The 230,136-nt window shown below is 66.7% G+C and carries 198 protein-coding genes and 1 tRNA gene (2 of these 199 running past the window's edge); 98 read left to right on the top strand and 101 right to left on the bottom strand.

All coding sequences use genetic code 11. From position 1 onward, the window contains the following. Positions 1–83: the start of an RsmE family RNA methyltransferase gene (locus BSF38_RS22970; RefSeq protein WP_076349452.1), read on the bottom strand. 646 nt of this gene lie to the left of the window's left edge; 83 of the gene's 729 nt are visible here — the first part of the coding sequence; it begins with the start codon at positions 81–83; its stop codon lies off the left edge, out of view. A 107-nt stretch (positions 84–190) separates the two neighbouring features. Between BSF38_RS22970 and BSF38_RS22965 the strand changes: the two genes are divergently transcribed. The 3 genes from BSF38_RS22965 to BSF38_RS22955 all read left to right on the top strand — a co-directional run bounded on the left by BSF38_RS22965 (position 191) and on the right by BSF38_RS22955 (position 1,811). After that, positions 191–970, top strand: a complete 780-nt coding sequence (locus tag BSF38_RS22965) for an AAA family ATPase (protein WP_076349451.1) — start codon at positions 191–193, stop codon at positions 968–970. 113 nt (positions 971–1,083) lie between these two features. Then, entirely contained in the window at positions 1,084–1,623 is a 540-nt protein-coding gene (locus BSF38_RS22960) for a DUF6677 family protein (protein ID WP_076349450.1), read from the top strand. Further along, entirely contained in the window at positions 1,623–1,811 is a 189-nt protein-coding gene (locus BSF38_RS22955) for a hypothetical protein (RefSeq protein ID WP_076349449.1), read from the top strand. The genes BSF38_RS22960 and BSF38_RS22955 overlap by 1 nt, the downstream gene beginning before the upstream one ends. On the opposite strand, the gene BSF38_RS22950 is transcribed toward BSF38_RS22955, so the two are convergent. Both BSF38_RS22950 and BSF38_RS22945 read right to left on the bottom strand, forming a co-directional pair. Next, positions 1,795–3,297, bottom strand: a complete 1,503-nt coding sequence (locus BSF38_RS22950) for a hypothetical protein (RefSeq protein WP_099092018.1) — start codon at positions 3,295–3,297, stop codon at positions 1,795–1,797. The two genes, BSF38_RS22955 and BSF38_RS22950, sit on opposite strands and share 17 nt — an antisense overlap. Next, positions 3,297–4,661, bottom strand: coding sequence for an ArnT family glycosyltransferase (locus BSF38_RS22945; RefSeq protein WP_076349448.1), 1,365 nt, complete (start codon positions 4,659–4,661; stop codon positions 3,297–3,299). Before BSF38_RS22945 ends, BSF38_RS22950 begins: the two co-directional genes overlap by 1 nt. Positions 4,662–5,211: 550 nt before the next feature. Between BSF38_RS22945 and BSF38_RS32225 the strand changes: the two genes are divergently transcribed. Beyond that, a complete protein-coding gene (locus BSF38_RS32225) occupies positions 5,212–6,867 on the top strand; it encodes a fused DSP-PTPase phosphatase/NAD kinase-like protein (RefSeq protein WP_145952283.1) in 1,656 nt (551 codons plus the stop codon). Here BSF38_RS32225 and BSF38_RS22935 read toward each other — a convergent pair. The 3 genes from BSF38_RS22935 to BSF38_RS22925 form a co-directional block, all read right to left on the bottom strand. Further along, a complete protein-coding gene (locus BSF38_RS22935; protein WP_076349447.1) occupies positions 6,767–7,468 on the bottom strand; it encodes an RluA family pseudouridine synthase in 702 nt (233 codons plus the stop codon). The two genes, BSF38_RS32225 and BSF38_RS22935, sit on opposite strands and share 101 nt — an antisense overlap. Then, positions 7,465–8,643: a tRNA pseudouridine(13) synthase TruD gene (truD, locus tag BSF38_RS22930; protein ID WP_076349446.1), complete on the bottom strand. Its 1,179-nt coding sequence runs from the start codon at positions 8,641–8,643 to the stop codon at positions 7,465–7,467. Before truD ends, BSF38_RS22935 begins: the two co-directional genes overlap by 4 nt. 121 nt (positions 8,644–8,764) lie before the next feature. Further along, positions 8,765–8,947, bottom strand: a complete 183-nt coding sequence (locus BSF38_RS22925; protein WP_076349445.1) for a Flp family type IVb pilin — start codon at positions 8,945–8,947, stop codon at positions 8,765–8,767. 180 nt (positions 8,948–9,127) lie between these two features. Here BSF38_RS22925 and BSF38_RS22920 point away from each other — a divergent pair, with 180 nt between their 5' ends. Further along, positions 9,128–9,925 (top strand): hypothetical protein, encoded by a 798-nt coding sequence (locus BSF38_RS22920; RefSeq protein ID WP_076349444.1) that lies wholly within the window; start codon positions 9,128–9,130, stop codon positions 9,923–9,925. On the opposite strand, the gene BSF38_RS22915 is transcribed toward BSF38_RS22920, so the two are convergent. After that, on the bottom strand, positions 9,917–11,203 hold the full coding sequence (locus BSF38_RS22915; RefSeq protein ID WP_076351336.1) for a competence/damage-inducible protein A: 1,287 nt from the start codon (positions 11,201–11,203) through the stop codon (positions 9,917–9,919). The genes BSF38_RS22920 and BSF38_RS22915 overlap by 9 nt on opposite strands. A 254-nt stretch (positions 11,204–11,457) precedes the next feature. Between BSF38_RS22915 and BSF38_RS22910 the strand changes: the two genes are divergently transcribed. The 3 genes from BSF38_RS22910 (at position 11,458) to BSF38_RS22900 (ending at position 16,681) form a co-directional block, all read left to right on the top strand. Continuing rightward, on the top strand, positions 11,458–12,060 hold the full coding sequence (locus BSF38_RS22910) for an HNH endonuclease (protein ID WP_076349443.1): 603 nt from the start codon (positions 11,458–11,460) through the stop codon (positions 12,058–12,060). A 291-nt stretch (positions 12,061–12,351) separates the two neighbouring features. Beyond that, positions 12,352–16,110: a hypothetical protein gene (locus BSF38_RS22905; RefSeq protein ID WP_099092017.1), complete on the top strand. Its 3,759-nt coding sequence runs from the start codon at positions 12,352–12,354 to the stop codon at positions 16,108–16,110. A 55-nt stretch (positions 16,111–16,165) separates the two neighbouring features. After that, the gene (locus BSF38_RS22900) at positions 16,166–16,681 is read left to right on the top strand and encodes a diacylglycerol kinase (protein WP_076349442.1); all 516 of its coding nucleotides are present in this window, start codon (positions 16,166–16,168) and stop codon (positions 16,679–16,681) included. 265 nt (positions 16,682–16,946) lie between these two features. Here BSF38_RS22900 and BSF38_RS22895 read toward each other — a convergent pair whose 3' ends face one another. After that, positions 16,947–17,966 carry a beta-ketoacyl-ACP synthase III gene (locus BSF38_RS22895; protein ID WP_076351334.1) on the bottom strand — a complete coding sequence of 340 codons (1,020 nt, stop codon included), beginning with the start codon at positions 17,964–17,966 and terminating at the stop codon, positions 16,947–16,949. A 361-nt stretch (positions 17,967–18,327) separates the two neighbouring features. Here BSF38_RS22895 and BSF38_RS22890 point away from each other — a divergent pair, with 361 nt between their 5' ends. Both BSF38_RS22890 and BSF38_RS22885 read left to right on the top strand, forming a co-directional pair. Further along, positions 18,328–18,705 (top strand): hypothetical protein, encoded by a 378-nt coding sequence (locus tag BSF38_RS22890; RefSeq protein ID WP_076349441.1) that lies wholly within the window; start codon positions 18,328–18,330, stop codon positions 18,703–18,705. A gap of 120 nt (positions 18,706–18,825) precedes the next feature. Continuing rightward, positions 18,826–19,620 carry a hypothetical protein gene (locus tag BSF38_RS22885; RefSeq protein WP_076349440.1) on the top strand — a complete coding sequence of 265 codons (795 nt, stop codon included), beginning with the start codon at positions 18,826–18,828 and terminating at the stop codon, positions 19,618–19,620. Between the two features lie 11 nt (positions 19,621–19,631). Here BSF38_RS22885 and BSF38_RS22880 read toward each other — a convergent pair whose 3' ends face one another. Beyond that, positions 19,632–19,874 carry a hypothetical protein gene (locus tag BSF38_RS22880; RefSeq protein WP_076349439.1) on the bottom strand — a complete coding sequence of 81 codons (243 nt, stop codon included), beginning with the start codon at positions 19,872–19,874 and terminating at the stop codon, positions 19,632–19,634. A 181-nt stretch (positions 19,875–20,055) separates the two neighbouring features. Further along, positions 20,056–20,886, bottom strand: a complete 831-nt coding sequence (locus tag BSF38_RS22875; protein WP_076349438.1) for a PEP-CTERM sorting domain-containing protein — start codon at positions 20,884–20,886, stop codon at positions 20,056–20,058. 373 nt (positions 20,887–21,259) lie between these two features. Here BSF38_RS22875 and BSF38_RS22870 point away from each other — a divergent pair, with 373 nt between their 5' ends. Further along, the gene (locus BSF38_RS22870; protein WP_145952282.1) at positions 21,260–21,502 is read left to right on the top strand and encodes a hypothetical protein; all 243 of its coding nucleotides are present in this window, start codon (positions 21,260–21,262) and stop codon (positions 21,500–21,502) included. Positions 21,503–21,509: 7 nt separating this feature from the next. Here the strand turns inward: BSF38_RS22870 and BSF38_RS22865 are convergent, their stop codons facing one another. Continuing rightward, complete coding sequence (locus tag BSF38_RS22865) at positions 21,510–22,679, bottom strand: FIST signal transduction protein (protein ID WP_076349436.1); 1,170 nt, start codon at positions 22,677–22,679, stop codon at positions 21,510–21,512. 412 nt (positions 22,680–23,091) lie between these two features. On the opposite strand from BSF38_RS22865, the gene lepA reads away from it, so the two are divergent. The 4 genes from lepA (at position 23,092) to lptB (ending at position 29,371) form a co-directional block, all read left to right on the top strand. Continuing rightward, entirely contained in the window at positions 23,092–24,897 is a 1,806-nt protein-coding gene (gene lepA / locus BSF38_RS22860) for a translation elongation factor 4 (protein WP_076349435.1), read from the top strand. Between the two features lie 62 nt (positions 24,898–24,959). Next, positions 24,960–26,429, top strand: coding sequence for a S26 family signal peptidase (locus BSF38_RS22855; protein WP_076349434.1), 1,470 nt, complete (start codon positions 24,960–24,962; stop codon positions 26,427–26,429). Positions 26,430–26,498: 69 nt separating this feature from the next. Beyond that, the gene (gene lepB / locus BSF38_RS22850; RefSeq protein WP_076351332.1) at positions 26,499–28,244 is read left to right on the top strand and encodes a signal peptidase I; all 1,746 of its coding nucleotides are present in this window, start codon (positions 26,499–26,501) and stop codon (positions 28,242–28,244) included. A gap of 128 nt (positions 28,245–28,372) precedes the next feature. Then, positions 28,373–29,371: an LPS export ABC transporter ATP-binding protein gene (gene lptB / locus BSF38_RS22845; RefSeq protein WP_083714014.1), complete on the top strand. Its 999-nt coding sequence runs from the start codon at positions 28,373–28,375 to the stop codon at positions 29,369–29,371. A gap of 210 nt (positions 29,372–29,581) precedes the next feature. On the opposite strand, the gene leuS is transcribed toward lptB, so the two are convergent. Then, a complete protein-coding gene (gene leuS, locus BSF38_RS22840; RefSeq protein ID WP_076349433.1) occupies positions 29,582–32,461 on the bottom strand; it encodes a leucine--tRNA ligase in 2,880 nt (959 codons plus the stop codon). Positions 32,462–32,836: 375 nt separating this feature from the next. Here leuS and BSF38_RS30880 point away from each other — a divergent pair, with 375 nt between their 5' ends. Both BSF38_RS30880 and BSF38_RS22835 read left to right on the top strand, forming a co-directional pair. Continuing rightward, entirely contained in the window at positions 32,837–33,040 is a 204-nt protein-coding gene (locus BSF38_RS30880; RefSeq protein WP_145952281.1) for a hypothetical protein, read from the top strand. Between the two features lie 285 nt (positions 33,041–33,325). After that, positions 33,326–34,540 carry a peptidoglycan recognition protein family protein gene (locus BSF38_RS22835; RefSeq protein WP_168189435.1) on the top strand — a complete coding sequence of 405 codons (1,215 nt, stop codon included), beginning with the start codon at positions 33,326–33,328 and terminating at the stop codon, positions 34,538–34,540. A 48-nt stretch (positions 34,541–34,588) separates the two neighbouring features. Here BSF38_RS22835 and BSF38_RS22830 read toward each other — a convergent pair whose 3' ends face one another. The 8 genes from BSF38_RS22830 to pyrR form a co-directional block, all read right to left on the bottom strand. Beyond that, the gene (locus BSF38_RS22830; RefSeq protein WP_076349431.1) at positions 34,589–35,182 is read right to left on the bottom strand and encodes an NUDIX domain-containing protein; all 594 of its coding nucleotides are present in this window, start codon (positions 35,180–35,182) and stop codon (positions 34,589–34,591) included. Next, a complete protein-coding gene (gene sucD / locus BSF38_RS22825) occupies positions 35,179–36,060 on the bottom strand; it encodes a succinate--CoA ligase subunit alpha (protein WP_076349430.1) in 882 nt (293 codons plus the stop codon). Before sucD ends, BSF38_RS22830 begins: the two co-directional genes overlap by 4 nt. 251 nt (positions 36,061–36,311) lie before the next feature. Next, a complete protein-coding gene (sucC, locus tag BSF38_RS22820; RefSeq protein ID WP_076349429.1) occupies positions 36,312–37,565 on the bottom strand; it encodes an ADP-forming succinate--CoA ligase subunit beta in 1,254 nt (417 codons plus the stop codon). Between the two features lie 1,186 nt (positions 37,566–38,751). After that, a complete protein-coding gene (locus BSF38_RS22810; RefSeq protein ID WP_076349428.1) occupies positions 38,752–39,462 on the bottom strand; it encodes a YdjY domain-containing protein in 711 nt (236 codons plus the stop codon). A 77-nt stretch (positions 39,463–39,539) separates the two neighbouring features. After that, the gene (locus tag BSF38_RS22805) at positions 39,540–40,319 is read right to left on the bottom strand and encodes an NYN domain-containing protein (RefSeq protein WP_076349427.1); all 780 of its coding nucleotides are present in this window, start codon (positions 40,317–40,319) and stop codon (positions 39,540–39,542) included. 97 nt (positions 40,320–40,416) lie between these two features. Then, positions 40,417–41,745 carry a dihydroorotase gene (locus BSF38_RS22800; protein WP_076349426.1) on the bottom strand — a complete coding sequence of 443 codons (1,329 nt, stop codon included), beginning with the start codon at positions 41,743–41,745 and terminating at the stop codon, positions 40,417–40,419. A 16-nt stretch (positions 41,746–41,761) separates the two neighbouring features. Further along, on the bottom strand, positions 41,762–42,685 hold the full coding sequence (locus BSF38_RS22795) for an aspartate carbamoyltransferase catalytic subunit (RefSeq protein ID WP_076351328.1): 924 nt from the start codon (positions 42,683–42,685) through the stop codon (positions 41,762–41,764). A 116-nt stretch (positions 42,686–42,801) separates the two neighbouring features. After that, the gene (gene pyrR, locus BSF38_RS22790) at positions 42,802–43,359 is read right to left on the bottom strand and encodes a bifunctional pyr operon transcriptional regulator/uracil phosphoribosyltransferase PyrR (protein ID WP_076351326.1); all 558 of its coding nucleotides are present in this window, start codon (positions 43,357–43,359) and stop codon (positions 42,802–42,804) included. A gap of 451 nt (positions 43,360–43,810) precedes the next feature. Here pyrR and BSF38_RS22785 point away from each other — a divergent pair, with 451 nt between their 5' ends. Further along, positions 43,811–44,605: an ice-binding family protein gene (locus BSF38_RS22785; RefSeq protein WP_076349425.1), complete on the top strand. Its 795-nt coding sequence runs from the start codon at positions 43,811–43,813 to the stop codon at positions 44,603–44,605. Between the two features lie 165 nt (positions 44,606–44,770). Then, complete coding sequence (gene ispH, locus BSF38_RS22780; protein ID WP_076349424.1) at positions 44,771–45,733, top strand: 4-hydroxy-3-methylbut-2-enyl diphosphate reductase; 963 nt, start codon at positions 44,771–44,773, stop codon at positions 45,731–45,733. A gap of 277 nt (positions 45,734–46,010) precedes the next feature. Here ispH and BSF38_RS22775 read toward each other — a convergent pair whose 3' ends face one another. After that, a complete protein-coding gene (locus BSF38_RS22775; protein ID WP_145952280.1) occupies positions 46,011–48,578 on the bottom strand; it encodes a hypothetical protein in 2,568 nt (855 codons plus the stop codon). A gap of 287 nt (positions 48,579–48,865) precedes the next feature. Here BSF38_RS22775 and BSF38_RS22770 point away from each other — a divergent pair, with 287 nt between their 5' ends. Further along, positions 48,866–50,110: an ammonium transporter gene (locus tag BSF38_RS22770; RefSeq protein WP_076351324.1), complete on the top strand. Its 1,245-nt coding sequence runs from the start codon at positions 48,866–48,868 to the stop codon at positions 50,108–50,110. A gap of 133 nt (positions 50,111–50,243) precedes the next feature. Here BSF38_RS22770 and BSF38_RS22765 read toward each other — a convergent pair whose 3' ends face one another. Beyond that, the gene (locus tag BSF38_RS22765) at positions 50,244–51,116 is read right to left on the bottom strand and encodes an enoyl-CoA hydratase-related protein (protein ID WP_076349422.1); all 873 of its coding nucleotides are present in this window, start codon (positions 51,114–51,116) and stop codon (positions 50,244–50,246) included. Positions 51,117–51,196: 80 nt separating this feature from the next. Between BSF38_RS22765 and BSF38_RS22760 the strand changes: the two genes are divergently transcribed. The 5 genes from BSF38_RS22760 to BSF38_RS22740 all read left to right on the top strand — a co-directional run bounded on the left by BSF38_RS22760 (position 51,197) and on the right by BSF38_RS22740 (position 60,721). Beyond that, positions 51,197–51,634, top strand: coding sequence for a hypothetical protein (locus tag BSF38_RS22760; RefSeq protein ID WP_076349421.1), 438 nt, complete (start codon positions 51,197–51,199; stop codon positions 51,632–51,634). A gap of 88 nt (positions 51,635–51,722) precedes the next feature. Continuing rightward, complete coding sequence (locus BSF38_RS22755; protein WP_076349420.1) at positions 51,723–53,513, top strand: acyl-CoA dehydrogenase family protein; 1,791 nt, start codon at positions 51,723–51,725, stop codon at positions 53,511–53,513. A 258-nt stretch (positions 53,514–53,771) separates the two neighbouring features. Next, positions 53,772–55,856, top strand: a complete 2,085-nt coding sequence (locus tag BSF38_RS22750) for a prolyl oligopeptidase family serine peptidase (RefSeq protein ID WP_076351322.1) — start codon at positions 53,772–53,774, stop codon at positions 55,854–55,856. A 216-nt stretch (positions 55,857–56,072) separates the two neighbouring features. Further along, the gene (locus tag BSF38_RS22745) at positions 56,073–56,825 is read left to right on the top strand and encodes a PEP-CTERM sorting domain-containing protein (protein WP_168189434.1); all 753 of its coding nucleotides are present in this window, start codon (positions 56,073–56,075) and stop codon (positions 56,823–56,825) included. 155 nt (positions 56,826–56,980) lie between these two features. Beyond that, entirely contained in the window at positions 56,981–60,721 is a 3,741-nt protein-coding gene (locus BSF38_RS22740; RefSeq protein ID WP_076349418.1) for a DPP IV N-terminal domain-containing protein, read from the top strand. A 318-nt stretch (positions 60,722–61,039) separates the two neighbouring features. Here the strand turns inward: BSF38_RS22740 and BSF38_RS22735 are convergent, their stop codons facing one another. From BSF38_RS22735 to BSF38_RS22725, 3 genes are all read right to left on the bottom strand, one after another. Beyond that, complete coding sequence (locus BSF38_RS22735; protein WP_076351321.1) at positions 61,040–61,795, bottom strand: BON domain-containing protein; 756 nt, start codon at positions 61,793–61,795, stop codon at positions 61,040–61,042. 388 nt (positions 61,796–62,183) lie between these two features. Then, positions 62,184–62,501 (bottom strand): hypothetical protein, encoded by a 318-nt coding sequence (locus tag BSF38_RS22730; protein WP_076349417.1) that lies wholly within the window; start codon positions 62,499–62,501, stop codon positions 62,184–62,186. A gap of 299 nt (positions 62,502–62,800) precedes the next feature. Next, on the bottom strand, positions 62,801–63,910 hold the full coding sequence (locus BSF38_RS22725) for a hypothetical protein (RefSeq protein WP_145952278.1): 1,110 nt from the start codon (positions 63,908–63,910) through the stop codon (positions 62,801–62,803). Positions 63,911–64,240: 330 nt separating this feature from the next. Here BSF38_RS22725 and BSF38_RS22720 point away from each other — a divergent pair, with 330 nt between their 5' ends. After that, positions 64,241–64,651: a response regulator gene (locus BSF38_RS22720; protein WP_076349415.1), complete on the top strand. Its 411-nt coding sequence runs from the start codon at positions 64,241–64,243 to the stop codon at positions 64,649–64,651. A gap of 27 nt (positions 64,652–64,678) precedes the next feature. Here the strand turns inward: BSF38_RS22720 and BSF38_RS22715 are convergent, their stop codons facing one another. Continuing rightward, on the bottom strand, positions 64,679–65,272 hold the full coding sequence (locus tag BSF38_RS22715; protein ID WP_076349414.1) for a Maf family protein: 594 nt from the start codon (positions 65,270–65,272) through the stop codon (positions 64,679–64,681). A 205-nt stretch (positions 65,273–65,477) separates the two neighbouring features. Between BSF38_RS22715 and BSF38_RS22710 the strand changes: the two genes are divergently transcribed. Continuing rightward, entirely contained in the window at positions 65,478–66,995 is a 1,518-nt protein-coding gene (locus tag BSF38_RS22710; protein ID WP_076349413.1) for a PAS domain-containing hybrid sensor histidine kinase/response regulator, read from the top strand. Between the two features lie 10 nt (positions 66,996–67,005). Here the strand turns inward: BSF38_RS22710 and BSF38_RS22705 are convergent, their stop codons facing one another. After that, on the bottom strand, positions 67,006–67,341 hold the full coding sequence (locus BSF38_RS22705; protein ID WP_076349412.1) for a transporter: 336 nt from the start codon (positions 67,339–67,341) through the stop codon (positions 67,006–67,008). A 271-nt stretch (positions 67,342–67,612) separates the two neighbouring features. Here BSF38_RS22705 and BSF38_RS22700 point away from each other — a divergent pair, with 271 nt between their 5' ends. Next, complete coding sequence (locus tag BSF38_RS22700) at positions 67,613–68,281, top strand: hypothetical protein (RefSeq protein ID WP_145952277.1); 669 nt, start codon at positions 67,613–67,615, stop codon at positions 68,279–68,281. Positions 68,282–68,467: 186 nt separating this feature from the next. Here BSF38_RS22700 and hemQ read toward each other — a convergent pair whose 3' ends face one another. Both hemQ and BSF38_RS22690 read right to left on the bottom strand, forming a co-directional pair. After that, a complete protein-coding gene (gene hemQ, locus BSF38_RS22695; protein ID WP_076349410.1) occupies positions 68,468–69,382 on the bottom strand; it encodes a hydrogen peroxide-dependent heme synthase in 915 nt (304 codons plus the stop codon). Positions 69,383–69,516: 134 nt separating this feature from the next. Continuing rightward, positions 69,517–71,037 carry a serine/threonine-protein kinase gene (locus BSF38_RS22690; RefSeq protein WP_083713277.1) on the bottom strand — a complete coding sequence of 507 codons (1,521 nt, stop codon included), beginning with the start codon at positions 71,035–71,037 and terminating at the stop codon, positions 69,517–69,519. 345 nt (positions 71,038–71,382) lie between these two features. On the opposite strand from BSF38_RS22690, the gene BSF38_RS22685 reads away from it, so the two are divergent. Beyond that, positions 71,383–72,843: a hypothetical protein gene (locus tag BSF38_RS22685; RefSeq protein WP_076351319.1), complete on the top strand. Its 1,461-nt coding sequence runs from the start codon at positions 71,383–71,385 to the stop codon at positions 72,841–72,843. A 226-nt stretch (positions 72,844–73,069) separates the two neighbouring features. On the opposite strand, the gene mutM is transcribed toward BSF38_RS22685, so the two are convergent. Then, the gene (mutM, locus tag BSF38_RS22680; RefSeq protein WP_076349408.1) at positions 73,070–73,921 is read right to left on the bottom strand and encodes a bifunctional DNA-formamidopyrimidine glycosylase/DNA-(apurinic or apyrimidinic site) lyase; all 852 of its coding nucleotides are present in this window, start codon (positions 73,919–73,921) and stop codon (positions 73,070–73,072) included. A gap of 196 nt (positions 73,922–74,117) precedes the next feature. On the opposite strand from mutM, the gene BSF38_RS22675 reads away from it, so the two are divergent. From BSF38_RS22675 to BSF38_RS22595, 17 genes are all read left to right on the top strand, one after another. Continuing rightward, the gene (locus BSF38_RS22675) at positions 74,118–74,951 is read left to right on the top strand and encodes a DeoR/GlpR family DNA-binding transcription regulator (protein ID WP_076351317.1); all 834 of its coding nucleotides are present in this window, start codon (positions 74,118–74,120) and stop codon (positions 74,949–74,951) included. Continuing rightward, positions 74,948–75,631 (top strand): PduL/EutD family phosphate acyltransferase, encoded by a 684-nt coding sequence (locus BSF38_RS22670; RefSeq protein ID WP_076349407.1) that lies wholly within the window; start codon positions 74,948–74,950, stop codon positions 75,629–75,631. Before BSF38_RS22675 ends, BSF38_RS22670 begins: the two co-directional genes overlap by 4 nt. An 84-nt stretch (positions 75,632–75,715) precedes the next feature. Further along, complete coding sequence (locus BSF38_RS22665) at positions 75,716–76,045, top strand: BMC domain-containing protein (RefSeq protein WP_076349406.1); 330 nt, start codon at positions 75,716–75,718, stop codon at positions 76,043–76,045. Positions 76,046–76,049: 4 nt separating this feature from the next. Next, a complete protein-coding gene (locus BSF38_RS22660; protein WP_076349405.1) occupies positions 76,050–76,373 on the top strand; it encodes a BMC domain-containing protein in 324 nt (107 codons plus the stop codon). A gap of 51 nt (positions 76,374–76,424) precedes the next feature. Then, entirely contained in the window at positions 76,425–76,709 is a 285-nt protein-coding gene (locus tag BSF38_RS22655; RefSeq protein ID WP_076349404.1) for a BMC domain-containing protein, read from the top strand. Continuing rightward, a complete protein-coding gene (locus BSF38_RS22650; protein WP_076349403.1) occupies positions 76,706–77,911 on the top strand; it encodes an acetate/propionate family kinase in 1,206 nt (401 codons plus the stop codon). The genes BSF38_RS22655 and BSF38_RS22650 overlap by 4 nt, the downstream gene beginning before the upstream one ends. A gap of 46 nt (positions 77,912–77,957) precedes the next feature. Beyond that, complete coding sequence (locus BSF38_RS22645; protein ID WP_076349402.1) at positions 77,958–78,275, top strand: EutN/CcmL family microcompartment protein; 318 nt, start codon at positions 77,958–77,960, stop codon at positions 78,273–78,275. A gap of 73 nt (positions 78,276–78,348) precedes the next feature. Beyond that, positions 78,349–79,779, top strand: a complete 1,431-nt coding sequence (locus BSF38_RS22640; RefSeq protein ID WP_076349401.1) for an aldehyde dehydrogenase family protein — start codon at positions 78,349–78,351, stop codon at positions 79,777–79,779. A gap of 26 nt (positions 79,780–79,805) precedes the next feature. Further along, the gene (locus BSF38_RS22635) at positions 79,806–80,063 is read left to right on the top strand and encodes a EutN/CcmL family microcompartment protein (protein ID WP_076349400.1); all 258 of its coding nucleotides are present in this window, start codon (positions 79,806–79,808) and stop codon (positions 80,061–80,063) included. A gap of 28 nt (positions 80,064–80,091) precedes the next feature. After that, positions 80,092–80,853: a hypothetical protein gene (locus BSF38_RS22630; RefSeq protein ID WP_099092016.1), complete on the top strand. Its 762-nt coding sequence runs from the start codon at positions 80,092–80,094 to the stop codon at positions 80,851–80,853. Beyond that, positions 80,850–81,128 carry a EutN/CcmL family microcompartment protein gene (locus BSF38_RS22625; protein WP_076349399.1) on the top strand — a complete coding sequence of 93 codons (279 nt, stop codon included), beginning with the start codon at positions 80,850–80,852 and terminating at the stop codon, positions 81,126–81,128. Before BSF38_RS22630 ends, BSF38_RS22625 begins: the two co-directional genes overlap by 4 nt. A 62-nt stretch (positions 81,129–81,190) precedes the next feature. After that, positions 81,191–82,165, top strand: a complete 975-nt coding sequence (locus tag BSF38_RS22620; protein WP_076349398.1) for a class II aldolase/adducin family protein — start codon at positions 81,191–81,193, stop codon at positions 82,163–82,165. Positions 82,166–82,209: 44 nt separating this feature from the next. Continuing rightward, positions 82,210–83,307: a malate dehydrogenase gene (locus tag BSF38_RS22615; protein WP_076349397.1), complete on the top strand. Its 1,098-nt coding sequence runs from the start codon at positions 82,210–82,212 to the stop codon at positions 83,305–83,307. Position 83,308: 1 nt separating this feature from the next. Then, positions 83,309–84,643, top strand: a complete 1,335-nt coding sequence (locus tag BSF38_RS22610) for a beta/alpha barrel domain-containing protein (protein WP_076349396.1) — start codon at positions 83,309–83,311, stop codon at positions 84,641–84,643. A 110-nt stretch (positions 84,644–84,753) separates the two neighbouring features. Next, positions 84,754–86,649 carry a CocE/NonD family hydrolase gene (locus BSF38_RS22605; RefSeq protein ID WP_076349395.1) on the top strand — a complete coding sequence of 632 codons (1,896 nt, stop codon included), beginning with the start codon at positions 84,754–84,756 and terminating at the stop codon, positions 86,647–86,649. A 12-nt stretch (positions 86,650–86,661) separates the two neighbouring features. Continuing rightward, the gene (gene crcB, locus BSF38_RS22600; RefSeq protein ID WP_076349394.1) at positions 86,662–87,114 is read left to right on the top strand and encodes a fluoride efflux transporter CrcB; all 453 of its coding nucleotides are present in this window, start codon (positions 86,662–86,664) and stop codon (positions 87,112–87,114) included. Continuing rightward, entirely contained in the window at positions 87,111–87,848 is a 738-nt protein-coding gene (locus BSF38_RS22595) for a DUF190 domain-containing protein (RefSeq protein WP_076349393.1), read from the top strand. Before crcB ends, BSF38_RS22595 begins: the two co-directional genes overlap by 4 nt. On the opposite strand, the gene BSF38_RS22590 is transcribed toward BSF38_RS22595, so the two are convergent. The 4 genes from BSF38_RS22590 to BSF38_RS22575 are packed head-to-tail and all read right to left on the bottom strand — an operon-like array spanning position 87,824 to position 94,442. After that, complete coding sequence (locus BSF38_RS22590; RefSeq protein WP_076349392.1) at positions 87,824–89,260, bottom strand: heavy metal sensor histidine kinase; 1,437 nt, start codon at positions 89,258–89,260, stop codon at positions 87,824–87,826. The genes BSF38_RS22595 and BSF38_RS22590 overlap by 25 nt on opposite strands. Further along, positions 89,257–89,934, bottom strand: a complete 678-nt coding sequence (locus BSF38_RS22585; protein ID WP_076349391.1) for a response regulator transcription factor — start codon at positions 89,932–89,934, stop codon at positions 89,257–89,259. Before BSF38_RS22585 ends, BSF38_RS22590 begins: the two co-directional genes overlap by 4 nt. A gap of 30 nt (positions 89,935–89,964) precedes the next feature. Further along, positions 89,965–93,099, bottom strand: a complete 3,135-nt coding sequence (locus BSF38_RS22580) for an efflux RND transporter permease subunit (protein ID WP_083713271.1) — start codon at positions 93,097–93,099, stop codon at positions 89,965–89,967. Beyond that, complete coding sequence (locus BSF38_RS22575; protein WP_076349390.1) at positions 93,096–94,442, bottom strand: efflux RND transporter periplasmic adaptor subunit; 1,347 nt, start codon at positions 94,440–94,442, stop codon at positions 93,096–93,098. Before BSF38_RS22575 ends, BSF38_RS22580 begins: the two co-directional genes overlap by 4 nt. Positions 94,443–94,994: 552 nt before the next feature. Between BSF38_RS22575 and BSF38_RS22570 the strand changes: the two genes are divergently transcribed. After that, on the top strand, positions 94,995–96,374 hold the full coding sequence (locus BSF38_RS22570) for a TolC family protein (protein ID WP_099092115.1): 1,380 nt from the start codon (positions 94,995–94,997) through the stop codon (positions 96,372–96,374). A 24-nt stretch (positions 96,375–96,398) separates the two neighbouring features. On the opposite strand, the gene BSF38_RS22565 is transcribed toward BSF38_RS22570, so the two are convergent. The 18 genes from BSF38_RS22565 to hypF form a co-directional block, all read right to left on the bottom strand. After that, on the bottom strand, positions 96,399–97,742 hold the full coding sequence (locus tag BSF38_RS22565) for an erythromycin esterase family protein (protein WP_076349389.1): 1,344 nt from the start codon (positions 97,740–97,742) through the stop codon (positions 96,399–96,401). A 30-nt stretch (positions 97,743–97,772) separates the two neighbouring features. After that, complete coding sequence (hypB, locus tag BSF38_RS22560; RefSeq protein ID WP_076349388.1) at positions 97,773–98,474, bottom strand: hydrogenase nickel incorporation protein HypB; 702 nt, start codon at positions 98,472–98,474, stop codon at positions 97,773–97,775. Further along, entirely contained in the window at positions 98,471–98,812 is a 342-nt protein-coding gene (locus BSF38_RS22555) for a hydrogenase maturation nickel metallochaperone HypA/HybF (protein WP_076349387.1), read from the bottom strand. Before BSF38_RS22555 ends, hypB begins: the two co-directional genes overlap by 4 nt. A gap of 22 nt (positions 98,813–98,834) precedes the next feature. After that, complete coding sequence (locus BSF38_RS31475) at positions 98,835–99,011, bottom strand: hypothetical protein (protein WP_168189433.1); 177 nt, start codon at positions 99,009–99,011, stop codon at positions 98,835–98,837. Beyond that, a complete protein-coding gene (locus BSF38_RS22550) occupies positions 99,008–99,559 on the bottom strand; it encodes a hydrogenase maturation protease (protein ID WP_076349386.1) in 552 nt (183 codons plus the stop codon). Before BSF38_RS22550 ends, BSF38_RS31475 begins: the two co-directional genes overlap by 4 nt. Beyond that, a complete protein-coding gene (locus BSF38_RS22545) occupies positions 99,556–100,113 on the bottom strand; it encodes a YceI family protein (RefSeq protein WP_076349385.1) in 558 nt (185 codons plus the stop codon). The genes BSF38_RS22550 and BSF38_RS22545 overlap by 4 nt, the downstream gene beginning before the upstream one ends. A 9-nt stretch (positions 100,114–100,122) precedes the next feature. Continuing rightward, positions 100,123–100,416 (bottom strand): hypothetical protein, encoded by a 294-nt coding sequence (locus BSF38_RS30115; RefSeq protein ID WP_083713268.1) that lies wholly within the window; start codon positions 100,414–100,416, stop codon positions 100,123–100,125. Further along, a complete protein-coding gene (locus BSF38_RS22540; protein ID WP_083713265.1) occupies positions 100,409–101,479 on the bottom strand; it encodes a hypothetical protein in 1,071 nt (356 codons plus the stop codon). Before BSF38_RS22540 ends, BSF38_RS30115 begins: the two co-directional genes overlap by 8 nt. Further along, positions 101,476–102,138 carry a DUF6084 family protein gene (locus BSF38_RS22535; protein WP_076349384.1) on the bottom strand — a complete coding sequence of 221 codons (663 nt, stop codon included), beginning with the start codon at positions 102,136–102,138 and terminating at the stop codon, positions 101,476–101,478. The genes BSF38_RS22540 and BSF38_RS22535 overlap by 4 nt, the downstream gene beginning before the upstream one ends. Then, on the bottom strand, positions 102,131–102,763 hold the full coding sequence (locus BSF38_RS22530; protein ID WP_076349383.1) for a DUF5947 family protein: 633 nt from the start codon (positions 102,761–102,763) through the stop codon (positions 102,131–102,133). The genes BSF38_RS22535 and BSF38_RS22530 overlap by 8 nt, the downstream gene beginning before the upstream one ends. Positions 102,764–102,792: 29 nt before the next feature. Then, complete coding sequence (locus BSF38_RS30875) at positions 102,793–102,993, bottom strand: hypothetical protein (RefSeq protein WP_145952276.1); 201 nt, start codon at positions 102,991–102,993, stop codon at positions 102,793–102,795. Between the two features lie 23 nt (positions 102,994–103,016). Continuing rightward, positions 103,017–103,571 carry a NifU family protein gene (locus tag BSF38_RS22525; RefSeq protein WP_076349382.1) on the bottom strand — a complete coding sequence of 185 codons (555 nt, stop codon included), beginning with the start codon at positions 103,569–103,571 and terminating at the stop codon, positions 103,017–103,019. Positions 103,572–103,720: 149 nt separating this feature from the next. Then, complete coding sequence (locus BSF38_RS22520; protein ID WP_076349381.1) at positions 103,721–105,517, bottom strand: nickel-dependent hydrogenase large subunit; 1,797 nt, start codon at positions 105,515–105,517, stop codon at positions 103,721–103,723. Continuing rightward, complete coding sequence (locus BSF38_RS22515) at positions 105,505–106,548, bottom strand: NADH-quinone oxidoreductase subunit B family protein (RefSeq protein ID WP_083714013.1); 1,044 nt, start codon at positions 106,546–106,548, stop codon at positions 105,505–105,507. The genes BSF38_RS22520 and BSF38_RS22515 overlap by 13 nt, the downstream gene beginning before the upstream one ends. A gap of 167 nt (positions 106,549–106,715) precedes the next feature. Next, entirely contained in the window at positions 106,716–107,801 is a 1,086-nt protein-coding gene (hypE, locus tag BSF38_RS32220) for a hydrogenase expression/formation protein HypE (protein WP_076349379.1), read from the bottom strand. Between the two features lie 21 nt (positions 107,802–107,822). Next, complete coding sequence (gene hypD, locus BSF38_RS32215) at positions 107,823–108,965, bottom strand: hydrogenase formation protein HypD (RefSeq protein ID WP_076349378.1); 1,143 nt, start codon at positions 108,963–108,965, stop codon at positions 107,823–107,825. Further along, entirely contained in the window at positions 108,962–109,213 is a 252-nt protein-coding gene (locus BSF38_RS22500) for a HypC/HybG/HupF family hydrogenase formation chaperone (protein WP_076349377.1), read from the bottom strand. Before BSF38_RS22500 ends, hypD begins: the two co-directional genes overlap by 4 nt. 33 nt (positions 109,214–109,246) lie before the next feature. After that, entirely contained in the window at positions 109,247–111,532 is a 2,286-nt protein-coding gene (gene hypF, locus BSF38_RS22495; RefSeq protein ID WP_076349376.1) for a carbamoyltransferase HypF, read from the bottom strand. A 210-nt stretch (positions 111,533–111,742) separates the two neighbouring features. Here hypF and BSF38_RS22490 point away from each other — a divergent pair, with 210 nt between their 5' ends. After that, positions 111,743–113,158 (top strand): 3-keto-disaccharide hydrolase, encoded by a 1,416-nt coding sequence (locus BSF38_RS22490; RefSeq protein WP_237170571.1) that lies wholly within the window; start codon positions 111,743–111,745, stop codon positions 113,156–113,158. 8 nt (positions 113,159–113,166) lie between these two features. On the opposite strand, the gene BSF38_RS22485 is transcribed toward BSF38_RS22490, so the two are convergent. Continuing rightward, positions 113,167–114,405, bottom strand: coding sequence for a glycosyltransferase family 39 protein (locus BSF38_RS22485; RefSeq protein WP_168189432.1), 1,239 nt, complete (start codon positions 114,403–114,405; stop codon positions 113,167–113,169). A 153-nt stretch (positions 114,406–114,558) separates the two neighbouring features. On the opposite strand from BSF38_RS22485, the gene BSF38_RS22480 reads away from it, so the two are divergent. After that, positions 114,559–115,221, top strand: coding sequence for an MBL fold metallo-hydrolase (locus tag BSF38_RS22480; protein WP_076349373.1), 663 nt, complete (start codon positions 114,559–114,561; stop codon positions 115,219–115,221). Between the two features lie 15 nt (positions 115,222–115,236). Here BSF38_RS22480 and BSF38_RS22475 read toward each other — a convergent pair whose 3' ends face one another. From BSF38_RS22475 to BSF38_RS22455, 5 genes are all read right to left on the bottom strand, one after another. After that, on the bottom strand, positions 115,237–116,397 hold the full coding sequence (locus BSF38_RS22475) for an ABC transporter permease (protein WP_076349372.1): 1,161 nt from the start codon (positions 116,395–116,397) through the stop codon (positions 115,237–115,239). A 7-nt stretch (positions 116,398–116,404) separates the two neighbouring features. Continuing rightward, positions 116,405–117,604 (bottom strand): ABC transporter permease, encoded by a 1,200-nt coding sequence (locus BSF38_RS22470; protein WP_076349371.1) that lies wholly within the window; start codon positions 117,602–117,604, stop codon positions 116,405–116,407. Next, positions 117,601–118,317 carry an ABC transporter ATP-binding protein gene (locus BSF38_RS22465; RefSeq protein WP_076349370.1) on the bottom strand — a complete coding sequence of 239 codons (717 nt, stop codon included), beginning with the start codon at positions 118,315–118,317 and terminating at the stop codon, positions 117,601–117,603. Before BSF38_RS22465 ends, BSF38_RS22470 begins: the two co-directional genes overlap by 4 nt. 56 nt (positions 118,318–118,373) lie before the next feature. After that, on the bottom strand, positions 118,374–119,666 hold the full coding sequence (locus tag BSF38_RS22460; RefSeq protein ID WP_076349369.1) for an efflux RND transporter periplasmic adaptor subunit: 1,293 nt from the start codon (positions 119,664–119,666) through the stop codon (positions 118,374–118,376). A 247-nt stretch (positions 119,667–119,913) separates the two neighbouring features. Then, positions 119,914–120,927 carry a YfaP family protein gene (locus BSF38_RS22455; RefSeq protein ID WP_076349368.1) on the bottom strand — a complete coding sequence of 338 codons (1,014 nt, stop codon included), beginning with the start codon at positions 120,925–120,927 and terminating at the stop codon, positions 119,914–119,916. A gap of 258 nt (positions 120,928–121,185) precedes the next feature. Here BSF38_RS22455 and larB point away from each other — a divergent pair, with 258 nt between their 5' ends. The 3 genes from larB (at position 121,186) to BSF38_RS22440 (ending at position 123,624) form a co-directional block, all read left to right on the top strand. Then, positions 121,186–122,019, top strand: coding sequence for a nickel pincer cofactor biosynthesis protein LarB (gene larB / locus BSF38_RS22450; RefSeq protein ID WP_076349367.1), 834 nt, complete (start codon positions 121,186–121,188; stop codon positions 122,017–122,019). Further along, positions 122,009–122,914: an NAD(P)H-hydrate dehydratase gene (locus BSF38_RS22445; protein ID WP_076349366.1), complete on the top strand. Its 906-nt coding sequence runs from the start codon at positions 122,009–122,011 to the stop codon at positions 122,912–122,914. The genes larB and BSF38_RS22445 overlap by 11 nt, the downstream gene beginning before the upstream one ends. Positions 122,915–123,117: 203 nt before the next feature. Further along, complete coding sequence (locus BSF38_RS22440) at positions 123,118–123,624, top strand: hypothetical protein (protein WP_076349365.1); 507 nt, start codon at positions 123,118–123,120, stop codon at positions 123,622–123,624. Between the two features lie 154 nt (positions 123,625–123,778). On the opposite strand, the gene BSF38_RS32470 is transcribed toward BSF38_RS22440, so the two are convergent. Both BSF38_RS32470 and BSF38_RS22430 read right to left on the bottom strand, forming a co-directional pair. Then, a complete protein-coding gene (locus BSF38_RS32470) occupies positions 123,779–124,207 on the bottom strand; it encodes an RNA recognition motif domain-containing protein (protein WP_076349364.1) in 429 nt (142 codons plus the stop codon). A gap of 272 nt (positions 124,208–124,479) precedes the next feature. Beyond that, positions 124,480–125,040 carry a GNAT family N-acetyltransferase gene (locus BSF38_RS22430; protein ID WP_076349363.1) on the bottom strand — a complete coding sequence of 187 codons (561 nt, stop codon included), beginning with the start codon at positions 125,038–125,040 and terminating at the stop codon, positions 124,480–124,482. A 165-nt stretch (positions 125,041–125,205) separates the two neighbouring features. On the opposite strand from BSF38_RS22430, the gene BSF38_RS22425 reads away from it, so the two are divergent. From BSF38_RS22425 to BSF38_RS22385, 9 genes are all read left to right on the top strand, one after another. Next, positions 125,206–125,811, top strand: a complete 606-nt coding sequence (locus tag BSF38_RS22425) for an ECF-type sigma factor (protein WP_076351311.1) — start codon at positions 125,206–125,208, stop codon at positions 125,809–125,811. A 64-nt stretch (positions 125,812–125,875) separates the two neighbouring features. Continuing rightward, a complete protein-coding gene (locus BSF38_RS22420) occupies positions 125,876–127,102 on the top strand; it encodes a serine/threonine-protein kinase (protein WP_076349362.1) in 1,227 nt (408 codons plus the stop codon). Further along, positions 127,099–128,832 (top strand): hypothetical protein, encoded by a 1,734-nt coding sequence (locus BSF38_RS22415; RefSeq protein ID WP_076349361.1) that lies wholly within the window; start codon positions 127,099–127,101, stop codon positions 128,830–128,832. Before BSF38_RS22420 ends, BSF38_RS22415 begins: the two co-directional genes overlap by 4 nt. Before the next feature lie 238 nt (positions 128,833–129,070). Beyond that, positions 129,071–130,084: a PEP-CTERM sorting domain-containing protein gene (locus BSF38_RS22410; protein ID WP_076349360.1), complete on the top strand. Its 1,014-nt coding sequence runs from the start codon at positions 129,071–129,073 to the stop codon at positions 130,082–130,084. Between the two features lie 313 nt (positions 130,085–130,397). Continuing rightward, on the top strand, positions 130,398–131,912 hold the full coding sequence (locus BSF38_RS22405) for a transglutaminase-like domain-containing protein (protein ID WP_076349359.1): 1,515 nt from the start codon (positions 130,398–130,400) through the stop codon (positions 131,910–131,912). A gap of 159 nt (positions 131,913–132,071) precedes the next feature. Then, a complete protein-coding gene (locus tag BSF38_RS22400) occupies positions 132,072–133,367 on the top strand; it encodes a BON domain-containing protein (protein ID WP_076349358.1) in 1,296 nt (431 codons plus the stop codon). Between the two features lie 252 nt (positions 133,368–133,619). Continuing rightward, positions 133,620–135,650: a squalene--hopene cyclase gene (shc, locus tag BSF38_RS22395; protein WP_076349357.1), complete on the top strand. Its 2,031-nt coding sequence runs from the start codon at positions 133,620–133,622 to the stop codon at positions 135,648–135,650. 127 nt (positions 135,651–135,777) lie between these two features. Then, positions 135,778–136,779: an adenosyl-hopene transferase HpnH gene (gene hpnH / locus BSF38_RS22390; protein ID WP_076349356.1), complete on the top strand. Its 1,002-nt coding sequence runs from the start codon at positions 135,778–135,780 to the stop codon at positions 136,777–136,779. Continuing rightward, on the top strand, positions 136,776–137,537 hold the full coding sequence (locus tag BSF38_RS22385) for a phosphorylase family protein (protein ID WP_237170570.1): 762 nt from the start codon (positions 136,776–136,778) through the stop codon (positions 137,535–137,537). Before hpnH ends, BSF38_RS22385 begins: the two co-directional genes overlap by 4 nt. Positions 137,538–137,556: 19 nt before the next feature. Here the strand turns inward: BSF38_RS22385 and BSF38_RS22380 are convergent, their stop codons facing one another. Next, positions 137,557–137,997, bottom strand: coding sequence for a hypothetical protein (locus tag BSF38_RS22380; RefSeq protein ID WP_145952273.1), 441 nt, complete (start codon positions 137,995–137,997; stop codon positions 137,557–137,559). A gap of 170 nt (positions 137,998–138,167) precedes the next feature. Here BSF38_RS22380 and BSF38_RS22375 point away from each other — a divergent pair, with 170 nt between their 5' ends. The 10 genes from BSF38_RS22375 to BSF38_RS31470 all read left to right on the top strand — a co-directional run bounded on the left by BSF38_RS22375 (position 138,168) and on the right by BSF38_RS31470 (position 148,017). After that, positions 138,168–138,992 (top strand): sugar phosphate isomerase/epimerase family protein, encoded by an 825-nt coding sequence (locus BSF38_RS22375; protein ID WP_076349353.1) that lies wholly within the window; start codon positions 138,168–138,170, stop codon positions 138,990–138,992. 43 nt (positions 138,993–139,035) lie between these two features. Further along, positions 139,036–140,016 (top strand): sugar phosphate isomerase/epimerase family protein, encoded by a 981-nt coding sequence (locus tag BSF38_RS22370; RefSeq protein ID WP_076349352.1) that lies wholly within the window; start codon positions 139,036–139,038, stop codon positions 140,014–140,016. Between the two features lie 232 nt (positions 140,017–140,248). Next, complete coding sequence (locus BSF38_RS22365) at positions 140,249–141,205, top strand: glycosyltransferase (protein ID WP_076349351.1); 957 nt, start codon at positions 140,249–140,251, stop codon at positions 141,203–141,205. An 82-nt stretch (positions 141,206–141,287) separates the two neighbouring features. Then, positions 141,288–142,328 carry a CDP-alcohol phosphatidyltransferase family protein gene (locus BSF38_RS22360; RefSeq protein ID WP_076349350.1) on the top strand — a complete coding sequence of 347 codons (1,041 nt, stop codon included), beginning with the start codon at positions 141,288–141,290 and terminating at the stop codon, positions 142,326–142,328. Next, positions 142,321–143,088 (top strand): glycosyltransferase family 2 protein, encoded by a 768-nt coding sequence (locus tag BSF38_RS22355; RefSeq protein WP_076349349.1) that lies wholly within the window; start codon positions 142,321–142,323, stop codon positions 143,086–143,088. Before BSF38_RS22360 ends, BSF38_RS22355 begins: the two co-directional genes overlap by 8 nt. Then, entirely contained in the window at positions 143,085–143,786 is a 702-nt protein-coding gene (locus BSF38_RS22350; RefSeq protein WP_076349348.1) for a class I SAM-dependent methyltransferase, read from the top strand. Before BSF38_RS22355 ends, BSF38_RS22350 begins: the two co-directional genes overlap by 4 nt. Next, positions 143,779–145,275, top strand: a complete 1,497-nt coding sequence (locus tag BSF38_RS22345; RefSeq protein WP_076351309.1) for a polysaccharide deacetylase family protein — start codon at positions 143,779–143,781, stop codon at positions 145,273–145,275. Before BSF38_RS22350 ends, BSF38_RS22345 begins: the two co-directional genes overlap by 8 nt. A 14-nt stretch (positions 145,276–145,289) precedes the next feature. Further along, the gene (locus BSF38_RS22340; RefSeq protein WP_076351307.1) at positions 145,290–146,399 is read left to right on the top strand and encodes a glycosyltransferase; all 1,110 of its coding nucleotides are present in this window, start codon (positions 145,290–145,292) and stop codon (positions 146,397–146,399) included. Continuing rightward, positions 146,380–147,732, top strand: coding sequence for a glycosyltransferase family 9 protein (locus tag BSF38_RS22335; protein ID WP_076349347.1), 1,353 nt, complete (start codon positions 146,380–146,382; stop codon positions 147,730–147,732). Before BSF38_RS22340 ends, BSF38_RS22335 begins: the two co-directional genes overlap by 20 nt. A 126-nt stretch (positions 147,733–147,858) precedes the next feature. Further along, the gene (locus BSF38_RS31470; protein ID WP_168189431.1) at positions 147,859–148,017 is read left to right on the top strand and encodes a hypothetical protein; all 159 of its coding nucleotides are present in this window, start codon (positions 147,859–147,861) and stop codon (positions 148,015–148,017) included. 19 nt (positions 148,018–148,036) lie between these two features. Here the strand turns inward: BSF38_RS31470 and BSF38_RS22325 are convergent, their stop codons facing one another. Continuing rightward, positions 148,037–149,965 carry a purple acid phosphatase family protein gene (locus tag BSF38_RS22325; protein WP_076349345.1) on the bottom strand — a complete coding sequence of 643 codons (1,929 nt, stop codon included), beginning with the start codon at positions 149,963–149,965 and terminating at the stop codon, positions 148,037–148,039. Between the two features lie 123 nt (positions 149,966–150,088). Here BSF38_RS22325 and BSF38_RS22320 point away from each other — a divergent pair, with 123 nt between their 5' ends. The 7 genes from BSF38_RS22320 to BSF38_RS22290 all read left to right on the top strand — a co-directional run bounded on the left by BSF38_RS22320 (position 150,089) and on the right by BSF38_RS22290 (position 158,016). After that, entirely contained in the window at positions 150,089–151,198 is a 1,110-nt protein-coding gene (locus BSF38_RS22320) for a hypothetical protein (protein ID WP_076349344.1), read from the top strand. A 98-nt stretch (positions 151,199–151,296) separates the two neighbouring features. Next, positions 151,297–152,070 carry a ubiquinone/menaquinone biosynthesis methyltransferase gene (locus BSF38_RS22315; protein ID WP_076351305.1) on the top strand — a complete coding sequence of 258 codons (774 nt, stop codon included), beginning with the start codon at positions 151,297–151,299 and terminating at the stop codon, positions 152,068–152,070. A gap of 5 nt (positions 152,071–152,075) precedes the next feature. Beyond that, positions 152,076–152,957, top strand: coding sequence for an SDR family NAD(P)-dependent oxidoreductase (locus BSF38_RS22310; protein ID WP_076349343.1), 882 nt, complete (start codon positions 152,076–152,078; stop codon positions 152,955–152,957). Positions 152,958–152,986: 29 nt separating this feature from the next. Next, positions 152,987–153,865: a UbiA-like polyprenyltransferase gene (locus tag BSF38_RS22305; protein WP_076351303.1), complete on the top strand. Its 879-nt coding sequence runs from the start codon at positions 152,987–152,989 to the stop codon at positions 153,863–153,865. Positions 153,866–154,038: 173 nt separating this feature from the next. Further along, complete coding sequence (gene mqnE / locus BSF38_RS22300; protein WP_076349342.1) at positions 154,039–155,190, top strand: aminofutalosine synthase MqnE; 1,152 nt, start codon at positions 154,039–154,041, stop codon at positions 155,188–155,190. A gap of 361 nt (positions 155,191–155,551) precedes the next feature. After that, positions 155,552–156,379 carry a class I SAM-dependent methyltransferase gene (locus BSF38_RS22295; RefSeq protein ID WP_076349341.1) on the top strand — a complete coding sequence of 276 codons (828 nt, stop codon included), beginning with the start codon at positions 155,552–155,554 and terminating at the stop codon, positions 156,377–156,379. Continuing rightward, on the top strand, positions 156,346–158,016 hold the full coding sequence (locus BSF38_RS22290; RefSeq protein WP_076349340.1) for an alkaline phosphatase family protein: 1,671 nt from the start codon (positions 156,346–156,348) through the stop codon (positions 158,014–158,016). Before BSF38_RS22295 ends, BSF38_RS22290 begins: the two co-directional genes overlap by 34 nt. A 28-nt stretch (positions 158,017–158,044) precedes the next feature. On the opposite strand, the gene BSF38_RS22285 is transcribed toward BSF38_RS22290, so the two are convergent. From BSF38_RS22285 to BSF38_RS22240, 9 genes are all read right to left on the bottom strand, one after another. Further along, on the bottom strand, positions 158,045–158,545 hold the full coding sequence (locus BSF38_RS22285; RefSeq protein WP_076349339.1) for a Fur family transcriptional regulator: 501 nt from the start codon (positions 158,543–158,545) through the stop codon (positions 158,045–158,047). Between the two features lie 173 nt (positions 158,546–158,718). Continuing rightward, positions 158,719–159,651 (bottom strand): hypothetical protein, encoded by a 933-nt coding sequence (locus BSF38_RS30865; RefSeq protein WP_145952272.1) that lies wholly within the window; start codon positions 159,649–159,651, stop codon positions 158,719–158,721. 99 nt (positions 159,652–159,750) lie between these two features. Next, entirely contained in the window at positions 159,751–161,292 is a 1,542-nt protein-coding gene (locus BSF38_RS22270; RefSeq protein WP_145952271.1) for a GspE/PulE family protein, read from the bottom strand. A gap of 319 nt (positions 161,293–161,611) precedes the next feature. Beyond that, positions 161,612–161,893 carry a flagellar biosynthesis anti-sigma factor FlgM gene (locus BSF38_RS22265; RefSeq protein WP_076349335.1) on the bottom strand — a complete coding sequence of 94 codons (282 nt, stop codon included), beginning with the start codon at positions 161,891–161,893 and terminating at the stop codon, positions 161,612–161,614. Positions 161,894–162,137: 244 nt separating this feature from the next. After that, positions 162,138–163,424 carry an MlaD family protein gene (locus BSF38_RS22260; protein WP_076349334.1) on the bottom strand — a complete coding sequence of 429 codons (1,287 nt, stop codon included), beginning with the start codon at positions 163,422–163,424 and terminating at the stop codon, positions 162,138–162,140. A gap of 47 nt (positions 163,425–163,471) precedes the next feature. Then, a complete protein-coding gene (locus tag BSF38_RS22255; RefSeq protein ID WP_083713256.1) occupies positions 163,472–164,431 on the bottom strand; it encodes an ABC transporter permease in 960 nt (319 codons plus the stop codon). Between the two features lie 7 nt (positions 164,432–164,438). Beyond that, positions 164,439–164,852 (bottom strand): HEAT repeat domain-containing protein, encoded by a 414-nt coding sequence (locus BSF38_RS22250; protein ID WP_076349333.1) that lies wholly within the window; start codon positions 164,850–164,852, stop codon positions 164,439–164,441. 180 nt (positions 164,853–165,032) lie between these two features. Beyond that, a complete protein-coding gene (locus BSF38_RS22245) occupies positions 165,033–166,190 on the bottom strand; it encodes an SGNH/GDSL hydrolase family protein (RefSeq protein ID WP_076349332.1) in 1,158 nt (385 codons plus the stop codon). 151 nt (positions 166,191–166,341) lie between these two features. Next, the gene (locus BSF38_RS22240; RefSeq protein ID WP_076349330.1) at positions 166,342–166,956 is read right to left on the bottom strand and encodes a rhomboid family intramembrane serine protease; all 615 of its coding nucleotides are present in this window, start codon (positions 166,954–166,956) and stop codon (positions 166,342–166,344) included. A gap of 172 nt (positions 166,957–167,128) precedes the next feature. Between BSF38_RS22240 and BSF38_RS22235 the strand changes: the two genes are divergently transcribed. Both BSF38_RS22235 and BSF38_RS22230 read left to right on the top strand, forming a co-directional pair. Further along, positions 167,129–168,517 carry a protein kinase domain-containing protein gene (locus tag BSF38_RS22235; RefSeq protein ID WP_076349328.1) on the top strand — a complete coding sequence of 463 codons (1,389 nt, stop codon included), beginning with the start codon at positions 167,129–167,131 and terminating at the stop codon, positions 168,515–168,517. A gap of 72 nt (positions 168,518–168,589) precedes the next feature. Beyond that, a complete protein-coding gene (locus BSF38_RS22230) occupies positions 168,590–169,273 on the top strand; it encodes an HAD family hydrolase (RefSeq protein ID WP_076349326.1) in 684 nt (227 codons plus the stop codon). Here BSF38_RS22230 and BSF38_RS22225 read toward each other — a convergent pair. Genes BSF38_RS22225 through upp form a run of 4 tightly spaced genes read right to left on the bottom strand, consistent with a single transcriptional unit; the run spans position 169,254 to position 173,619 of the window. Further along, a complete protein-coding gene (locus BSF38_RS22225; protein WP_076349324.1) occupies positions 169,254–170,153 on the bottom strand; it encodes a purine-nucleoside phosphorylase in 900 nt (299 codons plus the stop codon). The genes BSF38_RS22230 and BSF38_RS22225 overlap by 20 nt on opposite strands. After that, positions 170,150–171,580, bottom strand: a complete 1,431-nt coding sequence (locus BSF38_RS22220; protein ID WP_210405633.1) for a NupC/NupG family nucleoside CNT transporter — start codon at positions 171,578–171,580, stop codon at positions 170,150–170,152. The genes BSF38_RS22225 and BSF38_RS22220 overlap by 4 nt, the downstream gene beginning before the upstream one ends. A 41-nt stretch (positions 171,581–171,621) precedes the next feature. Continuing rightward, the gene (locus tag BSF38_RS22215) at positions 171,622–172,944 is read right to left on the bottom strand and encodes a thymidine phosphorylase (RefSeq protein WP_076349322.1); all 1,323 of its coding nucleotides are present in this window, start codon (positions 172,942–172,944) and stop codon (positions 171,622–171,624) included. 18 nt (positions 172,945–172,962) lie between these two features. Continuing rightward, complete coding sequence (upp, locus tag BSF38_RS22210; protein ID WP_076349320.1) at positions 172,963–173,619, bottom strand: uracil phosphoribosyltransferase; 657 nt, start codon at positions 173,617–173,619, stop codon at positions 172,963–172,965. A 257-nt stretch (positions 173,620–173,876) separates the two neighbouring features. Here upp and BSF38_RS22205 point away from each other — a divergent pair, with 257 nt between their 5' ends. Beyond that, positions 173,877–175,367, top strand: coding sequence for a hypothetical protein (locus tag BSF38_RS22205; protein ID WP_210405632.1), 1,491 nt, complete (start codon positions 173,877–173,879; stop codon positions 175,365–175,367). Positions 175,368–175,378: 11 nt separating this feature from the next. Here BSF38_RS22205 and BSF38_RS22200 read toward each other — a convergent pair whose 3' ends face one another. Continuing rightward, entirely contained in the window at positions 175,379–176,800 is a 1,422-nt protein-coding gene (locus BSF38_RS22200; protein WP_076349318.1) for an arylsulfatase B, read from the bottom strand. A gap of 203 nt (positions 176,801–177,003) precedes the next feature. Here BSF38_RS22200 and BSF38_RS31465 point away from each other — a divergent pair, with 203 nt between their 5' ends. Beyond that, complete coding sequence (locus BSF38_RS31465) at positions 177,004–178,896, top strand: glycoside hydrolase family protein (RefSeq protein ID WP_076349316.1); 1,893 nt, start codon at positions 177,004–177,006, stop codon at positions 178,894–178,896. A gap of 36 nt (positions 178,897–178,932) precedes the next feature. Here the strand turns inward: BSF38_RS31465 and BSF38_RS22190 are convergent, their stop codons facing one another. Beyond that, on the bottom strand, positions 178,933–179,337 hold the full coding sequence (locus BSF38_RS22190) for a cyclic-phosphate processing receiver domain-containing protein (RefSeq protein ID WP_076349314.1): 405 nt from the start codon (positions 179,335–179,337) through the stop codon (positions 178,933–178,935). Positions 179,338–179,603: 266 nt separating this feature from the next. Here BSF38_RS22190 and BSF38_RS22185 point away from each other — a divergent pair, with 266 nt between their 5' ends. Then, a complete protein-coding gene (locus tag BSF38_RS22185; protein ID WP_076349312.1) occupies positions 179,604–179,804 on the top strand; it encodes a hypothetical protein in 201 nt (66 codons plus the stop codon). Between the two features lie 125 nt (positions 179,805–179,929). Here BSF38_RS22185 and BSF38_RS22180 read toward each other — a convergent pair whose 3' ends face one another. Continuing rightward, positions 179,930–180,634, bottom strand: coding sequence for a hypothetical protein (locus BSF38_RS22180; RefSeq protein WP_237170569.1), 705 nt, complete (start codon positions 180,632–180,634; stop codon positions 179,930–179,932). A gap of 62 nt (positions 180,635–180,696) precedes the next feature. Continuing rightward, positions 180,697–181,311: a Uma2 family endonuclease gene (locus BSF38_RS22175; protein ID WP_168189430.1), complete on the bottom strand. Its 615-nt coding sequence runs from the start codon at positions 181,309–181,311 to the stop codon at positions 180,697–180,699. 958 nt (positions 181,312–182,269) lie between these two features. On the opposite strand from BSF38_RS22175, the gene BSF38_RS22170 reads away from it, so the two are divergent. The 4 genes from BSF38_RS22170 to BSF38_RS22155 all read left to right on the top strand — a co-directional run bounded on the left by BSF38_RS22170 (position 182,270) and on the right by BSF38_RS22155 (position 185,945). After that, positions 182,270–183,418 (top strand): IS110 family RNA-guided transposase, encoded by a 1,149-nt coding sequence (locus BSF38_RS22170; protein ID WP_076349310.1) that lies wholly within the window; start codon positions 182,270–182,272, stop codon positions 183,416–183,418. Between the two features lie 160 nt (positions 183,419–183,578). Continuing rightward, complete coding sequence (locus BSF38_RS22165; protein ID WP_076349308.1) at positions 183,579–184,526, top strand: MBL fold metallo-hydrolase; 948 nt, start codon at positions 183,579–183,581, stop codon at positions 184,524–184,526. Between the two features lie 16 nt (positions 184,527–184,542). Next, a complete protein-coding gene (locus tag BSF38_RS22160) occupies positions 184,543–185,310 on the top strand; it encodes a UDP-2,3-diacylglucosamine diphosphatase (RefSeq protein ID WP_076349306.1) in 768 nt (255 codons plus the stop codon). Then, positions 185,307–185,945: a PHP-associated domain-containing protein gene (locus BSF38_RS22155; RefSeq protein ID WP_076349304.1), complete on the top strand. Its 639-nt coding sequence runs from the start codon at positions 185,307–185,309 to the stop codon at positions 185,943–185,945. Before BSF38_RS22160 ends, BSF38_RS22155 begins: the two co-directional genes overlap by 4 nt. On the opposite strand, the gene BSF38_RS22150 is transcribed toward BSF38_RS22155, so the two are convergent. The 7 genes from BSF38_RS22150 to BSF38_RS22120 all read right to left on the bottom strand — a co-directional run bounded on the left by BSF38_RS22150 (position 185,923) and on the right by BSF38_RS22120 (position 193,975). Continuing rightward, a complete protein-coding gene (locus tag BSF38_RS22150; protein WP_076349302.1) occupies positions 185,923–187,038 on the bottom strand; it encodes a rhomboid family intramembrane serine protease in 1,116 nt (371 codons plus the stop codon). The two genes, BSF38_RS22155 and BSF38_RS22150, sit on opposite strands and share 23 nt — an antisense overlap. A 56-nt stretch (positions 187,039–187,094) precedes the next feature. Beyond that, positions 187,095–187,661 carry a DUF1802 family protein gene (locus BSF38_RS22145; RefSeq protein WP_076349300.1) on the bottom strand — a complete coding sequence of 189 codons (567 nt, stop codon included), beginning with the start codon at positions 187,659–187,661 and terminating at the stop codon, positions 187,095–187,097. After that, a complete protein-coding gene (locus BSF38_RS22140; RefSeq protein WP_257787854.1) occupies positions 187,658–188,656 on the bottom strand; it encodes an NAD(P)H-dependent glycerol-3-phosphate dehydrogenase in 999 nt (332 codons plus the stop codon). The genes BSF38_RS22145 and BSF38_RS22140 overlap by 4 nt, the downstream gene beginning before the upstream one ends. Before the next feature lie 135 nt (positions 188,657–188,791). Then, complete coding sequence (locus BSF38_RS22135; RefSeq protein ID WP_099092014.1) at positions 188,792–190,117, bottom strand: (Fe-S)-binding protein; 1,326 nt, start codon at positions 190,115–190,117, stop codon at positions 188,792–188,794. A 30-nt stretch (positions 190,118–190,147) separates the two neighbouring features. Then, on the bottom strand, positions 190,148–191,419 hold the full coding sequence (locus BSF38_RS22130) for an FAD-binding oxidoreductase (protein WP_076349296.1): 1,272 nt from the start codon (positions 191,417–191,419) through the stop codon (positions 190,148–190,150). Further along, positions 191,416–192,351: a hypothetical protein gene (locus BSF38_RS32205; RefSeq protein ID WP_076351291.1), complete on the bottom strand. Its 936-nt coding sequence runs from the start codon at positions 192,349–192,351 to the stop codon at positions 191,416–191,418. The genes BSF38_RS22130 and BSF38_RS32205 overlap by 4 nt, the downstream gene beginning before the upstream one ends. A gap of 151 nt (positions 192,352–192,502) precedes the next feature. Beyond that, positions 192,503–193,975: an FAD-linked oxidase C-terminal domain-containing protein gene (locus BSF38_RS22120; protein ID WP_076349294.1), complete on the bottom strand. Its 1,473-nt coding sequence runs from the start codon at positions 193,973–193,975 to the stop codon at positions 192,503–192,505. Between the two features lie 333 nt (positions 193,976–194,308). On the opposite strand from BSF38_RS22120, the gene BSF38_RS22115 reads away from it, so the two are divergent. After that, positions 194,309–195,598, top strand: coding sequence for a glycosyltransferase (locus BSF38_RS22115; protein ID WP_083713245.1), 1,290 nt, complete (start codon positions 194,309–194,311; stop codon positions 195,596–195,598). Between the two features lie 6 nt (positions 195,599–195,604). On the opposite strand, the gene BSF38_RS22110 is transcribed toward BSF38_RS22115, so the two are convergent. Next, on the bottom strand, positions 195,605–199,459 hold the full coding sequence (locus BSF38_RS22110; RefSeq protein WP_145952270.1) for a HEAT repeat domain-containing protein: 3,855 nt from the start codon (positions 199,457–199,459) through the stop codon (positions 195,605–195,607). Between the two features lie 68 nt (positions 199,460–199,527). After that, positions 199,528–199,740 carry a phosphoribosyl-ATP pyrophosphatase gene (locus tag BSF38_RS32200; protein ID WP_237170937.1) on the bottom strand — a complete coding sequence of 71 codons (213 nt, stop codon included), beginning with the start codon at positions 199,738–199,740 and terminating at the stop codon, positions 199,528–199,530. Positions 199,741–200,060: 320 nt separating this feature from the next. Here BSF38_RS32200 and trmB point away from each other — a divergent pair, with 320 nt between their 5' ends. Beyond that, positions 200,061–200,831 (top strand): tRNA (guanine(46)-N(7))-methyltransferase TrmB, encoded by a 771-nt coding sequence (gene trmB, locus BSF38_RS22100; RefSeq protein WP_076349290.1) that lies wholly within the window; start codon positions 200,061–200,063, stop codon positions 200,829–200,831. Positions 200,832–200,900: 69 nt separating this feature from the next. On the opposite strand, the gene BSF38_RS22095 is transcribed toward trmB, so the two are convergent. The 4 genes from BSF38_RS22095 to BSF38_RS22080 all read right to left on the bottom strand — a co-directional run bounded on the left by BSF38_RS22095 (position 200,901) and on the right by BSF38_RS22080 (position 205,583). Continuing rightward, positions 200,901–201,077, bottom strand: coding sequence for a DUF1328 domain-containing protein (locus BSF38_RS22095; RefSeq protein ID WP_076349288.1), 177 nt, complete (start codon positions 201,075–201,077; stop codon positions 200,901–200,903). 105 nt (positions 201,078–201,182) lie between these two features. Then, on the bottom strand, positions 201,183–201,632 hold the full coding sequence (locus BSF38_RS22090) for a CsbD family protein (RefSeq protein WP_076351289.1): 450 nt from the start codon (positions 201,630–201,632) through the stop codon (positions 201,183–201,185). 322 nt (positions 201,633–201,954) lie between these two features. After that, positions 201,955–204,681, bottom strand: a complete 2,727-nt coding sequence (locus tag BSF38_RS22085; protein WP_076349286.1) for a WD40 repeat domain-containing protein — start codon at positions 204,679–204,681, stop codon at positions 201,955–201,957. A gap of 143 nt (positions 204,682–204,824) precedes the next feature. Beyond that, on the bottom strand, positions 204,825–205,583 hold the full coding sequence (locus tag BSF38_RS22080; RefSeq protein WP_168189429.1) for an RNA polymerase sigma factor: 759 nt from the start codon (positions 205,581–205,583) through the stop codon (positions 204,825–204,827). A 741-nt stretch (positions 205,584–206,324) separates the two neighbouring features. Between BSF38_RS22080 and BSF38_RS22070 the strand changes: the two genes are divergently transcribed. The 5 genes from BSF38_RS22070 (at position 206,325) to BSF38_RS22050 (ending at position 210,421) form a co-directional block, all read left to right on the top strand. Further along, on the top strand, positions 206,325–207,299 hold the full coding sequence (locus BSF38_RS22070; RefSeq protein ID WP_076349280.1) for a sigma-70 family RNA polymerase sigma factor: 975 nt from the start codon (positions 206,325–206,327) through the stop codon (positions 207,297–207,299). A gap of 147 nt (positions 207,300–207,446) precedes the next feature. Further along, positions 207,447–208,073 carry a Uma2 family endonuclease gene (locus BSF38_RS22065; protein ID WP_076349278.1) on the top strand — a complete coding sequence of 209 codons (627 nt, stop codon included), beginning with the start codon at positions 207,447–207,449 and terminating at the stop codon, positions 208,071–208,073. Positions 208,074–208,244: 171 nt separating this feature from the next. Then, positions 208,245–209,159, top strand: coding sequence for a MotA/TolQ/ExbB proton channel family protein (locus BSF38_RS22060; protein ID WP_076349276.1), 915 nt, complete (start codon positions 208,245–208,247; stop codon positions 209,157–209,159). A gap of 24 nt (positions 209,160–209,183) precedes the next feature. Continuing rightward, positions 209,184–209,636: an ExbD/TolR family protein gene (locus BSF38_RS22055; RefSeq protein WP_076349274.1), complete on the top strand. Its 453-nt coding sequence runs from the start codon at positions 209,184–209,186 to the stop codon at positions 209,634–209,636. A gap of 86 nt (positions 209,637–209,722) precedes the next feature. Further along, positions 209,723–210,421, top strand: a complete 699-nt coding sequence (locus BSF38_RS22050) for a DedA family protein (protein ID WP_076349272.1) — start codon at positions 209,723–209,725, stop codon at positions 210,419–210,421. Positions 210,422–210,456: 35 nt separating this feature from the next. On the opposite strand, the gene BSF38_RS22045 is transcribed toward BSF38_RS22050, so the two are convergent. Then, positions 210,457–210,753, bottom strand: coding sequence for a type II toxin-antitoxin system Phd/YefM family antitoxin (locus BSF38_RS22045; RefSeq protein WP_076351287.1), 297 nt, complete (start codon positions 210,751–210,753; stop codon positions 210,457–210,459). A gap of 349 nt (positions 210,754–211,102) precedes the next feature. Here BSF38_RS22045 and BSF38_RS22040 point away from each other — a divergent pair, with 349 nt between their 5' ends. Continuing rightward, entirely contained in the window at positions 211,103–212,434 is a 1,332-nt protein-coding gene (locus BSF38_RS22040; RefSeq protein WP_076349271.1) for a neutral/alkaline non-lysosomal ceramidase N-terminal domain-containing protein, read from the top strand. 10 nt (positions 212,435–212,444) lie between these two features. On the opposite strand, the gene BSF38_RS22035 is transcribed toward BSF38_RS22040, so the two are convergent. From BSF38_RS22035 to BSF38_RS22005, 7 genes are all read right to left on the bottom strand, one after another. After that, positions 212,445–212,732, bottom strand: coding sequence for a hypothetical protein (locus BSF38_RS22035; RefSeq protein ID WP_076349269.1), 288 nt, complete (start codon positions 212,730–212,732; stop codon positions 212,445–212,447). 419 nt (positions 212,733–213,151) lie between these two features. Then, a tRNA-Ala gene (locus BSF38_RS22030) sits at positions 213,152–213,224 on the bottom strand. A gap of 149 nt (positions 213,225–213,373) precedes the next feature. Further along, complete coding sequence (lpdA, locus tag BSF38_RS22025) at positions 213,374–214,780, bottom strand: dihydrolipoyl dehydrogenase (protein WP_076349267.1); 1,407 nt, start codon at positions 214,778–214,780, stop codon at positions 213,374–213,376. 66 nt (positions 214,781–214,846) lie between these two features. After that, positions 214,847–216,085: a 2-oxoglutarate dehydrogenase complex dihydrolipoyllysine-residue succinyltransferase gene (gene odhB, locus BSF38_RS22020; protein WP_076349265.1), complete on the bottom strand. Its 1,239-nt coding sequence runs from the start codon at positions 216,083–216,085 to the stop codon at positions 214,847–214,849. A 2-nt stretch (positions 216,086–216,087) separates the two neighbouring features. After that, entirely contained in the window at positions 216,088–218,904 is a 2,817-nt protein-coding gene (locus BSF38_RS22015; protein ID WP_076349263.1) for a 2-oxoglutarate dehydrogenase E1 component, read from the bottom strand. A gap of 272 nt (positions 218,905–219,176) precedes the next feature. Continuing rightward, the gene (locus BSF38_RS22010; RefSeq protein WP_237170566.1) at positions 219,177–219,932 is read right to left on the bottom strand and encodes a lipoate--protein ligase family protein; all 756 of its coding nucleotides are present in this window, start codon (positions 219,930–219,932) and stop codon (positions 219,177–219,179) included. 414 nt (positions 219,933–220,346) lie between these two features. Then, a complete protein-coding gene (locus BSF38_RS22005) occupies positions 220,347–220,808 on the bottom strand; it encodes a cytochrome c (RefSeq protein WP_076349259.1) in 462 nt (153 codons plus the stop codon). A gap of 264 nt (positions 220,809–221,072) precedes the next feature. On the opposite strand from BSF38_RS22005, the gene purM reads away from it, so the two are divergent. The 3 genes from purM (at position 221,073) to nadB (ending at position 229,918) form a co-directional block, all read left to right on the top strand. After that, entirely contained in the window at positions 221,073–222,140 is a 1,068-nt protein-coding gene (purM, locus tag BSF38_RS22000) for a phosphoribosylformylglycinamidine cyclo-ligase (protein ID WP_076349257.1), read from the top strand. A gap of 367 nt (positions 222,141–222,507) precedes the next feature. After that, complete coding sequence (locus BSF38_RS31760; protein WP_210405631.1) at positions 222,508–228,117, top strand: hypothetical protein; 5,610 nt, start codon at positions 222,508–222,510, stop codon at positions 228,115–228,117. Between the two features lie 166 nt (positions 228,118–228,283). After that, entirely contained in the window at positions 228,284–229,918 is a 1,635-nt protein-coding gene (gene nadB, locus BSF38_RS21990; protein WP_076349255.1) for an L-aspartate oxidase, read from the top strand. Positions 229,919–230,016: 98 nt separating this feature from the next. Here the strand turns inward: nadB and BSF38_RS21985 are convergent, their stop codons facing one another. Continuing rightward, positions 230,017–230,136: the 3' portion of a choice-of-anchor L family PEP-CTERM protein gene (locus BSF38_RS21985; RefSeq protein ID WP_168189428.1), read on the bottom strand. Its footprint extends 816 nt past the window's final position; 120 of the gene's 936 nt are visible here — the last part of the coding sequence; the start codon falls outside the window, past its right edge; its stop codon occupies positions 230,017–230,019.

The raw sequence follows: 230,136 nt of genomic DNA, 5'->3' as shown, positions 1-230,136 counted from the left end.
CGCAGCAGGTGCCGCGATTCCTCGGCGTCGAGCCGGAATTTCCCCTCGCGCGACGGCGTCGGACAGTAAAAACGGTTGGACACGAACAGGCTCCGAAGGCGGTTTCGCGTACGATCTCGGTGAGTTCCGATCCTAGAGCAAGTCGCCCGAACCGGCAATCGGCCGGCCGGCGATCGAGGGTTCCAAGCGGATGTGGAAACGACACTGGGGCCTGAATCGAGAACCCTTCCACGACGGCGGATCGCCGTTCGTCGCCCTGCCCTCGCACCTGGAGGCCGTCTCGCGGCTGGCCTACACGATCGAGTCGGGCCAGCGGCTCGGCGTGCTGCGAGCCGAGGCCGGGCTGGGAAAGTCGACGGTCCTGGTGCAGGCGGTCGCCGAAAGCCGCCGGGCCGGCCGCCGGATCGCCCTGGCCTTCCATCCTTTCGACGCCGTCGGGCTCTGGAACGAGCTGGCCGGCCGCCTCGGCGCGCCGGCCGTCGCGTCTCAAGGCGACCGTGCGGCGAGCTGGAGGAGGCTGGAGCGCGCCGTCCAGGTCTGCTCGCTCGAAGGCCGGCGCGTGGTGCTGGCCGTCGACGGCGCCGAGGCTTTGTGGGACGAGTCGAACCGGCCCGACTTGCTGCGGCTGGCGCAGCTTGACGGCGGGTCGGCGACCGTGATTCTGGCCGTCCGCGAGCGTGACGAGCCCGAGCCGGCGCTCCCCTGGGCGTTGACGATCGGCCTCGACCGCCTCACGCGATCCGAGGTCGAGCGTTACCTGGCCGCGAAGCTCGCCGCCGCGGGCTGCGGCGACCCGCTTTTCACCCCCCCGGCGATCGTCCGGCTGCACGCGCTCTCGTCGGGCGTCCCTCGGGGCCTCGATCGCCTGGCGTCGCTCGCCCTGATGGCCGCCGCGTCGCGCGGTCTCGAAGCCGTCTCGTCCGAGGTCGTCGACGGCGCGGCCCGCGAGTGCCAGGTTCCCTGGAGCTAGTCCCACGCCGTCGTCGGAGCGCCAGGGCTGGATGACGGCTTGGGATTCGTGTTAGGATCGACGTCGGTCGCGTATCGTGGACACAATTTCCCTATCGGACGACCTCCCCGCCCATGAGCCAGCAGCCGATTCCCCTCCGAGATCCGTTAAGAGCCGCGTTCCTCGCCTGGCTGATCCCGGGCCTCGGCCATTTTTATCAAGGCCGCAAGGGCAAGGCCTGGCTGTACGCGATCTGCATCCTGAGCATCTACTTCGTCGGCTTCGCCCTCGGGGAAGGCAAAATCGTCTACTGGCGATGGGTCAACCCGCTGAGCAATCCCGAGAAGTTCTCGCTGTATTACATCGGCCAGTTCTTCGCCGGCCTCCCCGCGCTCCCCGCGCTGATCCAGGGGACGATCCGCCACTTCAGGCCGGACTCGAACTTCCTGTGGGGATTCATGGCCGAGCCGCCGCAGAACGTGATCAACGGCCTGCACGCCCGGCTCGGCAAGCTGGTCGACATCGGCACGATCTACACGACCGCCGCCGGCCTGCTCAACGTGCTCGCCATCTACGACGCCTACGAAGGCCCCGCGTACGTCGATGAGGCCGAAGTCGCCGAAACCGGCTCGACGGCCGCGACGGCGGGCGTCAAGGTGGAGGGAACCGTCTGATGAACGCCTCGTCCAACTTCTACTGGCTGATCTTGCCCCTGGTCGTCGCCTTCAGCCTGGTCTACAGCGCCTCGCGCCACGAGTCGTGGCCGCTGATCTGGATGCGATCCCTCCGCCTCTGCTTCTGGATTCTCGGCGTCCTGATCGGCACCACGGCCGTCCTCCTGCTCATCAACACGCAGGTTTGACGCAGGTTGATTTCAAAGCGGACGCCCCGGGAGACGGTTCGTCGTCGATCCTGAACAGGTACGCGACGCCCACCGTCTGGAACGCGACGAGCGGCAGGAACTGGACCCACTGCCAGGCGGTTGGAAGTCGCCCGAGCCAGGCTCCCACGGCCAGATTCGACAGATTCCGCGTGAACCGGTCGCCGGTCCACCACATGGGGAGCGGCGTCCGGCCGGTCCAGAGCGGCCAGACGACCTCGACGAGCGGGTCGGCCACGTCCTGAGGAATCCGCGCGCCGACGCCCTGGAACAGCAGCATCAGCACGCCCCCGGCGATCGCCAGTCCCACCGCCAGCGCCAGGAACGCCTTCCCCCACGCCCCCGGCGCAGTCAACGCCGAGGCGACGGCGATCATGGCGAACGGCAGCAGCGGGACGAGCAGCCTGGGCCCGGTCGACCATCCCCCGGTCCACTCGGGGTAGCTCAGATTGACGACGAACACGGCAACACAGGCGAGCAGCGAAACCGCCGCCACGTCGAACCGTCGCCGACCGATCAAAACAGCCCACCCCGGCAACGCGAGCACGACGATCGGCGCGTAGAACAACAGGCCGCGATAGCGTCCCCAGAGGAGCGGAACCACGAGATTCCAGTCGGGCGTTCGCAGGCCGAGGGGGTTCTCCTTACTATGCACGCGGGCGAACTGAGCCGTCGCGTGATGAAAGTAGCCCATGTCCAGCGGATTGCCGAACGCCAGCAGGTTGTAGAGCAAAAGCACGAGCGTCGGCACGAGCGCCCCGAGCCCGAAATAAACGATCGCGGCCGGCTTCCAGGTCCGGGCCAGGCACTGGCCGATCAGGTAGAACCCGATAATCGCCGACACCGGCCCCACTTGAAGCTCGACCACCGCCGCGTACGACGCCAGCAGTCCGGCCAGGAAGATCCGCAGGATGTTCCGGCCCTCGCCGTGTCGAGAGAGCAAGAGGAAGGCCGCCAGCAGCGCGAAGGCCGACGTCTGATGGCCGTACGCGAGCGTGGCGTAAACATAAGCGGGCGTCGCCAGACCGTACGCCAGGGCGACGACCGCCGCCTGGCGTCGCGAGCAATCGAGATCGCGGGCGAAGCTCGCCAGCAAGACCGCCGTGAAGGCCGACAGCACGCCCGAGGTCGCCAGCGTCACCCAGTAGTCGGTCCCCCAGAACGCCATCGCGGGGCCGCCCAGGGGATGGGACGGTAGGCCCAGCACCGTCTCGGCGAAGGCGCAGGGGACCGTCGCCAGGAGCGGATAGCCGGGCAGCTTGTCGCTGTAGTAATGCCCCTGGAACTTCGCGCGGTCGCCGGTCTGGTCCTCCAGCCCGTCGATCGAGAGCCGGCCGTGATCGACGAGCGCGTACGTCAGCATCAGCCGGCTCGACGTGTTCCAGTCGCGCGAGTGCCAGAAGAAGGCGTAGCTCCCGATCAGGATCATGAACACGCCGACGTAAGTGCGAAACCAGGCTCGATCCATCAAACCCTCGACTCCGTCCGGGCAGGCCGAACCAGTTTCACGATCGCCTCGCCGCTCGCCGTCAAGAAGATCGCCGCGAGCAAGCAGAACGGCGCCTGGATCGGAAGCTGGTATCGATCCCAGGCCATCGGAATGTAGAGCGTCACCACGGCGAGGGCCAGCAGCGCCCATGTCGCCAGCGCCCAGGCGAGCGGCGCTTCGCCGGCGCGATACTGGCGAAGGCCCAGGACGATCGAACCGACCAGGCCCGCCAGGCAGACCGGCAGCCAGACGAACGCGCCGCCGTCTTGCCCGAGATCGAACCGGAGCGTCGAGTCGGTCGTCGCCGGGCCGAGCGGGCCGAAGCGGCCGAACCCCTGCGCGGCGACGACCTTCGCCCGCTCGGGCAACGTCGTCAGCGCATTATGCGGGAACGCCTTCTGCTGCCCCTGCGACATCGTGCGGCGGTGGTCGATCAGCAGCCGGAACCGCTGCCAGGCGCTCAACTCGGCGAGCTGTCGCGCTTCGGCCTGCAAGGGGCCGGGCGGACGGGCCGTCATGAACGGATTGAGCCCGAGGAAGACGACCCAGGCCACGGCGACGGCCAGACACGAGCCGACCGCGAAGCTCAATTTCGCCGTCCACGACCGGCCTGGCAACGACCATCCCAGCACGACCCACGCGGCGAGCGTCATGAGCGCCAGCAGCCCGTTGAACTTCGCCAGCACGGACAGCCCGGCGGCGCCTCCGACCGCGACCAACCCGATCGACAGCCACGGCTTGGCCTCGTCACGAGGTCCGAACGCCCGGCCCCAGCACCACGCCGCGATCACGAGCGCGAGGTACAAGAACGTCTCGCACGGGGCTTCCGACATCGCTCGGTGGGCGTGCAACCGGTAGAGCGGGTTGACGGCCAGCAGAAATGCGGCGGCGAGGCCGACTTGCACGTCGCGAACCATCACGCCCAGGGCGAAGATCGCGACGCAGCCGATCGCCCCGAGGACGATCGACGGAACCCGGGCCGACGTCAAGACGCTCTGGGTTCCGAACACGCTCGACGTGTCGTTGTACCAGAGGCGGGCCGCCGCTGGCCCCGGCCTGCCAAAGCCCTCGGCGCGAAGGGCGAGGCCGATCAGATACTTGGGAAGCGGAACCAGGTCGTACGCCGGCAGGTCGAGCCACGCGCGGTCGTTGGTCTTGCCGTCGAGGAACAGGTCGGCGTAATAGCTCTGCGAGATATACGCATATTCATCCACGAACGGGGCGTCGCGGAGGTCCCACGCGAAAAAGGCCAGCGACGCCGCGAAGACGACGGCGGCGAGACCCGCCAGCGACCTTGCCGACGGCGAAATACGTGCGGGTCGTAAGGGTTCTGAAGGAGACATTCGGCCCGCATTCGGCGTCAAGCCTGGGAAACTTTAACGACTTAATGAGCTGGACTTACGGGCTCATTGTAGAAGCGTTCGGGATTCTTTGGCAACGCCGAGATCGTCGGCTAAGTTTCGGTGACGGCCCAGAGAGACCGGGGTCGTCGAGACGGTTGCACGCCCTGGAGCCCCGGGGTTTCGGACCGTGTCGCAGGTGCTCGAGACTTCGCCTTGTCTTCTGGACGAAGGTGATCGGCGAGTGGCCCAGACGCCGGTCCGGCCGCAACTTGAATTTGCGTCCGGGAACTTTCGATCCAATTGATTCGGCCCCACGAGCATCCCGATGCGCGCACCATTCCCCAAGCCATGGGTCTGCCTCCGTCCCCCTCCGGACCGATCGGCCGATGCGCCCCGCGCGGCCGAAAATCCGGGCGCGGTTTCTCCGTGGACGAGAGTGCTTGCGTCATGGCGACCTCCCACCGAAATCGCCTGCCGTTCGCAATCCTCCCCATCGGGCGTTGTGCGGTGCTTCCTGCTGCGGGGCCCTTCAACACGGGAGATTCATGAGATGTTCAGCTTGAGATGGTTGCGCGAGCGCGGCATTATCCGCGCCCGGCCGTCGATAAGTCGCCGCCAGGCGGTGCGGGCGGTCGTCCTGTCGTGCATGGTGGTCGCCGCTCTGCTTCAGACCGGCTGCCGCTCGAGCGGCGTGGGCCTCTGTAGCCCCTGCGGCTTCGTCGGACGAACGAAGACCCGGATCATGGAGACGTTCCGACGAGGAGCGCCCGCCGCGGCGGGCTGCTGCGGGTCCGAGATCGGTTCCGAAGTCCCCATGGAGTACGGCGCGCCGATCGGCGTCGCCCCCGCCGTGCCGCTCGGCGCCGGCACCCAGGTTATCCAGGGCGGCCCGGTGCCGTCGAGCGACGCGCCGGCGACCGACCTCCGGCCGCTGGACGATCGTCCCAGCGCCCAACCCGGGCCCGCCCCGGGACGAGGCAGCCGAAGCTCGACCGATTCGAGCGTCCGCAAACCGCCCATCGGCTACGACGCCCAGCGTCCGGCCGGCGGCCTCGGTCGCGGCGACAATCTGGCCCACACGCTCGTCTCGTCTCCCGCGTCGACCGCCCGGTCGTCGCAGGACGCGGTCCGGACGAGCAACAAGAACGCGGCGATCGGCGACAGCGACAACGTCCTCGACCATCTGCCGCCCCTCGATCTTCCGGCGGACGTGACCGGACGGGGCGACAGCCCGCCGGTCGCCCCCGCCGCCGTCAAACCCCAGGCCGCGGCTTCGGCCCCGGCCTCGGCCCCGGCCGTCTCCTCGGCGAACGACCATCCCGGTGGTCGTTCGGCCCGGGAGGCCGAGGCGGCCCTCGCCGCCGCCGCGCCGGCGGCGCCGGCCCCGGACGTCGCGACGACCTCGGGCGACGCCATCGGCATCGCCCGGTTCGTCGCCGTCGACCTCAAGCTGGCGGGAGGCAGCGGCCCGTCGGCCGTCGGCCTCGGCTGGCTTGTTGAGAAAGGCTACAAGACCGTCCTCGACCTCCGCGACTCGTCGCAGACCAGCCCCGCGTTCATCGGCGAAGCCGCGAGCCGCGGGCTTCGCTACGTCGCGTTTCCGGTCAAGCTCGACAACCTGAACCGCGAACAGCTCGATCGCTTCTCGTTCGAACTCTCGCTCAACGACGCCCGGCCGCTTTACTTCTTCGACGACGACGGACGCCGCGCCGGCGCGATGTGGTACATCCGGCGCATCCTGACCGACAAGGTCAGCCCCGACATCGCGCGCCGCGAGGCCGAGGAACTGGGCCTGAACGACGCCGCCTCGTGGAAGCTCGTTCAGGACGCCGTCGACCGCCAGCTCGCGCCCCGGACCTCCGCTCCGGCGGCCCCGGCCCCGGCGGCCCCGGCCGCGCCGGCGACTCCGCCCGCCGCTCCGGCGCCCGCGCCCAAGCCGGCGACGCCGCCGCAAGCGGCCTCTCCGTCCGCCCCCCCCACGCCAGTCGCCGATGCGATGCGGAAGACCGAAAGCCTCGTCCGGGCCTCGTTCGCCGGCGATCCCGACGCCTGGCAGCCGTTCGCCGCGATGGTCCTGACGGGCCTCACGTTCCCGCTGGCGTATTTCAGTCGGACGGTGATTCCGACCATGCTCGCGAAGACTCGGGCCAGTCTCCCGGGACCGGCGCGACGATCGAAATCACTTCCCCCCGCGTCGGGTGCGTGAACGAGATCTCATGCGCATGAAGCGCGATGCGATACTCGCCGTCCTCGGCCCGTAGCATCCGCGACGCCCCGTATTTCCGATCGCCCAGGATCGGCTTCCCCCGTCCCGCGAGTTGCACCCGCAACTGGTGGCTCCTCCCCGTCGACGGCCGCAGTTCCAGCTTCGTCACGGCCGGCCCGACGCGAAGCACCTTCCACGACGCCCTCGCCACTTTCCCCTCGCCTTCGTCGGTCACGACCCGGACCCGATTCGCATCACGGTCTTTCTCCAGGTAGTCGACCCACTCCCCCTCGGGCTCGTCCATGCTTCCCTCGACGATCGCCCAGTAGACCTTGACGATCTCCCCCTTGCGAAACTGCTCGGCCAGCCTGCCGGCCGCCTTGCTGGTGCGCGCGAGCAACACCGCGCCCGACGTTGGCTGGTCAAGACGGTGAATCAGCCCCACGTACACGTTTCCGGGCTTGTTGTAGCGCTCTCTCCAGTAGTCGGCCGTCCATGTGACGAGGCTCGGCTCGCCCGTCTCGTCGCCCTGCGAGAGCATGCCGGCCGGCTTGTTCACGACCAGGCAGTGGTTGTCTTCGTAGAGGATCTCGGGAGTCATGACCCGCTCCCCGCCGCTTCGGTGATCCGCTTGACCAGGATCGTGGCGTACGACCCCTTCGGCAGCTCGAACGCCAGCCGGATCGCCTGCTTGTTGCGGTGCAGATCGTCCTTGAAGACCTCGGTCTTCACGTTCTCGGGAACGAGCAGCGGATCGCGCGAGCCCTTCGAGAAGAAGACGTCCTTGAGATGCTTCACCCGCATGTCCGTCCACGTCAGGCCGAACGCGGCGAGGACGTCGGTCGTGATCTCGTCCACTGGCCCGTCGCCTGGTTTGTTCCGCGACGACGGCAGCGGGAGCGGAACGGCGGCGATCGCTTTCCGTTGGTCCTCGTCGAGCCCGACCGGGAACGGAAACACGCCGACCTTGAGATCGACGGGCGACCGCTGTTCGACGCGCGTGTTCCGCTCGATCCAGCCGGCCAGGACCAGGTTCCACAGATGGCTCTGAAAGGCCGCGAAATACAGGCTTCGCAGCTCGCGACGGAGCCGGGCGAAAGCCCCTCGGAAGTCGGTCGGATGATCGACGAGGTAGGTCACGATGCTCCGCTCGGACGAGCGGTCGAGCCCCGCCTTGGCCGCCGCCCAGTCGCCCCAGCACTCGCGGAGGGTGGCCTTGCGCGCCTTCGTGTCCGGGCGGTCGAACGGGTTCGGCTCGGCGAACGCCAGCCGCAGGGCGCGCTCGTGGTCGCCTTTCAACCAGGCCTCGGCGATGAACTCGCCCGAGAACCCCACGGAGCCGAACCGCTGATCGTCGAAGTAGTTGGGCAGGCCGTCGCGCGACAGCGCCTCAAGCTGCGTCCCGGCTCGGGCCGCAGCCTCGGCGGTCATGTCGCGGAGCACGATCTCGAACCGGTTGCCGGTGAAGTCTTGAGGCGTGTACGGCCGTTCGAGCTTCCCCAGCGGCTCCAGCTCCAGGGACGCCTGGTGCAGCGAGACGTCGGGGCCGTCGAAGATCGACAGGTACTGGACCGTGACGGCGTGGCGGTCCTTGAGACCGCCGTAGCTGACGCTCCGTCCGGGGAGGTTCCAGTGCCGGCGGATCGCCTCGATCGCCTCAAGCGTTCCCAGGCCGCGCTTGGTTAGTTTGTAGTACGTGAACCGCCCTTGGGGCGCGAGCGTGACGCGCGGCAGTTCTTCGACCTGGAAATCTTCGGGCTGACGTTTCAGTTTCATCGGATCGGCGCAACCTGGCCAACAGTCATCTCCCGATCGCTTCGACTCGGGCGTCGGGCACTTCCGCAAGGCCGATCCCATCTTAGCATCGCGGCTGTTTCCTGGCTCGGTCGACTTCGGGTCAACGACTCTGAATCGCGTTCTGGATCTTGCCGACGTCGTTCGCCCAGACGCCCGAGGAGGTGTTGCCCACGGCCTGAATCGCGGTGATGACCACCGCGATGATCAGCGCCAGCATGATCGCGTATTCCGCGGCGGTCGCTCCGTCGTCCCGCCTCGACAAGCCGAGCGTCAGTGCTCGCATTTTTGGAGGCCCCCGGGTGAAATCCAGAAAGGCCCCTTGTCGTCTCGGGGACGACCGGGGTACGAAAGAAGGCTCAGCCCGCGCAAGGACCATCGATGCGCTGAGGGTTTCGTTGAACTCTAGGTCCCATCGGCGCTCGGGTCAAACACGGCCGATGCGAGAGAGAGACATAGCCGGATCATGAATTCCAACGGCGCTCCGTTCTCGTTCCCCTCGCTGCCGATCGTCACGCCCGACCCGCCGCGCAAGTCCCAGGCCGAGAAGTACGGTTCGCTGCTGTACGTCGGCCTCGGCGGCCTGGTCGTGCTGCTTGCCCTGGTCGGCTGGTTCGGCTACCGGGTCTGGACGATGGGTCCGGTCTGGCGGAACGTCTACATCCTGAACGACCGCGAGGCCCCGGAGGAACGCCGGATTCAGGCTGCGCTCGATCTCAGGCGAGACGCTCGCGTCGAGCCCTGGCAGTTGTGGGATCTCAGCCTCCACCGCGAGCTTCCCGACCTGGCCCGCTACATCCTGGCCGAAGGGGTCGGCGCCGACCTCGTGGCCGCCGACCCGCTCGGCTACGTCTCGGCCGTGGCCCGCAGCGAAGACTGGCCCGACTGGCTGCGGATCGTCCTCGCCCGCCCGCTGGCCTACGCGGCGACCGAGGGCCACACTCTGTCGCGCGAGCGGCTCGCGGAGCTTTGCCGCCTCGGCGACCCGCAACTCCGGCTCTGGACGCTCTACGCCCTCGCCTTGCAGACCCGCCCCGACCCCGACACGAAAGCCGAGATCGAACGCGTCGCCGCCGAGCCCGGCCCCGCTCGCGAGCTGGCCCAGCTTTTCGAGAAGGCCCTGGCGGCCGACGCCCCCGGACGACTCGCGGCGCTCGACGAGGCGACCGCCTGGACCCGCACCCATCACCCGGCCGTCAGCCGGCTCTGGAACGGCTGGGCCCTCCAGGGCGACCGGATCGAACGCGCGGTGCCGTCACCGTGAGCCGGCGTCGCTCCCGGCCTTGTCTGGCCAGGCTTGCAGGGTCAGCCGGACCCAATTGAGGGCTTGCTTGGACGACCGGCTCTGGATGACGTCGCGGGGCTGTTCGGGGCCGATTTCGAGGCGGCGCGCTTCGGCGTGATCGCGCGTCGCCAGGCCGAGATAGACGAGGCCGACGGGCTTCTCGGGGCTTCCCCCCCCTGGCCCGGCGACGCCCGTCGTGCTCACGGCGACGTCCGCGCCGAACCGTCGGAGCGCGCCCTGGGCCATCGCCACGGCGACTTCGGGGCTCACCGCGCCGTGGGCCTGGATCAGTTCGGCCGGCACGTCCAGGAAGTTCGTCTTGGCCTGGTTGGAGTAGCTGACGACGCCTCCGGGATAAAACGGGCTGACGTTGGGGATCGCGGTGATCAAGTGGGCGACGAGTCCGCCGGTGCACGACTCGGCCGTGGCCAGCGAAGCGCCCGTGCGCGTCAACTCGGCGACGAGGGCGTCGGCGACGTCGGTCGTCCCCTCGCCGAGCACCAGCGGGCCGAACCGACTGCGGATCAGGTCGGCGGTCTCTTCAGTCTGGCTCCAGGCCGCCTCGGGCGTGAGGCCCTCGCCGCGAATCCGGAAGCTGATCGTGGCGTCGTGGACCGTGATGCCGACTTCCGGCACGTGGCCGCGCGCGGTCAGGTCGAGCGCCTCGGCCTCAATGTCCGACTCGCCGCGTCCGAACAGCGAGATCTTGCGATGAACGATGATCCGCTCGATCCAGTGGCGGAGCCGAAGCCGGGGGATCACCTGCTCCTGGAACATCAGCCGCATCTCGGAAGGGACCCCCGGCATGCAGGCGAACGTCGCCCGACCGAGGCCCATCCAGATCCCCGGCGCGGTGCCGATCGCGTTCGGCAGCGGGTCGGCGCCCTCGGGGAAGAGCGCTTGCACCTTGTTCCGCTCGCTCATCGTCCGATGACGGCGGGCGAACATCGCGGCGATCGCGGCGAGTGATTCGGGGTCTTCGCGGAGCCCGACGTTCGCCGCGAGGGCCAACGCGTCGCGCGTCAGGTCGTCCTGCGTCGGGCCCAGGCCGCCGGTCGTCAGCACCAGGTCGGCCCGCTCGGCGGCGGTCCGGAACACGCCGACGTTGTCGTCGAGATCGTCGCCGATGGTGGTGTGGAACGCCGTGGGAATCCCCAGCGAGCCCAGCTCGCGGCTCAGCCACTGGCTGTTGGTGTCGAGGCTCTGCCCGCTGACCAGTTCGCTGCCGATCGAGATGATCTCGGCCTTGAGCGCCATGAACGACCTCCAGATGAATCGGGCGCGCCCGGCGTGAACCACCGGCGGCGCGCCGTGTCGATCAATCTAGTTTCTCGGCCGAGGTTGGGGAAGGGAACTCGGCCTCAGAAGCATCGAACGCATCGCGGCGGACAAGATAAGTTGCGGAGTGGGCCGGGCATTCGGGTATGATGAGAGACGGCCAAGGCTTCGCTTGATGAATGACGCGGTGTTCGTCCTCCTCGCAACCACGGCGTGAGTGGAGAGCCTCGATCATGGGGGTAAGCGTACTACAACGGCCCACGCTGGTGCTCAATCGCCACTGGCAACCCGTGCACGTCGCCACGGTCGCTCGGTCGTTGGTCCTACTTTGGAACCAGGCCGCCCACGTCGTCGATCCCGACGACTTTCAGCTCTATTCCTGGGCCGACTGGGCGAAGCTGACGCCACGCGACGACGAGCTGTTCATCCGCACTGTGCGGTTCCGCATGCGGGTGCCCGAAGTGCTGACCCTGACGCGCCACGACCGTCCCCGGTTCAACACCGTGACGTTCAGCCGGCGCAACCTGTTCAAGCGCGATCATGCGACCTGTCAGTATTGCGGAACGAAGCCCGGAACCGAGGAGTTGACGATCGACCACGTCGTCCCGCGCGCCCAGAGCGGGCAGACGACCTGGGAGAACTGCGTTCTGGCGTGCGTCGCCTGCAACTCGAAGAAGGCGAACCGCACGCCCGACCAAGCCGCGATGAAGCTCCGCCGCGCCCCGTTCCGCCCGGCCTGGAAGCCGCTGTACGACGCCTCGACGGTCCGGATCGCAAGCTGGTCGCGGTTCCTGAGCGACGCCTACTGGAACGTCCCGCTGCTCGACGCCGATTGAGCCACTCACTCGCTGGCGGTTCGGGCTCGTACTTCCGCCTTGACCGGCGGGTCGGTACCGGCTACCTTCCCCGACGATCGTCCCATCGCTCTCATCTCTGAACTTGATCCCTGCTCCCGTCCGTCGCCTGATTCCAGGCGAACCAGCAGGGAAACGCGTGGTTTCCGACCTCGGCTTCGACAGCCGGAGTCCGTTCGTAGACGCGGTTCGGTGCGTGAGCGAGGGCCGATCGCGGTCCGGCCAGGGAAGGCCGTCCGTACCCGTCACGTCGGTCGAATCTCGGGAGGCAGCGTGCGAAAGCACGACCAACCCAAAAATCCCGCGCGGTTCCGCGTGTGGTTGAGCTTCATCCTTACGATCTGGGCTCGCGGCCTGGCCGCGGCGGCCGAAGATCCGTCCTCCGGTCTGGAAGGTCTCAGCGACCCGATCGACCTGGCGGCGCGGCGGATCGTCGTATGGGATGGGCCCGACGGCAGGTGGATCGTCCTCTCGGGCGAAGCGGCGGCCATGCAAGGGCTTCAGGGCCTGCGGGCGAGCAGCATCGTCGTGCGGATCTCCCAGCAGCCGCACGAGACGGCGAAAGTCTACCAAGCCGAGGTCTACGCCGAAGGCGAGGTCCGCCTGACGAGCGATCACGACACGCCGCGAAAGCAAGGCCGCCTCACGCTGCGCACCGTCCACGATGTGAAGATGACGCCCTACGACGCGGCTGGCCTGAAGCAACTGCCGGGCCCGCCCCAGGGATTGGCGATCGTCGCGCGGTGCGGATTTCCGGACAAGGTCGAGGCCCCCGCGAAGCCGGCGCGGGTCGACGACGCCCCCGGCGAACTCCCGGCCGATCTCGTCGCCGCCATGTCGGCCGTCGACACCCGAAAGCCGACCCGCGACGGCGACCGCCGCCAGGACCTCGTCGAGGCGCAGGCTACCATCGCCGATACGGTCGCCGAGCCGTCGCCGACGGCCGACCAACCCAAACCGCGTCGCGACCCGGCCGTAAACCGCGCGCAGGCCCCGGGCCAATCCGGGCCGCCCGACATCGACCTGCCCCCCATCGAAGGTGAAAACGAGCCCGCGCCCGAGCCTTTGCCCGCGGACGAGCCCCAGGCGCCGAAAGCACGAAACAACGAGGACATCGCCCCCCAGCTGGAAGCGTTGCCGGGCGAGGTCGACACCGAGCCCGCCCCGCCGATTCGTCCCGACGAGCCGCGCGCGGCCCGGCCGGGCGACGACGACGAGGACGACGAGGCCCCTCCGGCCGCCGCCGCGCCGGCTCCGGGGTTCCGCGCGCCGATCACACCCGGCACCCAGCGAATCACCTCGATCTGGCCGCGAAGCGGCCGACCGACCGACGCCAAGCTGCTCCCCCCCACTCCCGAAGGCGTGCGGACGGGCATCTATCGCGGCGGCGTCAACATCGTCAGCACGATTCCCAAGTTCGGCACCGTCGACATCGAGGCCGAGAGCGCCGTGGTCTGGCGCAAGCCCGACCCCGAGAAGGGACAGCCGAGGACCGGCCCCCAGGGCGAGCTGATCGAAGACGCCGACCAGCCGATGGAGGTCTACCTCGAAGGCAACGTCATCTTCCGCCAGGACGAGAATAAGTTCGCCGGCAAGGCCGACCAGCGGACCTACCGCGCCAAGCGAGCCTATTACGACTTCGTCACCGACCGCTTCGTCGCGCTCGACGCCGAGGTCAACCTGTTCGCCCCCAACCTGATCAGTCCGATGAAGGTCAAGTCGCCCCGGATCGACCAGTTCCGATCGCTGGTCCAGGGGCCGGACGGTTCGCTCATGCTCGGCACGAATCCCGAGATCCGCGCCGACAAGTCGGTCTCGACCGGCAGCCGGTTCCCCGACCCGGCGTACAAGTTCTACAACCGTTCGATCACCCTGTCGCAGCGGACCGCGCCGGCGACCGATCCCAACACCGGCAAGGTGATCAAGGGACCGAACGACGTCGAGGCCCCCCCGGAGCAGATCTGGCGGTACGACGCGCGGACGAACTTCTTCTACATGGGTCGCGTGCCGATCTTCTACTGGCCGCGGTTCAGCGGCGAGATCGACGACCTCGACATGCCCTTGCGCATGATCGGGTTCCGGTCCAACAACTACTTCGGCCAGCAGGTCCTCAGCGACTGGAACGGTTTCAAGGTCTTCGGCCTCCGCCGGCCGAACTGGATCGACTCCTGGAACATCGACGTCGACTACCTGAGCGCCCGGACCAAGACGTTCCCCGCGCTCGGCAGCGAGCTGGGATGGTTCGGCTCGGACCTGATCCGCGATCTGAGCGACCCGTACCGTAAGGCCAACAGCGGCGAGCAGACCGCCACGCACGACTACTTCGGCTACTTCGACATCTGGGGACTTCAAGACAAAGGCATCGACGTCCTCGGCGTGGGGCCGGCGATCGTCACCAACGGTCCGGCCGGGGCGGGCAAGGCCGGCTACCAGCGGTCGGGCGTCCCCGCGTTCCAGGACATCCGCGGCCGGTTCAACATGCGCCACAAGCAGCGGTTTCTGCCCGACGACGAGGAGCACCAGTACGAGGACCTGTTCGTCCAGCTCGAGGCCGCGTACAGCTCGGACCGCTACTTCATCGAGGAATACTACAAGCGGCTGTTCGACATCGGCATGGACCAGGAGACGCTCGTCCAGGGCCAGTGGCAGAAGAACAACTGGGCCGCGAGCATCTGGGCCGAGGCGAACCTCCAGAACTTCAACACCGAAACCCAGTGGCTGCCCCGGCTCGACTACTACCGGCTGGGCGACTCGTTCTTCGACGGCCGGCTGATCCACTATCAGCACTCGGGCGTCGACTACGCCAACACGCACACCGACATCATGGTGAACAACAAAAACCTGTTCGCCTATATGCCGTACGATCCGATCTCGAACACCAGCGGCGTCTTCTCGGCGGGCCGAGGCTACACCAATCACGAGCTCGACGTACCGATCAACATCTACGACGTGATCCGGATCAACCCCTACGTCCAGGGTCAGGTCGTCGGCTGGACCAACCAGATCGGCGGCGGAGTGAACGGGCAGCAGAGCACCGGGGCGATGGGACGATACTGGGGGGCCGCCGGCATTCACGCCGAGTCGACCGCGTGGAAGCTCTACCCCAACGCGGAAAACGAGATCCTCAACATCCACGGCCTCAACAACAAGATCAGCTTCTTCGGCGACTACCGCACCGCCTACGCGAACCAGCCGCTCAACAACATCGCCGTCCAGGACGACCTGGACGACAACTCCTATGAGATGGTGCGCCGCTACTTCGCGATCACGAACTGGACCGGCGGCATCCTGCCGACGCCCTACGACCCCCGCCACCTGATGCTCCGTCGGCAGCTCTCGCCGATCACGGGGTCGACGGACATTCAGGGGACGATCGAGACCGCCCAGTTCGGCATCCACCAGCGGCTCCAGACCAAGCGCGGGCCGGAAGGGAAGCGGCGAATCGTCGACTGGATGACGCTCGACGCCTCGACGACCTACTTCCCCAACTCCCAGCGCGACAACTTCGGCAAGCCCTGGGGCCAGACCCAGTACAACTACCAATGGTTCCTGGGCGACCGGACCAGCATCCTCTCGTCCGGCCTGTTCGACTTCTGGAACGTCCAGGGGAGCGCGCCTTTGGACAACGCCACCGTCCCGGGATTCAATCCCAAGGGCATGAACATCATCACCACGGGCGTCTCGCTCTCGCGGCCGCCTCGGGGCAACGTCTTCCTCGGCTACAGCGTCATCAACACCGGAACCATCCAGACGTCGGCCCTCAACGCGTCGATGAGCTACTGGCTCAGCCCCAAGTGGTACGGCACGTTCTCGAACTCGTACGACTTCGGCAACAAGGTCCCGCTCGGTACAATGTTCTCGTTCACGAGGATCGGAGCCGACTACCTGTTCTCGCTGGGCCTGTCGGTCGATCCGCAACGCCAGAGCTATATGTTCGCGTTCCAGATCTCGCCGCGACTCTCCCCGATGCTCAGGCTCGGTTCGGGGGTGGGTCTGAACCAGTTCGATTCACGGCTCGCGCCGACGCAATAACGGCGGCCGGCGCGATCCTCCTCGACCCGCGAAGAGGCGATCCGTAATCAAAACCATGATCGACCCGACTCCTCCCCAACACCCGATCGACCCCGATCCCTCGGCCGGCGAGCCGAAGGGGAGGCTCCCGGTCCCCGAGTTCGACGAGCGACGGCTTCAGCTCCAGCTCGACGACGCACCGGGGATCACCGCCCAGGCCGGCCGCCGCGGCACGAAAGACAAGTTCGTCGCCGGCGTCCGCGGGCTCAAACACGCGATCCGGGGCGATTCCAGCTTCTTCGCCCACTTCTACCGCGGCGTCATGATCGCGATCGTCGCCGGCCTGCTGGGCGTGAACCAGTGGAGCTGGTGCCTGCTGATCCTCGCCGGCAGCCTCGTGCTCCTGGCCGAGATCTGCCACAGCGCCGTCGACACCCTGGCGCGCGCCATCGGCGATCCTGACGAGCCCCGGCTGACCATCGCCCGCGAGATCGCCGCCGCCGGCGTCCTGGTCGTCGCCTTCAGCTCCGGCGCCGTCACCGTGATCGTCCTCGTCTGGAAGCTCGCCCAGCAACTCGGCTGGATTCCCTAGCCATTACCTCGCAAGCCCGTTCCGCATGGTCTCGATCGCCGGAACGCGATTCACTCGCTGGCGCTTCGGCCTGCCGTGAAAATCCCAGTCTGTGTTTGTCGTGGGGGCGCCCCTTGTGGGTGCCCGATCGCCGACCGCTCACGCTCGGCATGAAACGAGCCGGGCACCCACAAGGGGCGCCCCTACCGGACCCGGTCGACCGCGATCCCCGTTTCCATGAGGCCGGATGTCGTCACGGCGTCATGGCGGTTCGTCTTTGTACGGCTCACCAGCGGAACAGGACGGTGCCCCAGTTCAGGCCCGAGCCGAAGCCGGAGGTGACGAGCAGGTCGCCCGGATCGATCCGGCCGCTGCGGTGAAGCTCGTCGAGGGCGATGGGGATCGAGCCGGCGGACGTGTTGCCGTAGCGTTCGAGGTTCTTGAACACGGCGTCGCGCTGGAAGCCGAGCACGTCGCTGGCGGCGTGGATGATCCGGACGTTCGCCTGGTGGGGCACGAACCACTTGACGTCGGCGACGCTCCGTTGGCCGTGGTTGAGCACCGCGAGGGTCGAGTCGGCCAGGATGCGGACGGCCCACTTGAAGATCGCCCGGCCGTCCATCGTCAGGTAATGCAGCCCCTGCTCGACCGTCTCGGCGCTGGGAGGCAGGCGGCTGCCGCCGGCCGGCCGGTTCAAGAGGTCTCCGCCCGATCCGTCCGAACCGAGCTGATAGGCGACCAGCCCTTGCTCCTCGGAACCGGGGCCCAGCAGCACCGCGCCGGCGCCGTCGCCGAAGAGCGGGTAGCTTTTCTGGTCGCCGGGGTTGATGACCCGGCTGTTGCAGTCGCCGCCGATCACCAGCGCGCGGCGGGCGTTACCCGTCGCCACGAACTGCGAGCCGATCACCAGGGCGAAGATGAACCCCGCGCAGGCCGCCTGGACGTCGAACGCCGGGCAGTTGAGCTGGAGGCGGTCCTGCACCAGATTCCCCGTCGAGGGGAACGCCATGTCGGGCGTGAAGGTCGCGAGGACGATCAGATCGACGTCCGCCGGATCGCATTCCGCCGATTCCAGGCAGCGGCGGGCCGCCTGCGTGCAGAGGTCGCTGGTCGCCTGGTGGGGAAGGGCGAACCGACGCTCGTGGATGCCCGTCCGGTTGACGATCCATTCGGGATCGAAGCCGAGCGTGTCCTGGAGGTCCAGGTTGCTGACGATGTTGTCCGGAACGTAGCTGCCCGTGCCGAGGATCTGGACGCCTTGCAGCGTGCGAGTCCTGGCCGCTATGTGGGCCTGTCCGTTGCTCATCGTCGCGACGCGCCCTTCAGAACCCGTCAATTGAGAGCCGCCGATCTCTCCGTTCGTCCCGGCCATACTGCTTTATATCTCTCGATTAATCGGGGAATCACGGCGTGTCGGACATCGCTCCGCCAATGTCGTGAGATGTTACGGAGACAGGATTTCGGGCGATCAAGGGTCGCGGGCCGCGGCTCGACGCCGTCGAGGGCGAGAACCTGTCGAGAAGAACCAGACTATAATGCCTTACGATGCCCAAGACCATAGCAAAGCGGATTTTGTTCCTTCCCACCTATGGATCACTCCGATCCAAAAACGATGATCCGGGACCGCCGGAACGAACCGGCCTTCGCTTCATCAGGAGCCCGCGAACGTGCCCGAACACCTGATCCGTCTGCGAGGAGGCTGGAAGCTTCACGACCTCGACGCGGAGGCCTCGAACGCGACCCCCCTGACCCTTCCCGTCGCCTGGGAATCGCGCCCCGTCCCCCGCCGGCTCCGCCTCGTCCGCAAGTTCGGCCGGCCGAAAATCGGCCGCGCGCGGCTCGTGCTCGAAGCCGTCGAAGGCCTCCGCGCGATGACCCTGAACGACGATTCGCTCGCGGTCGACGCCGCGCCTCCGGGCCGGCTCGACGTCGACCTTCCTCCCCTCGGCGAGCGGAACGTCCTCGTGCTCGACGTCGTGATCGAGAGCGCGTCGGACGAGCCAGCTTCCCCCTGGGGGAACATCGCCCTGGCGATCTCCGAATAGGCCCCGGGGACGTCCCGCTGGGCCGGTTGCGCTCCAAATTGCTTGGCGGGGGGTTGGCTCGCCTTGTAGGATGGGATGAGTCTCCACGAATCCACGACTGGGCTCGGAGCGCCGCGGCCGATGATTGAGCAACGATACGACGACTTCTTGAAAACCTACATGCTCTGTCGGACGGGCTTCCTCTTCCTGGCGATCGGTCTGGTTCCGGCCGCGTTCCTCCAGCTCTTGCTCGTCGTCGGCCAGCTCGGCGACCCGCGAATCTCGTTCTGGATCGACCAGACCCGATGCCTGGAGTGGATCTCGACCCTGACGACCTGGTCGACCTTGATCGGCACGACCTTGCTCTGGGGACGCTGGGACAACACGAGCTGGCAGCGCCGGACGTCGCTGCTGATGACGATGTGCCTGATCGACGTGGCGATCTGGTTCCTCGACCTCGGCGACAAGCAGGCGCTCGGTGAATCGGCCTGGTTCCGCAGCCAGTTCGGTCACGCGCTGGGCTGGGCCGAGTTCGCGCTCCTGGCCAGCTTGAGCGGCGACTTTTTGACCCATCTCGGGCTCGAACAGGCCGAGGAGTCGGCGAAGTCGACGCGCTCCCTGGCCGCCAGCGGCGCGATGATCTGGCTGCTGCTGTTCTGCGAGCTGGCGAACCTCCGCGCCGGCTGGCCGATCAGGCCGAACCCGCAAGTCCAGCTCCAGACCAAGCTGCTGTTCCTCGGGGCTGAGCTGATCTCGACGATCTGCCTGATCCAGGTCACCGCCCTGGTCGTCGCCGCGCTCCGCCAGTCCGACCGCCAGATCCGCGAGATGGCGATCGAAGAACGCGACGACGAACTCTACACCCTCCCCAACGAGCCCGACCGCCGCATCGAATTCGCGACCGCCGCCGCATCAGACCAATCGCGGACCATGTGAAGCCCGCCGCGTCACCACCGCGGCGACCGCCCCGCCAGCGCGTCGTCGAGGGCCGAGTCGACGACTCCGGGATCGGCCGAGCGCCCCATCCGACGCCGGACCTCGGCGACGATCGCCCCGACGTTGCCCCCCAGCCCCGCCGCGAAATCGCGGCCGAAACAGTGATCGAACCGCGCGATCTCGATCAGCCGCGCAGCCTCCCCGTAGGCGCGCCGGTAAACCATCCACCCGCCGTCGTCCATCGGCTCGGACATGGTTGCGACCCTCCCCCGTCCAGACCGCCTCCCAGCGCACATCCTAACACTGCGCACAAAAGTACATAGGCGCAAAGCGGATGGCAAGGCGGAAGTTTTCGAAAAGACGACAAGGCGGCCCGGACCGTCGGTGGGACGATCCGGCCGCCTTTGCGGGGATTTTCATGCGTCGGTCGTCGGCTCAGCGAGCCCGACGGCGACGGTAGGCCGCGCCGGCCAGGCCGAAGCCGCCGGCGATCAGGAAGCTGACCACGCTCGCCGGCTCGGGAACGGCGCCGACCTCGAAGTTGTAGGTCGTGCCCGGGCCTTCCCCGAATCCGAAGTGGATATTATCGACGGCGGCGATAGAGGTGCCGTACCAGCCCGATCCGATACCCGACGACACTCCGAGAATGTCGTAGTTGCCGATCTCACTTTTCCAGAATGCAATATCGTGATTGAACTGCTCCTGGAACGGAAGGTCTTTGTTTGACCACAGGTACATGTTGGGATCGAAGATATTCGAGTGGACCCATGTGTCGGTGGCGACGTCGCCGGGGGTCGTCAGGCTGTAATAGGGCTCGAAGACGAGGGCGCCCTTGTACACGCCGTCGACGCCGAGCAGTAAGCGAAGCGACGGGGCCTGGATACCGTTGTTGGTGCTCGCGGCGGACCGATACCAGTCATAGCTGAAGGACGACAGGTCGGAGAGCTTCCCGAGCGACTCGCCGGTGGAATAGCTGACGTCCGCCTTGTAAGAGCCGGCGGAGGCGTCTCCCTGGAACAAGACGGAACCGTTGCCGCTCCGGGCGAATGTCGAATCGATGCCGGCCGTTCCGCCGACCCGCACGTCGCTGTAGTACCATCCCGACGAACCGATCGCCACCGTCGGGGAGGCGCCCACTACCGCGTCGCCCCCGACGTTGTTGGAGTACACGTCCACGGTTCCGGCCTGAACGGCCGCGCCAAGTCCAAGAACCAAGCAGGCGACCCAGGCCGCCGTCCGTCCCATCATCATCGACAACCGAATCATTCTCGTTCCCCCAAGGATTTCCCGCATCTGGAGAGGTCGCAAGCGCCCTATGCGACTTGGCCCCTTCAGTGTCGAGTGGAGGCGGTGCGTCAACCGCCGTCGGGGACGAACCTATCACCAGATTGAATGATTCAGGCAGCACATTAACATAAACCAATCATGCGTTGATATTACGCGACGTGAATTGATGCCGCCCGGCCACAATGTCGACGGCGCGCGCCCCGCGGCGTGACGCGATGCCTTATTGCAACAGCGGATGATGTCGCCAAGTACGCGGCCTTCACGACGGCGCGCCGACCGTTGACGAATGTCGGAGGAAGGCGTATTCTGACGGGTGGTGATCCAGCGGGACCCGAAGACGGGGGACGGCGCGATGACGACGAGCGCGGCGGTTGCGAGGCCCGGGCGGGCGACGAAGGTTCTGGCGGTGTTGAGCGTGGCCGGGTTCTGGGCCCTGCCGTTCTCGCCGATGGTCGCGATCGCGGCGGTCGGGATGACGGAAGGGACGGAGGGCTGGGCGCGCAAGACGGCCGTCGCGGGGGCCGTGTGGTGCACCATGTACACGACGGCCCTGGCGGCCCTGATCGCCTGGGTTTATCTCCAGATCCCGTCGTGAGTCCGGGTCAGCCGGACGCGGGCTTCTCGAAGACGACGACGCTGGCGGTGTAGCCGTGGATGAAGTTCTGGCCGCCGACGGGGCCGAGCTCGCCCATGGCGAAGAAGCCGGCGGCGGGGATCGGGCCGAGGACTTCGTGGACGACGCCGACGTCGTGGTTGGGGGTTTCGAACAGGCGGGTGCCGCGGCCGTTGCACGAGAAGATCAGGGCCCCGACCGGTTCGCCGGGGGTTTCTTTCGGGCCGCGCTTCTGGAGCAGGCTTTCGCGGAGGTCTTCGTCGGCGGTCTCGGCGTCGCGGACGTGGAACTGGACGGTCTGGCCGACGCGGATCAGGTCGCTGATCTGGATCGCGCCCGACTCGTCGGCGCCCATGACGTTGCTGACGAGGAAGTCGCCGCGCTGGAACGAGTCCTGGTACTCGTTGATGACCCGGCCGATGTGGAGCCCTTCCTGCACCTTGTCGACGTCTTGCTGGGGGAGCGAGCGGAAGACGTCGCGGAGGGCTTCGAGGGCGGGCCGGCGGCCGAGTTCGCGGATGACGTTCTGTTCGGCCTTGGTGACCAGCATCGTGTGGCCGATCGGCCGGCACCCCTGGCTGACGACCGTCCGGATCGAGACCGGGCCGGAGAGCCGGATCGCGACGGCGCCGTCGCGGTGTGTCTCGCCGTCGAGCAGCAGTCGGTTGACCCCCGGCTCAGCGCCGCCGCTGGCGATGCCGCCGACGATCCGGAGGCCGGGCGAGTGCTCGTTGGCCAGCTTGAGGAAGTCGTTGACGCCGAAGCTGAACGGGTCGGCCAGAAGGATCAGCGTCGAACCGGCGACGTCGTGGAGGGTCGCCAGCGACTGCCGCAGCGAGCCGCCGCCGGGATCGAACCGGACCGGCTGGATCTCGACCCCCGGCAGCTCGATCGACCAGACCGCAAGCGCGGGCTTGCCCTCGATCTCCTGGTCCTCGCCGATGATCGCCTCGCCCGTCGAGCCCAGGATGTGGCGGGTCCGCCCTTGCTCGATGAACGCCTGCGACATCTTGCCGAGGTTGTCGGCGTGGTGCTTCGAGCTGAACACGAGCGTCAGGTCGGCGGTTGTCCCTTCCAGCCCCGCGTCCAGACGCTCGAGGATCTGGTGGAACGCCGTGCTCGTGCTCCGGGCGGTGGACAGGGCTGAGACGCACTTCATGGCCTTACCTGCTCTCGTGGAGTCATGGCGTCGTGTTTCGAGGGGGCCGAGGACGGGCCGACGGTCGAAACCGGGGAGACGATCCATGGGAGTCTGCATAACCCGACTTCTCGCGACGCCTTGAACCCAATATAATCTCTAACAGGTGGACCCTCCACCGGAACAATCTCCACCAAGTTGGACCGAGACATCGAAACCGCCCTGAACGCCCGATTCGGGAAACGTCGCCCCGGCTTGCCGATCGGCGGGACGCGACGCGGCGCAACGACCACTCGACGCCCCTCAGCCGCTTCTTTGCGGACGCCCGACATCATCCTCATCGTGAAACCCATTTCCGAACGGTTTGCTCGAACGACGAAGGACGCCGGCCGTCCCCTTCCGGACGCCCGATCCACGTCATCGGACCTGACATATGGCCTTTGATCCCAAATACATCCGCAACTTCTCCATCGTCGCCCACATCGACCACGGCAAGAGCACGCTGGCCGACCAGTTGCTGTTGCAGTCAGGGGCGATCACCCAGCGCGAGTTCCGCGAGCAATTGCTCGACGACATGGACCTGGAACGCGAACGCGGGATCACGATCAAGGCCCGAGCCGTCGCGATCAACTACACACTCGACGGCCAGGTCTACGAGCTGAACCTGATCGACACGCCGGGCCACGTCGATTTCCACTACGAGGTCTCGCGCAGCCTCGCCGCCTGCGAAGGGGCGATCCTGCTGGTCGACTCCACCCAGGGGGTCCAGGCTCAGACGGTCGCCAACGCCTACTTGGCCATCGGCAACGACCTGGCCATCGTGCCGGTGTTGAACAAGATCGACATGCAGGCCTCCCGCCCCGAGGAGATCAAGGAAGAGATCATGACCACGCTGGGGATCGACCCTAGCGAGGTTCTGGCCGTCAGCGCCAAGTCGGGTCTCGGCGTCCCCGATCTGTTTCGGGCGATCATCGAGCGCGTCCCGCCGCCGGCCGGCGATCCGGACAAGCCGCTGCGGGCCATGATCTTCGACTCCAAGTTCGACGACTACCAGGGGGTGGTCGTTTACGTCCGGGTCGTCGACGGCACGCTCAAGGTCGGCCAGAAGATCCGCCTGATGGCCGGCGGGACCGACTTCGAGGTCGTCAGCCTGGGCCGGTTCCGCCCTCGCGAGGTCGCCTGCGATGAGCTGGGGGTCGGCCAGGTCGGCTACGTCTCGGCCAACATCAAGAAGCTGTCGGACGTCCGGATCGGCGACACCATCACCCAGGTCCCCGGCGGCGCGACCGAGGCGCTTGAAGGCTACGAGGAGCCCGTCCAGGTCGTCTTCTGCGGCCTCTTCCCGGCCTCGCACAACCAGTTCGACGACCTCCGCACGGCGCTCCAGAAGCTGGCCCTCAACGATTCGAGCTTCACGTTCGAGCCCGAGACGTCCGACGCCCTCGGGTTCGGCTTCCGCTGCGGGTTCCTGGGGATGCTCCACATGGAGATCATCCAGCAGCGGCTCGAACGCGAGAGCAACCTGATGCTCGTGCAGACGGCCCCCAACGTCACCTACGAGATCCTCAACCGCAAGGGCGAAATCCTCCACATCTCGAACCCGACCCGGATTCCCGACCCCGGCGACATCGAGGAGTTCCGCGAGCCGATCGCCAAGGTCAACTTCATCCTGCCGACCGAGAACATCGGCGCCATCATGCAGTTGTGCGAGGATCGGCGCGGCACCTACATCAAGACCGAATACCTCTCGACCACCCGGGCGATCCTGACCTACCAGCTTCCCCTGGCCGAGATGATCTACGACCTCTACGACAAGCTCAAGAGTGCCACAAGAGGTTACGGCACCATGGATTATGAGCTGCAAGGCTTCCGGGCCGACGACCTCTGCCGGCTCGACATCCTGGTCGCCGGCCAGAAGGTCGACGCCCTCTCGATCGTCGTCCATCGCGACCACGCCGACCGTCGCGGGCGGAAGCTGGTCAAGAAGCTGAAGGGCGAGATCGACCGCCACCAGTTCGAGGTGCCGATCCAGGCGGCGATCGGCAGCCGGGTGATCGCCCGCGAGACGATCCAGGCCCTCCGCAAGAACGTCACCGCCAAGTGCTACGGCGGCGACGTTTCGCGAAAACGGAAGCTGCTGGAAAAGCAAAAAGAAGGCAAGAAGCGTATGAAGCAGGTGGGCAACGTCGAAATCTCCCAGGAGGCGTTCCTGTCGGTCCTCGACGACAGCGACGACTGAGCCCGAAACGCCAGCGAGACGCGTCGAGAAATCACGAGCCCGGTAGGAGCGGACGACGTCCCATGACGACCACCCCTTCGCCGACGACCGAAGCGGAAGCTCCCGCGCCGGAGAGCGGCACGGCCGGCGTGGTCCGCCAGACAGTGGACCTGATGGTGGTCCTGTGCCTGGGGGTGCTGATGTTCCGCACCTTCTCGGCCGAGGCGTACGTGGTGCCGACGGGTTCGATGGCCCCGACCTTGCTGGGGCATCACCGCGAGCTGAACTGCCCGAACTGCAAGTTCCCGTTCGACGTCGGGCTGGACGACGAAGGGCCGCTGGCCCGGCCGGTCTGCCCGAACTGCGGGTTCCAGGATTTCGAGAGTCAGCCGTCGATGCCGTGCAACGGCGACCGCGTGCTCGTACAGAAGTTCCTCTTCGATTTTCGGGCCCCCGAGCGGTGGGAGGCGGCCGTCTTCCATTTCCCCGCCGATCCGTCCCAGGCGTACGTCAAGCGGGTCGTCGGGCTGCCGGGCGAGTCGGTCAAAATCGCCGGAGGAGACGTCTGGATCGATGGCGCGATCGCCCGCAAGCGGCTCGAAGACGTGCGGGCGATGCGGATTCTGGTCCACGACGGCCGCTACGTCCCGGCCGACTCAAGTCGCTTTCCCCGCTGGGTCTTCCGTCGCGGCGCCAGTCGCCGGCTCGGCCCCAGCGGCTGGATTCAGGGCGACGACGGCTTCCGCCACGAGGCCGTCTCAACGCACGACGGCGACCTCGACGACTGGCTGGTCTACCGCCACTGGGACCCGGTCCAGAACCGCTACGCCAGCGTACACGACTATTACGGTTACAACGGCGGCGACGTCCACGCCGACAATCCGGTGAAGGACCTGGCGATCGAGGCCCGGGTGAACGTGACCTCCGAGGTCGAGAGCCTGGCCCTGATGGTGCGGTCCGGGGGCGACCGGTTCGTGGTCCGAATTCCGGTCGGGACGCCCGACCCGATCGAACTTACGCGCAACGGCCACGGCGAACGGGTCCTGGCCCTGGCGAATCCACTTTCGGAGCCGGTGGAAGCGGCGAAGGAACGCGCGCACGCGATCGAGGCGTCGGTCTTCGACCACCGGCTGCTGGTCGCGATCGACGGCCAGCCGCTGTTCGAGCCGTTCGATTACGACGACCCCGCGGAAGGCGCGTCGAACGACGAATCGCCGGTCGCGATCGGCGTCCGAGGAGGCAAACTGGCGGTCCCCGACCTGAAAATCTACCGCGACGTTTATTACACCAGCAGCCTCGGGGGCCTGCGCCGGCGTCCGCATGGGGTCGCCGAGCCGTACCAGCTCGGGAACGGCGAATATTTCGTCCTCGGCGACAACAGCCCGGTCTCCAACGACTCCCGGTTCTGGGCCCAGGGGCCGGTCGTCCCGCGGTCGATGTTCCTCGGCAAGCCGTTCCTGGTCCACCTCCCCGGCCGGGTGGTGGCGCTTGAGGTGTTCGGCCGTTCGGTTTACTGGATTCCCGATCCCCGGCGGATTCGGTACATTCATTAGGAAGGTGAGTCGTAAGTCCGCGACGTGCCACCCCTCGCGCCACCCGTCGTCAAAGAGAAGTCAACCATCATGGGACGGACCGCCACCGCAACCGCCACGACCAAGACCTCGACCGCTTCCAGCGCCGCGACCAGCCGGGTCGAATTTCGGGCCCAGGAAGGCCATCGCGAGACGGTCGAGGCGATCATCGTCGCCTTGATCCTGGCGCTGGTCGTTCGCGGCTTCGAGGCGCAGGCGTTCGTGATCCCCACGGGCTCGATGGCGCCCACCCTGATGGGCCGGCACAAGGAAGTCACCTGCCCCCAGTGCGGGTTCGTCTACGCGGTCAACGCGTCCGAGGAAGTCGAAGGAAGCCCTTACCCCCGGCAGGTTTACGCCGGAACCTGCGTCAACTGCCGGTTCCAGGCCACCCGGCTCGACGACGCGCCCAGCTTCAAGGGGGACCGGATTCTGGTCTCGATGTTCCCCTACGACCTGCCGTTCTTGCCCGGCGCGTCCACGCCCGAGCGGTGGGACGTCGTCGTCTTCCGATACCCCGAAGAGCCCGAGGTCAGTTACATCAAGCGGCTCGTCGGCCTGCCGGGCGAGACGATCCGGATCTACCACGGCGACGTCTACGTCAAGCCCAAGGGGGCCGACGACTTCAAGCTCCAGCGCAAGACGCTCGCGCACCAGGCGGCGATGCAGATCCCCGTTTACGACGACCGCCATCGGCCCCGGGCGACGGCCGGCCGCGACGAATGGACCCGGTGGAAGCCGGAGACGCCGGGGGGTTGGAAGATCGTCGAGCCCTCGGTGAGCACCTACCGTTGCGACCAGCCGACCGGCGATTGGGTCGACCTCCGCTATCAGCACCTGGTCCCCGACCTGGAGCAATGGGACGCCTTGATCAGCGACCGGACCCCCTCGCGACGCGCCCGGCCGACCTTGATCACCGACTTTTACTCGTACAACACGAACCTGACCGCCGAGGCCGCCGACCTGCCCCGGCAGCTTCGCGGCGACTCCGAGAACGCCTGGCTCCAGCCCCACTGGGTCGGCGACCTCACCCTTTCGGCCAGCGTCGAAGTCGCCTCGGCGGCCGGCGAGCTGAAGCTGGAGCTGATCAAGGGAGGCGTCGCGCATCGATCCGTGATCGATCTGGCGACCGGCAAGGCCCAGCTCACGCGCGGGGATGAGCAACTCGGCCATTTTGAGACCCCGGTCTCGAAGCCCGGCCGCTACCGACTCGAATTCGCCAACGTCGACGACCGCCTGACGCTCTCGGTCGACGGCCGGTCGGTGGTCGGCGAGGGGATCGAGTTCGACCGCGGCGACGCCCCCCCGGTGCCGACCGAGGCCGACCTTGCGCCGGCGGCCGTCGGCGCCCGCAACGCGACGGTCGCCGTGAGCGACCTTGTCTTGAAACGCGATATCTACTATACCCAGACGCCGGGAACGCACGACTACGGGCCGGTCTGGGAAGATCGGCGGCCGCGCACCCCCGTGGGCCTGTTCGACTTCCTCTCCGATCCGACCGCCTTCGCCAACCTGGCCCACGTCGGCCGTGAAGAGTACGAGCTGGGCGAAGATCGGTACATGATGATGGGTGACAACAGTCCTCGAAGCAAGGACAGCCGGGGGTGGGATTCGGCCGACCGTGCGTGGGACCCGGCCGATCGCAAGTCGTGGGAAGTGCCGCGCCCCCTGGTGACCGGGAAAGCATTCTTCGTCTACTGGCCGCACGGGGTTCCGTTCGGTCCCGACATCCGCATCAGCCGCGATTCGCGCATCCCGTTCCGGCCCTACTTCGAGCGGATGCGGTGGATTCGTTAGTTGGAACGGCGGGCGGCAACCACGCTACGTAAACCCCTTGGCTGCAAAACCTTAGGATGGGCACCGCCCACCGTTCGATAGCCGTCGGTAGACACTAGGCCCGCGCCGCGATCATGGAGGATCGACCGATGCCCCTGCTGGAAGTTCGAGGCTTGGAGAAGTGGTACGGCCGCCGGCAGGTCGTCAACGGCGTCGAGTTCGACGTCGACCAGGGCGAGGTCGTGGGCCTGCTCGGACCCAACGGAGCGGGCAAGACCACGAGCTTTCGCATGACGATCGGCCTGATCGACTGCGACGGCGGGTCGGTGAAGTTCGACGGCCGCGACATCACCCGCCTGCCGATGTACCTTCGCGCCCGGGCGGGGATGGGCTATCTCGCCCAGGATTCGAGCGTCTTCCGCCAGCTCTCCGTCGAGGACAACCTCAAGGCGATCCTCCAAACCCGCAAGGATCTCACCCGCAAGCAGCGCAAGGATCGGCTCGAAGATCTGCTCGACAGGTTCGGCCTGACGAAGATCCGCAAGACCCAGGCCCACCGGGTCTCCGGCGGCGAGCGCCGGCGAACCGAGATCGCCCGGTCGCTGATCACCAACCCCAAGCTGATCATGCTCGACGAGCCGTTCGCGGGCATCGACCCGAAGACGGTCGCCGAGATCCAGGAGCAGATCCGCGACCTGGTCGACACCTACAACATCGGCATCCTGCTGACCGACCACCAGTTCCGCGAGACCCTGGAAGTCACCGACCGCTGCTACGTGGTCCGCGAGGGCCGGGTCTTCGCCTACGGCAACCGCGAAGAGATCCTCAACAACGCCGAGGTCCGCCGCCACTACATCGGCGAGCGGTTCGACGGCGGCCACCTGCTCGAAAAGCAACGCCCCGTCATGTCGCTCGGCAAGACCCAGGGCGCCCTGCCCCGTTCCGAGCCGACCCACGACGACCACGACCCCTCGCCGCCGCACGCCCCCAGCCTGGACGAAGTCGAGCACGATCACGACCCCGATCCCGAACCGCCCCCGCGCGAGGCCGACGAGAAGCCCAAGGGCTACGTCCAGGGGGGCACGCACTCGATCCAGGTCACCCAGCTTCCCCCCGACTTCAACCTCGACGACCTGTACGACAATTGAGCGGAAGCAGCCGGTCTGAACTCCCTTCTCCCCTTGCGGGAGAAGGTGCCCCGCAGGGGCGGATGAGGGGTGTTCGATCGCCGAGGAGTTTCGAACACCCCCCTATGACGAGCCCCCCCTCATACGGCCTTCGGCCGCCTTCTCCCGCAAGGGGAGAAGGCATGTTTGCAACAGCCTATCTTGATGGATATCCGCAACCACTGAGCCGGCTCAGCTCACCACGAAGTTGATCAGCTTGCCGGGGACGACGACGACCTTGCGGACGGTCTTGCCGAAGAGCTGGGCGGCGATCCGATCGTCGGCGCGGGCGGCGGCTTCGATCGCCTGGGCGTCGGCGTCGGCCGGGACGACGACCTTGCCGCGGAGCTTGCCCAGGATCTGCACCGGGATCTCGACCTCGGCGTCCTTGAGCAACGCCGGGTCGAACGTCGGCCAGGGCTCGTAGGCGAGCGTCTTGTCGTGGCCGAGGATCTGCCAGAGTTCCTCGGCCGCGTGCGGGGCCATCGGCGCGAGCAGCAGCGTGAAGGTCTCCATCGCCGCCCTGGGCCGGACCCCGGCCCCGGTGAAGGCGTTGACGAACTCCATCAGCCGGCTGATCGCCGTGTTGAACCGCAACGCCTCGAAGTCGTCGCCGACCGCCGCCACCGTCCGCGCCACGAGCTTGGCCTGCTCGGGGGTCAGCGCGACGTCCTTGACCCTCGGGTCGAGCCGGACCTCGTCGGCTTCGTTCTCGACGATCATCCGCCAGGCCCTGCCGAGGAACCGGTAGACCCCCTCGACCCCCTTCATGCTCCAGGGCTTGACGGCTTCGAGCGGACCCATGAACATCTCATAAAGCCTGAGACTGTCGGCCCCGTATTCGGCGACGACGACGTCGGGGTTGATGACGTTGCCCCGGCTCTTGGACATCTTGTGGGCGCGGGCGTCGACCTTGATTTCGGGGGCGTCGGTGATCACGAAGCCCTCGCCTTGCTTCGTCAACAGAGCGTCGCTCAGCTTGACCACGGTCAGGGGGATCGGCGGGTCGGTCCGCTTGAGCGTCGGGCCGTCGTGATGGTGATCGACCTGGCTGGCGGTGACCATGTTTCCATCCGGGTGGCGATACGCGGAGAACTCCATCTCGCCGAGGATCATCCCCTGGTTCACGAGCCGCTGGAACGGCTCGGGCGTGCTCACGAGGCCCCGGTCGAAGAGGACCTTGTGCCAGAACCGGCTGTAGAGCAGGTGCAGCACGGCGTGCTCGGCGCCCCCCACGTAGAGGTCGACCGGCATCCAGTATTTTTCCTTCTCCGGGTCCCACGCCTGACCGCCGTTTTTGGGGTCGATATAGCGGAGGTAGTACCAGCACGAGCCGGCCCACTGGGGCATCGTGTTGGTCTCGCGGCGGAACTTCTCGGAGTACCGCACCCACTCCTTGGCCTTGCTCAGCGGCGGCTCGGGAGTGCCCGACGGCTTGAAGTCGCTCAGCTCGGGAAGCAGCACCGGCAGCTCCGACTCGGGCACGGCGGTCACGCGGTCGTTCTCGTCGAGCACGACCGGGAACGGCTCGCCCCAGTACCGCTGCCGCGAGAACAGCCAATCGCGGAGCTTGTAATTCACCGCCTTGCGGCCCACGCCCCGATCGGTCAGCCAGGCCGTGATCGCCGCCTTGGCCTCGGCCGTCGGCCGGCCGTCGAGGCTGAGGCCGTCGCGGCTCGACTGGATCGCCACGCCCTCGTCGTGGAACACGTCCGCGAACGCGCCGGGGTCGGTTTTGTAAGCGGCGCGCAGGTCGCTTGCGTCGACGTCGGGCCCTCGGTTGGCTTCGAGCCAGGCGTCGGGGGGCTGAACGACGGCGACGATCGGTATGCCGAAGGTCTTGGCGAACTCGAAGTCGCGGTCGTCATGGCCGGGGACGGCCATGATCGCGCCGGTGCCGTAACCCATCAACACATAATCGGCGATCCAGATCGGGATCTGCTGGCCGGTCACCGGGTTGACGGCGTGTCCGCCGGTGAAAACGCCGGTCTTCGACTTCGCCAGGTCGGTGCGGTCGAGGTCGCTCTTGCGGGTCGCGAGCGTGCGGTACTCGGCGACCGCCGCCTGCTGCTCGGGGGTCGAGACGCGATCGACCAGCGGATGCTCGGGGGCCAGCACCATGTACGTGGCGCCGAAGAGAGTGTCGGGCCGCGTCGTGTAAACGCGGATCACGTCGGCGGCCGGAGTCTCGGGGAAGGTCGCCGACGACGCGGACGGGGCGGGAAGGCGATCGACGACGATCGGGAAGTCGACCTCGGCGCCCTCGCTGCGACCGACCCAGTTGCGCTGCATGTCTTTGATGGGTTTCGGCCAGTCGACGTGCTCGATGTCGTCGATCAGGCGGTCGCCGTAGGCGGTGATCCGGAGCATCCACTGAGTCAGCGGCATGCGGACGACCGGAAACCCGCCGCGCTCGCTCTTGCCGTCAATGACCTCTTCATTCGCCAGCACCGTCCCCAGGCCGGGGCACCAGTTGACGGGGACCTCGGCGCGATAAGCCAGCCGCTTGCCGTCGCGGTAGGCGTCGGCGTCGGCGACCCCCTCGGGGATCGGCAGCTCGGCGATCGGCCGCCCCTTCCCCTTCCGCGCGTTCCCTTGCTGGTCGGTCCAGACGAACTCGGGGTCGTACCAGGTGTCGTGGATCTTGAGGAAGATCCACTGGGTCCACTTGTAGTAATCAGGCGAAGTCGTGTCGACTTCCCGATCCCAATCATAAGAGAATCCGAGCGATTTGATCTGACGCCGGAAGGTGTCGATGTTGACCTGGGTCGTGATCCTCGGATGGGTGTTGGTCTGGACGGCGTATTGCTCGGCCGGCAGTCCGAAGGCGTCCCAGCCCATCGGGTGCAGGACGTTGAACCCGCGCATCCGCTTGAAGCGGCAGAGGATGTCGGTGGCGGTGTAGCCCTCGGGGTGGCCGACGTGGAGGCCGGCGCCGCTGGGGTAGGGGAACATGTCGAGGATGTAAAGCTTGGGCCGATCGCGGTCGACGTCGGGCGTGGCGAACGTCTTGTTAGTTTCCCAGTAGGCTTGCCACTTGGGCTCGATGCGCTGAGGGTGATAAGCAGGCATATCTCGATCTCTCCGGCCCCGGCGATTCATCCGTCGAAGCAGGAAGCGGGCTCGCCGATCGCCGTCCCGTCATGAAAAAAAGCCCGCCGCGCGTCCGGGGGCCGTTGCTTCGCTCGATCCGTCGAGCATACCGTTTCGCCCCCCGATCCGCCAGTTGAGCGCCCGCGTGCACGCGCCTCCGTCCGGTCGCGACGATTGTGACGACTTGAACGGCGTCCATAGATCCGGCCCCGGCCCCGGGAGCCACTATGGACAGCGCAAGCCATTATCAAAACAGGCTTTAAGGCGCTATTTCTCTCTCTGTCCATAGACCACTTCAAAAATAGAATAAGAAGTTGGAGAGGGAAAATCAGCTCGAAAAGGGGAGCCGAGCGTTTGCCGGAAGAAACAAAGTTGCTGGGTGCCATGGACATCGTGGCCAGTGTGGACGACCCGTCGAGTCGTCCACCGTCGGCGGTCTCGACCCGCGCGACCTGCGTCCTGGGCGGAACCCGCCCGGCTCCGGCGTCCGGCATGATCGTCAAGGCCCGCGCATCGCCGCCGATCGGCGCGACCCCGAGAGTCGGTCCAGGTTCATGAGCGGGGCGGATTTCGCGTGTACGGATGCTTAGAATTACAATCGTTTGTATTTTTTACAAGGCCTGCGGAGGCTGCGGACGGGTCGAACTTGAGGAAATCTCGAAAAATTTCGAGCGGAATCCGCACGTCGTCCAATCGGCGTGTAGACTTGAGACGAATCCAGGAATTTGGCCCCTCGCCATGAACGCTTCCGCCGATCGTTCGGCATCGCTCTTGCGATTCATGGAAGTCGAGGGCTCGACCCGGGACGTCGGGCGACTGTTCAACCTGGCAAGGAGTATGGAAATGGCCCTGAAACAATCGGCCCCGATCGCCGTGCGCGCCGGCAAGGCGTGGGTCGTCGCGGCGGTCGCCGGCGCATTGCTGACCACGGCCGGCGGCTGCAACCACCGCCGTTCGGCGCTTCGTCCCGTCTTCTCGGGGGTTCGGGCCGCGGCGGCGCCCTGCACCAATTGCGGCGGCGACGGCGGCTCGACGACTGTCGTCACCGATCCCGGCACCACGATCATTCGAGGCGGCTCGGCCCCCGGGGGCCTGTCGCGCGAGCCGATCAGCAGCGAGCCGGGCGCGTCGATCCCGTCGGACGTCCCGGCCCTCGACGAGCCGATCATCAACACGACGCCGACCTCGCGGAAGAGCGCCTCGCCCGAGACGCCGCCCAAGGCCACGATCGGCGACCCGGACCTCGACTCGATCCCGTCCGCGACGTCGACGAGCCGGTCGCGAAGCCTCCGCCCCTCGTACGACTCGAACTCGAAATCCAACGCCAAGTCGTCGCCGGCGCTTCAAGGGCCCGGCAGCTCGGCCCCGACGTCGTACAAGACCAAGGTCGACGGCGGCCTGCGGTCGACCTCGACGACCGGCGTCGTGCGGCGGACGAGCGCCCAGGACGGCCTCAAGACGTTCTTCGGCAAGGACGGCGGCGACGAGCTGTTCTTCCCCAACAAGGCCGACCGCCCCTGGAAGTACGTCGTTCTGCACCACAGCGCGACCGAGACCGGCAACTACGATTCGATCGACGCCGAGCATCGCAAGGTGCTGGGGTTCGACGGCTGCGGCTATCACTTCGTGATCGGCAACGGCACCGGCAGCGGCGACGGTCAGATCGAGGTCTCCCAGCGCTGGGTCAACCAGAAGCACGGCGTCCACTGCCGCAACGCCCGCAAGGCCGAGATCGACGAGTACGGCATCGGCATTTGCTTCATCGGCGATTTCGACAAGGCCCCGCCGACCGCCCGCCAGGTGGCCGCCGCCCGCGCGCTCGTCAGCTACCTGAGCCGGAAGTACGAGATCGTCGACGAGAACGTCGAGACCCACGCCCACCTCGCGGCCACGCCGACCGTCTGCCCCGGCAAGCACTTCCCGTTCGAATCCATCCTGGCCGCGCCGTCCGTCAACGTCCAGGAAGACCGCCCCGCCCGCGAGCGTCGCCCCGTCCCCACCGCCTGGAAGGTCAAGGCCCCCAGCAGCCAGGGCCAAGGCGGCACGCCGGTTTATTGATGGATGCATCCTCGACCCGCATGGAAGCGGGTTGGTTTTTCCATCTGTTCATCCAAGCCCGCCGCACCGCCGCACGGCTTCGTGCAAGATCGCGATGACCGACATCGAGTCGGTGATTTCGCCCCTCTGAAGCATTCCCCATGCTTCGTCCCAAGGCACTCGCCTGACTTCGATCTGCTCGGTCCCTTCCGGCTCGCTCTCTCCCGGGGTCAGTTCCGAGGCGCGATAGATGAAGGCGATCTCGTCGCAGACCGAGTTCGACAGATGGCTCGTGGCGATCAATTCGAGCTTGCCGCAGGTGAGGCCCGTTTCTTCCTTCAGCTCGCGTCGGGCCGATTCTTCGAGCGTTTCGTGGGGAGGGCCGCCCCCCTCGGGGATCTCCCACGAGTATTGATTGAGCGGGTAGCGGTGCTGGCCGACGAGCCAGACGGCACCGTCGTCCTCGACGGGCAGGACGCCGACGGCTCGGTTCTTGAACTCGACCACGCCGTAGACGCCCGGCTGACCGTCGGGGCGGAGGACCTGGTCTTCGCGGACCCGAATCCAGGGGTTCTCGTAGACCGGACGAGCGCTCAGGGTCCGCCAGGGGTTAGGCGGCGGCCCGTCCGGTCGGTTCGAGGTTGGGTCGGCGTCCCGACTCATTTGCCGAGGGCGTCCTTGAGGGCCTGGCCCATGTCGGCGGGGCTCTTGGCGACGCGGATGCCCGCGCCTTCGAGCGCGGCGATCTTGTCGGACGCCTTGCCCGAGCCGCCCGAGATGATCGCGCCGGCGTGTCCCATGCGCTTGCCCGGCGGGGCGGTCTGGCCGGCGATGAAGGCGGCCAGCGGCTTGGTGAAGCCTCCCGACGCCTTGAACTCGGCGGCCTGCTCCTCGGCGTTGCCGCCGATCTCGCCCATCATCAGGACGGCGTCGGTGTCGGGGTCAGCCTCGAAGAGGCGGAGGACGTCGACGAAGCTGGTGCCGTTGACGGGGTCGCCGCCGATCCCCACGCAGGTGCTCTGGCCGATGCCGAGGTTCGTGAGCTGCCAGACGCCTTCGTACGTGAGGGTCCCCGACCGGCTGACGAGGCCGACGCGGCCCGGCTTGTGGATATAAGCCGGCATGATGCCGATCTTGCAGGCGCCGGGGGTGATCACGCCCGGGCAGTTGGGGCCGATCAGCCGGACCTCGGGATGATGGGCGTGCAGATAAGCCACGGCGCGGGCCATGTCGAGGACGGGGATGCCCTCGGTGATCGCGATGATCAAGGGGATGCCGGCGTCGGCGGCCTCCATGACCGCGTCGGCCGCGCCCGGGGCGGGGACGAAAATCATCGTCGCGTTCGCGCCGGTCTTCTCGACGGCCTCATAGCAGGAGTCGAAGACCGGCACGCCCAGGGCCGTCTCGCCCCCCCGGCCCGGCGTCACGCCGCCGACCAGGTTCGTGCCGTACGCCTTGCATTGCTCGGAGTGGAACGCGCCCGACTTGCCGGTGATCCCCTGGCAAATCAGGCGAGTGTTCTTATCGACCAAGATACTCATGAATTCGTTTCCATGTTTGCGGTGTATTTACTGGCGAATTCGGAGCCGCATCCCCTTCTCCCCTTGCGGGAGAAGGTGCCCCGCAGGGGCGGATGAGGGGGATTCGATCGCCGTTCGCGTTCGCGAGTCCCCATGATCCACCCCTCATCCGGCCTTCGGCCACCTTCTCCCGCAAGGGGAGAAGGCATGACGGCGCCGGCCTGTTCCAGAAGCTGTTTTGCAACTCGTCGGCGAGCCGATGTTCGCGCCGGTCAGGCGGCGTGGCCCTTGGCGGCGGCGACGACTTTCTTCGCGGCGTCGGTCAGTCCGTCGGCGGTGATGATCTTGCGGCCGCTCTTTTCGAGGAGTTCCTTGCCGAGGTCGGCGTTGGTTCCTTCGAGGCGGACGACCAGGGGGACGCGGAAGTCGATCTCGTCGTAGGCCGCGAGCAGGGCCGAGGCGATGATGTCGCACTTCATGATGCCGCCGAAGATGTTGACCAGCACGGCGTTGACCCGGGACGAGTCGAGGAGGATGCGGAAGGCTTCGAGCACCTGGTCCTTGCCGGCGCCGCCGCCGACGTCGAGGAAGTTGGCGGGCTCGCCGCCGTGGTACTTGATCAGGTCCATCGTGCTCATGGCAAGCCCCGCGCCGTTGACCAGGCAGGCGATGTCGCCGTCGAGGCTGACGTACGACAGGCCCGAGCGGCCCGCGCGCAGCTCGGCCGGATCTTCTTCGTCCTCGTCGATCAGGCCCGCCAGGTCCTTGTGGCGGAACATGGCGTTGTCGTCGAAGTTGAGCTTGCAGTCGAGGGCCAGCACGTCCCCCTTGTCGGTGACGATCAGCGGGTTGATCTCGGCGAGCGAGGCGTCGGACTCGATGAAGAACTTGACGAAGTTCTTGAGGAAGACGACCCCCTTCTTGGCGGTCGCGCCGGTGAGCCCGAGCGCCTTGCAGACCTTGCGCGCCTGGAAGTCGGCGAGGCCGAGCCCCACGTCGATCGGCTCGCGGAGGATCTTCTCCGGGGTCTTCTCGGCGACGGTCTCGATCTCGACGCCCCCCTCGGTCGAGGCCATCAGGACCGGGCACTTGAGGTTACGGTCGATGGCGAGGCCGAGGTACAGCTCGCGGGCGATGTCGTGGCCGACGGTGATCAGCAGCTTCTTGATCGCCTGGCCTTCCGCGCCGGTCTGGTAGGTGACCAGCGTCTTGCCCAGCAGACTGGCGGCGGCCTTCTCGGCCTCGGCGGCCGAGCGGACGAGTTGGACCCCCTTGGCCATGCCGTCGGGCCTCGGCTTCTTGCCGCTGGCGATCGCCAGAGCTTCCTCGCGATCGACCTCCGAACCGACGGCCACCCCTTTGCCCCGACCTCCCGCGTGGACCTGGGCCTTGACCACGACCAGACCCCCGCCCAGCGCGTCGTAAGCCTTGGCCGCCTCGGCGGGCGTCGTGATCACGATCCCGGCCGGCACGGCGACGTCCGCCTTGCCGAGCAGTTCTTTGGCCTGATACTCATGGACCTTCATGCAATGCGGCCTTGTTTCCAAGAAGAAAAAAACCGACGGCTGCGGGCTGCAGCCCCAAGTATCTGAAGAAATCACAACCGTTGGTTGTACCGCGCGTTCGAAGGCGATTCCAAGGGGAACAGCCTCGGCGGCCCCCCGATTCGGAGGCTCGCAGCGCCGAAATACAAGCTCGAAGCGCCAGCGAGTGAGTTTTCTCGGTTTTATCGGGAATTCACTCGCTGGCGCTTCGAGCTTGTATCCGGTGGAGAGGATGGCTGCGGATCGCCATGGCCGACCGGGGAATTCACTCGCTGGCGCTTCGAGCTTGTATCCGGAGGGGGGATGGAGCCGAAATACAAGCTCGAAGCGCCAGCGAGTGAGTTTTCTCGGTTTTATCGGGAATTCACTCGCTGGCGCTTCGAGCTTGTATCCGGAGGGGGGATGGAGCCGAAATACAAGCTCGAAGCGCCAGCGAGTGAGTTTTCTCGGTTTTATCGGGAATTCACTCGCTGGCGCTTCGAGCTTGTAATCAATTCTCACCTCGCCGTTTACTCCGTTCCCCTTTGGTCCTGAGCCTCGATAACGTAAAGGACGGCTGCCTGTAGGTCTTCTTCGTTGTTGATCCAGCGGCAACTGGCTCCCTCGGTCCAGAACCGGACTCGTGTCGGGAGGTCCACTTTCAAGCGGCGGGTACACCAGGACTTGAGTTGATCTCGGACGGCCTCAGGCCGGTATCCGCTCGCGGTCACAACGACATGAACATGGTTGGTTCGCACGTTGACGGCATGCAGGGGCCAGCTCCGGATGCGACAGTGGCTGCGTACGGTGTCCTCAACGATTCGCCGAAGCTCGCCTGAGAGCTGGAACTCGGGTTCTCTCATCTGCGATCGAGCCATTTCGGCGAACAAGGGATTCGGTCGTTCGACCTCGTGGTCTCGCCGACGGTTCCAACCTCGTTCGTCTCCAGGCAACCAGGTTCCGTACGTAGTCCAGGTCAGAAAGTAGGCCAACGGCTCGCTGGTGTTGAAGGAGTGGTTCCCGGCCATCGGGTTGAAGAACTCCCGTTGAGGGGCGGTTTGGTTTGGGGCTCCGGCCGACTGGGAATTCACTCGCTGGCGCTTCGAGCTTGTATTCGGGTCCGAGCACGCTCCGCCGTACAAGCTCGAAGCGCCAGCGAGTGAATTCCCCAGAAGGTCTCTTGAGGGTGTTACGGCTTCTTCGGCTGGTAATCGGGCCGGATCTTGACGATGACCTTGGTCCCCTTGGGAGGCGCGGATTTGAGGTCGAAGAAGACGGTCGGCATGGGGTCGAAGATTGGGTTGCGGACGTCGGCGATCAGGCCGCCGGGGCAGTCGCAGGGGCAGGCGATGCAGCCGGTGGCTTCCTTGTGGATCACGCCGCTGCCGTGGAAGACCCATTTGGGCGTCCACGGCTTGACGACCTCCTTGCCGTCGACGACGACTTTCTGCTTGACGAACGATTCATACGGCTTCTCGACCCACTTGCCGTTCTCCTTCCAGGTCACGACGATCGCGACGGGGTCGCCCTTCAGGTATTCGCGGCCGGCGACCTTCTTCCCCTCCGCGCGCGAGACGTGCTTGTCGATCTGGAGGCCGACCTCGGCGAGCCCTCGATAGACGTCCTCGACGTCGGCGTCGGTGAGGAAGACGAAGTGGTCGGCGAACTCGGAGGGCTTGCCCCCCGCGACCCTCGTCCCGACGAACGCCTGCGGGCGCTGCCCCCAGGCGTCGATGCAAGGCTTGCCGGTCGGATGCTGGACGGTCGCTCCGAACGCGACCTCGCCGTTCTTGGTGTCGATCACGACCCCCCGGATCGCCGCAGCGTCGGCCGCGATCGGTGGAGCGTCCTGCTGCTGGGGAAACACCGCCAGAAGGCCGATCGCGAGAAGGGTCGACATCCGAAGTCTCCTTGTTGCCATGTCGTGGTTGGCGACGTTGAAGACATCGTATCGCGGCAAACCCGGTCGGGGCCAGGTCACGGTTCGAGGTCGATTTCGCGCTGGATCTTTGCGATCTCGGCGTCGGTCAGGAGGGTGGGCTCGGAGTTGAGGGCTTTGCGGACGGCGGGGTCATCGTCGATCGAGCCGAAGACCTTGAGCCAGTGGGCCTTCTCGGCGTCGTACATCGCGGCCTTGTTGGGCTTGGCGACGGCCTTCCGCCTGGGGGGTTGATCGGTCTTGGGCCGGGGTCGTTCCTGTTCCTGGACGCCGGCCGGCTTCGGGTCGAGGGGTTCGGCGGCGGCCTCGTCGTCGATCGAGCCGAAGACTTGCATCCAATGGGCTTTTTCGGCGTCGTCCATGAGTGCGGCGGGGGGCTTGGCGTCGGGTTTGTCGGCGGCCGTCGGCTTGGGGCGTTCGTGGGCGAGGGTCGTGATCCGGTCGAGGAAGTCGTCGGCCCGCAGCGCGTGTGCCTTGCGGCGGGTGGCGGCGAGGCGGACGCGGCGGTCGGTCGAGACGACCGTCAGCGCCTTGGGATTCGAATGGTGGGCGATGATCCGCTCGATCCGGGCGTCGGCGTCTTCGTCAGCGACGGCGAAGATGACCGTGATGCCCTTATAGACCGACTCGACCGGAAAATCACCGGGGGGCCTGGAGGCGTCGAAGACCACCGTCGTCTCGTGGACGAGGGCGCCGAGGCCGTCGGCCAGCTCGTTGAGGAACCGCCGCCGGGCGATCCGGAACCGGGCTCGGCCCGACTTGCCGTCGACCGCCCCCGCCGCGTGCATCACATTATAGCCGTCAATGAGCCAGTGCATGGCTGCGCGGGCCAGCTTTCGTGTGATCGATCCATCGAACCCCCATCAAGAAAGTGTATGCGGGCGAGTACCCGTTATTCAAGCAAGGGCGGATCAATCAGCCGGCGGCGGGCGCGACCCCTTCCCGGACGATCCCGCCGAGCGTGTAGCGGACCTCGCCGCCGACGATGACGGTGTGGGCGCGGCCGCGGACTTCCCAGCCGGCGTAAGGCGTGTTGCGGCTCTTGCTGCGGAACTGGGTCGGGTCGATGGTCCAGGTGGTCGAGGCGTCGATGACGGTGACGTCGGCGTCGGCGCCGGGGCGAAGCGTCCCCTTCGGAATGCGCAGCAGCTCGGCCGGGTTGATCGTCAGCTTGCGGATGACCTCGGGCCAGGTCAGGTGGCCGGGCTCGATCAGCGTCTTGACGGTGATCGGGATCAGCGTCTCCAGGCCGACGATGCCGAACGGCGCCTGGTCCAGCTCGCGCATCTTCTTCTCGCGGGCGTGGGGGGCGTGGTCGGTCGCGAGGATCTCGATCGTGCCGTCCTTGAGCCCCTCGATCACGGCCTCGACGTCGGCCGCCGTGCGGAGCGGCGGGTTCATCTTGAAGTTGGAGTCGAATGTCCGGAGGCACTCGTCGGTCAGGCTGAAGTGGTGCGGGCAGGCCTCGGCCGTGACCTTGATCCCGCGCGCCTTGCCCTCGCGGACGAGTTCGACGGATCGGGCGGTCGAGATGTGCTGGATGTGGAGCCGGCCGCCGGTGATCTCGGCGAGTCGGATGTCGCGGGCGACCATGATGTCCTCGGCGGCGGCGGGCATGCCGCCGAGGCCCAGCCGCATCGACTCGAACCCCTCGTTCATGACGCCGCCGACGGTCAGCTCGGGGACCTGGCAGTGCTGCATGATCACGAGGTCGAACATCTTCGAGTACTCGAGCGCCCGGCGCATCAGGCCGGCGTTCGCCACCGGGGCGCCGTCGTCGGTGAAGGCGACCGCGCCGCCGGCCACGAGCTGGCCGAGAGCCGCCAGCTCCTCCCCTTTCCGCCCCTTGCTCACCGCGCCGACCGGGTAGACGTTGGCCTGGCGGGCGCGCTGGCCCTGGAGCACCACGAACTCGGCGGCGGCCTGGGTGTCGATCGGCGGGATCGTGTTAGGCATGCAGGCGACCGAGGTGACGCCCCCCGCGAGGGCCGACGCGGCCCCGGTGGCGATGGTCTCGTCTTCCTCGTTGCCGGGCTCGCGGAGATGGACGTGGAGGTCGATCAGGCCGGGGCAGACGATCTTGCCGCGCGCGTCGATGACGACCTCGGCCTCTTCGTTGACCCCGCCCGTCGGCAAGATCCGGCCGCGACTGATCCAGAGGTCGCCGACGTGGTCGAGTCCCTGCGCCGGATCGATGATGCGTCCGCCGGTGATCTGGATGGTCGGCAAGGCGAGTTTGCCCATGTCTTTCGAGCCTTTTCTATTCGGCGGCTGGGGAGCGAGCGTCCAACTTGCCGCTGAGGAGGTAGAGCACGGCCATACGGACCGCCAGCCCGTTCTTGACCTGGTCGAGGATGGCCGAGTGCGGGCCGTCGGCGACCTCCGGGGTCAGCTCGACCCCTCGGTTGATCGGGCCGGGGGCCAGCAGCAGCAGGTCGGGCTTGGCCATCCGCACGCGTTCCTGATTCATCATGTAAAACTGCGAGTATTCGCCGACCGAGGGGAACATGCCCCCTTGCTGGCGCTCGAACTGGATCCGCAGCACGTTGACGACGTCGCAGCGGGGCAACACGTCCTCGAGGCGGTAGGCGACCTCGCAGCCGAGCCGCTCCATCGCCTTGGGGACGAGGGTCGGCGGGCCGCAGAGGATCACCTTGGCGCCGAGCTTGAGCAGGCCCCAGATGTTCGACCGAGCGACGCGGGAGTGGGCGATGTCGCCGACCAGGCCGACGGTCAGCCCCTCGATCCTCCCCTTGGCCTTGCGGATCGTCATCAGGTCGAGCAGCCCTTGCGTCGGGTGCTCGTGGGCGCCGTCGCCGGCGTTGATGATCGACGAGCTGACGTGCTGCGACAGCAAATGAGGCGCGCCGGGGGTCGGGTGGCGGACGACCATGACGTCGGCGCCCATGGCCTCGATGTTCTTGGCGGTGTCGATGAACGTCTCGCCCTTGGACAGGCTCGAAACGCTGGCGGTGAAGTCCTGGGTGTCGGCCGACAGCCGCTTGGCCGCGAGGCTGAAGCTGGTTCGGGTCCGCGTCGAGTTCTCGAAGAACAGGTTGAAGACGATCCGGCCCTGAAGCGCGGGGACCTTCTTGCGGCTGCGGTTGGAGATCTCGGCGAACGACTCGGCGGTGTCGAGGATCGCCAGAATCTCCTCGCGCGAAAGCTCCTCAAGACCGAGCAAATGCTTGCGGGTCCACGCCGTACTGGAAGGATCGGCGTCGGAATCGGCCGAGGCCGGGGCTTTTGAACCGGGGACGGGGGCGACGGGCGATGCGGTCGTCACGGGGAACGCTCCTCTCAAGATTGGGAGAGGCGGGGAGCCGCCGGTATCTGGACGATCTCGTCGACCGGGTCGATGGGACGGAGCCGAACCTGGACGCGATCGCGGCGATCGATCCGCAGGTGCAGCCCCACGATGTCGGGTTGGATGGGCAGTTCGCGACAGCCGCGATCGACGAGCACGGCCAGCCTGATCCGCGACGGCCGCCCGAGGTCGCAGATCGCGTTGATCGCCGCGCGGATGGTCCGGCCGGTGAACAGCACGTCGTCTACCAGCACGATATCGGCGCCGTCGACGTCGAACGGGATCTCGGTCCCTCGCAGCACCGGCCAGCGGTTCGCCTGGTCGAGATCGTCGCGATAAAGCGTGATGTCGACGGCGCCGACCACGGCCGCTTGCTCCGAACCGGAAACGTCGCGCGCCAGCCGCTCGGCCAGCGGCACCCCCCGGGCGCGGACCCCGATCAGCCGAAGCGGAACCCCCGGCCGACGGCCCTTCCAGACCTGCTCGGACATCGCCGCGATCAGCCCGCCGGTCTCAACGCCGTCGCAAACTCCCTCGTCGTCGAAGCTCATGAAGCCCTCGCTCGCCGCGCGCAAGTCGTCCGCACCCGTTGGTGAACTCTATCAGATTTTCGCCGAGAGATTCAAGGAACCGCACCTTCCTCAACCTTCTCGACGCAAGTCGCTCGACGAACCCCATCAACCTGCGCGGCCTCTCTTGGCGCCCGCCCGGGGGCATGACGTCTCCATTGCAATCGATCGAGTGAGTGCGACGGCAAGTCCACCCTCGTACGCCTCGGCGAAGTCCTCCCGCCGCAACGTTCATGTGGAGGAAAAGGAACGTTCCGACAAAAAGGAAGTCACTTTTATTTAAATCTTGCCCGCATGGAGCTGTTCATAATAGTCTCCTTGCGTGCGACATGTCTCCCAAGCCTCGGTTGGCGAATTTCGCCATCTACTTGCTAAGACGACGGCCAAGCAACATCTTTCTTGATGCCCCTTCGACAGGATGAGGAGTCCTTGAATGCGAACAAAAACGCTTGTTTTACTGGCGATCACGGCGTTCGTCGGCTTGCCTTCGCAAGCAACGGCCGCCATCTTACTGGGCACGGCGGGGGACTTCGCGGTCCTGGCCGGCTCGACGGTGACCAATACCGGCCCGACCGTGATCAATGGAGGAGATGTGGGAGTCAGTCCCGGGTCTGCAATCACCGGTTTCCCCCCGGGAAGCATCACGCCGCCATATACGACCCATGCGGGCGATGCGGTAGCGGCTCAGGCCCAGACCGACCTCACCACCGCGTACAATCAAGCGGCGGGCTTGGCGCACACCCAGGTCTTGACCGGCCAGGATCTTGGCGGACTCACGCTCACGGCGGGCGTCTACTTCTTCGCGTCGTCGGCTCAACTGACGGGGACGCTCACCCTCGACGCGCAGGGCGACCCGAATGCGCAATTCGTGTTCCAGATCGGGAGCACGCTGACGACCGCGAGCAACTCGTCGGTCGTGACGATCAACAACGGCAGCGGGATGTCCGGATGCACCGTGTTCTGGCAGGTCGGAAGTTCTGCGACGCTCGGCACGGGCACCGCGTTCGAGGGACACATCCTCGCGTTGACGAGCATCACAATGACCACCGGCGCGACCATCTTGGATGGGAGCGCCTTGGCTCGCAATGGCGAAGTGACGCTTGACTCCAACGTCATCACCAACTGCTCGGCCGGCGCGGTCCCGGAACCCGCCACGCTGACCCTCGCTCTCGTCGGCGGCGTGGTGCTGGGGCTGCCCTCGCTGCGCCAGTGGTTGCGCCGGCGTTAACATCGGCGCGAACTGACGCGGTAAGCCCGAGCTCGGCGCCTCGCTCGGTTGCCTCGGCGCCGGCCCGGAGCCTCCCGTCGCTCCGAGTCGCCTTCCCCTCGAACAGCCGGGTACGTACGATGGGAGGCAACTTATCCCGCCCGCGATGATGGAGCCGCCCCCGCGATGAAAATCCTCCTGGCCAACCCCCGAGGCTTCTGTGCGGGGGTCAACATGGCGATCGAGTGCCTCGAACGGGCGCTTGATTACTTCGGGTCGCCGGTCTACGTCTATCACGAGATCGTCCACAACAAGTACGTGGTCGACCGGTTCTCCAAGCGCGGGACGGTCTTCGTCGAGACGCTCGCCGAGGTTCCCGAGGGTTCGCCGCTGCTCTACAGCGCGCACGGCGTCTCGCCCGAGATCCGCCAGGAGGCCAAGGGCCGGCGGTTGCTGGCGATCGACGCCACCTGCCCGCTGGTGACCAAAGTCCATCTCGAAGCGATCAAGTACGCCCGCGAAGGCTACACGATCATCCTGATCGGCCACGAGGGGCACGACGAGGTGATCGGCACGATGGGCGAGGCCCCCGACCAGATGGTGCTCGTCGAGACCGCTGAGGACGTCGAGAAGCTGGAGCTGCCCGACCCCGACAAGGTCGCCTATCTGACCCAGACGACCCTCAGCGTCGACGACGCCAACATCGTGATCGCCGCGCTGCGGGCGAAGTTCCCCAAGATCGCCAACCCGCCCAAGGACGACATCTGCTACGCCACGCAGAACCGCCAGGAGGCCGTTCGCGAACTCGCCGCGCGGGCCGACGTCGTCCTCGTGCTCGGCAGCCAGAACAGCTCCAACAGCCGCCGGCTGGCCGAGATCGCGCACTCGATGGGCATCCCGTCGCACCTGATCGACGGCGTCTCCGAGATCCAGTCGTCGTGGTTCGAAGGCGCCGAGACTGTGCTCATCACCGCCGGCGCGAGCGCCCCGGAAGACGTAGTGCAGGAGTGCGTCGACTACCTCCAGAACCACTGCGGCGCGACCATCGAAGAGTCGTTCGTCCGCGAGGAGAACGTCCACTTCCCCCTCCCCAGGTCGCTCCGCGAACTGCTCGACCAGGGTGCCGCGCCCGTCGCCGACCGTGCCTGAACAGACGCCGGCCGAGCGAATCGTCATGCCCCCTGTTTGGGTCGCCCGGCCTCATGAAAATGAGGGGCTTCTCGCACGGCGTCACGATCAGGTCCGGTAGGGGCGCCCCTTGTGGGTGCCCGGTTCGTTTCACGCCGGCCGCTCACGCTCGCCGATCGGGCACCCACAAGGGGTGCCCCTACGGCAAACCACGGACCGGAATTTACAGAGCAGCGCCGGTCGGCCAGCGGGGAATTCACTCGCTGGCGCTTCGGGCTCGTATTTCAGGCTCCACTCGCTATTTCTGGACCTTCGTCGCGTCCGCCGGCGGCTTGGCGTCCGAGGCGCGGACGACGGCGGGATCGGGGGAAGGCGGCGGCGGTGGGGTCTGGCTGGGCGGCCAGGGAGGTCCGACCAGCTCCGGCTTGGGGGCTTCGGGCGTGCGCGCCGCGGTGTTCAGTTGGGCGTTCTGCGATTGCGTGGGCCGCATCCGGATCAACAGGTGGTTGGAAGCGCCGTTGGGGGTGGCGACGCTGACGTCCATCAGCGGCGCGCCGTCGGCGTTGAGCGTCGAGAGCGCCTCCTTGGCGATCGTGACCTGCATCAGATTGCGGCTGACGAGGACCGACTCGGCGGGCTTGCCGCCGGCGATGACGTGGGTGTCGTGAACGCTGAAGTTCTTGCCTTCGAGGAAGATCGTCGCCTCGCCCCCCGGCTCGGGAGGTTTGCCGTGCCAGGCCAGGAGCGCGGGGCGAAGCTGACCGCCGCGCGAGCAGAAGATCCGCGAGTCGTTGACGTCGCCGGTGAACGGGACGCGGACGACCATCCGCTGGGTGGGCATTAGGCTCTTGAGCTGGTTCAGGCGTTCGAGGGCGATCTGGAGTTCCTCGGGCCGGAACTCGCCGGCCGACTGGACCCGATTGAGGACGTCCTCGGCCTCGACAAGCCGGCTGGCGAGGTCGGACGAGCGCTCGATGTTCGAGGCCTGACGCTCGTTGAGGTCGCCGGTGCGGAACCAGTTGGCGACCGTGACGAACTCGATCTTGGGGATGAAGTTGGGCATCACGATAAGCGCCGTGCACTCGCGCTGGCCGGGCTCGATGCTCTGTTCCTTGTCGCCCTGGGGGAGCTGTGCATGGATGAGGCGGGAGGCGGCGGTGGAAAGGCTGCGGTAGGGCGTGCGCGTCGTCTGGAGCCTCGGGTAGAAGATCCAGCCGAACGTGCTCTCGCCGGCGCCGAAGCCGACCATGGTCGGATTGAGCCGGATGGCCGCCTCGTCTTCGCTGATCCGGCGATCGGTTGAAAACGCGCCCGCCGCCCTGAACGGGCCGAGCGGCACCCCGCCGAGCAGGTCGAGGGCCGACAGCGAGCGACGGCCCACGGCGTCGGCCACGTTCTGCTGGGCGATGACGGGCTCGATCGCGTAGACCCGGAGCGGCCACTTGGCATTGACGTACCTGCCGAAAAGCTGGATGGCGTCGTCGGTGGCGTTGGGATCGAAGAAGTTCACGTTCCGGAGCTGTTCCAGCTTCAGCTCGGGAAGCTGATCGACGATGTCTTGCTTGAGCCGCGCGTTGAGGGCCGCCGCCTGGATGCGAAGCGCGAAGCCGAACAGGCCCACGGCCTTACGCCGCTGGACGGCGAGCGGATCGCCCGGGGTCGAGGCCTGGGCCCCGCCGGCGAGCAAAACGGACGAGTCGCCCAGCCCCCCCTGCCGCAGCTTGGCGACCCCGTCGAAGTCGCGCTGGACCACCAAGGCGGCGATCCGTTCGAGCGGATCGCCGCGTTCGGCCGACTGACCGGAGGCGACGGCCGGCGGAGCCACGGACTGTTCGAGCAGCGAGTACGACGCCTCAAGCTCACCGCGAAGCCATTCCGACACCCGGGCGCTGCGATGGTACGGCTCGTCGTTGAACTCGCGGGCCAGTTGCCGCTCGGCCTCCTTGCGCAGGAAGACGATGTTCTCGGGCCCGTAATAGACCTCGGAGTCGGCGAACGCGACCAGCGAGATCGGCCCCATCCCTGGCCCGGAGTTGGGATCGCCCTCCTTGTCGGCGTCGTTGCAGATGGCCTGCGTGAGGCTGCCGACCGTCTCATTGATCACGGCGTTGCGTAGGGTGTAGCGGAGGGTGTCCTTGACCATCAACGACTTGGCGGAAACCGTGATGATCGCCCCGCGCCCCCGGCGACTCTTCGGGCCGGGGGTGAGCGTCACGGGGATGCGGACGAGGTACAGGCCGTAGCCCGGCCGATCGGTGAGGTCGTCGCCGGCGTTGATCCGGCGAAGCTGGTTCAGATGGTTCAGATAGTTCGAGTGCTCGTCGAGCACGACCGTCGGCTCCAGGACGGTCGCCGTCCGCTCCATCGGCGCAGGGCTCGCCGTCGCGGTCGCCGCGGCCGTTGCGGCCGAGTTGCTCGACCCCATGCTCGACAGAGCCGCCAGCATCGACTTGGCGGCGTCGTCGGTCGCGGCAGTGGTCTTGGCCGTGGGGTCGCTCAGGCCGGCCGCAAGCTGAACGCGCTTGGCGTCGGCCTCGTTCCGGCTGATCGAGGCGTTGATGACCCCCTTGAAACCGACCTTCAGCCACTGGGCCATCTGCGTCTCATACTCGGAGCGGAACTTGGCCAGCCGGTCTTGACCCCAGACGTCGGGCGACTTGACCCCGATCGTCCCGTTGGCCGTCATGATCCGGTCGAGATCGTCGATCCGCTGCTCGGCCTGGAGCAGCGACGGCGCGACGGGCTCGCGACGCGACGTCGGATCGGGCCATCCGTTGAACGTCGAGCACCCGCCGCCGACCGTCAAGATCGCCGTAAATGCAAGCCGCGCAGGAATCAACCTTCGTCGCGTCCGTGTCTGAAACATGGTCCCCTCAACTCGGAGCAACCCGAGATCGACGGTCATCACCTGATTCCTCGACAGGACTTTGCCGATTCCTCCAAGAAAACCAAGAGGAAGATTCCGGATTGTAAATTTTGCCTCCATAAGCGACGCGTTCAGACGACGTCGTCAACCCTCTCCGATGGGGACGAATCATCAAGACCCAACGTGCCTATCTTCCCACGCTCACGCCGATCGCTAAGATGAGTGTCGCCCGCGTCCTCTCACCGGGTCGGATTCGGCCGTCCAGCATCCTGGTGGAGTTTCGCTCGATGATCAGTCCGGTCGATACGTTGCTCGTGGTCTTCTGTACCGCGCTGGTCATGCTGATGACTCCCGCGCTGGGTCTGTTCTTCGGCGGGATGGTCCGGCGCAAGAACGTGCTGGCGACGTTTCAGGGCTGTTTCATCCTGCTGGGCGCCGTCGCGTTGCAGTGGCTGGTGGTGGGGCACGGGCTGGCGTTCGGGCGCGGCGCGGCGGGGGGTTGGATCGGCGTGCCGGGCGGGGCGATGCTCGGCTTCTCGTTCGCGCCGGACGCGGATTTCGCCGCGACGATCCCGCAGCCGGTCTTCTTGCTGTTCGAGCTGACGGTCGCGGTGTTCGCGGCGGCGTTGATCTCCGGCGCGGTGGTCGAGCGGGTGCGGTTCGGCCCGATGACGGTCTTCATTCTCGGCTGGACGACGCTCGTTTACGATCCGGTCGCGCACTGGGTCTGGGCGCCGGACGGCTGGCTCAAGAAGCTGGGCGTCCATGATTTCGCCGGAGGGCTGGTCGTCCACGCGACGGCGGGGGTCGCCGCGCTCTGCTGCGCGCTGATCCTGGGCAAGCGGCGCGGGCTCGACTCCGAGAACCTCCATCCGCACAACCTCACGCTGACGGCGATCGGGTCGGGCTTGCTCTGGTTCGGCTGGATCGGCCTGAACACGGCCCACGCCTGGAAAGTCTCTCCCTCGATGATCGCGGCCCTGGCGGCGACGATCCTCGGCGGCGGCGCGGGGATGATCGCCTGGTCGCTGATCGAACAGTTGCAGAAGGGGAAAGTGACGCTCTTGGGAACATGCACCGGCGCGGTGGCCGGGCTGGTGGGCGTGTCGCCCGCGGCGGGCTACGTGACGCCCCTGGGCGCGTCGGCGATCGGCCTGGTGGTCTCGGCGCTCTGCTACGCCGCCGTCGCGGCCAAGCGGAGGCTCAGCTACGACGATTCACTCGATGTGTTCGGGGTCCACGGCGTCGGCGGCGTCGCGGGGCTGCTGGCCGTCGGCCTGCTCGCCGACCCCGCGATCGACGCCGAGGTCGTCGGGCTGTTCCAGGGGAACGCCGACCTGATCGCCGTCCAGTTCGTCGGCGCCGGGGTCGTCGTCGCGTACACGTTCGTCGTCACCGCCGGCCTCTTGATCGCCGTCGATCGCCTGCTCGGCCTCCGCGCCAGCCCCGAAGACGAAGAACTCGGCCTCGACCTCGCCGAGCACGGCCAGCGCGGCTACATCCTCGGCGAAGGCGAGCGGCTGGGGGCATAAAGTGACTCCCGAGCCCTCGAAATACAAGCCCGATGCGCAAGCGAGTGCATGGTTTTGCGTTTGCTGATTCAGCCCTTTGGCTGGGAATGCACTCGCTTGCGCATCGGGCTTGTATTTCGGGGGCTCGGAGCAATCAGCCTCGGGCGCGATGGAAGAACTCGTCGATCGCGTGCCGCGAGGGCTCGCTGAGCATCAGCTCGACGAGCCGCTCGATCGTGGCTTCGCGGGCGGCTTCGGGGCCTTCGGCGAGGTCGATCTCGATGACTTCGAGGATCGCCGCCTGGGCTTCGGGGAAGCCGACCGGCTGCTGGGCCAGCTTGGCTCGGGCGAAATCGAGCTCGTCGTTCCAGATCTCGGCGAGGAACGGGCGCTCCGGCGCGGGGGCGAGAGTCAGGGTCTCGGTGAGCCGTTCCGGTTCGTCGTGCGAGACCAGGCGGTCGACTGCGCCTTGCGACTTGGCGTGAAGAAAGCCGATCGGGTTGCCATACAGCAGCAGATCGAGCGCGTCCTTGGGGGCGAGCAGCCGCGTGAGGTGCTCGATGGCGCCCCAGCCGGGGATCAGGCCGAGGTGAACTTCGGGCGTGCCAAGCTGGAGGGCCGTGTGCGAGGCCAACGCCGCGCGGTGCTGGCAGGCCAGCGCCAGTTCGAAGCCGCCGCCGAGGCAGACGCCGTGCAAGACGGCCGTGGTGGGCGGGTCGAGCCGGGCGAGCCGATCGAAAACCTCGATCCCCCGCCGCAGGTAGGCCTCGACGTCGGCGGCGGAACGCGATTGCTGGATGGTCCGAAGGTCGGCCCCGGCGCAGAAGCCGGCCTCCTTGGCGCTGCGGATCAAGACCCCGCGCACCGAGTCGTCTTCCTCGATCTCGGCAAGGCGGTCGTCCAGCTCGTTGAAGGCGTCGGCGGTGAGGATGTTGTGGGACTTGCCCGGTTGATCGAACCAGAGCGTCCAGATTCCGTCCTCGCCGCGATCGCACCGCCAGGCCGTTCGAGTCGTATCTACGGTCATGGTCTTTGCCTCTCCTGAGCGTTATGATTTCCGAAGGGGGGTAAAGAATCCACGCCATCACCACCGGGAGTCGGACCGAAATGACTTCATCCAGCCGGATCGCCAGCAACCTCCTGGGCCTAGTCGGCGCGACGCTGGGCGCGATCCTGGGATATTACACGTTCCTGTGGATTTATCACCGTGGATTTTACGGGATGATGATCCCCGGGGCGATGCTCGGGCTCGGCTGCGGGTTTCTGGCCCGCCACCCGTCGACGCCGCGAGGCGTGGCCTGCGCGATCGCCGCGCTGGGCCTGGGCGTGTTCATCGAGTGGTGGCTCTTCCCGTTCGAGAACCACCCGAGCCTCGGTTATTTTTTATCCAAACTCTCTCACCTGAACACAGTCACGCTCTTGATGATCCCCGGCGGCGCCTTTTTCGCTTACCTGTTCGGCAAGGACTGCGCGACCGGCTATTTCGGATCGATCGGCGCCGGCAAGCCGGGCAAACCGAACATGACTGCATCACATTCCGATTGAAACACATGTCGGGGAATCATCGGCCTCCCCTCTTCTTCGGTTTCGGCTCTTGAGGAGGTCGGCCTCGACAAAAAAAGGGGTCATCGTCATGTCGATCGACGCGCCCGAGCCCACCACGCAGGTTTCCGCCGCGGACGCGCTCCGCGCCAAGCAGATCCGCCAGGCCGAGGAATTGACCGAGTCGGCACCCGGGCACGGCGGGTTCGCCCGCGCCCTGTTCCGGGGCGAATTCCACGGCGCGTCGCTGTTCCCGTATCCGGCGCTCTCGGCGACCGACCGGGCCGAGGTCGACAAGGCCGTGGCGGCCGTCCGGGCGTTCGCCGACGCGCGGATCGACGCCGCCGCCATCGATCGAGAGGCCGACATCCCTCGATCGGTCGTCCACGGCCTGGCCGAGCTGGGCGTGCTCGGGATGACCGCGCCGGTCGAGTTCGGCGGCCGGGGGTTCTCACAACAAGGCTATTGCCGGATCATGGAGGTGATCGGCGGCCACTGCGCGTCGACGGCCGTGTTCATCAACGCCCACCACTCGATCGGCATCCGGGCGCTGATCCTCTTCGGCACCACCGAGCAGAAGGCAAAATGGCTGCCGGCGCTCACCAGCGGCGACAAGCTCGCGGCGTTCGCGCTGACTGAGGAGCAGGCCGGCTCTGACGCCTCCAATGTCCAGACGACGGCCGTGCCGAGTGCCGACGGCAAGACGTATATTTTGAACGGAACGAAGCGTTATATCACCAACGGCGCCATCGCCGACGTGCTCACGGTCATGGCCCGCACGCCCGATCCGAAGGGGGGCGATTCGAAGATCACGGCGTTCTTGGTCACGCCCGACATGCCGGGCTTCGAGGTCGTCGAGGCGCGGATGGGGAAGTGCGGCATTCGAGGCACGGCGACGGCCAAGCTGGCGTTCCACGACATGCCGGTGCCGGCCGCGAACATCCTCGGACCCGTCGGCAAGGGGCTGAAGGTCGGGCTGACGGTCCTCGACTTCGGCCGCACCACGTTCGGCGCGAGCTGTACCGGTCTGGCGAAATTCTGCCTCGACGCGGCCGTCCGCCACGCCAAGGAGCGCCGCCAGTTCGGCCGGCCGCTGGCCGACCTGGAACTCGTCCGCAAGAAGCTCGCATACCTCGCCGCCGTGGCCTACGCGATGGAGGCGACGACTTATGAGACCGCCGCCTTGATCGACCGAGGCGGCGAGGATTACATGCTCGAAACGGCGATCCTCAAGGTCTTCTCGACCGACGCCCTCTGGCAAGGGGTTTACGAGACGCTCCAGGTTTACGGCGGCCAAGGCTATTTCACCGACGAGCCGTACGAACGGCTGATGCGCGACGCCCGGATCAACACGATCGGCGAGGGCGCCAACGAGGTGTTGCTGTCGTTCATCGCGCTCGTCGGCATGCGCGACGTCGCCGAGGGTTTGAAGGTCACGCTGGAGGGGCTCAAGAAGCCCAGCCGGTTCCTGCCGACGTTCTGGTCGTTCGCCAGCCAGCACGTGAAGCACATGGTGAAAACGCCCGACGTGCCGGTCGTCACGCCGATGCTTCGCCCCGCCGCCCAGGGGCTCGCCCGCCGCGTGAGCGTCTTCGGCAGGGTCGTCGAGCGCGTGCTGATCACGCACCGGGAGTCGGTCCTCGACCGCCAGTTGATCCTCGAACGGATCGCCGACGCGGCCATCGCGCTGACGACCTCGGCATGCACCCTCGCGCGGATCGACTCGGCGCTTTCCCTGCATGCCGCCCGCGACGACGAACGAGCCGCCGCCGAGTTGTACCTCCGCATGGCCGGCAAACGGTTCGACGACGCCCTCCGCGGAATCCACAAAAACCACGACCGCGAGACCCTCGAAGCCGCCCGCACGGTGCTGCGACGGTAGCCGGGATGAGCCCTTTGCCCTCGGAATACAAGCCCGAAGCGCCAGCGAGTGCATTTCCAGTCGAGCACTCGAATACCATGCACTCGCTGGCGCTTCGGGCTTGTATTCCGAGAGGAAAACGTTTGCCAATGCGATAACACGTTCTCGCCTGACGAACGACGTAAAGAATTTCACAAACAAGGGCCCAAAACCATCATGAGCCGCGCATCCCGAGCGACGCTGGCCTTCGGTTTCCTCGTACTTGTTCCCATCCAATTCATGGAGGCCGGCGACATCGGCACGTCATCGAAGAAGTACCCCGAGGCCCCGCGCTCCGAGACGGTCGACGTCTACCACGGCGTAAAGGTGGCCGATCCGTACCGCCCGCTGGAAGACCCCGATTCGGCGCCCACGCGCGCCTGGGTCGAGGCTGAGAACGCGATCACCAACGGCTTCCTCCAGGCGATCCCCCAGCGCGACGCGATCCGCGCCCGCCTGACCCAGCTCTGGGACTACGAGAAATACAGCCCGCCCCGCCAGGACGGAGGCCGGTTCTTCTTCACGTACAACACCGGCCTGCAAAACCAGGGGGTCCTCTACACGCTCGACGCCATCGACGGCCAGCCCCGGCCGCTGCTCGATCCCAATACGCTCTCGTCCGACGGCACCGTAGCGCTCGCGGGAACCGTCCCCAGCGACGACGGCAAGCTCCTGGCCTACGGCGTCGCCGCCGCCGGGTCGGACTGGAACGAGTGGAAGGTCCGCGACGTCGCGACCGGCAAGGACCTGAACGACCGCCTCCAGTGGATCAAGTTCTCGTCCGCCTCGTGGACGCCCGACGGCAAGGGCTTCTTCTACGGCCGGTTCCCCGCGCCTCTGCCCGGGCAAGACCTGAAGGCCGCGAACTACTTCCAGAAGGTTTACTATCACCGCATCGGCTCGCCGCAGTCGGACGACGTCCTGACCTGGGAAGACCCCGAGCACAAGGAATGGGAGGCCGCGCCCAAGGTCACCGACGACGGCGCGTACCTGATCCTGTCGATCGCCAAGGGGACCGACGCCAAGCACCGCGTGCTGTTCCGCCCGCTCGCCGACGCCAAGGCCGCGCCCGCGCACCTCGTCGGCGAGTTCGACGCCGAGTACGAGTTCCTCGACAACGACGGCCCCGTCTTCTGGTTCAAGACCAACAAGAACGCCCCCCGAGGCCGGGTGGTGGCGATCGACGTCCGCAACCCCCAACCCGAGCGCTGGGTTGAACTGGTCCCGCAGGCCGACGAGACGCTCGACGGGGTCGACGTCGTCGGCGGCAGGTTCCTGGCCAACTACTTGAAGGACGCCCACACGGTCGTCCGGGTATTCGACCTGACCGGCAAGCACGTCCGCGACGTCGACCTGCCGGGCCTGGGGACGGCGGTCGGCTTCGGCGGCAAGCGGCGCGACGGCCAGACGTTCTACGGGTTCACCTCGTACTCGACCCCCGCCACGATCTACCGATACGACGTCGCGACCGGCCGCAGCACCGTCTGGCGCACGCCCACGCTCAAGTTCAACCCCGACGACTACGAGACCGTGCAGGTCTTCTATCCCAGCAAGGACGGGACCAAGATCCCGATGTTCCTGAGCAGCAAGAAGGGCCTGAAGAAGACCGGCGCGAACCCGACCTTGCTGTACGGATACGGCGGCTTCAACATCCCGCTGACCCCCGCGTTCAGCGCCGGGCCGCTGGCCTGGATGGAGCTGGGGGGGGTGTTCGCCGTGGCCAACCTTCGCGGCGGCGGCGAGTACGGCGAGAGCTGGCACCAGGCCGGCGCCCGGCTCAAGAAGCAGAACGTGTTCGACGACTTCGTCTCGGCCGCCGAATGGCTGATCGCCGAGAAGTACACCAATTCGTCGAAGCTGGCGATCTCGGGACGATCGAACGGCGGCCTGCTGGTCGGCGCCTGCATGACCCAGCGTCCCGACCTCTTCGGCGCGTGCCTGCCGGGGGTCGGCGTGCACGACATGCTCCGGTTCCACAAGTTCACGATCGGCTGGGCCTGGGTCGACGACTACGGCTCGTCCGACGAGGCCGAACAATTCAAGGTCCTGCTCGCCTACAGCCCGCTCCACAACGTCAAGCCGGGGACCTGCTACCCGCCGACCTTGATCACCACCGCCGACCACGACGACCGCGTGGTCCCCGCCCACAGCTTCAAGTTCGCCGCCACGCTCCAGGCCGCGCAGTCCTGCCACAACCCGATCCTGATCCGGATCGAAACCAAGGCCGGCCACGGCGCGGGCAAGCCGACCGCCAAAATCATCGAAGAGGCGGCCGACCAGTATGCGTTCCTCGTGAAGATCCTGGGGGTCGAAGCCAAGCCCTGAGCCACCGGCGGGCCGCCGAACCGCGGCGGTCCGCGTTTCTTGAATACAACACGACACGGCGCCCCTGGTTTTTTTTCAATCAATTCCGTTGCGGCCTCGAATCGCTCTGGCTACGATTCGAGGATCGCCTGATTCTCCATCAATGCAGAGTAGCGTGTCGGGACGCGGTCGCGATCGCACGGAAGCGCTTCACTTTTTCCCATGGCTGGCCCAATAATGGTACGACTTGTTCACCTCCGAACGATTACTCTGTGCTCCCTGGCGATTCTCAGCTTCTCCCCCCGCGTCGACGCCGCGCTGGTGATTTTTTCGGGCCTCGATGTGGGCGCGAAGTCGACCGATCCTCGCCCGAATTCCGACGCCGCGGCGGCCAGCTTCGATTCCGCGGCGGCCCTCCTGGGCTCAACGACGCTGGTCGATTTCGAGTCCGCCCCGCTCGGCTCGTTCACGAACCTGACCATCGCGCCCGGCGTTTCCATGAATGGTCAGGACATCAATGGGTTTCCGCAGACCATCGCCAACGCGCCGTACAGCACCCCTGACAGCCTCTACGGCTACAACACGACCCCCGGCGGCAGTAAGTTCGTCCAGCTCGTGGGTGGAACGCTGACATTCACATTCGCCCAGGGGATTCAGGCGTTCGGCGCTTATCTGACCGGCGTCGAGCTTGACGGCGAGACCGTGACGTTCAACGACGGCACGTCGCAGACGATCGCGATACCCAACGAGGGTTTCAACGTCGGGGGCTCCCAGTTTCTTGGGTTCACCGACGCGGGACGGTTGATCCTCAGCATCACCCTGACCGTGCAGGCGGACGACACCGGCGACGTCCTGGGCCTCGACGACGCACGTTGGGTCACGGCGGGCGCCGCCCCCGTCGTGCCCGAGCCTTCGGCCCTCAGCCTGATCGCCATCGGCCTCGCTACGGCCGCCGCCGCCTCGCGCCGACTCCCGAAGCCGGCCGCCTGAGCGACGACGATCGCCGCCGCGTAAGATGATCCCAAGCCGGTGTTCGCGCTCGCATCGGGAGAATGGGTCGGATACCTTGGAAATCTCTCCATGGGGTCCGACTCGTCATCCTCCGCGTTCCGCGCGAGGATCGGTCTATTGAGGATTACGCGGCGATGCTATCTCTGTCGAGCCTGGTGACGGTGCTGCTGCCCCTCGTGTCCCAGGTCCCTTCGCCGCCGGCCGATGCGCTCCGGACGGTCGCCGAGCGGACCGAATACAAGGCCACGGCCCGGCACGCCGACGTCGTCGCGCTGTGCCGGGAACTCGCCAAGTCGTCGCCGAACGCTCATTACACCGAGCTGGGCAAATCGGTCGAGGGGCGTCCCCTGCCCCTCCTGATTCTCGCCGATCCGCCCGTCAAGTCGCCCGCCGACGCGGCGCGCGACGGCAGGCTCGTCGTCTTCGTGATCGGCGACATCCACGGCGGCGAGGTCTGCGGCAAGGAGGCGCTGCCGATGCTCGCCCGCGAGCTGCTGAGCGCGCCTCACCACCCGATCTTGAAGAACGTGATCGTGGCGTTTGCCCCGATCATCAACGCCGACGGCAATGAGCGGGTGTCGAAGACCAACCGGCCCGGCCAGGTCGGCCCCGAGGAAGGGATGGGCGAGCGCGGCAATGCGCGCGGCCTCGACCTGAACCGCGACTTCATCAAGCTCGAAGCCCCCGAAACCCGGGCGATCGTCGGCTTCTTCAACACCTGGAAGCCGCATCTGTTCATCGACACGCACACCACGAACGGGTCGCATCATCGTTATACGATCACCTACGAGGGCCCTCGCAACCCGAACGGCGACGCGGGCGTCATCGAGTACTCGCGCTATCGTTTCATCCCCGCGCTCGACGCGGCCTTCGAGAAGGCGACGGGGCTGCGAGCCTACTATTACGGCAATTTCGACGGCGACCACACCCACTGGACCAGCTTCCCGGCCGAGGGCCGCTACAGCACGAACTACTTCGGGCTGCGGAACCGGATCGGAATTCTGTCGGAAGCCTACGCCCACGCCCCGTACAAGACGCGCGTGCTGGCGACGCGCGACTTCGTCCGCGAGGCCCTGAACATCGCGTCGTCCCACAAGGACGAGATCCGCAAGGTGCTCGACGACGCCGAGACGAAGGTGGTCGCGGCGGGCAAATCCCCGCGCGACGACGATCGGGTCTCCATCCGCACCGAGCCGAGGCCGCTGCACAGCTCCGAGCCGATCCTCGGCTACGTCGAAACCTACGAGAACGGCAAGCGCGTCCGCACCGACGAGCCCAAGGATTATCCCGCCGCCGTCATGAACGAATTCTCGATCGCCGAGACCGTCGCCCGGCCGTTCGCCTACCTGATCCCGGCGGACCGCGGCCAGGCGATCGAAACCCTCCAGCGCCACGGCCTCGACGTCGAGGAGCTGCGCGAGGATCTCGATCTCGACGTCGAAGCGTACCGGATCGACGAGGTCGGCAAGCCGGCCGGGACGAGTTGGGATCGACAGGACGTCGTCGACCTACGCGTCACGCCGCGCAAGGAGACGCGGCGGATTCCGGCGGGAACCCGGGTGGTCAAGACCTCCCAGCCGCTCGGCGACCTGGCGGTCTACCTGCTCGAACCGCGCTCCGAGGACGGGCTGGCGACGTGGAAGCAGTTCGACGGCCTCAAGGCCGCGGCCGATTTCCCCGTGGTCCGTCTGCCGAAGCCGGCCCCGCTGCTGACGACCGCCGCCGAGCCGCTCGCCGAGACGCGCAAGCGCGACCTCCCCATCACGTTCGAGTTGGCCGGCGGACATCGCGGCGGCGGCTGGTTCTCGGGGGCGCCGGTCGCCGTCAATTGGCTTGACGAAGAACACTGGCTGCGTCGTCACGACGGCGCGGTCTTGAAGGTCGAGGCGCGCACCGGCCGCTCCGAGCCGTTCATCACCTCCGATCAACTTCTCCAGTCGCTCCGGCGGATCAAGGGACTCGACGACGCGACCGCGTCCGGCCTGGCGCGCCGGCTGCTGGGCGAGATCGACCCGGCCCGCAAAGGGCTGGTGTTCCAGCACGACCACGACCTTTATTACATCGCGCTGGACGGCTCGGCGGGCGCGCGGCTGACCGATCATCCGGGCGAAGAGACGCTAGCCCGGTTCAGCCCCGACGGCCGCCAGGTGGCGTTCGTCCGCGATCACGACCTGTACGCCGTCGACGTCGCCGACCCGAAGGAGCGGGCGCTCACGACCGGCGGTCGCGACACGCTCCGCCACGGCGAGGCCGACTGGGTTTATTTCGAGGAGATCTTCAACCGCTCGTGGTCGGCGTTCTGGTGGAGCCCCGATTCCAAGAAGATCGCCTTCATGGAGTTCGAGGACGCCGAGGTCGGCACGCTGACGATGCTCGACGACACCGAGTCGCCGCGCAAGGTCGAGGTCAACAAGTACCCCCGCGCCGGCGAGCCGAATCCGCGCGTCAAACTCGGCGTCGTCGGCTCTCAGGGGGGGCCGATCGCGTGGGCCGACCTCTCGGAATACTCGGCCGAGGCGTTCCTGATCAGCGACGTCGGCTGGTGGCCCGACTCGTCCGCGGTCTACAGCTACGTCCAGAATCGCGTCCAGACCTGGCTCGACCTGCTCAAGATCCCCGTCGCCGACGCCCTGTCCAAGCCCCAGCGTCTGTTTCGCGACGCGACCAAGGCGTGGATCGCCGACCAGCCGCCGATCACGTTCCTCAAGGACGGCTCGTTCCTCTGGCTGAGCGAGCGCGACGGCTGGAAGCACATCTACCATTACGCGGCCGACGGCGGCCTCAAGCAGCGGATCACCGAAGGCCCCTGGGAAGTCCGCGCTATCCAGCACGTCGACGCGGATTCCGGCTGGATCACGTTTACAGGCACGAAGGACGCCCCGATGGCGACCCAGCTTTACCGGGTCAAGCCAGGCGGTCCGGTCGAACGGCTCACGTCGGGGACCGGAAGCTATCAGACGGAGTTCAGCCCCAAAGGGCGGTATTACCTGGCCACGTGGTCCGACCTTACGACCCCGTCGCAGTCGAAGCTCTTCACCGCCGACGGCCGGTTCGTGCGGACGATCGACACGAACCCCGTGTACAAGCTCAAGGAGTACCGCTTCGGCGCGCGCGAGCGGCTTCAGATCCCGGCCCGCGACGGGTTCGTGCTGGAAGCCGAGTTGATCCTGCCGCCGAACTTCGACGCGAACAAGAAATACCCCGTCTGGTTCACGACCTACGGCGGACCGCACACGCCGACCGTCACCGACACGTGGACGGGCGGCCGGCTCTGGGAGCAGGCGCTGGCCGGCGAGGGGTTCATCGTCTTCCGCGCCGATCCTCGGCCCGCCAGCGGCAAGGGCGCCGTCTCGGCCTGGACCGCCTACAAGAAGCTGGGCGTTCAGGAGCTTGAGGATATCAAGGACGCGATCGGCTGGCTGAAGCGGAAGCCGTACGTCGACGGCGGTCGGATCGGCATGACCGGCCACAGTTACGGCGGCTACATGACCGCCTTCGCCATGACCCACAGCGACCTCTTCGCCGCCGGGATCGCCGGCGCCCCGGTGACCGACTGGCACGACTACGACACGATCTACACCGAGCGGCTCATGGGCCTGCCGCAAGACAACCCCGACGGCTACAAGGGCTCGTCGGTCGTCGGCGCGGCCAAGAACCTCAAGGGCAAGCTTCTGCTGATCCACGGCGCAATCGACGACAACGTCTCGGTGCGAAACACCATGCGGCTCGTCCAGGCGCTCCAGGACGCCGGCAAGGATTTCGAGCTGATGATCTACCCCGGCTCGCGCCACGGGATCGGAAGCGGCCACTACAACAAGCTGATCGTCGACTTCATCCGCCGCAACCTGGCGAGCCCGAAAGCCATGGATCACTGAGGCGGCCCACACGGGCAAAACAACATGCCGATGTGATGATCCCTTCTCCCCTCGGGAGAAGGTGGCACGCAGGGCCGGATGAGGGTCCCGGCGTTTCGAGGTGCAGGGCGGCGAACGCTGTTAGCGAGCCGAGATCCAAGGTGAATCCGACGACCCACACCCGGCCGTTCCGGCCACCCTCTCCCAGCGGGAGAGGGAAAAACGTTCGCCGATGCGATGATTGGTAAACTGCGATCGCCGCCAACGAAAAAAGGCCGGCTGGGGATGAACCCAGCCGGCCAGGAGTGTCGCACGCTCGTCGGTCAGACTGATTTCAGCTCAGTACGCGAAGAGTCCGAAGGGGTACGGCGTGAAGAACGGGCGGGTGTAGTGCTTCTTGAAGTCGAGCCACCAGATTCCGTCGTCCCAACGGAGCGTGACGGCACGCCAGTCGAGGGGCACTTCCGGGTACGGGTAGAAGGGGCCGATGTTCGGGAACGCCTGCCAGGGGTAGGCCGTCGGGTAGCCGACCGCCGAGAAGTTGCCCGGAGGGGCGTAGCTCGGCCAGGCGTAGTTGGGGTTGCGCTGGTTGGCGCCGGCGCCACCGCCCGCACCGCCGGCCGGGCCTTCCGGAAGCGGGCTGCCGTCATTGACGAAGCCCCCCTGAACCTGTCCGCCCATCGCGTTGGGATCGCCGACCATGCCGCCGGCGTTGCCGTCGGAGAGGCCGATCGTGTTGCCGCCGTGACGGCCGTGGCCGAGGGCGACCTGCTGGGGGACGTACTGGGCGGGGCGGACCGTGCGATCGCTCACCTGAAGATGATCGACGACTCCGAGCACTCCCGCAACGTTCTGGGCGCGGGCGATGGCCTCGGCCTTGAGCTCGTGGCTGGCGGCGACGCCCGAAAGCGTGACCATGCCGCTCTGGGCTTCGATCTCGATCCGAGTGGCGGCGAGCGCCCGGCTGCCGCTGATGGCGCCGGCGACCGAGTCGGCGACGACCTGGTTGGGATTGGCGCCGCCTTGGGCCATGGCCGCCGAGGCCGTCACGGCCAGAACGCCGACCACGGTTGAAATCCGTTTCAGTCCGACCATTTTGGGCATGTCCTTACCCCGCAAGAATCCGACTCGACCAGATGGCGAACGGCGAGCGGGCGCGCCGTCCGGGTCGGTGAGTGATCTTTCGTGACGGTCAGCCTCCGGCTCGAACCTGGACCCGGCGACGATCACGAGCGAGAGGCTCGGGGTCGTCGCAGAATCGCGGTCTCGAGACGAGACGCGTGGAGGACTGGCCGAAAGAGATGTGGAATCGAGGTGGGAGTCGGAACGCACCAGTCCGGCGTTTGAAGCCAATTCGCCGAAACTATGGCGCGCGTTTCGAGGGGGGTCAAATCAGAGCCAAAAAAAAATCGGGGCGCGATGGCCCCGAAAGCTCTAAATCGAAATTGGACATGCTTTTACAAGTCGAAGGAATTCTCTCCGATCAGGCCGCGTCGGGCGAGGCGAGCGACGGGGTCGCATCGATGGGATCGGTCGCGCCGCTTCCCATGGTCATGCCGATCAGCAAGAGCGTCATGGTCCCGCCGGCGAAGAGGGCGAACTCCGAGTCGTGTCCTCCGCAGAGGGCCCCCGAAATCCCCAGGCCGAAGAGTGACACGATGAACCCGGCGCGCCCCCAGTGGCACAAGGCCGACGACCGGGGCATGAGCCGGCAAAGACAGAGGCACATGACGCCGCACGTCTGGAAGAACATGACGAGCATCTCGAACACGCCGCAGAAATTAGGATGGGAAATGAACATGAGTTGACAGGCTCCTTCCTTGGTTCCTGTGTCGGGATCGCCGGAACGACGATTCTATCGATTAGGGCGATTTGGCGGGCTGAACGGCGAGTCCATAGAGCACGCGGCGTACCAAAGTCGTTTCCGAGCGCCGAATTCCGCTTCGTCCGGCGCCTCAAGAGGAAAACTTGAGAAAAAAACGGCCCGACGCCGAAAATTTCGACGCGGGCCATGGCGGTTTTTACACGATCGGGTTCGTCAGAATTACAGAAGACGAACGCCGGGGCGGTCGGATGCGTCGTTCCGCCCGGCCGAGTGGATCATTTCTTGCCTTGGGCGCCCTTGTTCACGTTCCTCATGCCGCCGCTCTTGAATTCGGTCTGGCCGGAGATGTCGAGCACGCCCCAGCCTTTCTTCTCCTTGCGCACGGTGACGGTCCGCTGCAACATCCCGCCGGAGTCCGTCGGCTTCCGCACCGTGACTCCGAGCCGGCCCGTACTCTTGACCTGGTTCTCGCCGGAGACCTTGAAGCCTTCGAGCTTGGAGGCCAGGTCGCTCAGTTCGGAGTCGGAGATGCTGCTGTCGATGATCCGGGAGAACAGGTCGCGATACTTCCCGCCTTCCTCGGCCGACGTCGCGCGAAGGGCGGTCGCCTCGGTCAGCCGGTCGCGGTCCTTATCCTCAAGGGCGCTCAGGAAGGCCTTGACCGCGCCGTCCGGCGAGTTCGTGTCGCCGGCCTCGGCCTTTCCGCCGGCTCCTGGTCCTCCCAATCCGAAGGCCCCGCCCGGCCCCTGCATCCCACGCCCCTGCTGCGCCATCATGGAGGCAGCCATACTGTTCATGCCGTTCGCTTCGGCGCCGCCGCCGGGCTGTCCGGCCTTACCCTGCGGCCCCATGCGGGCCATCATTTCCATCTGCGAGGCGCTGGGCGCGCCGCCAGCGGCGCCCTGCTGGCCCGGCGGCCGCATCATCATGCCGCTCATGCCCTGCTGAGGGCCCCCCGGACCTCCAGGCGGCCTCATTCCCGCCATCATCCCACCGGGACCGGGCGCGGCGGCGGCGTCGGCGCCGGCCTCCGCGTTCGGCTGATTGCCGCCGGTCGCGATGGCCAGCATCTCGGCGGTCGCCGAATTGCCTTCCGCCTTCGCCGGCGCGGCCTCGCCTGCCGTCTCGGCGGGCGCGGCGACCGCGGCGGCCTCGGGCTCGGCGACCCCAGCCGCCGGCGGCGGTGCCCCGCCGGGTTGCGCGGCGACCGCGGGACGGGCGGCGGGTTCGGGGGGCGGCAGCGTCGGCTCGGTCGGAGCGTCTCCGGCGGCCGCCGAGCCCGTGTCGCTCGCGTCCGGGACGTCGCCGCCTCCGCAGCCGGCGGCGCCCACCAGACAGATTCCCGCGAAACCGAGGCTGTACAACCACGCAATCCATGGTTTCATCGCGCCGCGTTCCTTTCCCCTGCATTCCTGGACGTCGTCGCCAGGCCCCTCGCGGACCCGAGGCGTCGGCCCCGCGATCCCCACGCAAGTACTATCATGAATTATGACTTTCGGATCGACCGCGTGGAAGAGGGTGATCGTATTTTGAACGCGCCGGAGCGGCCGGAAGGCCGCGATTCGATCAGCAGTTCGTCACATCTGAAATCGAGCGCGTTCCAACCACTTGCCTGTCGGCCGAAAGCGGGGTAAGCTCTCTTCAGAAAACACGCCCGAGCCGCAGCGTGCCGCGAAGTCGACGTATCGCGCATCGCCTTGATCCGAGAGCCCACCATGAATCCTCAACAACGCACCATTCTCCTGGTTGACGATGATCACGAGATCGTCGAGTCGATGCGCACGATCCTCGAGAACAAGGGTTATCGCATCCTCGTCGCCCGCGACGGCAACTCGGGCCTGATGGTCGCCGAGCGCGAGAATCCCGACCTGCTCATCCTCGACATGATGATGCCCAAGAAGAGCGGCTTCCTCGTCCTGGAGAAGCTCCGCAGCCGGCCCGGCGGCATGATCCCCACGATCATGATCACTGGCAACGAAGGGAGCCGTCACCGCGCCTACGCCGAGATGCTCGGCGTCCGCGATTACATCCGCAAGCCGTTCGCCATGGAAAAGCTCGTCCGGGCGATCGACAAGGTGCTCGGCGTCAAGGCCGGCGGCGGCGCGGGCTTCGACGACGAGGCCTGACCTTCGTCCACCGCCGCCTCACGATCCTCAAGGCGTCTCGAAGCCCAGTTCCGCCAGGATGCGCGTCAGCGCGAGCAGCGGCAGACCGGTGATCGCGGTGAAGTCCTCGCTCTCGATCCGCTCGAAGAGGACGACGCCGCGTTCCTCGATCTTGTAACTCCCGGCGCAATCGAGTGGTTGGTCGCTCTCGACGTACCGCTCGATCCGACGCCGATCGAGCCGGCGCATACGCAGGCGGGCGACGTCGGTGTGCGCGAACCGTTGTTCCCCGCTGATCACGACCATCGCCGTGATCAGCTCGTGCATCCGGCCCGACATCGCTTCGAGCTGGGCGACGGCCTGGGGAATCCCCCCCGGCTTGCCGAGAATCCGGCCCTCCAGGTGGACGATCTGATCGCAGCCGACGACGACGGCCGTCGGATCGAGCCTGGACAGGCTCTCGGCCTTGCCGATCGCGAGCGTTTCGGCCAGGAGCCGGGGGGAGAGTTCGTCGGCGGCGACGGACGATTCGTCGAAGTTCGGCGGCTCGCACCGGAACGGAATCCCCAGCCGCTCCATCAGGGCTCTCCGATAGGGCGACGTGCTCGCGAGGACGACTTCGGGGCGACGGATCGGGTTCATGATACGAAACTCCTTTGATGGATGCGTCACTCGACACATGGCCGGGATGGTCGGGTCGTGGAACCGTGTGACCGAAGATTGACATCCTTCCACGTCATCGTCTACGGTGAACGTCTCGTTGAGACGCGCCTCGCATTCGCTATCGCTCGAAGCCCTCAATGCAGCAAGCTTGTTCATCTCCCGAGCATCGCCGAGCCAGAACTCCATGAGCCATTCCGAAGACTTGCTGAGCGCGTGGGTCGAGACCGTGGAGGACTACGCGATCATCCTCCTCGACACGGCAGGAAACATCGCGAGCTGGAACTACGGCGCGGAACGGCTGCTGAGGCACACGGAAGCGGAGGTGCTGGGAAAGCCGTCGAAGATCATCTATACGGAGGAAGACGTTGCGAACGGGGTGCCCGAGCAAGAATTGAACACGGCGCTGGCGACGGGGAGGGCGAGGGACGAGCGATGGCACGTCCGCAAGGACCGCACCCGGTTCTGGGGCTTCGGCTTCCTGAGCGTGCTCAGGGCCGAGGACGGCACGCCGCGCGGGTTCGTCAAGGCGTTTCGCGACCTCACCGAACGGAAGCGCATGGAGGACGAGCTGCGCCGGCAGGCGGAAGATCTCCGCGACGTCGATCGACGCCGCAACGAGTTCCTGGCCATGCTCTCGCACGAGCTACGCAATCCCCTGTCGCCAATCCTCAATTCGGTCTACATCCTCAACAACCGGTTCGGCTCGCACGACCCGATGATCATGACGACGTGCAAGACCATCGAACGGCAGGTGATGAGCCTCAAGCGGATGATTGACGACCTCCTCGACGTGTCGCGGATCGCCAAGCAGAAGCTCGTGCTCGACAAGCGGCCGGTCGCGCTCGGCGAGATTCTTCGCCACGCGGTCGACGACGTGCGGCCGCTCGCCACGGAGCGTCACCAGGAGTTGACGCTCAGAATGGACGCCACCGCCGACGTCCTGCTGGAAGCCGACCCCGTTCGACTCGTCCAGGTCTTCGTCAACTTGCTGACCAACGCCGCCAAGTTCACGGAATCGGGCGGAAAAATCTGGCTGACGAGCCGTCTGGAAGCCGCCGAGGTCGTCGTCGAAGTGCGCGACAGCGGCGTGGGGATCGCTCCCGATATGCTCGCCCGGGTCTTCGAACTCTTCACCCAGGCCGATCATTCGCTCTCCCGGAGGCAGGGGGGGCTGGGCATCGGCCTGGCCCTGGTGCGCAACCTCGTCGAGCTGCACGGCGGGCTCGTCGAGGTCCACAGCGACGGACCGGGCAAGGGGAGCGTGTTCGTGGTCCGGCTCCCCGTCCTTCCGAAGAAAGTCGAGGCCGAAGCCGTCGCCGACGGCGATACCGGCGCTCCGGACGCGCCGTCCCGGCGGATTCTGATCGTCGAGGACAACGTCGATTCCGCGCGCAGCCTGGGGCTCTTGCTGGAACTCTCCGGCCACGAGACCTTCGTCGCGCACGACGGCCCGACGGCCCTGGAGATGGCTCGCGAACTCCGTCCCGACGTGGTCATGCTCGACATCGGACTGCCCGGAATGAGCGGCTACGAGGTCGCCGAGGTTCTCAACCGCGAGAGCGACGCCCTGCTGATCGCCATGACCGGCTACGCCGAGGACGAGAAAGCGCGCCAGGCCGGGTTCCAGCATTACCTCGTCAAACCCATCGATCGCGACGACCTCCTGGCCCTGCTCGGCGACGGTCCGACCGCCCCCCGCTGACCGGCCCAGCTTACGCGAACCGCATGAGCAGGATCAGCGAGCCGACCGCCATCAGCAGGCCGGCGATTTCGTAGGCGTTGAGCGTCTCCTTGAATCCCGCCGCGCCGATCGCCGTCAGCAACAGGATCATCGAGACCGAATAAACGACGCCGATGGTCGCCAGCTTCAGGTGGCGCATGACGTACACCCAGCCGAACGCCGTCGAGGCGTAGACGGCGAAGCCGACGTAAAACCAGCCCGAACGCAGCGGGTCCTTCTGTGAGCTGGCGAGCTTCAGGAGATAATCGCCGACGACCCCGACGATGCTGAATCCGACCGTGACAAGGATGGGGACGTAGTTCTTCAAGCGCTTCTCAACATGGGGTCAGCGCGGTTCGACGTCGAATCGCGGCCGAGAAAGGGCCGACGCGTTCGTTCCCGATGCGACGATTCTGCCCGTCCGTGCGGCCTGTGGTCAAGCCCGCACGCTCCAAGGCATGAAGCGCCCGAGAACGCATGGACGATAACAAACACGAGGCACCGGGATGTTCTATATTCCTGGCGAGGCGTTGTCGTACTGATTGCAAAAGGGAGGTCGTATGAAGCTGCACCGGGCGCGAAAGGAACGACTCTTCGTCATGGACGGATCGTACGCCGTCGAGGATCGGGTGCTCATGAGCACGATCGGTCGTTCGATCCCGAGTCCGTCCGCGCACGTCCTCGTCGCAGCGTCCGACGACCGCGCCGTGGTCCACGCCAGGCCCATTCAGGCTCGCTCGACGATTCACGCGGCAGGCCATCATTCACCTACCCCGGCCGGCCCCGCCGCCTTTCCCACGTCGAAGCGGTGGTCCTGGCTCGCCGATACGTACTGGTATGTGCCGACCGCGAATCTGCCCGCGATTCTCTACAATGCGTCCTCGGGCGAATCGACGCTAGTCAGCGACCAGACCGTCTTCCATATCGAGGGATACAGCAAGGGCTATTTCTGGGGAAAAGCGGTCACTCAGCTCGGTTCGACGTCAGCGTCGACCTCATCCATGCTCGGATCGGTCACGCCCGAGGGCCAGGTATTGCTGACGTTCACGCTGACGAGTACGAATTCGAGCCCTTCGGTCACCCAGGGCTTCGGCAAGATGACGAAGAGATTCGGCCAGTGGACGATGGAGAACCAGATGTTCACATCGCCCACGGAGAAACTTCAGATCGGCCACTGGGCGTACATGGTGCAAACGCGCCCGGGAATGCCGAGCTGGGTCTCGCTCCCTGCCGTCGGCGAGTCGGTCCCCGCGTTCCTGAGCCAGTAAGGGACTCTCGGGAAGCGAAATACAAGCCCGAAGCGCCAGCGAGTGAATTCCCACCTGGTGTGCGGAATAGGCGAATGCAAGACCATGCACTCGCTCGCGTTTCGGGCTCGTATTGGGGGCCGGCCGCGTAACGACCGCGCGCCCCCATTTTCATGAGGGCAGGTGTCTCGGCGGCCTCACAGATGGTTAAATGCGGAGGGTGTCGACCAGCTCGCGGGGCGAGAGGAAGTAGCCGAAGTAGAAATCGCCGAAGAGGGCGTATTTCGCGGAACTCTCGTCAAATCGCATCGTGTAGACGATGTCCTTGAGGTAGAGCGGGTTGCGAGCCCAGAGAGTCACGCCCCATTCCCAGTCGTCCAGGCCGGTGGAGGCGGTGATGAGCTGGCTGACCCGGCCGGCGAACCTCATGCCGCTTCGACCGTGCTGCGACATCAGCTCGGAGCGCTCCTCGAACGGCAGCAGATACCAGTTCTGTTCGCCGCTGCGCATCTTGCTCATGGGGTAGAAGCAGAAGCAGGGCCAGTCCGGAAAATCGGGATACAGCCGCTGCTGGTTCATCGGACCGAGTCGCTCGGTGTAGGCGGCGACCTTGGTCTTGAACATGCTGCTCTCGGGGTCGAGATGCTCGCGATCGCGGAGCATGGCCGCGTACTGGTCGGCGTCGGGGACGTACTCCGAGACCTCGGTGACCGAGTAGAACGAGTACGATTGAACCAGGGCGGCACCCAGCGGCGACGCCGCGATCGCCGTCTCGACCGCGTGCAGCGCCTTGAGGTCCGGCCCCGCCACCATGACGCCGAAATCCGCCTTATGGCCGGGAACCGCGAAGCATTGAATCTGCTCGACCGCCCCCGGCTGCTTCGTCCCCAGCACCTTCGCCAGCTCGTCGCGGCCGGCGTTGCGCTCGGCCTCGCTGAACCCTCGCAGGCGATCGCGATCGACTTTGTAGAACAGGTGGAAGAAGTGCCAGCCGGTCTCGGGAATCAACGTCGCGGGGATCTTCGCCGCGGCGGCGGGCCGGTGCCCGTGTTGCGCCGGGTGCGCCTTGGCACCCTGTTCGGAGGCCCCGCCGTGCGTCGTGGTCGTCGCTTCGCTAGACATCGCCGATCCTCTGTTGAATGCGTCTCTCGTCGCGTTTCTCTGAATGCGATTGTATGACGAGACGCCACTTCGGAGCAAGGCGACGGACCGACCGGTCGCCCCTGCTCGCTCACTCCTTGCTTTCCCCTGCTCGCTCACTCCTTGCTTTGAGGAACCGGCTGAGAGTCGGGCTGACAGTGATCGCACGGCTTGAGGCCCAGCTCGACCGCCTCGGCGAGATCCTTGAGGCGATAAATGTTGGCGCCCGCCATCGCCTTCACGTCGTCGCACGTGGCGAGATGGTAGCGCTTCTTCCTCAGGTTTCCCACGAACCTGGAGTCGCCGAGGGCCACGGTGGAAGCGTGCGGCTCGCGCGAAGTCGGCGACGGAGCTTGAGTTGGAGTCGAAGTCGGGATCTCCCGACCGTCGTCGTCCGTGGAAGGACTGAGCAACCGGCTGATCTCCGGCGACGCGCCGCGCGTGGCGGCTCCCCACGGTCTTAAGTTCGCGAGCATCCAGCCCGAGGCGACGCTGGCCAGCGAGAGCAGGACGAGCCCGGTTGCGATCACGGCTTTCTTGGCCGCGCCCCCTCGTTTCCGGCCTACTTGCTTGTGCAGCCAGGCGTCGAGGTCGTCGGCGAGCGCCCGCGCGGTGGGGTAGCGTTCATCAGGCTTGTCGGCCATCGCCCGCATGCAGATCCGGTTGAGCGCCGGGGGGACGGCCGGATTGATCGCGAGAGGTGACGTTCGATCGGCTCGATTGGGCTTCTGACCGTCGAGGCTCGTCGCGTTCGGGGTCGCGAGGGTCGCGGAAAGCCCCGGCCGCCGTCCGGCGAGGATCTCGAAGAAGATCACGCCCAGGCTGAAGACGTCGCTCCGCTCGTCGACCTGCCGGCTCAGGCCGAGCGCCTGCTCGGGGCTCATGTAGGCGGGCGTCCCCACGATGGCGCCGTCGTGGGTGAGGCTGGAGTCGAGATCGGACCTGCGGGCGAGGCCGAAGTCGATCAGCCGGGGACGGCCGTGGTCGTCGATCAGGATGTTGGCCGGCTTGATGTCGCGGTGCAAGACGCCGAGCTGATGCGCGTGATCGACGGCGTCGGCCAGCTCGCGGAGGATCCGCGCCGCGGCCGCCGGATCGAACGGATGGTGGTCGCGGCACCACCAGAGCGGCCGGCCGCTGACGTGATGGTAGGCCACCCAGCATCGCCCCTTGTCGAACCCGGCGTCATGCACCGCGACGATGTTGGGATGATCGAGCCGGGCCGCGGCGCGCGCCTCGCGAAAGAAGCGCTCCATCACCCGCTCGCTGGGATTGGCCAGGCGCAGCACCTTGAGGGCGACGTCACGGTCGAGCCTCGGGTCGTAGGCCAGGAAGACCTCGCCGAAACCGCCGTCGCCCAGCCGCTCGCGAAGCTGAAACCGGCCCAGGCTGCCGAGCGAGCCTCGGCTCCAGGTCGTCACCCAATCCGAGGTCGAGTGAGAACTTACGCCGTTCCGCTCGTTCGAATCGTCGGCGCCGTCGCCGTCCGCCGTCGAGCCGGTCGCCGGCGACCGGCTGTCGAGCGGCTGCCCGCAAAAAGGACACTCTCCACTCGGCTCGACGTCGAGGTCGTCGCCGGCTCCGATCTCCACGCTTCGCAAACATCCCCGGCAGACGACTCGGACCGGAGAACTCATTTCCAGAACTCCCTTCGAACCTTGACCTGGAACGCGCGGTCGACGAGTCGATCCCTCGTTGCTTCAACCATGGCTGCATGACCAGCCACTGGCATTCCATAATAGAACCTACAATGCCGCGTCCAGCGAACAACTTTTCAGCCAGAGAAAGCCGATTCGGTCCATGACGGGTAACCCGCAAGATCGACCATTCGTGCAGGAGTGCATCTCGATCGGGGCCCACTCCGAAACGTTCCTCGGTGTTCTGTGTGACTACGAACCGGCCAACGCGCTTCAGCACGGTTGTTTGATGCCGTAAGATGAGCGACCGATTTCCGACGATTGATCTTCACGGGGTTCCAACGCATGTTGACATCGAAACCAGGCCGGCCGTCGTCTTCGATCCTGATCCTCGTCACTCTGGTGGTCGCTGGGGTTCGGGTCGAATCCCGGGCGGCCGAATTCCATGTCGGGGGCGCGACCGTCAGTATCACGCCCGATCGCCCCGTGGCATTGGCGGGCCAGATGCATACCCGGGTGGCGAAGGAAGTCGAAAGCCCCGTGACGGCGACCGCCCTGGCGTTTGAGTCCCGCGATGGCGACAAGAGCCTCGACCTGGCGATCCTGGTCTCGTGCGACCTGGTCGCGATCGACGCCGCGGTCCTCAATGAGACCCGACGGCGCGTGAAGGAGCGGATGCCGGACTTCGACGTCAACAAGCTGGTCCTCAACGCGACCCACACGCACACCGCGCCCGTCATGAAGGAAGGGGACTACGAGATCCCCAAGGACGGCGTCATGCAGCCGAAAGAGTACCTCGACTTCCTCTCTTCGCGGGTCGCCGATGCGGCGGTCAAAGCCTGGGAATCGCGCAAGCCGGGTCGCGCCGGTTGGGGGCTCGGCCATGCCGTGGTGGCTCAGAACCGCCGCTCGGTCTACGCTGACGGTCGGGCCGTGATGTACGGACCGACCGACAAGCCCGACTTCCGGAACATCGAAGGGCCCGAGGACCATGGCGTCGAGGTCTTGTTCTTCTGGGACGGCGCGGGGAACTTGATCGCGACGGCCGTCAACGTCGCCTGCCCGTCGCAGGAGGTCGAGGGGCTCTCGGCCGTGAACGCCGACTTCTGGCACCAGGTGCGCGAATCCCTCCGGGCGCGACACGGCAAGAGCCTGCTGGTTCTGAGCTGGACCGGCGCGGCGGGCGACCAGTCGCCCCACCTCATGTACCGGAAACGGGCCGAGGAACGGATGCGGACGCTTCGCGGCCTGTCGCGGCTGGATGAGCTGGCCAAACGCGTCGTCGGAGCCTGGGAAGAAGCGTACGAAGGCGCCCAGAAGGAACAGCACGCCGACGCGGCGCTAGTCCACAAAACCGCGACGATCAAGCTCCCCGTCCGGGAGGTCACGGACGCCGAGGCCGCCGAGGCGAGAACGAAAGTCGAGACCCTCTCCAAAGATCCCAATAACCGCACGCTCGTCGGCTGGCATCAAACGGTCGTCGACCGCTTCGAGCGTCAGAAGGCCGGGACCGTCGACCCCTTCACCATGGAACTCCACGTGATCCGCCTTGGCGACGTCGCGATCACCACCAACGTCTTCGAGCTGTTCACCGATTTCGGCATCCAGATCAAGGCCCGCAGCCGGGCGCTCCAGACGTTCGTCATCCAGCTCGCCGGGCCGGGCTCGTACCTGCCGACCGAGCGCGCCAAGCGCGGCGGCGGCTACAGCGCGATCGCCGAGAGCAACCTCGTCGGCCCCGAAGGCGGCCAGGCCCTCGTCGATCAGACGTTGGAGCTGATCAACGCACTCTGGCCCGAAGGCTGATCGAGCCCGGCTTGGTTGCACGAGTCCAACGGCTGGAGCGATTCAGCTATCGAGTTGCGCACACCCGGCGTGGCCGGAAGACCGCATCACGTAGGGGTGCCCCTTGTGGGTGCCCGAATCGCCAAGGTCGCCGATCCGGATCGGGCACCCACAAGGGGCGCCCCTACGTGATCAATGCGAACGAGTCGCCCAACGTTCCCACGATTCCCGGCTCCGCGGTTGCACGTCACTTGCCGCGAGAAGGTCGCACGGGCTGACAGCGCGGGCAAAGATAGGTGGGGCGGCCGATCAGGCCGGGGATCTTCGTCTTCTCGACGGGAGAACCGCAGCCTTTGCACGGTTCGCCGGCGCGGCCGTACATCGAATTGACGGCCAAGAAGCCCCCTTCGAGGCCCAGGACCGTCCGGTAGCCGGCGTCGAAGCTGGACCCCTCGGCGGCGATCGCCGTTGCCAGCACCGGGGCGATCGCGGCGTGCAAGCGGTCCAGCTCGGCCGCCGTCAGCCGGCTGGATTCGCGGGTCGGATGAATCCCCGACGCGAACAGGATCTCGTCGGCGTAGATGTTGCCGATCCCCGCCACCACCTTCTGATCCATCAGCGTGGGCTTGATGCTTCGGGCCGTCCGCTTAAGCCGCTCGGCCAGCTCGGCGCGGGTGATCGCCAGCGCGTCGGGGCCGTGCGATCGGGCGAAGGCCGCCTCGGCCTGCGCGCGGTCGTCGAACCAGATGATCTTCCCCAGCCTCCGCGCGTCGCAGAACCAGACCGACGCGTCGGGTTCCGCCAGTCGGAACGTCAGGCGGATGTGTTCGGGTCGGGGCGGCTCGACGAGCCAAAACCCTCCAGTCATCCGGGGCTGAATGACGATCAACCCCTCATGACCGACGAGTCCGATCACGACCCATTTTCCCCGGCGCGACACCTCCGCAACCTTGATGTCCCTACCCCGCCGCGAAAACTCCTCCGCCGTGCATCCTTGAAGCAGGAAAGGGTCGTGAAGCTCGATCCGCGGGACGGTTCGACCGACCAGCGCGGGGCGGAGCCCGCGCACCATCGTTTCCACCTCGGGGAGTTCCGGCATCAAAAGCCTCCAGTCCAGCAGTCGAAACAGCGTCTCCCCATTGTAGCAGTCGCCAACCCCCGTGAAGAAGCGAGCAAGAAACCGAGAAGATTCACTCAGAACCTTTCACGATTTCTGAAAGTTCTTGACATTCTATTGACCACGATAGACACTATTGACGGATGTCGTGCGAGAATTCTTCCAGAACAGGGCGTTCATGCTGCCTGAGACCCGCCGGCGACAACTGCTCGAACTGATCTCCCGCCAGGGCTTTGCGACGCTCGAAGAGCTCGTGAAGTCGCTCGGGGTGTCGGAGAGCACGGTCCGCCGCGATCTGGAATCGCTGGACCTGGCGGGTTCGGTGAAGCGGACGCACGGCGGCGCGGTTTACTCGGGCGAGGTCCGCGCCATGCCGGCCTTCGACGAGCGGACGCAGACGGCGGCGGCCGAGAAGCGTGCGATCGGCCAGGCGACGGCGGCCCTGCTCGAAGACGGCGACACGGTCTTGCTCGACGGCGGCACCACGACCCTTGAGGTCGCCCGGGCGTTGATCGGGCGGCGGATCCAGGTCGTCACCAACAGCCTGCCGATCGCCCAGCTCGTGGCGTCGAGCCAGCAGACCGACCTGATCCTGATCGGCGGCTACGTCTATCCCCGGACGGGCGTGGCGCTCGGGCCGCTGGCGATCGCCATGATGCAGGGCATCCGGGTCCGCAAGGCGATCCTGGGGGCCGGCGGGATCATGGCCGACGGGATCTACAACTCGAATCTCCTTCTGGTCGAGACCGAGCGGCAGATGATGGCCTGCGGGCAAGAGGTCGTCATCGTGGCCGACTCGACCAAGTTCGGCCGGCTGGCCCTCTCGCGGCTGTGCGGCCTCGAAGAGGTCGCCCGGCTGGTCAGCGATTCCCGGATGCCCGATGCGTACCGGACGACGCTCGAAGCGGCCGGAGTCGTCGTCCACACCGCGCCGGCGGATGAACAACACGGCTCGAACGGGGTCGTCCCCCACGAATCGACTCGCAATCAGAGTGTGAGGACCGAGGTATGAGTGCAACGGCGACCCGCGACCAGGTCGAAAACCTGGTCCGCTCGATCATCCTGAAGCATCTGAACGGCGCGTTGCCGACCAACGGCCACGCGACGGCGACGGTTCCGCCCAAGGTGGTCGTCAACATCTCGGCGCGTCACTGCCATCTGACGCAGGCCGACGTCGACGTCCTGTTCGGCCAGGGCTACCAGCTCACGGCGATGAAGCGGCTCTATCAGGACACCGACTTCGCGGCCAACGAGACGGTCGCGGTGGTCGGCCCTCGGCAGCGGATGATCCCCGGCGTGCGCATCCTCGGCCCTTGCCGCAAGTTCAGCCAGGTCGAGCTGGCGTTCACCGACGCCATCAGCCTGGGCATCGACGTGCCGGTCCGGCTCTCGGGCGACATCGAGGGAACTCCCGGCTGCCTCCTGATCGGCCCCAAGGGGTCGCTGGCGATGCCCAACGGCGTGATCCGGGCCGAGCGGCACGTCCACATGGGACCCGAGGACGCCGAGTACTACGGCGTGAAGCACCTGGACCGGATGAACATGAGGGTGGAAAGCACCTGCCCCAGCACCCTGGAGGGCCTGCTCGTCCGGACCCATCCGGACTGGAAGCTGGAGGTGCACATCGACACCGACGAAGCCAACGCGTGCGACCTGTCGCACGCCAGCAACGTGATCTTGACCAAGGCGTGAGCTTCTCGACGACGGATCGACTCCTGACGAATCGTTGACGGAACGCGGTAGCAGATCGACTCAACCCGTGGAAGGAGGGCCCAAGTGGCCTCAGCATCTATCGAAGCGCTCGGAATGATCGAGACCAAGGGATTCGTGGCGCTGGTCGAGGCGAGCGACGCCATGCTCAAGGCGGCCAACGTCGAGCTGGTCGGCTGGGACAAGGTCGGCAGCGGCCTGGTCACGGCCTTCGTGGCCGGCGACGTGGCGGCGGTGAAGGCGGCGGTCGACGCCGGCGCGGCGGCAGCCAGCCGGATCGGCGAGGTCGTCAGCGTCCAGGTGATCCCCCGCCCGCATGAAGACCTCGGCGGCATCCTGTCGTTCAACAAGGCCCAGGCCGCCGCTGGCAAGGCCGGCTCGAACGGGGGGGCTTGACGCCATGGCGACCGCACAAAAACCCGCGACGCGAACGAACATCGGGAGCAGCAACGTGAACGGCGAAGCACTGGGCTTGATCGAGACCAAGGGGCTGGTCGGCGTCATCGAGGCGACCGACGCGATGCTCAAGGCGGCGAACGTCACCCTGGCCGGCAAGATCTCCGTCGGCGGGGCGTTCATCACGACCCTGGTCCGCGGCGACGTCGGCAGCGTTCGCGCGGCCGTCGAAGCCGGCGCCGAGGCTGCCAGCCGGGTCGGCGAGTTGGTCAGCGCCCACGTGATCCCTCGTCCCGATCCCGCCGTCCTCCGGACGTTCATCGGCTGAGGCTCTTTCCCCTCCACCCCACGAGTTTCCTCTGACAGGGAGCCTGAGTATATGAACGGCAACGCGCTGGGCCTGATCGAGACGATGGGCCTGGTCTGTTTGATCACCTCGGTCGACGCCATGCTCAAGGCGGCGAGCGTCGAGCTGGCCAGCCCGATCATCAAGCTCGACGGCGGCGTCGTCAGCGTGATGGTGCGGGGCGACGTCAGCAGCGTCCGCGCAGCGGTCGAGGCCGGCGCCGAGGCCGCTTCCAAGAGCGGCGAACTTCGCGCCGCGCATGTCATCCCCCGTCCCGGTCAGGCCATCGTCCAGGCGTACGCGGGAGGGTCGCGTTGAAGATCCTCGTCGCGAATCTGGGCAGCACCAGCTTCAAGTACCGCCTGTTCGACCTGGGCGACCCGGCCGAGCCAGTCCTGGCCCGAGGGGCGATCGAGCGCATCGGCGCCCCCTCGGCCAAGATCGTGATCAAGTCGATCAAGGGCGAGCGCGAGATGGACCGGCCGATCGCCGACCACGGCGATGCGGTCCAGCTCTGCCTCGACCAGTTGACCGACCCCGAGATCGGGGTGCTCGACGACGCGTCCGACGTCTCGGCGATCGGCTTCAAGGCGGTCCACGCCCGCAACCTCACCGGGGTCCACCTGGTCGACGAGCCGGTGCTGGAAGCGATGGAGGCGTTCGCCGACGTCTGCCCGGCCCACAATCCCCCCTACACAAAGGCCATGCGGATGCTCCGGGAACGCTTCCCGAACCTCCCGCTGGTCGCGGCGTACGAGACCGGGTTCCACCGGACGATCCCCGAAGCGGCCCAGCGTTACGCGATCCCCGACGACTGGTCGACCCGCCTGGGCGTCCGCCGCTGGGGCTTCCACGGCGCGAGCCATCGCTACATCTCGTGGCGAATGCCCGAGCTGCTCGGCCGCAAAGACATCAAGGTGATCTCCTGCCACCTCGGCGGCAGCTCGTCGCTGACGGCGATTCGCAACGGCGAGTCGGTGGCGTGCAGCCTCGGCATGAGCCCGCAATCGGGCCTGCCCCACAACAATCGGGTCGGCGATTTCGACGTCTTCGCCCTCCCCGTCCTGCTCCGCGAGACGGGCAAGAGCCTGGAAGAGATCCTCGACATCCTGGCCAATCAGTCGGGTCTCGAAGGGATCTCCGGACACCGCGACCTCCGCGACATCGAAGCGGCGGCGGCGGCCGGCGAAGCCCGCTCCAAGCTGGCCATCGACCTGTTCGTCGCCTCGATCCGCCACTACCTCGGGGCCTACCTCCTCGAACTGGGCGGAGCCGACGCGATCGTCTTCACCGGCGGCATCGGCGAGAACTCGCAGTGGATTCGCTCCGAGACCTGCCGCGAACTCGAATGGTTCGGAATCACCCTCGATCCCGAGCGGAACGCCAAGGGGCCGGCCGAGCGCCGGGTCTCGGCCGACGGCTCGCGCGTCGAAGTCTGGACCGTGCCGACGAACGAGGAACTCGTCGTCGCCCGCCAGTCGGAAGCCTTGCTGAAATCGGGCGCCCGCTCGTCCGCGTGACCGTGGAATCGAAGACAGCCGTCAAGACTCACAGGACCTTTCGACGATGTTCCTGGCCCGGGTGACTGGAAGCGTGGTGGCGACCCAGAAGGTCGCCTCGATGACCGGACAAAAGCTGCTCATCGTCGAGCCCTACCGGATCGACGACAAGAGCCGCGACCGCCTGGTCCCCACGGGCCGGACGTTCGTCGTCGTCGACACCTTGGGCGCCGGGATCGACGAGATGGTCCTGATCTGCCAGGGCTCGAGCGCCCGGCTGACGCCGGAGACCGACAAGCTCCCCATCGACGCCGTGGTGATCGGACTGGTCGACACCGTCGATCTCCGCGGCCAGGTCGTCTACTCGACGCGAAGCGACGGCTGAACGGCCCGCCCCCGGCTCGTACCGCGAAACACATTTGGATTTTCGACCAGGCCCAAAACCCCCGGTGTCCGCCATGCAAATGAGTGAAGATCTGATCCGCAGCGTGGTCCAGCAGGTCCTCAACCAGATGGGGACCGGGGCCGCTCCCACCAACGGCAGCAGCAACGGCAAGGCGTCCGGGGGCGACTACGGCGTGTTCCCGACCGTCGAAGCGGCGGTCGACGCGGCCGAATCGGCCTTCCAGACGTTCCGCAACAGCAGCCTGGCCGACCGCAAGAAGGCCGTCTCCTGCATCCGCGACATCTGCGTCGAGCAGGCCGAAGAGCTGGGCCGGCTGGAGCTTGAAGAGACCAAGATCGGCCGGCTCGACCACAAGATCGCCAAGCTGCGGGGGACGATTCCGCTGATCCCGGGCGTCGAGTACCTCCGCACCGATCTCAACAGCGGCGACGACGGCCTGACGCTCACCGACTACACGCCGTTCGGCGTCATCGGGGCCATCACGCCGGTCACCCACAGCCTGCCGACGCTGGCCGCCAACGCCATCAACATGCTGGCGTCCGGCAACACGATGGTCGTCAACGCCCACCCGTCGGGCTCGAACATCGCGGCCCACGGCGTCCGGCTGTTCAACAAGGCGATCGCCGAGGCGACGGGCCTTGAGAACCTGATCACGATCATCGACCCGCCGACTCTCAAGACGGCCGCCGGCCTGTTCGAGAACCCGAAGATCCGGCTCCTGGTCGTGACCGGCGGTCCGGCCGTCGCCCGGGCGGCGCTGGCGAGCAAGCGCCGCGCGATCGTCGCCGGCCCCGGCAACCCGCCGGTCGTCGTCGACGCCACCGCCTGCCTCGACAACGCGGCCAAGTCGATCGTGATCGGCGGCGCCTTCGACAACAACCTGCTCTGCATCGGCGAGAAGCAGGTCTTCGCCGTCGCCGAGATCTTCGACAAGCTGCTCGACACGATGGCCAAGCACGGCGGCTTCCGGCTCTCGGCCCCGCAGATCGAGTCCCTCACCCGCGCGGCCTTCGAGACCGGCTCCGACGGCAAGCCGCACGTCAACAAGGACCTCGTCGGCAAGGACCCGGCCTTCCTCGCCGAGTTCGCGGGCATCAGGGTTCCCGAAGGCACGCAGCTCCTTTACGGCGAAACCGGCTTCGACCATCCGTTCGTGCAGGAAGAGCAGATGATGCCCTTCGTGCCGTTCGTGAAGGTCCCGAACGTCGACCGCGCCATCGCCCTGGCGAAGGAGAGCGAACACGACTTCGGCCACACCGCCGTGCTCCACTCGCGCGACGTCTCGGTGATGTCGAAGATGGGCAAGGTGATGGACTGCACGATCTTCGTCATCAACGGCCCGAGCATCGCGGGGCTGGGCGCCGGCGGCGAAGGCGTCCCTTCGTTCTCGATCGCCGGCCCGACCGGCGAGGGCGTCACCACCCCCCTGACCTTCTGCCGCCAGCGCCGGACCGCCGTCACCGGCGGCTTGCGGTTCGCCTGACCTTCCGTCATCAGGAGCCTGGTTCGATGCAGCTCGGCCAAGTCGTCGGAACGGCGACCTCCACGGTGAAAGACCCGACGTTTCAGGGTGAACGGCTGCTCGTCGTTCAGCTTGAAACCGCCGACGGCGGCCCGGACGGCGAACCCGTCCTGGTCTTCGATCGGTTGGGCGCCGGCCGAGGCGACCTGGTGATGTGCACGACCGACGCGAAAATTCTCCGGGAAATGGTCGGAATCAACTCGCCGGGGCGCTGGAGCGTCCTGGCGGTTCCGGATCGCAGATAAGCACAGGTTGATCGAGGACGTTTTTCTGATGTTGCAGTCGACGTTGAACAGTCGGATCGCGGTCGGGACGCGGGGCGCCAGCCTGCCGCCGTCGCCGCGCGCCTTCGGTTCGCCGTCGTTCGGCCCCGACCCGATCTCGATCGTCGACGCGGCCGTCCGGACGGTCCTCGCCGAGCTGCACGCGGCGACGCGGCCGGCGCAACGCGCGTCGGCCCCGGTGTTCGCCGATCGGCTGTTCTCGCTCCGTCACGCCGAGACGCTTTCGCCCGGAACGCGGGTGGTCCGGATCGCCCCCGGAACGGTCGTCACCCCCCTGGCCCGCGACCTGATGAAGCGGCAAGGCGTCGTCATCCAGCTCGCGGGTCTCACGGAGTTCGGGGCGTCGGCGCGCGGCGAATGGGCGTTCGCGATCGACTCCGACCTCGGATACCTTCACGCTCTGCGACGGTCGTTGCTGGAAGACGCCGGCCGCTGGACCGAGCTAGGGCCGGCGCTCGACGATCTTTCGGGCTGGATTCAGGCTGGCGAGGGACGAGGCGCGCTCCTGGTGACGACCGACGGGGCGCTCGCGGTCTGGCGAGCCTGCCAGGCCCCCGGAGTTCGCGCGGCGGTCGCCGCCGAGCCGGCCGACGTCCACCGCGCCTCGCGGTCGATGGGCGCGAACCTGATCGTGGTCGAGCCGACCGGCAAATCGCTGTCGTGGATCAAGCAACTGGCGACCGCCTTCCGACAGGCCGGAGCGCCTCGGTTCGCCGAACGGCCGTCATGGCTGAAGGAGACGGAAGGATGAGGATCGCCGAAGTCATCGGTCGGGTCACGCTGTCTCGGTCGCATCCCAGCCTCCGCGGCGGCCGGTTCGCCCTGGCGTTGCCCATGCCGCTGTCGGCCTTGAGGGACGGCGGTCCGGAGCGCGGCGACGAGGTCGTCGTGTACGACCGGCTGGGCGCGGGAGTCGGCGCCTTGATCGGCCTCAGCGAGGGCGGCGAGGCCGCAAACCCGTTCGGCAAGCAAAAGACGCCGATCGACGCCTACTGCGCGTGCCTGATCGACCAGCTCTCATTCTGAATCGCAGACGAAACAAACGATACGAATCCCGGAAAACTTCTGACGACGGCGAGGGGCAAGCCATGAGCACGAACGGCAACGTCATGAACGAGTGGAAGCTGCGGGAGCAGATGTGCGAGATCGGCCGGCGGATCTACGCCAAGGGTTTCGCGGCGGCCAACGACGGCAACATCAGCTACCGGCTGAGCGAGGACCGCGTCCTCTGCACGCCGACCCGCGTCTCGAAGGGCTTCATGAAGCCCGACGACCTGTGCATCATCGACCTCGAAGGCAAGCAGATCTCCGGCAAGCGGAAGCGTTCGAGCGAGATGCTGCTCCACCTGACCTACATGAAGGCTCGGCCCGACATCCGCTCGGTCGTCCACTGCCACCCGCCCCACGCCACGGCCTTCGCCGTCGCCAAGGAGCCGATCCCCAAGTGCGTGCTCCCCGAGATCGAGGTCTTCCTGGGCGAGGTCGCCATCTCCCCTTATGAGACCCCCGGCGGCCAGAAGTTCGCCGACACGATCCTGCCGTACGCCAAGGACACCGACACGATCCTGCTGGCCAACCACGGCACGATCACCTCGGGCATCGACCTCGAAGACGCCTACTTCAAGACCGAGATCATCGACGCCTACTGCCGGATTCTGCTGCTGGCCAAGCAGCTCGGCCGGGTGAACTACTACTCGGACGAGAAGGCCGCCGAACTGCTCAGGCTCAAGCCCGGTCTCGGCATCCCCGACCCCCGGCTCGGGCTCGGGCTCGAAAACTGCGACCTCTGCGGCAACAGCCTGTTCCGCGAAGGCTACGGCGACTTCAGCCCCGAGCCCCGCGTCTTCATCCATCCCAAGTTGCTCAACCAGGCGACCCAGTCGGGCGAATCCAACGCCTGCTCGTGCCACTCCCACGACGCCCCGGCGGCCGTCGCGGCCCCCAAGGCCCAGGCCCAGCCGTCGTCGAACGGAAACGGCGGCGTATCGAGCCCCGACGTCGACGCCCTGGTCCGGTCGATCACCGAACAGGTCATGAGCGCCCTCAGCGGCACCGGCAAGTGACCACCCCCATACAAGCCAACAGCAACGCCTAGGAGAACGACTCAATGAAGGTCAGCATCATCGGCGGCGGCGGCCTGGTCGGGTCGTGCGCGGCTTACGCCCTCCAGTGCGGGGGCCTCGTCAGCGGTCTCGACCTGATGGACCTCAACGCCGACGGCTGCAAGGGCCAGGCCCTCGACCTGCTGCACGGCGCGTCGCTGGTGGCCGACCAGCGGATTCGGGCCACGGGCTACGAGGCCATCCCCGAAAGCGACGTCGTCGTGATCACGGCGGGCCTCCGTCGCAAGCCTGACGAGAGCCGCCTCGACTTGATCAATCGCAACGTCGAGCTGTTCCTGAGCATCCTCGGCAGCGTCAAATCGGCCGGCCTGAAGCGGGAGGCGATCATCCTGGTGGTCTCGAACCCCGTCGACGTCCTGACGTACCTGGCGACGACGCAGCTCGGCCTGCCCGCCTCGCAGGTGATCGGCCTGGGGACCCAGCTCGACTCGGCCCGGTTCCGCAGCCTGATCGCCGACCACCTGAAGCTGCCCGCGACCCAGGTCACGGCGACGATCCTCGGCGAGCACGGCGACAGCATGGTCCCCATCTGGTCGGCCGCCCAGGCCGCCGGCCTGCCGCTGGAGAAGTTCCCCGGCTGGAACGCGTCGACGGCCGACGCTCTGTTCACGAAGACCAAGGGGAGCGGCGCCGAGGTCATCAAGCTCAAAGGTGGCGCGGGCTTCGCCGTCGGCCTGTCGATCCGCGAGGTCGTCCACGCCATCGCCCTCGACTCTCGGCGCATCCTGCCGGTCTCGTCGCTGGTCAACGGCCAGTACGGGATGCGCGACGTCTGCATCTCGGTCCCCACAGTCGTCGGCCGCTCGGGCGTGCAGTCGCAGCTTGAAATCGAGCTGTGGCCGAAGGAAACCTCGGCGCTTCAGCACTCGGCGCAGGTGCTTCGCGAGACCATCGATCAGGTGCTCAAGACCAATCCCAAGGCCGCCGGCAAGGCCGTCGCGGGGTCGTCCAGCAAGCCGGCCGAGTCCGGCCCCCGCCCGGTGCGAGTGACGATGGGTTCGGGCGGCGGCAACGTCGTGAGCGGCAGCTCGCGGGTGACGATTTCCGGACTGGGCAACGGCAACGGCCGAGGGGGCCGCTGAGATGATCAAGTCGCTCGATCGAAAACTCGCGGCCATTCACGCGAATCCGAACTGCGGCGAGTTCATCCTCGCCGACGCCAAGGACGCCGACATGGCGACGGGCCTGGGCGCACCGGGACAGTCGCCCGAGTTGCACGCGGGCGAGGTGCGGTTCAAGACGCTTGAACAGTACCGCGAGCAAATGCGGCTGATCACCCGTCAGGGTCTGGTCGACATCATGCTCATGTCGGCGAGTTCGAATTACGCGTTGACGTTCGGCGAGCGGCTGTTCGACGGCACGGCCGTCACCCCGGCGATCCGCGCCAACGACACGACCGACATCCACCTGGCGCGCGGCTCGTCCTACGCCGCCGAGGCCTCGCGGCCCTTCCGCACCGCCAGCATCGACCACGCCCAGTGCGGCCACCTCGATTGCTCGCCCGAGGAGCGCACGCGCGGAGCGAACCTCGGGCTCTACAGCGTCACCTTCAACAACGACCTCCGGCGCGACGTGGAGACGCTCGAAAGGTTCCACGCGTTTCGCGAAGAGGCCGAGCGCAAGGGCTTTCGCTACTTCCTCGAAGTCTTCGACCCGAACGTCGCGACCGGCCTCGATCCCGCGATCGTGCCACACTACCTCAACGACATGATCACCCGGATGCTGGCGGGCGTCGCCCCGGCGGGTCGGCCGGACTTCCTCAAGATCGTGTATCACGGCCCCAAGGCGATGGAGGAACTGGTCCGCTTCGACCGGAACCTGATCGTCGGCATCCTCGGCGGTTCGTCGGGAACCACCCGCGACGCCTTCCAGCTCCTGGCCGACGCCCAGAAGTACGGCGCCAAGGTGGCCCTGTTCGGTCGCAAGATCAACAACGCCGAGAACCAGCTCGCCTTCGTCCAGTTCCTGCGGCTGATCGTCGACGGCCAGATCGGCCCGGTCGACGCCGTGAAGGCGTACCACGCGGTCCTCGCCCGCCTGGGCGTCGCGCCCCAGCGCCGGCTTGAAGACGACCTCAAGGTCACGACGCAATCGATGAGCTACGCGGGCGGCGGGCTCGTGACGGTGCCGGCGCAACCCGCGGCCGTCGGACCGACGACCGCGCCCCTGCCTTCGCCTTCGTCCAACGGCGCGCACGCCTGCTCGTGCCACGACCACGGCAAGCCGGCGGCGACCCACGCCAACGGCAACAGCTTCGCGGCCGTTTTCGAGCAGCCGAAGCCGCTGGTCACCGAGTCGAAGCTGACGTCCGCGAGCGAGACGCCCTCGTTCCAGGTCAACGGACGCCCCGACTTCGCCCGCATGACTCCGACCGACCGGCTCGCGTACCATCGCCAGCGGCTGGGACTGGGGCGCTGATTCGAACCGGCGATTCTCTTACTCTGGTTCGATGATCGACGAGTCGGCCATTCTCCTCGGAGACGGGCCGACTCGTGTACCATCGAACTTGAGGCGAGGAGAATCGCAACATGTCGGGCCGATCGGGTCGAGTCTCGTTCGTCGCAAGCACCGCCCTGCTCGCTCTGTCGATCTTCCATCCGGCGATCGCGGTCGCGGCCGGCGAGGACGACGGGTACATCAAGGCGAACTACACGAAGTACGAATTCCGCATCCCCATGCGCGACGGCGTCCGCCTGTTCACGGCGGTCTACGTCCCCAAGGAAACGACGCGCCCTTACCCGATCCTCCTGAACCGCACGCCGTACAGCGTAGCGCCTTACGGGGCGGATTCGTATCGCCACGAGATCGGTCCGTCGTCGCTGTTCAGTCGCGACGGCTACATCATCGCCTATCAGGACGTCCGCGGCCGGTGGATGTCGGAGGGCGAGTTCGTCAACGTGCGGCCGCACCGGCCTCTGAAGGCCGACGCCGCCGATATCGACGAGAGTACCGACACGTTCGACACGATCGACTGGCTCGTCAAGAACGTCCCCAACAACAACGGCAAGGTCGGCCAGTGGGGGATCTCCTATCCCGGCTTCTACACGTCGATGGGGATGATCGACGCCCACCCCGCCCTCAAGGCCGCTTCGCCCCAGGCGCCGATCGCCGACTGGTTCGCGGGGGACGACTGGCACCACAACGGGGCGTTCTTCCTGCCCCACGCCTTCAACTTCATGTCGGGCTTCGGCCATCCCCGCCCGCGGCCGACCAAGAAGGAGGACCACAGCCGGTTCGAGTATGTGAAGGCCGACGGCTATAACTTCTTCCTCCAGCTGGGGCCGCTCTCGAACGCCAACGCTCGGTACTACAAGGACGACGTCCCGTTTTGGAACGAGATGCTCAAGCATCCGAGCTACGACGACTTCTGGGCCGCGCGGAACATCCGGCCGCATCTCAAGAGCATCAAGCCGGCCGTGCTGACCGTGGGCGGCTGGTACGACGCCGAGAATCTCTTCGGCGCGCTCGAAACCTACAAGGCCGTCGAAGCCTCCAGCCCCCGCGCGACGAACATGCTGGTCATGGGCCCGTGGCTCCACGGTGGTTGGGCGCACGGCGACGGCGCGTCGCTCGGGCCGATCGCGTTCAACTCGAACACCGCGGCGAACTATCGCGAACAGATCGAGTTCCCGTTCTTTCAATACTATTTGAAGGGACGAGGCGCCCCGAGCCTGCCGGAAGCCTGGGTCTTCGAGACCGGCACCAACCAGTGGCGTTCCTTCGACGCCTGGCCCCCGCGCCAGGCCAAGCCGCGGTCGCTGTACCTCGCCCCGGGCGGCCGGGTGGCGTTCTCGGCGCCCGAAGCTTCGCAAGGCCCGGATTACGACGAGTACGTCAGCGATCCGGCCAAGCCAGTCGAGTTTATCGACCACATCGCCAACCGGATGACGAGCGATTACATGATCCAGGATCAGCGGTTCGCCGCGCGACGGCCGGACGTCCTCGTTTACGAGACCGAAGAGCTGGCTGAAGACATGACGCTGGTCGGACCGATCCAGGCCCGCCTGTTCGTCTCCACCTCGGGCTCCGACTCCGACTGGATCGTCAAGCTCATCGACGTGTTTCCCGACGACCACCCGGGCGAAGCGATCGGCGGCGCGCCGCTGGCGAGCTTCCAGCAGTTGGTCCGCGGCGACGTGATGCGCGGCCGGTTTCGCAAGAGCCTCACCTCTCCCGAACCGTTCACGCCCAACCAGCCGACCGCCGTCGATTTCACGCTCCCCGACGTCGGCCACACCTTCCGTTCCGGCCACAAGCTGATGATCCAGATCCAAAGCACCTGGTTCCCGCTCGTCGACCGGAACCCCCAGACGTTCGTCGACATCTACACCGCGAAGGAAACCGACTTCCAGAAGGCCGTCCAGCGCGTCTACCGCGCGCCCGGAACGCCCTCGCGTCTCGAAGTCCTGGAACTCCCACGCTGAAGGAGGTAACCGTTGGAGGTCTGGACGCGGGTGATTTCGCTCTCGATCGGCGGCGTGCTGGGGGTCAACGCCCGCTACTGGCTGGGCGTCTGGATGAGCCGGTGGACCGCCGCCCCCTGGGCCACGTTCACGATCAACATGTCAGGGTCGTTCGCGATCGGGTTCCTGTCGATGACGCTCGCGCGCTGGCTGCCGCATCCCCACGTCCGACTCTTGATCCTCACCGGATTCCTAGGCGGCTACACGACGTTCTCGACCTGGGCCTTCGAGTCGGCCGTGCTCTGGGATCGCGGGGAGAAGAACCTGGCGCTCGTCAACCTGTTCGGCAGCCTCGTCGTCGGGATGGCCGCCGCGCTCGCAGGGATGGCGTTGGCTCGCGACGTCGTGATCCCCGCCAGGGAGCGGGCCGCCGTGGCCGAACGACCATCGACGATCGAAGCGGCGCCGAGCAAGGAGAGGCCATGATCCCAGCCGAGTCCTGCCTGCTTCACGTCTACCTCAACGCCAGCCGTCGCTGGCGCGGCCAGCCCTTGTACCGAGCGGCCGTCGAAACGGCCCGCGCCCTGCCGGTGGCGGGCGCATCAGTCTTCCTGGTCGACCTCAGCTTCGGCGCGCATCACCGACTGCGCGACGCGAAGAATGAATATAGTTTCGTCGACATCCCGGTCGTGATGGAGGTCGTCGACGCCCCGGACCGCGTCGATGCGCTGGTCGCCGGACTGGCGACGATGGTCGTGGACGGCCTGGTCACCGTCGAGCCCGTCCGGGTGGTCCGTTACGCTCATCATGAGGAGGCCGTCGCCTCGACGGCGGATCGCCTCGCGGTCTCACGGGAGGGAGGGGCTCAAATGTCGATCGAAGGCGACGTCCAGAAGGTCACGGTCTACATCGGCAGTTCCGACACCTGGCAAGGGGGCAACCTGGCGATGGCGATCATCGAACGCTGCCGGGCGTTGGGCATGGCCGGCGCGACGGCGAGCTTGGGCGTCCTGGGCTTCGGCAAACACTCCGTCATCCACCGGACCCATCTCTTCGGCCTCTCGGCGGGCCTGCCCGAGAAGATCGAGATCGTCGACCGCCCCGACCGGATCGCCGAGATCCTACCGGTCCTGGAGGAGATGGTCGAAGGGGGCCTGATCGTCGTTCAAGACCTCCGCGCGATCCGCTACGTGAATCACCCGACCTCGCCCAAGGTTTGAGCCCGTCGCGTCGGGCCGTCGGCATGCTCCGCGGGCGTTGCAATCGGCAGGGTCAGCACGGCCCGGGTGCCTCGGTGGAATTCGCTCTCGATGTGAATTCGGCCGCCGTGCGCCTCGGCAATGGCGCGGCAGATCGCCAGGCCGAGCCCCGTCCCCCCCGTCTCGTTGCCGCGAGACGAATCGACCCGGTAGAAGCGATCGAACAGGTGGGGCAAATGCTCGGGCGCGACGCCGACGCCGGTGTCGGCGACGATGATCCTCGCGCAGCCGTTCGGGGATTCCCCTCGGATCGCGACCTCGCCGCCGGGAGGCGTGTATTTGATCGCGTTGTCCAGGAGATTGAACAGGATCTGCCGCAGGCGGTCGGGGTCGCCGACGACCCGGCCCGCGATCCGCGCGTCGGCCTTCAGCGTCAGCCCCTTCTCGTCGGCGGCGACCCGCATGTGATCCGCGACCTCGCGGATCAGGTCGTCGATCACCACGGGACGCTGGTCGCCCGTCGCGATCCCGGCGTCCTCGCGGCAAAGGAAGAGCATCTGCGTCACGAGGCGGCCGAGCCGCTCGGTCTCTTCGAGCACGCTCTCAAAGACCCGGGCGTCCTGCGACGGCGAGCGCGGCGCCCGCAAGGCGACCTCGGCCTCGGTACGCATCATCGACAACGGCGTCCGCAGCTCATGGGCGGCGTCGGCGGTGAACCGGCGCACCTCCTCGAAGGAGATCTGGAGCCGCGCGATCATGTCGTTGAAGGTATGGGCCAACCGCCCCAGTTCGTCCCGCGAATTGCCGGTCTCCAGCCTGCGGTCGAGACGAGAGGAGGTGATCTCAGCCGCCGCGGCGACCATGCGATCGACCGGGGCCAGCCCCTTGCGCGCCAGCCAGTAACCGCCGCCGAGCGTCCCGCCCAGGGCGATCGGGCCGATCGTGAGCAAGATCGTCACCAGCTCTCGCAGCGCCCGATCGTTCGGCGCGAGCGAGACCACCGTCTGGATCGTCACGGGCCCCTCGGGGCCGGCGACCCGCCGACTCACCAGGCGGGCGTGGCCGATGCGGTTCATATCCACGGTCTGATACGCGAGCCTGTCCAGGCCCTCGACAGCCTTACCCGACGGCCAAGGCCCCACGTCTGAGTCGCTCTGGAACAAGACCTTTCCTGCGGCGTCCGTCACCAGGTGTTCGAAGCCTTCGTGCTTGGCGAACCGCAGGCCGAGCAGCCGCGACACTTTCGAGGCGTGATGAATTCGCCCCAGCTCGTCTCCCACCTCGACGACTTCCTCGGCCAGGCCGGCGTCCGTCAGCGCCAGCAGATGCCGGCGCATCAGCAGATAGACGGTGCCGCTGAAAACGATGAGGATCGCCGAAAGCACGACCCCGTACCACAGGGTCAACCGCCATCGAATCGGCAGGCGGTTCATGAGCCGTCCCTCAATGCATAGCCGACACCGCGAACGGTCTGGATCAACGGAAGCCGGCCGGCTTGCTCGACCTTCTTGCGGAGGCCGTTGATGTAAACGTCGATGATCCGCGTCATCGATCCGGTCGGCTCCTTCCAGACCTCTAGCGCGATCATATCGCGGGTCACCACCTCGTTCCTATGGCTCATCAGATATTCCAGCAGCTCGTACTCGCGGGGAGTCAGATCGAGCACGGTTCCACCCCGGGCGACCCGGCGGGAGAGCAGGTCCATCTCCAGGTCGTCGGCCCGCAGCAGCAACTCCCGCTCCTTGACGTCCTTGCGCAACAGGACGCGGAGTCGGGCGAGCAGCTCGGCGAACGCGAACGGCTTGACCAGGTAGTCGTTCGCGCCGCTGTCCAGGCCTTGAACTCGCTCTTCGACCGCGTCGAGCGCCGTGAGGATCAAGACCGGCTTGCTGAACTCGACGGCCCGCAGATCGCGGAGGACGTCGAGACCGTGCCGGCCGGGAAGCATCAGATCAAGAACCACGACGTCCGGCGCCTGGCTGAGCGCGGCTTCGTAGCCTTCCTCGCCCGTCGCCGCGGCGACGACCTCGTACCCTTCCGCCTCCAGGCCGCGCTGAAGGCTTTCCCGGTGCTTCCTTTGATCCTCGACGATCAGCACGCGCGGCATGTGCGGCCTTTCATGCGAAAGCGGCTCGGGTCAGACGGCCGCCGGCTTATCGTCGCCCTTCAACACCAGGTAGCCGACCGGGATGAGCAGGCGGGTCAACAGCATGTTGGTGAACAGGCCGCCGATCACGGCGATCGCCAGCGGCTGCTGCATTTGCGCGCCAGGTCCGATGCCCAGGGCCAAAGGCGCCAGGCCGAGAATCGTGCAGAGGCTTGTCATCAGGATGGGCCGGAACCGGACGCGACCCGCCTTGAGCGCGGCCTCGCGGATCGGCATCCCCCCCGCGCGAAGCTGGTCGATGTATTCGATCAGGATGATCCCGTTCTTGACATCGAGGCCGATCAAGAGGATCGCGCCCAGGAACGACGAGATGTTCAACGGCGTCGAGGTGATCCAGAGCGCGAAGAAGGCGCTCGCGATCGAGATCGGCTGGGCCAGGAAGATCAGGATCGGCAGCGTCAGGCTCTTGAACTGAAAGCCCAGCAACAGGAAGACCAGGGCCGATGAGACGATCAACACGGTCAACAGGCTGGCGAACGAATCCTGCTGCGATTTGAAGTCGCCGGCCACCTCCCAGCGGTAGCCCGGCGGGAACTTCAGTTCCGAGAGCTTCGCCTGGATCTCCGTGTTGGCCGATCCCAGGTCCCGCTTGTCGAGCGAGGCCGTGACGTTGATGACCGGCTGAAGGTTCTCGCGCTTCAGCTCGTTGGGGCTGCGGATCAGACGGATCGTCGCAAGCTGGCCGAGCGGGACGAAGCCGATCCCAGCAGCGGCGGTCGAATGCGCGGCGGAAGTCGCGGCGGTCGCCAGGCTGATCGGCAACTGGGCGAGCCGGTCGCGATCGTACCGGATGTGATCGGGGTAGCGGACCCGGATGTTCGTCATCCGGTCCTGCTCGGGGAGCGTGCTGGCCACCTGGCCGTAGAGCGCGGCGTTAAGTTGGTTCTCGACGTCCATCACCGACAAGCCCACCCGCGCCGTCTGGACGCTGTCGGGACGGACCATGATGTCGGGGTTGCCCATCACGACGTTTGTATTGACGTCGACCACGCCGGAGATTTTTTCGAGGATCTCGCCGACCTCGGTGGCCAGCTTGCGAAGCTCCGCCTGGTCGCTGCCGAAGATCTTCACCTCGATGGGGCTCTCGGCCCCGGCCAGGTCGTCGACCTGGTCCTGAATCGTCGGAACGAACTCGGTCTCCAGCTCGGGAACCACCTTGGGGATCGCTTCGCGAAGCTCCTCGACGATCTCGGCCATCGGCCGGCGCTGGCTGCGGGGCTTCAAGACGATGAGGACGTCGCCGGTGTACGACTCGGTCGCGAAGAAGCCCAACTCGGCCCCGGTCCGGCGAATGTAGCCCTCGACGTCCGGCGTCTTCAAGAGCACGTCCTCGACTCGCCGCAGCACGCGGTCCGTCTGTTCGAGCGAAGTGCCGACGGGCATCTGGTAGTCGAGCACGAACGTCCCCTCGTCCATGTCGGGCATGAAGCCCGTCTCCAGTTGCGAGTAGATCCACACCAGAGGGACCACGGCGAGGACGAACAGCGCGATGGTCGTCCGGGGGAACCTCAGGCCGATCCTCAGCAGGCCTTCGTAGCGGTCCGCCAGGAAGTTGTAGACGGGGCCGTTGTGCGCCATCGGGCGACGACCCAGGTAGCGGGCGGCGAGAACGGGGATGATCGTCAGACTGACCACCATCGACACCAGCAGCGAGACCGACAGCGCCAGACTGAGCGACTGGAAGAACTGCCCGACCATCCCCTGGACGAAGGCCAGCGGCAGGAACACTAGGATCGTCGTCAAGGTCGAGCCGACCACCGCGCCGCTGATCTCCTTGCTGGCCCGGTCCACCGCCTCGTCGCCGCGGTCGCCGTCGGCGATATGCCGCGCGATGTTCTCGATCACGACCACCGTATCGTCGATGATCAGGCCGATCGCGACCGCCAGGCCGCCCAGCGACATCAGGTTCAGCGTGTCGCCGCTCAGGTTGAGGAAGACAAAGCTGATGACGAGGCTCAAGGGAATCGACAGCGCGGCGATCAGCGTGGCCCGCACGCTTCGGAGAAACAACAGAAGAACCACGACGCTGAGCGCGCCGCCGATGAAAATGGCGTCGCGGACGTTGTCGATCGCCGTCTGAACCAGCAGCGCCTCGTCGTAGACGTGCTCGATGTGGATGCCGGGCGGGGCGTTTTTGGCCGCGTCGGCGAGGGCCGCGTCCAGCTCGCGCGAGACCGTCAGCGTGTTCCCTCCGAGGCGTCGGAAGACTGTCAAGACGACGGCGTCCTTGCCGTTGGCCCGGGTCGCCACCATGCGGTCCTCGTGCGACACTGTCACCTTGCCGAGATCCTTCACGCGGATCGGCTGGGCGTTCTTGTCGGCTACGACGATGTTCTCCAGGTCGAGGGGGTCGGTCGCCAGCGTGTCGGTCAGAACCTGATACTGGAGCGTCCCCCGATCGAGCCGGCCGACGGCCTTGAGCCGGTGCTCCTTGTTCAGCCGATCGGCCACGTCGGAGATCGACAGCCCGGCCGATACCAGCGCCTGGGGATCGACCTCGACGACGATCTCGCGGACGTCGCCGCCTTGCACAGTGGCGTACGAAACGTCGGGGACGCGGCTGACGCGCGGCCTCAGCACGTAATAGGCGTAGTCGTGCAGCTCGGAGGGATTCCGGCCGCCCGTGACGACGAACGAGATGATCGGGAAGACCGACGGCGTCTGCCGCTCGGTCAGGGTCGTCGTCCCCGGCGGCAGTTTGGCCCCGACCTCCGCCATCCGGGCGCGGACGTCGTTGAGGGCCTGAATCATGTTCGTTCCGGGGGTGAAGTCGACCGAAAGCTCGGAAGCCCCCCGAACCGACTTCGACCGCACCCGTTCGACCCCCAGGACGATACTGACGACCTCCTCGATCGGCCGGGTCACGGCGACTTCGACGTCCTTGACCGACAGCCCCGGCGTCTGCGCGATGACGACGACCCGGGGGAAATTCACCTCGGGGTAGATGCCGCTGGGCATCCGGAACATCGAATAGACGCCGTACGCCGACAGCAGGCCCGCCGTCAGCACGATCAGGCCGAAATAGGGACGAGCCAGCGAGATCAGGTTCAGACCTCGGCTCGGCGTGGCGCGACCGATGGTCTCGGGTTCCATGAGTTGAGTCATTTGCCCGCCTCGGCGCTCGCGACGGCGGGGGGATCGGCCAGCTCGATGGTCGTGCCGTCCGGCAGGTTGTACCCGCCCTCGGTGATCACGAGTTCGCCTTCCTTAAGGTCGACGTCGGAGACCTCCACCCACGCTCCTTGCTTCGTTCCGATCTTGGGGTGAAGCATGACCGACTTCCCGTCGCGGACCACTCCAATCACCGGCCCCTCGCCGAGGTCGAAGACCGCGACGGCCGGCACCTGGAGCACGTCATCCCGCTCTTCGAGCACGATCGTCGCCCGGACCGTCTGCCCCAGTGCGATTCGCCCCTTGGGGTTCTCGACGAGCACGCGGACCGCGAGGTTTCCTGTTTGCGGGTCGGCCATCCGGCTGATGGATTCAACCTGGCCCGGCAAGGCGGTTTCCTCGGCCGGCTCGTGCGCCTCGCCCTTCTCGCCTTCTTCTTCCGCCTCCGCGTGGGACGGCGTTGCGTCAGCCGGCGCCACCTGGGCCGCGAGGCCTTCATGAACGGCCTGGGCCGAGCGGGGCGGAAGCCAGACGATTGCGTAGGCTTGCCGGGAGTCGACGACCTCGCCGATCGGCGACCCGACGGAGAGGGTTTGTCCCGGATGACAAGTCAGGCTGTCGAGCACGCCGTCGATCGGTGCCCGGATGACGTGGAAGGCGAGGTGGGCCTTGGAAAACGCGACCAGGCCTTCCGCCGTCTTGATCTTGGCTTCCGCCTCGGCCACCGCTTCGGGGCGAGGTCCGATCATCGTCGACTGTAGCAAGGCCTCGGCCGACTGTTGCTGGAGCAGGGCTTGCTCGACCGCTTGCTCGGCGTCGAAGACCGTCGCATCGGCCGCTTCGTGGCGAGCGAGCAGCGGCCGGAGCCGGTCGGCGGTCGCCTTGGCCCGGACGACCGCCACCTTGGCCTGCGCGATCGCCAGCTCGTTCGCCTTGCGCTCCTCGGGACGTGGCAACGACTTGAGGAGAATCAACGACGCCTTGAGGCCGTCGCGGGTCGCCTCTTTTTCGGCGAGGTCCGCCAGGGCGACGGACTTGTCAAGTTCGACGATCGGCTGTCCCTTCTTGACGGACTGGCCCTGTTTGACGAGAAGCGTCTCGACGTGGCCCTCGACGGCCGGGGTGAGCGTTGCGAGGTGATCGGGAATCGCCTCGGTGCGACCAAGTCCCTCGATCAACTCGGCCAGCTTCCCCTTCTTCGCCGGCAGCGTCTGAACCGTCACCGTCGCCTCGCTCGGGTCGTGTTCGGCTTCCGCGTGCTCCGGTTCGCTCTTGGCCCCGCAGCCCATAAGTCCGGTCAAGAGCAAGCTTACCAACAGCCGCCATCGCTTCGACATCGCCGCCGCTCCTCGTGACTCCCGCCGAGATCCAGGGGCGAAGTTCACCCCGCGGACTCCGATTCTGTATCTAAGCGTATCGGGATGAAGATCCAGGTAGCACGGGCAGTTTGGTTAGTTTTCGCTTACAGACGAACGCGCTTCGATCCGAAAGCCGAATAGATAGGTTACGTCGATCGATCGAGCGTTGCTCGGAGGTTCAAGGAAGACGTTTCCGCCCGCCGAAGGATTTGGCGGGCGGGGGGACGACGTGAAGGATGCGATGCCATGAGACGAATCCTGGGCCCGATGGTTTTCGGCCTCGTGGCAAGCGTTGGAACGCTTGCGACCGCTGACGCGCCCGACGGCGATCCGTCGCCGCCGCCAACCGCCGCAAACCCTTCGCCGAGGCGGCTTTTCGAGCGATTCCGCCGCCCTCAGACCGCACCGCCGACAGCGCCGACACCGGCCGCGACTCCGCCTGTCCGTCCCCGACCGCCTGTCGATGCACCGGTTCGCCGGGTGCAAACGACGCCGGGCGACGTCGGTATTCCCAACGCGCCGGCGCTCGTCATGCCCACGCCCTTCGCCAGCCCGGCCCCCCCCGTGGGGCACCAATCCGTCAGCCTGCAAGCCGCCCTCTACGGCGCGCTGACGGGCAATCCCGACCTGGTGGCCTTGCGGGAAGGGAACCCGGCTGCGGCGTCGGCCGAAGCCGTCGAGGTCGCCCGGCGATTCCCGACGACGCTGAACCCGACCCTCTGGATCGACTATCGGCCGATCAGTCTCATCCCTCGCGAGACCTTCGGCACGGGGGCGGGCGGCGGCGGCAGCTCCAAGAATGGCAGCTTCTATCACAACGGCGGCAACTACCTCTATCTCTCGCTCCGGCAGCCGGTCGAGCTGGGACACCAGACCACCCACCGATACCACATCGCCAAGGCGGCTTACGACAGCCTGCAATGGACCGTGCTTCAGGCCGAGCTGACCGCACTGGTCCAGACCTATCGCTTCTTTCAGACCGCCGCTTACAACCGCGAGAGGACCCGCGTAGCCGAGGAGCTGGCCTCGTTCAACGACAAGCTGCTGGAATCGCTTCAGCGACGTCTGGAAGCCAACCAGGTCACCGCCGCCGACGTGGCGCTGGCGCGGGTCGAGAGTCGCGCGGCGCGGCAGCTCGTCAAGGCGGCGCGGCAGACGTACGTCGTCGCGCTGACCGACTTGCGAAACCAGATCGGCGTCCCCGAGACCGCCGGAACGGTCGAGCCGCTGGGGGAATTCACGCTCCCCACCTACGTCCCGGAGGTCGATGAGCAGCTCATGATCCAGACGGCCCTGCAAAACCGCCCGGACATTCATGCGGCGAGAGCCTTCGCCCGGGGCGCCGACGCATCGGTCCGGCTTGCGAAGGCCGACCGCATCCCGACTCCCGTCATCGGCCCGGAGTGGGAAATCGACGAGGTCGGCGTTCAATACGTCGGGCTCGTCTTCATCTCCCCGCTGCCGATCGTCAACAACGGCACGCCGCTGGTCAAGCAGCGCGAGGCCGAGCATCGCCGGGCGCACGTGGCGTTGCAGCAGGTTCAACAAAGAGCCGTCTCCCAGGTCCGCGCCAGCGTGGCCAAATGGAACGGCGCCCGGGAGCTGGTCAACGAGTCGGCCGGCCTGATCGACGAACTCGCCCAGGAGGTTTCCGTCCTTGAGCGGTTGTTTCAGGCGGGTCAGTCCGACCTGACGAAGCTCATGCAAGCCCGCCAGCGGTTGATCCAGCTCCAGAACGCCCAGCTCGACGCGGTCTGGCAGGCCACCCAGGCGCAGGCCGACCTGCTCTTGGCGATCGGGACCCCCACGATGATTCGCGGAATGCTCGCTCAGGCCCAGCACGACGCCACTCCCGGCCCGGACTCGGCCGTCCCCCCGATCTTCGAGACCGCGCCGCCCCCTCCGAATTGAAACCCAGCGAGTCAGGCCCGTAGTTCAGACGCCCGCGGGGTAGGTCTCGGGAACTTCGCCTTGCTCCTCCCAACCGGAATCGCGATCGAGGGGCTCCACCGCCCGCGTCTGGTCGATGTGGATCACGGCGTCGAACTGTTCGGCCAGCCGCGCGTGGAAGTAGTGGCTCCGACGCTCCGTGTCCGGCCGATAGATGACGCCGATGGCCCGCTCCAGCCGTGGTTCGCGAAGGGCTTCCGTCGCGTCGCCGCCGTCGCGGAGGTCGATCAGAAACCGCGGTGAGCCGGCCTCGTGGAAGAGAGCCTCGTAGCTGCCCGGCAGCGCCGGGCGGACGCGCTTCCGCTCGGTCGGTCCGTCCCAATCGGATGCCGCCGTCACAGTGCCGGTGTAAGTCGTGAATCCGATGTTGACTGCGTCGTCGCCGCAACGCTCGCGGACAAGCTGACCGACGTTCCACTCGCCGCGCTCGCCCATCTCGGTAGCGCGGGCGTCTCCCAGGTGGGAGTTGTGCGCCCAGACGACGACCTTCGAGGGACGGCCGGTCGTGCGATCGAGGTGCCCAACCAGCTCGGCGAGCGTCTCGACCATGTGAAGATCACGCAGATTCCACGATGAGACGCGGCTCCGGAACATCGACCTGTAATACTCTTCGGCGTTCTTGGCTAGTCGTGCATTCTGCTCGGCCTGGAAGTACTCGTCCTCCGCGACCAGGCCGTCGCGCCTCGCATACTCGACAGCGCGGCGGCGGAGGTCGACGAGCTGGGCGATGACCTCGTTCTCGCACGATCGATCAAGGCCGAGGCTCGCGGCGTAGCCGTAGGCCTGAGTGTCCTCGCCTGAATGATCGAAGCACGCGTACCGGCGACGGGCCCGCCCAGCCGCCTCGGGATCGATCTTGTCGAGATAGTCGACGACAGCGCGGATCGAGGCGTGGAGGCTGTAAAGGTCGAGACCGTAGAAGCCGGCCTTGACTACCCCTCCGTTGTGATCGTAGAGCCACTCGATAAACTCGAGCACGGCCGCGTTGCGCCACATCCAGGTCGGGAACCGATGGAAATCGCCGACCGCCGCCAGGGCTGAGTCATCATCGCCGGCGCCGCGGACGTATCGGTTGACACGGTAGGCGTCGGGCCAGTCGGCCTCGACGGCGACGGCCGTGAAGCCCTTTTCCCCGATCAGCCTGCGCGTGATCCGGGCTCGCTCGGAGTAGAACTCGTGGGTGCCGTGAGACGCCTCTCCGAGAAGCACGAATCGGGCGTCACCGATCCGATCGAGCAAGTAGTCGTAGTCGGCGGAAGCCCCCGTGAGGGGCCGAGCGGCCTCGCGCACAGCGAAGACCGCCCCGTGATGAGAAGACGAATCCGACATGAGTCGTTCCCCTCGTTCTTGGGCGAGGCCCTATCCCTTGGAGACAACCTCGCCTGGCTCGTACGTACGCAACGCCGCGCGGCGGTCGCGGAGGAACTCCAGAAATTCCTCGACCCCCGCGCCGGTCTTCGCCGACACCTCGAACACTTCCATGCCGGGGCGCACCGACTGAATGCTCTGATGCGCGAGCTGGGCGTCGAATTCGGCGGCCGTCGCCATGTCGGTCTTGGTGATGAGCGCCACGTCGGCCGTGTTGAAGATGGTCGGGTACTTGAGCGGCTTGTCCTCCCCCTCGGTGACGGAGAACAGGACCAGGCGAAGGCTCTCGCCAAGATCGAAGCTCGCGGGACAAACGAGGTTGCCGACGTTCTCCAGGAACAGGAAGTCGAGCTCGTCGATCGTCCAGCCGTCCAGGGCGGACGCCACCATCTCGGCGTCGAGGTGGCAGACCGTTCCCGTCACGATCTGCTTGACCGGCGCGCCGCTGCGGGCCAGCCGCCGGGCGTCGTTGTCGGTCGCCAGGTCGCCGACGAGCGCGGCGACCCGGAACGGACCGTGAAGCCCGCGCAGCACGCGTTCGAGAAACGCCGTCTTGCCGGCGCCGGGGCTCGATACCAAGCTCACGACGAAGACGCCGGCCTCATGAAACCGTCCCCGCAGCATGCCGGCGGCGACGTCGTTGCGCTTCAAGACGCGCTGACGAACCTGGACCATCCGCGGTTGCTCGGTCATGAGACGATCTCCAGGGCGACGATTTCCAACTCTCGACCGCCGCGGATCGTGGGCGTCGGCGCGCCGCAGCCGGGACATCGCAGGTCGAACGCATCCGGCAAATGCTCCACGTCGCACGTCGCGCAGTAAGCGACGATCGGGACCTCCTCAATGACCAGCTCGGCCTGATCAAGGGGGGTCCCCTCGCGGGCCATCTCATAGGCCGACGCCAGCGCCCTGGCGACCACGCCGGAGAGAGGGCCGAGCTTCAGATGAACGGCAACGATGCGCCCTCCCCGCCGTTCGGCTTCCTCCTCGGCCATGTCCAGAATGCTCAACGCGATGGACAGCTCGTGCATGCGAAACGCCCCAATCGATTCCCTACATGCGCTGGATCTTCATATACCGCTTGAAGTCGGAACCGAGGTAGGTCCAGGCCAGCAGGCCCAGCCCGACGACCACGACGCCGGCGATCAACAGGCCCTTGTGAGGAACCGTCCGCTCCTCGTGCGGCCAACGCGACAACGACGCATGCTGACCCGGCATGAGACTGTTCATCTTCCAACCTCCTCCTCGGAAATGACGCGGTGATCACTCGCACCGACCCCCTCGCCTCGAAGCAGCCGCTTGACGAGCGATTCGACGAGGACGACCGCCTCGTCCACGGCGGCGTCGACGGCCGTGCTCAGGCCGTCGCGTAGGTCGTCCGACTCCTCGAACGGCGACGGCTCGCAGCCAACCAGCAAGATCCGGCCGACCGCGCCGCCCATCGATCTGACCAGTCGCAGCACCCGAACCGGGTCCAGACTGTGCGCCTCGATCGACGGCTCCTGGCCTTCCGGCCCGACCGTCGCGTCCGCGTCCAGTTCCAGGACGTACAAGCTGCCGGGCGGGCCGCCTCGCGGAGTCGCATCCACCAGGACGACCGCCTCGTAACCATCGAGCAAAGCGTAGGCCAAGTCGAGCCCCCGAATGCCGAAATCCACGACGAGCGCTTCGTCCGGCAGTCGGCGGTTCATCAGGTGGCCGACGACCTCGACGCCGAACGCGTCGTCGCCCAGGAAGATGTTGCCAATCCCCGCGACCAGGATGCGTGGCTGCATCATGTCTCCTCCTTGGGGGCGTTGAGGTCGAAGGTCAACTGCAATTCGTCTTTCAGCTTGATCGCGCCGGCGAGCGCGGACACCGGCTTGATTTGATAGTCCGAAAGCCGGAGCGCGCAGCCTCCGCGAAGCTGAAGCGCGTCGTTGAAGACAGTCAACTCGGCGTCGATCTGGTGAGGATGCGTCACGCCGTGCAGCGACAGGGGGCCGCCAATCCGAATCCGATACCGCCCGGGAGCGATGCGCTCGTCGGCGAGCCGCTCCGCCCGGTAACGGATCTCTGGATGGGCTCGCGTTTCGAGCACATCGTCGCGCATTCGACTCTCGATCTCGCGACGGTCGGTGACGCCGACCCGGTCCAGCAGACTCAGCGAGTCGGCGACGACGGTCAATTCCAGTGAAAAGCTTGCAAGTCCACCCGCTCCGAACCGCGCCTCGCCGGAATAGTCGCCGACCGCGAACGTCGGGCTGTGGCCGAACGTCGAGAGCAGGCCGGTCTTGAACGCCTGCACGGTGAATTGGCTCTGCCTCTTGTCGAACACGTAGCGGACGCTCAAGACATCACCTCACGAGAGGGGTTCGATCTCGTCCATCTGGAAGAAGAAGCGGTGGCCGGGCTGGCGAAGCATGCCGAGGTCACGGCCGGGGTCGTCGTCGACGGCGACCGCGAGGTAAATCCTCCCCTCGAAATCCTGCTCGATCGCCTCGACGATCGCGGTCTTCCCGGCCAGCACCATATCCATGATGTCGGCGCGGCCGCGAGGGCGAAGCCGCACGCGACTCCCACTTCGCAGCTCGACCGGGCCGATGTGGACGCACTCGACGCATCGACGCTCGTTCTCGAAGCCCCAGCTATCCATGATCGGCCTCCCCCGAACCCCCCGAACAGCCGCGCACCGTACCGTGAAGCCCGAGAAGCTGTTCACGGGCCATAGCCTCGGTCCTGGCCAGCAGGGCCCCCGCGCGGTCGTCGATCGCGGCCATGCACGCCTTCTCGTCGTCGGTGAGCGTCATGATCCGCAACGAAAGGATCTCGTCGATCTCCGTGCCGTCGAAGAAGTCGCCCGGACTCTCGGGTGCGATCCGAGGGTAATCGTAGAGGATGATCGGCGACGCCAGCATCGTATCCGTCGAACCTTCCTCGCCAACCAGGATCGGCCATCCGCCGACGTTCCGACACGCCGCGGCGGCGTCACGCCAGCACGCGGGCGGTTCCAGAAGCGATACGAACGCGCCGTCGCGGACGGTCAAAATCGCGTGCGTGGCGACGAGCGACCGGAGCAGCGCGGCGTCGCGATCCGCGACCGCCGCATCCTCCATCGACGACCGACAGGCGACGCGAATCGAGAGGCGGAACAATCCCTCGGCGACCTCGACGGCCGACGCCTCGACGCCCCCCGCGACGGGCTGTTGATCGCGGACGATGACGCCGACGACGCCTCGGCCCGGCACGCGGATCGGCTCCCACCGTCGTCCTCCCACGAACGCGAAGGTCGTCTCGCGCGGTCGAGTGATGAGGTCGTCGATCGTCGTTTCGCCCAGGCTCGCCTCGCGCTCCTCGGCCTCCTGCCACGTCTGGTGAATCGCCCCGCCCGCGCGGAGCGACTCGACCGGTTGGAACGGCGGCTCCGGGCCGTCTTCGGGCCATTCAGCGCTTGGCGGATCGAGGAAGCCCACCTGACGGGCCGTCAGATGGAGGAAGCGGACCCGGACGTCGATCGCCGACGCGCGCGTCCCGTGGACCAGACATTCGGTCCGATTGCTCGACGCGTCGCCGTTGCGCTGGGACCGCGTGTAGCTCTCGGGAAAGAGGCCGCCGAAGGTCCAGCGTTGATGGTTCTTGATCGACGGGCGGTAGGGGTAAAGGATGTACCCTTCATACAGAACGGCGTCGGCGATGCGGTCGACCAGCGCGCGGTTCATGGCGTCGCTCCCTCCTCGGCCGTGGCGAGCAGCCGCTCAAGAGCCCGTTCCCATGTCGGCATGCCTTGCTCCGTCTTGTAGCGGTCGAGTCGGTCGAAGACGTCGCGGCGGATCGACAGCCAGGCGGTGTTGGGATGGAACACGTCCATCAGCTCGCGCCAGGTCGAGGCCGGGAGCCGGAACGAGGCTTCCTTGTCCCACGCGATCGGTCGCACCTGCAAATCGCCCTCTTCCGTCGCGAAGAAAATCGTGCCGCTGAACAGGAAGCCGAGCGGCAGGTCGCCGCCGTCGAGCGCGCTGAAATACCGCGTCGCCGCCAGGCTGAAGTCGAAACTGCACGGGATCGGCAAGTCGACGACGACCTCGCCCTCGAACGACGGGACGACGACGCAGACATGGCTCCAAAGCATCGGCTTCAGCGTCTGCCCCCAGCGCTCGGGAGCGCCGAACAGGCCGAGCAGTCGCTCGCGCTCCGCTGCCTGATAGGTTCGCCGGCCGGGCTCGATTCGCACCTGGCAGCGAAGCGCGACGGTGTGGACCGGCGTCGGCGCCAGGCCGTTGTTCAGGGCTTCGGAGACGCGGAGCTTGAACAGCAGCAACGGCTCGGCCGCAAACTTTTGGGGCTCGACTCCCTCCACCTGGAAGTTCAGGTCAGGCATGGCTCGACCGCTCCTTCAAACCGTTGAAGAAGCGATTGATCTCATTCCAGACCGCCGTCCCGCCCGTCATCCCGCGCCAGTTCATCCGGACGAGGCCGACGAGCTTGTAGCACGCGTCGATCCCCACCCGATAGCAGTCGCACGTCTCCCCGACACGGTTCACCAGCAGGCACTCGACGTCCGGCTCGAAGCGGCCAAGGACCGGGTTCTCCGCGACTAGAGCGGCCCATTCATCAAGCGAGACGAGCGACTGGACGACCCCGCCGGGGCTCGGATAATACGCGACCACGCGGCCTGCCGGCGTGCTGTGGACGAAAAAGGCCAGATTGATCGGAATTGAGAAGCCCTCCCACGCCACGTCCGAAAGCTGGAACTCGGGCAGGAACCAGGCGTCCCTCGGCACGCGGCGATAGCGCCCGGCGTCCTGATTGCCGAACAGGATCGCGCAGGGCTCGCAGGCGCAAGTCAGCCGGCCGACGGCCGTCTCGATAAGGTGCGCGTGTTCGGCGGCAAGCCCCGCGTCGCAGATGCCACACCGCTCGCGGGCCTGTCGAGGTCGAGCGTACCGGCGGATCGAGGCGAAGACCGACTGTTCGCGGCCCTCGACGCGCGTTTCGATTTTCATGGTAAGGCTCCTCATCGTCCGCGATCGTGTCACGCCGGCGGGAGGTGAGGCATGCGCGGGTCGATCGGCTCGCGGTCGGCGGCGTTAATGCTCGTCGCGTCGCGCGCCGTGCGGCCGGTCATCGGATCGTCACGGCCCGGCTCGCGCCCCCTCTTGCTGACCATTTGTTCGCCCCGGGGGACCCCTGAAGTGTGGGCGGCCAGCGCCGCCCTGGAGTCGTGCCATCCCATCTTCGACGCTCCTTTCTTGAAGTTTAGATTCCCGTCAAGACGACCAGCCGCCGGCCGTCCGGCGTCGTTTCCGGTTCGTCCACCACGCCCTCGACTTCCAGGCCGACGGCGTCGGGCGCGCGGCCGAGGACCGCTTCCTCGATCGTCTGCTTCATCGTCACGGCCGACGACGCGCAGCCGTGGCAGCTTCCCGTCAGGCGGAGCCTCACGACGCCGCCGTCGACCCCGACCATTTCCACGTTTCCGCCATGCGAGCGAAGCACCGGCCGGACCTGTTCGAGCGCCTGGAGCACGCGCTCTTCGAGACTGAAAGGATGGAGCCCGTGCAGAAGCAACAAGCCCCCCGCCATGTCGTCGCGTGCGCAGGCGCTGAGAACTGCCGCGCCAGGCTCGCCCGCGGCTTCAAGGTGTTCGAGAATCGATTCGAGCCCCGCGCAGTGCAATTCCAGGAGCGCCCGCACCACCTCGCCGACCTGCGACCGAGCCGCGGGGTCGGCGAGGCGTTCCACGTCCTGGAGCAAGGCGTCGAGGCGCTGAAGCCGCGACTGAAACTCGGGGCCGTCGAGACGGTCTGTCATCACTGTCTCCCGTTTCTTGCGTTCGTCCGCCTTAGAGTCTGGCCCACAAACGCGTATTACGGGAGGGCGAGGCTCCCGCCGAGCCGGTTTTCACCGCCACGCCCGGCTCGGCGGGAGCCTCGCCCTCCCCTTACGAGACAGGCTCTTACTCATCCCTGCGCGCCGAACATCGGGACGTGCCGAACTTCGAGCAGCTTGCCCTCGCCCGTATACATGTGGACGCCGCACGGCAGGCAGGGGTCGAAGCTGCGGACGGCGCGCATGATGTCGACGCCCTTGAATTTGTCGGGGCCGTTCTCCTCGAAGATCGGCGTGTTCTGGACCGCGTCTTCGTACGGGCCGGGCGTGCCGTAGACGTCGCGCGGGTTGGCGTTCCAGGGGGTCGGCGGATAGGGATGATAATTGGCGATTTTGCCGTCCCGGATGACGACGTGGTGCGACAGGACGCCGCGCACCGCCTCGTGGAAGCCGCAGCCGATCGCCTCGTCGGGCACCGTGAAGTCGGTGAACGTGCGGGTCCGGCCGGCGTGCAACTCCTCCATCGCCTTCTCCGCGAAATGCAGGGCGCAGGCCGCGGCGTAGGCCTGGAAGTACGTGCGGGCCCGGTTCCGCTCGATGGCGTTGCTCCACTTGGGGATCTTCCACTCGAACTCGACCTCGGGCTTCATCGCGGTCTTGGGCAGGTAGATCTTGACGCTGTGCCCGGTCGCCTTGATGTAGCCGATGTCGACCGTCCCCGCCAGCGCGGTGGACCAGAGTCGGGCGATCGGGCCGCCGCCGGTGTCGAGCGCCAGGTGCTCGCCGGTCTCCGGGTGCTTCCAGCGCGGCGACATGACCCAACTGTACTTGCCCTCGAAATCGCGCCGCTGCGGCCGGGGCGTGGTCGTCTGATTCCACGGATGACGGCGGTCTACGGGGTTGCCGAGCGGGTCGTGCGTGACGAACATCTCGTCCCCCTCCCAGTCGTCGTAAAACGACGACCCGAGGAGGATGCGAATGCCGAGGTTGATGTCGACGAGGTTGTTCGTGACCGTCTTGCCGTCGACGACGACGCCGGGCGTGACGTACATCGCCTTGCCCCACTCGTTCATGTGGCGGTACTCGTAGTCGCAGACCTTCGGGTCGTTCCACGAGCCCCAGCAGCCGAGCAAGACGCGGCGACGGCCCACCTCCTCATAGCCCGGAAGCGCCTCGTAGAAGAAGTCGAACAGGTCGTTGTGGAGCGGCACGACCTTCTTCATGAACTCGACGTACTTCATCAGCCGGACGAGGTAGTCGGTGAAAAGCTGTTGCGTGGGCACCGTGCCGACGCCGCCGGGATACAGGGTCGACGGATGGACGTGCCGGCCCTCCATCAGGCAGAACATCTCGCGCGTCAGCCGGCTCATCTGGAGGGCTTCGCGATAGAAGTCCCCCGTGAACGGATTGAGCGCGGTCATGATGTCGGCGATCGTCCGATAGCCGTGGTCGGCGGCGTGCGGCGCGGCCTTCTTCTGAGCCTTCGCCCAGACGCTCGGCGTGGTCTCCCGGACCATCTGCTCGCAGTAGTCCACCCCGACGAGGTTGTCCTGATAAATGCAGTGATCGAACATATATTCCGCCGCCTCGCCAAGATTGACGATCCATTCGGCGATGGCGGGCGGACGGACGCCGAACGCCATGTTCTGGGCGTAACACGCGCAGGTGGCGTGGTTGTCGCCGCAGATCCCGCAGATCCGGCTGGTGATGAAATGGGCGTCGCGCGGGTCCTTCCCCTTCATGAAGACGCTGTAGCCGCGGAAGATCGACGACGTGCTGTGGCACTCGGCGACCTGCTTGTTGGCGAAGTCGATCTTGGTGTAGATCCCCAGGCTGCCGACGATCCGGGTGATGGGGTCCCACGACATCTCGACCAGGTTGCGAGGGCCGTCGTGGGTTTCGCGGACGGGTCGGGTCACGGTCGCCATGCGGTCGCTCCTCTCTCGATCTCGACGGGCTCGTGGTCGTAGGACGTGGGGTGGTAGCCGGTGGTCAGATCGGGCCCGGCGTGCCGCCACTTCGGCTCGTGGTTGAGCGTCGTGTTGGTGATCGCGCGGAGCCTCCGGATGATCTTGCCGTACATCCCGATCAGGCTTGACGAGAGGACGCCGCCGGGCGGCTCGTCCATGAACGGCATGAACTTGTCGGGGAAGCCGGGCATCGTGCAGCCGATGCAGATGCCGCCGACGTTCGGGCAGCCGCCGAGGCCGTTCATCCAGCCGCGTTTGGTGACGTTGCAATTGACGACCGGCCCCCAGCAGCCGAGCCGCACCAGGCATTTGGGCGAGCCGTACTCGTGGGCGAAGTCGGCCTGCTCGTAATAACTGCCGCGGTCGCAGCCCTCGTGGACGGTCTTGCCGAACAGCCAGGTCGGCCGCAGCTCCTTGTCCAGCGGGATCATCGGCGCCAGGCCCGCCGCCTGGTAGAGGAGGTAAAGGAGCGTCTCGGTCATGTTGTCGGGTTGCACCGGACACCCGGGGACGTTGACGATCGGAACGCCGGCATGGGACCGCCAGCTCCAGCCGAGGTAGTCGGCCAGCCCCATGCAGCCGGTCGGGTTGCCGGCCATGGCGTGGATGCCCCCGTATGCCGCGCAGGTGCCGGCCGCGACCACCGCGAGGGCCCTCGGGGCCAGGTGGTCGATCCACTCGGTGACGGTGATCGGCTGGCCGGTCTTCGCGTTCGTGCCCATCGCGGCCCAGTAGCCCTCGGACTTGATCTTCTCGTTGGGGATCGAGCCCTCGACGATGAACACGAAGGGCGCTTCGAGCCGCCCCTCGGCCGCGTCGTACCAGACCTTCAGGTAGTCCTCGCCCCCCTGGGAGAAGTCCAAAATCCGGTTGTGGAGATGGACCTTCGGCAGGCCCGGAATGGCCCCCATCAGGATGTCCTCGATGCTCGGCTGAGTGGCGGCCGTCGTCGAGACCGTGTCGCCCTCGCAGCCCAGCGCATCGGGCATCCAGAGGATGTGGATCTCCTTGACGGCGGGCGCTTTCTGCGTCTTCCTCCCATAAGGGGCTTGTGTCGATTCAGCCACGATCGCCCTTCCTTTCCGAAAAAATGGTTAGTGGGCATCAGCAGCGTTGGTCTACCTCTCGGTCCGATCGAGAACGATCGCGCAGGCCCTCAACAGATCCTCGGAAGTTGTTCGCCTGCCAGAAGCGTGACCACGCGACGGCCGCCGACGCGCGATCGGAGGATGACCATTCCGGGATGCTCAGCCACGACGTCGCCGATCAGCGCCGAGTCGCGTCCCAGGGGATGCGACCGCATCGCTCCCAGGACGCGGTCGGCGTGCTCGGGGGGGACCACGGCGATCAGCTTCCCCTCGTTCGCCACGTAGAGCGGATCAAGCCCGAGCATCTCGCAAGCCGCCCGGACCTCGGCGCGGAGCGGGATCGCGGTCTCCTCCAGTTCCACCCCAACCCCCGAGGCCGACGCCAGCTCGTTGACGGCGCTGGAGAGGCCGCCGCGCGTCGGGTCGCGCATGCAGCGGGTCTCGGAACATGTCTCCAGGATCGTCCGGGCCAGGCCGTTCAGAGGCGCAGTGTCGCTTTCCAGGACCGTCTCGAACTCCAGCCCCTCGCGCACCGACATGACGGCGATTCCATGATCGCCGAGCGTCCCGGAAACCAGGATGCGATCGCCGGGCCGGGCCGAGTGGATCGACAGTGAACGTCCTTCCGGGACGAGGCCCACGCCCGACGTCGTGATGAACACGCCGTCCCCCTTACCCCGATCTACGACCTTAGTGTCGCCCGTCACCAGGGTCACGCCCGCCTCGGCGCACGCGGCGCGCATCGATGCGACGATCCGCCGCAGGTCGTCCAGCGGCAGGCCCTCCTCCAGAATGAAGGCGGACGACAGGAACAACGGCCGCGCTCCCGCCACCGCCAGGTCGTTCACCGTGCCGTGCACCGCCAACCGGCCGATGTCGCCGCCGGGGAAGAACAGTGGCCGGACGACGAACGAGTCGGTCGTGAAGGCGAGCCGAGGCCCGTGCACTCCGTTGCCGGAACTCAGCGAGAGCGTGGCGGCATCCTCAAGAGCCCCGAGCACGTCGCCGCCGAACCCCGGCACGAACAGCTTCCCGATCAGCTCGGCCGTCAACTGTCCGCCGCTGCCGTGGCCCAGCAAGATGTGCTCATAGCGCGACTGCGGCACGGGGCACGCGCCAAGTGGAAGGACGGCCCGGGAATCGTCGACGGCCATGGGGACGACCTCCAGAATTCGTTACGTCGCGGTCGACATCAGCGGGGCTTGCGCCCCGTCCACAGTCGCAACGGCCTCCAGGTGGCGGCCGTAGGCGTGATAGGCCGCGCAGGCCCCTTCGGACGAGACCATCGTCGCCCCGAGCGGCGTCTGTGGGGTGCATTGCTTGCCGAAGGCCGGGCAATGGTGAGGCTTCTTCTGCCCCTTGAGGATCTGCCCGCTGATACAGATCGATGACTCGTGGGTCTCGATGTCGTCGACCTTGAAGATCTGCTCGGCGTCGTGATCGCGATACTCGGGACGCAACCGGAAGCCGCTCTGAGGGATCATGCCGACCCCTCGCCACTTGCGGTCACAGACCTCGAAGACGTCGTTGAGCAGTTGCCGCGACCTCGGGTTGCCTTCGGGCCGCACGGCGCGGGCGTACGCATTCTCGACATCCGCCCGGCCCGATTCGAGCTGCTCGACGGTCCGAAGGACGCCTTCAAGAAGGTCGATCGGCTCGAAGCCCGTGATCACGATGGGCACGTGGAATCGGTCGACGATCGGCCTGTATTCGGACTCGCCCATCACCGTGCAGACATGCCCCGGCCCGAGGAAGCCCTGGACGAGATTGTCGGGCGCGCCGAGCATCGCGTTCATCATCGGCGGGACGAGGACGTGCGAGACGAGCGCGCTGAAATTGGACAGCTTCCTTTTCTTGGCCATCCAGACGGCCATCGCGTTGGGCGGGGCGGTCGTCTCGAAGCCGATCGCGAAGAACACCACCTTGCGATCGGGCCGGGCCGCGGCGAGGTCGACGGCGTCGAGGGGCGAGTAGACCACGCGGACGTCGCTCCCTTGCGACTTGAGTTGCAGCAGATCGCCGCGCGAGCCCGGCACGCGGAGCATGTCGCCGAACGAGCAGAAGATCACGTCGGGACGCGACGCGATGGCGTTGGCCCGGTCGATGGTCTCCAGCGAGGTGACGCACACCGGACATCCCGGACCGTGCACCAGCTCAATCTCCGGTGGGAGCAGGCGGTCGATACCGTACTTAACGATGCTATGCGTCTGGCCCCCGCAGACCTCCATGATCGTCCAGGGCCGCGTCACGGTGCGGGTGATCGAAGCAGCGAGCGCGCGGGCGGCCTGGCCGTCGCGGTATTCGTCGATGTATTTCATGGCGGCGGAACCTCCAACTCGTCGAGCTGGCTCATCTGCTCCAGGAACCCGAAAACCCGCTTCGCCTCCACCTCGTCGATCATCGAGAGCGCGAAGCCGACGTGGACGAGGACGTAATCGTCGCGCGCCGCCTCCGGGACGTGCTCAAGGCAGACGCGCTTGGAGACGCCGCCGAAATCGACCTTGCCCATGAGGACGTCGTCCTCGCGGTAGGTCTCGACGACGCGGCCGGGGATGCCTAAACACATAAGCGACTCCCTTCCGATCCGAACTCGTGGAACTCAAGAGAGGAGGGCCGCGGCGACAGCCAGTTGCCCGAGGCTCAATCCGCCGTCGTTCGGCGGGACGAGGCGGTGACGATAGACCCGAAACTCCTCGCGGCCGAGCCGCGCGCACACTTCATGCGTCAGCAGAGCGTTCAAAAACACCCCGCCGCTGAGAACGACCGTCTCGATTTGCGTCGCATCCCGGAGCCGGCCGCAGGTCAGGGCGATGAGATCGACCATCGTCGAGTGAAAGCGTCTGGCGATGAGGCTCGATGAGACGTGGCTCGCCACGTCGTCCGCCACAGCCCGGATCATCGGCCTGGTGTCGATGATCATCGGCCCATCCATACCGCCTCCTCCGCCGCTCGGCTCGAAGTCCAGGGGATACGCCGCCCCTTCGGGCTGCGCGGTCGCCAGGGCCTCCAGCTCGATCGCGGCCTGCCCCTCGAAGCTCACACGGTCCCGCACCCCGGCGAGCGAGGCGACCGCGTCGAAAAGCCGACCCACGCTGGATGTGAACGGAGCGTTGATATTCCGTTCAAGCATCCTCAAAACAACCCGAACGTCTGCATGCAAAGCATGTGCCTTAATATCATTGATTTCTTCGCCGGCGTCGCGGAGGTGGGCCAGGGCCAACCGCCAGGGCTCGCGGACGGCGCGGTCGCCCCCCGCCATGCGGACGTAGCGGAGATGGGCGGCTCGCCGAACGCCTCGATAGTCGCCGACGAGGAATTCACCGCCCCAGATAGCTCCGTCCTCGCCGAATCCCGAGCCGTCGAACGCAACGCCGATGACCGGCTCGTCCAGACCGTTCTCGGCCATGCAGCTCGCGACATGCGCATGATGATGCTGCACGGCGAGAAGCTGCGTTCCCTCCCTCGCCGCCCCGTCTTGCGCATACCGAGTCGTCACATAGTCCGGGTGGAGGTCGTGAACGAGTAGTTCCGGCCGGATCGCGAACAGGCGTTGATAGAGTTCGACGTCGTTCTCGAACGCCCGGAACGCATTGTAGTGGTCGAGGTCCCCCATATGATGGCTGACGAACGCCTGACGACCACGGCCGAGGGCGAACGTGACCTTGAGCTGCCCTCCGACCGCCAGAACCGGCCGCGGACAGGCGACAGGCAGGGCGATGGGCGACGGCGCATAGCCCCGAGACCGGCGCGCCGGGAGTTCGACGCCGTCGACCACGCGCGTGACCGAGTCGTCGCATCGCACGTGGATCGGCCGATCGTGGACCAGGAACAGATCGGCGATCCCGGCGAGCGTTCCCGCATCGCTCTCGCGGTGGACGATCGGCTCATCGGACCGGTTGCCGCTGGTCATCACCAGCGGAACGCCCTCGACCGCCCGCATTAAGAGGTGGTGGAGCGGCGTGTAAGGCAGCATCACCCCCAGCCAGGGATTGCCCGGCGCGACCTCCTCCGCCACGACGTCGGGCCGAAGCGCGCGCAGCAAGACGATCGGCCGGGCGGCCGAGAGCAGCAGCGAACGCTCGGCGGGCCCGATCTCGACCAGACGCTCGGCGGCCTCAAGATCGGCGACCATCACCGCGAACGGCTTCTCGTCGCGGTGCTTCCGCCTTCGCAGTTCGGCCACGGTCGCGCGATCGCGCGCCATGCAAGCCAGGTGATAGCCCCCCAGCCCCTTCATCGCCCCGATCTCGCCCTTTTCGAGCGCCTCGGCGAAGAACGCGATCGGGTCAGGGCTTGGAAGCGGCAGGCCGGCTCCGTCCAGCAACCGGAGCCTCGGGCCGCAGTCCGCGCAGGCGGTCGGCTGAGCGTGGAACCGGCGATCGGCTGGGTCGTCGTACTCGGCGCGGCAGGCGGCGCACATGGCGAACGTCGCCATCGTCGTCCGCCGCCGATCGTACGGCGCGCCGGTGATGATCGTCAGTCGCGGGCCGCAATTGGTGCAGTTGAGAAACGGATAACCGAACCGACGGTCGCCGGTGTCAAACACCTCCGCGAGGCAATCCGCACACGTGGCCACGTCGGGCGAGATGAAAACCGGGCTCGCCCCGTCGGCCTCGCTCGACTCGATCTGAAATCGACTCTCGCCTCGCGGCGCTTGCGGCTCCCACGAAAGCCGATCGATCTGAGCCAGCGGCGGCGGCCGGTCGGCCAGCTCGGCCAGAAAGCCTTCCAGCGAAGACGGCTCCCCCTCGACCTCGATCAGCACGCTGCCTGACTGATTCTTGACTGAGCCGTGGAGCTGGAAACGATCCGCGAGATGATAGACGAACGGCCGAAAACCGACGCCCTGAACCACTCCGGTGACCACGATCGCCCGTCGCTCCATAAGAGTGATCCAGCGCAAGGGGTGTTTCAATCCCAGAGGTCCGCGACCACTTGATGCCGGCACACGCGATGCCAAGAGCGCCCCTTTTCCGCGATTCGATGAACGGCTCTCCACGGGTGTGACTGGTGGACGACGGCTTCAGGCACGGGCATAATCAGGGCGATTCGTGTTTTGAGACCCGCCTCAGAATCGGTATCGGAGACTCCCGCCGTGGTGAAACGACCTCTCCTCGTCGCATCGCTGGTTATGGCTTTCGCCGCCTCGGCCGGACGGCCGGCTCAGGCCGACGAGCCCTGGGTGAACCTGTTCGACGGCAAGAGCCTGGAAGGGTGGACGGTCCGCGGTGGGTTCGCCAGATACCAGGTCGAGAATGGGGAGATCGTGGGGAACACGGTCGAGGGAAGCCCCAACACCTTCCTCTGCAAAGGGGACTTCAAGGACTTCGAACTCGAGCTGGAAGTCCGATGCGATCCCCGGCTGAACTCGGGGGTTCAGGTCCGCAGCCACGTCTACGGAAAAGACGATTCCGATCCTAAGAACCGCGACCGGGCGGGGGTGGTTTACGGCCCGCAATGCGAAATCGCCCGCAAGGAGACGGGAACGGCGGGACGGTTCTACGATGAAGGGCGTCGTGGAAGGTGGATCAGCGGCGAGATCGCCGACGCGGCGAAGGGCGCTTTCGATGACGACGGCTGGAACACGTACCGGATCGTGGCGCAAGGCGACCATTATCGTTCGTGGGTCAACGGCGCTGCGGTCTCCGACTTCCACGACGCCACGGACGCCCACGGGTTCGTCGGGCTTCAGGTCCACGGCATCGCCAAGGACCAGGGACCGTATCAGGTGCGCTGGCGGAACGTCCGCATCCGTGAACTGAAAGCCGGCGGCGCGACGGCCGATCAGGGCCGTCCCGAGGGGTTCCGGGCGATCTTCAACGGTCGCGACCTGACTGGTTGGGACGGAAGTCCGAAGTACTGGTCGGCCGAGAACGGCTGCCTGACGGGCAAGGCCGACGGCACGCTCAAGTTCAACCGCTTCATCACCTGGAGGGACGGCACGGTCAAGAACTTCGAGCTGCGGGTCAAGGTGAAGGTCTCGCCAGGCGGCAACAGCGGTCTCCAATACCGTGGGACCGAGCGGCCCGACCTGGGCGAATCGGTCGTCATCGGCTACCAGTGCGACGTGGTCGCCGACCGCCCCGACTATAACGGCATGCTCTACGAGGAGAGAGGACGCCGCATCCTGTCCCACACCGGCGAGAAGGTCGTGATCGACCCGCAAGGCCAGCCCTGGACGGTTGGAACCTTTCCGCTCCGCACATTCAAGCCCGGCGAGTGGCACGACTTCCGCGTCCTGGTCGAAGGGAACCACCACCGCCACTGGATCGACGGCCATCCGACGGTCGACCTGATCGACCTCGACGAGAAGGGACGCAAGCTCGAAGGGGTGCTCGCCGTGCAGGTCCACGTCGGCCCGCCGATGGCCATCCAGTACAAGGACGTCCTCCTCAAGACCCTTCCCGACGACCTCCCGCTGATCACCGCCGAACAGGCGGCGATCCCGTCCGACGCGCGCAAGGTCGCGGCTCAGGGCGAGGACCAGCCGCGGAAGCCCGACGCCGAGTGACCCGCGCATCATTCCATGAATTGATTTTTGCGCAGATCTCCATGGATGTTGAAGTCGCGCATCCGCCGGCCCGTGGACTCGTTGACCGCATCGCAGCAGGGATACACCAGCAAAATCGCCAGTACGGCGCCGTACAACCGCCGGCCCCCCCTGCCCCGAACCGTCTGCGTCCCCTCGGCGATCAGCACGAAGAAAACCGGGACCAGCCAGACGATCAGGCGGCCGTGGAACGGATATTTGCGGAGCGCCGAGGCCGCCAGCGCGAGGGCCAGCGGGGCGAGTAGGATCGCCAGCGCGGCCGGATCGCGGCGGCCGAGAGCGGCCGTCCCGAAGATCAGGAGCGCGACCGCCAGGCCGGCGAATGCGTAAGGCAGGAACGGCGGCACGAGGTTCAGCGGCGTAACGAACGTTTCGAGGAGGATGCCGGAAGTCGTCGACAGAGCCTTGCGCGTCGTCGGCGGGAACGGCAGGAACGCGAAGTTCCAGAAGACGTACATGGAGGTCGCCTCGTTGAGCAGCCGACTCGACGCGCGGTAGGCGACGACCGCGCTGGCCGCCCATCCGCCGGCGATCGCGGCGAGTCGCGCGGCGTCGCGCCAGCGGCCCGCGAGCAGGCGATGAGCGAGCAGAACGGCCCCGCAGCCGGCGACGACGAAGACCGACGGGAACGACATCCAGGGAGAGCCGATCGCGACCAGGGCCAGCAGCCCGAGCCTCCACCGGCTGGAGTCCACGGCAAGTTCGCCGAGGCTGACGAGCGTCACGACGAGCCCGATCGCGAGATCCCACGAGTACGGCTTCAACTCGCTCGAATAGTAAATCAGGTCGTCCGAGAACGCGAACAGGATCATCGCGACGATCGCCCCCGAACGGCTCATCAAGCGTTCCGCGAGACGGCGGAACAGCCCGAGAGCCGCAATCCCGCAGACTAACGGGATCAGCCGCGTCACGTAGACCGAGCCGCCGAACAACGCGACGAGCACGCGCTCGGGGATCAAGAAGCCGAACGGCGCCAGTTGGTCGCCGGCCAGGGGACGCGAAAAATCGAGGATCGGGCCGCCTCTCAGGTTCGCGCTCAGCGACCCCTCGTCCATCCAGTAAGGACGTCCGTCGAGGAAGACCCAGACCCGCAACAACGCCCCGAGCCAGATGAGCGTCTCAAGCGGACGGTCCTCGACGCGGTAACGCACCCAGCGGCGGTGCGGCGAAAAGTCGATCGGATGCGACAGAGAATCAAAGAATGACACGAGCGAACGCTGCTCCATGGACCCCAAAACGCTTCGAGCGGATTCGTCGAACCGCGAGAGGCTCATTATGATGTCGCCCCGAGCCGTCCCGCCACGCTAGACTGGAACCGAAACTCGATCCTGGACGAAGGAACCGCCTCGGGGGCCTGGCTGATGCGCATCAAGTGGTACGGACACGCCGCGTTCTTGATCGAGACGCAGGGGCTGAGGATCATTCTCGACCCGTACCGCTCGCCCGACTCGGGCGGTTACGAGCCGATCGACGAGCCGACGGACCTCGTGATCGTGAGTCACGAGAACGACCGTTATCACAGCCATCTCGGGCAGATCGTCCGGCCGTTCGAGGTCGTCCGCGCGCTCGAATTGCCCGAAGGGGGCGAAGTCGTCCGGAGCCTGCGATTCGAGGCGGTCCATGTTTTTGAAACGCCCGAGAGGATGCCTGAGGACGAGGTCGCCATCGTCCATTTCCGCTCGGAGGATCTCCACGTCGCGTTCCTCGGCGACCTGGGACACGCGCTCAACGAGACCGAGCTGGCCCCGATCCGCGGCGCGGACGTCGTCCTGATCGCCGCGGGGGGGCCGCCGACGATCGACTTCCCCGAAATCCCGGCGCTGCTCGATGCGATCGGCGCGAAGGTCGTCGTGCCGATGCATTACAAGACGCCCAAGATCAACCTCGCCATCCAGCCGCTGGAGCGGTTCCTCGAAGTCTTGCCCGGGGACCGCGTCGAGCGAATCGCCGACAGCGTCTTCAACGTCGAGCGCCGAACGCTGCCGGCGAGTCGGACGATCTACGTGCTGGAACACGCGCGGTGATCGTCCGCTCGACTCTCAGAGTTCGCGAAGCGCCGAGATGACTTCGATGCGAACCGCGCGAATGGCGGGGATCATGCCGCCGAACAGGCCCATCACCACGGTCATGATCAGGGCGACCGCCATGACCCAGGGGCCGAACCGGAAGTTGATCGTCACCGAGGCGAAGTTGCTGAAATTGCTGGTCTCAATGGTCAAGAAGCTCAGTGGCAAGGTCGCCAGCAGACCGAGCAGGCCGCCCAGCACGCAGAGCAGGAACGACTCGCCCAGGAACGAGATCAGGACGTCGCGCTGGGAGAAGCCGAGCGCCCGCATCGTGCCGATCTCGCGGGTCCGCGACTTGACGGCTGAGAACATCGTGTTGGCGGCGGCGAACATGGCGCCGAAGGTCAGAAGCACGGCGATCAGGGTGCCGGCCGCCTTCAGGAAGATGCTCGATTTCGACTGATTCTCGAAGTAGGTCGCCTCGGGGATCGCGGCGAGCTTGAACTGGGTGCCGTCCTCGATCGCCTTCTTGAGGTCGTCGCGGTCCTTCGTGCTGGCCGCGCGAATTTGGACGCAGGAGACCGAGCCGTCCCGGCCGGTGTTCCGCTCGACGTCCTTGAGATCGGCCCAGACTTCGCTCTCGGCGGAACTGCCGCCGGCGGTGAAGACGCCGACCACCCGATAGCGCTCTTTCTCACCGAATTCCAGCAGCCCGCCGACCTGCGCGCCCTTGTAAAGGCGGGAGATGTTGCGGCTGACGATGCACTCCCCCTTGCCCGATTCGAGGTCCCGTCCGGCGACGATCTTGAAGTCGGGCCGCAGCTTCCGCGAGGCGGGCTGAACGCCCCGGATGATCAGGTTGTTGCGCGTGCCGTTGGTCCGCTCGGTGATGGCGATGTTGAGGATTTCCTTGGCGGCGATCGGCCCGTTTTCGTCGCGCTGAATCCCGTTGAGCGTCAGCACCTCGTCGGCCTTCTTGGCCTCGAAACCGCCGGTCGTCTCGTTCGACGCCCCCTTCCGGAGAATCATCAGGTCGAGCGGATCGCCCGAGACTTTCAGGCTGTATTCCAGCCCTTCCACGAGCCCGAAGAGGATGCACGACGAGGCCACCAGAAGGGCGGTCCCCAGCATGGTCATCAGGGTCGTCTTCCAGCGCACGCGGAGGTTGCGGACGTTGTACTTGAACGGGATCATGGGAACCTCAAACGACCTTGCGGAGACCGTCGATCACGGACGAATTGGCGGCGAGGAACGCGGGGATCAGCCCGCTGACGAACCCCACGAAAAGCGAGACCGCCAGGCCGAGGATCGCAATGTTCCAGGGGATGTAGAAGAACGGGAGAAAGCCGCCGCTGAAGCGGGCGACGTCGACGAAATCGCAGAAGTATTTGCAGCCCAGCGAGCCGATCGCGCCGCCCAGACCGGCCACCAGAACAGCCTCGCTCAGCACCAGGAAGAGGACCAGGCCCTTGGTGAAGCCGATCGCCTTGAGAACGGCCACCTCGGTCGTCCGCTCGCGCATCGTCATGGCCATCGCGTTGCCGGCCACGAACAAGAGCGAGACCACCACCGCGGCGCCGATCCAGTAGATGGTGTTCTTGAGGTCCCCGAGCATCTCGGCGAACATCAGGCCGAACGCCTCCTCGGTCTGGGTCCGCGTCGGGAACTCGGTGTTGCGATATTCCTCGTCGATCTTCTTGCAGAGCGACGTCGTGACGTCGGCGCTCTTGCACTTGATGAAGATGCTGCCGGCGTTCCCCGACCGCTGCGACGAGGCCGTCGCCAGCGAGCCGCCCGACCCGGACATCGTCGTCTTCTTGAGCGCCTCGTCCAGGTACTCGTAATGGAAGAGGCACATCCGGAGATCGCGGTTGGTGTCTCCGTTGTAGATCCCCCGGACCGTGAGATCCAGGTCGACGGGGTAGATGTCCCCCTTCAACGGCAACGGGTCGCCGACCTTCAGATTGCGGTCCGTGGCGAGCTTGCGGCCGATGATCGCCCCGTCCTTGTTGGCCTTGAAGTCGGCGAGCTGGTCGGCGGGGACGGCGTACTCGTCGAGGATCGTGAACACCGAGTCGGCGTCGACTCCGAACTGGGCGAACGGCATCACCTCGTCGTGGTACTTGCCGCCGTACCACTGGAACGGCGTCGCACCCACCACGCCTTCCATCGCGGCGATCTGGCGGACCCGCGAGACCGGCAGCATGCCGGCGAACCCGTTGGCGTTCATCGTCACGATGCGATTGAAGATCCGCGTCGAGCTGGTGGCCTCGGTGTTCATGGCGAAGAACGACAGGAGGATCATCATCAGGAACAAGCAGATGCTCGTCGATGCGATCGTCAGCCCGGTCCGGACCGGATTCCGCCGGGCGTTGCGGAGGATGTAGGTCAGGTACTTCATGACGCCGCCGAGATGGAGGTTTCGTTGATCACGTCGTCCACGAGCCGGCCCTTGTCGAGATGGAGCACGCGACTGGCGCGGCGGGCGGCCAGCGGGTCGTGCGTCACCATCACGATCGTCTTCTGGAACTCGCGGTTGAGCTGTTCGAGGAGTTCGAGGATCTCGCCCGCGGTGACCCGGTCGAGGTCGCCGGTCGGTTCGTCGGCCACGAGCAGGTACGGGTCGGTGACGATCGCGCGGGCGATCGCCACGCGCTGCTCCTGGCCGCCGGAGAGCTGGCGGGGCGAATGGTGCTCGCGCCCCTCCAGCCCGACCACCCGCAGCGCGGTCATCACGTTCTCACGTCGCTTGCGACGGGACAGATGGGTCAACAGGAGCGGCAGCTCGACGTTCTCGAACGCGGTCAACACCGGGATCAGGTTATAGGTCTGAAAGATGAAGCCGACGTTGTGGGCGCGCCAGCGGGTGATCTCGGCTTCGGAGAGCCGCCCGAGATTCTGGCCGTGGACCAGGACCTCGCCGCGCGTCGCCGTGTCGAGGCCCGCGACCAGGTTCAGGAGCGTCGTCTTGCCCGATCCCGAGGGTCCCATGAGCGCCAGGTATTCCCCCTCCGCAACGCTGAGGTCGAGCCCCTGAAGGACAGGGACCACGAACTCGTCGCGGCGATACTCCTTATCCACTCCGCGCAGCTCGATCGACGGCGACGATTCCATGGAAAAACGACCTCTGGGGTTGATGGAATTGCGTTGGACGTCCGTGTGGTCGTCGCTTACCGCGTCGCTTCGCGGACGACGTCGCCGTCGCGAAGGCCCTTCGGAGGGCTCAGGACCACCTTGTCTTCCATTTTCAGGCCGGACTCGACGCGGGTCGTGCCCGACTGGGTGTTGGCGACCTCGATCCGCCGCTTCGCGACGCGCGAATCGTTGTCGAGCAGCCAGACGCAGTCGTGGCCGTCGTCCTGGAAGACCGCTTCGAGCGGGATGAACAGGTACGACCGGTTCGCGTCCGACTCGGCCCATTTCTTATCGGGAAGGAAATGGACCGTCGCCGCCAGCTCCGGAAACAGCTTGTCGTCGGGGTCGAGGATCTCGACCTTGACCTTCACCGTCGCCCGGGTCCGGTCCCCCATCGGCGTGATCTGGCGGAGCCGGCCGCGATAGCGCTTGGTCGGCACGGCGGTCACCGAGACCTCCGCCGGCTGCCCCTCCGCGACGCGGTACATCTGCTCTTCGGGGATGTCGGCCTCGACGTCCATCCTGCTGAGGTCGGCGATCGTGACCACCGCCGAACGTCCCAGCGACGAGCTCATCGCCATCGGATTGATGACCTCGCCGACCTCGCCCTGCTTCTCGACGACGGTGCCGTCGAAGGGGGCGTAGAGATACATCTGGTATTTGATCGTGGCTTCCGTCTCATCGACGTTCGCCTTCACGGCCTTGATCGCGGCCTCCAGGGCTGACACCCGCGCCTCGGTCATCTTCCGGGCGGCGATGGCCTTGTCGTAGTCTTCCTGGGGGGTCATCTTCTTGACGAGCAGCCGTTCGAGGCGTTTCTCCTGGCGGTCTTTGTCCCAGAGCTCGACCTTCGCCTCTTCAAGCTCGGCCTCGCAACGGATCAGGCTGGCTTTCCGCTGAAGGAGCATCGCGTCCATATCGTGATGCTCGATCACGGCGAGGATCTCGCCCTTCTTGACCTCGGCCCGCTCGTGGACCCGCATCTCCTCGACGCGACCCGCGATCCGGGTGCCGATCATGGCCTGAAACCGCGACTTGAGATAACCCTTGGAGCTGAGCAACTTCTCGGCTTCGCCCAGCGTCATCTTCTGAACGACGCCGATGGTGACTTCGGGTTTGCTGCGAATGTCTTGGTATTGCTTGTACGCGACCGCGGCCGCGACGCCGACGATGCTCAACGGAATCAGCCAGAGCAGCATCGAGAACAAGCGAAGCCCGCGTCCGCGACGCCGGTAGGCGACGGACGCGCCTCTCTGGGGCGACGATCGCATCGACTCGGGCCGGTCGATCTTGAGCGATGCGAGTTCCTCACGCAAACTGCTCGCCATGGGGACCCTCGACTGAGGATAAGCTGATAACTCGAAGCCGCGCGCCGGGGGTCCGGCGCGAAATAGGTACACGAGTTTATCGTGTACAAACTATCCTAAAATTTGCTCGCACGCGAGTGCGAAACCCTGCAAGACGAATCGCTTCACGTCGACGCACTCAAGACACTCGCTGTACGTCACGTTTCGTTGGAGAGACCGGGGCGATTTTTCGCGCGCTTGATTGCTTTAGTTTCGTAGGCCGAGATCGTCAAGGCTGTTCGGCGCGAGCCGGGGGCGCGGCGTCGGCGTCCGTCGCTTCAGCGGAACCCGCCGCCGGTTCGACGGTGAGCGAATACAGCCGACTGCGCTCGTTGAGGGCTCGGAATTTCCCTCGTTCGATGGTGAGCTTGCCCGCGTGTTTGATCCGGACCTGCCACTTGGTGACCTTGGGGATGCCGCCGAATCCTCCCCAGTAGGCGACGAACCACCGATACTGTCCAGGAGGTCCCGGCCCTCGGACCTTGGTCGATCCAGGCCCCTGGGATTCGACGAGCCAGTAGATGTTCTCGGGGCCGAAACCCTTCGTGTTGTCGACGTCGAGTTCGCCGCCTTGCTTTCCCTTGGGTTCTTCCCAGAAGATCTCTTTCCCGCCCGGCTCGATCACGTGGAGGTCGAGATCGGCGTCGGTGTCCCAGATCAGGGTGAACTGCGGATCGCCGACTTTCACGGCGACGCCGCGCACAAACTCTCCGCCGTCGCCGAACCGGGCGAGCCCGAAGCCGTCGCCGTCGCCCGCTCCGGCGTTGTCGTTGGGCCTCCCGCCGCCGGCGCTCGGTTTGGCGCCGCGTCCCAGCGAGATCGTTGGTTCCATTGGCGGCTGCGCCAGCTCGATCGAAGCTTCGAGCGGGGCTTCGAACAAATTTTCGGGCATCCCCTGGACGTCTTCCGGCGTGTTCAGCCCGCCTTCGAGCGTGACTCCCTCGGGGACGCCGTTGACCGAGCCCCCCAGGCGGGAGTCGAAGCTGACGGCCTTCCGCAGCGGAGGAGCCAGATACCAGAGCCCCAGACAGGTCAGGAGGACCGTGTGCAGCGACAGCGAGCCGGCCCAGCCCTTGAGCGACTCGGCCGTCCAGAAGCCGTCGAACCAGGTGCCCGTGGGTTCGTCGCGAAGTGGCTCGGCTGCCCGGATCACGCGCGGCGACCGCCGGGGAGCGTAAGCGATCGGAACCGGGTCTGGAGTCTTGATGGGAGCGGAAGGCTCCCCCGTCGGGGACGTCGACATGCCGTTGCGGCTCCCCCCTGGACACGAAGGTCGGGCTTCGTCCAAAGTCTTAAGATTAAGAACCTCGTGCGTGCCTCCGAAAACCACTGTAGCATGGGCTTCGGCCCGCCCGAAAGCTCAGATCGGTTGCGGTTTCCACGCGGGGCCGTTACGGTTGATCGACCGCGCGCCACGAGATCGAACTCCGAAGCCCGCGGACGACCCAACCCGCTTCCCGGTTTGTCCCCCACGGGGGACGCGGATTGAAACAAACCAAACATGGACTCACACGAACTGACTCAGTTGTTGGAGGCGGTGGCCTCCGGAACGGTCGCTCCGGCGGACGCCGCGCGTCGGGTACGCCCGCAGTCGTTCGTCGAGGCCGGCGGATTCGCGCACGTCGACTTGCAGCGTCGATCGCGGTGCGGGTTCCCCGAGGTGATCTTCGGCCAGGGCAAGACGGCCCCCCAGATCGAGACGATCCTCCGCACGCTCGTCGAGCACGACCAGGGGGGCCTGGTCACCCGGCTCGATCCCACGGCGGCCGAACACCTGAAGACGGTCTTCCCGGAAGGCGTGCACAACGCGACGGCCCGGACGTTCCGGATCGCCGGACCGGACGCGAACGACCCCAAGCTCGGCCGGGTCGTCGTCGTCACGGCGGGAACCAGCGACCTGCCGGTCGCCGAGGAAGCCCGAGTGACGGCCGAGGCGTGGAACTGCGACGTGACGCTCCTCGCCGACGTGGGAGTCGCCGGCCTGCACCGGCTCTTGAACCAGCTCGAACGGCTCCACGAGGCCGACGCCCTCGTGGTGGCCGCCGGCATGGAAGGGGCCCTGCCCAGCGTCGTCGGCGGGCTGGTCGCCTGCCCGGTGATCGCGGTCCCCACCAGCATCGGCTACGGCGCCAATTTTCATGGACTCGCGGCCCTGCTCGGCATGCTCAACAGTTGCGCGTCGAATGTCGTCGTGGTGAACATCGACGCCGGATTCAGCGGCGGCCACGTCGCCGGCTTGATCGCCCGCCGCGCGGGACTGGCCCGCAGCGCGGCCGCCGCCCCTCCCTCCGATCCCTCCTCTTCTTCCCGAGGCCGACACGCCCATGGCTCTTGAACGAGTCGAATCGATTCCTTCGCTCGCCCCCCGCCCGGCCGATAGTCACAAAGGGCGGTTCGGCTCGATCCTGGTCGTCGCCGGCAGCCGAGGAATGGCCGGCGCCGCGGCGCTCGCCGGCGCTTCGGCTCTCCGCTCCGGGGCGGGCCTCGTGCGGGTCGCGACGGCGGCCGAGGTCAACGCCACGGTCGCGAGCTTTGAACCCTCGTACATGACGTACCCCCTTCCCTGCGATGAGGAAGGCGTCATCAGCTTCAGGTCGTCGCAAGGCGTGCTCGAACGCCTGATGGAGAAGGTCGACGTCGTGGCGGTCGGTCCCGGGCTCGGTCAATCCGACGACGTCCGCGCCCTGGTGCGCTGGCTCATCACGTCGGCCGGTAAAACCCTGGTGCTTGACGCCGACGCGCTCAACGCGCTCGACGGCGACGTCTCGGTATTTGGCGGCCTGACTCAGCCGGCCGTCGTCACGCCGCATCCCGGCGAGTTCGCCCGACTGGTCGGCGTCTCGGTCGACCGCATCCAGGGCGATCGGGAGAACCAGGCCGCGAGCCTCGCCTCGCGATTCGGACATCTGGTGGTCGTCCTCAAGGGAAACGGCACGGTCGTCACCGACGGCTCGCGAATCTACGTGAATCGGACCGGCAACCCAGGCATGGCCACCGGCGGCGCGGGCGATGCGCTGACGGGCGTCGTCGCCGCGCTCCTGGGACAAAAGTTGTCGCCGTTCCAGGCGGCCCAACTCGGCGTCTACGTCCACGGCCTGGCCGGCGACATCGCGCGCGATCAAAACGGCGAGATCGGCCTGATCGCGGGGGACGTCGTCGACGCCCTGCCCGACGCTTTCGACCACGTCGTGCAGAATCAGGAATTGCACGACATCGGTCTCACGCCCTGATCGTCGACCCGATCGATCGTCGCCGCGCCGCGTTTTCCTGATGTTCAGGCGGCCAGGCCACGACTTGCCTGTACCGTCTTCGATGCGTAGGGTATAGTTGGGGACATCTCTCCCGGCCTGATCACCTCGGATCGGACCTGGCGCGGGTCGTCCCTTCAGACGACGCCCATTTCCGCCTGCTCAGTCACGCGAAGGAGGTCGGAGTGTCAGCCCCCGAGAACCCGTCGTCGGCCTCATGGACGTATCGCACGGAAGTTTCGCCGACAGGGCAGAGTCCGACGACCGCGGTTCATGGTCCGAACGATTCGATCGTCCTGCTCCATCACATGGTCAATCTCCAGAATCAGACTCTGGACGTCCTTCGTCAGACCATGGAAGTCCAGCGTCAGCAGCTTGAGCTGACGCGTGAGATTGTCCAGGTCAATCGCGAGCAACGCGCCCGACAAGTCGCCGAGCTTGAGCGCTGGCAGGCGGGGCATGAGAGCGTCCTCGACGCCAGCCGAGAAACCCTGGGCCGGCTCGAACAGGTGCACGCCGCCCTGCTGGGCGAGATGGCCGGCTACGTGGAGGAGAACCACGAGAACCTTCTCGAAGGCGATTTCTCGCTGACCGACTTCGTCGACCGCTTCGGCCCGCGTCTGGCGCATCTGAATACGATGCTCGCCGTCCTCCGCCCGTTGGCCGTCGCGCGACAGAAGCCGGAAGGTTAAACCAACCAGCCCTCCCACCGCCCGGTGAAGCAGCCAAAAAAGAAAAGCCGCTGAGCGGGTTTCACCCGCTCGGCGGCTTCTTGATTTCAACGAGCGCGCCGCGCGAGACGCGGCGATTCGTGGTGTTTGGACTCGGGCCGGCTCGTGTCAGCGATCAATAACGGCTGCCGCCGCCACCGCTGCCACCGCGACGATCGCGGCCACCGCCACCGCCGCCGCCGTAGCCGCCGCCACCACCGCCACCGCCGTAGCCGCCGCCGCCACCGTAGCCGCCGCCGCCGGAACGGCCGCCGCCACCACCGCCGTAGCCACCGCCGCCACCGCCGGAACGAGGTTCGCGCGGACGAGCTTCATTGACGGTCAGTCGTCGACCGCCTGACTCGTAATCATTCAGCGCGTCGATCGCCGATTGGGCTTCGGCGTCGTTGCTCATTTCCACGAAGCCGAACCCTTTGCTGCGTCCGGTGTCGCGATCGGAGATGACCTCCGCGCTCTCAACGCTGCCGTGCTGGGCGAAGAGTTGCTCGAGGTCCGAGCTGGTCATCTGGTATGAGAGATTCCCAACGTACAGTTTCTTACCCACCTTCAGACTCCTAACCGAGGCGACTCAACCCACTACTCACTTTCCGGGCTATTCGAAAAGGGGGCCGTCGTCACGGCCCAGGACGGTGGAAGGCGGATGAGGCAGACGAGAAGCTCCGAAGGGATCCACGACACGCGCTCGTTCGAATTCCAACCAAACCAGAGTATAGAGATCCATGGACCTGAAAGATAGACCGATTCTTCCAATAAATCGAAAATCGAAAAAACTTGTCATTCTACCGGAAAACCCCGCGCGCCGACCACCTTTCGCCGTCAGGATCCTTTCGCCGCGCCGTCGCTCCGGACGTGCAGACGATGATCATTTACAACGGTTTTCAATCGACGGATTCCGTAGACGACGACCGGGTAGCCCATCAGCTCGGCCCTTCCTTCGAGCCGCATGCCCAGCCGCTTGGCCACGCGGACCGAAGCCGCGTTCTCGCTGTGGATCATGCTGATGACGTGCGATTGGCTCAGCTCGCCGAGGGCGACGTCCAGGGCCGCCCGGGCGGCTTCGGTGGCGAACCCGCGCCCCCAGGACGAGCGCCGCAGGGTCCAGCCGATCTCCATCCCGGGCCAGCCCTCGGGGCGCCAGCAGCCGACCCGGCCGATCAGCTCGCCGCTGCCCCGCTCCTCGACCGCCCAGAGGCCGAAGCCGCGAAGCCCCCAGTGCCCAAGGACCAGCGCCATGTTCCGCCACGCTTCCGAGCGGTTCATCGGCCCCGGCCCGAGATACTTCATGACGTCGGGGTCGGCGCACATCTCGGCGTACGCGTCCAGGTCGGACTCGCGGAACATCCGCAGCTTGAGCCGATCCGTCTCCAGGTTCTCCATAAGTGCATCTCAACCTGTCGCGCCCTTGAGGGGCGAGGTGCGTGCGTCTCGGCCAGTCCTCCAATTTAGCAGCCTCGCGTCGGCCCGAGAAGGCGCCCCGATCGAGGCGAAGGGTTCCATCGGCTCCGCTTCCGTATATAATCGCGTCGTGATCTGGAGGAAATGATGAACGAGCCGTTGCGAGGGAAAGAATACGCGGAGTTTATTCGTCGCATCCGTCTGGGCGACGAGCGAGCGGCGGACGACCTGATCCGGCTCTATGAGCCCGAGGTCCGATTGGAGGTCCGCGCCTTGCTTCGTCTCCGCGACTCGCGGCTGCGGCGGGTCTTTGACTCGATGGACATCTGCCAGTCGATCATGGTCGACTTTTTCCTCCGCGCCGCAGTCGGCGAATTCGACCTGGACGAGCCTTCGCAGCTCATCCGCCTCCTTGTCGGCATGGCCCGGAACCGGCTCGCCGAGCGCGTACGCTTCCACCAGAGGCATCGCCGCGACGTCCGCCGGATCGACGTGAACGACACGGAGGAATGGGCGATCCCGTCCCAGGCCGAGACGCCGAGCGAGGTGATCTCCCGGCGCGAGTTGCTCGCACTGTTCCGGGGACGCCTGTCCGTGGAAGAACAAGAGGTCGCCGACCTGCGGTCGCAAGGGCACGACTGGGCGACCGTGGCCCGGGAGCTTGGCGGCACCCCCGAGGGCCGTCGCAAGCAGCTTGCCCGCGCCGTCGCCCGGGTCGGCCTGGAACTTGGACTCGACTCGGTCGTTGGCTGACGAAAATGCCTCACCGAGGCGGGACGCGGCGCGACGAATCCTTTCCCTCGCGGATCTCGACACCGTGGCGACGGACCAGAACCCAATTTCGATCGGCCTGGATCGGGACGACGCGGCGCGGCGGGCGCCAGCGCCGCAACAGGAGACTTCCAGCCTTTCGGAGCGTTGGCTCGACATTCGTGAACGGCTCGCTCTGGCCGACGGCGCGAGCGAACCGCAGCGGGTCGAGTGGATCTGCTCCGACCAGATCCGCGACTGGCAAGCCGGCCGGCGGATTCCGGCCGAGGCCTATCTCGCTCTGCACCCGCTCTTCCCGGCGGAGAGTGAGGCGGTGTTCGAGGTGGTCTACAACGAGTTCTTGCTCCGCGAGTCCCTGGGCGAACGGCCCTGCCTCGAGGAGTTCGTCTGGCGATTCCCTGATCTCGCCGACCGGCTCGCGCGCCAGCTCGCCTTGCACCGCGCCCTCTCGAGCGACGACGGCGCAGATGGCGAGGGAGTCCCCGCCCCCCGGGCGCGGAAAGCCAACCGCGAAGGCGACGACGGCCCGACGATCGCGGGGGCGCCTCGGATACCCGGCTATCGAATCCTCGGCGAACTCGGACGAGGGGGGGCTGGCGTGGTTTACAAGGCGCGTCAGCTCACGCTCGATCGTCTGGTCGCCCTCAAAGTGATCCAGGCCGGCCATCGCGCCTTACCCGGGGCGGTCGAGCGATTCCACGCCGAGGCCGAAGCGACGGCCCGGTTCCAGCACCCGAATATCATCCAAGTCCACGAGGTCGGCGAGCACGAGGGACTTGGCTACCTCGCTCTCGAATACGCCGCCGGCGGGAGCCTCGAGGCCGCGATCGCCGGCACACCGTGGGCCCCGACCGTAGCCTCGGCCCTGATCGAAGAACTCGCCCGGGCGATTCATTACGCCCACGAGCGCGGGATCGTCCACCGCGATCTGAAACCGGCCAACGTCGTGATGACCTCGAGCCGAACTCCCAAAATCACCGACTTCGGACTCGCGAAACTGCTCGAACAGAACGAGTGTTCAACGGTCTCCGGAACGATCCTGGGGACCCCCAGTTACATGGCCCCCGAGCAATTCCTGGGCTCCTCGCATGAGATCACGCCCGCGGCCGACGTTTATGCGCTGGGGGCGATGCTCTACGAGGCCCTGACCGGCCGGCCGCCGTTCAAGGGGCCACGCCGCTCGCGACTCTGGACCAGGTCGCCAACCACGAGCCGCTCACTCCCAGCAAGCTCCAACGGACCATTCCGCTCGACCTGGAAACGATCTGCATGAAGTGCCTGGAGAAGACCCCCGCCCGGCGCTATCCCACCGCCCAGGCGATCGCCGACGACCTCCGCTGTTTCCTCGAGGGCCGCCCGATCCTCGCGCGGCCCTCGCCCATCTGGGAGAAGGCGGTGAAGTGGGGCCGACGCCGTCCGGCTCGCGCCTGCGCACTCGCCGGAGCGGCGGCGGCCGTCGCGGTCTTCCTCGCCGGAATCCTGTACTACGATTCCCTGCTCCGCGCCGGCGTGCGGACGGCCCGGACGGCCAAGGCGGAGGCCGACCGAAACGCCCGGGTCGCCCTCGAGCAGCGCAACCTCGCGCTCAAGGCCCTTGACAAGCTGGTCTTCGAAGTACAAGAGCGGCTGGGCGAGACTCCCGCGACACGATCCTTAAGGCGAAGCCTGCTCGACACCGCGATCGCCGGCCTCGATGAAATCGCGAGCAGCACCGAGGCGAGCTCCTCCAACCTGAGCCGCGCGGTCGCCCACCAGAAGCTCGGGGAGATCTATCGCCAATTGGGCCGATCGACGGAAGGCTCGCGACAGTTCGAGCAGGCGGTCCGGTTGGCGGAGCAGCTCGCGACCGCCGCGCCGGAGGACCTCGCGGTCAAGGACTGCTTGAGCCGCTCCCACGTCGGACTCGGCGAGATCCACCTGCGAGCCGATCGAATCGACCTCGCGCTGGGGCATTTTCATCAGGTTTTGGAGCTTGCCGAGGAAATCGCCGCAGCCGACCCCGGACGTCCGAGCGCCCGCCGTGGACTGCTCGAAGCGTACGTCCGCCTGGGACGAGCCCAGGGCTTCCATGGAGACTTTGGCGAGGCGCGAGCCTGGTTCCTCAAATCGCTCCCCCTGGCCAAGCAATGGAGCGTCGACCAGCCGGGCGACGCCGATGCGGCTGCCATGCTGGCCTGGTGCTATCGCAAGATCGCCGACATGAGCAAGCTCTCAGGCGACCTTGATGAGGCCCGGAGCGACTATGTCAGGGCGATCGCAGTCGGTCGCGAGAGCCTCAAGTCGCACCCGACCGACCTCAAGATCAAGACCCATCTGGCCGCCGCGCTGGACGATCTCGCGAAGGTCCTCCCCCGCCGCCACGACCCGGCCGAGGCGAGTTCGCTTTACGCCGAAGCGGAGACGCTCTTCGCGGAGGCGGTCGAGTCCGACCCCGAGAACGCGGACGTCCGTGTCATGCTCGTCCACGCCCAGTATGATCGGGCGCGGCTCCAGCGCGACCTCTCGCATTTTTCCGAGGCGGCCTCCACCTACCGCCGGACCATCGAGACTCTGAATCGAATTCCTCGCGAGGGTCTCACCGCACCCGCTCCCCACGACTTCCTGGAAGTCGAAGTCCTGGAGAGGGAGTTGGCCGATTGCGAAGCCGCCCCGCTGGCCCTCGAAGCCCTGCCCTCCCTCCTCGCGCGGCCGGCGCGTGACGCCTGTCGGTTGCTTCCGGCTCGCGTTCGCTTGCTCAACGCGCTGGGCAGTACCGCCGACGCTCTCGACACGGTGGAAGCGGTCTGCTCGGTCGTCGCCGACACCGCCGAGGACCGCGCGGCGCTGACCACCGCGATCGGGGAGTGCGTTCGCGTCCTGAGCGGGCCGCGATCCGCCGGTCCCGCCGAAACTCGGGTCACGGCGCTGCGACGTCGATGTGCCGAGCGTATCGGCTCCCTGCTTGCCCGCTCCCTCGAACGCGGCTTCCCGACGGCACCCGCCCCGAACACGATTCGGCCCTGAGATCGACGAGCGCCCCCCCCAACCAACACACTCACGCCCGCATGCCGCCGCACAAGAGAAAGCGAGACGGAGCCCCGTGAAGGGAGAAACATCCGCTTCCGACGCCTCCTTTCGAGTTTCCTCATTTTCGACGTCCGGACCGCTCGTCGCTTGGCAATGTCTCAGTGGACCGCCCTATTCCGTGCTCGATGTCCGAACTCGGCCGCGCAACCAACGACCACCCCCCGGAGAACCGAACGTGATCATCACCCGCACATGCATTGCCGCCGGACTGACAAGTCTTGCGCTCCTGCCGTCGCCCTCGGTCCGCGCCGACAGTTACTCTTTCGTGAACTTCGACGGGCCGGGCCAGAACGGCGGCGGAACCACCGTCAACGCCATCAACAACAACGGCGCCGTGGTCGGCTTCAGCTCGGACAACGCCGCGACGCCCACTCTCTTCACGAACTTTGTTCGCAACCCGAACGGCTCTTTCACCACGCTGAACATCAACAACGATCCGCTCGCCAACGCCAATGGAATCAACGACGTCGGCGTCGTCGTCGGCCTCTCCCAGAACAACGCCTTCTCACTCGACTCCAAGACCAACAGCTTCACAGCCTTGCCGCCGGCCAAGCCGGGCGACACCGGGATGGAGAACGCTTTCGGAATCAACAAGGCCGGCGTCATCGTCGGTCAGTTCACCCAGAACTCGACGGACACCCAGCCCGGCTTCGTCCTGGCCAACGGCGTGTTCACGATTTTCCAGGCGACGAACACGTCCACCGTCACGAATGTTCAGAACATCGACAACAACGGGCTCGCGATCGGCTTCTATTCCGCCGACGGCGTTCACCAGCACGGCTTCACGTACGACACCGTCAGCCAGCAGATCTTGCTGCTCGCCGACCCCAACATCGCCAACCTCGAACTCACCCAGTTCCTCGGGGTGAATGACAAGGGGTTGGCGGTCGGCTACTACCAGACGAACGACGGCAGCCAGCACGGCTTCCTCTACAACCTCAAGAACGGGACGTACAGTTTCCTGGACGATCCCAATGCGGCGAAGAGCGGTTTCTCCATCACCCAGATAACCGGGATCAACAACTCGAACGAAATCACTGGTTTCTACGTCGACGCCACGACCGGCCTCCAGCGTGGTTTCGTGGCGACCGCCGTCCCCGAGCCGGGCTCGATCCTACTCGCGGGTTTCGGTCTGGCGTTCGCCCTGGGCTACACTCGCCGCCGTAATAAGCAGCCCGCGACCGCGTGACTCGCCCTGCCGCGACAACCCACTCCCTCCCAACCTCCCACGACGCGCCCGCCGCCCCCTCCCTCGGCCCGGCGCGTCGGCGTCGTTCGGTCGAGCCGGCCGTCCTCCGTCCGACGGCTCGACTTGCGGCAGTTGAGCTTGAGCCGACTGGGGGTTTCGACAATAGTTGAGGGAGTCGGCCGGCTCGACGGTCGTCGCATCAATCCGGTCGCCGACCGCCCGCGTTTCGATCACACGACGCGCGCCCACTTCAGCTTCACCACGATCCCGGCAAGCGACGGCCCGGCTGTTCCACCATGGAAAGGGTCAGGATATGGACTGGTCTCGCCTCCCCCGCCGACTGAGCGTCGTCGTTTTGCTGGAAGCCGCCATGGTGCTGATCGCCCCTTCGGCCGCTCGGGCCCAGGACGCCTGGGACGCGATCTTCCTCGCGGGGAACAAGATCGGCCACATCCACACGTTCATCGAGAAAGTCTCCGAGAAGGGGAGGCCGCTGAATCGAGTCCGGGTCGACACCGTCCTCAATTTCCGCCGCGGTGACGACGTCGTGACCCAAAAAATGTCGTACGGGACGATCGAGACCCCCGATGGAGAGGTCCTCCGCCTCGACACCCGCACACTCACCAGCGACAACGAGATCCGGGTCTACGGCGACGCCATCAAGGGGCAGATGAACTTGATCCTGGAAGGGACGCAGCAGCGCCAGGAGAAAGTGATCCCCTGGGGAAGCGACGTCCGAGGCCCCTACGCCGCCGAGCAGAGCATGGCGCGCAAGCCCATGACGAAGGGCGAGAGCCGCACCCTCAAAATGTACATCCCCGACCTCAACCGGATCGTCGACATCGAGCTCAAGGCCGGCGAAACGGTCGACACGCTGCTGGGCGACGGCGCGAAGCGGCCGCTGCTCAAAGTCGAGCAGCTCGCCAGGCTCGACGGCAAGCCGCGATCCGAACTGAACGCCGTCCTCTGGGTCGATGCGAGCGGCCAGGTGCTCAAGCAAGACGTCGACCTGCTGGGCGGCATGACGACCTACCGCACCACCGAAGCGGGCGCCAAGGCCGCCGGCGCTCCGGGACGCGCCGTCAAGTACGACCAGATCCGGAACACGATCATCAAGGTCGGCCGCCTCATCCCCAACCCCTACCAGACGCGGTACGTGAAGTACCAGCTCACGCTCAAGGACGGCGACCCCGCCGAAGTCTTTCCGACCGACGCGCGGCAGAGCATTCAGCCGGCCGGCGACGGGCGATCGGCGACGCTGATCGTCCAGACCGTCGGCCCCACCGAAGGAACGGCCGGCGCGCCGAGCGTCGACGCTGAATTCCTCCGGCCCAACGGCATCATCACCAGCGGCCACGACCGCGTCAAACGGCTCGCTCAACGCGCGATCGGCAACGCCGTCGACCCCTGGGATCAGGCCGTGAAGATCAACCACTGGGTGTTCGACGGCATGAAGAGCAACTTCGAAACGACGTTCGCACCGGCCAGCGAAGTCGCGCTCAACCTGACGGGCGACTGCACCGAGCATTCGGTCCTGGCCGCGGCCATGTCGCGGGCTGTGGGCATCCCCTCGCGCGTCGCCGTCGGTCTGATCTACGTCGACAACGAGAAGTTCCCGGTGAAGGGCTTCGGCTTCCACATGTGGCACGAAGTCTACGTCAACAACCGGTGGGTGGCCCTCGATTCGTCGTTCGACCAGTCGAGCGTCGACGCGACGCATATCAAGCTGTCGGATTCGAGCCTCGAAGGGGTCTCTCCGTTCGAGTCGTTCCTGCCCATCGTCCGCGTGCTGGGCAAGCTGACGATCGACCCCGTCGAGCTGCGCTGACGGCCTGGCCGACGTCCGTCGCGAGCTGGAATCAACATCTCTACCGTTCGACGAGTTGCACGCATTGCCGGCGGCGCGCGTCGGTCGGTAGAGTTGATTTACGAAGGTCTTCGTAGATGCCTCGCGCTCCCCACGTCCGCAAAGAAGGGGCGAGCAACCATGATCCGGCTCACCATGATCGCGTCCGCCGTTCTCGGCGTTGTTTCCCTCTCGCCGCTTCTGACCGCCGCGAACGGACAATCGACGGTCTCGCCTCGATCGAGTCCGAAGCGCCCCCAGCCGATAGAGGGGGAGGGGGCCCAGGCCGTCGTCGACGCCCTCCGCGCCAATCCACTGATCCTCCCATACGCGATCCAGGTGACGCCGAGCGACGGCGCGATCGTCCTGTCGGGCAAGGTCGGCACGAAGCAAGTCCACGACATGGCCGTCCGGACCGTGATCGACCTCGGGCTCATCCCACACGACGACCTGGTGATCGACACCGCCGAAGCCCATCGCGTGGCCCTGAGCCAGTCGTACAACGGCCCCGCGCCGGGACTTCCGGCAAGCACCGGGACGGCCCCCTATTTTGTGTATCCGCCGCCGCTTTTCGGCCGCCTCGACGATCCGTTCTGGGGGTTCGAGCCGCCGATTCTGAGCTTTCCCCCGGGCTACACCCGCACTCCCGAGCCGGCTCGCCGGGCCGCCGCCGGCCCGATCAAGGGGCAGGTGCAGTTGACCGTCGATTCCGCCGGGCAGGTGTTCCTCTCGGGGGTGGTCGCGTCCGAGCAAGACAAGCGGATGATCGAGCAAGAGGCCCGGCTGTCACCCGGCGTAACCCGCGTGTTCAACGAGCTTCAGGTGGCCAGCCGAACGACTCCGCCCCCTCCCCCACAGCCGATCGACGGCGCGGCGATCGACGTCCGACCGAAGGCGCCGGCCCCCGAGCCCCAGCCCTCACCGACGCCCGACGACGACGCGCGAAAGCCCAAGCCGATCGACCTCGTGACGGCGCGCGACGGCCACAACCTGACGGGCCGCGCGGTCCGGGCGCTGGAGCGGCGGCCGGCGCTCAAGGAGTTGCCGATCGCCGTGCAGTCGAACGACGACGTCGTGACGCTCTCGGGCAAAGTTCCATCGGCCTACGAGGCCATGCTGGCGTATCGGGCCGTCGAGCAGACGCCCGGCGTCCGCGACGTGATCGACAAACTTGAGTTTCAGATGCCCGACGAGAACCATCCGAACCCGCTCAAGGACAAGGCCCGCCCCGACGACCTCGAACCTTACCTGACTTACCAGATCCGCCGCCACGCCGGCGATGTCGCCCACATCGACCGCGTCCGGATTCGCGGCGACGTCGTCGAAGTCCGCGGTACGCTCCTGCCCGACGAGGACCAGGCGCGCGTCGCCGCGACCCTCCGCTCCATCCCCTTGCTGCGCGATTTCCACATCGAGCCAACCTTCAGCACCGACTGATTTCAGGGACCCGTCGTGGTTGAAAACGGCAGCCAGAGAAGATGGGCGAAATGTCCGTTCGACGAATCCAGCGGGATCTCGGGAAAGTCGCAAATCTCGCCGGGGTTTGACCTTGATCGATTCTCGGCGGCCGGCTTAGGATGACCTCGCTTGGGGGTGGACCTTCCAAAATCCGCCCCACGGGCTCGGGCACGATGTCGATTTTCCTGTCATCATGGACCTCGAATATCAGAGGCAGAGGATCGAGAACGCATGATCGCCAACAGGGAGGAAGGCGCTTCGCCGGTATCCGCGGATCATCACATCACCCGGCTATCCTCACGGCGAAATCCCCTCCGGGCCGACGGCTATGAAGCGGCTCTCGACCGGACCCGAGGCTGGCTCCTGGCCCGGCAGCAGACCGACGGCCACTGGGTCGGCGAGCTCGAAGGCGATACGATCCTCGAATCCGAATACGTCCTGCTCCACGCCTTTCTCGGCCGTGAGCACGAAGAGGTTTGCAAGCGGTGCGCCCGCTACATGCTCGAACGGCAACTTCCCGAGGGGGGCTGGGCGATCTACCCCGGCGGCCCGGCGGAGATCAGCGCCTCGGTGAAGGCCTACTTCGCGCTCAAGCTCGTCGGCTATTCCGTCGACGACCCGGCGCTGGTGAAGGCCCGCAAGGTGATCCTCGACCTCGGCGGCGCGGCGGCCTGCAACAGCTTCACGCGGTTCTACCTCGCGTTGCTCGGACAGATCACGTACGACGATTGCCCGACCGTCCCCCCCGAACTGGTCCTGATCCCGTCTCGCCTCAACTTCAGCCTGAGCGCGATGTCGGCCTGGACGCGGTCGATCGTCGTGCCGCTGTCGATCATGTCGCACTACAAGCCGGTGCGTCGGATCGAGCCCAAGCGAGGCATCGACGATCTGTTCTTGAACGGCTCCCGCCGCCGTCCCCGATGCAACGAGCCGCTGTTCTCCTGGGCCCGCTTCTTCCTGGCCGCCGATCGCGGTCTGAAATGGGCCGACCGGTGGCTCCCCGTCTCGTGGCGTCGACCCGGGCTCACGGCGGCCCACCGCTGGATGCTCGAGCACTTCGAAGACTCCGACGGCCTGGGCGCGATCTTCCCGCCGATGATCTACACGATCGTCGCTCTCAAGTGCCTGGGCTACGACTCCGATTCGACGAGCATGGAATGGGCGTGGCGGCACCTCGCCGATCTTGAGATCCGCGAGGGCGATACGACCCGGTTGCAGCCGTGCGTCTCGCCGGTCTGGGACACGGCGATCGCGACGATCGCGCTCTCGGACGCCGACGAACCGGCGGACGAATCGGCCGTCGAGCGAGCGGTCGTCTGGCTGCTCGGCAAAGAGCTGCGCCGGGGGGGCGACTGGCAGGTCCGGCGGCCCAACGTCGAACCGACGGGCTGGCACTTCCAGTACGCCAACGGCTACTACCCCGACATCGACGACACCGCGATGGTCTTGATGGCCCTCTTGAGGTCGCCCGCGGCGGGGGGCGGAAATCAGGTCGCCGAGGCCCTCAAGCGCGGCGTCGACTGGTTACTGGCGATGCAGAACCGCGACGGCGGCTGGGCGGCGTTCGACGTCGACATCGACAATGAAGTGCTCACGAAAGTCCCATTCGCCGACCATAACGCGATGCTCGATCCGAGCTGCGCCGACATCACCGCGCGGGTGATCGAGCTGCTGGGAACGCTCGGCCACAAGGCGAGTCATCCGGCCGTCGCCCGGGGGCTGGAATACCTTTGGAATTCGCAGGAGCCCGAAGGCTGCTGGTACGGCCGATGGGGCGTCAATTACGTCTACGGAACCTGGCAAGTTCTCCAGGGGCTCAAGACCGTCGGAGTGCCGATGGACCTGCCGGCGCTGGTCAAGGCGGCCGACTGGCTCGAAACGGTCCAGCAGCCGTGCGGCGGCTGGGGCGAGACCTGCCGAAGCTACGACGACCCGGCCCTGAAGGGGACCGGCGAGCCAACGGCCTCGCAAACGGCCTGGGCAGTGCTCGGCCTGATCGCCGCCGGACGCGCGTCGAGCGAGGCGGTCGCCCGGGGCGTCCAGTACCTGGTGGACAGCCAGTCGGACGACGGCTCGTGGGATGAACCCGAGTACACGGGAACCGGTTTCCCCAAAGTTTTCTATTTGAAGTACCACCTTTATCGGATCTACTTCCCGCTCATGGCGATCTCGCGGTACAGCCAGGCCGTCGCCAGGACTCGCGGCCTCGCGCCGGGGGCCCTGGCGAGCCGGATTCCGGCTGAACCGAAGCCGCTGGACTGAGCGACCGTCGATCGGGGTGGGAACGGGATTCCGCCGCGATCCGCCCCTGCCCCTTCGGCCTGAGGATGTTGAGAACAGGCTGGTTCGATCCGGTCGCCCGCAAGCAGAGAAAAGGAGTCGTCGCCCGATGCGTTTCCCGCTTGAGATGAGTAGCCGGATCGCCGGTTACGTGGCCAAGAAGAAGATCGCCAGGACCAAGAAGTTCCCCATGGTCCTGATGCTCGAACCGCTTCACGCCTGCAATTTGACTTGCACGGGCTGCGGTCGAATCCGCGAGTACGTCTCGACGATCAAGCAAAAGCTCTCGATCGACGAGTGCCTGGCGGCGGTCGACGAATGCGGCGCGCCGGTGGTCTCGATCTGCGGCGGCGAGCCGATGATCTACCCCGGGATCGAAGAGCTGACCGCCAAGATCCTCGAGCGCAAGAAGGTCGTCTACCTCTGCACCAACGGGATGTTCATCCGCAAGAAGATCAAGGATTTCAAGCCGAACTCCCGGTTCTTCTTCAACGTCCACCTCGACGGCATGCGGAAGAACCACGACATCGCCGTCGAGCGCGAAGGCGTTTTCGACTCGGCGATCGACGGGATCAAGGCCGCCAAGGAGGCCGGATTCCTCGTCTGCACCAACACGACGGTCTTCCACGAGACCGACATGCAAGAGCTTGACGAGCTCTTCGGCTACCTGACCGGCCTCGACGTCGACGGCTTCCTGATCTCGCCGGGCTACGGCTACGCGGCCGTCGACTCGAAAGAGATCTTCATGACCCGCGACGACATCCGGACCAAGTTCCGCGCCGCCGAGGCCATGTTCCGCAAGTACCGATTCTACTCGTCGCCGATCTACCTGGAATTCCTCCAGGGCAAGCGCGAGCTGTCCTGCACCGCCTGGGCCAACCCGACCCGCAACATCAAGGGTTGGAAGGGGCCGTGCTACCTGATCACCGACATCCACCATCCGACCTTCGACGACCTGCTCAACAAGACCGAGTGGGAGAACTACGGCCCCGGCAAAGACCCGAGGTGCGAGAACTGCATGATGCACTCGGGCTTCGAGACGTCGGCCGCGCTCGGCGTCAACAGCCGGCTGGGCGACACCCTCAAAATGGTCCGGTGGCAATTCCTTTGAGAGACCCCGAGCCCCAGCGGCTCGCACCCGCTCCCGCTCCGGCCGACATCGGCGTGGTCATGGCCATGCCGATCGAGGCCGGCTATCTCCTCGACAGGCTTGAGCGGGTCCGCCGCTACAACTCCCGGTCGCTGACGGTGACCGAAGGCGAACTCGACGGCCGGATCGTGGCCGTGATCGTCTCGGGGGTCGGCCGAGCCTCGGCCCGCCGGGGCGCGGAACACCTGATGGCCGGGCACCGCCCGCGCGTGCTGGTTTCGGCCGGTTTCGCCGGCGCCCTCGACGTCGACCTCAAGCGCAACGATCTGGTCGCGCCCCGAATCGTGATCGACGGCGCGGGCGACGCCGTCGAGATCGACGAGGCCCTCGTCGAATCCCTCCCGGGGATCGTCAAGGCGGGTCGGCTGCTTCTCGTCGACCGCGTGATCACCGACCCGGGCGAGAAGGCCGCGCTCCGGCTTGCGCATCAGGCCGATCTGATCGACATGGAGACCTTCAGCGTCGCCGCCGCGGCCCGCGATCAGGGCGCGCCGTTCGTCTCGCTGCGAGTGATCAGCGACGACGCGCGGACGGAGCTTCCCGCCGAGATCGGTCGACTGCTCAACACGTCGGGCACCTATCGCGTGGGCGCGGCCATGCGCGCGATCTGGAGCCGGCCGTCGTCGTTGAAAGACTTCTGGACGCTGCACGCCCAGGCGATGGAATCGTCGGACCGGCTGGCGAACGGCCTCCAGGTCCTCATTCGCGGTCTCGCCTAGTTCCGGTCGCCGCCCACGATCACTTCGTTTTCGCGGCGGGCCGGGCCAGCGACCCTCGCACCGGCGCATTGACGGCCGCGGGTGCCGTGGAGGCGACCGGGGGCGCCGGCTTGAGCATGGCGTCGACGCCCATCGTCGCCAATCCCGAGACCAGAAGCATCGTCATCACGCCCAGCCCCAGCGCGTGCCACGGATGGAACTCCAGAATCAACATGAAGACCGCGAACCAGACGAGCCCCTGGAAGATCGTGTTCAGGATGTTGGTCGTGAACATCGACTCGAACGCCGGGTGGAAATAGGTCATGAGCCCCGCCAGCACGACCGCCGCCAACGAGACTTTGAGCCCCGCGCGCGGCGTGAGCTGATCGTAGAGCTGGTCCTGCGCGATCTCGACGATGACGAAGCAGCCCACGAAGGCCACGAGCCAGTAGATCAAGACGGTCAAGATCAGCATCATCATGAGCGGTCGTCCCACATTCTCATACCGGTTGTCCGCGACGTCGCCGAAGGTCAACCGCATCGTACTCGGAAGAATCGGCCCGCACCACCGGGGCCTGGCGGTTTCTCGCCAAGCTGCTATCATCGCCAAAAGCATTGTACGACACGCCACCGCTGACGAGACCCACATCGATGATTCGCCTCAGCGCCTTCGCCGACGAGATCTCGCAAGATCCGAGGACGCAGATCGACGTGTTGACCCGTCACGGCGTCAAGCACATCGAGTTCCGCGCCATCCACGGAACCAACGTGCTCGATCTCAGCTCGTCCCAGCACGAGGAATTTCGAGGCCTGCTGCGAAGCGAGGGCTTCGGCCTCAGCGCGATCGGCTCGCCGATCGGCAAGATCCGGATCACCGAGCCGTTCGACGAGCACCTGACCCGGTTCGCCAAGGCCCTCGAACTGGCCGACTACTACGACTGCCCCCGCGTCCGGGTCTTCAGCTTCTACATCCCCCCCGGCGACGACCCGGCGGCCCACCGTTCCGAGGTCATGGACCGGATGGCCGAACTCGCGCGCCGGGCCGAGGCGGCGAACGTCGTGCTCTTGCTCGAAAACGAGAAGGGGATCTACGGCGACCACGCCGAACGGGTCCACGACCTGCTCACGACGGTCGGCTCGCCGGCCCTGGTCCACGCCTTCGACCCGGCGAACTACGTCGAGGTCGGCCAGCCGATCCACGCCGCCTGGTCGCTGCTTCGACCCATGGTCAAACACTTTCATGTGAAAGACTACGACGCCAAGACCCATCGCTGCGTGCCGGCCGGCGAAGGGGACGGTCAGATCCCGCAGTTACTCGACGACGCCACAGCCAACGGCTACGATGGCTTCTGCGTCCTCGAACCGCACCTTGTGGTGGCCGAGCTTTCCTACGGTTTCACCGGTCCGGAACGCTTCGCCGACGCCGCCAACGCCTTGAAACGCATCCTCGACGATCGCTCGATCGCCTACGCCTGAACGTCGATTTGACTCGCAATCACTTCCAAGGGAGCCTCCCGCGATGAACGACATGCCGCTCAACCGTCGCTCGTTTCTTCAAGGCGCCGTGGCCGGAGGCGCCGCGCTGGGGCTGGGCCTCGGTCTGAACGGGAGCATCCTCCGCGCCGGCGAGGTCACCGGAAGCCCCAAGCCGGGCAAGATCGGGCCGTTCAAGATCTCGCTGGCCGAGTGGTCGCTCCACCGTGCCCTCCGCGCCAAGGAGCTGGACAACCTTGACTTCCCCAAGGTCGCCCGCGAGCAGTACGGCATCGAAGGCGTCGAGTTCGTCAACCAGTTCTTCAAGGACAAGGCCCACGACTCCGTCTACTTGAAGGACCTCAAGAAGCGGGCCGACGACCAGGGCGTGACCTGCGTCCTGATCATGATCGACGGCGAAGGCGACCTCAGCGCCCCAGAGAAGGAGGCGCGTGCCAGGGCCGTCGACAACCACAAGAAGTGGGTCGACGCCGCCGCCGCTCTCGGCTGCCACGCCATCCGCGTGAACACCGGCGAGCACTACAGCCCGACCGACGTGAAGGACGTGTCCGAAGCCTGTGCGATCCTCTCCGACTACGGCGCGCAGCACAAGATCCACGTGATCTGCGAGAACCATGGCGGGCCGTCGAGCAACCCCGACGCCCTGCTCGCGCTGATGAAGGCCGTCAACGGTACGAAAACGGTCGCCACCGGCGCGAATTTCGGCACCTTGCCCGACTTCGGCAACTTCCCCCAGAAGGACGGCAAGTACTCGATCGACGTCTACGACGCCATCGCCCGGATGATGCCGTACGCCCATGGCGTTTCCGCCAAGAGCTACGACTTCGACGACAAGGGCCGCGAGTCCAAGCTCGACTTCGCCCGGATCATGAAGATCGTCAGCGACGCCGGCTACGACGGCTGGGTCGGCATCGAGTACGAGGGCAATCGCCTCGGCGAGCCCGAAGGCATCAAAGCCACCAAGAAGCTCTTGGAGGAAGTCAGGAGCAGTGGATACACCGGATGAGTGATCGATCCCGGCCTTGACCGGATTCGCGGGATTTCTTATCGTTCGCGAAGAGATCGACACGGTGCGAACCGACGGACGCGTGACGAGGCAGGGAAGTTCTCGTTCACGCGCCCCAGTCGAGCGAAAAATCGAGCCGGCGCGGTACTGACGCTCCGGCTGGTTCGCTCGACGCCGGGTCGCCCGGATGTTTCCCCGCTTCGACTTTCGTCTTGCGTTGACAGACCCAGGGATGGAACCCTTGTCGAGCGATCGCACCCAGATATTGGTGCTCAATTTCAACGGACGGGCGTTGCTCGACGAGTGCCTCCCCTCGGTGCTCGACGCGGCGCATCGGGCTCCCGGCGGCTGCGGCGTCATCGTCGTCGACAACGACTCGACCGACGGCTCGCGCGAATGGCTCGCCTCGAATTGGCCGGATGTCCGGGTGATCCGCCAGCCCAATCGCGGGCTCGCCTCGTTCAACGCGGTCCTCGCCGACCTGAACGAATCAGTCGTCCTGCTGCTGAACAACGACGTCAAGCTCGCCCCAGACGCCGTCGCACCGCTGCTCGCGGTCTTTGACCAACACGCCGACGCGCTGTTCTCGGCGCCCCAGTGCTGGACGTTCGACGGCTCGCTCTACGAGGGGATGCGGACGCGCGTTCGCTCGCGGTTCGGCCTGGTTCAAGGGATGTCGCGCGTACCCGGACACGAAGACCACGTCGACCAGCCCGACCTCACCGCCGCCGCCGGCCCGATCCTGGCCGTCGATCGAATCAAATTCCTGAAGCTCGGCGGCTATGACGCCCTGTTCTTCCCCGGCCGGATCGAAGACCTCGACCTGGGCTTTCGGGTCTGGATGGACGGATGCCGAGGCTATTACGTCCCCGAGTCGATCGCCTTTCACAAGGGGTTCGGCACCTTCGCCCCGGAACTCGGCGACGCGCGCTGCGACGGCCTGGCGATGCGGAACACCTTGATCTTCGCCTGGAAGAACCTCCGGGGGGCGCGGTTGGCCGGGCATTGCTTCTGGGTGCCGATCCGCCTGGCGGCCTCGCTGATTCGGGGACGATGGGCGTTTCCGAAAGCACTGATCGAGGCGCTGGGGCGAGCCCGTGAAATCTGGTCGGCCCGGCGGTCGCTGCATGTCGGGCAGGTGGGGTGGGTGGAACGACAAGAGGCGTTTTTCCGCCGATTCGAGTGGTGAGGGACCGCGTCGACGCGTCGCGAAGGAATCGCGAGCGAGGCCGGTTCGAGGCGTGTGCTTGGGCCCCGCAGGGAGGCGAGGAATGACTTCTCCGGCTCTCGACCTGGTGATCGACGCCCGACCGCGCGGGCCTCGGGGGCTGCTCGCCGCCGAGGTCGTGCTCGGGCGTTCGTTGCTCGCCCGGCTGATCGATCAGGCCCTCGACGTCGCGGGCCCCGGCCGGACGGTCGCCGTCCACGCGTGGGGGAGCGAATGCGAGGCGCTCGAAGCGCTGCTGATCGACGCCGCGCCGGGACGAGTCGCCTTGCGGTCCGAGCCCCCCTCGGCCGAAGCCGCCGTGCTGCGCACCGATCGCCTTTATGACAGCCGTCGCCTCCGCCGAGCCGTCCGCCGCGGCGAGCGTCCCGAAACCGCCGAGATCTGGCGGCTCGACCGTCCCGAGTCGCTGGCGACGGCCGAGCAAGAACTGACCCGGCGTTTGACCTATCAGCCTCTGGGCCGCTACTGGGCGTTCCCGATCGCCGAACGGCTCGCCGCCGCGCTCCAGCATACGCGGGTCCGGCCCAACGCCGTGACGCTCGCCGCCGCATCGCTCATGCTGAGCGGGACGGCGATCGTGGCGTGCGGCGGTCTCGGCTGGATCAGCCGGACGGCCACGGCCCTGGCCTTCGCCTCGGCCCTGGTCCTCGACACCGCCGACGGCCGGCTCGCCCGGCTTCAGGGGACGTGCTCGGCCTTCGGCCAGTGGCTCGATCAGGTGCTCGACGAGCTCGCCGATCTCGCGCTCCACGGCGCGATCGCCTGGGCGATGTTCCAGTCGGGAGCGCCCGCCTACTGGCTCGTCCTCGGCATCCTCTACGCGTCGGGCAAGTACATGTTCCTCGTCCAGTCGCTCACCGGCGCCGAGATGGAGAAGGCCGCCGGCGAAGCGCGGCCGCGCGTCGGCTCGACATCTCGCATTCGCGGCGTCGTCGCGGCGATGGGGCACGCCGACCTCCGCTGGCATCTGTGGATCGTGCTCGCGCTCGTCGGCCGGCTCGATCTCGCACTCGCCGCCTACGCCGTATACTTCCCGCTGCGGGCCCTCGCCGGGATCGCGCGGAAGGGGGCGGCGCATGCCTGAGCCGAAAATCACCGCCCTCATCGTCGCCCGCAACGAGGAGCGCAAACTGCCCGGCTGCCTCGACTCGGTCCGGTTCGCCCACGAGCGGATCGTGGTCGTCGACGCGGCCAGCGACGACGATACGCTCGCCATCGCCCGACGCTCGGCCGAAGTCGTCATCGTCCGCCCGTTCGACGATTTCGCCTCCCAGCGCAACGCCGGCCTGGCGGCGGCCACCGGCGACTGGATCCTCTCGATCGACGCCGACGAACGAGTCACGCCCGGTCTCGCCGACGAGATCCGAAGCGCGCTCGCCGAACCGGCCAACCGCCACGCCGGCTTCCGGATTCCGATTCGTAGCGAGATCCTCGGCCGGCCGTTCGGGTACTCGGGAACCCAGCAAGATTTGCCGATGCGGCTCTTTCGTCGCGGCCGTGGAAGCTGGACCGGGCAGGTTCACGAAACCGTCGATCTCGACGGCTCGATCGGCCGGATGCGGCACCCGCTCGACCACCATACGATCCCAGACGTCCGGGTCTTCCTCCGCAAGATCGACCAGTACACGACGCTCGAAGCCCACGACCTCTACCGGTCCGGTGATCGCTATCGAACCCGCGACCTGACGCTGAGGCCGGTCTGGCTCTTCCTCAAGCTCTACTTGTACAAGCAGGGTTTTCGCGACGGGCTCGAAGGTCTGATGTTCTGCGCCTTGTCGGGAGTCTCGGCGGCCGTCCGCACATGGAAGCTTCGTGAACTCGATCACCTGGAGACCGCGTCATGATCTCGGCTCATGAGACGGAAGTCACGTTCCGGTTCGACGCGCTGCACTGGCGGTTCAAGGCGTCGGTCGATCCCGAGGATTACCGCCTCCGGGGGATTCGCAACGCCATCGGTCCGGTCGACGGCATGCGGATTCTCGATCTCGGATGCGGCAAGGGGCGATTCGCCCGGGCGCTTCAGGAGCAGGGAGCCGAGGTCACGGGGATCGACCTGTCGTCGGCGATGCTCTCCGAAGCGACCGGCGTCGACCGCGTTCGAGGAAGTGCCCGCCGCCTGCCGTTCCGCTCGGGCTGCTTCGACGCCGTGCTCGCGGTCGAGGTCTTCGAGCACCTCGAACCTGGGACGTGGCACGAAACGCTGAGCGAGGCGCGGCGCGTTCTGGCGCCCCGGGGATCGCTGGCGATCGTCGACAAGAGCCTGGCTTCCTGGAACGCGCAGCGGCCGTGGGTGCCGAGCGCCCTGCTGAAGCGTATCGACGAGCGCCGAGGACGCTGGATGTACCCGGCCGACGGCCCGGTCCGCGAGCGATGGTTCTGGCCCAGCAAGCTTCGCAAAGAGATGCAGAGGTATTTCGCCGACGTTCGGATCGTGCACCTGCTCTCACCCGACGAGGAGGAGCACATGTTGTTTCGCAAGCTGCCGACGACCCGCCTGATGGCCTTGTGGGTCGCCCGGGCCGATGGAGGCGCGGATGTCTGAGCTGTCCGGGTCGACGCTGGCCCCGCTGCCTCTGTTACTCTGGAAGACGCCGCCCGGCCTGGAATTGATCCTGGCTCAAGAGGGCGTGCCCTTCGAATCGGTGCGCGACGCCCATGCGTTCGCGTTCCGCGTGGGGAGGTTCGTGCTTTACGACGGCCGCCGCGAGTCGGCCGCCGCGATGCGCAGCCTGCTCACGCACGAGCACGTGGCCATCGACGTCGACGGCCTCCGCGAGGGCGAAGCGGTCGACCCGTTCCAGGCGTTGATCGACGACCGCGACGCGCGGTCGAGCTGGGACGTTCGCGGCTGGACGCTGCGCGAGCGGGTCGCCCGCTACCCCAAGGGCTGGATACGCCGGCGGCTGATCGCGGCGATTCGCGAGGCGGTCGCGGCCCATGGCGGCGTCTGGATGCGGCTGGCGCCGTTCCCGCATCCGTACCGCTCGGCCTTCAACCTGCGGGTCGACCTCGACGAGCCGGTGGCCGAGGACTATCACCGCTTCGGCCTGGCGCGGAACCTGCTCGCCGACTGCTGCACGCACTTCGTGAGCACCAACGCCTACCAGAACGAGCCCGAGGTCCTGAGCGACCTGCGGCGGTACGACACGCAGTCGCACGGCCACTATCACTACGTCTACCGCGACGGCGAGGCCAACCGGAAGAACCTCGAACGGGCCGAGCGGATTCTGAGCGAGAAGGGCTTCGAGATCGAAGGCTTCGCCGCCCCGCACGGGCGCTGGAACGCCTCGCTCGACGACGCGCTGGAGTCGATCGGCTATCGCTACTCGTCCGATTTTCGGGTCGGCTACGACGATCTGCCGTTCTTCCCCTGGAAGAATGGGCGGTTCTCGCGGGTGTTGCAGGTTCCCGTTCACCCCGTCTGCGAAGGGTTGTTCCTCGACGCCGGAGTTCAAGACAACCGTTTGATCGGCGAATACCTCGCGAGCGTGGTCGAGGAGAAGATCGCGGCCGGCGAGCCCGCGTTCGTTTACGGCCATCCCGAGCGCCGGCTCGGCCGGATGCCCGAGGTGTTGTTCGCCCTGGCCCGCACGCTCAAGTCGCGGCCCCTGGTCTGGCGGACGACGCTGACAGAGATGGCGCGCTGGTGGCGATGGCGGGCCGATCGCAAGTGGCTGGTGATCCCGCGCAGCAGCGGTCGATTCGAGGTTCAATTCGACGAATGGTCTTCCGAGTATCCGCTCGCCCTGGAAATCGATCGGAGCGGCTTCCGTTGCTCGATTCCGCTCACAAAGGCGCGGACGATCCTCGACCTTCAGCATCTCGTCTATGAAAAGCGGACCGAGCCCGTGGACCGCGTGGTCCGTCCGCCCTCGCTTGATCGCCGTCCCTCGACCTTCAGGCAGATCGTCCGCGAGGCGATCGACTGGGAGACCGAAACACCGATCAACGAGCTGGCCGGCGCGACCTTGGCCGGCCGGGTGAAAAAGAGTCTGCGGTGGTGGAAGCTTCAACGAACGGGGACCAATTGATGGACGGCCGTTCGATGGAAACCACCGATTCCGAGCTGACCACCGCGGCGTGGCTCGCCTCGCGTTCGCAGGGGCCGTTCCCGACCGACTCGGTGTTCCTGCACGCCCCGTCGTTCGCCTTCCAATCGCCAGGCGGCGGCGAGAATCAGCTTGTGCAGACAGGCCGCGGCCTCGAAGCGATGGACGTCCCGGTCCGACTCTTCTCGGCGTGGACCGACCGCATCCAGCAAGCCCGGACGCTGCACCTGTTCGGGATGTCGCGCGAGGGACTCGAACTCGCCCAGGCAGCGAAGTCGCGCGGGGTGCCGGTCGTCCTTTCGCCGATCTGTTGGTATGAGCCGCGCGCCCTCTGGGCGCTTGAGCCGAACCTGCGCCGGAAGCTCGCCGCGTTGGGCCTCTGGTCGATCCGCCGCGCCGTACCGCGATGCCCGAGCTGGCGGCGGACGCTGTTGCATCTCGCCGACCGGATTCTGCCGAACTCGAACGCCGAGGCCGACCAGCTCGCCCGACTCTTCGGCGTCGATCGCGGGAGGTTCACGGTGGTTCCCAACGGCGTTTCGCCGGCGTTCGGGTGGGCGTCGCCGAATGTTTTTCGCGAACAGGTCGGCAACTTTGATTTCATCCTGTTCGTGGGACGGATCGAGCCGCGCAAGAACCCGCTCGGGCTGATCCGCGCGGCCCGGGATCTCGGCCTGCCGCTGGTGGTCGTCGGCGACGCCCCCCCGCGATTCGAGGACTATGAACGGCTCTGCCGCCGCGAGGGGGGGGATCGCGTGGTCTGGCTGGAAAGCCGCGACCATCAAGACCCGCTCTTGATCTCGGCTTACGCCGCGGCGCGCGTCTTCGCGCTGTGCAGTTGGTTCGAGACGCCGGGACTGTCGGCGCTTGAAGCCGCGCTGGCCGGCGCGGCGGTGGTCGTTACGCCGTTCGGCTCGACCCGCGAGTATTTCGGCGATCACGCGCTCTACGCGCGACCGAACCGGATCAACGAAATCGCCGCCGCGCTGTCGAAGGCCTGGCGAGAAGGACCATCTTCTGGGCTTGCAGCCCACATGGCTTCGAACTACCTTTGGGACCAAGTCGCTCGAACCACGGCGGAGGTGTATGAGCAGGTCGCCGACTGACCTCAAGCCTGTGACCACGGGACGCTATCGCTACAGCAAGTGGCGATGGCGAGTCCTCGTCCGCGCGCTCGACGCCGCGGGCGGCCTGGCCGCGCCGATCTGGCGACGGCTGCGGCCCCCCCGGTCCGTCGCATCGCCGCGGCGGATCCTCATCGTGCAGCTCGACCACCTGGGCGACGCGGTCCTGACCGCCCCTCTGATCGCGCAGCTTCAGGCTGCGTATCCCGAGGCGACGATCGACGTCCTGGCCTCGCCGAGCAATCACGAGGTCTTCGAGTCGAACCGCAACATCGACCGGGTGCGGATCGCCGAGCGCACCTGGTTCGAGCGGACGCCTGGCCGTCGTGGCCTGCTCCGCGAGGTCTGGCGGCTCGGCCGATCGCTGCGAGGCGAAGACTACGATCTCGGAATCGACGTCCGGGGCGACGTCCTGTCGATCCTCGTGCTGGCCCTGGGCGGCGTCGCGCGACGCGTCGGCTTCGCCATGGGCGGCGGCGCGTTCCTGCTGACCGACGTCGCCGAATGGACGGCCGGTCGCCACGAGGTTCGCTCGCGCCTGGCCTTGCTCGAACCCCTGGGAATCGAGCCCGACACGACCGCCCGCGCCGCCGTCCACATTCAGGACGAAGACCGAATGCTCATCGCCGCCAAGCTCCTCGAAGCCTGGCCGCGCCGAGCCTCGGCCGGTCGACGGCACGAGGCGACGGTGCACACGGCGGCCGGTCGAGAACACGACGAATGGCGCGGCGCGCGATCGACGGCGGTCCATCCCGACGACTCGGCCGGCTGGCTGCACGCCGAGCGATTCAGCCCCCAGCCTCCACTGCTGGCCGTCCACCTCGGCGCCGGCACTTCGGCCAAGCGATGGCCGAAGGGCCACTGGAAGACGCTCATCGAGCGGTTCCTGGAAGACGGCTGGCGGATCGTCATCGTCGGCGGGCCGGAAGATCCTCCGCTCACGCGCGTGTTGACGCCCCACGATCGGCTTATCGACTGGTCGGGCCGACTCAGCGTCACCCAGACCACGGCCCTGCTCGAACGCGCCGACTTGTTCATCGGGGCCGATTCGGGCCCCGCGCACCTGGCGGCCTCGGCCGGCGTCGCGTCGGTCATCCTCTTTAGCGGCACCAACAACCCGCTGCAATGGCGGCCCTGGTCGAAGCACTCGCTCGTCTTGCGGAAGCGCGTCCCCTGCGGCCCATGCCACCAGAAGACGTGCCCGCTGGCCGAACACCTCTGCATGGCCGGCCTCGACCCCGACCGCGTCTACCGCGCTTCCCGGCGGTGGTGGGCGCGGACGCAACAGGCGCAGTCCCCGTACAACCCGAGCTAGCACGATTACTCAAGTGTTGCAGACAGCTATCAAAACAGGCCTGCGCGAGCATGCCTTCTCCCCTTGCGGGAGAAGGGAATACAGCCCGGTCCCGCGTTCATGCACCCGCACGGAGGCCCGACGATCATGAGCCAGCTCGCGAACGACTCGAACACAGCCTCAACCCGCGACGTTGCAGGCTGGATCATCCTCGCCTGGGTCGTGGTCTGGTCCGCGGCTTATTTCCACTCGGCGGTGCTGCACCGGTTCCCGGGACTTCTCGGCTGGGTTCGCGCGCAGCTCTGATCTGATCGGCGAGCGGCTTTCAGCGGGTTTTGATCGACGGCGGCCGCACGACCAGGGGCCGATTCGCGTCGCGGGCGGGCTTGTCGATGACGAGCGAATCGACGGCCTCGCCGTCGTCGGTCCAGGCGCGGTAGGTGAGACGGCGGGCGATCTCGTCGATCTCGATCGTCTGGTAAGTCGAGAGTTCAGTGAAGCCGACCTCGATGTAGTCGCGATCGCCCTGGACGGCGAACTTGTCGCCGGAGACCGCGACCACGTAGGTCGTCCCTTCCGCCGACGTCGAGACCCGTTGATTGGCCTTCATGGGATACGTCCGCAGGTAGGCGTGGTCGTGCCCTTGCAAGACCATGTCGACGTGGTGCTTGTCGAAGATTGGCACCCAGTGCTCGCGGATCACGGGATTGTCGCGGACGGGGTGCGACGGGTAGACGGTATGGTGGAACATCACGAACTTCCACTCCGCCGTCGACTCGGTAAGTAGCTTGTCGAGCCACTCGGCCTGCTTACGGGCCTGGCTCGGGCTCATGACGGCGAGCGTGCTGTCGAGGACCGCGAAGAGCGCGCCGCCATACTGGAAGTGATAAACGAGCCCCGGCGCGACGCCTTCCGGACCGTTCCGGGGGAGCCGGAAGAAGGCGTTGTAGAGTCGCGGCCCTTGATCGAGGTATTCGTGATTGCCGACCGCCGGCATGACCGGCACGCGATCGAAGATCGGCTCGGCGCGGAGGAAGAAATGGTCCCAGTTCGTGCGTTCGTTGCCGCGGTCGACGAGATCGCCGGCCAGGAGGATGCCGTCCATGCCGGGATGGCGGCGGAAGGCCGCGCTCAGCCGCTTGCCCCACTGTTCGAGCCCCGTCTGGGCGTCGCCGAGGTAAAGGAATTCCAGCCGCCGGGGCTGGCTCGGTCCCGTCTTGACGGTTCGCCACGGCCCCCAACGTCCCGCGTCGCCGTCGCCGAGCGAGTAGTAAAACATGGTGTCGGGTTCGAGCCCGCCGACCGTCACCGAATGGCGGCGGATGAGCGGGTCGTTGACCAGGCCGTCCGACCGGACGAGCTGCGAGTCGCCTTCGACGGTGCGCATGCCGTGGAGGTCGGGGTTGGTCGTGGGGTCGCTCTCGGCGGTCTCGTACTTCGCGGGCACGATCCGGATGGCGCTGCGATCGACCCGGGCCGACGTCCGCCAGCTCCAGACCAGCTCACGCGCGGGGTCGAGACCGAAGCTGACCACCGCCTGGTCGGGAATGTCGCGCGAAACCGAATGCGTCTTCCAGACCCGCCCGCCCGCGAGAAGGGCCGCGTGGCGGCGGTCGTGCGCCGGTTGCAGCAGGATCGCGCCGTCAAGCTCCTTCGGAAGCTCTCGGAACGGCCGGTCCAGCCCGCTCGACGCGCTCACGCCCTGATGAGCGATCCGCTTCGTCCAGCCGGCGCCGTCGTCCTGAACGAGGTCCAGCTTGTCGACGTCGAGCGGCGATTGCCCGGGGGCCGATCGGACGAACGCCGCGTAATGCGTAGTCGTGGTGCGATCGAGGCCGTTGACGCCCAGCCCCACCCAGCCGCGAGGATACGTCTTGTGGTGGACGACCCATTCGCCGTCTTCGGTGTGAAGCGAGAAGCCGGTGGGTCGGAAACCCTGATCTTCGAGCCAGAACGGCGACGCCCCGCGCAATGAGGCGACCGCGACCATCACCGGCGCGGCGGTCCGGAACCGAACGGCGTTGCGCCCGAGCGCCAGCCGTTCGGCCGGGTTCAGAAGCGAAAGCAGCGCGGCTTGCCTGGTCGCCACGGCCGTCAGCTCGCGTTCCGACTTCACCTGGCCGAGCCGCACACCGACCTCGTCCAACGTCCGCCGGACGCCGGGCAACGACTCGACGGGCGCAACCTTCTGACAGCCGGCGAAAACCGTCAGCAGCAAGACCAACCCAACCCGTCCACGCTTCCATACTTCCATATTCCGCCGTCCCTCCTGGATCTGGCGATGCTCCTCGGGAAACGATAGAGATACCGCATTACGCCGAGTCTTCAAATGGCGATTTGTTGAAACCGACGACCTCCTTTTGCAATGAGATCATGGATGACCGACTCGAAAACCAGTCTGGAGATCGTCTTCAGCACCGATCCACCGATCCTTTGGGCCAATGGCGAAGGGCTCGGCCTGGGCGTGTGGCTGTTCCTGATCGGCGCGGGCCTGGTCGGGTTGGTTATGGAACTGGTCCGGTTTTCGCTACGGGTTCGTCGCGCGGCACTTCAGGGCAAGCAGGCAAGACGCGCAGGCCGCGAGAGCCGGGCCGACGACTTTCCCGACGGCCTCGCCGCGGTCGCCCTCATTCCCAAGGAGCCCAATTTTCGCGACAGCCGCTACGGACGCTACGCTGGGCCGTTCCATCCCGAGGACGGGGCGAAGCCGGGCCCACCGATGCCGTGGGGGAAAGTCGCGTCCCCTGCGTTGCGCGGCCGGGTCGCGCTGGTCTCAATGTTTATTGGCTCGGACGGCCGATCCTGGACCGATTCCGAGATCGCACGCTGGACGACTTCGATCGAGTGGGTGGCCCGCTGGATACGCCAGGAGGCCGACCGCTACGGCGCGGAGGTCGCGGTCGGCGTGGCCGACACGTATTTCAGCGTCGAGGGCGACCGCACGCCCGAGACCGAGATCGGCTATGGGTGGGAAGGGGCCGGGCTCGGCCTCTTCGAGATGAATTCGATCACGCGATCGTTGACCCTGATGAGCCGGGCCGCCGCGCAGCTTGGGTTCCATGACTCCGTGGATTTCGTCCGCGAGGTCGGCGGCCGGCTCGGCAGCGCGATCCCCGTCTGGCTGCTCCACCTCCGCCGCGCCGGCCGTTCGTTCGCGGTGCCCCTCGATCTCACGGAGCTGGACGGCGTCAGCCTGGCCCTCTGCTACGCCCACTCCAAAAACTTCTCCGACTCGATCGTCCGATCGCCGACCCCGGACGCCGCCATGATCGCCCATGAGGTCTTGCACCTGTTCGGAGCGTCCGACAAATACGGCGTCCCGCTCGCGTCGTTCCGGCCGGGCCTCGTCACCAACCGCGACATCATGCGGATGGACGTGAGCCGCCTCGAACGGCTTCGGGTCGACCCGCTGACCGCGCGCGAGCTGGGATGGGGCGACGCGGCACCAGTCTCGAAGCCCGAAGAACCCGCCGGATCGCCGGGTTGAGACGCCTCGCCACGCTGTCCGACTTGTCGCCGAAGGCCGTCGAGAGCAAAATGGGTGAAACATCCGTGTTACACCAACAGAAATTGGACGACGTTTTCGTGCCCACCTTAGCTCCCGAGACCACCGCAACCGCCTCCGAGGACAAGTCGGACCTGCGCGTTCGGCGGATGTTCGCGTCGATCGCCCGGCGGTACGACCTGCTCAACCACCTGCTGAGCCTGAACATCGACCGCTCGTGGCGGACCTTCACGACCCGCACCGTGCCCCCCCAGGCGGGCGTCCCGGTCCTCGACTGCTGCACGGGGACGGCCGACCTGGCGCTGGCCTACGACCGGGCGGCGAATGGAAGATCTCAGGTGGTCGGGACGGACTTCTGCCGCGAGATGCTCCTGGTCGGCGGCCGCAAGGTCGAGAAGGCCGCCGCGTCGGGCCGCGTGACGCTCATCGAGGGCGACACCCAGCGGCTGCCGGTGCCGAGCGACACGTTCGGCGTGGTCAGCGTGGCGTTCGGCCTGCGTAACGTCCGCGACACCGTGGCCGGCGTCGACGAGATGATCCGCGCCGCGCGCCCCGGCGGCAAGGTGGCCATCCTCGAGTTCTCCAAACCTCGCGGCCGTCTGCTCGGCCCGCTCTACCTGGCGTTCTTTCGCAAGGTCTTGCCGCGGATCGGCCAGGCCGTCGCCCCCAACGCGGACGACGCCTACAACTACCTGCCGCGCACCGTGCTCGAATTCCCCGACGGCCAGGCACTGCTCGATTTGCTGGGCTCGCGCGGGCTGGTCGACCTTGAGATGCACCCGCTGACGTTCGGCGTCGCCACGCTTTACGTTGGAACCAAGCCCGTTCGCGGAGCGGACGCCGGAGGCGCGTGAGTCCCATGACCGACGCATCATCCGCCAGACCCAAGGGTCGAACCATTCTGATCACCGGCGCTTCAGCCGGACTCGGGGCGGCCCTGGCGCGCGCGATCGTCGATCAATGCAAGGCCGCCGCGCTGGTCCTCGTCGCGCGTCGAGCGGATCGGCTGGACGCTCTGGCCGCCGATCTGAAAAAGCTCGCCCCCCGGCTCGAAGTCCTGACGATCGCCGCCGACCTTTCCGAGCCCGTCGCCTGCGAACGCGTGGCTCGCGAGACGATCGACCGGTTCGGCGGGGTCGACGTCCTCATCAACAACGCGGGGCTCGGCCTGCCGACGCTTTTCGCCGACGCGCCGGTGGAAGACATCGAGCAGCAGGTGGCCGTCAACTTCCTGGCGCCCCTGGTCCTGACCCGACATCTGATCGCCTCGCTGATCGCCCGGCGGGGCACGATCATCACTATCGGCTCGGCGATCACCTGCGTCGCCAGCTCGGCCCTCGGCGCGTACGGGGCGACCAAGGCCGGGCTCGCCTACTGGAACGACGCCCTCCGCCGCGAGCTGGCGAGCCTGGGCGTGACCGTCTGCCTCGTCGAACCGGGGCCGATCCGGACCGATTTCTCCCAAGCGATGCAGAGCCGAGTCGCTCCGGGAACCAAGGCGCACCCCGTGGTCGAAACCCCCTCGTCGTGGATGACCGCCGACGTCGACGACGTCGCCCGCCGCGTGGTCGGTCTGATCGACCACCCCCAGCGCAGGCTCTCGGTCCGACGTCGGCTGGTGTGGCCGTTCCGGGCGCTCGGCGTGCTCGGGCGGATGTTCCCAGCCCTTGGCGACTGGGTGGTCGCCCGGATCTTTCAGGTTGATCACGCGCAGGCTTCGTCGACCGAAGCCTCGGCGTGAACGTGGTCAAAGGAGGCTCGTCGAAATCGATGTCGATCGCATTGTCCCGCGTCCGCGACTACCTGGAACTCGTGCGGTTCAGCCACACGCTGTTCGCCCTGCCCTTCGCCCTGCTGGGGGCGGTGCTGGCGGCCTGGGGGCCGAGGGGGCTTGAAGGTCGCCCGCGCGACTGGCTGGGAATCCTCCTCTGCATGGCGACGGCCCGGTCGGCGGCCATGGCCTTCAACCGGCTGATCGACCGCGATTACGACGCCCGCAACCCGCGCACCGCCGGCCGTCACCTCCCCGCCGGCCTGCTCACGCCGACCGCCGTGGCGGGCTTCACGGCGCTCTGCTCGGCGGCCTTCGTCGCCTCGACGCTGCTGTTCCTGCCCAACCCCTGGCCGCTCCGGCTCGCGCTGCCGGTCTTGCTCTGGCTGCTGGGCTATTCGTACACGAAGCGGTTTACGAGCCTCGCCCACTTCTGGCTGGGCGCCTCGCTGAGCCTCACTCCGATCGCCGCCTGGATCGCGCTTCGGGGCGACGTCACCTGGGCCCCGGTCCTGCTCGCCCTGGCGGTCTTCTTCTGGGTGGCGGGATTCGACATCATCTACGCTTGCCAGGACGCCGATTTCGATCGCGAGGCGGGGCTTCGAAGCGTACCCGGCACGCTGGGAATTGCCCGAGCGCTCCACCTGGCCGCGCTCTGCCATGCGTTCATGATCGCCGCGCTCGTGGGCCTCGGGCTGGTTTACCCGCTCGGCGGGGTTTACTACGTGGGGGTGGCGGCGGCGGCGGTCCTTCTGGTCTACGAGCATTCGCTGGTGCGGCCCGACGACCTGGCGCGCGTGAACCAGGCGTTCTTCCACGTCAACGTCGTCGTCAGCGTCGGACTTCTGGTTTTCAGCGTGATCGACTTGATCGTATAACGTGAAATGAGAAGCCGGGTTGGAACGCCTCGTCTCGGCAGCGGTTGCCGTTTCGTTCAATCCCGACTAAAATTCCAGAAACCATCGGGGATTGAGACGCGCCTGGCGAAGAGTTTCCAGAAATGGAAACCCGGCCCGCGCGAGGTCGGATCGAGAGAGGATCGGTTACAGGCATGGCGGACGATGTCGCTCGTCTCAAGGTGATTCGCGAGAAGGTGGAAGCCGGCCAGAGGCTCAGCTTCGAGGATGGTCTGGCGATGGAGGAGTCGCACGACCTGTTCGAGCTGGGCTCGCTGGCCAACCTGGTGCGCGAGCGGCTCAACGGCGATCTCGGCTTCTACAACGTCAACACGCACATCAATCCGACGAACGTCTGCGTCTACACGTGCGACTTCTGCGCCTTCCGCGCCGATCTCGGCGAGGCCAAGGCGTACGTGATGGATCGCGATCAAGTGATCGAGCGCGCCCGCCAGGCGGCGTCGCGCGGGGCGACGGAGATGCACATCGTCGGCGGCCTGCACCACAAGCTGAAGCTCGACTATTACATCGACGTCGTCCGCTGGATCAAGGAGACCGCGCCCGAGATCCACGTGAAGGCGTACACCGCCGTCGAGATCGAATATTTCTCCAAGATCACGCGGGTCTCAACCGAAGAGGTCTTGAAGCGACTGATCGACGCCGGCCTGGGAAGCCTTCCCGGCGGCGGCGCCGAGATCTTCCATCTCGAAGTCCGCGAGAAGGTCTGCGGGGCCAAGGCCTCGACCGAGCAATGGCTCGACGTCCACCGGACGGCGCATCGCCTGGGCCTGCACTCGAACGCCACGATGCTCTACGGCCACATCGACCGCCCGTTGCACCGGATCGACCACCTGGTGCGGCTCCGCGAGCTTCAGGACGAGACCGGCGGCTTCCAGACCTTCATCCCGCTGGCGTTCCATCCCGACAACTCGGAGATGTCCGAGATCCCCAAGCCGTCGGGGATGATGGACCTCAAGACGATGGCGATCAGCCGGCTGATGCTCGACAACTTCCCTCACATCAAAGCCTACTGGGTGATGCTGGGGCTCAAGACCGCGCAGATCGCGCTCTCGTTCGGCGCCGACGACATCGACGGCACCGTCGTTCACGAGAAGATCTACCACGAGGCCGGTGCCGAGACGCCCCAGGAAGTGGTCGTCGACGAGATCCGCCGCCTCATCACCGAGGCCGGTCGTGTCCCCGTCGAGCGCGACACGCTGTACCGCCAGGTGAACCGCGGCGACGGCCGCTGGACCAGCGGTGAGCGGATCGCCACCCCCGCGCTGGCCGTTTTGAACCCGCGCTGAGGCCCGCCCTCACGGACTCGGCGGAGGCCCGAAATACAAGCTCGAAGCGCAAGCGAGTGGATTTCCTCGCTTGCCTCGGTGCGCGCCTCGAAACGACCGGACGAACCAATCCACTCGCTTGCGCTTCGAGCTTGTATTTCGCTCCCTGATCACCCCGCGCGTTAATTTCAAAACAGCCCGAAGCGCCTGCGAATGAATCGCCCTCGATCCAAGGAAATTCACTCGCTGGCGCTTCGGGCTTGTACTTGACCGATTTCGGCGAACTTTCTAAGATCCGCCGCCATCACGGAGGAGATTCCGCTCAGGCCCGATCTCCCGCCGCGGTCCGCTCAATTAACCAGCTCATGGAGGAGCAACGACGATGCGAGACCACAACAAGGCGTTCTGCCGCCTTGTGGCCGAGACCTTCGATTGTCCCGCCCCTGTCTTCGAGTTCGGGTCCTATCAGGTCGAAGGTCAAGAAGGCTACGCCAATCTCCGCGGCATGTTCGCCGGCAAGTCGTTCGTCGGCTGCGACATGCGGGCCGGCCCCGGCGTCGACCGGATCGAGGACGTTTCGGCCATCTCCCTGCCGTCGAATTCGGCGGGAACGGTGCTCTGCGTCGAGACGTTCGAGCACGTCTTCGAAGTCCGCAGGGCGTTCGACGAGGTGTTCCGGATTCTCAAGCCCGGCGGCTTGTTCCTCATCACCACGCCGCTGAATTTCCGGATTCACGCCTACCCCGACGACTACTGGCGGATGACGCCAAGCTGCCTGAGGCGGATGATGAGCCCCTACGAAGGGCGGATCATCGGCTCGCAGGGCTTCTCGTCGTTTCCGCATTCGGTGATGGCGTTGGGCGCCAAGACGCCGGCGCCCTCGGACTTCACCGAACGGGCCGAAGCGCTGATCGCCGGCTACCGTCGCCACCTCGAAGAGGCCAGTGCGAGCCTTCCCCTCCGCGCCAAGATGCGGCGGCGGATCGGCGCGATCTACCGATCCAAGGGCGAGCGCCAGCAACTCACCGGCTACTACCACTCTGACTTCACGGTCGAGACAGGGGTGGAGTTGCAGCCGTCCGCGACGCGCGAAGCGCGTTTCGACGCCGCCTCAAGTGCAACCCCCGGTTCGAAGAAGCACGATCCCAAGAAAGTCGGCAACGGGAAGAAAAGTCTATGGCGACATCCATCGATCGCATACTGGTTCTAGGACTCGACGGCGCGACCTGGACGGTGCTCGATCCCATGCGACGCCGCGGGCTCATGCCGAACCTCGACGCCCTTCTCAAGCGAGCGGCCCACGGCGAGCTGACCTCGATCATCCCGCCGGTGACCACCGCCGCGTGGACCTCGATGGTCACCGGCTGCAACCCGGCGCGGCACGGGGTCTTCGACCACCGCTACTTCGACGCCGCCGAGAACCGGATGAAAGTCAATCATTCGGGCCGAATCCGCGTCCCCACGATCTGGCGGCTGCTCAGCGATGCCGGACGATCGATCGCGTGCCTCAACGTGCCGGGCCTTTACCCGCCCCCGCGCGTCAACGGCGTGGTCGTATCGGGCATGGACGCCCCGCACCTCGAAGGCGCGCTCCAGGGGTATCCCGAATTCGCCGCCCGCCTCAAGGCCGAAGCGCCGAACTACTCGCTCCGCTACTTCTGGAAGCGCGCTCCGCAGTCGCTCGAAGAACTCCAGACCAACGCCCGGCTCACCGTCGAGAGCTTTCAGGGACGGGCCGAAGGGGGCTTCGTCGCCGACCGCGCGACGCCCGACTGGTCGGTGCTCATGGTCCAGTTTCAGAACCTCGACCCATTCCAGCATCGCGTCTGGCGCTACTTGAACGTCGATGAAACCGGGATCGACGACCCCGAATGGAACGTCGCCGCCGCCAGCGTCATTCAGGGGCTCGACCGGGCGATCGGCTCGCTCTGCGAGCTGGCCGACAAGCGGGGCGCCGCCGTCATGGTCGTCAGCGACCACGGATTCGGCCCCTGCCTGGGTCGGATCGACGTCAATCAGATCCTCGTCGACGCCGGCGTCGCCCAGCGCGAGGGACTGGTCCGCAAGCTGACCCGCCGCGCCGACCAGGCCGTCGACCGGCTTCGCCTCTGGAACGTCAAACGGGGCGATCCCAAAGCCCGTTCGGCGTCATTCGACACGTCGGTCTCGGCGCAGTTCCCGTTCGACTGGAAGCGGACGATCGCCTTCGCGCCGCACCAGGACACCGCGGCAATGATCTACGTGAACTCCCCGGCGCGATTCGGCTCGACCCGGAACTGCCCCCCGCTGTTCACGCCTCGCGAGATCGATGAGGCGCGCGGCGAAGCGGCTCGCGCGTTGGCAGAGGCCCGGCATCCCGAGACGGGCGAACCGCTGTTCCCCCGGATCATCCAGACCGCCGAGACCTACGGCGTCGATCCCGCGCGCGAGGGCTATCCCGACTTGATCGCCATGCCCGACGCCCCATACTGGGTGCGCACTAAGCTCGGCGCGAGTCGCGGCTGGGTCTCGTCCGACCCGAACCTCCCCGGCACGCACCGTCCCGAAGGAATCGTCGCGATCGCCGGAGCGGGAATCGCGCCGGGCCGTTACCTCCAGGCGGACCTGATCGACGTCGCCCCGACGATCCTTCAGCTCTTGGGCCAGCCAATCCCGAGTCACATCGAGGGAATCCCGGTCGGCGCGACGCGAACCGCAACCGCGCCGGCGGCGAACTCGTTCACTCCCAGCCGGCTCGATCCCCCGCAAGAGCCCCTCGAAGGCCCGCACCGCCGCCCGTTCGAGTACTCGCCCGAAGAGCAGGCGATCATCGAACAGCGGCTCGCCGACCTCGGCTACCTCGAATGAGCTGGACGCCCCGGGGCTCGACCTGAGATCAGATCAGGTCGAGCCGTCTTCGCGGGCTGTGCGAGCGGCTGCACGACGAGCAGACGCCTTCGATAAGGAAGCGATGGCCCGACGCCCGAAAGCCATTGGCCCGGCTCACCGCGTCGCGAAGCTTCAAAATCTCTTCATTGCGGAACTCGACCACCTTGTTGCAGGACGTGCAATGCAGGTGGTCGTGGTCCGGATAGCCGTAATCGTGCTCGTACGCCGTCCGGTTCGTCAGGCGAAGCTCACGCAAAAGCCCTGCGTCGACGAGCAGCCGGAGCGTGCGATAGACCGTCGACCGGCTGATCGCACGGCCCGAATCGTGCAGGTCGCGGACCAGCTCGTCCGCGTCGAAGTGCTTGTGCGTACTGTAGATGTGCCGCACCAGCACGCGCCGAGGGTCGGTCAGCTTTTCGCCCCGAATTTCCAGGAACTCACGGAACTTGTCTTCCGGAGACTCCGAGACGCTGATCGGCCTGATTTCATCGGTCTGTGGGTTGACCACGGCGGCTTCCTTCTGTCCGGACTGTGGTCTCTCTCCAGGCGAGACCAGCACTAAATCAAGAATGATTCTCCATTGTAGAGATTGACGCGTCCTTCTTCCAGCCCGGACAGGTCGCGTCGCGGCGAGCAGAGGGGCGAAAGGACTGGCCGCCCTGCTCGCCGCGATCAGAGGCGTCAGTGCGCGTGCGGGTCGATCGGCGTCAGCGGGATGACGGGGCCCGTCGGCGCCAGCGCGGGGCTCGCCGCGCCCGAGGCGATCGCCGCCGGTCCCGGAGCCGCGACGGCCGCGCCCAGCGAGGGAGCGCCCACGGCGGGAGCGGTGGCGACGGGCTGTCGACTGAGCTTGGTCTGAAGGTTCTCGACCAGCGTGTGAAGCTGCTTCACGGCATGATCGCAGCCTTGGGGGTTGCCGGAATACGAGAACGGCACGGCGGCCAACCGTCCGAGCCGGCGCTCGTAGGCGATCACATGGACTTCCTCGATGAAGTCGCTCGACGGGTTGCCGCAATGGCCGCGGAGACGGCCGAGTTCGCCGGAGTTCACCAGATCGGCGATCGGCTTCAGGTCGCTCGGCGAGAGCCTGTGCACGCCTTCCGAGTCGATCACCGTGCCGTCGGCGTAGATCTGGAGGAACATGCCGAACTGGCTGCCGTCGTTCGATCGTCCCAGGGCCATCCGGGTCAAGAGCGGCTCGGCGCTGGTCGCGGCGTTGCTGACCCGAGGGCGAGGCGCGACGGCGGGCAGGCCGACTCCGGACTCCGTCACTTCGGGCGTCGACGGCCCTTCCGTGATCGGCCCGGTCGTCGGGGTCGCCGCCGGCGCCCTCGGGCTCGCGGGCGGGATGAAGGCGCCGCCGTTGCCCTTCATCGCGTTCGGATTGCCGCTTCCGCCGTACGGCAACGCGGACGGAGTGGCGGGCGCGGAAGGCGCGGGGTTCGACCGCGCCCGGCTGGAGCTGGACGACGACGAGCCGCCGAGCCGAAAGAACCGTCCCAGAATGCCCGAATCGTCGCCGTGAACCGGCGTCGACCCCACGGCGGCGGCGATCACCAGCACGCTGGGGACGGCCAGGACCAGACCACGAGTCCGAAGTATGTGCGCGTGCATTGCCGACCTCCTGTCGGTTCACCTGGCGCCTGCGATCGGGCTCGATCCAACGGCCGGTCGAGATCCATCCCGAGGCCGTCGGGCTTCGCGGCGCCCAGTCTAAAATGACACCACGCGGTAGACTTCCTCCACCGTGGTGACTCCCTCGACAATCTTATCGACCGCCGACTGCTTCAAAGTTCGCATTCCCAGATCAACCGCGACACGTCGGAGGACGTCCTTGGGAATTTGCTGGAAAATGAGGTCGCGCAGCTCCTCGCCGACGACCATGATCTCGAAGACTCCGGTGCGCCCCATGTAACCGGTCTGGAAGCACGCCGGGCAGCCCATGCCGCGCTGGAGATGCAGGTCGCGGTGCTCGTCCGGGTCGAGTTCGAGCGCCAGCAGCAGCTTCTCGTCGGGGGCGTAGGAGACGCGGCAATACGGGCAGATCTTGCGGATCAGGCGCTGGGAGACGATGGCCAGGAGGCTGCTGGAGAGCTGGTATCCGGGGATGCCGAAGTTGAAGAGGTTGCTGATGGTGCTGGGCGCGTCGGACCCGTGCAGGGTGCTGAAGACGAGAACGCCGGTGAGCGACGCGCGGATGCCGATCCGGGCGGTCTCCTCGTCGCGGATCTCGCCGATCATGACGATGTCGGGGTCCTGCCTCAAAAGCGCCCGAAGGCCCTCGCCGAACGACATATCGCCGGGGTTGTTGCCGACCTGCGTCTGATTGACGCCGGGCATCCGGTGCTCGATCGGGTCTTCGATCGTCATGACGTTGCGGAGCGGCGAATTGATCCGCTCCAGGCAGTTGTACAACGTCGAGGTCTTGCCGGCCCCCACCGGTCCGGCGACGAACACCGCGCCGTACGGCTGAACGATCAGCCGGTCGAGGGTGTCGGCCTGCGTCTGGGTCATCCCCAGATGGTTGAACCCCACCACGTCGGTGAGCACCTCGTGGATCCGGATCACGATCTTCTCGCCGTAGATCGTCGGGAAGGTCGCCACGCGGAGGTCGCGAGGCCGGTTGTGGTGCATGATCGAGATCCGGCCGTCCTGGGAATGCCGGCGCTCGACGATGTTGAGATTCGACATGACCTTGATGCGGCTGATGACCGCGGCAGAGGTCCCAGCCTCGACGAACAGGATGTCTTGAAGCTGGCCGTCGATTCGGTAACGGACGCGGATGCCGTTGTCGAGCGAATCGAAGTGGATGTCGGTAGCGCGGCAATCGATGGCGCGTTCCAGAATCTGGCCGATCAGCTCGGGCACCGGAGCGGTCTGGCTCGACTCCTGAAGCTCCTTGCGAACGTCGCGCTGAATCTGGTTGCGATCGGGGGAGATCGGGACCGGATGGGAGGAAGCGGCGGCGATGATCGACGATTCGACCAGGAGGGCGGGCTTCTCGGGCGTGTCCTGGGCCATCGCCGTGAGCCGCTCGAAGGCGAGTTGGTTGAGTCGCTCGGGCGAGATCAGGTTGAGCTCGAGAATCGCCTGCTTGAGGTCGGTGTCGCGCTCGGCGCCGTACTGCCGCGCGAGGGTGAGCTGCTCGCCGGTGAGCATCCCTTTGTTGACGAGTACCGAGGCCATCACCTCGTCTTCGGGCGACAAGGGAGGAATAGGAACGCTGGGGCCGGTCGTCGAGGTCGATGAGTCCACGGACCAAAACCTCCCTTGAGACGCCGACGTCCCGCCCGGCGCCAAGGCGACGCGTCACGCCGTCGTCGGCTCGCGGGTGATTCCCTGCGCGATTCACGCCGACGGTCGAGCGGGCGTCGCCGGATCGTCTCAAACCGTATTGTTTCTCATGCGTGGACGCTTGCCAAGATCGACGCCCGCGTCGAATCGTCGATTTTCGACAAATCCCGACGGCCGCGAACGCCAATAGGCCGGCGCGAGCGAACCATGCATGGTCTGCTCGACGCCGGCCTGTTCGTTACGATCGTGTTCGGGATCGCGGACCAGCCGCGATAAGGGATCAGCCCAGGAATTCGGAGAGCATCCGATCGAGAGCCAGCTCAAGCCGTTCGGGCGTGTCGTACGTCCCCTCGGCGATCTGGCGGCGGATCTCGTCCACCTTCTCGTGGCGGATTTCCGGCAACCGGCTGATGCCGTCCAGCATCTGGCCGAGCGGCGAGATTTCGACCTGGTCTCGCGGGGCCCCAGCGTGCACGGTCTGACCGGCGTCAACGCTGAACGGGGCGAGCCGCGGGTAAACGGGTTGAGGGCCTTGGGTACCCCCTGCACCGAAGATTTCCATTTGCGCCTCCAAATTGGTGCTGTGGCCGAAGGCCTTACCTTCAGCAAAACCGGGTGCCGCTCGACTGGACGGCCGGGGGGTTTCTCACGTTTGCGAGCCGACTGACATCAGTCGAATCCCCGGCGCCGGTCTTCGTCCACTGCCTTGACGCCCGTTATTGGGCGCCGACGCTCTTAATTATCGGACCGGCGTCGCCCCCAGTTGAGTCAAAACCGGAAAAAACCATCCTCCATTCCTTTTCTGATCAGCGGCGGACCCGTCCGGTCGTCGCGGGCCGCTTCAACCCCTCGGCCAGCGACTGCGAAGTCTTGCCAAGGCTCTCGGTCAGCGCGAGAACCTGCTGCTGAAGCCGGGCGACTTCCTGCTGCTGCTCGGGAGAGGTCGGCCGCGTCTGCATCGAGTCGAGCGTCTTGGCCGCGTCGTGCAGCTCCTGGGCGCCCTTGCTGAACACCTGGGCCGTGTCGTACACCGTCTGGACCCGCAGGTCTTCGTTCGACGGCTTGTAGAACGGGCTGAGCACGAACGGATTGGTGAAGATCTTCTGAACGAGCTTGTCGGCCCAGTCGGTGGCGTCGCGGACGTTCGAGATCGACCGCTCGATGTCGGAGCGGCCCGTGGTCACGATCTGCACGGCCTGGTTGGCGAGAACGTCGGCCTGGTACATGACGCGGTTGGACCGGGCCGCGAGCATGTCGACCCCTTCGATGACCTTCTCGACCTTGGGCCGGTTGACGGTGACGATCTCCTTGGCCGAACCGGTCAGGTCCTTGACCGAGGCGACGGTCAACCGCACGTTGTCGCGGTTCTCGGAGAGCATCAGCTCGACGAGCCGGGTGAGGACGTCGAGCCGGGTGATCGTGGCCTCGATCCGAGGCGAGGTCGAGCCGATCCGCCGGGTCAGGTCCTCGACGTGTCCAACGGTCGCCTCGACGGCAGGTCGAAGGGAGTCGCTCATCTCCTTGACGTTGCCCGAGGCGTCCTCGAACGACGCCAGGATCTGCCGCAGCCTGGGCCCGACGGAGTCGACCGTCTGGCGGACCTCAGCGATCGTGTGGCTGAGGTGGTTCCGCTCCTGCGGCCCCAGGCCCACCTGTTCGATGATCGGGTCGAAGAACGACGACTCGACCCCCTGGATCGTCTGCCCCGGCACCAGCGCGACGTCCGACCGGCCGGAGGCCACCACGTTGACGTGGCTCATCCCCGTGAGCCCCGGCGCGATCGTCACCTTCACGTCCTGCTTGAGCTTCTTGAGCAGGCTCGTGGGGAGCGACAGCCGCACCTGGGCGCGGAGCGAGCCCTCGACCTCGACCAACGACAGGTCGACGACGTTGCCGGCGTCGAGCCCGGCGATTCGCACCGGACTCCCCACCCGGATGCCCTGGCCGTCGCGGAAGATCACGTTGATGGTCTTCTGCGGCGCAAGGAAGCCCGGGCCGTCGCTGGCCAGCCCCACGAGACCGAGCAGGCCCGCCAGGGCCCCGATCACAAGGAGACCGATCCAGACTTCTCGCATCGACGATCGCGCACGCATTGGGGTTCCCTCCCCGGTGTGGATTGTACTTACGACGGCCCGGCCCGTCACGGAGTCGGTGGTTGCAACAGCGACGGCCCGTAGACCGGAGCCGCATGATAGATCAGGACGAACCAGGTCATGTTGATCAGCAGGATGGCCGCCATCGACAGGCACGAGGCGCGGAGGATCGCCGCCCCGTGCGTCGACCCGCCCCGGACCTCGTCTCCGTCCGTTTCCGACTCGTCGTTTCTCAGCCCTTCCGAACAGGAGAGCGCCGCGGTGAAGAGGCCGAACAGCGACCCCTTGACCAGCAGCCCGACCACGTCGCGGTACCAGATCATCCGCACGAACATCAGGAAGAACGTCTCCGAGGGGAGGCCCATGAGCGTTCCCGACGATTGCCAGCCCACGACCGTCCCCACGAGGCACCCCCAGATCGAGAGCAGCGGCGTCGCCACGACGGCCGCCAACAGCCTGGGCCCGGCCAGCCGGCCCGGCGAGGGGATCGGCGCCTCGCGCTCGGCGGCCGTCGGCCGACCCGTCGAGCCGCGGACGGCTTCCGCTTGAGTCGCCCGCGCCCGCTCGATCCGGCGTCGGCGTTGCATGCCGCGAAGCTCGGGGATGATCCGCACGGGCAAGAGGCCCGCCAGTGTCAGGCCGGTCATCATCGAGGCGAGGTTGCGGAGCAGCCCGACTCCCACGACCGCCCCCGTGCCGTCCACGAATGTGCTGCCGTAATACGCCTGCAACGACAGGAACGAGCCCATCGCGACGTGAACCAGGCCGACGAGCGGACAGCCGGCGAACAGCATCCACGACAGCTCGGCGATCGTCGCCGACCAGAGCCCGGCTTCCTCGTCGTCGTCGGACGATCGAACGAACGATGTCGCGGCCGAGATCATCACCACGGCCGTCGCGCCCAGGTGGCCGAGCGTCCCCACGACCAACCAGCCAAGCCAGCCGATCGGCGCCAGCCAGGCGGGCGATTCGGATTCGGAGGCGTTCATGCTGGTGCCAAGCGCCATGTCGATCTCACCCCCGGATGGTTTGGCGGTACTGCGTGGCCGTCGCCGGCAGCGTCTTGCCCGGCTTCTGCGGCGAGGGCGTCCCGGCCGGCGGTCGCCCGCCCAGCCAGTCTTTCCAGCGCGCCACAGCGGCCTGCCGCTCGGGCTCCTCGGCCCACGGCACGTAGCCGAAATCCTGGCCGGTCCGCTTCTTCAACTCCTCGTGAGCCGCGAGCCGGACGACCGGATCGGCGTCGTTCAACCGCGCGACCAGCGCCGGCACGACCTGCGAACTCGACCGCTGATCGCCGAGACTGAGCGCCCGGGCCCGCACCAGGGGCGCGGGATGCTGGATCTTGCGAAAGTTGCGCGGGCCCAGACCGCACCCCGAGGAAATCCCCAGGATCAAGACCAGGCCGTTCATCGCGATCAATCGCCTCATCCCCACACTGCTCTTCCATGAACAGCGACACGATCCCGCCAGCGTTAGACGAACAGGCGCACGCTCGTGCCCCCGTCGTCCCGACTCGCGCCGGACTTTAGTCGAATTGGGGAAGATCGACAATGCCAATCAAACCGCCCGACGCCCCGCCGCGGAACGCGACGTTCGGACGCATCGCATTCACTCGGGCAGTCGCAAGCCCGGAAGCGTCCCCCGAGCTGCGAGCGCGTCGCGAAGGGCCTGGAAGATCACCTGGTGGCCCTTGACGCTGGGGTGCTTGTCCCAGGCGGAAACCCGGAACTCGTCGACGCGGAGATCGCCGAACGCGGCGCTCAGGTCGAGGCAGTCGAGCCGATAGCGACGCACATAACCGTGCATCAATTTCTGCATGATCGGATTATCGCGTTTCTCGTCGGCTCGGGGGAGCATCACCACGGTGACCGGCAAGCCGGTCCGCCTCGAGAAGTCGCCCCAGCCGCCGTAAGCGCCATCGAGCAAGGCTTTCAGCTCGAAGCGGATCTTCCGCTGAAACTCTTCGGGCGAGTCGCCGGCCGAGACCTTCGATCGACGGAGTGCAGCGGCGACGTACTCCAGAGGGACTGTCGGCCGCGGGTCCGTGTGAACAATCGCGTCGAGATGCCGTTCTTCAAGCGACGGGTCGAGGATCGAGGCGTCGCAGAGGATCCAGTCGGGCTGGTAGCGCTCGGCCTCCATCGACATCCGGAGCAGGCGCCGCGAGGGCGAATCGCCCGAGACCGCCAGGTTCACGACCTCGACGCGGCGGCCCAAATCGGGCAAGCCCTGAAGCCAGGTCTCCAGGAGGCGCGGGTACGCCTCGTCGTCGGTGACCCCGTGCCCCATGGTGTTCGATGAGCCGATGACGACGATCCGATAGACGTCTGCGGGCTTGTCGAGCGACACCTCCGGAGTTCGGTACCCCCGGCTGTTGGTGTGAAATGGAGCGCCGTTCCACACCATGTCGAGGTTGGGCTTCATCCGCCATCGGAGATACGTCGGGTCCGAATCGACGATGCCCGAAGCGCCCGACGGAACCCAACCCGGGGGGGGCTGGCCGTTCTCGTCGTCGACGACCGCGTCGCGCTCCGAAAGCCCGCTCTTGCCGATCAGTTGCTCGTAATATCCCCCGGTCTCGACGTGTCGCAGCTCGCGACCGACGCGGGTCTTCCCCTTCGCCACCCGCAGCAGGTCGGTCTCGGGCTGGATCGTCGAGATCGCCAGCAGCGAGGCGCACGCCAGGAACGGGACGCCGTCCTTGGCCCGGCGCCAGGACCACCCCTGTTCGCGGGTCGTCTTCGAGCGGGAGCTGTTTGCATTCATAACGATCGAGCACCACGAGATTCGGTGTGGATCGAATCCGATTCCAGGTACGTTGGGACGAATCGAGAGAGCCGCGCCGCGAGCCGTTGAAGATGTGACGTGACGCCGCGCCGGATTCTCGAAAGCCTCGATTACCCCAAAATCCGATTTCTCACAAGACGGGCTTCTCGATCGACATCGGCTCTGATTCGATTCCACCGACGCGTCGCGGGCCGCCGGAAACCAGCGCGTAGGCCGCCGCCCCCCCGGCGACCGCGCCGCAGAGATGGCCGTCCCAGGAGACGCCGGATTGCAGCCCCGGCACAACGCCGAAGACGAGCGATCCGCCGTACAGGAACCCAACGAGCACCGAAACAAGCAACGGGATCGGTCGGCGTTCGAGCAGGCCCGAAGCGATTAAAAACGTGATCAACCCGAAGACCAGCCCGCTCGCCCCGATGTGGATCGCGGGCCGGCCGAAGACCCACAGCAGGAACCCGCTCAAAAAGGTGATGCCGGCGACGATCTTCCAGGACTGAGCCCGCGACCCCGCGAGTATCGTCAGGAGGATGAAAAGGGGGACCGTATTGCCCAGCAAATGCGCGAAGCTCGCATGCAGGAACGGCATGGCCGCGATTCCGACCAGCCCGCCGACCGTGCGCGGCACGACGCCGAACCGGTCGACGCCCGGCGCCATGAAACTGACGAGGTAGACCGCCCAGATCACGCCGAGGAACCCAAAGATCCCCTCGATCTCCTCGCCCACCGTGTGCATCGCGGCTCGCATTGAAACACCTCCCCGGCCGTCAGCCTCGCCCTAACACTCGCCAGCGTAGGACAAGCCGACCCGCGAAACAACCGCCGCTCGACCTCCTGGGCTTGTCGGCCGTGGTATAATCGACCAACCCGAACGGTCCGAAGAATTCGACGGCCGAAGCGTTTGTGAGTTTCGGAACACGATGCAAACCACCTTGATCGGCAACCCCGCGCCGGCGTTCGATCTGCCCTGCACGCGATTCCCCGACCCGGATCGAGGCCGGGCGCGGTTGAGCGACTCCAGCGGCCGCTGGCTGATCCTGGTCTTCTATCCGCGCGACTTCTCGATGGTCTGCCCCACCGAGTTGATCGGCCTGAGCCAGCGGCATGAGGAACTCGCGGAACTGAATTGCGACCTGCTGGCGATCGGTTGCGATCCGGTCGACCTGCACGAGCGGTGGATGGCCACCCCGAAGGCCCAAGGGGGGCTGGGAGGGCTCAACTTCCCCCTGGCCAGCGATCCCGACGGCGAGGTCTCGCGCGCCTACGGCGTTTACCAGTCGCGCGAGAACGTGGCGGTTCGCGGGACGTTCATCATCGATCCCGAGGGGCTGATCCAGTATCAGGTCGTCCACAGCCTGAGCGTCGGCCGGCGGAGCCAGGAAGTGATCCGGGTCCTCACCGCGCTTCAGTCGGGCGGCCTCTGCCGCGAGGACTGGATGTCGGACAGCTCGCACATCGACCCCTACGCCGCCTTGCGGCCGGGTCATATCTTCTCGCACTACCTGATCGACTCCGAGATCGGCGTGGGGACGTTCGCTCGGGTCTACCTGGCCCGCGACCTCCAGCTCGATCGTCCGGTCGCCCTCAAGATCTTCCGCAAGGATTGCCCGGTCACGCCGAGCACCGTGCTGGCCGAAGCGCGCTCGGCGGCGGCGCTCAACCACCCGAACGTGTCGACGATCTACGCCGTCGACGACACGGCGGGGCTGCCGATCATCGCCATGGAATTCGTCGACGGCCTGTCGCTCGCGCAGGTGGCCCGGGCCCGGACGCTGGCGTCCGACGGCCTGCTCGACGTCAGCCGCCAGATCGCGGCGGGCATGGCCGCCGCCCACGACGCCGGCATCGTCCACGGCGACCTCAAGCCCGAAAACATCATGCTCAGCGAAGACGGGTTCGTCAAAATCCTCGACTTCGGCCTCGCCCGGCGGCTGCACCGGATTCAGGCGATGAAGACCGACGAGACGACCGAGCTTGGCATCGCCGAGTCGGGCGACGGCCTGTTCGGAACCCCGCGCTACCTGGCGCCCGAACAGACCCGGGGCGAGCCCGCCTCGTTCGCCAGCGACGTCTTCTCGCTGGGTATCGTGTTCTACGAACTGACGACCGGCAAGACGGCGTTCGCCGACGGCAACATCCTTCGGGTTCTCGACCAGATCCGCAACCTCGACCGTCACGCGATGGCCTCCGAGGCCGGCGAGCCGTTCACGGGGCTGTTGCAGTCGATGCTGACCCCCGACCCGGGCGACCGCACCATCACGATGCGACAGATCGTCAACGAGATCGACGCGGTCTGCGAATCCGTGTAGCCCCCCGCCGAAATCACAGAGCCGACGCCGACATCGACGTCGGCCTCCCGCCCGCCCCTCCAGGAGCCCGCCTTGTCCACCACCAACGGTTCGTTTCTCGCCATCTTCGACCACGACGGCGTGCTCGTCGATACGCTCAAGCTTCACCAGGACGCCTGGGAGGAGCTGGGCCGGCAGACTGGAATGGCCCTGTCTCCGGAATTCATCCACCAGACGTTCGGGATGACGAACCCGAGCATCCTCCGCATGGTCGCGGGCGAGACGATCACCGACGCTGAGATCGCCGGCCTCTCCGACCGCAAGGAAGTCTGTTATCGCGACCTCGCACGCGGCCGGATCGCCCTGATGGACGGCGTCCGCGACGTGCTCGACGCCCTGACCGAGGCCGGAGTGGCGCTGGCGATCGGGTCGAGCGGCGTCCGCGCGAACCTCGACCTGACGGTGAGCGAGTGCGGCCTGGACGGCCGGTTCGCCAAGATCGCCTCGCTCGAAGACGTCACGCGGGGCAAGCCCGACCCACAGGTCTTCCTGGCCGCCGCGGCCGGGGCGGGCGGCGCGCCCGAGCGGTCGGTCGTCTTCGAAGACGCCCCAGTCGGCGTCCAGGCTGCCAAGGCCGCCGGCATGTACGCGGTGGGCGTCGAGTCGAGCAACCCCGCCCAGGCGCTCTGGGACGCCGGAGCCGACGAGGTCGTCGCCGATCTTCGCGGCTACGACGTCACCGCCTTGCTCGCCCGGCTCAGGGACCGCCGATCGTAGAAAACTCGCCGGAAAGCCCGATTTCCCCCGATCCGACGCCGGCCAGTCGAAGCACGATCCGGCGGATCAGCTTGCCGATCAGCGGCGTCGCCTTGCGGCCGGCTTCCAGAACGTCCTCGTGGCGGACCGGCGTCGCCGCGACGCCGGCCGCCGCGTTCGTCACCAGCGCCAGCCCGAGAATCTCCATCCCGGCGTGCCGCGCGACGATCGCCTCGGGCGCCGTCGACATGCCGACCACGTCGGCGCCCAGCACGCGCAACATCTTGATCTCGGCGGGCGTCTCGTAGCTCGGGCCGGGAAGGCACGCATAGACGGCCGGGATCAGGTTGATCGCCAGTCGCTTGGCCTCGCTTCGCGCAAGGTTCCTCAGCCGCTTCGAATAGACCTCGCTCATGTCGGGGAACCGCTCACCGAGCCCGGCGTCGTTGGAACCGCGCAGCGGATTGGACCCGATCAGGTTGATGTGGTCGGAAAGGCAGACGATGTTGCCGGGCCGCAGTTCGGGCCGAACGCCACCGGTCGCCGCGGTGAGGATCAGCGTGCGGACGCCCAGGCGCTGGAGCACGCGGACCGGGAACGTCACCGTCTCCAGGTCGTGCCCCTCGTAGTAGTGGAATCGGCCCTGGAACAGGATCGCCTTCGCCCCCTCGACCGAGCCGAAGACCACGTTGCCCGCGTGGCCCGCGACGGTCGGCTTCGGGAAGTGGGGAACCTGATCGTAGGGGATGACCGTCTGGTCGGTGAACCGGTCGACCAACGAGCCCATCCCCGACCCCAGGATCACCGCCGCGGCCGGCGGTTCGCCGAGAGCCGACCGCAGCACGGCCGCCGCCTCGTCGGCTCGGGCCGTCACGTCGAGGCTGCTGGAGGACGGTTTCATAACAGGACCCCCGCGATACACGCCGTTAGGAAATTGGCCAGCGTCGCGGCCAGCAGCGCGCGAATTCCGATCCGCGCCAGGTCGCGCCGACGCTCGGGGATCAGCGCTCCGAGGCCGCCGAGCTGGATGCCGAGCGAGCCGATGTTGGCGAAGCCGCAAAGGGCGAAGCTCGCGATCAGGAACGAGCGGTCGAGGATCGCGCCGCGAAGCCGCACCAGGTCTTGAAACGCGATCAATTCGTTGAGCGCCGTGCGCGTTCCGAGAAGCCCGCCGACGGAACGGCAGTCTTCCCAGGCCACGCCCAGCATGTAGGCCACCGGCGCGAGCGCCCAGCCGAAGAACGCCTCGAGCGAGGTTCCCATTCGGTCGAGCCCCAGATTGATCAAGACGATCAGGCCGGTGACGGCGAGGAGCGTCGCGGCGATGGAGAGCGCCATGCGAAACCCCTCGCGCGTCCCCCGCACCGTGGCGGCGAGAATGTTGGCGTCGGGGCGACGGTCGTCGGTCCGAACGCGGCCGAGGGTCTCGGGCGTCTCGGTCTCCGGGATCAGCAGCTTGGAGAGGAGAACGGCGCCGGGCGCGGTGATGAGCATGGCGGTCAGGACGCGCCGGGGCTCGACTCCGAAAGCGAAATACGCCGCCATGATCAGGCCGGAGACGTTCGCCATGCCGACGGTCGTCACGGTCAGCAGCTCCGACGTCGTCAGCTTCGGCAAGTACGGCCGGATCGCCAGCGGCGCTTCGGTCTGTCCCAGGAACATCGACGCCGCCACGTCGAGCGACTCGGCGCCGCTGGTCCCCATCAGCCGCGACGTCGTCGCCGCGAATCCTCGGACCACCCGTTGCATGACTCCCAGGTGGTAGAGCACGGCGGACAAGGCCGAGGCGTAGACGACCGTCGGCAGCACAAGGATCGCGAACACGAACCCCGCCAGACCGTCGCGATCGACGTGCGGCTTGCCGAAGACCGCCTCGACGAGCGACCCCGCCTGACGGACCAGCCAGACCCCCGCCGGAACCCGCAACACGAGGATCGCGAAGACCCACTGGAGGGCCAGGCCCCAGAAGATCACCTTCCAGGAGATCGCGGCCCGGTTCTCCGACAGATAGATCGCCACCCCGACGATGAGCACCATGCCCAGCAGGCCCCGCACCCGGTCGCCCAGGTCCAGCAAGTCGAGGCCCGAGGGGACCGTGAACTGGAACGACCACCGCCCGATCGACAGGCGATAGCCGTGATGAATCACGATCGGCTCGATCCGGATCGTTGGCTGGGGGTCCAGCGGCGCCGGGTCGCCGCCCGCGTCGGGCGCGGGCTCCACGGCTTCCGTAGGCGCGGCGTTCGCGTCCTGGCCGTCGCGGGCGGAGGCCGGAAGCAGCAAGCCGCCGAGCGTGAAAAACAGGGCCAGAATCGCCGTTCGCATCATTTCGCCTTTTCCAGGTTCTCGGAGGGACGGGGTCGGCTCGCTCACGTGAAGTCGGCTTCAAGCCGCTCCACGACCACCAGCGTCGGCCCGTCCATCGGCTCGTCCGCCATCCTGTAGGCGTCTTCGATCATCGTCAGGGCTTCCGGAAGCGCGCGCTCGTCGTTGACCAGGACCGTACAGAGCGACTCGCCGACCTCGACCCGGTCGCCAAGCTTCTTGTGCAGGATCACTCCCACCGCCGGGTCGATCGTCGAATCGACTCGCGCCCGCCCCGCGCCCAGCAGCATGGTCGCCACGCCGATCGGCCGGGCGGCCAGCGCGTGCACGAACCCCGCGCGCTTCGACTCCAGCTCGATCGCCCGCCTGGCTTGCGGCAGGAGACTCGGATCATCGACCACCCGCGGGTCGCCCCCCTGGGCGGCGATCAGGCGGCGGAACCGCTCCAGGGCCGAGCCGTCGTCGATCGTTCGAGCGCACGCCGCGCGGGCCTCGTCGATCGTGCCGGCCAGCCCCGCCAGCAGCACCATCTCGGCGGCCAGTAACAACGAGACTTCCATCAGGTCGTCCGGCCCTTCGCCCCGCAGGCAGGCCAGGCTCTCGACGATTTCCACCGCGTTGCCCACCGCCCGGCCCAGCGGTTGATCCATCCTCGTGATCAAGGCGACCACCTTCTTGCCCATCGCGTGGCCGATGTCGCACATCGTCTCGGCGAGCCGTCGCGAGTCTTCGAGATCCGCCAAGAAGGCGCCGCCCCCCGTCTTGACGTCCAGCACCAGGCCGTCGATCCCCTCGGCCAGCTTCTTCGACATGATCGACGAGGCCAGCAAGGGAATCGATTCCACCGTCGAAGTCGCGTCGCGCAGCGCGTACAAGAACTTGTCGGCCGGGGCGATCTCGGCCGTCTGACCGATCAGCACCAGGCCGGCCTCGCGAAGGATCGCCTTGTACCGTTCCAGGTCGACGTCGACCTGAAGGCCGGGGATCGACTGGAGCTTGTCGAGCGTCCCGCCGGTGTGCCCCAGCCCTCGGCCCGAGACCATGGGGACCATCACGCCGGCCGCCGCGGCGATCGGCGCGAGGATCAGCGACGTCTTGTCGCCCACGCCCCCGGTGCTGTGCTTGTCGATCTTCGGGCCGGGGATCGACGACAGGTCGACCACGACGCCCGACCGCATCATCGCGTTGGTCAGCGCCGACGTCTCGCCGCGGTCCATCCCGCGCCAGACGATCGCCATCAGGAGAGCCGACCACTGGTAGTCGGCGACGTCGCCGCGCGCGATGCCTTCGACCATCCAGTCGATCTCGGCCGCCGAGAGCGTCTCGCCGTCGCGCTTCTTCCGGATGACGTCCACCGCTCGCGTCATGGCAGGGCCTCGGTCCGATCAGGGATGATGCGCGGCCTCGTCCGGGTCGGCCGAAGTCGCGAACTGGCGGTCTCCGGCGTCGCCGAGTCCGGGGTAGATGAAGCCGATCTCGGTGAGCCGCTCATCGATCACGCCGACGTGGATCGGCACGTCGGGCATGGCCTCGGCCATCCGGGCGATCCCCTCGGGCGCGGCGATCAGCGAGATCAGCTTCAGGCGAGGGACGCCCGCCGCCTTGAGGATCTCGCAGGTCCGCACCGCCGAGCCCCCCGTGGCGAGCATGGGATCGACCACGAACGCGACGGTCAGCCGCGGCCGCACGGGGAACTTGTTGTAATATTCGGTCGGACGGAGCGTCGTCTCGTCGCGAAACAGGCCGATGTGCCAGACCTCGGCCTGCGGAATCAGATCGATCAGCCCATCAGCCATCCCCAGCCCCGCGCGGAGGACCGGCACCACGCCCACGACGTCGCTGAGTACGTGGGCCGTCGCCGGCCCCAGCGGCGTCGTCACCTGGGTGTTCCGCGTGGGAAGATCCTGGCACGCCTCGTGCCCCAGCAAAACGGCCAGACTCCGCACCAGCGCGCGGAACTCGGCCGGGCCCGTGCGAACGTCGCGCAGGGAGGCGATCTTGTGATGAACGATCGGATGCGATGACGGGAAAACCGGCTGCACGCGGGTGGCTCCACTTCGCGACACGATGCGTTCCGACACGGAAATCTCGACCGGCCCCGCCCGCGGCAGTCGCCGCGAGGGGGTCGTGATCCTTCGAAGTTTGTCACATTCCACGGCCCGAAGCCAGTAGCCTGTGAGCGCCGGCCGCCTTCAAAAGCCGGGGAATCCTCACAATGGCCGCGCTGCGTCGGGCCAAGTAGAATGCGGGCGACGCCGCTTCACGAATCGACGAGACGCCCTCCGGAGCCAAGCGCGATATGAACACTCGACGACGATCCTTCCGAACACTGTCGACGACCGCCGCGGCCCTCGTGACACTCGGCCTGTTCGTCGGCCGGGCGGAAAGTCAGACGGCCGCCGCGAAGCCCTTGTTTCGAGCGGGCGCGGCGACCGCGAACGTCACGCCGTTTCTGGGCGAGCCGATCGTCGGCAACTTCGAGACCCCGCCCGCCAGCCACATCCACGACGAACTGCACGCCCGCTGCCTGGTTCTCGACGACGGCGCGACGAAGCTGGCGATCGTTCTCGTCGACAGCGTCGGCGTCTCGCGCGAGGTTTACGACGCCGCGAAGAAGCTCGCGGCCGAGAAGACGGGAATCCCCGCGCGAAACATCCTGGCGGCGGCCACGCACACCCATTCGGGGACCAGCTCGCAATCCGAAAACATGATGCGAGCGAACGAAAGGCTGACTCCCTATCAGCAGTTGCTTTCACAACGAATCGCCGATGTGATCCAGGTGGCCGCCAACAACCTGGAGCCGGCCCAGATCGGCTGGGGCGCCGTCGACGTCCCCGGCCCGCTTTTCAATCGCCGGTGGCTCTTGCAGCCCGGCAAGACGGCGAAGAACCCGTTCGGCGGCAACGACCGGGCGGTCATGAACCCCGGCAACCGCCCGGACCTCCTCGAACCGGCCGGCCCGACCGACCCCCAGGTTTCGTTCCTGGCCGTCCGGACTCCCCAGGGACGCCCCCTCGCGCTCCTGGCGAACTACTCGCTGCACTACATCGGCGGCGTGCCCATCGGCCATGTCTCGGCCGACTATTTCGCGTGCTTCGGCCAGCGGATCGGCCTCTTGCTGGACGCCGATTCGCGAGGCTTCCCCCCGTTCGTCGGGATCATGTCGAACGGCACCAGCGGCGACGTGAACAACATCGACGTCAAGGGGACCTCGACCCGCTCCTACGGGCCTTATCAGAAGATGAACGTCGTCGCCGACGAACTCGCCGACGCCGTCGCCGGCGCGTATCGCAAGGTCGCGTTCCACGACCACGTCCCCCTGGCCGCCGCCCATCGCGAGCTGACTCTCGCCACGCGAAAGCCGACGCCCGAACAGCTCGACCGCGCCCGCAAGATCCTCGCCCAGCCCGCCGACGCCCCGAAGCAGCACGGGCTCGAACGCGCCTACGCCCAGCGCACGCTGGAGCTGAACGACGCGCCCGCCGAGATCTCCGCCCCGCTCCAGGCCCTGCGCATCGGCGACCTCGGAATCGCCTCGATCCCGTTCGAGGTCTTCACCGAGATCGGCCTCGAAATCAAGAAAAAAAGCCCCTTCCAGCCGACGTTCACGATCGAGCTGGCCGGCGGCAGTTACGGCTACCTGCCGACCCCTCGACACTTCGACATCGGCGGCTACGAAACCTGGCTCGGAACCAACAACGTCGAGCCCGAAGCCTCCACGAAGATCGTCAAAACCCTCATGGAGCTATTCGCCGATCTCGACGCGCAGCGAAAAGCGGCGCGCCCTTGAAACCAGCCCGCTTATTCCGACTCCCCCCAGACGCGCGGCGACTTGAAGCCCGGGGTGATCGGCGCGATCTTCGGGGGGACGGCTTGGGCGGCCAACGCATCGTAGCGGGCGCGAAGCTCGGCAACCTTCGCGGGCTCCTTCGAGGCCAGGTTGGTCTTCTCGTTGGGGTCGTCGCTGATGTGGAACAACTGCACCGGCTCATTCCGCGTCGCGTTCTTCCGAGCGGCCTTGGGGGCCTCGTCGTCAAGGACGCCGGGGCCGCTGGAATTGGTAACGATGAGCTTCCAGTCGCCGACGCGGATCGCGCCGCCGCCGGGCGCGGCGTTCAGGAGGATCTCGTCGTGGGGCGAAGGTTTGCCCTCGGTGATCGCCGGCCAGGCGTCGCGGCCGTCGAGCGGCAGGTTCTGCGCGGAGGTGACTCCCGCGAGCTTGAGCAGCGTCGGATACCAGTCGACGATGTGCAGCGGGGCGTTCACGACCGAGCCCGCCTTGATGCGTCCCGGCCAGTTCGCGAAGGCAGCGACCCGCACGCCACCTTCGTAGAGCGTCGCCTTCGCACCTCGGAGCGGACCGTTGCTGGTGACGACGCCCGGGTTCGGGCCGCCGTTGTCGCTCGAAAACAGGACGAGCGTGTTCGAGCCGATCCCCTTCTTCTCGATGGCCGAGGCGATCTGCCCCACCGCCTCGTCGAGGGCGGCCAGCATCCCCGCGTACGTCCGTCGCGGTTCGGCGAGAGCGGCGTACGGCTCCTTGTAGCTCGCCGGAACCTGGTGCGGGGCGTGGACGGCGTTGAACGGAACGTACAAGAACAGCGGCCGGGCGACGTCATGCTCGGCGATCACCCGCGTCGCCTCGCGGGCGATCAGGTGGGTGCTGTAGCCCTCGTCATGGTTCTCCTTGTCGTCGCGGTGCCAGTCGTGCCCGCCGTCGCGGACGTGCGTGTTGTAGTCGAGCGCGCCGTTGTAATGGCCGTACTGGTGGTCGAACCCGCGACGGGTCGGCAGGTACTCGGGCCGGAAGTGACCGAGGTGCCATTTGCCGACGATCGCCGTCTCATAACCCGCCTCCTTGAGCCCCAGGGGCAGCGTGCGCTCCTCCAGCGGCAGGCCGTACTGGGCCCACGGCCGAACCACGCCCACCTGGAGCCCGTGCCGCATCGGATACCGGCCCGTCATCAACGCCGCGCGGGTCGGCGAGCAAACCGGCTGCACGTAAAACTGCTCAAGCCGCGCCCCGGAAGCCGCCAGGCGGTCCAGGTTCGGCGTCTTGATCTCCGAACCGTGCCAGCCGACGTCGCCCCACCCCATGTCGTCGGCGAGGATCACCACGACGTTCGGCCGTGACGCCTTCTCTTCTGCGCGAACCGCCACGCCCGACGACAATAGACCCAGCAAGCCCGTCCACGCCGCGACCATCATCCGAAACATTCTCATGCGTCGACCTCGAAAATCTCTGTTCCCAACTGCCACCACGCAAGGAGGCAGAGATTCCACCCTATTCCGATAGACTTAACAATCTATCAACAATCAGACGCTGAGAACAAGAGCGTGGGACGATCGGCTCCAGATTGCGACCGGGGCGAGGCTCCCTTACAGTCCTGCTGGAGCGTGTTGAACTCAGGCGCTGGAGGATAGCGATGGACTCGCGCGAAAAGGCGACGGCCCGGCCGCGGACGAAGTGGATGATCCTCATCGTCGGATCGGCCGCCGTGCTCGGTCCGATCCGGTCGCCGGCCGGGGAGGATTCGGCGGATCGACCGATCGTCCGAGGGCTGACCGGCGAGGTCGGCGACGTCAAGGTCGTCGTTCCGGGAGCCGAGTCGGTCGGGACGCTGGCGGACACGCCCCGCGCGGCCGACGTCGACCTCAAGCGGATGGCCGAGTGGGCGATGAACTATTTGATCCGGACCCCGCGCCCGGACCTTGGCTATGAACCCGTGTTTCAGTGCCACCCGCTTCGCTGTCCGCCGGCCCCCGAGGGGCAAGACCCGGTCGTCGCGTGCGACACCGACGCCCGGATGGACTGGGAATGGTACTACATGCGCGAGGTCTCGGGGTCAAACGCCGGCCGCGAGGTCGAAACGGCGTTCCATAAGCGGATTCGGTCCTACATCGCGCCCGACGGCAAGGTTTGGAGCCATCCCGGAGCGTTCAACGAGGGAGACATCGGCGCGAAGTACGGCGAGAAAGACCGCGTCATCCACATCTGGGGCGCGACCAAGATCCTTCAGAGCCTCGCCGAGCACCACACGCGCCACAACGACGCCGAATCGAAGGCCCTGGCCCGCAAGGTGATGCTCGCGCTCAAGAAGCTGGCGACCTGGGACGATCAGGGGCGGTGCTGGTTCGCCTGCGGGATGGGCGCGTTCAAGGCCGACGGCTCGGTCTCACCCAACGGCTGGAATCGCCAGCCCGCGCCGATCGTCGGTCCGCTGGTGGTCTACTGGCAGGCGACCGGCGACGCCGACGCCCTGGCCTTCGCCCGCGCCTACGCCGACGGCATGATCGCCGGCGTCCAGCCCGACGGCCTCCGGTTCGCCGCCGACGGCCGGTTCGACGGCCACAGCCACGCCACGATGCACGCGGTATGGGGTGTCGCCCGCCTGGGCCTCGCGACCGGCGAGGCGAAGTACACCCAGCTCGCCAAGGGGGCCTGGGACTACATGCTCACCCGAGGCACCGGCACCGGCTGGTTCCCGGCCGGGCCGGACAGTTGCAATGAGACCTGCTGCGTCTCCGACATGATCTCCATCGCGGCCCTGATCGCCCGTTCCGGGTATCCCGAATACTTCGACTACGCCGAGCGTTACCTGCGCAACTCCATCAGCAACACGCAGTTCATCGTGACGCCCGAGTTCGAAGCCTATTACCGGCGGCTGAACGCCGCCAAGGGAGAGCCGGCCGTCACGGCGGGCCTGGACGCCCTGCGACGGTTCCAGGGGGGCGTGATCGGCGGCACCGGCCTGAACGACTTCGAGAACGAGCTGCTCGGCCGGGTTTCCAGCTTCGAGATGTTCGGCTGCTGCGCTCCCGAAGGCATGCGCGCGATCTACACCGCCTGGACCGAGACGATCGGCCGTCGCCCGGAGTCGAAGCTCGGGCCCGCCGGCGTCTACGTCGACATGAGCCTATCCCGCACGTCGCCCTGGGGCGAGGTCGTGTCGTTCATGCCCGACGCCGGCCGCCTGACGGTCAAGGCGGCCGTCGCCGACGCCTTCTTCCTCCGCCCGCCCCACTGGGCCCCGCACGACCAGGTGCGCGCGTTCGTCGGCACGAAGCCGGCCCCCGTCCGCTGGTCCGGCGCCTACGTCCGGTTCGACGCCTCCCCCGGCGACGAGCTCACCATCACCTACCCGCTGATCGGCTTCACCCACAAGGTCGACGGCCTCTGGAAAGCCACCGCGCCGAACCTCAAACTTACCTTCCGCTGGCTCGGCAACATGGTGACTTCCGCTGAGCCCGCCACCACCCTGACGCCCCTTTTTCTGGGCAAACCGCGCGTGCTTCCTCCTGCCCCTTCGTTAGAGTGATTCCGATGAAGGCTCAGAAAAATGGAGGATAATCTATCACTGCAACAAGTCTCGGGCGACGACCCGCCAGTACGCCTCGATCCAGTCGTCTCCGATCGGCGCGACACGCTTGTAGTCCCAACCGCCGAGTTCAAGCTCGCCCACCATCCACTCCGAGCGCGTTCCGTTGCTGGAATGGACGATGACCGGGCAGACCGGAGGCCGCTCCGCCAGGAATCGGGCCACCTCGATCCCGTCGCCAGGGTCTTCCGTTTCTCCGTCCTGCGGCTCAAGATCGTGATCGAGCGAGATGAGGCGCGCGGAGGCGAGGAAGGGCCCGACCTCCCGGACCATCGTCCTGGCACTTCGCCAGACGACATGTTGCAGTGTGGGTGCGATCGACGTGAGAACTGCGGTGAATCGCTCAATCCGCTCGCCATCGTCCTCGAGCATCAAGATCATGGCATCTCCGATGATTCGCCCCGCCGCGCTGCGTCTAGATCGATAACAGGTCAAGAAGATTCGTGGCCTGGGCATCGCCTCCCGACGTCAACCTGTCAAATCCAGACACACGCACGCGTTATCTTTGATCGCCGTCCCCCTCTTGAGCCTCTGACCCACTGGCGTGGCAGATCAAGCCATGCGGTTACAACACCAAAGCGGATCGGTGGTTTGTTACGTGATCATCTGACGGAATCGGGCCCCATGTAGAGGAGGATTTCGACGCCATGAGCACTGTCGAGGAGATCGAACGTGCCATCCAGCAACTCCCTCCCGAGAAGCTGACGGAACTCCGCGCCTGGTTCGTCGCGTTCGACGCCGAAGGGTGGGATCGCGATCTCGACGAGGACCTGCGGGCCGGCCTCCTCGATCAGCTCGGCGACGACGCTCTTGCGGATCTTGACGAGGGGCGTTGTTCAAGCCTGTGAATCACCATGCCACGCCCTGATTCTGGTCTCAGCACCATCAACCGACCTCGGCCCGCGTGCAACCCAAACGCAAACCGCGCCAAAAGCAGAGGTTGATCTATCCAGCGGTTCCTTCGTCCGTTCCGCTACTCCGCCTCGCCGCACGCATCGCATTCATCTGGCTTCGTGGCGGCGGCGGTCTTTTTCGGTTCGGGCTTGGGCGAGGGCTTCTTATCGGCGTCGGCGGGCTTGGGAGTGAGGTTGGGGACGAGGCTTGGGTCGTACTTCGAGCCGGCCGAGACCTGGACGACGGTGATCCGCATTTTGGTCGGGAAGAACTTCTCGTGGTCGGCTCGCTTGTGGGCGTGGCCCTTGCCGCCGCTGTCGTCCTTGATGACCAGGTCCATCTGCTTGATGCCTTCCGACCAGATGATCGAGTCGTTCTCCCAGAACTTCGTCATCGAGACGTCCTTTTCGTACACCCCCTTCTCGCGATAGATCTCCGTCCCCGTGCAGCCGTAGCCGTTGCCCTTACCTTTGTTCGGAATGTAGCAGATGGTCCAGGTCGTCGGCGCGCCCCCGGCTGGCTTCTCGATGACCTCGGCCCGGATGTGGACCGTGCCGTTGCGGTAGTCGACCGGGGTCGTCCAGTCGCGGGGACGGTCCGGGTTGATCAACTTGTCCTTCACGTAATAGTGCGACTTGCTCGGCTTCGAATGGTCGGCGTCGTCCTTCGTGTAGGTGAAAGTCACGTCGAACAGGACGAACTGCTCGGCGTTCGCCTCCGAGGCCGCCAAGCCCAGGCCCGACAGCAGCAAGACCGCGCGAATCAATGTGGAATGCATCATCATGGTCTCTCGCTTTCTCCATGCTGGTGTTAGGTCGTCCACAGGATCCACCCTGCCGACCGCGCTCAAGGCAACTTTGGTTCCGGGAGCAGGTCCCCGGCAGCGATACGACCCGTCTCCTGGCCCTCGATGAGTAGAACGATGTCGGAGGTTGGTTCGTGCGTGACGAGGGAGCCGTAGCCTTCGGAAACCGGGGCGCTGTAGACCTCGATCCGACGTTCGATCAGGTTGACGATCCAGTATGCCGGGATGCCGCTTCGACCATAGGCCCGCAGCTTATCGCCCCGATCGATGCGAATACTTGCCGCCGCGACCTCGATGACCAGGGCGACGTCGGCCGGTCCGGGGTGGTGTTCGAGATAATCGATCGGCTTGCCTCGGACGATCGCCAGGTCGGGCTCCGGCTCGTCATGCTCGGGAAGCCGCACAGGCTGTTCAACCCGGACATGCCAACCCTCGGGCGTGATGGCCCGGATGACCTCCTCGATCACCATGAGCGTCGCGGAATGCCTGGGTCTCTTGGTCATTTTTTTTACCAGCAGGCCGTTGACCAGTTCGATCCCCGGATCGGCGAGCGTCCCTAGCCGAGCGAGCTCCTCGTACTGGTCGACCGTGATTCGCGCCAGATCGCTCATCTCAAGCGACGTCCTTCCTTCCATCAGTCCCGTCGTCAGGCTCATCATCCTTCTCCTTCGGCATCGGCGCAGACGATCGGCGTTTCACTCCTCGATTCTATCCTCACTCGAAGCGTCGGGAGGTCCGTAAATGCAGGCGATCTCGACTTTTCAGAGAGGAGATCTTTGTCCGAATCCGTCCATCACATCGCATACTAATGGTAGACCGAAAGGTCCGGGACGCTCCTTGTCAATTCGACGACACCATGTATCGCCGCCTGCACGCCGCCTCCTTGATGCGAGAGGACCGCGCCGGACGATCGCCGCGAGGCGTTTTGCACACCTGGAAGTACCTGGAAAACCGCGCGATCAAAGCCAATCCGCCGAAGCCCCGATCACCGTGTAACAGCCAGTGAGTCTTCCCAAAAAACGCGCGATCAAAGCCAATCGCCGGAGAGACGGAGGGAAGCATCGCCAGGGTGAAGTCCGACGTCCGCAGCAGCGAAAGGCCCCGTTTTCCGCGCGATCGAATCCAATCCGATTTGGCGATGCAACATCCTGGTAAGTCACATGTTATGTCTCTCCTTCCAGCGACGAACGAAGCCAATCCAGCGGCCGGTCCCATCGGACTTCGGGAAGGTCGCCGGGGCGAGTCGAGCGGGTTCGGCGAGGTGAAGCGGGGACGAACAAAGCCAATCTCGGATGGGGGCCCAGGCCGGGTTGGGTCGCTCGAAAACGCGACGAAGGAACGGTCATGAGCCTTTGGCTCAACCCGTCCCATGAAAATGGGGTCGGGTTGGGTTATGCTGCGGATGTCCGGCCCTGGGCGAGAGGCCGTCATTGGCTTTGGTGTCGCGAACCCGCGAAGGAACTTGGCCCCGGCCTCGGCTCGACTTCACGTCGAACCCCGTCCTGTCGCCCCCCGGAAGCGGGGAAGCACGTAGAAGAAACTGCTTTACGCCCCGAGGTCGTCCCACCGGCTCGGACTGCTTCGTTTCCGACCACTCGAGTTGGAGGGGACGTCATGGACATCGTTCACGATCGCTGCGCCGGGCTCGACGTCCACAAGAAGACCGTCGTCGCCTGCGTCCGCCACATCAACCCCGACGGCTCGGTCGCCTCGGTGGTCCACACCTTCGGCACGATGACCGCGGACTTGCTGGCCCTGGCCGACTGGCTCGACGCCCACGGCGTCCGCGAGGTCGCCATGGAGAGCACGGGCGTCTACTGGAAGCCGATCTTCCACATCCTGGAAGGGCGGTTCAACGTGATGCTGGTCAACGCCGGCCGGCTCAAGCAGGTCCCCGGCCGCAAGACCGACGTCAAGGACGCCGAGTGGATCGCCCAGTTGCTCCAGCACGGCCTGCTGTCGCCCAGCTTCATCCCCAAGCCGGAGATCCGCGAGCTTCGCGACCTGACCCGGCAGCGCACCGAGTTGGTCCGCGACCGCGCCGCGGTGGCCAATCGCCTCCAGAAGACGCTGGAGGACGCCAACGTCAAGCTGGGGTCGGTGGCCAGCGACGTCCTGGGGGCCTCGGGGCGCGCCATGATCCGGGCGATCATCGACGGCCAGGACGACCCGGAGAAGCTGGCCGATCTGGCCAAGCAGCGGCTCCGGGGCAAGATCCCCGAGCTGAGGCGGGCGCTGTTGGGCCGGGTCACCGACCACCACCGCTTCGTGCTCCGGCTGCTGACGGATCAGATCGACGCGTTGGAACGCCTGATCGAGCGGCTGGACGAGCGGATCGACGAGGCCATGAGGCCGTTCGACGAGGCGGCGGGCCGGCTCCAGGGGATCCCCGGAGTGGGGGATCGGGCGGCGGAGGTGATCGTGGGGGAGATCGGGCCGGACGTGGAGTCGTTCCCGACCGCGGGCCACCTCTGCTCCTGGGCGGGGCTGTGCCCGGGCAACGACCAAAGCGCCGGCAAACGCCGCAGCGGCAAGACGACCAAGGGGAGTCCGTGGCTGCGTTCGCTCCTGGTGCAGTCGGCGTGGTCGGCCAGCCACGCCAAGAACACCGCCTTCAGCATCTGCTACCGTCGATGGGTCCCACGACTCGGGAAAAAGAAGGCTCTGATCGCCGTGGCGCACAAGATCCTGGTGGTGATCTGGCACCTGCTCAAGAACGGGGCCGACTACCGCGAACGCCAACTACCAGCCCCTGCAGCCTGACACATGGCCCGGAAGATTTTCAGAAGAAGCCAATAACCGGGGGCGCCGAGCGGCGGACAAAGGCGATCGGGCTTGTTCGCCGGGCGGGGGTCTCATTACACTTGGCCCTTTACGGATGGCTCTCGGGGGCTGCCGGTGCCGGACCGGGGTGGAACCTGTCATGACCTTCCAGTTCGCTATGCTCGGGAGCGGCTCGAGGGGCAACTCGGCGCTGTTCAGCCACGAATCCGCGGGCCTGCTGATCGACGTCGGGCTCGGCCCGCGCGTGCTGGCCGATCGGCTCAACAGCGTCGGATCGGACTGGTCGCGGATCAACGCGGTCGTCCTGACCCACACCCACGGCGACCATGTCGACACCGGCTCGTTCAAGGGGATGGCCAAACGAGGGATCGCCCTCTACTGCCACGAGGGACACCGCGAGAACCTGAACGGCGACGGCGGTTTCGAGGCCCTCGACCGTCTGGGTCTGGTCCGGCACTATGATGAACGGCCGTTCCTGGCGCCCAGCGGGTTCCGGGTCGAGCCGATCACGGCCTGGCACGACGGCGGACCCACCTACGGATTTCGGCTCGAAGCCGGCATGGGCCTCAAGCGGCGCGGGGTGGCCGTCGGCTACCTTGCCGACACCGGCACCTGGTGCGACGCGACGGCCGACGCGCTGGCCAACGTCGACGTCCTGGGGATCGAGTTCAACCACGACGTGGCGTTGCAACAAGGGTCGGGCCGGAGCCCCGCCCTGATCGCGCGGAACCTGGGGGATCGCGGCCACCTCTCGAACCGGCAGGGGGCCGCCCTGGTCGCCTCGATCCTCGAACGCTCCCGACAGGATCGGGTCAGCCACCTGGTTCTGCTCCACCTGAGCGAGCAGTGCAATTCGCCGGAACTGGCGCTGCGGTCGGCCTGCGACGCGGTCCGGGAAAGCGGTCGGCAGGTGTTGGTCCACGCGGCTCGACAGGCGCCGGCGCATCCCGACCTCCGGTTCAAACCGACACGGTCGTCGTTCGATTGGAAAGCCAGCCTCGCCGGCGCGGGTCGTTCGAAAGCGGCCGGGCGATCGACGCGCGAGGTCGTCGGCCTGCTGCCAGGCCTGAATCTGGAGATCGCTTGACGGCCGGAGATCGTTTGTGAGCGACTACTTCCTCAGCGACGTCCATCTCCGCTCCGACCGCCCCGAGCGCGGCCAGCGGCTCGCTCGGTTCGCGGAACGGCTGAAACCCGACGACCGACTGGTGATCGTCGGCGACCTCTGCGACTTCTGGATGGGCTCGCGCGAGAGCAACGAACAGCTCATCCAGTCCCCCGGAATCCAAGCCCTCGCCGCCTTCCGCCAGGCCGGCGGAACCCTGGAAATCCTGGCCGGCAACCACGACCACTGGCTCTGCCCGTTCTACGAACAAAGGCTCGGGGCGACGATCGCCTCAGAGCCTTATTCTTTGGTGTCCAACGGCTTACGCCTTCACCTGGTCCACGGGCACCTGCTAGGCGCCCGGCGGAAATGGAAGTCGTTCCTGGAGTCGCGCGAGTTCTTCGGGGGGTTCGGACTGGTGCCCTCGCCGGTCGCCCGGGGGCTCGACGCGGTCCTGGAGGCCAAGAACCAGCGCGGGCTGGCCGACGACGAGCACCGGCACATGGCGGTCTATCGCGAGTACGCCGCCCGACTCCGCGACCAGGCCGACGTGGTGGTTTTCGGCCATGTCCACCGGGCGATCGACGAGCCGGGCCCTCCCAGGCTGATCGTCCTGGGAGGCTGGCAGCACCGGATCAGCTTCCTCAAGATCGACGCCGCAGGCGCAAGTTTCACCATCGAGAGCGGTGGACCGGACAAATCGCCGGCCGCCTCGGGCTCGTCGACGAGCCCGTCACCCCATCAGCCGAGCCGCACAGCAACATGAAATTCGACCACCACTTGCATACATCCCGCCACTCTCCCGACAGCATCATGGACCCCTTGAAAATGATCAAACAGGCCCGCGCCGTGGGCCTGGACGGAGTCGTCATCACCGAGCACGACTACCAGTGGGATGCCGACGAGCTGGCCGAACTGGCGAGTCGGGCCGACGGTCTGAAGGTCTTCTCGGGAGTCGAGGTCTCGGCCCGCGAGGGGCATTTCTTGGTTTATGGACTGCCGGATCTGACCGACGCCGGGCCGGGGATCGCCCTCAGCGACCTGCTGCGGCTGGTCGACCGCCACCAGGCGGCGGTGGTCGCGGCCCATCCGTTCCGCTGGAGCCAGCCGTTCGACGCGATCGTCGCCCAGCACGGGCCGGTCTTCCACGGCGTCGAGTACGTCAGCAACAACGTCACGCCGGAGACCCGGAGCCTCGCCGACGCCCTGCTGCGGACCACCCCCATGCCCGCCACCGGATCGAGCGACGCCCACGACGTGGAGACCCTCGGATGTTACTACAGCGAGTTCGAGGCCCCCATCGAGTCGATGGCCGACTTCGTGGCGGCCCTCCGCAAAGGGGCCGTGAGGCCGAGGCACCGCCAGGGCAAGGTCCGGCTCAGCTCGGGACCCGTCGACTGACGGCCGACGGCTCGTCGCGTTTTCCTGATTTCCGCTGGTAGTCCCAGAACGCCCGCTGCCGCGCGTTCAGCTCGCCCCGCTGATGCTTCTGAACAATCGCCAGGTCGTCGCGGAAGGCCTTGGTCTCGGCCTCGGTGAGCTTCCGCTCCGCCGCCTGAACGGCCAGCGCGTGCAAGCGCTGGTACGAGGCGGTCGTCGGCGGGCGGTCGAGGGCCGCGGCCTGCGACTCCAGAACCCGTGCGATGAGCCGGCCGTCGCCCCCCTGCTCGGCCCACTGTCGGAGGACCTGAATCAACCGCATCGTCCTGGTCGATTCGTCGAGCCTCGCGCGGATCTCGCGACCGAGCCGGAGCTGGGCCTCCTGGCGGTCGGACCTCGCCTGGGCGAAAACGCTGGCGACGATCACCAGGCTGGTCGCGACTCCCACGCCCCAGGCCCCGGGCCGACCGCGTCGGGCCAGCATGCTTCGATGGGTTAAACCGAGTGGTAGGCCGATGAGCGCTCCCCCCGCATGCCCCCAGTTGTCGATGTACCGAGGAAAGGCGATCCCCAGCGCGCCCGTGATAGCCAGGGCCTTGACCATCTGCCACGTCAGGTCGCGGTCGCGGCCCGAACGGGACCGCCAGCCCGCCGTGGCGCAGAAGCCGATGAGACCCATGATGACCACCGAACCTCCGCCCGAGTGCACGAGCGGATTGGACCCCAGGCCGTACCGGACCATCGCCGAGAGCAGGTTGCCGCCGACCCCGGCGGCCCCGTAGATCGCCACTAACTGCCACGAGCCGTACCACGATTCCAGCAGCGTCCCCAGGATGTAGAACGCGAACAGGTTCATGCCGATGTGGATGAGGCTGTAATGGACGAAATTACATGTCATCAACCGCCAGACTTCGCCGTTGGACAGGTCGCGCAGGGTGAGGTCGCCGAAGCGGTGGGCCTCGCCGATGCCGAGCACGGCCAGTCGCCAGAACGTCGGCGGGGCGACGCCGTACCGCGCGACGACCATGGCCGCGAAGACGGCGATCCAGCTCGCACAGAAGACGGCCGTCGCCGGGTAGTCCCGAATTTCTCGAGCCGCGGTGCGGAGAATCATGCCGGTCCCAATGGATCGTGTCGAACGTGTCAAGGACGCCTCGCACGCCGGGGGGGTCATCCGAGGACGGCCCGCAAAGCCTCGCGCCGCCGCTCCCACGCCTCGTCGTCGAGCACCGGCGCGAGGCCGGCCGTCGGCAACGGCGGGATGAGCTCGACCCAGGTCTTGCAGCCAAGCTGCTCGGGCGTCGCGATCAGGCTCGTCGGCCGCTCGCGGGCCCAGACCCGGACCACCAACGCCCACAGGCCGGGATTTCGATACTGGAATCGCTTATGGACGGTCTCGGAGGTCCACACATGAAACTCTTCGAGCGCGTCCAGGTCGTCCTCGCGGTCGATGCGGCGGACCGAGTCGACCGCCGCGAGGGCGCGGATGGCGACTTCTCCAGGATCGCCTCCCGGAGCAGGCCGCTCGTCCCCGGTCCGCAAGCCTTGCTGGGCCTCGTGGAGGTGGGTCGGGTAGAGCCAGAAGAACGGGTGCTCCGGCGTGAAGCCGCCCGGCCCCTCGGCGATTCCCCCCTTGCGGAGAATGACGGTCTGGGCGCCGGCGGCCAGGGCGTTGCAGACCCCGCTCCATTCCTTGAAGCCGACGCCGCACGACTTGGGGAGGTCGATTTCGCTCATGATTCCCATTCATCCTTGGGCATGCGGACCATGAGATCGACGACCGCCGCTCGGGCGTTCTTGCCCTCGAACAGGACCGCGTGCAGCTCGCCGGTGATCGGCATATCGACGCCGGCTCGCGCCGCCAGGGCGTGGACGCTGCGGATCGTCGGTACGCCTTCGGCGACGTTTTCCATGCCTTCGAGGATCGCGGCCAGGGTCTCGCCCCGGCCGATCCGCTCACCGACCGACCGGTTGCGGCCGAACGGGCTGTAGCAGGTGGTAATCAGGTCGCCGACGCCGGCCAGGCCGTAGAAGGTCCCCTGGCGGGCGCCCAGATGGACCGCCAGCCGGGCGATTTCCGCGAGTCCCCGCGTCAGCATCGCGGCCTTGGCGTTGTCGCCGAAGCCGAGTCCGTCGCACACGCCCGCCGCGATCCCCAGGATGTTCTTGAGAGCCCCGGCGAGTTCGACGCCCAGGGCGTCGGAATTCGTGTAGATCCGGAACGACTCATGACTGAACGCCCGCTGAACGGCCTCGCACAACGGCTGCGACGAGCCCGCGACCACGACCGACGCCGGCAACCCCCGCGCCAGCTCCTCGGCGTGGCTGGGGCCGCTGAGAATCGCGACCGGCCGAGGCCCGAGCGCCTCGACGATGATCTGGCTGGGCCGGGCGAAGCTGCCGAACTCGATCCCCTTGACCACGCTGAGCACCGGCGTATCCGCCGCGACGGCCGGCGCAACCCGCGACAGGCAGTCGCGCAGGTACACCGACGGCACCGCCGCCAGGATCAGCTCGGCGTCCTGGAGGGCCTCCTCGGCGTCTCCGACCACGCGGATCGACTCGGGGACGCGGATCTCGGGCAGGTGTCGCCGGTTGCACCGCGACTCGGCGATCGCGCGGGCGTGCTCGGGGTCGCGAACCCAGAGGCGGACGTCGCCGGCCGACCTGGCGAAAACCATCGCCATCGCCGTCCCCATCCCTCCGCCACCCAGTACCGCAATACGATTCATCATGCTCGCCAACGCGCCGAGGTCGATTCACCGGCCGCCCCAAGGCCGCCCGGTGGGTCAAAAGATCATTATAAGCAGACGGCCGCGACCGAGACAGGGGACGCGGTCACTCCCGGTCGAGATCGCCCCCGAATCTCATTCGCCGCGGTACGCGCGGTCAAGCAGCTCGACGGGGTGGACGACCTCGATCGCCGCGCCTCGCTCCTTGATCTTGCGGGCGATCTGAAGGATGCAGCCGACGTTGCCCGTGGCGACGACCTGGGCGCCGGTCGCCTCGATGTGGTCCATCTTGCGTCGGCCCAGCCGCTCCGACATCTCGGGCTGGGTCAGGTTGTAGGTGCCGGCCGCGCCGCAGCACAGCTCGGATTCCTCCAGCGGCGTCAGTTCGAGGCCTGGTATCATGGCGAGGAGCTGGCGGGGCTGGCTGCGGATCTGCTGCGCGTGGCAGAGGTGGCAGGCGTCGTGGTAGGTCGCCCGGATCGGGACCGCGTGCGTGGGGGGGATCGGGCCGAGGGCGACGAGGAACTCCGAGACGTCCTTGACCTTGGCGACGAACCGGGTCGCCTGATCGTGCTCGGCGGCGGAGAGGATGTGGGCGTAGTCCTTGAACATCGCCCCGCAGCCGGCCGCGTTGACCACGATCGCGTCGAAGTCGTCGGGATTGAACGTCTTCATGTTTTGACGGGCCAGCGCGAGCGCCGGCGCCTCGGCGCCCGAGTGGTAATGGATCGCCCCGCAGCAGCCCTGCCCCTTGGGGATGACGACTTCGCAGCCGTTCTGCTGGAGCACCCGCGCGGTGGCGGCCGTCGTTTCGGGGTACATGGCGTCGGCGACGCAGCCCAGAAACAGGGCCACCCGGGCGCGCTTCGGGCCGATTGGGGGCAAGACCTCGGGAAGCCGGGAGGGCGAGCCCGACAGCCGGGGGAGCATCGCCTCCATCCGTCGCAAGGTCGGGGGGAGCAGCCGGAGCACGCCGGACCGCTCGGCCAGGTCGAGGACGCCCAGCTTCTGGAGCCAGCGCGCCGGCAACAGGGCGGCCTTGACCCGGCCGGCGTAGGGGAACAGATGATGGAGGATCAGCCGCTGGAGCAGGCTCGTGCGATCGCCGGGCGGGGCGTCCTTCTGCATCGCGATCTTGTACGGCTCGATCAGCTTGCCATACTGGACGCCCGACGGGCAGGCCGACTCACAAGCCCGGCAGTCGAGGCACAGATCAAGGTGCCGGCGAACGTCGGGGCCCATCGCCAGGCGGCCGTCGGTCACGGCGCGCATCAGGTAGATCCGCCCGCGCGGGCTGTCGTTCTCGTCGCCGGTCTCGACGTACGTGGGACAGCTCGCGGTGCAGAGCCCGCAGTGGACGCATTCCTGGAAGTGACGGTACTCGATCCGCTCGGCCAGCCACTCCAGGTCGACCCCGGGGTTGAGCGCATGGTCTCGGTCCGTCGTCTTCGCCTCCGTCATCGAACAGTGCCTCGCAACGCGAATTCGGTGTCAGATGTCGCCCACGAACCGGCCCGGGTTCATCAGGCCCCGGGGGTCGAGCGCCTGCTTGACGCGCCGGGCCAGCGCCCAGTCGGCCCGAGGCTCGCCCCAGACGCGCAGGCGGTCTTTCCAAGCGGTCGGACAACGGGCGACGATCAGGTTGCCGCCGTCGCGGACGGCCGCGGCCCGGCGCGCGTCGATCTCGCGAGCGGCCTGATCCTCGGTGCATTCCCCGATCGCCTGCATCCGGACGACGCCGTTGCCGGCGTGCGCCTGGACGGCCCATCGTTCGGGGTCGAGATCGCCGACGAACGCGGCGACTCGCGAAGGTCTCAGGTTGGCGACGCAGCCGATCGGCCCCGGCTCACCGGCCTGGAACTCGATCAGAGCCGACCAGAGAGACTCCGACCCGGCGTCCCGGAAAACCTCGAAATCGAGTCCCCCGAAGTCCGTTCCGAGGCGGTCGATCTGCCAGTTGACGGAATCGACGCCGTCCTCCAGGCCGACGGCCAGGACCCACGAGTCGGCCGCGGCGCCCGCCGCTCCGCCAATGATTCGCGAGGCGGCCGGATTGAGCAGCTCGATCGCGACGGGCCGGGTCGCCGACGTGTCGAAAGCCGCGAGCAGCGCGTCGATCCGGCCGACGTCCGGGACGCGTAGCCAGACGAGGGCCGAGGCTTCAGGGAGCGGCCGGACTTTGAGGGTCAATTGGGTGATGACCCCGAGCGTCCCCATCGAGCCGGTCAGGAGCTTCGGGAAGTCGTAGCCGGCGACGTTCTTGACGACGCGGCCGCCCCCTTTGACCGCGACCCCTTCGGAGGTCACGAACGAGACGCCGATGATCTGGTCGCGCGGACGCCCCAGACCGAAGCGTCGCGGCCCGCTGGCGTTGGTCGCGTAGACGCCCCCGAGCGTGGCCCGATCGGCCTGGGGGACGTCGATCAAGAGCCGCTGGCGGTGCTCGCCCAGGATCGAGCGCAACGCCGCGACGGTCGCCCCCGCCTGGATCGTGATCGTCATGTCGGCGTGGGGGTAGTCGATCACCTGGTTCAAGCCCGTGACGTCGATCGCCGCGCCCGGTCGGCCCGGGGGACGGCCGTAGTGGAGTGCCGTCCTCCCACCTTGGGGATAGATGGCTCGACCGGCTTCCGCCTGACCGCGCACGACCTCGCAGACCTCGTCCACCGTCCGGGGATGCAACGTCTCGGTCGCCCAGCGGCCGTCGCCGAGCGGACCGGCCCCGGGGGCCTCGGGCCATCCGGCCTCTTCGTCTCGATTCAAGACTCTCGCTCCGTAGCCTGGCTCTCCGCGTTCGAGTAGAAGCGGACGTCTTCGCCCGAGATGATCCGCTCGACCATCTCCTGGACCGCGCGGATCGAGCCGATGGTCGGCTCGTCGAAGGCGCCGGGCCAGGCTTCCGTCATCAAGACCTGGGATTCGAGCGACAGCCGGTGCAGCGCGTAGGCGAGCCGGCGGTCGAGCCCTTCCAGGCTTCGGTTCTCTTCCTCCAGCAGGCGAAGCGCCGCGAGCAGCTCGGCGGTTCTGGCGGCCGAAGGCGGTTCGCCCCGACGCAGGCAGGGGAGGAAGCCTTGCGCGTCGGCGTCGCCGGGCGCGACATGGTTCCAGACGACGTCCAGGGCTCGACCATCGATCACTTCGGGGACCATCCTCTCGGAAACGACGGGCTCGACGAACCGCTGCCGCGTCTCGATGCGTATCGTCAACGGCTCGACGGCCGCTTCCCCGTCGTGATCCTCCGAGGACGACTCTCCGGCCTCGTCGGGGCCGGAGAGATCCGGGAGGAAGGCGATGGGGACGGTCAACTCGGGGAACGTGTCGGCCTCGTCGTCGGAGCGGTCGTCCGAGGCTCGCGGGTCTCGGGATTCGAGCTGGTTGCGCCATTCGGCGAGGTACTGCGGATCTTGAGCGATCTCCTTCAGCCCTTCGAGCGGCCCGCGCTGGACTTCGAGGTCGGCGACCTGCCGGCTGACGCGCTCGTTTTCGAGGGCGTGGGCCAGGAGTCGCGTGCAGTACTCTTGGATGGTCGGTACGTTCGCAAGCTCGGCCAGCTCCTCGGCGAGGTCGAGGAGGCTGCCCGGCAGGTAGACGGTCAGGCGTTGCGTCTCGTCCTCGTAGCCCGGCAGCTTATGCTCCCCCGAACGAAAGACCGGGGGCAAGCGTCGCCACCGCGAGAATCGGTTTCGCTCGGTCACGTTCCCCATGCCTTTCGGACGACCGACCCTTCCCAACGAAAGCGCGACCGGGCCCGCCAAGGCCCGCGACCACTCCTCTCATATGATACCTCCGAAACGCGTCGAGGCGAGAGCCTTGGGCCGAATCGTGGTCCGTCCGGGCCGAGGGGCCTCAGGCCGAGGCCCGGCGGCCGGGGCTTGCGCGCTCGATGCAATGGCCGCCGGTCGGCAGCAGCTTCGACGGGCTGCAACGGCCGTCGGGATTGAAGGCGTCGCGGACGGCGGCCATCGCCGCGAGGTCGTCCGGGGTGAACAGCTTGGGCATCATGGCCATCTTCTCGACGCCGATCCCGTGCTCGCCGGTGACGCTGCCCCCCAGGCGGATGCACTCTTCGAGGATCTCGTGGCTGGCCTCGAGCACGCGTTTGACCTGGTCGGGATCGCGCTCGTCGAACATGAGGATCGGGTGGATGTTGCCGTCGCCGGCGTGAAAGACGTTGGCGATGCGGATGTCGTACCGCTTCGACACGCCTTCCATGAATCGGAGAATGTTTGGCAGCATCGTCCGGGGGACGACGCCGTCCTGGGTGCAGAACGTCGGGCTGACGCGGCCGATGGCGCCGAAGGCCGACTTGCGGCTCTTCCAGATCGCCATGTACTCGGGCTCCTTGCGGGTCCGCCAGGCGATCGCCTTGTCAACCTTCCCGCCGTGGGCGTGGACGACCTCGGTGATGGCCTGGGCCTCGCGGTCCATCGCGGCCTCGACGCCGTCGACCTCCATGATGAGCACCGCGCCGGCCTCTACCGGGAAGCCGAAGTGGAACGCATCCTCGACGGCCCGGACCATAATATTGTCGAGCATCTCGAGCGCGGCGGGAACGATGCCGGCGGCGATGATCCCGCTGACGGCCTCGGTGGCCGACTCGACGCTGTCGAAGACGCCGAGGAGCGTCCGGCCCCCTTCGGGATTGCGGGTCAGGCCGACGATCACCTTGGTGACGATCCCGAAGGTCCCCTCGCTGCCGACCACGAGCCCGGTCAGGTCGTAGCCGGGATCGTCCTCGGCCACGCCGCCGATCTGGACGACCGAGGCGTCGGGCAGGACGATCTCGACGCCCCGGACGTGGTTGACGGTCACGCCGTACTTGAGCGTGTGCGGCCCGCCGGCGTTGGTCGCCACGTTGCCGCCGATCGTGCAGGCCGTCTGGCTCGACGGATCGGGCGCGAAATGGACGCCGGTCCCCGCCAGCGCCCGGGTCAGCCAGACGTTGACCGCGCCCGGCTCGACGATCGCGTACCGGTCGCGGGCGTTGATTTCGAGGATGCGCTTCATCCGGGTCAGGCAGATCATCACCCCGCCGCCGACCGGGAGCGTCCCCCCGGCGAGGCTGGTTCCCGCGCCTCGCGGAACGAACGGAACGTCATGCGCGTTGCAGACCTTGACAATCGCGACGACGTGCTCGGTGGACGTCGGGAAGACGACCACGTCGGGAACCTTCTTCTCGATCACGTAGCCGTCGCACTCGTAGACCAGCAGCTCGTCGTGATGATTCAGAATGTTCTCTGGTCCCACGACGGCCCTCAAATCGGCGAGCAGCCGAGAAGCCGTCGAGGCGGTCGCTGGTTGTGCGGCGGTCGCGGACATCAGAGGGTTTTCCTCGCCAGAAATCGATCCAGGACGGAAGCCGCGATGATGCGGCGCGTATCGAGGCTCCATCGTACTCGTCTCAAACGATCGTCGCCACGTCGGGCTCGGGCGTCGTCATTGCCGTCTTGCCCAATCTGGGGGGATCGGGTATTTTCCGGCCCTTCCGATCGCTGGAGGAGGGTCTCTTCCCGCGAGCGCGGCCGCCTAGAGCTTACACCACGTCGCAACCAGGCCGGGCTTTCGAGGAACTTGGATCGAGCGAGGCGATGCGCCCCAGGAGGGGTCGTCGCGCCTCGCGACACGACGCGAACACCACACGAGGAGGCCGGCATGGACGCCAGCAGCCGCGGGGCGACGCCCGGCGCGAGAATTTCCGAGTTCACGGCTTCGGCTTCGGCTTCGGTCACGTCCGAAGACCTCCCGCCGGCGCTTCAGGGATTGCGGGTCGCCCTCGTCCACGACTGGCTGACCGGCATGCGCGGCGGCGAGAAATGCCTGGAAGTGCTCTGTCGAGCCTTCCCCCGCGCCACGCTCTATACGCTGATCCACCGCAAGGGCTCGACGAGCCCCGCCATCGAGTCGATGGCGATCCGGACGTCGCCGCTTCAGGGCGTGCCGGGGGTGTTCCGCTACTACCGGCACCTGCTGCCGCTCATGCCCGCCGCGGCCGGCCGGTGGAAGCTCAAAAACGTCGACCTCGTCGTCAGCCTGAGCCACTGCGTCGCGAAATCGGTGCAGGCGCCGCCGGGCGTGCCGCACGTCTGCTATTGCTTCACGCCGATGCGATACGCCTGGCAGGGGCGCGAAGCCTACCTGGAAAGCTGGTCGGACCGGCCGATCCGGCGCGTGATGGCCCGGTCGCTGCTCAACCGCCTGCGCGACTGGGACCGCGACACCTCGAAGCGCGTCAGCGACTTCGTGGCGATCTCCGAGACGATCCGCGACCGGATCGCCGGCTGTTACCACCGCGACAGCCACGTCATTCCGCCGCCGGTCGACACCGACTTCTACGACCCGGCCCCCGACCCGACGCCGCGTGAAGACTTCTACCTCATCGTCTCGGCCCTCGTCCCCTACAAGCGGGTCGATCAGGCGATCGACGCCTGCAACCGATCGGGGCGACGGCTCGTGATCATCGGCGCGGGGCCGGAACGGGCGCGGCTGGAAGCGCTCGCCGGACCGACCGTGACGTTCCTGGGGTGGCAGTCGGACCAATCCATCCGCGACCACTACCGGCGGTGTCGGGCGTTGATTTTCCCGGGTGAGGAAGACTTCGGGATCGTGCCCGTCGAGGCCCTCGCCTGCGGCGCGCCGGTGATCGCGCTGAGGCGTGGAGGCGTGGCCGAGACCGTCGACGACGCCTTCGGCCGGCTGTATCCGGAACCCACGGCCGACGCCCTAGGCGCGGCCGTCGACGGCTGGGAGGCCGATGGTCGTCCTCATGACCCGGCCCTCGCCCGCCGCCGCGCCGAGCTTTACTCGCTGCCGGTCTTCCGGCGGCGGCTGCTCGATTTGCTCGCCGATGTGGCGTCGGGGAACGGCCGCCCGAGCGGCATCCCCCGTCCCCACATCGCCGCTCAGCCCGCGCCGAGGAGTCATCCCCGGCGCGTTCACGGCTGAGCCTCGTTACGGTTTCGCGGCCGCCGGAGCGGCGACGCGCGGGATCGACTCGAACAGGGCGATCAGGTCGGCGACGTCCTGATACTCAAGGGTGTTGAGCAGCCCCTCGGGCATGACCGACGTGGGCGACGGCTTCTGCTCGTCGATCTCGCTCTTGGGGATCGTGACCTTCGAGCCGTCGGACAGCAGGAGCACCAGGTTCGGGCCGTCGGTGACGATCGGCATGCCGCTGACGATGCGGCCGTCGCCGGTGGCGACGACAACGGTCTTGTACTGGTCGGAGATGACCTTCGAAGGCGCGACGATCGAGTCGAGGATGTCGGCCGGCTGGAACCGGCTGTTGACGGTCGACAGGTCGGGACCGAGCCCCTGCCCCTTGTCGCCGAACTTGTGGCAGTCGAGGCAACGGATGCGCGCCAGGACCAGCTCCCCGCGCTGGGGCGAGGCCGACTTCATCAGGCCGGACTGGAGCACGTTCTTGACGAGCTGCGGCAGGTCGTAGTTGTGGGTCTTGGCCTCGGCGTCGGCCGCGAGCGACGGGCCGTTGGGGTAACGGGTCTTGTAGGCCGCTTCCCAGGCGGCGAGTTCGGCCGGGAACGGAGCCGAGTCGGCCGAGGCCGGCTTGCCGGTCCAGCGCGCGGCCAGCTTGCGAACCAACGGCTGCGTCTGAGGGGTCGCGCGACGGGCCGCGCGGATCAGGTTGGCCAGCGGCTCGGGGGCGTCCGGTGCGACGTCGAGGTGGATCAGGGCGCCAAGGGCCATGGCCAGCGTGTTGTCGTCACGCGAGCCGAGAGCCTTCGTGAGGATCGGCAAGTCGTCGCGCTTCGGATGTGCGGCGATAGCGCGGACGAGCTGCTCGTGACGGCCCGAATCGGTCCCGTACAGGGCCTGCAAGGCGGCATGCGCCTCGGGGCTTGTACTACGACCGAGCGTCTCGATGATGATCGACTTCAGGTCGTCGACCTGAGGTCCGGCCGCCTGCTTCTGGACGAGCCGCCCGTAAAGCGCGGCCAGCGGCGCGATTCCCTTAACATCCTTCTCGACGTTCAGCTCGCGGGCCAGCACCCGTGTCGGGAACGGATACCGCTCACCCTCAGCCAGCAGACCGGCGCGCTCGTCGGCGTCAAAAAGCGCGACGAGCTCGGCGATCATGTTGTCGAGGTAGCCGAGGAAGCTGTAGCCGCCGTCCCAGACGCTCGCCTTCTCGAACCACTTCCAGAACCGCTTCTTGGAGTCGCGATCCCAGCCGCTCTTGATCGCCCGGAGGCAATAGGCGTCGTGAATCTGCGACGGCCTGTCGGCCACCTTGTCCTGATGGGCCAGGATGGCCTGAACGGCCTTGGGCTCGTCAAGGAAGGCCAGGAGCCGGCCGACCTCGCGATTGACGGGCGTGTCGACGCTGTCCGAGTACAGGCCGAGCAGCCGGAGAGCGAACTCCCGCGACGCCGCGGCCTCGCGCTTCTGAGGGCCGAGCAGGTACGTCACCTGGATCAGGCGGAGCAGGTCGAGCTGCTGATCGGAGCCGAGCGGCCCTCTCAGGAGGACGAGCTGCTGGTCGAGAAGGTCATCCTGAGCCGACTCATCGAGCTGGCTCGTCCGCACCAGCGCGAGCATCCCTTCGATCCTCGCCCGGGGCAAGCCGAGGCCCAGGATCGCGTCGCGATGCCGTGCAGGGCCGGCGTGCTCGATCGCGGTCCGGGCGGCGAATCGGAGGAACCGGTCGGAGTCGCCGAGCAGCGGCAAGAGAGCCGCCACCGGGATCGTCTCGGCCGGCTGCTGCATCAGGGATTCACAGGCGTGGCGGCGGACGAAGTCGTCTTGATCGCCGAGCGCGGCCGTGAGCGCCTGCCGGGCAGCGTCGGTCGTGTGGAAGCCGAGCAGACCGACGGCCCGCGAACGGACCTCGGGCTCGCGATCGGCGGCCAGGGCGATCAAGAGCTTCTCGGTCGGCGCGGGGCCGATCTGGCTCATGATCTCAAGGGCCCGAACGCGATGCCGGACGCCGTGCGCGCCGGAGCCGTTGCCGGCCACCTCGTTCAACCGACGTCCCCACTCGCCGGGATGCGCCGCGTGGAGCTTTTCGAGCGTGTGCTGCGAGAAGCTGGAGAGAGGCGAATCGATGTCGAGGGCCGTGACGAGGAAGTCGCCCTGAGTCGTGGCCGGCTCGACCGCTCGGGTCGGCTTGAGGCGGAAGAATCCGCCTTGCGTCGCGCGGCCGCCGGTCGAGAAGTACACGTTGCCGTCGGGGCCGGTCTCGATGTCGGTGCAGTTGAGCGGCTGGCCGGTGACCAGTTCGGTCGCCTTACCGCGGTACGACGCGCCGTCGCGGTCGAGCTTGATCGCCAGGATGCGTCCCTGCGACCAATCGCAGATCAGGAACTGGTCGCGATACGCTTCGGGGAACCGGCTCGCATTGTAGAACGTGACGCCGGTCGGGCTGCCACGACCGAGGTCGACGGTGGCCGGCAGGCTGTCGAAGTAGTACTCGGGCCAGTCGGCCGAGCCGGTCCGCCAGCCGAGATCCGCGCCGATCGGGCAGTGGTTGACGCGGACGGGGCGATACCAGGGGAGGCCGATGTCCCACTCCATGTCGCTGTCGAAGGTGAACAGCTCGCCCTGGCTGTTGAACGCCGAGTCATACTCGTTGCGGAACCCGCCGACGACGCGCTTCCAGGTCTTGCCCGAGTCGTCGCTGCGGGAGATCTCGCCGCCGGGCGCCTTGATGCCGACCGCGTGGCCGCGCGGGTCGCCGTAGTGCGGCAGCAGCTCGCCCTCGTACAGCACGTTCATCGGGCTGGCCGGGTCGATCGGCGGCTTCAGATGCGTATGGTTGCCGCTCGTGAAGTAGAGCTTGCCGTCGGGGCCGAGGTAGATCGAGTGCGGGCCGTGCTCGCCCATGCCGCCTTCCGAGCCGCGAATCAGCTCGGTCTGCTCGAACACGCCGTCGCGGTCCTTGTCGGCCAGGCGATAGATGCCCGCGCCCTCGGGGCCGTCGCCGACCGCGTACAGCAGATCCTTGTGGAAATAAAGGCCCTGGCAATTGTTCATCTTGGGCGTGATCGTCACCCGGCGGTCGTAGCGGCCGTCGTGGTCGTCGTCGATCAGCCGGGCGATCGGCCCGCGCTCGATCGAGACGCACGGAGCGCCGTTGTTATCGAACGTGAAGGCCACGACCGAGCCGGTCACCTGGGGCGTTCCGGCGGTCTCGACCTTGAAGCCCTCGGGGGTGGTGAACCGCTCGGCGGGGTCGCCCAGGCCGACGGTCAGCTTTCCCCACGGCGCGACGCCGAGCTGTCCCAGATCGACCGGCGCGACCCAGGCGGAGTCGTCGAAGGCGACCTGCTTCCAGCCATCGCCGGCAGGGACTGCGGCGCTCGTCTTCCAGGAGGAGTTCGTGTGGATGGGGACCCCCTGGCCGAGCGGCAGCACGCCGCCTCCGACGAGGAAGCCCGCCGCGCCTTTCTCCGCGTCCGTGTTCTTCGCCGAGGCCGCCAGCACGTGCGAGCCGGTCTCGATCTTCGTCTCCACCCGGACGCTCGTCTCCCAGTTTTCGCCTTCCGCCACCGGCTTGCCGTCGAGATAGAGCGTGAACGCGTTGTCGGCGGTCACGTCCAGGGCCAGCCGCGACGGCTCTTTGACGTGGAACACCTTGCGGAAGTACCGCGTCTCGGCTGGGAAGCTTTTCGAGCCGTCGGCCGCGGGATGCCAGATCCAGTGCGGAGGCGTCGCGCCCTCCTGGGCGTCGACCCGGACCGAGACGGCCAAGAGCAGGCCGAGGAGGGTGGCGATTCGCCATCCGCGCGAACGCCGCGCGCCGCGGATTGCGAGCGATGGAAGGTGACGGACGTCGTCAGGAACCATGCAATTCTCCGATTCGGGAACCACGGGAGGGAAATTGGGAGGGAAGGCGGGGGCGGGCGTGGGGACGGTCACGATTTCGGCTTCCGCGCGGCCTTCTCGGCGATCCCGCTGAGACCGGAACGGCGGTCGAGTTCGGCCTCGACGGCGTCCCACTCGATGTCGCGGTAGCCGAGCAAGACCGCGGTGTGAAACACGAGGTCGGCGACTTCCTTGACGAGGTGCTCGCGGCCGGCGTCGCCCGGCTCGTCGCTCGCCTCGACGACCTCGGCGGCCTCCTCGATGATCTTGGCCCCGATGGCCGCCGCCCCCCCTTCATCAGGGTGGCCACGTAGGAGGGCTCACCGCCCGAACGCGCCTTGCGCTCGGCGATCACCCTCATCAGCGACGTCATGCTTGCAGAACCCGCCATGATGACTCCTCGAGCTCGATCGCGACTGACCCGAACAGGGCGGATTCTCATCGAACCACGCTCGCCCAGGCTCCGTGTTTGACATTAGAATAACATTGCCGAGGGCGAGGATACCATCCGATACAGGCTCTGACTGCGAGCGGACCGACGACCGACGACCGCCCCGAGGCCCACGACGAAAGACGACGTGCCATGCAGCCGGCCGAGATCGAGATGGAATTCGGCGTCCCTATTCCGGGGCGAATTCTGCCTTCCGACCAATGGGTCAAGACGGGCATCAAGCGGCTTCCCGAGGACGGCCCGCTCGACTGGGAAGCGATCTTCGGGCGCAAGGCGCCGATCGTCCTGGATCTCGGCTGCGGCAACGGTCGCTTCACGCTGGGAAGCGCGCTGGCGAGGCCCGAGGTCGACCACTTCGCGATCGACGTCCTCCCGATGGTGATCCGGTACGCGACCCGTCGCGGCAATCAACGCGGGCTGAGCAACGTCCGATTCGCCGTCAAGGACGCCGAAACGTTCGCTCGACAGTACGCGGGCGACGGCGGCGTCGCGGAAGTCCACCTCTACCATCCCCAGCCCTATCACGACGCCCGCCAGGCGCACCGCCGGCTGTTCACCCCCCGGTTTCTGGCCGACGTCCACCGCGCGCTTCAGCCGGACGGTCTGTTCGTCGTCCAGACCGACAACCCGGACTACTGGGAGTACATGGTCCGCGTCGTCCCCCATTTCTTCGCGTTTCAGGAACAGGCCGAGCCCTGGCCCGACAGCCCCGAAGGCCGCACCCGCCGCGAGATCGTCGCCCGCCAGCGCGGGTTGAAGATCTTCCGAGGGATCGGCCGCCGCCGAAGCGACGTCGAACCCGCCGCCGCCCTTGAGTTGGCGCGTTCGCTGCCCGAACCGAAGTTCCGAAGCCGAGGCCCGTGGTGCGACCTCGACCGCTGGGAGTCCTCGGAACGCGGATAGCGCAAGAGAACGACCAGCCCGTTGGCTGGTCGCCGCGCGACTCGATCAGGCCGGGAAGGGTCCGGTCTTCTACGCCGTCGTGTCTCGAACGGCAATCAGGCCGATGACGAAGGTCACGACGAACAGGATCGCGCAGATCAGAGCGAACATCTTGGCGAACGTGGCGAACGCGTCGCTGACGCCGTAGAAGCCGAATGCGCCGGCGAGAATTGAGATGATCGCGAGGAACAGAGCGAGTTTGAGCATCGAGAAACTCCTCTCCGGAGTCGACCGTCGAGCTCCGCCCGTCGTCGGACGTCTCAATGGACGTCGCGGACGACGGACCGATGAGCCGGCGCCGATCAGCGCCGATCAGAAGAAGCGTCGCGGCGGCTGGTGGTGCGAATGCGAGCTGGTGTAGCCGGCGATCATCCCCGCCATGAAGCCGATGCCGAAGGCGGCGGCGACCCACTGCATGGGATTGCGCACGACGATCTCCCGCGCGTTGCCGTACTGATCGCGGGCGGTGTCGGCGACCTGCGAGTAGCCTTCGCGAAGCCGGTTGGTGGCATGGCCGGCCGCGTGGCCGACGGTCTCGACTGCGCTCGAAAACGCCGACGCCCCTTCGCTGGTCAGGTGATCGAAGAACTTCTCGATCGCCTCGCGCTTCTCGCCGGTCCGCTCCTGGATGCGGCCGATGAGCTGATCGATGTTGCCGTTGGACCAGCGCAGATCGTCGTCGGTCAACTGGCCCCATTTCTTCTTGACTTCACCCTTGAGCTGGTTCCACTGGCCTTGCAGCCCTTGAACGTTGATAGCCATGGCTTGCGTCTCCTTTTGATTCGAGTCCGCCGTGAGCCTGAAACGACTCGCGACTTCGTGATTCATGAGGGCAATCGTCATGCCGACTCGCCTCGAACTGGGACTCGACCGATGCCCCGATGGCTCGGCCGCCCTCAGCCGGTCGAAAGATAACAATCGCAATCCTCGTGCCACGAGCCGCGCGTTCGGGCCAAAGCACGTTCACGAAGCCTCGAATCCGTCGAACCCATTGCGCGCGCAATCGTCCGGGGCAATCCTCTGCGCAAGCATTGAGAATCGCCCCGGACGGAAGTGGGAGCGGCTTCTTCATCCGTTTCGAGGATCAGGGAAGCTTGAAGATATGGGCCTTGTCGTTCGAGCCGGCGACGACGATTGATTTGCCGTCGGGGCTCCAGGCGACGTTATAGGCCATGACGCCTTGCGGGAGTTTCTGGCTGCCGAGCGCCTTCGCGGTCGCGACGTCCCAGAAGAAGATCGAGCCGCCCCATCCCACCGAGACCAGCAGCTTGCCGTCGGGGCTGAAGGCGACTGAGTAGACGTCGTCGGGATGGCCGTCGAGCTTGTTCAGCTCCTTGCCGTCGGCGATGTTCCAGATCCGGATCGTCTTGTCGACCGACCCCGAGGCGACCCGGGCGCCGTCCGGATGGACCGACAGCGAGTAAACCGGAGCCCCGTGCCCCTTGCTTACGCGCAGCTCCTTGCCGTCGGCGGCGTTCCAGTACTTGACGAGGCCGTCGTCGCCGCCGGTGAGCAGTAGATCGCCCTTGCGGCTGTAAGCGACCGCGTAGACCACGTTGGCGTGCGCCTTGATCTCGCGGATCTGCGTCCCTTTGGCGACGTCCCACTGCCGGACCGACTTGTCGGCCGCGGCCGAGGCGAGCTGGGCGCCGTCGGGCGACCAGGCGACGCCGTAAACCTGCTGGGTGTGGCCCGCGAGCGTCTTGGCGGCGTCGGCCGCGCCGACGTTCCAGACCCGGATCGCCTTGTCGGTGCCGGCCGTCCACAACCCCCGGGGATCGGCCGTGAAGACCAACGCGCGGATCGGCCCCGCGCCAGGGAGCGACCGGATTTCCGCCTTGGCCGGATCGGTCGCGGCGAGGTCGAAAAGCCGCGTCGAGCCGTCGGCCAGCCCCACCGCTGCGAGCTTGCCGTCGTGGCTGCTCGCGAGCGCCAACACGGCGGCCGGCAACGGGGCGGATGTCAGCAACAGCTTGCCGTCGACCGGGTTCCAGACCCGGACGATCTTGTCGTCGCCCCCCGAGACGACCTTCGCGCCGTCGGCCGTCACCACGACCGCGCGGACGACGTCGCCGTGTCCCGCGAGGGTCCGGACAACCGCGCCAGTCTCGACGTCGAACTGGCGGACGCTCTTGTCGTTCGAGGCTGTGAACAGCCAGGCGCCGTTGGGATGAGCGGCGATCGCCTGGATGGGGCCTTCGTGGCCGGCGAAGATCCGGACCGCCGAGGGCTTGCCGATCCGCAACGAGCCGTCGGCGCCGGCCGACAGGATCGTTGCGTTGTCGGCCAGGATCGTCGCCCCGGCGACCGCTCCCTGATGCTCCACGACCGTCTGTAACTCTCGGCCGCCGTCGACCTCCCAGTAGTGGACGTGCGCGTCGGTCGAGGTTGTGACGGCGCGCTTGCCGTCGGCCGAAAGCGAGACGGACGAGACGGCGCCGGGATGGCCGCCGAGGGTCGCCAGCAGCTTGGCGTCGGCCAGGCTCCAGACGCGGGCCGTCTTGTCGGCCGACCCGGTCGCGAGCCGGGCGCCGTCACGGCTGATCTGCACCGAGACGACCGGCTCGCCGTGCCCGGCGAACTCGCGGACTACCTTGGCGTCGTTCACGTTCCAGAGCTTCACCGACTTGTCGGCCGAGCCTGAGACGAGTTGGGCGCCGTCGCCGGGGTGAAAGCCGAGCGCCTGAAGCTTCGCCGCGTGTCCCTTCAGCTCCTTGACGGGCTTGCCATCCGCCGCCCCGAGGATCTGAATGACGCCATCCTCGCCGCCGACGGCGACTTGCTGGCCGTCAGCGCGGAAGGACAGCGCTGAGACCGGCGAAGCCAAGGCGGCCGACTTGGCCGTCGACTTGGCGTCGGCCGTCTGGAACACCTGCACGATCTTGTCGCCCGTCGCCACCGCGATCAGAGCTCCGTCCCCCTTGAGCGCCAATGCGACGACCGGCTGCCCGGCCGCGGGAAGTTCCTTGACCAGCGCGCCATCGTCGGGCTTCCAGATCCGGACGATCTTGTCGGCGCCCGCCGTGGCGACCTTGGTCCCGTCGGCGCTCGCCGCGAAGACCTGCGCGGGCGCCTTGGCGTCGATCTTCTTGGCCGCGACCGGAGGAATCTGCCAGAGTCTTGCCAGGCCGTCCGAGCCGGCCGAGGCCAGCAACGGCTTGCCGGGGACGTACGCGAGCCCCTGGACCTCGCCACCGGGAACTTCGATGACCCCTTCGGGCGCGAAATCGGCCTTCCACAGCCGGATCGCCCGCGACTTGTCGCCGGTGGCCAGTTGCGCGCCGTCTTGCCGCCACGAGGCGCTCAGGACGTCGCCGGCGTGCTCGGGCAGATCCTTGACCGCCTCGCCCTTGGCGAGATCCCAGACCTTCACGGCCTTCCCGGACACGACGGCCGCCTGCTTGCCGTCGGGTTTGACGGCCAGGGCGGCGACGATTCCGGAGTTGCCGTCGATCGTCCGCGCCGGGGCGGTCGGGGGCAGATCCCAGATCCGGGCGGAGTGGTCGAGGCTCCCCGAGGCGAGCTTCGAGCCGTCGGGAGAGAACGCGACGCCCAGGACGATCTTCGAATGTCCGTCCAGGACCTTGAGGTTCTTCCGCGTCGCCGCGTCCCAGAGCCGGACCGTGTTGTCGAACCCCGCCGTGGCGATCGTCTTGCCGTCCGGGCTCCAGGCGACGCCGTAGACCGGATCGGTGTGGCCGTCGAGCGTGCCCACCGAGGCCGCCTGCTGCGCATACGCCAGGCCCGTGGTCGCGACGGTCGTCGCCAAGGCCCCCCAGATTCGTCCGTGTGTTCGCACGACGCGTCCCATAAAGTCCCTCTCCTTCACCCAAACTCTCGCGGTCGCATTCTTTGTGTTCGACAAATGCACAACATACTAGCGCGGGGCGTGCGGTCGCAACCCTTCAGAGCGGCGCGGGTTGGGGCGGGAAGGATCGGGGAGGCCGTGCGGCTTCAGTTCTTCTCGTTGTCGAAGTTCACTTTTTTGAGCGTCGGCTTGCAGAATTCCAGGAGCTTCAGGTCGCCGAGTTCTTCTTCGACTTCCTCGCGGGTGGGCTCGCGGAGGCTGATGCGGACCTCGTCGATGAGAAACCCCGCGAACTTGTCGCGCGCGCGGTGGAGGGTCTGCCGGAGGTTGCCGGGGGTCATCGCCCGGCCGAGCTTGGGGGCGAGCGCCTCGGCGAGTTCGGGCGATCGGAAATTGGGCTGCGCCACCCGCATCCGCAAGACCTGCAAGTACGGCTGGCCGGTACGCCGTTCGAAGTCTTCGAGGGAGTCCCAGGCGCGGTCGAGGAGGTCTTGCCGCCAGCTTGTGAGGAAGTCGCGGTCAAAGGCGACGAGCCCCGGGTCGCCCATCGTCGGCGTCTCATAGTCGGTGTCGAGCCGTCGAGCGGGGTCTTTCTTGCGGAAGTAGTCGACCATCAGGTTGTGGACGGCCCGCTTGATGTAATCGCGGAACCGGCCTCGGCTGGGGTCGAAGGTGCGGAACCCGCCGGAGAGGAACTTGACGGAGAACTCCTGGTTCAGGTCCTTAGCGACCTCGGGATCGCCGACCGCCTTCATCAAGTACCGGTGCACCGCCCCCGAATAGCGAAGCATCAGCAACTGCATGGCCTCGTCCGACTGCTCGGGCGTCCCGTGATGGGCTCGAAAAAGCAGCGTCGTCTGAGTCGACAACTCCGAGAGTCGCTCGTTCGCGTCGCTCCGATCCAAGACCATTCTCCTCGACGTAAACCATTGCAACGGTCTGGGATCGCACGCTTCAAGCCGTCATTGAGGGTTAATTCTAACAGCCCCGAGACGGCCCGAGAATCAAAAAACGGAAAACCTCCGTGACAGTTCGTGATATCGCACGTACTTGATGGTGGAGGGGAAGCGAATCGATTGGCTCGCCGCCCCCCACATTATTCCGACGGAGGCTTGATCATGGAAAACCTTGGGAAGACCGAAGTTCGCCGTGGTCCGACGACGTCACGCTCTCATTTTATCATCTGTTGGATCTGGTTCGTCGGCGTCGAGAAGTTCCGGAACGTGGTTCGAGACCTCCGCTTGTGCGGCGACCTCGCGATGCGAGCCGACTTCCACTCGCCCCTGTCTTATCTGTTTCGGCCCCGGCGCTGGCAGCCGATCCCAGTGCTCGTCGAAACCGGATCGTCGACCGCGCTGCGTCAGCGGGCGCGGTGGATCTTCCCCCGGAGATGAGTCGGCCGATCGTGGCCGCTCACGACCCGTAAAACCACGTTGATCTGATATCCAGCGCGTCTGCTGCGCCGGGCCGATCGCGACGTTCCTCCTGGTGCGAACGCGAAGATCGGTCCACGCCCAGACCCAAGGTCAGCCGGGCGCCGATTACGCCGTTGTAAGCGGCGTCAGGAGCCGTTGCACGTCTCCACCAGCTGACCTTTCCACCGCTCCGCCCGAAACACCGACAGGTAGGAAAGGATACGAACCACGATGTCAACCGACCGCTATCAACCTGACGACCTCTCCAGCTCGGTGCTCCTCAACCGGGCGGACGTCCGAGTCTTGACCCCAGAGGACGAACGCGAACTGCTGGTCGATCTCGACGTCTGCAAGAAGCTGTTGATGGAAGAGTACACCCGGCTTCAAGGGTCGAACGACCCGAAGACCGGCTCCGACGAAGAACTCGACATCCTTGACGTGGTCCGGTCGCTGCTGGCCGACGCCAAGAATCCGACGGCCCGTGAGCAGCCCCTGCGGTCGCTGGCCACGCGGTACAACCAGCTTCGCACCCGGCTGGCGATGGCCAACCTGCGACTGGTCGCCCACGTCGCCCGCCGCTATCGCGATCGCGGCCTGTCGATCTCCGACCTCCTGCAGGAAGGGTTCTGCGGCCTGTTGACCGCCATCGACCGCTACGACACGTCCAACAACACGCGGCTCGCGTCGTACGCGGTGTGGTGGATTCGTCAGGCCCTTCAGCGAGCCGTCGCGGCCGGCGCCTACCCAGTGCGGCTGAACCCGCGCCACCTCCAGAAGCTGGCCGAAAGCAGCTTCGAAGACGAGCACCCGGGAGCCGCTCCCAAGCGCAAACGGTCGCAGGCCGCCGCCAACACGCTCAAACAGATCCACTCGGCCACCCGGCCCGCGGTGTCGCTCAACGCCACCACGCGAACGGAAGGCGGGATCAGCCTGCTCGACACCCTCAGCTATCCGCCCCAAGACGAAGTCGAGCATCTCGACCTCGACGAGCAGGTGGGCTCCCTGATCCAGCAGCTCAAGCCGCGCGAGCAGGTCGTCCTCCAGCTCCGGTTCGGCCTGAACGGCCACGAATGCCACTCGCTCAGCCAGGTCAGCCACGTCCTCGACGTCTCCAAGGAGCGCATCCGCCAGATCCAGGACGCCGCCCTCGCCAAACTCCGCACCCTGGCGCAGCAAGAACGGATCTACTGCGAAGCCGCCGGCTGAACAACGCCCGATCGATCTCGTTACCCTGAACTCCTGATCCCGGCCGCGTCGCCTCTCTCGTCGGAGACGACGCGGCCATCGTTTTTGCGCAGGCTCACGATGCTGGTAGAATAATCGCATGGAAGGCGATGCCGGGAGGATCAATCGATGAGCCCGACGACGGAGACCAGCAATCCGCACGACGAGCCGTCGTCGATCGAACTCGGAGACCTCGCGCGGATGACGGTCGATCAGTATGACGAGGCGGCCCGTCTCGGCGTGCTCGACGACCCCCGCGTCGAACTCATCAACGGTCTCATGGTGCGGAAAAAGGCCAAATCCCCCATACATTCCTCGACGCTTGGGGTGCTCGACGAAGCCCTTCGGAGCCTGATCCCGAAAAGCTGGTACGTCCGCATCGGGCGGCCGATTCGCCTGCCAACCTACGACGAGCCCGAGCCCGACCTTGCCGTCCTCCGAGGCAAGCCCGGCGATTACCGGAGTCGGCACCCCGGACCGGAGGACGTGGCGATGGTCGTCGACGTCTCCGCGTCGAGCCTGCGAATCGATCGAGGCGACAAGCTCCGCGCCTACGCCCGGGCGGGAATCGCCCATTACTGGATCATCAACCTCGTTGATCGCCGGATCGAGGCGTACCGCGAGCCCGGACCGAATGGATATGGTGCGTCGACGACTCATGACCGCTCATCGGAAGCGCCGGTGGTGATCGACGGCGTCGAACTCGGGCGGATCGCCGTGGGAGAAGTCGTTGCGGACGACGACGCCGAGGTCTAACGGGGGTTCGCGCCGTCGCCGTCGCGATTGACAGTATCGGTGCAACCGGTCAGAATTGCGCCGGCGAGCCATCCCCGCGACGCCGTCCGGCGTCTTTTTCGAAATCGCGAAAGTCTCCCGGGGGAAGGGCTTTAGGATCGCCCTGAGAATGGCTCCCGAGGGATGGTTGCGATGCGTTGTCCGCCGACTCGCCGATGGCTTCTCGACTGCTGGTTCGCGATCGGCCTGCTGATCTTGGTCGCGGCCCCGCCGACGGCTCACAGCCAGGAGCCGCCCGCCCCGGCCCCTTCCGAGCCGACGGCCGCCAAACCCGACGCGGCCGCCGAGTCGGCGACGATGCCCAAGCCGCCCGCCGCGGCCCGGCCGGGGGTCAACCGGAGTACGTTCGGTCGGCTGCTGTCGGCCTCGAACCCGATGCTCTGGCCGCTGGCCGCGTGTTCGGTGCTGACGGTCGGATTCGCACTCGAACGGCTCTCGGCCCTGCGCCGGAAGCGGGTCGTCCCGCCCGAGTTCGTCGACCGCTTCCTCGATCGGCTGGCCGCCGGCAAGCTCGACCGCGACCGGGCAATCGAGCTTTGCAAGGCCCACGACAGCACCGCCGCGCGGATCTTCACGCACATCGTCAAGGCCTGGGGCCTGCCGGGGGCGACGATCCGCCAGATGCTCGCCTTCGACGCGGCGGGCGAGATCATCGAGCTGAAGCGCAACATGCGCATTCTGAGCGCCATGGCGACGCTCGGCCCGTTACTTGGCTTGCTGGGGACGGTGGTGGGGATCATCCAGTCGTTCGACGCCCTCGGCGGCCGAGCGGGCCCGGCACGCGGCGAGGCGCTCGCACAGGGCATCAGCCTCGCGCTGATCGCCACGGCGTTCGGGCTGGGGATCGCGATCCTGGCGGTGTCGATGTACTACTACTTGCTGAACCGGCTCGACGTCCTGGTTCGCGAGCTGGACGACCGGGCGAGGCAGGTGATCGACATGGTTTCGAGCGACGCGACGCGTCCGGTGGCGATCGACCGGCGGCTCGCGCCGCCGCCGTCCCCCGCGACCGACTCGTTGCGCTCGCAGGAAACCCGGGTCTTCTAACAGCCGTCCATCGAGAGACCCGCGATGCTCACCCACCACCTCCAGACCGACGAAGCGCCGTTCATCAACATGACGCCGATGGTGGACGTGATTCTCTGTCTCCTGGTCTTCTTCATGGCCGCCACGCGTTTATACGATTGGGACGAAAGCGAGTTCGCGGTGAAGGTCCCCGAAGTCGCCGACGCGGCCCCGCTGACAGCGGCACCGGACGACCTGGTCCTCACCATCGTCAAGCCCGCGAGCGTCGCCGTGGGCGAAAAGATCCACGACCTCGACAGCCTCGGCACTCTGCTTCGCGAAGCCCGCGGGCGGTACGCGAACCAGGGAGTCATGATCCGGGGCGAGGCGAAGCTGGCCTACCAGGACCTGGCCGACGTGCTGTCCGTGTGCGACAGCGCGGGGATCCGGAACGTCCACCTGCCCGTGCGGTCGCGCGACGAATCGAAGAAAGCCGCCGAGTCGCGTCCCCTCCCCTGATCGTCGACCGTCACCGTTCACGCCCGATTCCAGCCTTCGTCCGGACGTCCGGCCGAGGGCGTCGATTGGCCCCCATGGAGTAGATGATGGATCTCGTCCGGCAACTCTTCGAGTATGTGATGCACCTCGGTCCCGAGTCGATGAACGCACTGGCGCACTCGGTAGGTGCGTGGCTGTACGTGATCCTGTTCGCCATCGTCTTCGCGGAGACGGGGCTGGTGATCACGCCGTTCCTGCCCGGCGATTCGCTCCTGTTCGCCGCCGGCGCCGTCGCGGCGCATCCGGATTCGCCGATCAACCTGAGTCTGCTCTGCATCCTCTTGATCGTGGCGGCGATTCTCGGCGATGCGGTGAACTACGTGATCGGTTACTACGTCGGGCCGAAGGTCTTCGCGAGCGAGCGGTCGCGGCTCTTGAACCGCAAGCACCTGCTGAAGGCGCACGAGTTCTACGAGAAGCACGGCGGAGTGACGATCATCCTGGCTCGGTTCATCCCGATCGTCCGGACGTTCGCGCCGTTCGTGGCCGGCATCGGCCGGATGAACTACGCGAAGTTCGCGCTCTACAACGTGACCGGCGGCATCGCCTGGGTGCTGATCTTCCTGATCGGCGGCTGGAAATTCGGCGGGCTGGAGAGCGTTCAAAAGAACTTCAAGCTGGTGATCGTCGCGATCATCTTCGTCTCGATCCTGCCGGGCGTGGTCGAGTACCTCCGCGTGCGGATGGCGGGCAAGAGGGCTCTCGAAGCGGCCAAGCCGTCGATGGTCGGCGACGATGCGCCGTGAGTGGGTCGGCGTGATTGATGGGAGGACTTGGATTCTTAGTCGCCGCGCTTGTCGAGCGCGCGTTCGAGGTCGTCGAGGGCGACGGCCCCCATGTCGCCCCCGAGGAGGGCCGTGAGCTGCAAGCCGACGAGGGCCTCGCTCGACCGCTTGCCGTCGATGATCATGCTCAGGTAGGGCTCAGCCCCGATCAACACGGCGCGAGGCTTGCCGTGGACGGTCAGGACGTAGCGAACCTTGTCATTCTCAAGTTCTCTGAGAATGCCTGGCAGATTCTGATGCAGTTCCCGACTACCGATGATCCGCACTGGAGACTCCGAGGTCTTTTCCGCCATGAACAAGGCCTCCGACGAGGTGACGCCGGCCGATCCGCGATCCTTGATCCACGTCGTCGCGTGGTCGATCGGAGAGCTCCCGGTCCAAGGAAGAACACAGGGAGTCGGCAGGAGATCTATCGAGACAGGTGTCGATTCGCAGTCGAACTGCGTTCGAATTCGAGCGAGGGCGTTGATTCGCCCGCCATTTCTTTCACGCTTTTGGGCCGAACAGCCGTCAGGACCGAGAATACGGTGAGCAGGACGTGCTTGCTGTTCGTACAGAAGTATGATTTTACTAGGCCAGGGCCGTGTTGCAAGAGACTACAAGGCGAACCTCAGGGTTTGCATGCCTCCGAGGAGCCGCTGAATGACCGCGACGATCATCCATCGAGCCGCATTTCTCGGCCTCCTCGCCACAGCCTTCGCCACGGTCGCCCTGGGCGACGAACCGCCGACGTTCCGCGTGGGAGTCGCGGAATGCGACGTGACGCCCGACAAGCCGACCCCGATGTGGGGCTATGGAGCGCGGCACGACAAGCTCTCGGAAGGCGTGCTCGATCGGCTCCGTGCCAAGGCCGTCGTGATCCAGGCCGGCGAGGCCAAGCTGGCGATCGTCGGCATGGACCTCGGCCGAGGTCCGACGCCCGCCATGATGGACCGTATCCGCAGCCTCGTCTCAGCCCGGAAGATCGACACGGTGCTGATCTGCGGCAGCCACACGCACCACGGCCCCGTCCTTGAGCTGACGGATCGGCCGGGATACGGCCAAGGGAAGTTCGACGACGCCGTCGCCTACGCCAAGAAACTCCCCGACCTGCTCGCCGGGGCGATCCTCGACGCCGACCAGAAGCTCGAACCCGCCCAGATCCGGATCGCCGGCCGCGACCTGGCGTTCAACCGCAACCGCCACACGAAACGAGAGCCAAAGCCGGTCGATCCTCGGCTCACCGTGATCCGATTCGACCGGCCCGACGGGGCCCCGCTGGCCGTCCTGGTCCACTTCTCGGCCCACCCGGTGATGACGCCGGGGGCGGTCCTGTCCTTTTCCGCCGACTACCCCGGAGCGCTCCGGAACACGGTCGAGCAAGAACTGAAAGTCCCTTGCCTGTTCATCCAGGGCTCAGCGGGGAACCTCAGCCCCAACCCGCAAGCCGCCGACCGCGGTCCCGCCGCCTTCGGCCGAAGCCTCGGCCTCCAGGCGGTCGAGCTGGTGAAGTCCTTGAACGGCGCCCCGCCCGTCCGGCCGACTCTCGGGGTCGCCGTCGACCGGTTCGACTTCCCGACGCGGGTCAATCTCAAGAGCGCGGTGAATCTGCTGCTCTACGGCCGCGCGTTCTTCCCGGAGCTGGTGCGGAACATCCTCGAAGAATACGGCGACGGCATGAAGACCGAGACGACGACCGTGCTTCTGGGCGATCAGCTTGGCGTCGTCGCCCTGCCCGGCGAGCCGTTCTGTCAGCACGCCCTGCGATTGCGGGAGCGGGCCGACCTGCCGCACGCGCTGGTCTTCGGCTATTGCAACGGCCACTTTCTCTACTTCCCGACCATCGAGGCCGCCGCCGAAGGGGGCTACGGCGCCGACGCCACGATGTCGCCCATCGCCCTGGGAGCGGGGGAACGGATGATCGATCGGGCCCTCGTCGACCTGTTCCGGCTCCGTGGCAAGTTCCCCGGCGAGCAGCCGCAACCGGCGCCCTGAACGGAGTTGCTCAGCGCGAGGCGTAGGCGCGATCCTGGAAGAGTTCGAGGCGAAGCCGGTGCATGACGGCCGCGAACGACTCGCGCTCGTGCTCGGTGCGGAGGCGGGCGGACAACCACTCGATCCGCTCGCCGAGCATGTTCCAGGCGACGGTCAGAGGCACGCCAGCCGCCAAGGCGGTACGGGCCAGCAGGCTGCAACGGCGGATGAGCGCCCGCTCGCGCTCGCGGGTCATCCCGGGCAGGTGGACGACGAAGACTCGGGATCGGATCTGATCAGTCAACCAGGGCTCATGCATCGAACCTACTCCCAATCGGCGGAGCGCCAAGCCGGTCGGTCGAGTCCTCGACCTACGGACCACTTCCTTTCCATTCCATCCAGTCCAAGCCAGTCGACGCGTCACCCGGCGCGAGGGTCCGGGAGGGACGGACCATGACGCGCTGAAGCTTCGCCTAGGGCTTCCTCACACCGTCCTCGGTGCGAGAAACCCGTGTCCGGCAACCGCGATAGACCTCGACGGTGCGGGAGCGACCGAAAAGGAAAAACTCCACGGCGGAACTCCCAAAACAGGAGAGCACCAAACCGTGGAGAGATTGAAGCGGCTCGAAGCGGCCGATGATAGCCGCGAACCGGATGAATGAAAGTTGGTTGCGAAGCTAGATGCGGATAAAAGGTGGGACGACCGAGTCTTTGTCAAACCCGATCGTTGACGAGAAGTGGAGGATGGGGGATTTGAACCCCCGACCTCTTGCATGCCATGCAAGCGCTCTCCCAGCTGAGCTAATCCCCCGAACGTGATGCTGATGAATCTCGCTAAGATATTCATCGGCGTGTTTCACGTCGAACTGAAGACATATTACCGAGGAGACGAATCGGGTTCAATGTCGGTTTGGCGTTCTCCCGACAAAGAACCGAATTTTTTCGTGAGCCCCCCTCCGGTCAGCTATGAATCGCCCGCTTGTCGACGGCCAGGGCCGCTTCGCGGACGGCTTCGCTGAGGGTCGGGTGGGCGTGGCAGATGCGGGCGATATCCTCGGACGAGCCGGCGAACTCCATGACCGTGACGGCTTCGGAGATCAGGTCCGAGGCGCGGGGGCCGAGGATGTGGACGCCGAGCACGCGGTCGGTCTTGGCGTCGGCGAGGATCTTGACGAGCCCTTCGGTCTCGTCCATCGCCTTGGCCCGGCCGTTGGCGAGGAACGGGAACTTGCCGACTCGGTAGCCGACCCCCTGCTCCTTGAGTTGCTCCTCGGTCTGGCCCACGCTCGCCAGCTCGGGCCAGGTGTAGACGACGTTGGGGATCGTGTTGTAGTCGACGTGCCCCGACTTGCCGGCGAGGATCTCGGCGAACGCGACCCCCTCGTCCTCGGCCTTGTGGGCGAGCATCGGCCCGTCGATCAGGTCGCCGATCGCGGAGATCGTCGGCACGTTGGTGCGGAAACGGCCGTCGACCGCGACCTTGCCGGTGCGCGCGTCGACCGTCACGCCCGCCTTCGCCAGGTCGAGCCCTTCGCTGTACGCTCTCCGGCCGACGGCGACCAGGATCTTGTCGCAGGGGACCGAGAGCGTCTTGCCGTCCTTGGTCTGGGCGGTGACGGTCGCCTTGGCACCCTCGACCTTCGCGCCGGTGACCTTGGTTTCGAGGTGGAATTCGAGCCCCTGCTTGACCAGGCTCTTGTGGAGCAAGGCCCCCATCTCCAGGTCGGCCGTGGGGACGATCCGGGGCAGGAACTCGATGACCGTGACCTTCGCGCCGAGCCGCTTCCAGACCGAGCCCAGCTCCAGGCCGATGACGCCGCCGCCGATCACGACCAGGTGCTCGGGCACTTTGTCGAAGCAAAGGGCCTCGGTGGAACTGACGACGGTCTTGCCGTCGAACGGCAGGAAGGGAAGTGGAGTGGGCTCCGAGCCGGTGGCCAGGAGGATGTGGCCGGCTTCGAGGTCGACCGTCCCCCCTTCGTTCTTGGCGACCTGAAGGGTCGTCGGCGAGGTCAGCTTGGCCGCGCCGAAGATCGGCTCGATCTTGTTCTTGCGGAACAGGTAGCGGACGCCGTCGGTGAGGCCCTTGACGACTTCGTCTTTGCGCTTGAGCATCGCCGGGACGTCGAGGGCGAGGCTTCCCACCTTGATTCCGTGCTTGCTGAACCGCTCCTTCGCCAGGTGGTACAACTCGCTCGAATCGAGCAGCGCCTTGCTGGGGATGCAGCCGATGTTGAGGCAGGTCCCGCCCAGGTCCGACCGCTTCTCGACGCAGGCGACCTTCATGCCAAGCTGGGCCGCCCGGATCGCGGCCACATAGCCCCCGGGTCCCGCCCCGACGACCACCAAGTCGTACCGTTCCGCCACCGAATTCTCCTCATCGTGTTCGAAGGGATCTCGTAAGCCCGCCGCCGCGACGCGGTCGTTTCAGCCTCAGATCGACAGCAGCATGCGCTCGGGGTCTTCGAGGCAATCCTTGATCCGAACCAGGGCGCTGACGGCTTCGCGGCCGTCGATCAGCCGGTGGTCGTAGGAGAGCGCCAGGTACATCATCGGCCGGATCACGATCTGGTCGTCGACGACCACCGGACGCTTCTTGATCGCGTGCATGCCGAGGATGCCGCTCTGGGGAGGGTTGAGGATCGGGGTCGAGAGCAGCGAGCCGAAGACGCCGCCGTTGGTGATCGTGAACGTGCCGCCCTGGAGGTCGTCGACGCCGATCGTCCCCTTGCGGGCCTTGTCGGCGAATTCGCCGATGGCCTTCTCGATCCCAGCGAACGAGAGCGTGTCGGCGTCGCGGAGCACGGGCACCATCAGCCCGCGCTCGGTGCTGACCGCCACCCCGATGTTGAAGTAGTTCTGGTAGACGATCTCGTTCCCCTCGATCCGGGCGTTGACGGCCGGGAAGGCCTTGATCGCCTCGATCGTCGCCTTGACGAAGAACGACATGAAGCCCAGGGACACGCCGTGGGTCTTCTGGTACTTATCCTTGTACTTGGCGCGCAGGTCCATGACGCGGGACATGTCGACCTCGTTGAAGGTCGACAGGATGGCGGCGGTCTGCTGGACCTCGACCAGCCGCTGCGCGATCCGCTGCCGCAACCCGCTCATCCGCTGCCGGGTCTCGCGCTCGCCGCGCCCGGGGGCGACCGGAGCGGCCGGCTTGGCGACAGGGGCGGGGGGAGCGGCCGGGGCCGCTTGGGCCGGCTTCGTCGCCGCGCCTTGTTCGAGGTGTCCCAGCACGTCGCCCTTAGTGATCCGGCCGTCACGACCGGTGCCGGCGACCTGCGACGCGTCGACCCCTTCCTCGGCGACGATCCGACGGACGGACGGGGCGAGCGTCGCCGTCGAGCCGCCGGCGGCGTTCGCGGCCGCGGGCTTCGCGGCGGCCGACTCGGCGAGGACGACGGCCTTGGCGGCCGACGCGGGGGCACCCGACGGATCGATCGTGCCGATGTTCGCGCCGATGGCGACGACGTCCCCCTCGGCCGCGCCGACCTTGAGCACGCCCGACGCCGGCGCGGGGACGATGTTGGTCGCCTTGTCGGTCTCCAGCTCGAACAGGGGGTCGCCGGCTTTCACCTGCGAGCCGTCGGCGACGAGCCAACGCGAGAGAATTCCTTCCGAGATCGATTCACCAACCCCTGGAACGCTAATCGAAACAGCGGACATCTTCAGCTCACTCCTTGCCGTAGGCCGGCGGCGGCCAGCGCGCGGACGGGGGTTGCGGTGACGAGATGGGGGACCGCGGCGCCGACCACGGCCGCCTCGACCAGTTCGGACTGCTCGCGGTCGTGAACCAACTTCGAGCCCGTGGCCGGGCTGGCGCTCGCGTCTCGGCCGACGTACTGGAACGGAACTCCCATCAGCTCCGCCAACCGAGGCGCGACGAAAGTCCAAGCGCCCATGTTCTGCGACTCTTCCTGAACCCAGACCCACTCGCGAACCGCCGGATAGCGGTCGAAGATCCGCTTCAGCTCGTCGGCCGGCCAGGGGTAGGGCTGCTCCAGCCGGACGATGGCGACCTCGCGTTCCTTGCCGACTTCTTGGCGCTTGGCCACGAGGTCGTAATAGACCTTGCCCGAGCAGAGCAACAGCCGCCGGGCGCGATCGGGCGAGTCGGGATCGTCGAGCACGTCGTGATATTGACCGACGACCAGTTGATCGACGGGCGAGACCGCCGCCTTGTGCCGCAAGAGGCTCTTGGGCGTCATCACCACCAGCGGCTTGCGGAAGTTGCGCCGGACTTGCCGCCGCAGCAGGTGGAAATACTGGGCCGGCGTCGAGGGGACGGCGACCTGGATGTTCTCCTCGGCGCAGAGCTGGAGGTAACGCTCGAGACGGGCGCTGGAGTGCTCGGGCCCCTGCCCTTCGTAGCCGTGAGGAAGGAGCATGACCAGGCCGCTGCCGCGTCCCCACTTCGATGCGGCCGAGGCGATGAACTGGTCGATGATGACCTGGGCGCCGTTGGCGAAGTCGCCGAACTGGGCCTCCCACATGATGAGCATGAACGGCTCGTCAAGCGAGTAGCCGTAGTCGAAGCCGAGCACGGCGGCCTCGGACAGAAAACTGTCGTAGACGCAGAACTGCGCCTGGCCGGCGGCGACGTTGTTGAGCGGAATCCAGGGCTGGCCGGTGTGCTGGTCGATCAAGACCGCGTGCCGCTGGCTGAACGTGCCCCGGCGGCTGTCCTGACCGCTCAGGCGGACCGGCGTGTCTTCGACCAGCAGCGAGCCGAACGCCAGGCTCTCGGCGAACGCCCAGTCGACCGCGCCCCGCTCCTGCATGGTTTTGACCCGAGCCTGGAAGATCCGGGTCAGCTTGTGATTGGCGGTGAAGCCTTCGGGGGGGTTGGCGGGGACGGCCGTGATCGCTTCGAGCTTCTCGTACGAGACCCCGGTGTCGACCGGCTCGAACGAGAACGTCGGCGTCAGATCGGCCCACGGCCCCGACGAGTACCCGGGGGGGACGACGCGCGGTTCGATCCCGCGGACCTTCACCTCCTCGAACACTTCCTGCATCTTCTCGGCGAACGTCTCGGCGATGGTCTCGGCCTCTTGGCTCGAAAGCTCGCCCGCCATCACCAGTTGCTCGGTGTACAGCTCGCGGATGCTGATCCGGTTGCGGATCTTCTCGTACATGATCGGCTGGGTGAACCCCGGCTCGTCCCCCTCGTTGTGGCCGTGGCGCCGGTAGCAGACCATGTCGATCACCACGTCCTGGCCGAAGGTCTGGCGGAAGTCCATCGCCAGCTCGGCGACGAAGACGACCGCCTCGGGGTCCTCGCCGTTGACGTGGAAGATCGGCACTTCGATCATCTTCGCGACGTCGGTGCAGTAGCGGGTCGACCGGGCGTCGGCGGGCGAGGTGGTGAAGCCGATCTGGTTGTTGACCACGATGTGGACCGTGCCGCCGGTCCGGTAACCGTGAAGCTGCGAGAGGTTGAGCGTCTCGGCGACCAGCCCCTGGCCGGCGAACGCCGCGTCGCCGTGGATCAGGATCGGCACCCCGAGTTTGCGGGCCGTGTCCTTGTTGCGCCTCTGCTTGGCCCGCATCCGCCCCTCGACGACCGGGTTGACCGCCTCAAGATGGCTGGGGTTGGGGGTGAGCGTCAGGTGGACCGTGTGCTTGTCCTGGGTCACGTGGTCGGCCGAGAAGCCCAGGTGGTACTTGACGTCGCCGTCGCCGGCGACGGTCTCGGGCATGTTGCCCTCGAATTCGCTGAAGATCAGGCCGTACGGCTTGTGGAGGATGTTCGCCAGCACGTTGAGCCGCCCCCGGTGGGGCATCCCCATGACGATTTCGAGCACCCCGTAGCCGGCCGCGCGCTCGATGAGGGAGTCGAGCAGCGGGATCAGCATCTCCCCCCCTTCGAGCGAGAACCGCTTCTGCCCCACGTAGTTCTTGTGGAGGAAGGTCTCGAACAGCTCGGCGGCGTTCAGCTTGTAGACGATCCGCCGCTTCTTCTTGAGGTCGAACCGGGGGTGGTTGCGGATCGGCTCCATCCGATCCAGCAGCCAGCGGCGCACCTCCATGTTGCGGATGTGCATGAACTCGACGCCGATGGTCCGGCAGTACGTCTCGCGAAGGATCGCCAGCAGCTCGCGGAGCGTGCAGTGGTCGTGGTCGGCGAGCTTGGAGTAGAACACCTGATCCATGTCGGCCGCGGACAGGCCGAAGGCGGCAAGGTCGAGCTGCTCGTCGGACTGCCGCCGCGGGGTGAGCTTGAGGGGGTCGAGGTCGGCCAGCGTGTGGCCCAGCTCGCGGTAGGCGTCGACCAGGCGGGTCACACCCTTGACCGCCTCCTGGGCCGGAGGAGGTCCGGCACCGAACGCGGCGGCCTCGGTTTTCAGCGGCGTCTTGCCGAGCTCGTAACCCTCGAAGAAACTGCGCCACGACTCGTCGACCGAGTCAGGATCAGTCAGCCACCGCTGGTGGTAGTCTTCGACCAGGCCCAGGTTCGCTCGGCTCGCGACCGACGTGCGTGTCATCGAAATGGATCTCCTGGCTGATCCCGGCCTCAAGGCCCCGGGACGAGCCGCGGACTTGACGTAAGAAAGACGAACGGGCGGAGGAGGGCCGACCCGCGTTGCCGGCCCCCCTCCGCCTGTCCGTTGATTCGGCGACTCCCCGATCCGAACGGCGCGCGCCGCCCATCTCAGTACTATAGACGGCTACGGACCCGTTGCGCGTTTGAGACACACGCTCAATCGGTTGATTTCGCCGTCGCTGCATCACTTCCGGCGGCTCCGTCGCCTCGGCGTCATAGTCGCTCGATCCAAGATCGGTTCGCGAACTTCTCGGCGAGTAGACTTTCGAGGAGATCTTGGGGAACATCCGACGTCGCAGTGAGAAGAGAGGAGGGTGACCACGTCGAGCGGATCAAATCGCATAAGATTGTACGAGAAATCGGCAGATTCATCAAGAAATCCTCGTGCGATCTCCCCCGCCGATACGTCGGCTGCCGGCCGGGAAGACGCAAGTACCGATCAATACGGTGGATAGGAAGATCGTAGAGGATCGACGCGTGGACCAGAATCCAGTTCTTGAGCCGCCGCTGGGCGCTCCCCGCGAACTTCCTGCCGCCGACCGTCAGGTCGCCCGAGCCGCAAACCTCGACGGCCGCCCCGCCGACCCGGATTCCCGCCGCGATCCGTTCCAGCACCGAACTCTGCGCCCCGTCCACCGTCGCCAGCGCGGGGTTGGCGGCGATCGGCAGGACGAGCGTGACGTTCAACGCCCCCGGACCGATCAAGACCGAGCCCCCGCCGCTCGACCGCCTCGCGATCGGCACGCCGTCCGCGACGCACCGCTCGACCTGGACGTCGGCGTCGATCCGCCGCGACGCGCCGAGCACCACGGCCGAGCCCGGCTGTTCCCAGAACCTCAACACCGCCTTGCCGTTGCGCTCGTCGGCGGCGACCAGCAGCGCCTCGTCGACCGCCAGGTTCTCCTCGACGGTCGGCAGCGTCAGGTCGAGCCAGCCGACGTCGACCCTCCAGTCGGTTGAACCACTCACCTCGGGACTCCCCTTCCGCTCCATGCCACCGCGGTTCCCCCCGTCGGACGGGACCGCGCCGAAGTCTATCATTCGACCGGACAGGGCGGTAAGGCGAAAAGGGGGAATCAGAGCAGTCTGAAAATGGGGATCGCGGTCGCCCGGGCACGATACAAGCCCGAAGCGCCAGCGAGTGCATTCCCGAGCCGAGCACCGGAGAACATGCACTCGCTGGCGCTTCGGGTTTGTATCGGGGCATGACCTCGCGGGAGTATTTTCAGAGCAGCTCGAAGCGCCAGCGCGTGCCTTCCCAGCGATCGTGCTGAATCAGCCGACGCCGAAACCATGCACTCGCTGGCGCTTCGGGCTTGTATTATTCGGGGGTGGCACGGGCTCGAACCGAACCGGACCGAACCGAACTCGTGGCCCCTCGCCTCAGAACTTCTCGTCGGCGTCGACGCGGAAGACCTGGTGGCACTCGGTGCAGGTCTTGTTGATCGTATTGAGCTGGTCCTTGGCGTCTTTCTGGGTCGACTCGCTCTTGGCGACGAGGTCGGCGAGCTTCTGCGACTCCTTGCCCCAGAGGTCCATCAGTTCGTCCCACTTCTTCTGCGGGTCGGCCTCGCCCTTGGCGGACTTGACGACCTCGTTGTGGGGCTTGGCCTCTTTGGCCTGCTTCACCCAATCCTTGGCGGCCTTCTCGATCTCCGCCTGCGACTTCTTGTACGCAGCGACGTTGCGCGTGCCCTTGGTGATCGTGGTCTTGTTCTTCTGGACCTTCTCCATGAGCTTGCCGAGTTCAGTTTCCTTCTCGTCGGCGGCGAACGTCAGGGCGGTCATACCCATGCCCAACCCGAGGGCGAGGCCCACGGCCAAACCAAACCACTTGCGGTTCATGATTGAGAAACTCCTGTGCGGAATCGGGAGCATGCTTGCGGAGTAAGGAAAAAACGGGCGGGTCCGATTGGTCGACCGAAACCTCGCAGTTCGGTCCGGGGAACCTTAATCTATCCCCATCGTCGGGTTCGATCAAGGAGTTGAGTCTCATGCGAACCCTCGGCCCGACGGCGATTGCATCTTGTCGGCGTCGGCGTTGGTCGGCGATGATTCTTGAATGCCGTTGTCTCTGGAATCCCGATTTTCCCCTCCTTGCGGACGGATATGAGCGAGCCACTGGATTATCGATCGGCCGGCGTCGACCTGAACACCTATGACGAGACGATGGCCCGGCTTCCTCCGCTCATGCGCCGGACGTTCACGCCGCGAGTCATGGAGTGGAAGGACGGCTTCGCGGGACTGTTTCGGCTCGACGCCCACATCGGGCTGCTGTCGCGGACCTACCGCGACCCCGTGCTCGTGGCCTCGACCGACGGCGTCGGCACCAAGCTCAAGCTGGCGTTCGCGACCGGCCGGCACTCGACGGTCGGCGTCGACCTGGTGGCGATGTCGGTCAACGACTGCCTCTGCGCCGGCGCCGAGCCGCTGCTGTTCCTCGATTACGTCGCCATGAGCAAGGACGACCCCGAGTTGACCACCCAGGTCGTCAAGGGGATCAGCGACGGCTGCATCGAGGCCGAATGCGCCCTGATCGGCGGCGAGACGGCCATCCTCCCCGAGTTCTACCAGCCCGGCGAGTACGACCTGGCGGGCTTCTGCCTGGGCGTGGTCGAGCGCAAGCTGCTCCTCAACGGGCAAGACGTCCGGGCCGGCGACAAGGTCATCGGGCTGGCCTCCTCGGGCCTCCATTCCAACGGCTACAGCCTGGCCCGCAAGATCGTCTTCGACCACGCCGGCCTCGCCTACGACGACCACGTCGAGGCCCTGGGCCGGACCGTCGCCGACGAGCTGCTCGCCCCCACCCGGATCTACACCCGGGCGCTCAAGGAAGTCTACCGGAACTACCGGGTCAAGCGGATCGTCCACGGCATCGCCCACATCACCGGCGGCGGCCTAACCGACAACACCCCCCGCATCCTCCCCGAGGGCCTCGGCGTGGTCCTCCGGCGCGGCTCGTGGGACGTCCCCCCGGTCTTCCCCTGGCTCCAGAGCCTCGGCTCGATCAACGACGACGAGATGTTTCGGGTTTTCAACATGGGCGTCGGCATGACGATGATCGTCGCCGAGTACTACGCCGAGTCGATCGTCCGCCACATCAACCAGAAAGCCAAGATCCCCGCCTGGATCATCGGCGACGTCGTCCCCGGAAACCGCGAGGTCGAATGGGCCTGAGGCCGTCGACCCGACGTCGGATGGGTGGCTGTGGCAGCATGCCACAGATGCGGGTGCCGCGGCGTCTATCCTGGGGCGTCGCTTCGCTCCTCCCCAGCCATCCGACGCCCCCCCCTTTTCGCCTTACCGCCCTCTCTGAGTTGGGTGGCTGTGGCAGCATGCCACAGATGCGGGTGCCGCGGCGTCTATCCTGGGGCGTCGCTTCGCTCCTCCCCAGCCACCCGACGAATGAGCCTAAGCCGTCGCGCCGCCTGAAAACGAACGGGTTCGTTGCGTTGATCGTTCTTTTCGCGTCGGCTTGACGTATAATGGATCGCACAAGTCGAGTCGAGAGGCCCGGTTCGCACAACTCGAGGAGTCAGGCGATATGACGCTGGGCGCCCAGACGCAGCCGCAAGGCAAACTCCTGGACTACAAAGAGTTCATCGAGCACCAGATCGCTCGCACGCGATCGCGGATCAAGTACACCGATTTCGTCACCGCCTGCCTCATGCTGCTGGCCGGCGTCGCGCTCGTGTTGCTGCTCGAAGTCGTCCTCGACCACGCCCTGGGCCTCCCGATCGTCGCCCGCCAGGCGATTCTCGTCCTGGGGCTTACGGCGGCGTTTGGGTTTTCGCTCTACAAGATCGTGCTGCCGCTCTTGTTCTCGATCAATGCGGTCTACGCCGCCAAGACGATCGAGGGCGCCGACCCGACGATCAAGAACAGCCTCATCAATTACCTGGAGCTGCGCCGCCACCAGGGCCAGGTCTCCAAGACCGTGATGGCGGCGCTCGAAGCCCGGGCCGTGAACGACTTGACGCACGTCGAGCTCGACCAGGTGGTCAACCAGCAGCGGGCGATGCAGACGGCCTACGCGCTCTGCGGAATCGTCGTCGCCTTCTGCCTTTACGCCGCGTTCACCCCCAAGAGCATCCTCGATTCCACCAAGCGCGCGTTCCTCGCCGACGTGGTCCGGCCCACCAACACCAAGCTGGTGAACATCAAGCCCGGCCCCAACGCCGAGCTTTCCAAGGTCGTCGCCGGCACGCACGTCACGTTCACGGTCGACGTCCAGGGCGTCCGCCCCGAGAAGGTCAAGCTCCACTACAGCACCGACGGCGGCAAATTCTTCGCGGTCAAGGAGTTCGAGCCGGGCAAGAACTACTACGACCCCTGGCAGACGACCCTAACCAGCGTCGAGCAGACCCTCGATTACTACCTCACGGCCAACGACGCCGAGTCGCTCCGGTACGTCCTGACCGTCCTGCCCGCGCCGATGGTCACGTCGGTCTCGATCGACTATGAGTTCCCCCAATACACCAAGATCCCGCCACGCACCAACATCGAGGGGGGCGACGTCGAGGCGATCGAGGGGACCATCGTCACCGTCCACGCCACGACCAACGAGCCCGCCCGGCTCGCCACCCTGAACCTAACCACCGGCGTGCCGGCGAGCATGACGGTCTCGGAACAAGACCCCAGGCAGCTGACGGGCAAGTTCAAGGTCGAGCAGGACGGCACCTACACGATCAACTTTCGCACGACAGGCGGGCAGTTGAACCCCAGACCGGTGGTCTATAGCATCGTCGCGCACAAGGACAACCAGCCCACCGCCAAGTTCCTCCGCCCCGACAAGCCGACCGTCAAGGTTCCGGTCAACGTCAAGGTCGACATGGTGGCCACCGGCTCCGACGACCAGGGAGTCAAGGACGCGACCCTCCACGTCGTCCAGGGCAACGACCACCTCGTCTCCAAGAACCTCCTCGAAGGCCGCCCCCCCACGCCGGAGTTCCAGGTCACCGAGACGCTGGATCTGGCCGCGCTCCGCGTCAAGCCCGGCTCGACCCTCTCGTACTGGCTGACCGTCCGCGACAACCGCGAGCCGACCTCGAACCGGATGGAAACCACCAAGCAGACCATCGAAGTCGGCGAGGCCGTCGCCCCTCCCGAGCAGAAGAAGATCGAGGAGCAGCAGGCCGAGGACCGCAAGCAGTTCGAGCAGAGCCAGCCGCCGCAGGCCGACAACAACGACCAGCCGCGAACCGCACCCGACCAGCGCGACCCGGCCGACAAACAAGACGGAAAAGATCAAGGCGGCGCCGAAAATCGCGAAGACAACCAGCGCGGCCCCGACCAACAAGAGGGCGCCGGCACCGGAACCGGATCCAGCACCCCGTCGGCCGACCGTGAGAACGCGAACCAGCAAAACCGCGACGACCAGGCCGGCAAGGACGGCGCGAACGACCAGAACGGGGCGACCGAGCCCAACTCGGCTCGCGACGACCCGCGGATGCAGCAGTTGACCGAGGGCCTCAAGAAGACGGGCACCCTGCCAAACAACGACAAGCCTTCCCCCGCCGGCCGCAACGGCGACACGAAGCAAGGCCAGAAGGGCGAGTCTCAACCGAACGACGGTCAAGCCAACCCGTCCGAGCGTCCTCAGAAGCAAGAACCCGCCCCGTCCGACGGATCCAACACGCCCCAACCGCGCCGTAACACCGGCGGCGAATCCGCCGGCTCGGAAGTCAAGCAAGGCGAGCGGAGCGAGACCCCGAATCAGCCCGACGCCGGCGACGACCAGCAGAAACAAGCTGGAAAACAAGCCGAAGGCTCCAAGGCCGACGGTTCCAAGCAAGCCGAAGGCTCCAAGGCCGACGGCTCCAAGCAGGCCGAAGGCTCCAAGGCCGACGGCTCCAAGCAGGCCGAAGGCTCAAAGGCCGACGGTTCCAAGCAAGCCGAAGGCTCAAAGCAAGAAGAAGGCTCAAAGGCCGAAGGCTCCAAGCAAGCCGAAGGCTCAAAGCAAGAAGAAGGCTCAAAGGCCGACGGTTCCAAGCAGGCCGAAGGCTCCAAGGCCGACGGTTCAAAGCAGGCCGAAGGCTCCAAGGCCGACGGTTCCAAGCAGGCCGAAGGCTCCAAGGCCGACGGTTCCAAGCAAGCCGAAGGCTCCAAGGCCGAAGGTTCCAAGCAAGCCGACGGCTCCAAGCAGGCCGACGGCTCCAAGCAGGCCGAAGGCTCCAAGCAGGCCGAAGGCTCCAAGGCCGACGGTTCAAAGCAGGCCGAAGGCTCCAAGGCCGACGGTTCCAAGCAGGCCGACGGCTCCAAGCAGGCCGAAGGCTCCAAGCAAGCCGAAGGCTCAAAGGCCGAAGGTTCCAAGCAAGCCGAAGGCTCAAAGGCCGACGGTTCCAAGGCCGAAGGTTCCAAGCAAGCCGAAGGCTCCAAGGCCGACGGCTCCAAGCAGGCCGAAGGCTCCAAGGCCGAAGGTTCCAAGCAGGCCGACGGCTCCAAGGCCGACGGCTCCAAGGCCGACGGCTCCAAGCAGGCCGAAGGCTCAAAGGCCGACGGTTCCAAGCAGGCCGACGGCTCCAAGGCCGACGGTTCCAAGCAAGCCGAAGGCTCCAAGCAGGCCGATGGCTCCAAGGCCGATGGCTCCAAGCAAGCCGAAGGCTCCAAGCAAGCCGAAGGCTCCAAGGCCGAAGGTTCCAAGCAAGCCGAAGGCTCAAAGGCCGACGGTTCCAAGGCCGAAGGTTCCAAGCAAGCCGACGGCTCCAAGCAGGCCGAAGGCTCCAAGCAGGCCGAAGGCTCCAAGGCCGACGGTTCAAAGCAGGCCGAAGGCTCCAAGGCCGACGGTTCCAAGCAGGCCGACGGCTCCAAGCAGGCCGAAGGCTCCAAGGCCGAAGGCTCCAAGCAAGCCGAAGGCTCAAAGGCCGAAGGTTCCAAGCAAGCCGAAGGCTCAAAGGCCGAAGGTTCCAAGCAAGCCGAAGGCTCCAAGGCCGAAGGTTCCAAGAAAGCCGAAGGCTCCAAGGCCGACGGCTCCAAGCAGGCCGAAGGCTCCAAGGCCGAAGGTTCCAAGCAGGCCGAAGGCTCCAAGGCCGACGGCTCCAAGCAGGCCGAAGGCTCCAAGGCCGACGGTTCCAAGCAGGCCGAAGGCTCCAAGGCCGACGGCTCCAAGCAGGCCGAAGGCTCCAAGGCCGATGGCTCCAAGCAGGCCGAAGGCTCCAAGGCCGACGGTTCCAAGCAGGCCGAAGGCTCCAAGGCCGACGGCTCCAAGCAGGCCGAAGGCTCCAAGGCCGATGGCTCCAAGCAAGCCGAAGGCCCCGCCACCGAGAACTCTCAGCCCAAGGGCGACGAGACCGGGCAACCGAGCCCGGCGACCGATAAGGAAGCTCAAGGCAAGCCGAAATCGACCAAGGAATCCGGCGATCCCCAGACCAAACCGCAGACGAAACGCGACGACGTTATGAAGGATCGCGTCATCGACCCGCGCGACATCGACCATCGCGGTCCCGATCCGCGCGGCGTCGAAACGGGGGCCAAGTCCCCTGACGACAAGAACGCCGAACCCAACGCGGGCGACAGTGAGAAGTCGCAGCGCAAGGCCGATGGCTCGCAGGCTCAGGCCGACGAGCAGGCGAAGAAAGACCAGACCGCTCGCGACGACAAGAACGCCAAGCCCGACGGCTCACAGGTTCAAGCCGACGAGAAGGCGAAGAAAGACCAGACCGCTCGCGACGACAAGAACGCCAAGCCCGACGGCTCACAGGTTCAAGCCGACGAGAAGGCGAAGAAGGATCAGAACGCCAAGGCCAAGAAAGACGATCCTAGCTCCAAGAACGCGAAGTCTGACGCCGCGGCCAAGAAGGATGAGCCGGACAAGAAGTCCGACGAGGACCGGTACAAGAAGGACGGGAAGGATAAGCCCAAGACGCCGGAAAAGAAGCCGTACAAGAGCAAGCCTCCGGCCCAGGACAAGCCGAGCGACGAGCAGCAGCCTCCGCCCGAAGAAGAACCGCCCTCGGCTGAACGCGACACCCAGAAGCCCAAGTCGACCCGCCCGGATCAATCGAATCCGCAGCGCGACGACTCCCAGAACGATTCGACCTCCCAAGCCCAGGACCAACAAAACGGGCAGCAAAGCAAAGAAGCCCAAGCCTCGAAAGGCGACGCTAAGGGCCAGAAGGGCGAAGGACAGGGGCAGAAAGGCGAAGGCCAAGGTCAGAAGGGCGAAGGCCAAGGTCAGAAGGGCGAAGGCCAAGGCCAGAAGTCCGAGAGCCAGGGTCAGAAGGGCGAAGGCCAAGGCCAGAAGGGCGAAGGCCAAGGCCAGAAGTCCGAGAGCCAGGGTCAGAAGGGCGAAGGCCAAGGCCAGAAGGGCGAAGGCCAAGGCCAGAAGTCCGAGAGCCAGGGTCAGAAGGGCGAAGGCCAAGGTCAGAAGTCCGAGAGCCAGGGCCAGAAGGGCCAAGGCCAAGGCCAGAAGTCCGAGAGCCAGGGCCAGAAGTCCGAGAGCCAGGGTCAGAAGGGCGAAGGCCAAGGCCAGAAGTCCGAGGGCCAAGGTCAAGGAACTCAGCAAGGCGACCAGCAGGGTGAGCAGAATACGGACCAGAGCGGCGAGGGTAAGGAGCAGGGCGGGAAGAGCGGATCCACTCCCAAGGGGGGGGGCGGCAACGAGGGGTCGGGGAATCCGAGACCCGCTGACGCCAAGGATGATGGAACGCCGTCGCCGACGGCCAAGGAGCCCGAAGACCAGTCGGGCGATACGGTCGCGCCTCGGAATCAGGATCAATCCGAGATGGTGCTCCGGACAGTCAAGGACCTGCTTGCCAAGGACGCCGTCACACCCGACATCGAAGCCGCGACGGGTATGTCGAAGTCCGAGATGCAGCAGTTCGTCAAGAAGTACGAGCGCGGCAAGTCGGCCCCGGCCGGGCCCGGGCGCGAGATCGACGTCAAGCCGGGCGATTCCGCGAAGGACGCCACGCCATCCGCCGGCCTCCCGGATCTCGGAGGCCACAGGCGGTACTCGACGAAGAACATCACCGACCGCGGCTCGCTGCCGCGCGACGAGGTCCGCAACATGAACGAGGGCGTCCGCTTCGCGGCTCCCGCCGAATTCCGGGGCCGGGTCGAAGGCTACAAGAACGCCCTCTCCCGATCGCGCATCAACGCCGCCGGCAAGGCCGCCAAGCCGGCGGCGGCACCGCCGACGCCGACCGGAAAGTGACCAGGCGACCGCCGCGCGCCGCCGTCGCCCCCTGACGGCGGCGCGTCCGATCGGCGATCATGGGACCTCTTGGCGCCGCTGGCGTCGTTCCGGAGGTTCGTTCCCGTTCCATCGGCGGTGAGTTTCTCGAAGCCGCCTCTTTCCTCTTCAACCGACGTGCCCGCCCATGCTCACTCCCCTGCCCTTGCCCAGACGCTACCTCGTCGGGTTCGATCCTCGCGAGCTGCCCCACCATTTCGCCGACGTCGTGGTGATCGGCGGCGGGATCGCCGGCCTCCGCGCGGCCCTCGGTTTTCCGAAATCGCTCCGGGTCCTGGTCGTCACCAAGGACCAGATCCGTGAGAGCAACAGTCAGTACGCCCAGGGGGGGATCGCCGGGGTCATGGACCCCGAGGACCGGCTCGACAACCACATCGCCGACACCCTGGCCGCCGGCAAGGGGCTGTGCGACCCCGACATCGTCGATCTCGTCGTCCGCGAAGCGCCCGAGCGAATCCACGAGTTGATCGGCTGGGGGACCCACTTCGACACCGTCGACGGCCGCGTCGCCCTGGGACGCGAAGGGGGGCATTCGCACGCCCGGATCGTCCACGCCCTCGGCGACGAGACCGGGCGCGAAATCATGCGCGCGATCATCCATCAGGTGCGATCGCGATCGAACGTCCGGATCTGGCAGAACTGCGCGACGGTCGACCTGCTGACGCATGAGGATCGTTGTCGGGGCGTGCTGGTCTGGGACAAGCGGCGCGGCTTCGCGATGGTCTGGGCCCGGGCGGTCATCCTGACGACGGGAGGAGCGGGACAGCTCTATCGCGAGACGACCAACCCGCCGATCGCCACGGCCGACGGCCACGCCATGGCGTATCGCGCCGGGGTCGAGCTGCGCGACATGGAGTTCATGCAGTTTCACCCGACCGTGCTCTACATGGCCGGCTCGGCGCGGCATCTGCTGACAGAGGCCCTCCGCGGCGAGGGAGCCTTCCTCCGCGATTGCAACGGCTTCCGGTTCATGCCCGAGCGTCATCCCCTGGCCGAACTCGCCCCGCGCGACAGCGTCTCGCTGGCCATCGCCGCCCAGATGGCCGCGACGCGGCATCCCAACGTCTACCTCGACATGACGCACCTCGACCCCGAGTTCATCCGCAACCGGTTCCCGGGCATCGACCGGCTGTGCCGCAGCTTCGACCTCGATATCACCCGCGACCCGATCCCGGTCTGCCCCGGCGCCCACTACATGATCGGCGGCGTAACCGTCGATTCGCACGGGCGCAGCTCGATGCCGGGGCTCTGGGCGGCCGGCGAGGTCTCGAGCTCGGGGCTGCACGGAGCGAACCGGCTGGCCTCGAACAGCCTGCTTGAAGGCCTCGTCTTCGGCGCGCGCGCCGCCGAGGACGTCACCGAACGACTCGATCGGGAAGGCGCCTGGCAGCTTGAGGTGCCGCCGATCTCGGCCTCGACTCCGCACGAGCACCGCACCCCCATCGACCTCGACGACCTACGGAAATCGCTCCGCGCCCTGATGTGGCGGCGGATGGGCATCACGCGCGACGCCTCGGGCCTGGCTGACGCCGCGCTCCAGGTCGACAGGTGGTGCCGTTACATCCTGCCGCACGTCTTCGACGATCCCGGCGGCTGGGCCATCCAGAACATGCTCACGGTCGCCCGCCTGATGATCGCCGCCGCCGACGAGCGTACCGAGTCGCGCGGCGTCCACTCCCGGGCCGACTTCCCGGAAACCGACCCGGCCTGGCAGCGACACGTCACGATGCAAGCGCAAGTCGTGCGAATCGGCGGATCGTAACGCGGCTTAGGGCCCCGAACGTCAAACGTCCGCGGCAGCTGTCGCCATGCGGGGCGAGGCCGACACGGCCGTTCGCGCATCGAGTTGGGATCACGTCGTCACTTCGGGGCCCGCCGCCGGCTGAACAGCGCGAGGGCCGCCAAGCCGAGACCCAGGAGCGTCATCGAGGCCGGTTCGGGGACGACGGTGCCCGGCGGGGGCGCATTGCCAAGTCCACT

It is taken from the genome of Paludisphaera borealis (assembly GCF_001956985.1).
Classification (GTDB): domain Bacteria; phylum Planctomycetota; class Planctomycetia; order Isosphaerales; family Isosphaeraceae; genus Paludisphaera; species Paludisphaera borealis.
Note: the sequence above shows the minus strand (reverse complement) of the source record. Positions and strands in the feature narration are given on the sequence as shown.

What these genes read in the sequence shown, in the direction of transcription:
- BSF38_RS22095 (WP_076349288.1), bottom strand. Translation starts at nt 201,077, where the DNA reads ATGCTCAAACTCGCTCTGTTCCTCGCGATCATCTCAATTCTCGCCGGC.
- BSF38_RS22615 (WP_076349397.1), top strand. Translation starts at nt 82,210, where the DNA reads ATGAAGGTCAGCATCATCGGCGGCGGCGGCCTGGTCGGGTCGTGCGCG.
- BSF38_RS22405 (WP_076349359.1), top strand. Translation starts at nt 130,398, where the DNA reads ATGGACTGGTCTCGCCTCCCCCGCCGACTGAGCGTCGTCGTTTTGCTG.
- BSF38_RS22740 (WP_076349418.1), top strand. Translation starts at nt 56,981, where the DNA reads ATGCTATCTCTGTCGAGCCTGGTGACGGTGCTGCTGCCCCTCGTGTCC.
- BSF38_RS22480 (WP_076349373.1), top strand. Translation starts at nt 114,559, where the DNA reads ATGCGCATCAAGTGGTACGGACACGCCGCGTTCTTGATCGAGACGCAG.
- BSF38_RS22240 (WP_076349330.1), bottom strand. Translation starts at nt 166,956, where the DNA reads ATGCGAGCCGCGATGCACACGGTGGGCGAGGAGATCGAGGGGATCTTT.
- BSF38_RS22900 (WP_076349442.1), top strand. Translation starts at nt 16,166, where the DNA reads ATGATCGACCCGACTCCTCCCCAACACCCGATCGACCCCGATCCCTCG.
- BSF38_RS22765 (WP_076349422.1), bottom strand. Translation starts at nt 51,116, where the DNA reads ATGACCGTAGATACGACTCGAACGGCCTGGCGGTGCGATCGCGGCGAG.
- BSF38_RS22015 (WP_076349263.1), bottom strand. Translation starts at nt 218,904, where the DNA reads ATGACACGCACGTCGGTCGCGAGCCGAGCGAACCTGGGCCTGGTCGAA.
- BSF38_RS22675 (WP_076351317.1), top strand. Translation starts at nt 74,118, where the DNA reads ATGCTGCCTGAGACCCGCCGGCGACAACTGCTCGAACTGATCTCCCGC.
- BSF38_RS22520 (WP_076349381.1), bottom strand. Translation starts at nt 105,517, where the DNA reads ATGGCGACCGTGACCCGACCCGTCCGCGAAACCCACGACGGCCCTCGC.
- BSF38_RS22735 (WP_076351321.1), bottom strand. Translation starts at nt 61,795, where the DNA reads ATGGTCGGACTGAAACGGATTTCAACCGTGGTCGGCGTTCTGGCCGTG.
- BSF38_RS22375 (WP_076349353.1), top strand. Translation starts at nt 138,168, where the DNA reads ATGATTCGCCTCAGCGCCTTCGCCGACGAGATCTCGCAAGATCCGAGG.
- BSF38_RS22625 (WP_076349399.1), top strand. Translation starts at nt 80,850, where the DNA reads ATGAGGATCGCCGAAGTCATCGGTCGGGTCACGCTGTCTCGGTCGCAT.
- BSF38_RS22350 (WP_076349348.1), top strand. Translation starts at nt 143,085, where the DNA reads ATGATCTCGGCTCATGAGACGGAAGTCACGTTCCGGTTCGACGCGCTG.
- BSF38_RS22185 (WP_076349312.1), top strand. Translation starts at nt 179,604, where the DNA reads ATGAGCACTGTCGAGGAGATCGAACGTGCCATCCAGCAACTCCCTCCC.
- BSF38_RS22965 (WP_076349451.1), top strand. Translation starts at nt 191, where the DNA reads ATGTGGAAACGACACTGGGGCCTGAATCGAGAACCCTTCCACGACGGC.
- BSF38_RS22635 (WP_076349400.1), top strand. Translation starts at nt 79,806, where the DNA reads ATGCAGCTCGGCCAAGTCGTCGGAACGGCGACCTCCACGGTGAAAGAC.
- BSF38_RS22920 (WP_076349444.1), top strand. Translation starts at nt 9,128, where the DNA reads ATGAATTCCAACGGCGCTCCGTTCTCGTTCCCCTCGCTGCCGATCGTC.
- BSF38_RS22610 (WP_076349396.1), top strand. Translation starts at nt 83,309, where the DNA reads ATGATCAAGTCGCTCGATCGAAAACTCGCGGCCATTCACGCGAATCCG.
- BSF38_RS22830 (WP_076349431.1), bottom strand. Translation starts at nt 35,182, where the DNA reads ATGAGTCGGGACGCCGACCCAACCTCGAACCGACCGGACGGGCCGCCG.
- BSF38_RS22755 (WP_076349420.1), top strand. Translation starts at nt 51,723, where the DNA reads ATGTCGATCGACGCGCCCGAGCCCACCACGCAGGTTTCCGCCGCGGAC.
- BSF38_RS30875 (WP_145952276.1), bottom strand. Translation starts at nt 102,993, where the DNA reads ATGGGATGGCACGACTCCAGGGCGGCGCTGGCCGCCCACACTTCAGGG.
- BSF38_RS22065 (WP_076349278.1), top strand. Translation starts at nt 207,447, where the DNA reads ATGAGCCCGACGACGGAGACCAGCAATCCGCACGACGAGCCGTCGTCG.
- BSF38_RS22955 (WP_076349449.1), top strand. Translation starts at nt 1,623, where the DNA reads ATGAACGCCTCGTCCAACTTCTACTGGCTGATCTTGCCCCTGGTCGTC.
- BSF38_RS22640 (WP_076349401.1), top strand. Translation starts at nt 78,349, where the DNA reads ATGCAAATGAGTGAAGATCTGATCCGCAGCGTGGTCCAGCAGGTCCTC.
- BSF38_RS22430 (WP_076349363.1), bottom strand. Translation starts at nt 125,040, where the DNA reads ATGGAGAACCTGGAGACGGATCGGCTCAAGCTGCGGATGTTCCGCGAG.
- BSF38_RS22365 (WP_076349351.1), top strand. Translation starts at nt 140,249, where the DNA reads ATGGAACCCTTGTCGAGCGATCGCACCCAGATATTGGTGCTCAATTTC.
- BSF38_RS22445 (WP_076349366.1), top strand. Translation starts at nt 122,009, where the DNA reads ATGGCTCTTGAACGAGTCGAATCGATTCCTTCGCTCGCCCCCCGCCCG.
- BSF38_RS22235 (WP_076349328.1), top strand. Translation starts at nt 167,129, where the DNA reads ATGCAAACCACCTTGATCGGCAACCCCGCGCCGGCGTTCGATCTGCCC.
- BSF38_RS22190 (WP_076349314.1), bottom strand. Translation starts at nt 179,337, where the DNA reads ATGATCTTGATGCTCGAGGACGATGGCGAGCGGATTGAGCGATTCACC.
- BSF38_RS22260 (WP_076349334.1), bottom strand. Translation starts at nt 163,424, where the DNA reads ATGCGTGCGCGATCGTCGATGCGAGAAGTCTGGATCGGTCTCCTTGTG.
- BSF38_RS22250 (WP_076349333.1), bottom strand. Translation starts at nt 164,852, where the DNA reads ATGAGGCGATTGATCGCGATGAACGGCCTGGTCTTGATCCTGGGGATT.
- BSF38_RS22380 (WP_145952273.1), bottom strand. Translation starts at nt 137,997, where the DNA reads ATGATGATGCTGATCTTGACCGTCTTGATCTACTGGCTCGTGGCCTTC.
- BSF38_RS22470 (WP_076349371.1), bottom strand. Translation starts at nt 117,604, where the DNA reads ATGAAGTACCTGACCTACATCCTCCGCAACGCCCGGCGGAATCCGGTC.
- BSF38_RS22085 (WP_076349286.1), bottom strand. Translation starts at nt 204,681, where the DNA reads ATGGGACGCGTCGTGCGAACACACGGACGAATCTGGGGGGCCTTGGCG.
- BSF38_RS22155 (WP_076349304.1), top strand. Translation starts at nt 185,307, where the DNA reads ATGAAATTCGACCACCACTTGCATACATCCCGCCACTCTCCCGACAGC.
- truD (WP_076349446.1), bottom strand. Translation starts at nt 8,643, where the DNA reads ATGAAACTGAAACGTCAGCCCGAAGATTTCCAGGTCGAAGAACTGCCG.
- BSF38_RS22800 (WP_076349426.1), bottom strand. Translation starts at nt 41,745, where the DNA reads ATGGGCAAACTCGCCTTGCCGACCATCCAGATCACCGGCGGACGCATC.
- BSF38_RS32225 (WP_145952283.1), top strand. Translation starts at nt 5,212, where the DNA reads ATGTTCAGCTTGAGATGGTTGCGCGAGCGCGGCATTATCCGCGCCCGG.
- BSF38_RS22960 (WP_076349450.1), top strand. Translation starts at nt 1,084, where the DNA reads ATGAGCCAGCAGCCGATTCCCCTCCGAGATCCGTTAAGAGCCGCGTTC.
- BSF38_RS22205 (WP_210405632.1), top strand. Translation starts at nt 173,877, where the DNA reads ATGAACACTCGACGACGATCCTTCCGAACACTGTCGACGACCGCCGCG.
- purM (WP_076349257.1), top strand. Translation starts at nt 221,073, where the DNA reads ATGAGCGAGCCACTGGATTATCGATCGGCCGGCGTCGACCTGAACACC.
- BSF38_RS22005 (WP_076349259.1), bottom strand. Translation starts at nt 220,808, where the DNA reads ATGAACCGCAAGTGGTTTGGTTTGGCCGTGGGCCTCGCCCTCGGGTTG.
- BSF38_RS22760 (WP_076349421.1), top strand. Translation starts at nt 51,197, where the DNA reads ATGACTTCATCCAGCCGGATCGCCAGCAACCTCCTGGGCCTAGTCGGC.
- BSF38_RS22585 (WP_076349391.1), bottom strand. Translation starts at nt 89,934, where the DNA reads ATGCCGCGCGTGCTGATCGTCGAGGATCAAAGGAAGCACCGGGAAAGC.
- BSF38_RS22090 (WP_076351289.1), bottom strand. Translation starts at nt 201,632, where the DNA reads ATGGCTATCAACGTTCAAGGGCTGCAAGGCCAGTGGAACCAGCTCAAG.
- BSF38_RS22785 (WP_076349425.1), top strand. Translation starts at nt 43,811, where the DNA reads ATGCGAACAAAAACGCTTGTTTTACTGGCGATCACGGCGTTCGTCGGC.
- BSF38_RS22110 (WP_145952270.1), bottom strand. Translation starts at nt 199,459, where the DNA reads ATGGTTCCTGACGACGTCCGTCACCTTCCATCGCTCGCAATCCGCGGC.
- BSF38_RS22200 (WP_076349318.1), bottom strand. Translation starts at nt 176,800, where the DNA reads ATGAGAATGTTTCGGATGATGGTCGCGGCGTGGACGGGCTTGCTGGGT.
- BSF38_RS22150 (WP_076349302.1), bottom strand. Translation starts at nt 187,038, where the DNA reads ATGATTCTCCGCACCGCGGCTCGAGAAATTCGGGACTACCCGGCGACG.
- BSF38_RS22140 (WP_257787854.1), bottom strand. Translation starts at nt 188,656, where the DNA reads ATGAATCGTATTGCGGTACTGGGTGGCGGAGGGATGGGGACGGCGATG.
- odhB (WP_076349265.1), bottom strand. Translation starts at nt 216,085, where the DNA reads ATGTCCGCTGTTTCGATTAGCGTTCCAGGGGTTGGTGAATCGATCTCG.
- BSF38_RS22595 (WP_076349393.1), top strand. Translation starts at nt 87,111, where the DNA reads ATGATCCCAGCCGAGTCCTGCCTGCTTCACGTCTACCTCAACGCCAGC.
- BSF38_RS22170 (WP_076349310.1), top strand. Translation starts at nt 182,270, where the DNA reads ATGGACATCGTTCACGATCGCTGCGCCGGGCTCGACGTCCACAAGAAG.
- BSF38_RS22550 (WP_076349386.1), bottom strand. Translation starts at nt 99,559, where the DNA reads ATGATGCAGCCACGCATCCTGGTCGCGGGGATTGGCAACATCTTCCTG.
- mqnE (WP_076349342.1), top strand. Translation starts at nt 154,039, where the DNA reads ATGGCGGACGATGTCGCTCGTCTCAAGGTGATTCGCGAGAAGGTGGAA.
- BSF38_RS22215 (WP_076349322.1), bottom strand. Translation starts at nt 172,944, where the DNA reads ATGACGCGAGCGGTGGACGTCATCCGGAAGAAGCGCGACGGCGAGACG.
- BSF38_RS22745 (WP_168189434.1), top strand. Translation starts at nt 56,073, where the DNA reads ATGGTACGACTTGTTCACCTCCGAACGATTACTCTGTGCTCCCTGGCG.
- BSF38_RS22255 (WP_083713256.1), bottom strand. Translation starts at nt 164,431, where the DNA reads ATGGCGCTTGGCACCAGCATGAACGCCTCCGAATCCGAATCGCCCGCC.
- BSF38_RS22535 (WP_076349384.1), bottom strand. Translation starts at nt 102,138, where the DNA reads ATGCCTGACCTGAACTTCCAGGTGGAGGGAGTCGAGCCCCAAAAGTTT.
- BSF38_RS22360 (WP_076349350.1), top strand. Translation starts at nt 141,288, where the DNA reads ATGACTTCTCCGGCTCTCGACCTGGTGATCGACGCCCGACCGCGCGGG.
- BSF38_RS22540 (WP_083713265.1), bottom strand. Translation starts at nt 101,479, where the DNA reads ATGAACCGCGCGCTGGTCGACCGCATCGCCGACGCCGTTCTGTATGAA.
- BSF38_RS22865 (WP_076349436.1), bottom strand. Translation starts at nt 22,679, where the DNA reads ATGAAGTGCGTCTCAGCCCTGTCCACCGCCCGGAGCACGAGCACGGCG.
- lptB (WP_083714014.1), top strand. Translation starts at nt 28,373, where the DNA reads ATGCCCCTGCTGGAAGTTCGAGGCTTGGAGAAGTGGTACGGCCGCCGG.
- BSF38_RS31475 (WP_168189433.1), bottom strand. Translation starts at nt 99,011, where the DNA reads ATGAACAGTCTCATGCCGGGTCAGCATGCGTCGTTGTCGCGTTGGCCG.
- lepA (WP_076349435.1), top strand. Translation starts at nt 23,092, where the DNA reads ATGGCCTTTGATCCCAAATACATCCGCAACTTCTCCATCGTCGCCCAC.
- BSF38_RS22605 (WP_076349395.1), top strand. Translation starts at nt 84,754, where the DNA reads ATGTCGGGCCGATCGGGTCGAGTCTCGTTCGTCGCAAGCACCGCCCTG.
- BSF38_RS22710 (WP_076349413.1), top strand. Translation starts at nt 65,478, where the DNA reads ATGAGCCATTCCGAAGACTTGCTGAGCGCGTGGGTCGAGACCGTGGAG.
- BSF38_RS22690 (WP_083713277.1), bottom strand. Translation starts at nt 71,037, where the DNA reads ATGAGTTCTCCGGTCCGAGTCGTCTGCCGGGGATGTTTGCGAAGCGTG.
- BSF38_RS22050 (WP_076349272.1), top strand. Translation starts at nt 209,723, where the DNA reads ATGGATCTCGTCCGGCAACTCTTCGAGTATGTGATGCACCTCGGTCCC.
- BSF38_RS22655 (WP_076349404.1), top strand. Translation starts at nt 76,425, where the DNA reads ATGAACGGCAACGCGCTGGGCCTGATCGAGACGATGGGCCTGGTCTGT.
- BSF38_RS22775 (WP_145952280.1), bottom strand. Translation starts at nt 48,578, where the DNA reads ATGTTTCAGACACGGACGCGACGAAGGTTGATTCCTGCGCGGCTTGCA.
- BSF38_RS22305 (WP_076351303.1), top strand. Translation starts at nt 152,987, where the DNA reads ATGTCGATCGCATTGTCCCGCGTCCGCGACTACCTGGAACTCGTGCGG.
- BSF38_RS22455 (WP_076349368.1), bottom strand. Translation starts at nt 120,927, where the DNA reads ATGTCGACGTCCCCGACGGGGGAGCCTTCCGCTCCCATCAAGACTCCA.
- BSF38_RS22750 (WP_076351322.1), top strand. Translation starts at nt 53,772, where the DNA reads ATGGAGGCCGGCGACATCGGCACGTCATCGAAGAAGTACCCCGAGGCC.
- mutM (WP_076349408.1), bottom strand. Translation starts at nt 73,921, where the DNA reads ATGCCGGAACTCCCCGAGGTGGAAACGATGGTGCGCGGGCTCCGCCCC.
- BSF38_RS22245 (WP_076349332.1), bottom strand. Translation starts at nt 166,190, where the DNA reads ATGAATGCAAACAGCTCCCGCTCGAAGACGACCCGCGAACAGGGGTGG.
- BSF38_RS22355 (WP_076349349.1), top strand. Translation starts at nt 142,321, where the DNA reads ATGCCTGAGCCGAAAATCACCGCCCTCATCGTCGCCCGCAACGAGGAG.
- BSF38_RS22370 (WP_076349352.1), top strand. Translation starts at nt 139,036, where the DNA reads ATGAACGACATGCCGCTCAACCGTCGCTCGTTTCTTCAAGGCGCCGTG.
- BSF38_RS22475 (WP_076349372.1), bottom strand. Translation starts at nt 116,397, where the DNA reads ATGATCCCGTTCAAGTACAACGTCCGCAACCTCCGCGTGCGCTGGAAG.
- BSF38_RS22835 (WP_168189435.1), top strand. Translation starts at nt 33,326, where the DNA reads ATGGCCCTGAAACAATCGGCCCCGATCGCCGTGCGCGCCGGCAAGGCG.
- leuS (WP_076349433.1), bottom strand. Translation starts at nt 32,461, where the DNA reads ATGCCTGCTTATCACCCTCAGCGCATCGAGCCCAAGTGGCAAGCCTAC.
- BSF38_RS22335 (WP_076349347.1), top strand. Translation starts at nt 146,380, where the DNA reads ATGAGCAGGTCGCCGACTGACCTCAAGCCTGTGACCACGGGACGCTAT.
- BSF38_RS22290 (WP_076349340.1), top strand. Translation starts at nt 156,346, where the DNA reads ATGGCGACATCCATCGATCGCATACTGGTTCTAGGACTCGACGGCGCG.
- BSF38_RS22725 (WP_145952278.1), bottom strand. Translation starts at nt 63,910, where the DNA reads ATGAAACCATGGATTGCGTGGTTGTACAGCCTCGGTTTCGCGGGAATC.
- BSF38_RS22875 (WP_076349438.1), bottom strand. Translation starts at nt 20,886, where the DNA reads ATGATTCGGTTGTCGATGATGATGGGACGGACGGCGGCCTGGGTCGCC.
- BSF38_RS22295 (WP_076349341.1), top strand. Translation starts at nt 155,552, where the DNA reads ATGCGAGACCACAACAAGGCGTTCTGCCGCCTTGTGGCCGAGACCTTC.
- BSF38_RS31465 (WP_076349316.1), top strand. Translation starts at nt 177,004, where the DNA reads ATGGACTCGCGCGAAAAGGCGACGGCCCGGCCGCGGACGAAGTGGATG.
- BSF38_RS22060 (WP_076349276.1), top strand. Translation starts at nt 208,245, where the DNA reads ATGCGTTGTCCGCCGACTCGCCGATGGCTTCTCGACTGCTGGTTCGCG.
- BSF38_RS22525 (WP_076349382.1), bottom strand. Translation starts at nt 103,571, where the DNA reads ATGACAGACCGTCTCGACGGCCCCGAGTTTCAGTCGCGGCTTCAGCGC.
- BSF38_RS31760 (WP_210405631.1), top strand. Translation starts at nt 222,508, where the DNA reads ATGACGCTGGGCGCCCAGACGCAGCCGCAAGGCAAACTCCTGGACTAC.
- pyrR (WP_076351326.1), bottom strand. Translation starts at nt 43,359, where the DNA reads ATGAGCTTCGACGACGAGGGAGTTTGCGACGGCGTTGAGACCGGCGGG.
- BSF38_RS30115 (WP_083713268.1), bottom strand. Translation starts at nt 100,416, where the DNA reads ATGGATAGCTGGGGCTTCGAGAACGAGCGTCGATGCGTCGAGTGCGTC.
- BSF38_RS22925 (WP_076349445.1), bottom strand. Translation starts at nt 8,947, where the DNA reads ATGCGAGCACTGACGCTCGGCTTGTCGAGGCGGGACGACGGAGCGACC.
- nadB (WP_076349255.1), top strand. Translation starts at nt 228,284, where the DNA reads ATGCTCACTCCCCTGCCCTTGCCCAGACGCTACCTCGTCGGGTTCGAT.
- BSF38_RS22945 (WP_076349448.1), bottom strand. Translation starts at nt 4,661, where the DNA reads ATGTCTCCTTCAGAACCCTTACGACCCGCACGTATTTCGCCGTCGGCA.
- BSF38_RS22320 (WP_076349344.1), top strand. Translation starts at nt 150,089, where the DNA reads ATGACCGACTCGAAAACCAGTCTGGAGATCGTCTTCAGCACCGATCCA.
- BSF38_RS22415 (WP_076349361.1), top strand. Translation starts at nt 127,099, where the DNA reads ATGAAGTGCCTGGAGAAGACCCCCGCCCGGCGCTATCCCACCGCCCAG.
- BSF38_RS22715 (WP_076349414.1), bottom strand. Translation starts at nt 65,272, where the DNA reads ATGAACCCGATCCGTCGCCCCGAAGTCGTCCTCGCGAGCACGTCGCCC.
- BSF38_RS22950 (WP_099092018.1), bottom strand. Translation starts at nt 3,297, where the DNA reads ATGGATCGAGCCTGGTTTCGCACTTACGTCGGCGTGTTCATGATCCTG.
- BSF38_RS22135 (WP_099092014.1), bottom strand. Translation starts at nt 190,117, where the DNA reads ATGACGGAGGCGAAGACGACGGACCGAGACCATGCGCTCAACCCCGGG.
- BSF38_RS22700 (WP_145952277.1), top strand. Translation starts at nt 67,613, where the DNA reads ATGGACGGATCGTACGCCGTCGAGGATCGGGTGCTCATGAGCACGATC.
- sucC (WP_076349429.1), bottom strand. Translation starts at nt 37,565, where the DNA reads ATGAAGGTCCATGAGTATCAGGCCAAAGAACTGCTCGGCAAGGCGGAC.
- BSF38_RS31470 (WP_168189431.1), top strand. Translation starts at nt 147,859, where the DNA reads ATGAGCCAGCTCGCGAACGACTCGAACACAGCCTCAACCCGCGACGTT.
- BSF38_RS22345 (WP_076351309.1), top strand. Translation starts at nt 143,779, where the DNA reads ATGTCTGAGCTGTCCGGGTCGACGCTGGCCCCGCTGCCTCTGTTACTC.
- BSF38_RS22720 (WP_076349415.1), top strand. Translation starts at nt 64,241, where the DNA reads ATGAATCCTCAACAACGCACCATTCTCCTGGTTGACGATGATCACGAG.
- BSF38_RS22325 (WP_076349345.1), bottom strand. Translation starts at nt 149,965, where the DNA reads ATGGAAGTATGGAAGCGTGGACGGGTTGGGTTGGTCTTGCTGCTGACG.
- shc (WP_076349357.1), top strand. Translation starts at nt 133,620, where the DNA reads ATGATCGCCAACAGGGAGGAAGGCGCTTCGCCGGTATCCGCGGATCAT.
- larB (WP_076349367.1), top strand. Translation starts at nt 121,186, where the DNA reads ATGGACTCACACGAACTGACTCAGTTGTTGGAGGCGGTGGCCTCCGGA.
- hemQ (WP_076349410.1), bottom strand. Translation starts at nt 69,382, where the DNA reads ATGTCTAGCGAAGCGACGACCACGACGCACGGCGGGGCCTCCGAACAG.
- trmB (WP_076349290.1), top strand. Translation starts at nt 200,061, where the DNA reads ATGCAGCCGGCCGAGATCGAGATGGAATTCGGCGTCCCTATTCCGGGG.
- BSF38_RS22555 (WP_076349387.1), bottom strand. Translation starts at nt 98,812, where the DNA reads ATGCACGAGCTGTCCATCGCGTTGAGCATTCTGGACATGGCCGAGGAG.
- BSF38_RS22630 (WP_099092016.1), top strand. Translation starts at nt 80,092, where the DNA reads ATGTTGCAGTCGACGTTGAACAGTCGGATCGCGGTCGGGACGCGGGGC.
- BSF38_RS22670 (WP_076349407.1), top strand. Translation starts at nt 74,948, where the DNA reads ATGAGTGCAACGGCGACCCGCGACCAGGTCGAAAACCTGGTCCGCTCG.
- BSF38_RS22115 (WP_083713245.1), top strand. Translation starts at nt 194,309, where the DNA reads ATGGACGCCAGCAGCCGCGGGGCGACGCCCGGCGCGAGAATTTCCGAG.
- BSF38_RS22165 (WP_076349308.1), top strand. Translation starts at nt 183,579, where the DNA reads ATGACCTTCCAGTTCGCTATGCTCGGGAGCGGCTCGAGGGGCAACTCG.
- BSF38_RS22580 (WP_083713271.1), bottom strand. Translation starts at nt 93,099, where the DNA reads ATGACTCAACTCATGGAACCCGAGACCATCGGTCGCGCCACGCCGAGC.
- BSF38_RS22035 (WP_076349269.1), bottom strand. Translation starts at nt 212,732, where the DNA reads ATGCATGAGCCCTGGTTGACTGATCAGATCCGATCCCGAGTCTTCGTC.
- BSF38_RS22515 (WP_083714013.1), bottom strand. Translation starts at nt 106,548, where the DNA reads ATGCCCGATGCGCTGGGCTGCGAGGGCGACACGGTCTCGACGACGGCC.
- BSF38_RS22225 (WP_076349324.1), bottom strand. Translation starts at nt 170,153, where the DNA reads ATGAAACCGTCCTCCAGCAGCCTCGACGTGACGGCCCGAGCCGACGAG.
- BSF38_RS22040 (WP_076349271.1), top strand. Translation starts at nt 211,103, where the DNA reads ATGACCGCGACGATCATCCATCGAGCCGCATTTCTCGGCCTCCTCGCC.
- BSF38_RS22660 (WP_076349405.1), top strand. Translation starts at nt 76,050, where the DNA reads ATGGCGACCGCACAAAAACCCGCGACGCGAACGAACATCGGGAGCAGC.
- BSF38_RS22070 (WP_076349280.1), top strand. Translation starts at nt 206,325, where the DNA reads ATGTCAACCGACCGCTATCAACCTGACGACCTCTCCAGCTCGGTGCTC.
- BSF38_RS22460 (WP_076349369.1), bottom strand. Translation starts at nt 119,666, where the DNA reads ATGGCGAGCAGTTTGCGTGAGGAACTCGCATCGCTCAAGATCGACCGG.
- BSF38_RS22570 (WP_099092115.1), top strand. Translation starts at nt 94,995, where the DNA reads ATGCCCACGCCCTTCGCCAGCCCGGCCCCCCCCGTGGGGCACCAATCC.
- BSF38_RS22340 (WP_076351307.1), top strand. Translation starts at nt 145,290, where the DNA reads ATGGAAACCACCGATTCCGAGCTGACCACCGCGGCGTGGCTCGCCTCG.
- BSF38_RS22910 (WP_076349443.1), top strand. Translation starts at nt 11,458, where the DNA reads ATGGGGGTAAGCGTACTACAACGGCCCACGCTGGTGCTCAATCGCCAC.
- ispH (WP_076349424.1), top strand. Translation starts at nt 44,771, where the DNA reads ATGAAAATCCTCCTGGCCAACCCCCGAGGCTTCTGTGCGGGGGTCAAC.
- BSF38_RS22870 (WP_145952282.1), top strand. Translation starts at nt 21,260, where the DNA reads ATGACGACGAGCGCGGCGGTTGCGAGGCCCGGGCGGGCGACGAAGGTT.
- BSF38_RS22575 (WP_076349390.1), bottom strand. Translation starts at nt 94,442, where the DNA reads ATGTCGAAGCGATGGCGGCTGTTGGTAAGCTTGCTCTTGACCGGACTT.
- BSF38_RS22810 (WP_076349428.1), bottom strand. Translation starts at nt 39,462, where the DNA reads ATGTCGACCCTTCTCGCGATCGGCCTTCTGGCGGTGTTTCCCCAGCAG.
- BSF38_RS22620 (WP_076349398.1), top strand. Translation starts at nt 81,191, where the DNA reads ATGAGCACGAACGGCAACGTCATGAACGAGTGGAAGCTGCGGGAGCAG.
- BSF38_RS22730 (WP_076349417.1), bottom strand. Translation starts at nt 62,501, where the DNA reads ATGTTCATTTCCCATCCTAATTTCTGCGGCGTGTTCGAGATGCTCGTC.
- BSF38_RS22180 (WP_237170569.1), bottom strand. Translation starts at nt 180,634, where the DNA reads ATGATGATGCATTCCACATTGATTCGCGCGGTCTTGCTGCTGTCGGGC.
- BSF38_RS22645 (WP_076349402.1), top strand. Translation starts at nt 77,958, where the DNA reads ATGTTCCTGGCCCGGGTGACTGGAAGCGTGGTGGCGACCCAGAAGGTC.
- BSF38_RS22590 (WP_076349392.1), bottom strand. Translation starts at nt 89,260, where the DNA reads ATGAACCGCCTGCCGATTCGATGGCGGTTGACCCTGTGGTACGGGGTC.
- BSF38_RS22935 (WP_076349447.1), bottom strand. Translation starts at nt 7,468, where the DNA reads ATGACTCCCGAGATCCTCTACGAAGACAACCACTGCCTGGTCGTGAAC.
- BSF38_RS22530 (WP_076349383.1), bottom strand. Translation starts at nt 102,763, where the DNA reads ATGAAAATCGAAACGCGCGTCGAGGGCCGCGAACAGTCGGTCTTCGCC.
- hypF (WP_076349376.1), bottom strand. Translation starts at nt 111,532, where the DNA reads ATGGAGCGACGGGCGATCGTGGTCACCGGAGTGGTTCAGGGCGTCGGT.
- hypE (WP_076349379.1), bottom strand. Translation starts at nt 107,801, where the DNA reads ATGGCCGTCGACGATTCCCGGGCCGTCCTTCCACTTGGCGCGTGCCCC.
- BSF38_RS22770 (WP_076351324.1), top strand. Translation starts at nt 48,866, where the DNA reads ATGATCAGTCCGGTCGATACGTTGCTCGTGGTCTTCTGTACCGCGCTG.
- BSF38_RS22685 (WP_076351319.1), top strand. Translation starts at nt 71,383, where the DNA reads ATGTTGACATCGAAACCAGGCCGGCCGTCGTCTTCGATCCTGATCCTC.
- BSF38_RS22425 (WP_076351311.1), top strand. Translation starts at nt 125,206, where the DNA reads ATGAACGAGCCGTTGCGAGGGAAAGAATACGCGGAGTTTATTCGTCGC.
- hypD (WP_076349378.1), bottom strand. Translation starts at nt 108,965, where the DNA reads ATGAAATACATCGACGAATACCGCGACGGCCAGGCCGCCCGCGCGCTC.
- BSF38_RS22120 (WP_076349294.1), bottom strand. Translation starts at nt 193,975, where the DNA reads ATGTCCGCGACCGCCGCACAACCAGCGACCGCCTCGACGGCTTCTCGG.
- BSF38_RS30865 (WP_145952272.1), bottom strand. Translation starts at nt 159,651, where the DNA reads ATGCACGCGCACATACTTCGGACTCGTGGTCTGGTCCTGGCCGTCCCC.
- BSF38_RS22220 (WP_210405633.1), bottom strand. Translation starts at nt 171,580, where the DNA reads ATGATGCGAACGGCGATTCTGGCCCTGTTTTTCACGCTCGGCGGCTTG.
- BSF38_RS22145 (WP_076349300.1), bottom strand. Translation starts at nt 187,661, where the DNA reads ATGAGCGAAATCGACCTCCCCAAGTCGTGCGGCGTCGGCTTCAAGGAA.
- BSF38_RS22880 (WP_076349439.1), bottom strand. Translation starts at nt 19,874, where the DNA reads ATGTCCGAGCCGATGGACGACGGCGGGTGGATGGTTTACCGGCGCGCC.
- hypB (WP_076349388.1), bottom strand. Translation starts at nt 98,474, where the DNA reads ATGACCGAGCAACCGCGGATGGTCCAGGTTCGTCAGCGCGTCTTGAAG.
- sucD (WP_076349430.1), bottom strand. Translation starts at nt 36,060, where the DNA reads ATGAGTATCTTGGTCGATAAGAACACTCGCCTGATTTGCCAGGGGATC.
- lepB (WP_076351332.1), top strand. Translation starts at nt 26,499, where the DNA reads ATGGGACGGACCGCCACCGCAACCGCCACGACCAAGACCTCGACCGCT.
- BSF38_RS22400 (WP_076349358.1), top strand. Translation starts at nt 132,072, where the DNA reads ATGATCCGGCTCACCATGATCGCGTCCGCCGTTCTCGGCGTTGTTTCC.
- BSF38_RS22565 (WP_076349389.1), bottom strand. Translation starts at nt 97,742, where the DNA reads ATGTCGGATTCGTCTTCTCATCACGGGGCGGTCTTCGCTGTGCGCGAG.
- BSF38_RS22885 (WP_076349440.1), top strand. Translation starts at nt 18,826, where the DNA reads ATGATTGAGCAACGATACGACGACTTCTTGAAAACCTACATGCTCTGT.
- hpnH (WP_076349356.1), top strand. Translation starts at nt 135,778, where the DNA reads ATGCGTTTCCCGCTTGAGATGAGTAGCCGGATCGCCGGTTACGTGGCC.
- BSF38_RS22045 (WP_076351287.1), bottom strand. Translation starts at nt 210,753, where the DNA reads ATGGCGGAAAAGACCTCGGAGTCTCCAGTGCGGATCATCGGTAGTCGG.
- BSF38_RS22175 (WP_168189430.1), bottom strand. Translation starts at nt 181,311, where the DNA reads ATGAGCCTGACGACGGGACTGATGGAAGGAAGGACGTCGCTTGAGATG.
- BSF38_RS22895 (WP_076351334.1), bottom strand. Translation starts at nt 17,966, where the DNA reads ATGAGCAACGGACAGGCCCACATAGCGGCCAGGACTCGCACGCTGCAA.
- BSF38_RS22805 (WP_076349427.1), bottom strand. Translation starts at nt 40,319, where the DNA reads ATGCACTGGCTCATTGACGGCTATAATGTGATGCACGCGGCGGGGGCG.
- BSF38_RS22265 (WP_076349335.1), bottom strand. Translation starts at nt 161,893, where the DNA reads ATGGAAATCTTCGGTGCAGGGGGTACCCAAGGCCCTCAACCCGTTTAC.
- BSF38_RS22310 (WP_076349343.1), top strand. Translation starts at nt 152,076, where the DNA reads ATGACCGACGCATCATCCGCCAGACCCAAGGGTCGAACCATTCTGATC.
- BSF38_RS22465 (WP_076349370.1), bottom strand. Translation starts at nt 118,317, where the DNA reads ATGGAATCGTCGCCGTCGATCGAGCTGCGCGGAGTGGATAAGGAGTAT.
- BSF38_RS22500 (WP_076349377.1), bottom strand. Translation starts at nt 109,213, where the DNA reads ATGTGTTTAGGCATCCCCGGCCGCGTCGTCGAGACCTACCGCGAGGAC.
- BSF38_RS22055 (WP_076349274.1), top strand. Translation starts at nt 209,184, where the DNA reads ATGCTCACCCACCACCTCCAGACCGACGAAGCGCCGTTCATCAACATG.
- BSF38_RS22855 (WP_076349434.1), top strand. Translation starts at nt 24,960, where the DNA reads ATGACGACCACCCCTTCGCCGACGACCGAAGCGGAAGCTCCCGCGCCG.
- BSF38_RS22915 (WP_076351336.1), bottom strand. Translation starts at nt 11,203, where the DNA reads ATGGCGCTCAAGGCCGAGATCATCTCGATCGGCAGCGAACTGGTCAGC.